Annotated in this window: 221 protein-coding genes, 4 tRNA genes and 1 other RNA gene (1 of these 226 only partly in view); 125 read left to right on the forward strand and 101 right to left on the reverse strand. The window is 70.6% G+C overall.

Annotation, left to right across the window (positions count from 1 at the left end):
* The 6 genes from FLX07_RS23150 to FLX07_RS23175 all read left to right on the forward strand — a co-directional run.
* Positions 1-827, forward strand: an 827-nt coding sequence (locus tag FLX07_RS23150) for a sensor histidine kinase (RefSeq protein ID WP_244311166.1), incomplete at its 5' end; no start/stop codon positions are given.
* Positions 828-970: 143 nt separating this feature from the next.
* Positions 971-1,996 (forward strand): sigma-70 family RNA polymerase sigma factor, encoded by a 1,026-nt coding sequence (locus FLX07_RS23155; protein ID WP_208762344.1) that lies wholly within the window; start codon positions 971-973, stop codon positions 1,994-1,996.
* A 55-nt stretch (positions 1,997-2,051) separates the two neighbouring features.
* Positions 2,052-2,969, forward strand: coding sequence for an NADP-dependent oxidoreductase (locus FLX07_RS23160; protein ID WP_142573320.1), 918 nt, complete (start codon positions 2,052-2,054; stop codon positions 2,967-2,969).
* Positions 2,970-2,994: 25 nt separating this feature from the next.
* Positions 2,995-4,719 (forward strand): ATP-binding protein, encoded by a 1,725-nt coding sequence (locus FLX07_RS23165; protein WP_142573322.1) that lies wholly within the window; start codon positions 2,995-2,997, stop codon positions 4,717-4,719.
* 160 nt (positions 4,720-4,879) lie between these two features.
* Entirely contained in the window at positions 4,880-5,344 is a 465-nt protein-coding gene (locus tag FLX07_RS23170; RefSeq protein WP_142573324.1) for a YkgB family protein, read from the forward strand.
* Between the two features lie 43 nt (positions 5,345-5,387).
* The gene (locus tag FLX07_RS23175; protein ID WP_142573326.1) at positions 5,388-6,041 is read left to right on the forward strand and encodes a TetR/AcrR family transcriptional regulator; all 654 of its coding nucleotides are present in this window, start codon (positions 5,388-5,390) and stop codon (positions 6,039-6,041) included.
* Positions 6,042-6,177: 136 nt separating this feature from the next.
* Here the strand turns inward: FLX07_RS23175 and FLX07_RS23180 are convergent, their stop codons facing one another.
* Positions 6,178-7,581 (reverse strand): FAD-dependent oxidoreductase, encoded by a 1,404-nt coding sequence (locus FLX07_RS23180; RefSeq protein WP_142573328.1) that lies wholly within the window; start codon positions 7,579-7,581, stop codon positions 6,178-6,180.
* Between the two features lie 163 nt (positions 7,582-7,744).
* Here FLX07_RS23180 and FLX07_RS23185 point away from each other — a divergent pair, with 163 nt between their 5' ends.
* The 6 genes from FLX07_RS23185 (at position 7,745) to FLX07_RS23200 (ending at position 12,637) form a co-directional block, all read left to right on the forward strand.
* The gene (locus FLX07_RS23185; RefSeq protein ID WP_208762345.1) at positions 7,745-9,658 is read left to right on the forward strand and encodes a glycoside hydrolase family 15 protein; all 1,914 of its coding nucleotides are present in this window, start codon (positions 7,745-7,747) and stop codon (positions 9,656-9,658) included.
* Positions 9,642-9,782 (forward strand): hypothetical protein, encoded by a 141-nt coding sequence (locus FLX07_RS36595; RefSeq protein WP_167748366.1) that lies wholly within the window; start codon positions 9,642-9,644, stop codon positions 9,780-9,782. The genes FLX07_RS23185 and FLX07_RS36595 overlap by 17 nt, the downstream gene beginning before the upstream one ends.
* A 64-nt stretch (positions 9,783-9,846) precedes the next feature.
* Complete coding sequence (locus FLX07_RS23190) at positions 9,847-10,368, forward strand: sigma-70 family RNA polymerase sigma factor (RefSeq protein ID WP_208762346.1); 522 nt, start codon at positions 9,847-9,849, stop codon at positions 10,366-10,368.
* Positions 10,323-10,610, forward strand: coding sequence for a sigma-70 family RNA polymerase sigma factor family protein (locus tag FLX07_RS37125; protein WP_208762347.1), 288 nt, complete (start codon positions 10,323-10,325; stop codon positions 10,608-10,610). Before FLX07_RS23190 ends, FLX07_RS37125 begins: the two co-directional genes overlap by 46 nt.
* 244 nt (positions 10,611-10,854) lie before the next feature.
* Entirely contained in the window at positions 10,855-12,054 is a 1,200-nt protein-coding gene (locus FLX07_RS23195) for an RNA ligase RtcB family protein (protein ID WP_189104870.1), read from the forward strand.
* Positions 12,055-12,274: 220 nt separating this feature from the next.
* Positions 12,275-12,637 carry a nuclear transport factor 2 family protein gene (locus FLX07_RS23200; protein WP_142573330.1) on the forward strand — a complete coding sequence of 121 codons (363 nt, stop codon included), beginning with the start codon at positions 12,275-12,277 and terminating at the stop codon, positions 12,635-12,637.
* A 79-nt stretch (positions 12,638-12,716) separates the two neighbouring features.
* Here FLX07_RS23200 and FLX07_RS23205 read toward each other — a convergent pair whose 3' ends face one another.
* A complete protein-coding gene (locus tag FLX07_RS23205; RefSeq protein WP_142573332.1) occupies positions 12,717-13,580 on the reverse strand; it encodes an RNA polymerase sigma factor in 864 nt (287 codons plus the stop codon).
* Between the two features lie 346 nt (positions 13,581-13,926).
* Here FLX07_RS23205 and FLX07_RS23210 point away from each other — a divergent pair, with 346 nt between their 5' ends.
* The 5 genes from FLX07_RS23210 (at position 13,927) to FLX07_RS23230 (ending at position 16,400) form a co-directional block, all read left to right on the forward strand.
* On the forward strand, positions 13,927-14,523 hold the full coding sequence (locus FLX07_RS23210) for a sulfite oxidase-like oxidoreductase (RefSeq protein WP_142573334.1): 597 nt from the start codon (positions 13,927-13,929) through the stop codon (positions 14,521-14,523).
* 88 nt (positions 14,524-14,611) lie between these two features.
* Entirely contained in the window at positions 14,612-15,337 is a 726-nt protein-coding gene (locus FLX07_RS23215; protein WP_229689478.1) for an FAD-binding oxidoreductase, read from the forward strand.
* Positions 15,334-15,654 (forward strand): DUF6510 family protein, encoded by a 321-nt coding sequence (locus FLX07_RS23220; RefSeq protein WP_142573336.1) that lies wholly within the window; start codon positions 15,334-15,336, stop codon positions 15,652-15,654. The genes FLX07_RS23215 and FLX07_RS23220 overlap by 4 nt, the downstream gene beginning before the upstream one ends.
* A gap of 42 nt (positions 15,655-15,696) precedes the next feature.
* The gene (locus FLX07_RS23225) at positions 15,697-16,002 is read left to right on the forward strand and encodes a DUF427 domain-containing protein (protein WP_142573338.1); all 306 of its coding nucleotides are present in this window, start codon (positions 15,697-15,699) and stop codon (positions 16,000-16,002) included.
* 47 nt (positions 16,003-16,049) lie between these two features.
* Entirely contained in the window at positions 16,050-16,400 is a 351-nt protein-coding gene (locus FLX07_RS23230) for a GNAT family N-acetyltransferase (protein WP_142573340.1), read from the forward strand.
* A gap of 121 nt (positions 16,401-16,521) precedes the next feature.
* Here the strand turns inward: FLX07_RS23230 and FLX07_RS23235 are convergent, their stop codons facing one another.
* From FLX07_RS23235 to FLX07_RS23245, 3 genes are all read right to left on the reverse strand, one after another.
* Positions 16,522-17,148, reverse strand: coding sequence for a TetR/AcrR family transcriptional regulator (locus FLX07_RS23235; RefSeq protein ID WP_142573678.1), 627 nt, complete (start codon positions 17,146-17,148; stop codon positions 16,522-16,524).
* Complete coding sequence (locus FLX07_RS23240; protein ID WP_142573342.1) at positions 17,148-17,621, reverse strand: hypothetical protein; 474 nt, start codon at positions 17,619-17,621, stop codon at positions 17,148-17,150. Before FLX07_RS23240 ends, FLX07_RS23235 begins: the two co-directional genes overlap by 1 nt.
* Positions 17,622-17,830: 209 nt before the next feature.
* On the reverse strand, positions 17,831-18,418 hold the full coding sequence (locus FLX07_RS23245; protein ID WP_223853713.1) for a GNAT family N-acetyltransferase: 588 nt from the start codon (positions 18,416-18,418) through the stop codon (positions 17,831-17,833).
* A 126-nt stretch (positions 18,419-18,544) separates the two neighbouring features.
* Between FLX07_RS23245 and FLX07_RS23250 the strand changes: the two genes are divergently transcribed.
* The 3 genes from FLX07_RS23250 (at position 18,545) to nhaA (ending at position 22,532) form a co-directional block, all read left to right on the forward strand.
* Complete coding sequence (locus FLX07_RS23250) at positions 18,545-18,877, forward strand: TraR/DksA family transcriptional regulator (RefSeq protein WP_142573345.1); 333 nt, start codon at positions 18,545-18,547, stop codon at positions 18,875-18,877.
* Between the two features lie 621 nt (positions 18,878-19,498).
* On the forward strand, positions 19,499-20,695 hold the full coding sequence (locus FLX07_RS23255; protein WP_208762350.1) for an MFS transporter: 1,197 nt from the start codon (positions 19,499-19,501) through the stop codon (positions 20,693-20,695).
* On the forward strand, positions 20,655-22,532 hold the full coding sequence (nhaA, locus tag FLX07_RS23260) for a Na+/H+ antiporter NhaA (protein WP_142573347.1): 1,878 nt from the start codon (positions 20,655-20,657) through the stop codon (positions 22,530-22,532). Before FLX07_RS23255 ends, nhaA begins: the two co-directional genes overlap by 41 nt.
* A gap of 61 nt (positions 22,533-22,593) precedes the next feature.
* On the opposite strand, the gene FLX07_RS23265 is transcribed toward nhaA, so the two are convergent.
* The 5 genes from FLX07_RS23265 to FLX07_RS23285 form a co-directional block, all read right to left on the reverse strand.
* Positions 22,594-23,472 carry a metal ABC transporter permease gene (locus FLX07_RS23265; RefSeq protein WP_142573349.1) on the reverse strand — a complete coding sequence of 293 codons (879 nt, stop codon included), beginning with the start codon at positions 23,470-23,472 and terminating at the stop codon, positions 22,594-22,596.
* Entirely contained in the window at positions 23,469-24,320 is an 852-nt protein-coding gene (locus FLX07_RS23270; RefSeq protein WP_142573352.1) for a metal ABC transporter ATP-binding protein, read from the reverse strand. Before FLX07_RS23270 ends, FLX07_RS23265 begins: the two co-directional genes overlap by 4 nt.
* The gene (locus FLX07_RS23275; RefSeq protein ID WP_142573354.1) at positions 24,317-25,264 is read right to left on the reverse strand and encodes a metal ABC transporter solute-binding protein, Zn/Mn family; all 948 of its coding nucleotides are present in this window, start codon (positions 25,262-25,264) and stop codon (positions 24,317-24,319) included. Before FLX07_RS23275 ends, FLX07_RS23270 begins: the two co-directional genes overlap by 4 nt.
* 191 nt (positions 25,265-25,455) lie before the next feature.
* On the reverse strand, positions 25,456-25,683 hold the full coding sequence (gene rpsR, locus FLX07_RS23280) for a 30S ribosomal protein S18 (protein ID WP_142573682.1): 228 nt from the start codon (positions 25,681-25,683) through the stop codon (positions 25,456-25,458).
* Positions 25,680-26,819: a CobW family GTP-binding protein gene (locus FLX07_RS23285; protein ID WP_142573356.1), complete on the reverse strand. Its 1,140-nt coding sequence runs from the start codon at positions 26,817-26,819 to the stop codon at positions 25,680-25,682. Before FLX07_RS23285 ends, rpsR (FLX07_RS23280) begins: the two co-directional genes overlap by 4 nt.
* 81 nt (positions 26,820-26,900) lie before the next feature.
* Between FLX07_RS23285 and rpmG the strand changes: the two genes are divergently transcribed.
* From rpmG to FLX07_RS23315, 6 genes are all read left to right on the forward strand, one after another.
* The gene (rpmG, locus tag FLX07_RS23290) at positions 26,901-27,065 is read left to right on the forward strand and encodes a 50S ribosomal protein L33 (RefSeq protein WP_142573357.1); all 165 of its coding nucleotides are present in this window, start codon (positions 26,901-26,903) and stop codon (positions 27,063-27,065) included.
* The gene (locus tag FLX07_RS23295; protein WP_142573358.1) at positions 27,062-27,307 is read left to right on the forward strand and encodes a type B 50S ribosomal protein L31; all 246 of its coding nucleotides are present in this window, start codon (positions 27,062-27,064) and stop codon (positions 27,305-27,307) included. Before rpmG ends, FLX07_RS23295 begins: the two co-directional genes overlap by 4 nt.
* Positions 27,307-27,543, forward strand: coding sequence for a 50S ribosomal protein L28 (rpmB, locus tag FLX07_RS23300; protein ID WP_142573359.1), 237 nt, complete (start codon positions 27,307-27,309; stop codon positions 27,541-27,543). Before FLX07_RS23295 ends, rpmB begins: the two co-directional genes overlap by 1 nt.
* On the forward strand, positions 27,543-27,842 hold the full coding sequence (rpsN, locus tag FLX07_RS23305) for a 30S ribosomal protein S14 (protein ID WP_142573360.1): 300 nt from the start codon (positions 27,543-27,545) through the stop codon (positions 27,840-27,842). Before rpmB ends, rpsN begins: the two co-directional genes overlap by 1 nt.
* Positions 27,843-27,845: 3 nt before the next feature.
* Positions 27,846-28,013: a 50S ribosomal protein L32 gene (gene rpmF / locus FLX07_RS23310; protein ID WP_030508570.1), complete on the forward strand. Its 168-nt coding sequence runs from the start codon at positions 27,846-27,848 to the stop codon at positions 28,011-28,013.
* Positions 28,014-28,223: 210 nt separating this feature from the next.
* A complete protein-coding gene (locus tag FLX07_RS23315; protein ID WP_142573361.1) occupies positions 28,224-28,664 on the forward strand; it encodes a YkvA family protein in 441 nt (146 codons plus the stop codon).
* A 79-nt stretch (positions 28,665-28,743) separates the two neighbouring features.
* On the opposite strand, the gene FLX07_RS23320 is transcribed toward FLX07_RS23315, so the two are convergent.
* The 9 genes from FLX07_RS23320 to dnaA all read right to left on the reverse strand — a co-directional run bounded on the left by FLX07_RS23320 (position 28,744) and on the right by dnaA (position 41,079).
* Positions 28,744-28,820 (reverse strand) — tRNA-Ile (locus FLX07_RS23320).
* Positions 28,821-28,973: 153 nt separating this feature from the next.
* The gene (locus tag FLX07_RS23325; protein WP_229689480.1) at positions 28,974-29,681 is read right to left on the reverse strand and encodes a DUF3566 domain-containing protein; all 708 of its coding nucleotides are present in this window, start codon (positions 29,679-29,681) and stop codon (positions 28,974-28,976) included.
* Positions 29,682-29,898: 217 nt separating this feature from the next.
* The gene (gene gyrA / locus FLX07_RS23330) at positions 29,899-32,400 is read right to left on the reverse strand and encodes a DNA gyrase subunit A (protein WP_142573362.1); all 2,502 of its coding nucleotides are present in this window, start codon (positions 32,398-32,400) and stop codon (positions 29,899-29,901) included.
* A 28-nt stretch (positions 32,401-32,428) separates the two neighbouring features.
* On the reverse strand, positions 32,429-34,375 hold the full coding sequence (gene gyrB, locus FLX07_RS23335; RefSeq protein WP_142573363.1) for a DNA topoisomerase (ATP-hydrolyzing) subunit B: 1,947 nt from the start codon (positions 34,373-34,375) through the stop codon (positions 32,429-32,431).
* A 388-nt stretch (positions 34,376-34,763) separates the two neighbouring features.
* On the reverse strand, positions 34,764-35,231 hold the full coding sequence (locus tag FLX07_RS23340; protein WP_142573364.1) for a DciA family protein: 468 nt from the start codon (positions 35,229-35,231) through the stop codon (positions 34,764-34,766).
* Positions 35,232-35,286: 55 nt separating this feature from the next.
* Complete coding sequence (recF, locus tag FLX07_RS23345; RefSeq protein WP_142573365.1) at positions 35,287-36,474, reverse strand: DNA replication/repair protein RecF; 1,188 nt, start codon at positions 36,472-36,474, stop codon at positions 35,287-35,289.
* A 248-nt stretch (positions 36,475-36,722) separates the two neighbouring features.
* Positions 36,723-37,667: a phosphogluconate dehydrogenase (NAD(+)-dependent, decarboxylating) gene (gene gnd, locus FLX07_RS23350; protein WP_142573686.1), complete on the reverse strand. Its 945-nt coding sequence runs from the start codon at positions 37,665-37,667 to the stop codon at positions 36,723-36,725.
* Between the two features lie 103 nt (positions 37,668-37,770).
* Entirely contained in the window at positions 37,771-38,910 is a 1,140-nt protein-coding gene (gene dnaN / locus FLX07_RS23355; RefSeq protein WP_142573366.1) for a DNA polymerase III subunit beta, read from the reverse strand.
* A 525-nt stretch (positions 38,911-39,435) separates the two neighbouring features.
* Positions 39,436-41,079, reverse strand: a complete 1,644-nt coding sequence (gene dnaA, locus FLX07_RS23360) for a chromosomal replication initiator protein DnaA (RefSeq protein ID WP_142573367.1) — start codon at positions 41,077-41,079, stop codon at positions 39,436-39,438.
* Between the two features lie 432 nt (positions 41,080-41,511).
* Here dnaA and rpmH point away from each other — a divergent pair, with 432 nt between their 5' ends.
* The 8 genes from rpmH (at position 41,512) to FLX07_RS23400 (ending at position 47,224) form a co-directional block, all read left to right on the forward strand.
* Positions 41,512-41,649: a 50S ribosomal protein L34 gene (gene rpmH / locus FLX07_RS23365; protein WP_015772801.1), complete on the forward strand. Its 138-nt coding sequence runs from the start codon at positions 41,512-41,514 to the stop codon at positions 41,647-41,649.
* Between the two features lie 61 nt (positions 41,650-41,710).
* Entirely contained in the window at positions 41,711-42,088 is a 378-nt protein-coding gene (gene rnpA / locus FLX07_RS23370) for a ribonuclease P protein component (RefSeq protein WP_142573368.1), read from the forward strand.
* 26 nt (positions 42,089-42,114) lie between these two features.
* Positions 42,115-42,399, forward strand: a complete 285-nt coding sequence (gene yidD / locus FLX07_RS23375) for a membrane protein insertion efficiency factor YidD (protein WP_142573688.1) — start codon at positions 42,115-42,117, stop codon at positions 42,397-42,399.
* A 4-nt stretch (positions 42,400-42,403) separates the two neighbouring features.
* A complete protein-coding gene (gene yidC, locus FLX07_RS23380) occupies positions 42,404-43,354 on the forward strand; it encodes a membrane protein insertase YidC (protein ID WP_142573369.1) in 951 nt (316 codons plus the stop codon).
* Between the two features lie 18 nt (positions 43,355-43,372).
* Positions 43,373-43,867: a Jag family protein gene (locus FLX07_RS23385; protein ID WP_142573370.1), complete on the forward strand. Its 495-nt coding sequence runs from the start codon at positions 43,373-43,375 to the stop codon at positions 43,865-43,867.
* Positions 43,868-44,066: 199 nt separating this feature from the next.
* Entirely contained in the window at positions 44,067-44,747 is a 681-nt protein-coding gene (gene rsmG / locus FLX07_RS23390) for a 16S rRNA (guanine(527)-N(7))-methyltransferase RsmG (protein ID WP_142573372.1), read from the forward strand.
* A 322-nt stretch (positions 44,748-45,069) separates the two neighbouring features.
* Positions 45,070-45,843 carry a ParA family protein gene (locus tag FLX07_RS23395; protein ID WP_142573374.1) on the forward strand — a complete coding sequence of 258 codons (774 nt, stop codon included), beginning with the start codon at positions 45,070-45,072 and terminating at the stop codon, positions 45,841-45,843.
* 394 nt (positions 45,844-46,237) lie between these two features.
* Positions 46,238-47,224 carry a ParB/RepB/Spo0J family partition protein gene (locus FLX07_RS23400; RefSeq protein WP_142573376.1) on the forward strand — a complete coding sequence of 329 codons (987 nt, stop codon included), beginning with the start codon at positions 46,238-46,240 and terminating at the stop codon, positions 47,222-47,224.
* 1,100 nt (positions 47,225-48,324) lie between these two features.
* Here the strand turns inward: FLX07_RS23400 and FLX07_RS23405 are convergent.
* Both FLX07_RS23405 and FLX07_RS23410 read right to left on the reverse strand, forming a co-directional pair.
* Positions 48,325-49,275: a D-alanine--D-alanine ligase family protein gene (locus tag FLX07_RS23405; protein WP_142573378.1), complete on the reverse strand. Its 951-nt coding sequence runs from the start codon at positions 49,273-49,275 to the stop codon at positions 48,325-48,327.
* Between the two features lie 313 nt (positions 49,276-49,588).
* A complete protein-coding gene (locus tag FLX07_RS23410) occupies positions 49,589-50,821 on the reverse strand; it encodes an aminotransferase-like domain-containing protein (RefSeq protein ID WP_142573690.1) in 1,233 nt (410 codons plus the stop codon).
* A gap of 352 nt (positions 50,822-51,173) precedes the next feature.
* On the opposite strand from FLX07_RS23410, the gene FLX07_RS23415 reads away from it, so the two are divergent.
* Positions 51,174-51,794, forward strand: a complete 621-nt coding sequence (locus tag FLX07_RS23415) for a GNAT family N-acetyltransferase (protein WP_142573380.1) — start codon at positions 51,174-51,176, stop codon at positions 51,792-51,794.
* 175 nt (positions 51,795-51,969) lie between these two features.
* Here the strand turns inward: FLX07_RS23415 and trxA are convergent, their stop codons facing one another.
* The 8 genes from trxA to FLX07_RS23455 form a co-directional block, all read right to left on the reverse strand.
* Complete coding sequence (gene trxA, locus FLX07_RS23420) at positions 51,970-52,293, reverse strand: thioredoxin (protein ID WP_030508599.1); 324 nt, start codon at positions 52,291-52,293, stop codon at positions 51,970-51,972.
* A gap of 78 nt (positions 52,294-52,371) precedes the next feature.
* Positions 52,372-53,301 carry a thioredoxin-disulfide reductase gene (gene trxB / locus FLX07_RS23425; RefSeq protein ID WP_142573382.1) on the reverse strand — a complete coding sequence of 310 codons (930 nt, stop codon included), beginning with the start codon at positions 53,299-53,301 and terminating at the stop codon, positions 52,372-52,374.
* 151 nt (positions 53,302-53,452) lie between these two features.
* Positions 53,453-54,442: an anti-sigma factor family protein gene (locus FLX07_RS23430; protein ID WP_142573384.1), complete on the reverse strand. Its 990-nt coding sequence runs from the start codon at positions 54,440-54,442 to the stop codon at positions 53,453-53,455.
* Positions 54,432-55,022 (reverse strand): RNA polymerase sigma factor SigM, encoded by a 591-nt coding sequence (gene sigM / locus FLX07_RS23435; RefSeq protein ID WP_142573386.1) that lies wholly within the window; start codon positions 55,020-55,022, stop codon positions 54,432-54,434. Before sigM ends, FLX07_RS23430 begins: the two co-directional genes overlap by 11 nt.
* A 60-nt stretch (positions 55,023-55,082) precedes the next feature.
* Positions 55,083-56,612, reverse strand: a complete 1,530-nt coding sequence (locus FLX07_RS23440; RefSeq protein ID WP_142573388.1) for a protein kinase family protein — start codon at positions 56,610-56,612, stop codon at positions 55,083-55,085.
* Positions 56,613-57,028: 416 nt separating this feature from the next.
* Positions 57,029-58,627, reverse strand: a complete 1,599-nt coding sequence (gene murJ, locus FLX07_RS23445; protein ID WP_142573389.1) for a murein biosynthesis integral membrane protein MurJ — start codon at positions 58,625-58,627, stop codon at positions 57,029-57,031.
* Positions 58,628-58,720: 93 nt separating this feature from the next.
* Positions 58,721-60,976, reverse strand: coding sequence for a DUF6049 family protein (locus FLX07_RS23450; protein ID WP_142573391.1), 2,256 nt, complete (start codon positions 60,974-60,976; stop codon positions 58,721-58,723).
* Positions 60,977-61,022: 46 nt separating this feature from the next.
* Entirely contained in the window at positions 61,023-61,559 is a 537-nt protein-coding gene (locus FLX07_RS23455; protein ID WP_142573393.1) for an aminoacyl-tRNA deacylase, read from the reverse strand.
* A gap of 140 nt (positions 61,560-61,699) precedes the next feature.
* Here FLX07_RS23455 and FLX07_RS23460 point away from each other — a divergent pair, with 140 nt between their 5' ends.
* Positions 61,700-63,136, forward strand: a complete 1,437-nt coding sequence (locus tag FLX07_RS23460; RefSeq protein WP_142573394.1) for a CCA tRNA nucleotidyltransferase — start codon at positions 61,700-61,702, stop codon at positions 63,134-63,136.
* A complete protein-coding gene (locus tag FLX07_RS23465) occupies positions 63,137-64,402 on the forward strand; it encodes an adenosylmethionine--8-amino-7-oxononanoate transaminase (protein WP_142573396.1) in 1,266 nt (421 codons plus the stop codon).
* A 43-nt stretch (positions 64,403-64,445) separates the two neighbouring features.
* Here the strand turns inward: FLX07_RS23465 and FLX07_RS23470 are convergent, their stop codons facing one another.
* Positions 64,446-65,744 carry an MFS transporter gene (locus FLX07_RS23470; protein ID WP_142573398.1) on the reverse strand — a complete coding sequence of 433 codons (1,299 nt, stop codon included), beginning with the start codon at positions 65,742-65,744 and terminating at the stop codon, positions 64,446-64,448.
* A gap of 102 nt (positions 65,745-65,846) precedes the next feature.
* Between FLX07_RS23470 and idi the strand changes: the two genes are divergently transcribed.
* The gene (gene idi / locus FLX07_RS23475; protein WP_142573400.1) at positions 65,847-66,446 is read left to right on the forward strand and encodes an isopentenyl-diphosphate Delta-isomerase; all 600 of its coding nucleotides are present in this window, start codon (positions 65,847-65,849) and stop codon (positions 66,444-66,446) included.
* A gap of 114 nt (positions 66,447-66,560) precedes the next feature.
* Here the strand turns inward: idi and FLX07_RS23480 are convergent, their stop codons facing one another.
* Both FLX07_RS23480 and FLX07_RS23485 read right to left on the reverse strand, forming a co-directional pair.
* Complete coding sequence (locus FLX07_RS23480; RefSeq protein ID WP_142573403.1) at positions 66,561-67,640, reverse strand: inositol-3-phosphate synthase; 1,080 nt, start codon at positions 67,638-67,640, stop codon at positions 66,561-66,563.
* A 13-nt stretch (positions 67,641-67,653) separates the two neighbouring features.
* Complete coding sequence (locus tag FLX07_RS23485; protein ID WP_142573405.1) at positions 67,654-68,292, reverse strand: PadR family transcriptional regulator; 639 nt, start codon at positions 68,290-68,292, stop codon at positions 67,654-67,656.
* Between the two features lie 125 nt (positions 68,293-68,417).
* On the opposite strand from FLX07_RS23485, the gene FLX07_RS23490 reads away from it, so the two are divergent.
* From FLX07_RS23490 to FLX07_RS23505, 4 genes are all read left to right on the forward strand, one after another.
* Positions 68,418-68,801 carry a DUF5318 family protein gene (locus FLX07_RS23490; protein WP_142573406.1) on the forward strand — a complete coding sequence of 128 codons (384 nt, stop codon included), beginning with the start codon at positions 68,418-68,420 and terminating at the stop codon, positions 68,799-68,801.
* Positions 68,802-68,883: 82 nt separating this feature from the next.
* Positions 68,884-71,874 (forward strand): transglycosylase domain-containing protein, encoded by a 2,991-nt coding sequence (locus FLX07_RS23495; protein WP_142573408.1) that lies wholly within the window; start codon positions 68,884-68,886, stop codon positions 71,872-71,874.
* A 103-nt stretch (positions 71,875-71,977) separates the two neighbouring features.
* A complete protein-coding gene (locus tag FLX07_RS23500; RefSeq protein ID WP_142573410.1) occupies positions 71,978-73,354 on the forward strand; it encodes a glycosyltransferase family 87 protein in 1,377 nt (458 codons plus the stop codon).
* 114 nt (positions 73,355-73,468) lie between these two features.
* Positions 73,469-74,704, forward strand: a complete 1,236-nt coding sequence (locus FLX07_RS23505; protein ID WP_142573412.1) for a glycosyltransferase 87 family protein — start codon at positions 73,469-73,471, stop codon at positions 74,702-74,704.
* A 43-nt stretch (positions 74,705-74,747) separates the two neighbouring features.
* On the opposite strand, the gene FLX07_RS23510 is transcribed toward FLX07_RS23505, so the two are convergent.
* Positions 74,748-75,539: a deoxyribonuclease IV gene (locus tag FLX07_RS23510; protein ID WP_142573414.1), complete on the reverse strand. Its 792-nt coding sequence runs from the start codon at positions 75,537-75,539 to the stop codon at positions 74,748-74,750.
* Between the two features lie 180 nt (positions 75,540-75,719).
* Between FLX07_RS23510 and FLX07_RS36600 the strand changes: the two genes are divergently transcribed.
* Positions 75,720-75,896, forward strand: coding sequence for a hypothetical protein (locus FLX07_RS36600; RefSeq protein WP_167530482.1), 177 nt, complete (start codon positions 75,720-75,722; stop codon positions 75,894-75,896).
* Positions 75,897-75,937: 41 nt separating this feature from the next.
* Here the strand turns inward: FLX07_RS36600 and FLX07_RS23515 are convergent, their stop codons facing one another.
* Complete coding sequence (locus FLX07_RS23515) at positions 75,938-76,270, reverse strand: hypothetical protein (RefSeq protein ID WP_142573416.1); 333 nt, start codon at positions 76,268-76,270, stop codon at positions 75,938-75,940.
* A 184-nt stretch (positions 76,271-76,454) separates the two neighbouring features.
* On the opposite strand from FLX07_RS23515, the gene rpsF reads away from it, so the two are divergent.
* The 7 genes from rpsF (at position 76,455) to FLX07_RS23550 (ending at position 80,895) form a co-directional block, all read left to right on the forward strand.
* Positions 76,455-76,745, forward strand: coding sequence for a 30S ribosomal protein S6 (gene rpsF, locus FLX07_RS23520; RefSeq protein WP_142573418.1), 291 nt, complete (start codon positions 76,455-76,457; stop codon positions 76,743-76,745).
* Between the two features lie 101 nt (positions 76,746-76,846).
* Positions 76,847-77,404: a single-stranded DNA-binding protein gene (locus tag FLX07_RS23525; RefSeq protein ID WP_142573420.1), complete on the forward strand. Its 558-nt coding sequence runs from the start codon at positions 76,847-76,849 to the stop codon at positions 77,402-77,404.
* Between the two features lie 86 nt (positions 77,405-77,490).
* Positions 77,491-77,727, forward strand: a complete 237-nt coding sequence (rpsR, locus tag FLX07_RS23530; protein ID WP_030508621.1) for a 30S ribosomal protein S18 — start codon at positions 77,491-77,493, stop codon at positions 77,725-77,727.
* Positions 77,728-77,745: 18 nt separating this feature from the next.
* Positions 77,746-78,192 carry a 50S ribosomal protein L9 gene (gene rplI, locus FLX07_RS23535; RefSeq protein WP_142573422.1) on the forward strand — a complete coding sequence of 149 codons (447 nt, stop codon included), beginning with the start codon at positions 77,746-77,748 and terminating at the stop codon, positions 78,190-78,192.
* Between the two features lie 179 nt (positions 78,193-78,371).
* The gene (locus FLX07_RS23540) at positions 78,372-79,250 is read left to right on the forward strand and encodes an ABC transporter substrate-binding protein (RefSeq protein WP_142573424.1); all 879 of its coding nucleotides are present in this window, start codon (positions 78,372-78,374) and stop codon (positions 79,248-79,250) included.
* On the forward strand, positions 79,247-80,155 hold the full coding sequence (locus FLX07_RS23545; protein WP_229689481.1) for an amino acid ABC transporter permease: 909 nt from the start codon (positions 79,247-79,249) through the stop codon (positions 80,153-80,155). Before FLX07_RS23540 ends, FLX07_RS23545 begins: the two co-directional genes overlap by 4 nt.
* Positions 80,152-80,895 carry an amino acid ABC transporter ATP-binding protein gene (locus FLX07_RS23550; RefSeq protein WP_142573426.1) on the forward strand — a complete coding sequence of 248 codons (744 nt, stop codon included), beginning with the start codon at positions 80,152-80,154 and terminating at the stop codon, positions 80,893-80,895. The genes FLX07_RS23545 and FLX07_RS23550 overlap by 4 nt, the downstream gene beginning before the upstream one ends.
* 2 nt (positions 80,896-80,897) lie before the next feature.
* On the opposite strand, the gene FLX07_RS23555 is transcribed toward FLX07_RS23550, so the two are convergent.
* Positions 80,898-82,226 (reverse strand): MATE family efflux transporter, encoded by a 1,329-nt coding sequence (locus FLX07_RS23555; protein ID WP_142573428.1) that lies wholly within the window; start codon positions 82,224-82,226, stop codon positions 80,898-80,900.
* Positions 82,227-82,517: 291 nt separating this feature from the next.
* Between FLX07_RS23555 and dnaB the strand changes: the two genes are divergently transcribed.
* On the forward strand, positions 82,518-85,121 hold the full coding sequence (dnaB, locus tag FLX07_RS23560) for a replicative DNA helicase (protein ID WP_482808819.1): 2,604 nt from the start codon (positions 82,518-82,520) through the stop codon (positions 85,119-85,121).
* Between the two features lie 20 nt (positions 85,122-85,141).
* Here the strand turns inward: dnaB and FLX07_RS23565 are convergent, their stop codons facing one another.
* A complete protein-coding gene (locus tag FLX07_RS23565) occupies positions 85,142-85,708 on the reverse strand; it encodes a PadR family transcriptional regulator (RefSeq protein WP_142573430.1) in 567 nt (188 codons plus the stop codon).
* Positions 85,709-85,803: 95 nt separating this feature from the next.
* Between FLX07_RS23565 and FLX07_RS23570 the strand changes: the two genes are divergently transcribed.
* Together FLX07_RS23570 and FLX07_RS23575 are read left to right on the forward strand one after the other, a co-directional pair.
* Positions 85,804-86,361: a hypothetical protein gene (locus tag FLX07_RS23570; protein ID WP_208762351.1), complete on the forward strand. Its 558-nt coding sequence runs from the start codon at positions 85,804-85,806 to the stop codon at positions 86,359-86,361.
* A 14-nt stretch (positions 86,362-86,375) separates the two neighbouring features.
* Positions 86,376-87,707, forward strand: a complete 1,332-nt coding sequence (locus FLX07_RS23575) for a carotenoid oxygenase family protein (RefSeq protein ID WP_189104872.1) — start codon at positions 86,376-86,378, stop codon at positions 87,705-87,707.
* A gap of 203 nt (positions 87,708-87,910) precedes the next feature.
* On the opposite strand, the gene FLX07_RS23580 is transcribed toward FLX07_RS23575, so the two are convergent.
* Complete coding sequence (locus FLX07_RS23580) at positions 87,911-88,294, reverse strand: nuclear transport factor 2 family protein (protein WP_139575497.1); 384 nt, start codon at positions 88,292-88,294, stop codon at positions 87,911-87,913.
* Between the two features lie 56 nt (positions 88,295-88,350).
* Here FLX07_RS23580 and FLX07_RS23585 point away from each other — a divergent pair, with 56 nt between their 5' ends.
* Positions 88,351-88,908: a TetR/AcrR family transcriptional regulator gene (locus FLX07_RS23585; RefSeq protein ID WP_167748368.1), complete on the forward strand. Its 558-nt coding sequence runs from the start codon at positions 88,351-88,353 to the stop codon at positions 88,906-88,908.
* 164 nt (positions 88,909-89,072) lie between these two features.
* Here the strand turns inward: FLX07_RS23585 and FLX07_RS23590 are convergent, their stop codons facing one another.
* From FLX07_RS23590 to FLX07_RS23610, 5 genes are all read right to left on the reverse strand, one after another.
* The gene (locus tag FLX07_RS23590; RefSeq protein ID WP_142573436.1) at positions 89,073-89,807 is read right to left on the reverse strand and encodes a metallophosphoesterase; all 735 of its coding nucleotides are present in this window, start codon (positions 89,805-89,807) and stop codon (positions 89,073-89,075) included.
* Between the two features lie 62 nt (positions 89,808-89,869).
* Positions 89,870-90,334, reverse strand: a complete 465-nt coding sequence (locus FLX07_RS23595; protein ID WP_142573437.1) for an SRPBCC family protein — start codon at positions 90,332-90,334, stop codon at positions 89,870-89,872.
* Between the two features lie 70 nt (positions 90,335-90,404).
* Positions 90,405-91,196 carry a helix-turn-helix domain-containing protein gene (locus FLX07_RS23600; RefSeq protein ID WP_229689482.1) on the reverse strand — a complete coding sequence of 264 codons (792 nt, stop codon included), beginning with the start codon at positions 91,194-91,196 and terminating at the stop codon, positions 90,405-90,407.
* Positions 91,197-91,270: 74 nt separating this feature from the next.
* Positions 91,271-92,020 carry an ABC transporter permease gene (locus tag FLX07_RS23605; RefSeq protein WP_142573439.1) on the reverse strand — a complete coding sequence of 250 codons (750 nt, stop codon included), beginning with the start codon at positions 92,018-92,020 and terminating at the stop codon, positions 91,271-91,273.
* A complete protein-coding gene (locus FLX07_RS23610; RefSeq protein WP_142573441.1) occupies positions 92,017-92,916 on the reverse strand; it encodes an ABC transporter ATP-binding protein in 900 nt (299 codons plus the stop codon). The genes FLX07_RS23605 and FLX07_RS23610 overlap by 4 nt, the downstream gene beginning before the upstream one ends.
* Before the next feature lie 132 nt (positions 92,917-93,048).
* Here FLX07_RS23610 and FLX07_RS23615 point away from each other — a divergent pair, with 132 nt between their 5' ends.
* The 3 genes from FLX07_RS23615 (at position 93,049) to dnaN (FLX07_RS23625) (ending at position 96,361) form a co-directional block, all read left to right on the forward strand.
* The gene (locus FLX07_RS23615; RefSeq protein ID WP_142573443.1) at positions 93,049-94,548 is read left to right on the forward strand and encodes a sensor histidine kinase; all 1,500 of its coding nucleotides are present in this window, start codon (positions 93,049-93,051) and stop codon (positions 94,546-94,548) included.
* Positions 94,539-95,186, forward strand: coding sequence for a response regulator transcription factor (locus FLX07_RS23620; RefSeq protein WP_142573445.1), 648 nt, complete (start codon positions 94,539-94,541; stop codon positions 95,184-95,186). Before FLX07_RS23615 ends, FLX07_RS23620 begins: the two co-directional genes overlap by 10 nt.
* An 83-nt stretch (positions 95,187-95,269) precedes the next feature.
* Positions 95,270-96,361 (forward strand): DNA polymerase III subunit beta, encoded by a 1,092-nt coding sequence (dnaN, locus tag FLX07_RS23625; RefSeq protein WP_142573447.1) that lies wholly within the window; start codon positions 95,270-95,272, stop codon positions 96,359-96,361.
* Positions 96,362-96,455: 94 nt separating this feature from the next.
* Here dnaN (FLX07_RS23625) and FLX07_RS23630 read toward each other — a convergent pair whose 3' ends face one another.
* From FLX07_RS23630 to upp, 6 genes are all read right to left on the reverse strand, one after another.
* Complete coding sequence (locus tag FLX07_RS23630; RefSeq protein ID WP_142573449.1) at positions 96,456-97,145, reverse strand: FadR/GntR family transcriptional regulator; 690 nt, start codon at positions 97,143-97,145, stop codon at positions 96,456-96,458.
* 96 nt (positions 97,146-97,241) lie between these two features.
* A complete protein-coding gene (locus FLX07_RS23635; RefSeq protein WP_142573451.1) occupies positions 97,242-98,564 on the reverse strand; it encodes a helix-turn-helix domain-containing protein in 1,323 nt (440 codons plus the stop codon).
* Between the two features lie 138 nt (positions 98,565-98,702).
* Positions 98,703-99,233 (reverse strand): PH domain-containing protein, encoded by a 531-nt coding sequence (locus FLX07_RS23640; protein ID WP_142573453.1) that lies wholly within the window; start codon positions 99,231-99,233, stop codon positions 98,703-98,705.
* Complete coding sequence (locus FLX07_RS36605) at positions 99,230-99,406, reverse strand: hypothetical protein (protein ID WP_167748364.1); 177 nt, start codon at positions 99,404-99,406, stop codon at positions 99,230-99,232. Before FLX07_RS36605 ends, FLX07_RS23640 begins: the two co-directional genes overlap by 4 nt.
* Before the next feature lie 76 nt (positions 99,407-99,482).
* The gene (locus tag FLX07_RS23645) at positions 99,483-99,701 is read right to left on the reverse strand and encodes a hypothetical protein (RefSeq protein ID WP_142573455.1); all 219 of its coding nucleotides are present in this window, start codon (positions 99,699-99,701) and stop codon (positions 99,483-99,485) included.
* Positions 99,702-99,896: 195 nt separating this feature from the next.
* A complete protein-coding gene (gene upp, locus FLX07_RS23650; RefSeq protein ID WP_142573457.1) occupies positions 99,897-100,535 on the reverse strand; it encodes a uracil phosphoribosyltransferase in 639 nt (212 codons plus the stop codon).
* Positions 100,536-100,673: 138 nt separating this feature from the next.
* Between upp and FLX07_RS23655 the strand changes: the two genes are divergently transcribed.
* The 4 genes from FLX07_RS23655 (at position 100,674) to FLX07_RS23670 (ending at position 102,297) form a co-directional block, all read left to right on the forward strand.
* On the forward strand, positions 100,674-101,162 hold the full coding sequence (locus FLX07_RS23655) for a tRNA adenosine deaminase-associated protein (protein ID WP_142573460.1): 489 nt from the start codon (positions 100,674-100,676) through the stop codon (positions 101,160-101,162).
* A 15-nt stretch (positions 101,163-101,177) separates the two neighbouring features.
* Positions 101,178-101,660 (forward strand): tRNA adenosine deaminase-associated protein, encoded by a 483-nt coding sequence (locus FLX07_RS23660; protein ID WP_142573461.1) that lies wholly within the window; start codon positions 101,178-101,180, stop codon positions 101,658-101,660.
* Positions 101,657-102,148 carry a tRNA adenosine(34) deaminase TadA gene (gene tadA / locus FLX07_RS23665; protein WP_223853716.1) on the forward strand — a complete coding sequence of 164 codons (492 nt, stop codon included), beginning with the start codon at positions 101,657-101,659 and terminating at the stop codon, positions 102,146-102,148. Before FLX07_RS23660 ends, tadA begins: the two co-directional genes overlap by 4 nt.
* Before the next feature lie 61 nt (positions 102,149-102,209).
* Positions 102,210-102,297 (forward strand) — tRNA-Ser (locus FLX07_RS23670).
* 187 nt (positions 102,298-102,484) lie between these two features.
* Here the strand turns inward: FLX07_RS23670 and FLX07_RS23675 are convergent.
* Positions 102,485-102,781, reverse strand: coding sequence for a type II toxin-antitoxin system VapB family antitoxin (locus FLX07_RS23675; protein WP_142573463.1), 297 nt, complete (start codon positions 102,779-102,781; stop codon positions 102,485-102,487).
* 56 nt (positions 102,782-102,837) lie between these two features.
* Positions 102,838-103,698 (reverse strand): KPN_02809 family neutral zinc metallopeptidase, encoded by an 861-nt coding sequence (gene ypfJ / locus FLX07_RS23680; protein ID WP_142573465.1) that lies wholly within the window; start codon positions 103,696-103,698, stop codon positions 102,838-102,840.
* 156 nt (positions 103,699-103,854) lie between these two features.
* On the opposite strand from ypfJ, the gene FLX07_RS23685 reads away from it, so the two are divergent.
* The gene (locus FLX07_RS23685) at positions 103,855-105,393 is read left to right on the forward strand and encodes a dolichyl-phosphate-mannose--protein mannosyltransferase (RefSeq protein WP_229689484.1); all 1,539 of its coding nucleotides are present in this window, start codon (positions 103,855-103,857) and stop codon (positions 105,391-105,393) included.
* Between the two features lie 7 nt (positions 105,394-105,400).
* On the opposite strand, the gene FLX07_RS23690 is transcribed toward FLX07_RS23685, so the two are convergent.
* The gene (locus FLX07_RS23690) at positions 105,401-106,258 is read right to left on the reverse strand and encodes an MBL fold metallo-hydrolase (RefSeq protein ID WP_142573467.1); all 858 of its coding nucleotides are present in this window, start codon (positions 106,256-106,258) and stop codon (positions 105,401-105,403) included.
* Between the two features lie 10 nt (positions 106,259-106,268).
* Positions 106,269-107,117: a LysR family transcriptional regulator gene (locus tag FLX07_RS23695; RefSeq protein WP_142573469.1), complete on the reverse strand. Its 849-nt coding sequence runs from the start codon at positions 107,115-107,117 to the stop codon at positions 106,269-106,271.
* A gap of 105 nt (positions 107,118-107,222) precedes the next feature.
* Between FLX07_RS23695 and FLX07_RS23700 the strand changes: the two genes are divergently transcribed.
* Positions 107,223-107,948, forward strand: coding sequence for an SDR family oxidoreductase (locus FLX07_RS23700; protein WP_142573471.1), 726 nt, complete (start codon positions 107,223-107,225; stop codon positions 107,946-107,948).
* A 97-nt stretch (positions 107,949-108,045) separates the two neighbouring features.
* Here FLX07_RS23700 and FLX07_RS23705 read toward each other — a convergent pair.
* Positions 108,046-108,131 (reverse strand) — tRNA-Ser (locus FLX07_RS23705).
* Between the two features lie 85 nt (positions 108,132-108,216).
* On the opposite strand from FLX07_RS23705, the gene ffs reads away from it, so the two are divergent.
* The 7 genes from ffs to FLX07_RS23740 all read left to right on the forward strand — a co-directional run bounded on the left by ffs (position 108,217) and on the right by FLX07_RS23740 (position 114,619).
* Positions 108,217-108,312: signal recognition particle sRNA small type (ffs, locus tag FLX07_RS23710), an RNA gene on the forward strand.
* Positions 108,313-108,354: 42 nt separating this feature from the next.
* On the forward strand, positions 108,355-110,529 hold the full coding sequence (locus FLX07_RS23715) for a DNA polymerase III subunit gamma and tau (RefSeq protein WP_142573473.1): 2,175 nt from the start codon (positions 108,355-108,357) through the stop codon (positions 110,527-110,529).
* 176 nt (positions 110,530-110,705) lie between these two features.
* The gene (locus FLX07_RS23720) at positions 110,706-111,056 is read left to right on the forward strand and encodes a YbaB/EbfC family nucleoid-associated protein (RefSeq protein ID WP_142573475.1); all 351 of its coding nucleotides are present in this window, start codon (positions 110,706-110,708) and stop codon (positions 111,054-111,056) included.
* Positions 111,057-111,059: 3 nt separating this feature from the next.
* Positions 111,060-111,659, forward strand: coding sequence for a recombination mediator RecR (gene recR / locus FLX07_RS23725; protein ID WP_142573477.1), 600 nt, complete (start codon positions 111,060-111,062; stop codon positions 111,657-111,659).
* Positions 111,652-112,182, forward strand: a complete 531-nt coding sequence (locus FLX07_RS23730) for a DUF5063 domain-containing protein (protein ID WP_142573480.1) — start codon at positions 111,652-111,654, stop codon at positions 112,180-112,182. The genes recR and FLX07_RS23730 overlap by 8 nt, the downstream gene beginning before the upstream one ends.
* Positions 112,183-112,280: 98 nt before the next feature.
* The gene (locus FLX07_RS23735; RefSeq protein ID WP_142573482.1) at positions 112,281-113,555 is read left to right on the forward strand and encodes an aspartate kinase; all 1,275 of its coding nucleotides are present in this window, start codon (positions 112,281-112,283) and stop codon (positions 113,553-113,555) included.
* A complete protein-coding gene (locus FLX07_RS23740; RefSeq protein WP_142573484.1) occupies positions 113,552-114,619 on the forward strand; it encodes an aspartate-semialdehyde dehydrogenase in 1,068 nt (355 codons plus the stop codon). Before FLX07_RS23735 ends, FLX07_RS23740 begins: the two co-directional genes overlap by 4 nt.
* Before the next feature lie 40 nt (positions 114,620-114,659).
* Here the strand turns inward: FLX07_RS23740 and FLX07_RS23745 are convergent, their stop codons facing one another.
* Entirely contained in the window at positions 114,660-115,304 is a 645-nt protein-coding gene (locus FLX07_RS23745) for a hypothetical protein (RefSeq protein WP_142573486.1), read from the reverse strand.
* Between the two features lie 153 nt (positions 115,305-115,457).
* On the opposite strand from FLX07_RS23745, the gene FLX07_RS23750 reads away from it, so the two are divergent.
* From FLX07_RS23750 to FLX07_RS23790, 9 genes are all read left to right on the forward strand, one after another.
* A complete protein-coding gene (locus FLX07_RS23750) occupies positions 115,458-116,105 on the forward strand; it encodes a TetR/AcrR family transcriptional regulator (RefSeq protein WP_229689485.1) in 648 nt (215 codons plus the stop codon).
* A 60-nt stretch (positions 116,106-116,165) separates the two neighbouring features.
* On the forward strand, positions 116,166-117,122 hold the full coding sequence (locus FLX07_RS23755; RefSeq protein ID WP_142573490.1) for an LLM class F420-dependent oxidoreductase: 957 nt from the start codon (positions 116,166-116,168) through the stop codon (positions 117,120-117,122).
* A gap of 87 nt (positions 117,123-117,209) precedes the next feature.
* Positions 117,210-117,545: a YkvA family protein gene (locus FLX07_RS23760; protein ID WP_142573491.1), complete on the forward strand. Its 336-nt coding sequence runs from the start codon at positions 117,210-117,212 to the stop codon at positions 117,543-117,545.
* An 87-nt stretch (positions 117,546-117,632) separates the two neighbouring features.
* On the forward strand, positions 117,633-118,370 hold the full coding sequence (locus FLX07_RS23765) for a DUF1684 domain-containing protein (protein WP_208762353.1): 738 nt from the start codon (positions 117,633-117,635) through the stop codon (positions 118,368-118,370).
* A gap of 71 nt (positions 118,371-118,441) precedes the next feature.
* Positions 118,442-119,989, forward strand: coding sequence for an ABC transporter substrate-binding protein (locus FLX07_RS23770; protein ID WP_142573495.1), 1,548 nt, complete (start codon positions 118,442-118,444; stop codon positions 119,987-119,989).
* 22 nt (positions 119,990-120,011) lie between these two features.
* A complete protein-coding gene (locus FLX07_RS23775) occupies positions 120,012-120,989 on the forward strand; it encodes an ABC transporter permease (protein WP_142573497.1) in 978 nt (325 codons plus the stop codon).
* Positions 120,986-121,816, forward strand: coding sequence for an ABC transporter permease (locus tag FLX07_RS23780; RefSeq protein WP_142573499.1), 831 nt, complete (start codon positions 120,986-120,988; stop codon positions 121,814-121,816). Before FLX07_RS23775 ends, FLX07_RS23780 begins: the two co-directional genes overlap by 4 nt.
* Entirely contained in the window at positions 121,813-122,649 is an 837-nt protein-coding gene (locus FLX07_RS23785; protein ID WP_142573501.1) for an ABC transporter ATP-binding protein, read from the forward strand. The genes FLX07_RS23780 and FLX07_RS23785 overlap by 4 nt, the downstream gene beginning before the upstream one ends.
* Complete coding sequence (locus tag FLX07_RS23790; RefSeq protein ID WP_142573502.1) at positions 122,646-123,413, forward strand: ABC transporter ATP-binding protein; 768 nt, start codon at positions 122,646-122,648, stop codon at positions 123,411-123,413. The genes FLX07_RS23785 and FLX07_RS23790 overlap by 4 nt, the downstream gene beginning before the upstream one ends.
* 16 nt (positions 123,414-123,429) lie before the next feature.
* Here FLX07_RS23790 and FLX07_RS23795 read toward each other — a convergent pair whose 3' ends face one another.
* The 3 genes from FLX07_RS23795 to FLX07_RS23805 form a co-directional block, all read right to left on the reverse strand.
* A complete protein-coding gene (locus tag FLX07_RS23795; RefSeq protein ID WP_142573504.1) occupies positions 123,430-124,626 on the reverse strand; it encodes an amidohydrolase family protein in 1,197 nt (398 codons plus the stop codon).
* A gap of 69 nt (positions 124,627-124,695) precedes the next feature.
* Positions 124,696-125,481 carry an SURF1 family cytochrome oxidase biogenesis protein gene (locus FLX07_RS23800; protein ID WP_142573506.1) on the reverse strand — a complete coding sequence of 262 codons (786 nt, stop codon included), beginning with the start codon at positions 125,479-125,481 and terminating at the stop codon, positions 124,696-124,698.
* 31 nt (positions 125,482-125,512) lie between these two features.
* Positions 125,513-125,968: a winged helix-turn-helix transcriptional regulator gene (locus tag FLX07_RS23805; RefSeq protein ID WP_208762354.1), complete on the reverse strand. Its 456-nt coding sequence runs from the start codon at positions 125,966-125,968 to the stop codon at positions 125,513-125,515.
* A gap of 196 nt (positions 125,969-126,164) precedes the next feature.
* Between FLX07_RS23805 and FLX07_RS23810 the strand changes: the two genes are divergently transcribed.
* Together FLX07_RS23810 and FLX07_RS23815 are read left to right on the forward strand one after the other, a co-directional pair.
* On the forward strand, positions 126,165-126,755 hold the full coding sequence (locus FLX07_RS23810; RefSeq protein WP_142573507.1) for a TetR/AcrR family transcriptional regulator: 591 nt from the start codon (positions 126,165-126,167) through the stop codon (positions 126,753-126,755).
* A gap of 21 nt (positions 126,756-126,776) precedes the next feature.
* Positions 126,777-128,255, forward strand: coding sequence for a DUF7059 domain-containing protein (locus FLX07_RS23815; protein WP_373292446.1), 1,479 nt, complete (start codon positions 126,777-126,779; stop codon positions 128,253-128,255).
* 258 nt (positions 128,256-128,513) lie between these two features.
* Here the strand turns inward: FLX07_RS23815 and FLX07_RS23820 are convergent, their stop codons facing one another.
* Positions 128,514-131,510: an AfsR/SARP family transcriptional regulator gene (locus tag FLX07_RS23820; protein WP_142573509.1), complete on the reverse strand. Its 2,997-nt coding sequence runs from the start codon at positions 131,508-131,510 to the stop codon at positions 128,514-128,516.
* Between the two features lie 226 nt (positions 131,511-131,736).
* Here FLX07_RS23820 and FLX07_RS36610 point away from each other — a divergent pair, with 226 nt between their 5' ends.
* Positions 131,737-132,279, forward strand: coding sequence for a hypothetical protein (locus FLX07_RS36610; RefSeq protein WP_167748369.1), 543 nt, complete (start codon positions 131,737-131,739; stop codon positions 132,277-132,279).
* A gap of 78 nt (positions 132,280-132,357) precedes the next feature.
* Here FLX07_RS36610 and FLX07_RS23835 read toward each other — a convergent pair whose 3' ends face one another.
* Positions 132,358-133,014 (reverse strand): GNAT family N-acetyltransferase, encoded by a 657-nt coding sequence (locus FLX07_RS23835; protein ID WP_142573513.1) that lies wholly within the window; start codon positions 133,012-133,014, stop codon positions 132,358-132,360.
* A 182-nt stretch (positions 133,015-133,196) separates the two neighbouring features.
* On the reverse strand, positions 133,197-134,762 hold the full coding sequence (locus tag FLX07_RS23840; protein ID WP_142573515.1) for an FAD-dependent oxidoreductase: 1,566 nt from the start codon (positions 134,760-134,762) through the stop codon (positions 133,197-133,199).
* A gap of 73 nt (positions 134,763-134,835) precedes the next feature.
* Here FLX07_RS23840 and FLX07_RS23845 point away from each other — a divergent pair, with 73 nt between their 5' ends.
* The 4 genes from FLX07_RS23845 to FLX07_RS23860 all read left to right on the forward strand — a co-directional run bounded on the left by FLX07_RS23845 (position 134,836) and on the right by FLX07_RS23860 (position 139,847).
* On the forward strand, positions 134,836-135,516 hold the full coding sequence (locus FLX07_RS23845; RefSeq protein WP_229689487.1) for a TetR/AcrR family transcriptional regulator: 681 nt from the start codon (positions 134,836-134,838) through the stop codon (positions 135,514-135,516).
* Positions 135,517-135,879: 363 nt separating this feature from the next.
* Positions 135,880-138,543 carry a DUF222 domain-containing protein gene (locus FLX07_RS23850; RefSeq protein WP_142573520.1) on the forward strand — a complete coding sequence of 888 codons (2,664 nt, stop codon included), beginning with the start codon at positions 135,880-135,882 and terminating at the stop codon, positions 138,541-138,543.
* A 63-nt stretch (positions 138,544-138,606) separates the two neighbouring features.
* A complete protein-coding gene (locus tag FLX07_RS23855) occupies positions 138,607-138,801 on the forward strand; it encodes a hypothetical protein (protein WP_142573522.1) in 195 nt (64 codons plus the stop codon).
* A 287-nt stretch (positions 138,802-139,088) separates the two neighbouring features.
* Positions 139,089-139,847: a glucose 1-dehydrogenase gene (locus tag FLX07_RS23860; protein WP_142573523.1), complete on the forward strand. Its 759-nt coding sequence runs from the start codon at positions 139,089-139,091 to the stop codon at positions 139,845-139,847.
* Between the two features lie 162 nt (positions 139,848-140,009).
* Here the strand turns inward: FLX07_RS23860 and FLX07_RS23865 are convergent, their stop codons facing one another.
* The 8 genes from FLX07_RS23865 to FLX07_RS23900 all read right to left on the reverse strand — a co-directional run bounded on the left by FLX07_RS23865 (position 140,010) and on the right by FLX07_RS23900 (position 147,159).
* Positions 140,010-140,396, reverse strand: a complete 387-nt coding sequence (locus FLX07_RS23865) for an SCO5389 family protein (protein WP_142573525.1) — start codon at positions 140,394-140,396, stop codon at positions 140,010-140,012.
* Between the two features lie 96 nt (positions 140,397-140,492).
* Positions 140,493-141,449, reverse strand: coding sequence for an ATP-binding protein (locus tag FLX07_RS23870; RefSeq protein ID WP_142573527.1), 957 nt, complete (start codon positions 141,447-141,449; stop codon positions 140,493-140,495).
* 84 nt (positions 141,450-141,533) lie between these two features.
* The gene (locus FLX07_RS23875) at positions 141,534-143,057 is read right to left on the reverse strand and encodes a serine/threonine-protein kinase (protein WP_142573529.1); all 1,524 of its coding nucleotides are present in this window, start codon (positions 143,055-143,057) and stop codon (positions 141,534-141,536) included.
* A gap of 73 nt (positions 143,058-143,130) precedes the next feature.
* A complete protein-coding gene (locus FLX07_RS23880; protein WP_142573530.1) occupies positions 143,131-143,523 on the reverse strand; it encodes an RrF2 family transcriptional regulator in 393 nt (130 codons plus the stop codon).
* A 41-nt stretch (positions 143,524-143,564) separates the two neighbouring features.
* Positions 143,565-144,527 carry a sulfate/molybdate ABC transporter ATP-binding protein gene (locus FLX07_RS23885; RefSeq protein WP_142573532.1) on the reverse strand — a complete coding sequence of 321 codons (963 nt, stop codon included), beginning with the start codon at positions 144,525-144,527 and terminating at the stop codon, positions 143,565-143,567.
* A complete protein-coding gene (locus FLX07_RS23890; protein WP_142573534.1) occupies positions 144,517-145,314 on the reverse strand; it encodes a sulfate ABC transporter permease subunit in 798 nt (265 codons plus the stop codon). Before FLX07_RS23890 ends, FLX07_RS23885 begins: the two co-directional genes overlap by 11 nt.
* On the reverse strand, positions 145,307-146,131 hold the full coding sequence (gene cysT, locus FLX07_RS23895; protein ID WP_208762355.1) for a sulfate ABC transporter permease subunit CysT: 825 nt from the start codon (positions 146,129-146,131) through the stop codon (positions 145,307-145,309). Before cysT ends, FLX07_RS23890 begins: the two co-directional genes overlap by 8 nt.
* 8 nt (positions 146,132-146,139) lie before the next feature.
* Positions 146,140-147,159 (reverse strand): sulfate ABC transporter substrate-binding protein, encoded by a 1,020-nt coding sequence (locus FLX07_RS23900; RefSeq protein WP_167748370.1) that lies wholly within the window; start codon positions 147,157-147,159, stop codon positions 146,140-146,142.
* A 225-nt stretch (positions 147,160-147,384) separates the two neighbouring features.
* Between FLX07_RS23900 and FLX07_RS23905 the strand changes: the two genes are divergently transcribed.
* The gene (locus FLX07_RS23905; protein WP_142573538.1) at positions 147,385-148,452 is read left to right on the forward strand and encodes a hypothetical protein; all 1,068 of its coding nucleotides are present in this window, start codon (positions 147,385-147,387) and stop codon (positions 148,450-148,452) included.
* A gap of 21 nt (positions 148,453-148,473) precedes the next feature.
* Here FLX07_RS23905 and FLX07_RS23910 read toward each other — a convergent pair whose 3' ends face one another.
* Together FLX07_RS23910 and FLX07_RS23915 are read right to left on the reverse strand one after the other, a co-directional pair.
* Positions 148,474-149,889 carry an LCP family protein gene (locus FLX07_RS23910; protein WP_229689488.1) on the reverse strand — a complete coding sequence of 472 codons (1,416 nt, stop codon included), beginning with the start codon at positions 149,887-149,889 and terminating at the stop codon, positions 148,474-148,476.
* Positions 149,890-150,015: 126 nt separating this feature from the next.
* Positions 150,016-151,029 carry a LacI family DNA-binding transcriptional regulator gene (locus FLX07_RS23915; protein ID WP_142573542.1) on the reverse strand — a complete coding sequence of 338 codons (1,014 nt, stop codon included), beginning with the start codon at positions 151,027-151,029 and terminating at the stop codon, positions 150,016-150,018.
* A gap of 167 nt (positions 151,030-151,196) precedes the next feature.
* Between FLX07_RS23915 and FLX07_RS23920 the strand changes: the two genes are divergently transcribed.
* The 9 genes from FLX07_RS23920 (at position 151,197) to FLX07_RS23960 (ending at position 162,281) form a co-directional block, all read left to right on the forward strand.
* Positions 151,197-152,963, forward strand: coding sequence for an ABC transporter substrate-binding protein (locus tag FLX07_RS23920; RefSeq protein ID WP_142573544.1), 1,767 nt, complete (start codon positions 151,197-151,199; stop codon positions 152,961-152,963).
* Between the two features lie 69 nt (positions 152,964-153,032).
* Positions 153,033-154,025: an ABC transporter permease gene (locus FLX07_RS23925; protein WP_142573546.1), complete on the forward strand. Its 993-nt coding sequence runs from the start codon at positions 153,033-153,035 to the stop codon at positions 154,023-154,025.
* On the forward strand, positions 154,022-154,876 hold the full coding sequence (locus FLX07_RS23930; protein ID WP_142573548.1) for an ABC transporter permease: 855 nt from the start codon (positions 154,022-154,024) through the stop codon (positions 154,874-154,876). The genes FLX07_RS23925 and FLX07_RS23930 overlap by 4 nt, the downstream gene beginning before the upstream one ends.
* A 1-nt stretch (position 154,877) precedes the next feature.
* The gene (locus FLX07_RS23935) at positions 154,878-155,822 is read left to right on the forward strand and encodes an ABC transporter ATP-binding protein (RefSeq protein WP_142573550.1); all 945 of its coding nucleotides are present in this window, start codon (positions 154,878-154,880) and stop codon (positions 155,820-155,822) included.
* Positions 155,823-156,734 carry an ABC transporter ATP-binding protein gene (locus FLX07_RS23940; RefSeq protein ID WP_142573552.1) on the forward strand — a complete coding sequence of 304 codons (912 nt, stop codon included), beginning with the start codon at positions 155,823-155,825 and terminating at the stop codon, positions 156,732-156,734. It abuts the gene before it with no gap.
* Positions 156,731-159,148, forward strand: a complete 2,418-nt coding sequence (locus FLX07_RS23945; RefSeq protein ID WP_142573554.1) for a glycoside hydrolase family 2 protein — start codon at positions 156,731-156,733, stop codon at positions 159,146-159,148. Before FLX07_RS23940 ends, FLX07_RS23945 begins: the two co-directional genes overlap by 4 nt.
* Positions 159,149-159,183: 35 nt before the next feature.
* On the forward strand, positions 159,184-160,302 hold the full coding sequence (manA, locus tag FLX07_RS23950) for a mannose-6-phosphate isomerase, class I (protein ID WP_142573557.1): 1,119 nt from the start codon (positions 159,184-159,186) through the stop codon (positions 160,300-160,302).
* Between the two features lie 97 nt (positions 160,303-160,399).
* Positions 160,400-161,455 (forward strand): polysaccharide deacetylase family protein, encoded by a 1,056-nt coding sequence (locus tag FLX07_RS23955; protein WP_142573558.1) that lies wholly within the window; start codon positions 160,400-160,402, stop codon positions 161,453-161,455.
* 40 nt (positions 161,456-161,495) lie between these two features.
* Positions 161,496-162,281, forward strand: coding sequence for a CPBP family intramembrane glutamic endopeptidase (locus tag FLX07_RS23960; RefSeq protein WP_142573560.1), 786 nt, complete (start codon positions 161,496-161,498; stop codon positions 162,279-162,281).
* 602 nt (positions 162,282-162,883) lie between these two features.
* On the opposite strand, the gene FLX07_RS23965 is transcribed toward FLX07_RS23960, so the two are convergent.
* Positions 162,884-163,612 (reverse strand): maleylpyruvate isomerase family mycothiol-dependent enzyme, encoded by a 729-nt coding sequence (locus tag FLX07_RS23965; protein ID WP_142573562.1) that lies wholly within the window; start codon positions 163,610-163,612, stop codon positions 162,884-162,886.
* Between the two features lie 235 nt (positions 163,613-163,847).
* Here FLX07_RS23965 and FLX07_RS23970 point away from each other — a divergent pair, with 235 nt between their 5' ends.
* Complete coding sequence (locus FLX07_RS23970) at positions 163,848-164,738, forward strand: hypothetical protein (protein WP_142573564.1); 891 nt, start codon at positions 163,848-163,850, stop codon at positions 164,736-164,738.
* 4 nt (positions 164,739-164,742) lie between these two features.
* Here the strand turns inward: FLX07_RS23970 and FLX07_RS23975 are convergent, their stop codons facing one another.
* A complete protein-coding gene (locus FLX07_RS23975) occupies positions 164,743-165,525 on the reverse strand; it encodes an ABC transporter permease (protein ID WP_142573566.1) in 783 nt (260 codons plus the stop codon).
* Positions 165,522-166,406 carry an ABC transporter ATP-binding protein gene (locus FLX07_RS23980; RefSeq protein WP_142573568.1) on the reverse strand — a complete coding sequence of 295 codons (885 nt, stop codon included), beginning with the start codon at positions 166,404-166,406 and terminating at the stop codon, positions 165,522-165,524. The genes FLX07_RS23975 and FLX07_RS23980 overlap by 4 nt, the downstream gene beginning before the upstream one ends.
* 132 nt (positions 166,407-166,538) lie before the next feature.
* Here FLX07_RS23980 and FLX07_RS23985 point away from each other — a divergent pair, with 132 nt between their 5' ends.
* The 3 genes from FLX07_RS23985 to FLX07_RS23995 are packed head-to-tail and all read left to right on the forward strand — an operon-like array spanning position 166,539 to position 169,898.
* Positions 166,539-167,732: a sensor histidine kinase gene (locus FLX07_RS23985; protein WP_142573571.1), complete on the forward strand. Its 1,194-nt coding sequence runs from the start codon at positions 166,539-166,541 to the stop codon at positions 167,730-167,732.
* Entirely contained in the window at positions 167,729-168,457 is a 729-nt protein-coding gene (locus tag FLX07_RS23990; RefSeq protein WP_142573572.1) for a response regulator, read from the forward strand. Before FLX07_RS23985 ends, FLX07_RS23990 begins: the two co-directional genes overlap by 4 nt.
* A 13-nt stretch (positions 168,458-168,470) precedes the next feature.
* Entirely contained in the window at positions 168,471-169,898 is a 1,428-nt protein-coding gene (locus FLX07_RS23995) for a dihydrolipoyl dehydrogenase family protein (RefSeq protein ID WP_229689489.1), read from the forward strand.
* Here the strand turns inward: FLX07_RS23995 and FLX07_RS24000 are convergent.
* The 4 genes from FLX07_RS24000 to mads6 form a co-directional block, all read right to left on the reverse strand.
* Entirely contained in the window at positions 169,895-170,521 is a 627-nt protein-coding gene (locus tag FLX07_RS24000; RefSeq protein WP_142573576.1) for a nucleoside/nucleotide kinase family protein, read from the reverse strand. The genes FLX07_RS23995 and FLX07_RS24000 overlap by 4 nt on opposite strands.
* A gap of 36 nt (positions 170,522-170,557) precedes the next feature.
* The gene (locus tag FLX07_RS24005; protein ID WP_142573578.1) at positions 170,558-170,965 is read right to left on the reverse strand and encodes a pyridoxamine 5'-phosphate oxidase family protein; all 408 of its coding nucleotides are present in this window, start codon (positions 170,963-170,965) and stop codon (positions 170,558-170,560) included.
* Between the two features lie 76 nt (positions 170,966-171,041).
* Positions 171,042-171,683, reverse strand: coding sequence for a response regulator transcription factor (locus FLX07_RS24010; protein ID WP_142573580.1), 642 nt, complete (start codon positions 171,681-171,683; stop codon positions 171,042-171,044).
* A gap of 67 nt (positions 171,684-171,750) precedes the next feature.
* Complete coding sequence (mads6, locus tag FLX07_RS24015) at positions 171,751-173,157, reverse strand: methylation-associated defense system protein kinase MAD6 (RefSeq protein ID WP_142573582.1); 1,407 nt, start codon at positions 173,155-173,157, stop codon at positions 171,751-171,753.
* 221 nt (positions 173,158-173,378) lie between these two features.
* Between mads6 and FLX07_RS24020 the strand changes: the two genes are divergently transcribed.
* Positions 173,379-174,425: an NAD-dependent epimerase/dehydratase family protein gene (locus tag FLX07_RS24020; RefSeq protein ID WP_142573583.1), complete on the forward strand. Its 1,047-nt coding sequence runs from the start codon at positions 173,379-173,381 to the stop codon at positions 174,423-174,425.
* 23 nt (positions 174,426-174,448) lie between these two features.
* The gene (locus tag FLX07_RS24025) at positions 174,449-174,697 is read left to right on the forward strand and encodes a hypothetical protein (RefSeq protein WP_142573585.1); all 249 of its coding nucleotides are present in this window, start codon (positions 174,449-174,451) and stop codon (positions 174,695-174,697) included.
* An 863-nt stretch (positions 174,698-175,560) separates the two neighbouring features.
* Here FLX07_RS24025 and FLX07_RS24030 read toward each other — a convergent pair.
* Positions 175,561-175,998: an ATP-binding protein gene (locus tag FLX07_RS24030; protein ID WP_167748371.1), complete on the reverse strand. Its 438-nt coding sequence runs from the start codon at positions 175,996-175,998 to the stop codon at positions 175,561-175,563.
* 83 nt (positions 175,999-176,081) lie between these two features.
* A complete protein-coding gene (locus FLX07_RS24035) occupies positions 176,082-176,456 on the reverse strand; it encodes an STAS domain-containing protein (protein ID WP_142573590.1) in 375 nt (124 codons plus the stop codon).
* Positions 176,457-176,721: 265 nt separating this feature from the next.
* Here FLX07_RS24035 and FLX07_RS24040 point away from each other — a divergent pair, with 265 nt between their 5' ends.
* Positions 176,722-177,918, forward strand: coding sequence for a carboxylate-amine ligase (locus FLX07_RS24040; protein WP_142573591.1), 1,197 nt, complete (start codon positions 176,722-176,724; stop codon positions 177,916-177,918).
* Positions 177,919-178,019: 101 nt separating this feature from the next.
* Here the strand turns inward: FLX07_RS24040 and FLX07_RS24045 are convergent, their stop codons facing one another.
* From FLX07_RS24045 to FLX07_RS24070, 6 genes are all read right to left on the reverse strand, one after another.
* Positions 178,020-178,496, reverse strand: a complete 477-nt coding sequence (locus tag FLX07_RS24045; protein ID WP_167748372.1) for an STAS domain-containing protein — start codon at positions 178,494-178,496, stop codon at positions 178,020-178,022.
* Positions 178,497-178,797: 301 nt separating this feature from the next.
* Entirely contained in the window at positions 178,798-180,750 is a 1,953-nt protein-coding gene (locus FLX07_RS24050; protein ID WP_142573595.1) for a beta-galactosidase, read from the reverse strand.
* Positions 180,750-181,661: a carbohydrate ABC transporter permease gene (locus FLX07_RS24055; RefSeq protein ID WP_142573597.1), complete on the reverse strand. Its 912-nt coding sequence runs from the start codon at positions 181,659-181,661 to the stop codon at positions 180,750-180,752. The genes FLX07_RS24050 and FLX07_RS24055 overlap by 1 nt, the downstream gene beginning before the upstream one ends.
* On the reverse strand, positions 181,658-182,653 hold the full coding sequence (locus tag FLX07_RS24060; RefSeq protein WP_229689491.1) for an ABC transporter permease: 996 nt from the start codon (positions 182,651-182,653) through the stop codon (positions 181,658-181,660). Before FLX07_RS24060 ends, FLX07_RS24055 begins: the two co-directional genes overlap by 4 nt.
* The gene (locus FLX07_RS24065) at positions 182,650-184,314 is read right to left on the reverse strand and encodes an extracellular solute-binding protein (protein ID WP_142573599.1); all 1,665 of its coding nucleotides are present in this window, start codon (positions 184,312-184,314) and stop codon (positions 182,650-182,652) included. Before FLX07_RS24065 ends, FLX07_RS24060 begins: the two co-directional genes overlap by 4 nt.
* A gap of 159 nt (positions 184,315-184,473) precedes the next feature.
* Positions 184,474-185,265 carry a hypothetical protein gene (locus FLX07_RS24070; protein ID WP_229689492.1) on the reverse strand — a complete coding sequence of 264 codons (792 nt, stop codon included), beginning with the start codon at positions 185,263-185,265 and terminating at the stop codon, positions 184,474-184,476.
* Positions 185,266-185,380: 115 nt separating this feature from the next.
* Here FLX07_RS24070 and FLX07_RS24075 point away from each other — a divergent pair, with 115 nt between their 5' ends.
* The 4 genes from FLX07_RS24075 to FLX07_RS24090 are packed head-to-tail and all read left to right on the forward strand — an operon-like array spanning position 185,381 to position 190,404.
* Complete coding sequence (locus tag FLX07_RS24075; RefSeq protein WP_142573603.1) at positions 185,381-187,582, forward strand: polysaccharide lyase 8 family protein; 2,202 nt, start codon at positions 185,381-185,383, stop codon at positions 187,580-187,582.
* Between the two features lie 15 nt (positions 187,583-187,597).
* On the forward strand, positions 187,598-188,653 hold the full coding sequence (locus FLX07_RS24080) for a small ribosomal subunit Rsm22 family protein (RefSeq protein WP_142573605.1): 1,056 nt from the start codon (positions 187,598-187,600) through the stop codon (positions 188,651-188,653).
* 52 nt (positions 188,654-188,705) lie between these two features.
* Complete coding sequence (locus FLX07_RS24085; RefSeq protein ID WP_208762356.1) at positions 188,706-190,055, forward strand: PP2C family protein-serine/threonine phosphatase; 1,350 nt, start codon at positions 188,706-188,708, stop codon at positions 190,053-190,055.
* A complete protein-coding gene (locus FLX07_RS24090; RefSeq protein ID WP_229689493.1) occupies positions 190,045-190,404 on the forward strand; it encodes an STAS domain-containing protein in 360 nt (119 codons plus the stop codon). Before FLX07_RS24085 ends, FLX07_RS24090 begins: the two co-directional genes overlap by 11 nt.
* Positions 190,405-190,430: 26 nt before the next feature.
* Here the strand turns inward: FLX07_RS24090 and FLX07_RS24095 are convergent, their stop codons facing one another.
* From FLX07_RS24095 to FLX07_RS24125, 7 genes are all read right to left on the reverse strand, one after another.
* Complete coding sequence (locus FLX07_RS24095) at positions 190,431-190,772, reverse strand: hypothetical protein (protein ID WP_142573607.1); 342 nt, start codon at positions 190,770-190,772, stop codon at positions 190,431-190,433.
* A 116-nt stretch (positions 190,773-190,888) separates the two neighbouring features.
* Complete coding sequence (locus FLX07_RS24100) at positions 190,889-191,269, reverse strand: hypothetical protein (RefSeq protein ID WP_142573609.1); 381 nt, start codon at positions 191,267-191,269, stop codon at positions 190,889-190,891.
* Between the two features lie 104 nt (positions 191,270-191,373).
* Positions 191,374-191,790: a hypothetical protein gene (locus tag FLX07_RS24105; RefSeq protein ID WP_142573611.1), complete on the reverse strand. Its 417-nt coding sequence runs from the start codon at positions 191,788-191,790 to the stop codon at positions 191,374-191,376.
* Complete coding sequence (locus FLX07_RS24110; RefSeq protein ID WP_142573613.1) at positions 191,790-192,185, reverse strand: hypothetical protein; 396 nt, start codon at positions 192,183-192,185, stop codon at positions 191,790-191,792. Before FLX07_RS24110 ends, FLX07_RS24105 begins: the two co-directional genes overlap by 1 nt.
* A 205-nt stretch (positions 192,186-192,390) precedes the next feature.
* Positions 192,391-193,293, reverse strand: a complete 903-nt coding sequence (locus FLX07_RS24115) for a carbohydrate ABC transporter permease (protein ID WP_142573615.1) — start codon at positions 193,291-193,293, stop codon at positions 192,391-192,393.
* Between the two features lie 2 nt (positions 193,294-193,295).
* Positions 193,296-194,210 carry a carbohydrate ABC transporter permease gene (locus tag FLX07_RS24120; protein WP_142573616.1) on the reverse strand — a complete coding sequence of 305 codons (915 nt, stop codon included), beginning with the start codon at positions 194,208-194,210 and terminating at the stop codon, positions 193,296-193,298.
* 2 nt (positions 194,211-194,212) lie between these two features.
* Complete coding sequence (locus FLX07_RS24125; RefSeq protein ID WP_229689494.1) at positions 194,213-195,577, reverse strand: extracellular solute-binding protein; 1,365 nt, start codon at positions 195,575-195,577, stop codon at positions 194,213-194,215.
* 341 nt (positions 195,578-195,918) lie between these two features.
* Here FLX07_RS24125 and FLX07_RS24130 point away from each other — a divergent pair, with 341 nt between their 5' ends.
* The 4 genes from FLX07_RS24130 (at position 195,919) to FLX07_RS24145 (ending at position 200,885) form a co-directional block, all read left to right on the forward strand.
* Entirely contained in the window at positions 195,919-198,354 is a 2,436-nt protein-coding gene (locus FLX07_RS24130) for a beta-xylosidase/alpha-l-arabinosidase (protein WP_142573618.1), read from the forward strand.
* Positions 198,338-199,360 carry a LacI family DNA-binding transcriptional regulator gene (locus FLX07_RS24135; protein ID WP_142573620.1) on the forward strand — a complete coding sequence of 341 codons (1,023 nt, stop codon included), beginning with the start codon at positions 198,338-198,340 and terminating at the stop codon, positions 199,358-199,360. Before FLX07_RS24130 ends, FLX07_RS24135 begins: the two co-directional genes overlap by 17 nt.
* Before the next feature lie 112 nt (positions 199,361-199,472).
* Positions 199,473-199,790, forward strand: coding sequence for a hypothetical protein (locus FLX07_RS24140; RefSeq protein ID WP_142573622.1), 318 nt, complete (start codon positions 199,473-199,475; stop codon positions 199,788-199,790).
* Positions 199,791-199,904: 114 nt separating this feature from the next.
* On the forward strand, positions 199,905-200,885 hold the full coding sequence (locus FLX07_RS24145) for an AraC family transcriptional regulator (protein ID WP_142573624.1): 981 nt from the start codon (positions 199,905-199,907) through the stop codon (positions 200,883-200,885).
* An 18-nt stretch (positions 200,886-200,903) separates the two neighbouring features.
* Here the strand turns inward: FLX07_RS24145 and FLX07_RS24150 are convergent, their stop codons facing one another.
* The 5 genes from FLX07_RS24150 to FLX07_RS24170 form a co-directional block, all read right to left on the reverse strand.
* Positions 200,904-201,365, reverse strand: a complete 462-nt coding sequence (locus FLX07_RS24150) for an ATP-binding protein (protein WP_208762357.1) — start codon at positions 201,363-201,365, stop codon at positions 200,904-200,906.
* 334 nt (positions 201,366-201,699) lie between these two features.
* The gene (locus FLX07_RS24155; RefSeq protein WP_142573626.1) at positions 201,700-202,098 is read right to left on the reverse strand and encodes a MerR family transcriptional regulator; all 399 of its coding nucleotides are present in this window, start codon (positions 202,096-202,098) and stop codon (positions 201,700-201,702) included.
* Between the two features lie 379 nt (positions 202,099-202,477).
* Positions 202,478-202,705 (reverse strand): hypothetical protein, encoded by a 228-nt coding sequence (locus tag FLX07_RS24160; protein WP_142573628.1) that lies wholly within the window; start codon positions 202,703-202,705, stop codon positions 202,478-202,480.
* Positions 202,706-203,171: 466 nt separating this feature from the next.
* Complete coding sequence (locus FLX07_RS24165) at positions 203,172-203,588, reverse strand: hypothetical protein (protein ID WP_142573630.1); 417 nt, start codon at positions 203,586-203,588, stop codon at positions 203,172-203,174.
* A gap of 57 nt (positions 203,589-203,645) precedes the next feature.
* Complete coding sequence (locus FLX07_RS24170; RefSeq protein WP_142573632.1) at positions 203,646-204,407, reverse strand: TetR/AcrR family transcriptional regulator; 762 nt, start codon at positions 204,405-204,407, stop codon at positions 203,646-203,648.
* Positions 204,408-204,503: 96 nt separating this feature from the next.
* Here FLX07_RS24170 and FLX07_RS24175 point away from each other — a divergent pair, with 96 nt between their 5' ends.
* Positions 204,504-204,998 carry a DUF1707 domain-containing protein gene (locus FLX07_RS24175; protein ID WP_208762358.1) on the forward strand — a complete coding sequence of 165 codons (495 nt, stop codon included), beginning with the start codon at positions 204,504-204,506 and terminating at the stop codon, positions 204,996-204,998.
* A 26-nt stretch (positions 204,999-205,024) separates the two neighbouring features.
* Positions 205,025-205,672, forward strand: a complete 648-nt coding sequence (locus tag FLX07_RS24180) for a TetR/AcrR family transcriptional regulator (protein ID WP_373292447.1) — start codon at positions 205,025-205,027, stop codon at positions 205,670-205,672.
* 3 nt (positions 205,673-205,675) lie between these two features.
* Here the strand turns inward: FLX07_RS24180 and FLX07_RS24185 are convergent, their stop codons facing one another.
* Positions 205,676-206,686 carry a lysylphosphatidylglycerol synthase transmembrane domain-containing protein gene (locus FLX07_RS24185; RefSeq protein ID WP_142573636.1) on the reverse strand — a complete coding sequence of 337 codons (1,011 nt, stop codon included), beginning with the start codon at positions 206,684-206,686 and terminating at the stop codon, positions 205,676-205,678.
* 147 nt (positions 206,687-206,833) lie between these two features.
* Complete coding sequence (locus FLX07_RS24190; protein WP_142573638.1) at positions 206,834-208,195, reverse strand: GH1 family beta-glucosidase; 1,362 nt, start codon at positions 208,193-208,195, stop codon at positions 206,834-206,836.
* 297 nt (positions 208,196-208,492) lie between these two features.
* Here FLX07_RS24190 and FLX07_RS24195 point away from each other — a divergent pair, with 297 nt between their 5' ends.
* From FLX07_RS24195 to FLX07_RS24210, 4 genes are all read left to right on the forward strand, one after another.
* Positions 208,493-209,011, forward strand: coding sequence for a hypothetical protein (locus FLX07_RS24195; protein WP_142573640.1), 519 nt, complete (start codon positions 208,493-208,495; stop codon positions 209,009-209,011).
* A complete protein-coding gene (locus tag FLX07_RS24200) occupies positions 209,004-210,053 on the forward strand; it encodes a hypothetical protein (RefSeq protein WP_142573642.1) in 1,050 nt (349 codons plus the stop codon). The genes FLX07_RS24195 and FLX07_RS24200 overlap by 8 nt, the downstream gene beginning before the upstream one ends.
* Positions 210,054-210,593, forward strand: a complete 540-nt coding sequence (locus tag FLX07_RS24205; protein ID WP_142573644.1) for a hypothetical protein — start codon at positions 210,054-210,056, stop codon at positions 210,591-210,593.
* A 212-nt stretch (positions 210,594-210,805) separates the two neighbouring features.
* Positions 210,806-211,924: a glycerophosphodiester phosphodiesterase family protein gene (locus tag FLX07_RS24210; RefSeq protein ID WP_223853718.1), complete on the forward strand. Its 1,119-nt coding sequence runs from the start codon at positions 210,806-210,808 to the stop codon at positions 211,922-211,924.
* A 392-nt stretch (positions 211,925-212,316) separates the two neighbouring features.
* Here FLX07_RS24210 and FLX07_RS24215 read toward each other — a convergent pair.
* Positions 212,317-212,402, reverse strand: a tRNA-Leu gene (locus tag FLX07_RS24215).
* 209 nt (positions 212,403-212,611) lie between these two features.
* On the opposite strand from FLX07_RS24215, the gene FLX07_RS24220 reads away from it, so the two are divergent.
* From FLX07_RS24220 to FLX07_RS24230, 3 genes are all read left to right on the forward strand, one after another.
* Positions 212,612-213,907, forward strand: a complete 1,296-nt coding sequence (locus FLX07_RS24220; protein ID WP_142573645.1) for a M20/M25/M40 family metallo-hydrolase — start codon at positions 212,612-212,614, stop codon at positions 213,905-213,907.
* Between the two features lie 110 nt (positions 213,908-214,017).
* The gene (locus FLX07_RS24225; RefSeq protein WP_142573647.1) at positions 214,018-214,644 is read left to right on the forward strand and encodes a hypothetical protein; all 627 of its coding nucleotides are present in this window, start codon (positions 214,018-214,020) and stop codon (positions 214,642-214,644) included.
* 204 nt (positions 214,645-214,848) lie between these two features.
* Positions 214,849-216,870, forward strand: coding sequence for a chaplin family protein (locus FLX07_RS24230; protein WP_142573649.1), 2,022 nt, complete (start codon positions 214,849-214,851; stop codon positions 216,868-216,870).
* A 334-nt stretch (positions 216,871-217,204) separates the two neighbouring features.
* On the opposite strand, the gene FLX07_RS24235 is transcribed toward FLX07_RS24230, so the two are convergent.
* On the reverse strand, positions 217,205-217,396 hold the full coding sequence (locus FLX07_RS24235; protein WP_220499497.1) for a DUF5703 family protein: 192 nt from the start codon (positions 217,394-217,396) through the stop codon (positions 217,205-217,207).
* 232 nt (positions 217,397-217,628) lie between these two features.
* Here FLX07_RS24235 and topA point away from each other — a divergent pair, with 232 nt between their 5' ends.
* From topA to FLX07_RS24260, 5 genes are all read left to right on the forward strand, one after another.
* On the forward strand, positions 217,629-220,334 hold the full coding sequence (gene topA, locus FLX07_RS24240) for a type I DNA topoisomerase (RefSeq protein ID WP_142573651.1): 2,706 nt from the start codon (positions 217,629-217,631) through the stop codon (positions 220,332-220,334).
* A gap of 154 nt (positions 220,335-220,488) precedes the next feature.
* The gene (locus FLX07_RS24245; protein ID WP_229689496.1) at positions 220,489-221,853 is read left to right on the forward strand and encodes a metallophosphoesterase; all 1,365 of its coding nucleotides are present in this window, start codon (positions 220,489-220,491) and stop codon (positions 221,851-221,853) included.
* A gap of 155 nt (positions 221,854-222,008) precedes the next feature.
* A complete protein-coding gene (gene tmk / locus FLX07_RS24250; protein WP_142573653.1) occupies positions 222,009-224,072 on the forward strand; it encodes a dTMP kinase in 2,064 nt (687 codons plus the stop codon).
* A 6-nt stretch (positions 224,073-224,078) separates the two neighbouring features.
* A complete protein-coding gene (locus tag FLX07_RS24255) occupies positions 224,079-225,251 on the forward strand; it encodes a DNA polymerase III subunit delta' (RefSeq protein WP_142573655.1) in 1,173 nt (390 codons plus the stop codon).
* Positions 225,252-225,344: 93 nt separating this feature from the next.
* A protein-coding gene (locus FLX07_RS24260; protein ID WP_142573725.1) for a PSP1 domain-containing protein crosses the window boundary here: on the forward strand, positions 225,345-226,161 show its 5' portion. 35 nt of this gene lie beyond the right edge of the window; the window shows 817 of its 852 coding nt (coding positions 1-817); its start codon is at positions 225,345-225,347; the stop codon falls past the right edge of the window.

Here is a 226,161-nt window from a genome sequence, read left to right on the forward strand (position 1 = left end):
CACCGGCCCCCGACGCACCCGTCGTCTACGCCGGAACAACCGAGCCGCCCCTCCTCGCGACACACCGCCTCGAATACCTCATCACCGGAGCCACCCTCCTGATCGTCCTGACCGGCGGCCGCCTCATCTGGACCGTCATCGACCGGGCGCTACGCCCGGCCGAACAGCAACGCCACCTCGCCTCCGTCACCTCCCACGAACTCCGGACACCCATCGCCGGACTACGCGTCCAACTGGAGGAAGCACTACTCCACCCCGACCACGTCGATCCCCGCGACACCATCCGCAAAGCCCTGACGGTCACCGGCCGCCTGGAAGCGATCGTCCAGGACGTGCTGACCATGACCCGGCTCCGCGGAGGCCAGCCGGCACCACACGAACCGATCAACCTCACCACACTGGCCGCCACCGAGACCGGCACACACTCCGACGACGCGCGGGTGACATTCCACACGACCGGAGACGTGTGGGTGCACGGATCACGGATCCAACTGATCCGGCTGGTGAACAACCTCCTGACCAACGCCCGGCGGCACGCCAGGACCGGCGTCACGGTCCGCGTCGAATCCACCGACGGCCAAGCCGTCGTCACGGTCACCGACGACGGCGACGGCATCGCACCCGCCGACCGCGAACGCATCTTCGAACGATTCACCCGCCTGGACGAAGGACGACGCCGCGACACCGGCGGCACCGGACTGGGACTCGCCATCTCCCGCGACATCGCCCACGCCCACCACGGCACCCTGCGCATCGAAGACTCCCCCCACGGAGCGCGCTTCGTCCTCCGGCTGCCACTCCTCGACCGGAACGCGATCGACGAGTGAGATCTCCCGCAGCCGGACGCGGCGCTCCCCCGGAAGTGCTGCCGGAAATTCCTCGCACCGGCCTGCCCCCGAGCCTTCCCCGGGGCGTGCCGTGCTCGGACGACCACCGCTCGATCCGCGAGCCGGAGGAGGTTGCGATCTTTATGGGCAGCGAGAACGCGCCTGGACGGTCTGGCCATGAGGACACGTTCGGAGCCGAATGGGAGAGGCACCGGCCCGCGGTTTTCGGCGTGGCCTACCGGCTGCTGGGCGGCGTGGCCGATGCCGAGGACGTGACCCAGGACGTGTGGCTGCGGGCGGCCGGAACAGATCTGCAGGACATCGACGATCTGCGGGCCTGGCTGGTCACGGTGGCCGCCCGGCGGTCGTACGACATTCTCAAGAGTGCCCGTTTCCGCCGGGAGATCTATGTCGGGTCGTGGCTGCCGGAACCACTGCTGACGGGGCCGGACGCGTCCGAGCCGGTCCTCGTCGACGAGTCCGTCGCCTCGGCGATGCTCCTGATCATGGAGGAGCTGAGCCCACTGGAGCGGGTGGCCTTCGTCCTGCACGATGTCTTCGGCCTCGAGTTCGTCCGGATCGCCGAGGTGCTGGATGTCTCCGTGCCGGGCGCCCGGCAGTTGGCCTCGCGGGCGCGGCGGCGGGTGGCCGACGCGAAGCGGTCGTCGCCGCAGGCGTCGACCGCGGAGCGTGCACGTGTGCTGGCGACCTTCCGCGCCGCCTACGAGGCCGGGGATCTGGCCGGCCTGATCAGGCTGCTGCACCCCGACGCCGTCTACGTCACCGATCGCGGCGGCAAGGTCGCCGCGATGCGCAAGCCCGTCCGCGGTGGTGAACGCGTCGCCGAGGTGATGGTGCGTGGGCCGCCGGTGGCGTCCGGACCGCATCGACCTCGTCGAGGTCGGCGGCGAGCTCGCCCTGGTGTGCCACCGGGAGGGCCGTGTCTTCTCCGTGGACACGCTGCAGATCGCAGCCGGTCTGATCGCCGCGTACCGCAGGGTCCTCAACCCGGCCAAACTTTCTCATGTCTGAGCTGTCACAACGCGGGGGGCCACCTCGTCTCCCTGCTGAGAGCTCTGCTGAGAGCCCTGACAGGACAGACGAACGAACGCTCGCCGGCCCGTCCGAGCGGACCGGCAGGAAGACGATCATCCGCGTTCGCTCCGTGAGCCACACAAGCCCATCGATTCACCGAAGAGACAAACAGCCGAGGAGGCGATTCCCATGAAAGCGATCGTGGTGACGGACCAGGCCGCGGGAACGGCCGGGATGACGCTGGTGGAGCGGCCCGAGCCGCCGGCAGCGATCAACGACGTCATCGTCGAGGTTCATGCGTCGGGATTCGTCCCGACCGAGACGGAGTGGCCCTCGACCTGGACCGATCGCCGCGACCGTGACCGGACACCGTCGATCCCCGGGCACGAGATGGCCGGAGTGGTCACCGCCCTCGGCTATGGCACGACGGGGCTGTCGGTCGGACAACGGGTGTTCGGCCTCACGGACTGGCATCGCGACGGCACCCTGGCGGAGTATGTGGCCGTCGAGGCACGCAACCTCGCGCCGCTCCCGGGCGACGTCGACTTCACGGTGGGCGCGAGCCTGCCGATCTCGGGGCTGACCGCATGGCAGGGACTGTTCGACCACGGCCGCCTTCGGGCGGGGCAGAGCGTCCTCGTGCACGGGGCGGCCGGCGCAGTAGGGTCGATGGTGACGCAACTCGCGCGGGAGTTCGGCGCGTACGTCATCGGCACCGGACGCGCTGGCGACCGGCAGAAGGCGCTCGACTTCGGCGCGCAGGAGTTCGTCGACCTCGGTAACGACGCGCTGGAGGACGTCGGCGGCGTCGACCTGGTGTTCGACGTCATCGGCGGAGACATCCAGAGGCGGTCCGCGGGTCTGATCCGGCCCGGAGGAACGCTGGTGACCGTCGTCGGGCCGCCCGAGGCGCGGCCCGCGGACGGCCTGGCGGTCGACTTCGTCGTCGAGGCCGACCGTGCCCAACTGGGTGAGGTCGTCCAGCGGGTACGTGACGGACGGCTGCGGACGAACATCGGCTACATCGCGACCCTCGACGACGCCGTCGCCGCACTCAACCCGACCGAGCGACGCAAGGGGAAGACGATCATCCGCGTTCGTCCGTGAGGACTCGGGGTGAGGGGGAACCGCCATGACAGCCGGCGACCTAGAGGATTGGGCGAGGTACGGGTTCAGCGAAAGACTCGTCAGGGCCCTGTTCCAGGGTCTGCGTGTGGGTCTCTACGTGGTCGACCATACGGGGAAGATCCTCATGGTCAATCCGTATGCCGAGAGGCTGCTCGATCGTCCCGCACAGCAGTGGATCGGCGCCGACTCCCACGACCTGCTGCACCGCAACGCCGACGGAAGCCCGATCTCCCGGGAGGACTGCCCGCTTTCGGGCGCGTTCTCCGAGGGGGTGTACGTCCGCAGCGAGGAGTCGTGGTTCACTCGCGGGTCCGGCGGCCTGGTCCCCCTGGGCGTGATGGTGGCTCCGCTCCCGATGGGCGGGGAGGAGGACATGGGCTCGGTGGTCCTGTTCTACGACCTGTGGCGGCACAAGGCCGTGGAGCAGAAGCAGGCGGCCGCCCTTGCGGCAATGGAGAAGCTGACCGACCGGCTGTCGCTGATGGCCGAGACCAGCACCGTGCTGGCCTCCACGCTGCAGGTCGATGAGGCGCTGCGGCGGCTGTCCCGGCTGCTGGTGCCCCGGCTGGCCGACTGGGCGATCATCGACCTGCTCAGCCCCGGCGGCAACGGGGTGGACCGGGTGGCGGTCGTGGTCAAGCAGGGTCGGAGCGGTGTCAAGTGCAGGGGGCTGGAGGGGCCGCTTCCGGCGTTTCCCGAGACCTCCCAGGCGCCGATGGCGCGAGTGCTGCGCGGCGGCCCCGCGGTGCTGCTGGGCCCCGAGGATCTGGCCGAGCGAATCGACCCGGAGAAGGAGCGCAGCGTCCTGCGGCGGCGGCCGTACGAGGAGTTGGGCGCCCATTCGGCCATCGTCGCGCCGCTGCGCACACCGCGCCGGGTGCTGGGTGCGCTCACCCTGGCCCGGTGCGAGACCTCCTCGGTGTACGACTCGGCCGATCTGTCCCTTGTTGGCGACATCGCCGGCCGGGCGGGGCTCGCCGTGGACAACGCGGACATGTTCGAGGAGCAGCGCCGGTTCGCCTCCACCACGTCGCACGAGCTCAGAACGCCGCTCGCCGCCCTTCGCGCCCGGCTGGACGAGGCGGTGCTCTACCCCGCCGACGTCGACCCGCGCCAGACCATCAAGGAGGTCCTGACGGTCGTCGATCGCCTGAAAACGATCATCGACGACCTGCTGGTGCTGGCTCGGCTCCGTGCCGGTGACCCGGCGGCGTACGAGCCGATCGACGTCGGCGCGCTGGTGACGGAGGAGGCGGCGGCTCTGACGGGCGGCGTCCCGGTCCACGTCGACGCCGACCGCGATGTGCGCGTTCTGGGCAACCGGATCCAGTTGATCCGGGTCATCGACAACCTCCTGGTCAACGCCCGGCGGCATGCCTGCACAACGGTCGAGGTCACCGTGCGACGAGCGGAGGGCTCGGCCGTCATCAGCGTGCAGGACGACGGCGCCGGAATCGCGCCGCAGGACCGGGAGCGCGTCTTCGAGCCCTTCGTCCGGCTGGACGACGGCCGGCGCAGGGAGCCCGGAGGCAGCGGGCTCGGCCTGGCCATCTCGCGCGACATCGCCCACGCCCACAACGGGACCCTCACGACCGAAGACTCATCGCGCGGTGCCAGGTTCGTGCTCCGGCTTCCCACCACGGACCGGCGTCCGCCGGCTCCCGGCACCCGCGGTTCCGCGCCTGATCGGCCGGTCACCCACGGGGATTCACGGGTAGAGGAAGCGTAGCGAGCGGCGTCGCGGACACGGCCCGGCCGCGTGATCGTCGCCGTAGCAGTGATCGGGGCGGCCTCGACACCGACGGTGCGGCATGACCTGACGCTTGGCGTTGGCTGAAGTTTCGAGTCCCACATCGAGCCATACAAGCGACGTGTTAGGCGATGATTCCATGAAAATCCACCGCATCAGAAAAACAATGCACAGCGTGGGGATCTCCACCATCCGGTATGGACTGGTGATCAACCTTCTGGAGATCGGGCGAATAAAATTCGAAGACTACGAGGTGGAGAACATTCGCCCCCTGGTGACCTCAAGCCCCCCGCTCGCGTGGCTTATCGCCAGGCTGGGGGAGAAGAACGTCGCCAGACTGCTCGGCGTCACTGAAATCGTGCTGGGCTCGCTGATCGGCGCGAAACCGATTGCGCCGAGAGCGTCGGCCCTCGGCAGCCTCGCCGCCGTCGGCATGTTCGCCACCACCCTCAGCTTCCTGGCCACGACGCCCGAGGCGTGGCAAGAGACACGCGGGGAGCCGAAGCTGTCGCTCGCGGGGCAGTTCCTGGTGAAGGACGTCGTGCTTCTCGGAGCCTCCCTGCTGACGGCGGCGGACGCCCTGCACGCCGCCGAGCGCCGGTAGCGGCCGGCCCGGTTCCGATTCCCGCAGGTATAAATTTGACATTATGCCTGGTCGAGGATCGGGAAAAGATCCTCCGCGACGTACCGCGCGCGGCGCGGCCACTCGCGAACGCATCATCGCGACCACTGCGGACCTGATGCACAGGCAAGGGGTCACGGCGACAACCCTCGATCAGGTGGTGGACACCTGCGGCGTCAGCAAATCACAGCTGTATCACTACTTTCCCGACAAAGAGGCGCTGGTCGCCGAAGTGATCGCGACGCAGGCGAACCGCGTGCTCTCCGCTCAGAAGGAGCTGCTTGAGCAGCTGCACACGATGCAGGAGCTCGACAAGTGGCGTGACGCGCTGGTCTCAGGCCTGAGCGAGCGCGGCTACCGATGTCCGATCGGCTCACTGGCCAACGAGCTCGCCGGCCGCTGCGATACCGCTCGCCGTACGCTGGCGGGCGCCTTCGGCACGTGGACAGGCGACATGGCGAGCACATTCGCCCGCCTCCAGGACAGCGGTGAACTGAGCTCCGAGGTCGCCGCGGAGGACCTCGCCCTGGAGGTGGTCGCGGCGCTGCAGGGCGGATATCTGCTCGCGGAGACCATGCAGGACGAACAGCCCTTCGTGCTCGCCCTCGACATGGCGCTGGGCTGGGTCAAGGCTCACGCGAGGGCGGATCACCAGAAACGACCGGATCGTCCGGGTTGAGGGATCCCATGTCCTGACAGGCGCCCGGCTCGTTCTCCGCCGGCCGCAGCCGGTCGCCGGCCCGCTGGTAACGCCGGCCCGCTGGTAACGCCGGCCCGTGCACACGTCGGCGAGCGCGCGCGGGTAGGGCTCCGGGCTACGTGCGCGCGTCGGAACGCACGATCGTCCCGAGGACCTCGTTGAACGCCTCCGTCGACGTCGGGTGGGTGTAGACGGCGTCGCGGAGTTCGGCCGCCTTGACGCCGTGCCGCATGGCGAGCGCGACGGTGTTGATGAGCTCCTGCGCGTCAACGCTCAACAGCACCGCGCCGAGGATCTCGTCGGTGTCGGCGTCGATGACGAACTTCATGAGCCCGCGGGTCTCCTCGACGATGTACGCGCGAGGCATCGCGACGATGTCGGCGACGGCCTCGCTTGCGATCTTCACACGGTGTCCCGCCTCGCGGGCCTCCTTCTCGGTGAGCCCTACCGCCGCCAGCGGTGGGGTCATGAACACGGTGTGGGGAATCGCGACACGATCGGCCGTCGAGCGCCTGCCCTCACCGATCAGCTGGTCGAGGACGATGCGGCTGTCATCGAGGGACAGATAGGTGTGCTGCCGCCCACCGCGTACGTCGCCGAGGGCGTAGATGTGCGGCCGGCTCGTGCGCAGGTGCTCGTCGACCTCGATCGCCCCTCGCTCGGTGGTGCGGACACCGGCGGCGTCCAGCCCGAGGCCTCGCGTCACGGGCGCGCGGCCGCTGGCCGCGAGAACGGCGTCGGTCTCCAGGGTGTGCTCCCGGCCGTCCTTCTCGTAAGTGACGATCGTGACGGCGTCGCGGTCGCGTACCTCGGTGACGCGCGCACCCGTGATGATCTCGACGCCCTCGTTCCGGAGGATGTCGGCCACGACGGCGGCGGCCTCGTCGTCCTCACGCCCCAGGATCCTCGCAGCGGCTTCGAACACCGTGACCTGTGAGCCGAACCTGCGGTAGATCGAGGCGAACTCGACGCCCTGGTATCCGCCGCCCAGGATCGTCAGCCGCTCGGGCAGGGTCGTCGTCTGGATCAGATCCGTGCTGGTCAGCGTGCGCTTGCTCGCGCGCAAGCCGGGGATGTCCGGAATGATGGGCTCGGCGCCTGTGTTGATCAGAATCGTTTCGGCGGTGATCGTGAGACGATCGCCGCCCGCTGTGACGCCGACGGTGTGCGGGTCGATGAAAGCGGCGTGACCGGTGACGACCGTCACGTTGTCGGCGCTGTTCAGGGAGTCGAAGTTGCCGGCCCGGAACGTCGAGGTGAGCGCCTGAACCTCTCTCACCGCATGCTCGTAATGCTCCTGCGGAGAGTCGCTCATCCGGGGTTTGCCCGCGTGATGGACGAGCGCCTTCGTCGGCACGCAGCCGATGTTGGGGCAGGTGCCGCCGTACATGCGGTTCGACTGCTCGACGAGTATCACGCGTCGGCCGAGACGGCCCATTTTCGCGGCCACGGTTTTGCCGCCCTTGCCGAAGCCGATGACGAGAACATCAGCGTGGGCAGTGTTCTCCCTGGTGTCCATGGTTCTCCCCGGTGTTCAGGGTGTCAGTCTCCGATGTCCGCGATTCAGCCATGGACGTGCCCGCGTACGGGAGGGTGAAGCGCCGAGCAGGTGCGGCTTGAGGAACGCGTGATCTTCGCCTCGGGCGCTTGGTTTTCCCGCCTTTACCGCGATTTTCCGGCCCGTGCGCGCCATCGACGTCTTCTCCGGGTATCGGGCGCTGATGAGCACCACACCCATCGCCGACCTCGCGTTGGTGTCCGATCGTCATTCCGCCGGCCTCATCAGCCGGGACGGATCGGCCGAGTGGTTGTGTTTCCCCCGCTTCGACGGGCCGTCCGTCTTCGCCCGCCTGCTGGACGACGAGGCTGGGCACTGGGCGATCCGCCCGGCCGTCCCGTACGAGACGACGCGCCGCTACGTACCGCAGACGATGGTGCTGGAGACCACCTTCCACACCGGGAGCGGCACGGTCGTTCTCACCGACGCCCTGCTCACCGGACCGGACGACGGCGGCCACCGGCTCGGCGTCGGTGTGCCGCACCTGCTCGCCCGGCGGGTGTCCGGCCTCGGCGGCGAGGTGCCGATGGAGATCGAGTACCGGCCCCGGCCGGAGTACGGCCTGATCCACCCGATCCTGTCCGTCGTCGACGGCGGCGTGACCGCCCGCGGCGGCGCCGAGTGGCTTGTGCTGACCACGCCGGTTTCCCTCGGCATCGGCGGCTGCAGCGGATACGGCGTGTTCACGGTGCGCGAGGGCGAGACACGGCACTTCGGGCTGCACCGCTCGACGCTGGAGGAGGCTCCCGCGCGGGTGTGGGACCAGGCGGAACTGGCGGCCCGGCTGGACCACACGATCGCCGCCTGGCAGTCGTGGTCCAGCCTCCACCAGGCTTATGACGGCCCATGGTGCGACCTGGTGCACCACAGCGGGCGGGTGCTGCAGGCGCTGTCCTTCCAGCCCAGCGGCGCGATCGTCGCGGCCGCCACGACGTCGCTGCCCGAATGGGCCGGCGGCGAGCGCAACTGGGACTACCGGTACACGTGGGTGCGGGACGCGTCGCTGACCATGGGCGCCCTGTGGGTCGCGGCCTGCCCCGACGAGGCGAGCGACTTCTTCGCCTTCCTCACCACCGCGGCCCCATCCCTGGGCAAGGACCGCGCGCTGCAGATCATGTTCAGCGTCTGCGGCGAGCACGACCTGAGCGAGCGCACCCTTCCGCACCTGCGCGGCTGGCGCGGCAGCCTGCCGGTACGCGTCGGAAACGACGCGTGGAACCAGCGGCAGATCGACGTGTACGGCGAGCTGCTCGACGCGGCCGCGCGCCTCGAACACCAGATCGTCGACATCGACGACGACGTCCGGCGCTTCCTCATCGCCTGTGCCGACACCGCTGCCGAGCGCTGGACGGAAAAGGACCAGGGCATCTGGGAGGTGCGTGGGGAGCCGCGCGACTTCCTGTACTCCAAGCTCATGTGCTGGGTGGCGCTGGACCGCGGCATCGCCCTCGTCGGCCTCCTGCACGCCCAGGATCGTGTGGAGTCCTGGCGGCGGACCCGCGCCGAGATCCGCGACACTCTGCTGCGCGAGGGCTGGAACGACCGCGTGGGGGCGTTCACGCAGTCGTTCGGCTCCGACGAGCTGGACGCCAGCGCCCTCATGGTGCCGATCATCGGCTTCCTGCCCGCCGACGACCCGCGCGTGCTGGCCACGATCGACGCGGTCGCGGACCGGCTCACCGACGACCACGGCCTGGTCTACCGCTACCGCACCGAGGGCGGCGTCGACGGCCTCGCCGGCGAGGAGGGCGCCTTCCTGCTGTGCTCGTTCTGGCTGGCGCAGGCGCTCGCCATGTCCGGGCAGGTCGGCCGGGCCAGGGAGGCATTCGAGCGAGCCGCCGCGTACGCCAACGACGTGGGCCTGCTGTCCGAGGAGATCGACCCCGGGAGCGGCGAACTGCTCGGCAACTTCCCGCAGGCGTTCAGCCACATCGGGCTCATCAACGCCGCCTGGGCCATCGACGAGGCCGAACGAACCGCACCGGCCGGAGGGGCGGCCGGCGCGGACCGCGGGAAAGGCGATGGGCAGATGGCGTGAGGTCACCGCCGAGTTCGCCGGCGTCCTCAGCTCCACGATCAAGCCCATCCTTTCGGTGGTCCTCGTGCCGTACCCGCGCGTCGTGCTCCGCCACCGAATCCGCCATGCCGGCCGGCCCCGGTGATGAGTTGTCGCGCCCGCGCCCGTCACACCTACGACGGGACACGACAAGGCGGAAGGATGACGTGATGAGTGCGGACACGCGGCTGGAGGAGCTGGGCGTGAGCGGTCTGGGCGAAGTCGGCGAGCCGGAGTTTTCGGGGCTGGCGGAGCGGCACCGGCGGGAGCTGCACGTGCACTGCTACCGGATGCTCGGGTCGTTCGAGGACGCCGAGGACACCGTGCAGGAGACGTTCCTCCGTGCCTGGCGGCGGCGGGAGACCTTCGAGGGGCGGTCGACGTTCCGGGCCTGGCTGTACCGGATGGCCATCAACGCCTGCCTGGACCTGCTCGCCAAGTGCCGCCCGGAGCCGGCGACCGGCGGTGAGGTGCTGTGGCTGCAGCCCTACCCGGACTGGCTGCTCGACGAGCTGCCCGCGAGCGAGGCGGACGAGCCGGAGACCGTCGCCGTCGCGCGGGAGACGATCGAGCTGGCGTACCTGGTCGCAGTCCAGCACCTCGCGCCGCGCCCGCGGGCCCGTGCTGATCCTGCGGGACGTGCTCGATGCCGCCCACCCCGGGCCTGTACGTCGGCCGCGACGCGGTGGTGAACGACTGGGTCGAGGACGGCTTCGGTCGCATGAAGAACCTGCGCGCCGTCCCCACCTCGGTGAACCGGCAGCCCGCCGTCGCCTTCTACCTCTGGCGGGAGCGGGAGGGCGCGTACCTGCCGCTGACGATCGACGTCCTGCGCATCACCGGCGAGGCGATCACCGAGATCGTCATCTTCCACGACGACCGGTTCCCGCGGCTCGGACTGCCGGAGCGCCTGCCGGCGTACGGCACGGAGTAAACGGCATGGAGTAGACGGCATGGAGTAGATGACGCGGAGTAGACACGGAGTGCTCCAGGGCCCTTCTGCACTCCTCCGCAGTGCAAACCCGTACGGCCGAAAATCGCTTGCCTCGCCTGGCGGATTCAGGAAACGTTTGTATCCATGCTGCTCTGACGAACAACACCCCGCTACATCGAGATACCACGGCGCCGACTCGCGCTGTAATGCCGCCCATTCATAACCTGTCCAGTAGAGAGCGTCTTTGTCTCAGCAACGCAATCGGCAGGAGTTTCTGCCGCCGTCCGTCCCGGCCACGGGGTCGGCCACCGTCGCCGTGTTCGCCTCCCCCACCAGTTGGATCGAGTCCGATGCCGTCGCCCAGTGCCACCAGGTGGCCGCCCTCGACGGAATGACGCACGTCGCCGCCATGCCGGATCTGCACCCTGGCAAAGGCGCCCCGATCGGCGCCGCCATGGCGTCGACCAGGCTGTACCCGTTCCTGGTGGGCTCCGACATCGGTTGCGGCATCGCCGTGTTCCCCGTCAAGCTCAAGCGCGCCGTACCCGAGAAACTCGCCGCCCGGTTCCCCGATCTGGATCGCGCGCTGCACCCCGAGCAGGATGCCGACGACTCGGCCTGGGGCGTTGTAAAGGGCGATATTCCCGCTGGTCACGTCGAAGGCCTCGGGACGGTCGGCCGAGGCAACCACTTCGTCGAGCTGGCGCGCATCGGAACCGTCTTCGAGCCGGGCCACGCGAGCCGTCTCGGACTCGCCACCAACGACCTGGTCCTCATCGTCCACAGCGGTTCCCGAGGGCTGGGCGAACGCATCCTCCGAGCCCACACCGCAGTCCACGGCGCGGGCCCCGCCCCTGATCCCGGCGCCTACCTGGCGATGCATGACGACGCCGTACGCTGGGGAGCGCTCAACCGGCGGCTGCTGGCCGCCCGGGTCGCCCACGCGCTGGGGACCGAGCCCACCGAGCCGATCCTCGACCAGTGCCACAACCTGGTCGAGGTCCGCGACGAGATCTACCTGCACCGCAAGGGGGCGGCGCCGGGCGACGGCCGCGACGTGCTCATCGCCGGTACGCGAGGCACCCCTTCCTACTTGGTGGCCGGCCACGCCGGGCCGGACGCCAACCATTCCGTGGCGCACGGAGCGGGCCGGAAGATGTCCCGTGCGGACGCCCTGCGCCGGGGCCGGGCCAAGCACACGGTCGAAGAGCTACGCCGCACACCGATGGGGTCGCTGGTGGTGTGCGGCGACCGCCAACTCCTCTTCGAGGAGGCGCCAACGGCCTACAAGCGCATCGAGCAAGTCATCGCCGACCTCGTCGACCATGACCTGGCCACGCCCGTGGCCACCACCATCCCCCTGGTCACCTACAAGACACCCGACCTCGGGTCCACACCCCAAACAAACCACCGGGACCATCGCCGCAAGCGAGGCCGGCCGTGAGCGTTCACCTGCTCCCGTAAGCCGGGCGTGGCCCACAGGAGTGTGCCTGGGCGCCGGCCCAACTGCTCGATCTCGGGCGCGGAGCCGCTCATCGGCGTCATGGCAGACAGATCTCCGAGCCGGACTGGGGACGAAATCGCCACCTTTGCGCTAGTTGCACGCCAGCCTTCGGCCCGTATCGTCCCCATGAGTGATCTCGTCTGCGCGAGAAGGGACCGGCATGTCCGACGATGCGGTGCGACGCGTTTTCCGATCAGTCGATTCGTTCGATCCTGACGAGTTCGGACTATTGCTGGCCGAGGATGCCACGATGGTCTTCGGAAACGCCGCACCGCTTGTGGGACGTGAGGCCATCGTCGCCGGACTCCGGGAGTTCTACTCCACCATCGGCGGCCTGCAGCATCGGATCGTCCGGAACTGGCAGGTGGACGCCGACGTCATCGCCGAGACCGAGGTGACCTACCGGAGGCTCGACGGCAAGGACGCGAGCGCCGTGGCCGTATCGATCTGGCGCACCCGTGACGATGGCCTGATCTCGGACTACCGCATATTCGTCGATCTCGCCCCCGTCTACGCGGTCTAGTAGTGCTCCAGGGACACTTCGCCGTCCTCGTGGTTGAGGTGGCATGAGAACGGCACCGGAGCACTGGACGATCGCTCGCTCACCGGGACACACCCTGCGCCGTTGACTCGGCACCGTGCAGGTACTCGTCGAGGCGGCCACGGACGTGGTTCCGGGCGCGTGCCAAGGCGGCCGTCGCCGAGAGCTCGTCGAGTCCGAGTGCCTGCGCCGAGTCGGCAAGCGCGTAGCCCTGTAGATCGACGAGCGCGAGAAGCTCACCGAACGGCTCGGGTAGTTCGCCGAGCGCCTTGTCGAGCAGGTCGTATACCTCTTCGGTCTCGTCGGCTTCCTCCGGGCCGAGGATCTCTGCGCTGCCGGGCCACTGGTTCGGGCTGCCGGCCCACCCGTCGATCCTGTCCTCGCCCGGGTAGAGATCCGGGTAGAAGAGCTCGGGCTCATCGGCATCGCTGTTGAGGTCGTCGAGTGAGTCCGCTCGGGCTCGCGCGGCCGCGTCGACCTCGACGGCGGGCGTAGAGCGGCCGTCCAGCCGCACTTGGGCATCGCTGAGTGCGTGCATGATTTTGGTCAGCTCGGCGATCCCTCGCGGGCGGGAATCTCTGCGTTGCAGCGCAAGGCCCACTTCCAGGGATCGCTGGGCGAGGTCCTCGGCGTTCGCGGGGTCAAGCAGTTCGGCACGCGCGAGGAGAGCGCTTCGCAAGGCCCCGGCGTCCGTCGCCGGAGACTCTTCCGCCACCGGCATCGCGTCGTCGGCCAGATCGTTCTGGACGCCGCCGGGACCAGAGCGCCGTCGAAGGAGCTCGCGGGTCGTGGCGATCTGTGAGACGTACGACGCGCAGTCCGGGCAGTCAGCCAGATGGGCGGTCAACGAACTCTGAAGGTGTTCGGGTGCCAGTCCGAGATCGCCGCCGAATCGCACCACGTCGGAACATCTGCCATCAGTCATTGAGGTCACCTTCTCGGTTCGCCTGGTCGCACCACGACAGGGCCGGCCAGGGGCATTGATCGACGGCGCGTCGCTCTCGGCGAATTTGGTCTATATAGTCCAAGTTACATAATCTAACACGCTCACGGCGGCCCTCTCTCGTGGCTGATCGGGGCGAGAGACTGCGGCTGCGGTCACTACCGACGCCCCGGGAGCGGGTGCGCGCGACGGGCCGCGTGCGCTTTGACACCGGTTGCAGCGGAACCTTAAGTTGGACGAAAGGGTCCACTTAAGGACGGCTTCCGCCATCGACCCGACCGTGAGACGCCCACCACTAGAGACCGTTGGGTCTGGAAGAGAGCACAGGGTGACAATCTCGCGTGGCTTCTTCGGCCATCACGACCCGCGCGCCGCCGATCTGCCGCCCGGCCAGCATCTGACGCACGGATTCCCCGTGCTGACGGCTGGGCCGACGCAGCTGATCTCGACGGAGAAGTGGAACTTCACGATCACGCCGGAGAGCGGCGAGCCGAGGCGGTGGAGTTGGGACGAGATGATGGCCCTGCCCGCTGAGGAGATCACCGTCGACATCCACTGCGTGACCCGGTGGACGAAACTCGGGACCCGTTGGCGGGGCGTCGCGCTCGACACCTTCTTCGAGGACATCGAGACCTCCTACGAATACGCGATGGTGCGTTCGTACGGGGGCTACACCACGAACCTCCCCTTGGAGGACCTGCTCGGGGGCAAGGCCTGGATCGCGTACGAGTACGAAGGAGAGCCGCTTCACATCGAGCACGGTGGACCGGCCAGGCTACTGGTGCCGCATCTCTACTTCTGGAAGTCCGCGAAGTGGGTGAACGGCATCACGATGCAGCGCTTCGACGAGCCGGGCTTCTGGGAAGGCTTCGGCTATCACAACTACGGCGACCCGTGGCGCGAGGAGCGGCACGCCGGTGACTGACACGAACACGACCGACGGCCCTGCTGGGAGCTCCGTAGAAGCCACTCCGCCGGCAGGGAATCACTGGCGCAGGGCAACGCTCATCGGTGTGCGCTCGCAGTCCTGGCATTCCCGGACGCTTGCACTACACGTCCCCGGCTGGACCGGACATCTGCCCGGTCAGCACGTAGACATACGTCTCACCGCCCCGGACGGCTACTCGGCCCAGCGGAGCTACTCGTTGGCCGAGCCCGCCACGCCCGACCGCGTCGCGGTCACCGTCGACCTCCTGCCCCACGGCGAGGTCTCGCCGTACCTGGCGGAGATCATGGAGATCGGTGACGAGCTCGACGTGCGCGGGCCCATCGGTGGATGGTTCGTCTGGGAGCCGGGGGACCCGTCCATCGGGGACGGCCCGGTGCTGCTGATCGCCGGTGGATCAGGGGTGGTGCCGCTGGTCACCATGCTGCGAGCCCGGAAGCGGGCGGGGGACTCGACGCCGACGATGCTCGTGTATTCGCTTCGCGGCCCTCGCGACCTCATGTACGGGCCCGAGCTGGAAGAGATGTCGGCCGATCCGTCCACGCCGGGGTCCGCCGACGTGCGCCTCGTCTACACGCGCAAGGTCCCCGACGGGCATCCCCGTCCCGCCTCACACCTCGCGGCCGAGGACATCCAGCCTCCGTCCGCGTGGCCGGAGCCGTTGGCGGCCCGGGTCTACGTGTGCGGCCCCTCTGGCTTCGTCGACCACGCCACAGGCCTGCTCCGCAGGGTGGGATACCCCGACGATCGCATACGCACGGAACGATTCGGACCGACAGGAGTTGAACGATGACCTCGGATTTCCCGACCCCGGCCGCGCCCGACGGCGGCGCGGAGTCCGCCGCGGTCTTGGACGGCAACGCCGCTGCCGGCGAGTTCTCCGGGATCCTCGCAAGTGACCCGACCGACGTCAGTGTCCGCTGCGGCAGCTGCGGCGTCGCGCAGGCATTCGGACAGCTGCAGGCCTATATGGGCGGGCCGGGAACCGTGCTGCGCTGTCGCGAGTGTGCGGCGATGGTCGCCCGAGTGGCCCGGACGCCTCGGGGGACGTGGCTCGACATCTCCGGCTCCAGCTCGTGGTTGTTCTCACCCACTCCGGGTCTCGCCTGACCGCGACCGCCCAGGCCAACGGATCGATGAGGGGAAACGGAAATGAAGGCAGTGGTCGGGGAGACGGTCGTGGCCGAGGCCGCGAACGATACGGTGGTCAGGATAGAGGGGAATGTCTACTTCCCTCCGGACTCAGTCGTGGCCGGCGCACTCCGCGACAGCCCAACGCCCTACACCTGTCCCTGGAAGGGGAAGGCGCAGTATCACGACGTCCTGGCCGGCGAGACGGTGCTCAGGGACGGGGCGTGGTCCTACCCGCGCATCAAGGAGTCGGCGGCGGCCCGTGTAGGACGCGACTTCAGTGGCTATGTCGCTTTCGATGGGCGCCAGGTGCAGATCGAGACCTGACCGATCACGGACCCACCGACTGTGGACGAACGAGGCGAGAAGAGAGCATGACGCGATCACCGGCCGCCGTCGAGGTGCGCAAGGATGAGACCACCCGCCTTTACGAGGCACTGATCGATGGCCAGGTCGTCGGCAGTCTGGCTTACGAGACGACCGGCGGACGGATCTCCCTCACGCACTCCTACGTGGACCACGACCACCGGCATCGAGGCGTCGCTTCGGCACTGGCGCGCTACGCGCTTGAAGATCTGAGCCGGAGTCAGAGCAAGGCGGGGGTCTACTGCGGGTTCGTTGCCGACTACGTCGAAGACCACCCCGAGTGGAAGGACGTCGTCGACATCAACCGCTCGGCCTTCATCGCCACGCGCACCGCGCGAGACACGAACAGCGGGCGGTGACGCGATGGACGATCCGCAGGTCACCCGTCGAGCCTGAGCCCTTCGTCACTCGACTCTGATCCGTCTCTCATGGCTGTCGCAGCGACTTCGGCTCGCATCCCGGGACCGTTCGGCGATGAGCTCAACGTTCGGACAGGCTCTCGATGTGCGCAAGTGCCATGTCGATCGCTGTCGCCATCGGGGTGACATCGTGCGCGGTCTGGGCCAGCATGTACCCGCCCTGGAGGGCGGCCATGAGCCCGGTCGCGAGCTGGTCTGCCGACGCCTCGGGCGGCAGCGCACCACTGTCTTGAAGCCGTCGCAACACGCCTGCCAGGAGTCCCTGCCATTCGGTGAACAGCCGGGACAGGGCTTGGCGGGCGAGAGCGTCATGATCGGATACCTCGGAGGCCAGCGAGCCGAGCGCGCAGCCGTAGGCGCCATGCCGAAGGGCATTGCTCTGGACCAACGTGTCCCGCCAGCGTCGCAGGCCCCGGATCGTCGAGACATGGCCGAGGGCGTCGCGCTCGCGCTCGATGACGCGTTCTCCCACGTTGTCGATGACGGCCCGCACGAGCGCGTCCTTGCCGTCGAAGTGGTGGTACAGCTGCGACTTGCTCACGCCGCTCGCCGCCAGCACGTCATCAAGGGTGGTAGCCCGGACTCCTTTTACGTACATCAGGTCGGTCGCGGCGGCGACGATCCTTGTCCGCGTCTTTGCACCGCGCGCCGTCAGGCGTCTGCCATTGTGCGAGTCAGCGGTCGTCATCACGGTTTTATGTTACCGATCAGGCTACTCGTTCCCGTCCTTGCGGGGCTGTCGTCCTCGGCTGCCGTAAAAGGCGCAAGCGCGAGGTCAAGCGCGGCGTTGAGCGGCCAAGGGTCTTTTGCGATCCGGCTCAGGGTGCTGCCCCCGTGCAGCGCCGCAAGAATCAGCATCGCAGTCTTCTGGGCGTCGACATCGGCCCTCCGAGTCCGGCCAGAGGAGGAGTCTGTGTCGCCCGTCGTGCCGGACCGCAGCAACCGGTCCACCGTCTCGGCGATGAGCTCGCGCCACCGATCAAGGAAGTCGGCTCGCTCAGGGACGTCACCTGTATGTCTCAGCGCGAACTCGTACGGCGACAGCGGGGTCATGAGCTCCTCGACGACCCGGCGGCGCCAACTGGCCAGCTTCGCCCCGTCGGTGACTCCGGCCAGACATGCGCTCTCGCGGGCCAAGACTTCCGCGAAGTGCGTCCTCATCAATCCTCCCGGCCAGTCGACACCACTCACGCATCCCGCCGCTTTATCGGACTATTTAGTCCACTTTATCTCCGGTGTCGCGATGCTCGAATCCGCAGACAAGGGGGGCGCTGGTCATCGGAAACGCTCGCCGGGGAGTTCTCGGCGTGTGCCGGGGTCAGGGCAGAGTGCGGCCGTCCCGCGCGAGAACGACCAGGCGCGAACGGGGATCAGCGTTCGACGGGGCCCGGCTCGAGCGCGGAGTTGTCCAAGTCACCCTTCCGCAGCCGAAAGACCTGAAGACGCAGGTCGTAGTACTTGTCCGTTTCCCCGACCCACTCCATTCCGATGCGGCGGGCGGCGCGGGTGCCGCGCTCGTTCTTGGGCCGTACGACGGCGAAGACCTCCTCCTCGCCGTTGCTGAAGGCATAGTGGGCCAGGGCATGACCCGCCTCGGCCGCGAATCCCCGCCCCCACGCCCACGGAGCGAGCTGGTAGCCCAACTCCAGGTCCTCGCCCTCCGGCGGCAGCGGAAGAATCTGACCCGAGCCTGCGACGCGCCCGCTCTCGGTCTCTTCGATCACCCACCGCCCACTCGGGCGCCCCTCGGATCGCAGAGGTGCGGCGATCCATCCGGTGATCACCGTACGCATCTGGTCGAGGTCGCCGACGTGACCCATCGCCGGGGCCAGCCACCGGGAGACCTCCGAGCTGCCGTAGATGTCGAGCGCCCCGGCCGCGTCACCGTGATGCCACGGACGCAGCCGCAGCCGCGGCGTGCTGATGGTCGATCCGGCGATAGTGACCTCGTGAGCCAACGCTGCTCCTCGATGCGGGGACGGGGCACGCCCGACGGCGCGCTTTGCGGTTGACAACGCTACGCTGTATTGGACTACGTAGTCCATCCAGACCCATCACCAACCGTCGCCACCAGGGAGTTGCCGATGGACCCGGCCCACGCGCGTGAGTTGATCGAGAGCGAACGGGAACGCATCAAGGAGCTTCTCGCGTACTCAGCCGCTGGGCGGGCGGCTGACCTGGAGGCGGCCGCCGATGCGAAGACCTCGCTCTTCGATTCGGCGAACCCGCTCGCCCAAGAGCTTCTTGACGATGCTGTAGCCGAGCAACTCAGCGCACGGTTGGCCGCACTCGATCGGGCCGTCGAGCGCCTGCGCGCCGGCACCTACGGAGTTTCGCTGCGCAGCGGTCGGCCGATCCCCGACGAGCGGCTTGAGGCCGACCCCGCGGCGGAGCTTCTCGTTGACGAGGCCGGGTAGGACGGCATCGCTGAGAGGTGGCGGTCTCGACCTCGTGCGGTGCATTACCCATCAACATCATGCAGTGCGAACCCATCAACCTCGTGCGGTGCGAACCCACCAGCCGCTCCCCACGCTGCTCGGCGCCGGGCGCGTGAAAGCCGGGCGCGTGAAAGCCGGGCTCGTGAAAGCCGGGCTAGTAAAAGCAGGGCGCGTCCATGCCTGAGGCACTTCAAGAACGACGGGCCGGCAACGACGAGCTCGTCGACGCTGATCACATGTCCGCTGCACTGACTGCTAGGCCGCCTGGGTTCGGCGACGGTGCGACCAGGTCTTGACCGCGGACGGGCGCACTGGCCACACGGATCGTGGCCGGCCGGGTCAGGGCGATTGCCGGGTGGTCGGCCGACGGGAAGTTCGTGTCTTTCCGGCCGCCGGGCGACCAGGTGGCTCGCTGTCCGCGGTGCGCGGCCACGTCCGGCCATGTCGACGTGCGCTGCGCGATCCGAAGCCTTCAGAGACTCCGGGCGCTTGAGAACAACAGAAAGGCACGGCCCGATGCACGACGTGACACCGGCGCTCAACCAGGCCCGTCGGGGCAGAACGACCCGGCTGGCATTCATATCCGCGGTGGTATCCCTGGTGGCCGCGTTTGCCGCGGTGGGGTCGACGATCCCGCTCTTCAACATCTACCGGGCCGAGGACGGGTTCACCAACGCCGGCATCTCGTTGACCGTCGTCGCCTACTCCGCCGCCACTCTCATCACCCTGTTGACGATGGGGCGGCTGTCGAATCATCTGGGCCGCCGGCCCACCTCGATCGCGAGCCTCGGCCTCCTGGTGCTGGGCTGTCTGCTGCTGCTGAACGTGCACGACATCGGCATCCTGATCGCCGGTCGGCTCCTGATGGGCCTCGGCGCCGGGCTGGCCAGCAGCAGCCTCACGTCCTACATCGTCGATGCCGCACCGGCCAGGCCGGCCTGGTTGGCCACCGTCGCCTCCAGCCAGACAGTCATGCTCGGCCTCGCCGTCGGCGCCGTCGCGTCCGGAGCCCTGGTCCAGTTCGGCCCCTGGCCGCGCGAGCTCATCTACCTGGTCGCCGTCGGCTTCCTTCTCCTGTCCGCCGCCCTCGTCGCTGTCAGCCCGGAGACGGCGACTCCGTCGCCTGGCGCCTGGTCGTCACTGCGTCCCCAGGTCCGCGTACCGGCCCGGGTGAGGCGTCTACTCCCCGTCGCGGCAGCGGTGTTCCTGGCCACCTGGGCGACCGGGGCCTTCTACCAAGCCTTCGTGCCGGCGCTGGTCGAAGATCAGCTCCACACGCGCAGCCCGCTCGTCCTCGGGCTGGTGTTCGCCGCCTACATGGGTCCCAGCGCTCTCGGCGCTCCCCTCGGCGGCCGGTTCACGTCCGCGGCCGCCCAACGCCTCGGCATGATCGTCTACCTGGCCGGATGGGCCGGCATCATCACAGCGATCGCCACTGGCACACTGGTGCTGTTCATCGCCGCAACCATCGTCGCGGGCGCCAGTCAAGGCATCGCCATCAGCGCCGCCACCCGCGGCCTGCTGCACGGCAGCACCCTGGCCGACCGGGCACCGATCTTCAGCGTGATCTACCTACTCTGCTACAGCGGCGCCGCTGTCCCCGCCCTGGTCTCCGGCCGGCTGTCCACCACCTTCTCACTGCCGCAGATCGCCCTCGGATACGGCGTACTCGCCCTCGTCGCCACCGTGTTCACTGTCATCGCTGCGCGCAACCCGCATCCCGACCCGAGCGGGAACAGCCAGCACGGGAGTAATCATGACGAACCTCACCGTCACCCAGACCTCACTCGACCCTGAGCAGGGCGCCGTCGGCGCTCGCCGGCGTCCGTCGATCGCCGCGCGGATCAGCGCGATGGGCCAAAGCCGGATCGGCGCCCTGCTCCTCCTCGTCGCGACGCTTGCAGCGATCGTCTGGGCCAACGTTTCCCTGGCGTCGTACGGGACGTTCTGGCGGACCCGTCTGATGGCCGGCGTCGGCGACCTGCATCTGGAGTTCACGCTTCACGCACTGGTAAACGACGCGCTGATGGCGGTCTTCTTCTTCACCGTCGGGCTCGAAGTGCGCCGGGAGTTCGCGATCGGCGAGCTGACGAGCTGGTCCCGTGCCCTGGTGCCCGTCGCCGCCGCCATCGCGGGCCTGGTGGCGCCCGCGCTCCTTTTCGTCCTCATCGCGAGGGGCTCCGGAAACGAGCATGGGTGGGGACTCGTGATCTCGACCGACACGGCCTTCCTCGTGGGCGCCTTGGCCCTGATCGGCCCCCGCGTCCCCGGACGCCTGCGTGTCTTCCTCCTGGCGCTCGCGGTCGTCGACGACATCGGGGCGCTCAGCATCATCGCGCTGGTCTACACCGAGCACTTCACCCCGCTGCCGCTCCTCATCGCCGCCGCCGGGCTCGTGGGGGTTTATCTCACGCGCTATCTCCGTAGCCGCCGCGGGCCGGTGTACGTATCTCTCGCGATCGTGGTGTGGCTGGCCTTCCTCGCTTCGGGTGTGCACCCGACCCTCGCGGGCGTCGCGATCGCGCTGCTGGTCCCCGTGTATCGCCCCAACCGCAGCGACGTCGAGCGCGCGCTGGAACTCGCGCGCACCTTCCGCCAGTCGCCCACCACCGAGTACGCCCGCGCCGCCGCCAACAGCCTCCGCGAATCCATCTCGATCAACGAGCGACTCCAGTCGGCCTACGCCCCCTACGTCGCGTACGTCATCCTTCCGCTGTTCGCCCTCGCCAACGCGGGCGTCGTGCTGACCCCCGAGGTCCTCGCCGGCGCTGCCGGCTCCACCCTGACGTGGGGCATCGTCGTGGGCCTCGTCGTCGGCAAGCTCCTCGGCGTCTTCGGATCGAGCGCGCTCCTGCGACGCCTGAACCTCGGCGAGCTCGGAGCGGGGCTCACCCTCGACCGCGTCCTCGGCGGCGCCGCGGTGTGCGGGATCGGATTCACCATCTCGCTGTTCATCGTGGACCTCGCGATCGACGACGAGCTCGCGCAGAACGAGGCGCGGGTGGGTGTGCTCGCGGCGTCTGTCATCGCCTTCGTGCTCGCGACGATCATCTTCCGGATCTCGGATGCCGTGCGCCCCGACGACGACTCCGGCATGACGCTCGCGCGCCCGGTCGACCCGGCACGCGACCACGTGCTCGGAGACCCGTACGCCCCCTTCACGATCGTCGAGTACGGCGACTTCCAGTGCGGGTTCTGCCTCAAGGCGTCCGGATCGATCCTGGAGGTGCGCGGCGTGCTCGGAGACCGGCTCCGCTACGTGTGGCGCCACGCCCCGCTCGTGCAGATCCACCCCAACGCTCTCGCAGCCGCGGAGGCGAGCGAGGCGGCGGCGGCGCAGGGCAGATTCTTCGACTTCGCGCGTGCGCTCCTCGACGATCAGGACAACCAGCGGCCGTCAGACATCATCCGGATCGCCGACGACCTGGGCCTGGACCTCGATCAGTTCGAGAAGGACCTCATCTCGGCCGAGGTCGCGGGCCGGGTGCGCGACGACATGCTCGACGCCGAGGCCATGAGCATCACCGCCGTCCCCACGCTATTCATCAACGGCCGCCGGCACGTCGGCCCGTACGACGCGCGATCGCTGCTTCGAGCGCTGACGACCGCGAGCGGCACACCGGTCGCCGAATGACGGACGACGACGCGTCTCAGACCGGCGACGGGATGCGACCGCCACCTCGACGGCAGTCGCCTCAACCGGCGACCGCGGCCGAGGGTCTGCGCGCCCAGCCGTTGCGGGTGCGAACGGCGCCGACGGCGCGGCAGGTCAGGTAGATGACGAAGGCGATGGTGGTGACATACGGGCTGATCGGGATGCTGCTGCCCAGCGCGATGAGGATGCCGCCGACCACGGACGTGACGGCGAACAGGACGCTGAGCAGGGGGATCAGGCGAGGGGAGGCGGTCACCCGGGTGGCGGCGGCCGCAGGGGTGACCACCAAGGCGAGCACCAGCAGAGCGCCGACGATCTGAATGGTCGTGGCCACGGCGAGACCCAGCACCAGGGTGAACACGGGGGACAGCGCCCGAACGGGCACGCCGCGGGCGGCGGCGACGTCGGGATCGAGGCTGGCGAGGGTCAGCGGACGCCAGATGACCGCCAGGACGAGCAGGACGACGACCGACACGCCGATCAGCCAGGCCGTCTGCGGGGTGTCCACGGCCACGATCTGCCCCGTGAGCAGGCCGAACTTGTTGGCGGCGCGGCCTTTGTACAGTGACAGGAACAGCACGCCGAGTCCCAGTCCGAACGGCATCAGGACGCCGATGGCGGAGTTGCGGTCCCGGACACGTACGCCCAGGGCGCCGATCACCACGGCGGCCAGGACCGATCCGGCCAGGGACCCTGCCACCACGTTCACCCCGAGCAGGAGTGCGGCCGCCGCGCCGGCGAAGGAGAGCTCGGCGATCCCGTGCACGGCGAAGGCCAGATCTCGCATCATCACGAAGGTGCTGATCAGGCCGCCGACCACGCCGAGCACGGCCGCGGCGATGATCGAGTTGGCGACGAGGGCCAGCAGCTGCCCGTAGTCGTCGTAGTTGAAGATCTGGTGCCAGATATCGGGACTCATGGCTGGACCCCTCCAGCGGGATCGGGGTGGTGTGGGGTGGGAGCGCCGACGATCACGTAGCGACCGCGGGCCCGGATCACCTCGACCAAGCCGCCGTACAGTTCGGACAGAACGGAAGATCTCATCACCTCGTCGGGCGTGCCGACGCGGAACCGGCCGCCGGCCAGGTAAAGCACCCGGTCGACCAGTGGCAGGACCGGATTGAGCTCGTGGGTGACGAAGAGGACTGCGGTGCCGTGGGCGCGCCGTCGCCGGTCGAGCAGGTCGACGATCGCGTGCTGGTGGTGCGGGTCGAGCGAGAGGAGCGGCTCGTCGCACAGCAGAAGCGCGGGATCGGTGGCCAGGGCCTGCGCGATGCGCACTCGCTGCTGCTCTCCTCCGGACAGCAGGCCGAGGGGCATGTCCGCGTACTCGTGCGCGCCCACCTCGGTCAGCAGGTCGTCGATGCGCCGCCGGAGCCCTTTGCCGCCGAGGGGCAGGCCCCAGCGATGGCCGTCGACGCCGAGCCGTACCAGGTCGCGGGCGCGCAATGGAGTGTGCGGGGCGAGGGCGCGCTGCTGGGGGATGTAGCCGATCAGATCGCTGCCCCGCCGGGGCGCGCGGCCGTCGATCAGCAGGGCCCCGGCGGAGAGAGGCAACTGGCCCAGGATGGCGTGCAGCAGGCTGGTCTTGCCCGATCCGTTGGGCCCAAGCACGGCGATGAACTCGCCGCGGCGCAGCTCCAGATCCAGCCCGGACCACAGCACACGCTCACCACGGCGCAGTTCCGCATCGGTCAGGCTGAGGACGACGGGTGTTCGGCCGGCGGGGGCGGCCTGCGATGCGATGGTGCCCGACTGCTCGATCATCGGCCCAGGGCCTTGCCGAGCGAATCGAGGTTGGCGGTCATCCAGCCGATGTAGTCCTCACCGGAGGGCAGGGTCTCGGTGACCGGGACGATGGGGATGCCGTTGCCGGTCGCCGCCTCGCGGACCTTCTCGGTCTCCGGGCCGGCGGTCTGGGAGTTGTAGACCAGAGCCTGCACCTTCTTGCCGGTGAACAGGGCCAGGGTGTCCCGCAGGACGCGGGGGGAGACGTCGTTGCCTTCCTCGATGGCCTCGCTGAACTCCTCCGGGGAGGCGTCGGTCAGACCGCACGCCTCGATCATGTACAGCGGGACCGGCTCGGTGATCGCCACGGCGGTGCCCTTCGCCGTCTGCGCGATGGCCGCCTCCTGCTCCTCCAGCGGCTTGAGCTTCTGCTTGAAGGTCTCGGCTCCGGCGGTGAAGGCGGCGGCCCCGGAGGGGTCGGCCTTGCCCAGCGCGGCCGCGATCGAGTCGGCCAGCCGCGCGACGGACGGGAAGTCGTACCAGACGTGCTCGTTGAGCTCCTCCCCGGCGGCCGCCGTCTTCCCGGAAATGTCGACCGCGTTCAGCACTTGGGCAGAGGTGCTGCCGGCGGCGTCGCGCATCGTGTCCATGAAGTCGTCGTAGCCGCCGCCGTTCTCGATGATCACCTTGGCCTTGGACAGCGCCAGCTGGTTCTGCGGATTGGCCTCGTAGGAGTGCGGGTCCTGGTCGGGACTGGCGATGAACGAGGTCACCGCGACCTTGTCGCCGCCGATCTGCCGGACGATGTCGCCGTACACGTTGGTGGAGGCCACCACGGCGACCGCGCCCGGGCCGGTGGACGCGCTCACGGCCGGCTCGGGAGATGCCGCGGGAGAAGACGAGCCGCCGCAGCCGGTCAGCAGCACAGAGGCCAGGCCCGTGAGGACGAGCAGGGAGGGACGACGCAAGGGGGAGGTGTTCATGTCGATCCTTGTCGATAATGACAACGGTTTTCATTTCCAAAGCTAGCATCGCCGCCCGGACCGGCTGCAATGGGGCAGGAGGCACCGAAGGTCACCGCATGGCCGTCGAGGGCTCCGTCGCGTCTGTCCAGCACGACGTGCACAGGCCGTAGATCTCCTCGGCATGGAAGCCGACCACAGCAGGAAGCCGGTCACGAACGCGGCCGGGAGGCGTAAGGGAGCAGCGCCGTCTCGCGGGCGTTCTTGACGGCACGGGTGATCTGGCGTTGTTGCTGCACCGTGACGCCGGTGACGCGGCGGCTGCGGATCTTGCCGCGGTCGGAGATGAACTTCCGTAGCAGGTCGGTGTCCTTGTAGTCGATGTAGTGCACCCCCTGCAGCGGGTTGCCCTTCTTACGGAGGGTGCGGCGGGGCTTTATGCGATCTCCTTGAGGTCGAGGATGTGGGCGAAGGGGTCGTCGTAGCCGGCCCACACGTCGGAGCCCGCCAGGGCCTCCTCCTCGGTGAGCAGGCAGGAGTCGAGCACACAGTGGAGGCGCTCCCGGTCGAGGTCAGGTCCGGTGAACACCAGGTGCTGGACCCGGTCGCCGGTGACGTGGTCCCAGTCGAGGCCGGCGGCCGCGCGGCGGGCGGGGGAGACCATGTCCCAGGCGGCCTCCGGCAGCGCGGCCAGCCAGGGCCCGGCGTCCTCGACCGACACGACGCCGGCGACCGCGTCCCAGGCGAGCAACCGATCCGGCCGGCTGACCAGCCAGAACCGCCCGCGGGAGCGCACCGATCGGGTGACCAGCTCGTCTACGGCCTCGAACAGGCGAGCGGGGTGCAGCGGGCGCAGCCGGCGCCAGACGACCGTGGTGATCTCGTCGGTCTGCGCGTCGCAGGGAAGCTGGGCGGTGGCGGGATCGACGCGTTCGGCCAGTTCCCGCGAGCACAGCCGGGCGCCGGTCACGCCCGGCAGCGACTCGGCGAAGACCGGGGTGCAGGGCGCGAGGTGGGCGAGCACGGCGCGGGAGAGCTCCGCGTCCTCTTCATCGCCTCCGTGCAACGTCAGGGCGGTGGCGTACTCGATCTGCCGGGTCAGGACTTCGGCGAGATGGCGCTGGTCGCCTGCCGCGGCCGGCTGGCCGGTCTCGCCGAGGAGGTCGCCGCGGGTGATGTCGACGGGCATGTGCTCGGCGTGCAGCGCGGTCAGCACGCAGGTCAGCCGCAGGATGTCGTGTGCCTCCTCGCAATCGAGAGCCTCGGCGACCGAGCGCGGCTCGACCGAGTCCCACAGATCGACCACGAGCAGCGACGCGGCGGCGGCGTGCCGCACCAGCTGAGGGAGAAGGTCCTCGCGCACGGTGCAGGTGACACAGCCGTGCGCGAGCCGTACGTCGGCCAGGTCGAGCACGGTGGAGGCGTCGCGGACCACGCGCTCCACCCGGCCGGCGGTCACCTCTCGCAGATCGTGGTGGACGGCGACGGAGCCGGGGTGGTCGCGCAGGAGGCGGTCGACGACGGCCGTGCGTGCAGAGGCATGCAGGCCCGCGACCAGGACGACGGGGGTGGACATGGGGGCCTCCGGATTGCGGAATAGAAATGACAATGATTATCGTTATCATCGCACAGGCTGATGGCGAGAGAGGAACGGCCCGTGGCCAGAAACGAGCTACGCCCCGTGATCAAGCTGCGATCGAGCGCGGGGACCGGCTACACCTACGTGACCCGCAAGAACCGCCGCAACGACCCCGACCGGCTCACGATCCGCAAGTACGACCCGATCATCCGCAGGCACGTCGCCTTCAAGGAGGAACGATGAAGAAGGGCATCCACCCCGACTACCACCTGGTCGTGTTCCGCGACCCGGGCGCCGGGTTCGCCTTCCTCACCCGCTCGACCATCACCAGCGGCAAGACGATCGAGTGGGAGGACGGCACCACCTATCCCGTGGTGGACGTCGACGTCTCCTCGGCGAGCCACCCCTTCTACACCGGGCGCAGCAGAGTGCTCGACACCGCCGGGCGCGTCGAGCGATTCAACCAGCGCTACGGAAGGTCCTGATGTCCGCGCACTGCCAGCTGACGGGAGCCGCGCCGGTCTTCGGCAATCGCGTCTCCCACTCCCACCGGCGCACCCGCCGGCGATGGAACCCCAATATTCAGCAGCGCCACTATTGGCTGCCCAGCGAGAACCGCTTTGTCCGGCTCACGCTCAGCGCCCGTGCGATCAGAACCGTCGACAAGATCGGCGTCGAGGCCGTCGTCACCCGGATCCGGGCCCGGGGAGAGAAGATCTGATGGCCAAGAAGAGCAAGATCGCCGCCAACGAGAGGCGTAAGGCCGTGGTCGTCCGCTACGCCCAACGGCGTGCGGAGCTGAAGGAGGTCGTACGCACCGGCGCTGCGGAAGAGCGGGCCTCGGCTGTACGCGAGCTGGCGCGCCAGCCGCGTGACGCGAGCGCGACGCGCGTGCGCAACCGGGACGCGGTGGACGGCCGCCCGCGGGGGTATCTCGGCACGTTCGGGCTGTCCCGGATCCGTTTCCGGCAGATGGCTCACCGGGGCGAGCTGCCGGGTGTGACGAAGGCGAGCTGGTGATTCGTGGCTGTCCCGAAGCGCAGAACCTCGCGCAGCAACACCCGGCATCGCCGTAGCCAGTGGAAGGCGACTCCGCCTGACTTGGTGCCGATCACTGTGAACGGACGCGAGCTCCTGGTGCCCCGCCGACTGGTCCGCGCCTACCAGCGCGGGCTCATCGTCCCCGACTGACGACAGCCGACCTCGCGCGGCCTGCCGGGGCGGGTGAGCAGAAGCCGAGGGAGTTAAGCGAAAACCGTACAGTCCCGCACAATTGGGCGGTGGAACGTCACGAGTTCGGTGCCGCGGTGCGCCAGTGCAGGAGAGCACGGCGCCTGCGGCTGTCGGGCTACCGATCGTCCGCCGGTAGGTGCAAGGGTTGCGAGGACTAGGGGATCGGGTATGTGGTGGGAGGTTCTCCGCGCCGTTCTCATCGCGGTAGCGGTGACCTGGGCGGCACTGGTCATCGCACTGGCAGTCGTGCGCCCCAAGGGGCCGCTACTGAAGGAAGCGCTTCGGATCCTGCCCGATCTCCTGCGTTTGCTGCGCCGGTTGGCCGCTGACCGCTCCCTGCCCCGTGGCGTCAGGGTCCGGCTTGGCCTACTGCTGGCCTATCTGGCGTTCCCGATCGATCTGATCCCCGACTTCATCCCCGTTCTTGGCTACGCGGACGACGCGATCATCGTTACTGCCGTACTGCGTGGGGTGGTGCGCCGGGCCGGCCTGGGCGCGGTCCGGCAGCACTGGCCCGGCAGTGACGACGGCTTCGCCGCGCTGTGCCGACTCACCGGTCTCAGGCAAGGAAACGAACAGAGCCTCGGGGACACAGCCAAGGAGCCCTGAGGGGTCACCTGAATGAGGCCGTTGCCGTACCCGTTACAGCAAGAAGCCCCAGAGCTTGATCGCTCCGGGGCATTTTGGTTGGTGGGGCTACCAGGACTTGAACCTGGGACCTCTTCCTTATCAGGGAAGCGCTCTAACCGACTGAGCTATAGCCCCGCACGCGCGACGAACGTTACCGCATCCCGTTTCCGGTGGCGAATCCGTCGCTGCGAACGAGGAAAAGCTTACCGTGTCCGGGCCTGTGGTCGTGCCATAGGGCGCATCCGTACGGCAGGCCGCTCGTGTGGGCGGCCGGCCGTACCGGTGGGGTCACTCGGCTTCGCTGAAGGTGACCTCGACACCGCCCACGAGGTCCGCGGAGATGTTGTAGATCACGGAGCCGAGGGTGGACAGCGCGGTGATGAGCACGACGTTCAGCGCGCCCAGCAGGGCCGCGTACCCGAGGATGCGGACCGGCTCGAACCAGCTCGCGATGTCGATCGTGCCGGCTCCGGCGCCACCGGCACCACTGGTGAGCTGGTTGACGGTGTCGGTGATCGAGGCGAAGACGCCGAGCGCCGACAGCACGCCGTACAGCACGGCGACGGCCACGAACAGCACGACGAAGCACACCAGTGACACGACGAAGCTGAACTTCATCGCCGACCACGGCTCGATCCTGCGCAGGACCAGGTGGGCCTTGCGCGGCGGGCGCACGCCGAGCTTCTTGTCCTTCTTGGAGGACTCGGCCTTGGACGACTCCGCGCGGTCTCCGGCCGGGCCGAAGCTCAGGCCGCGTACGGAACCGCCGTCCGTCGGGGGACGACCGTTGTCCACAGGCGGACGCCCGTTATCCACAGAGGGTGTGGACGCGCCGAGGCCGGTGGGCCGGGGATACTGCGCGGTCGCTCCGCCGCCATCGGCCCTGCCGTTGTCGGACGCGCCGTCCGAGGCCGTCTGCCGCTTCCAGGGCTGGTCGGCGGCCGAGGTCCGGATGCGCATGGTGTCGTCGGCCTTCGCCTTGTCGGCGGCGGTCACGTCATCTCCTTCGGAAGCCACCTTGGCGACGCTACCGCCATCGTGCGCCCGTGCGGTAACGCCGTTCGAAGATGACGACGGGCGAGCGCCCGTGGGTCCCTGCTTGCCGCCAGGTGTCCGCGGTCCGCCGGTGTCACTCATGCCACGCCCTCGTCTGACGGCTCGGGTGCGCATCCGCGGACCGCACTGTGTTCGGCGATTCGCTCGCTACGCTCGCTCATGCCTCGCCTCCTGCCCCGTTCTCCTCGGTCTCCAACGACTCGGCGTTGCGAGCGAGGGCCACAACGCTGTCACCCTCGGCCAGGTTCATCAAGCGGACGCCCATGGTCTGGCGGCCCGACTGCTTGATCTCGCCGGCGCTGGTACGGATCACCCCGCCGGCAGAGGTGATCGCGAAGACCTCGTCCTCGGGACGCACCATGACGGCTCCGACCAGCTTGCCACGAGCGCTGACAATCTTCGCTGTCAGTACGCCCTTGCCGCCCCGGCCCTGGACCGGGTACTGGTCGGCGGGTGTCCGCTTCGCATACCCACCCTCGGTCGCGATCAACACGTCGTCGCCGTCGCCCATGACGTTCATCGCGAGAAGTTCGTCACCGTCCACGAACCGCATGCCGATCACACCGCTGGTGGCACGCCCCATCGGGCGCAGCGCATCGTCCGAGGCGGTGAACCTGATCGACTGCGCGTTCTTGGACACGAGCAGCAGGTCATCACCCTCGGAGACGAGACGGGCGGCGATCACCTCGTCATCCTCGCGCAGATTGATAGCGATCAGGCCACCGGATCGCGGCGAATCGTATTCCGAAAGCCGCGTCTTCTTCACCAGACCGCTGCGGGTCGCCAGCACCAGATAGGGCGCGACGTTGTAGTCCCGCAGGTCGAGGATCTCCATCACGTGCTCGTCGGGCTGCATGGCGAGCAGGTTGGCCAGGTGCTGCCCGCGGGCGTCCCGGCCCGAGTCCGGCAGCTCGTACGCCTTGAAGCGGTAGACCCGGCCCTTGTTGGTGAAGGCCAGCAGCCAGTGGTGCGTCGTGGTGACGAAGAAGTGCTCCACGATGTCGTCCTGGCGGAGCTGCGCGCCCCTGACGCCCTTGCCCCCGCGCCGCTGCGCCCGGTACAGGTCGGTGCTCGTCCGCTTGGCGTAGCCACCGCGCGTGATCGTGACGACCACGTCCTCCTCGGCGATCAGGTCCTCGATGGACATGTCGCCCTCGTACGCGATGATCTCGGTCTTGCGCTCGTCGCCGTACCTGGAGACGATCTCGCCGAGCTCGTCCGACACGATCCGGCGCTGCCGCGGCTCGGAGGCCAGGATGTCCTGGTAGTCGGCGATCTGCGCCATCAGGCCGTCGTACTCGTCCTGGATCTGCTGCCGCTCCAGCGCGGCCAGCTTGCGCAGCTGCATGTCGAGGATGGCCTGCGCTTGGACCTGGTCGATGTCCAGCAGCGTCATCAGGCCGCCCTGCGCCTCGGCCGCCGAGGGCGACCGCCTGATCAGAGCGATGACGTCGTCGAGCCGGTCGAGCGCCTTGAGCAGGCCGCGCAGGATGTGGGCCCGCTCCTCCGCCTTGCGCAGCAGGAACCGAGTCCGCCGGACCACGACCTCGATCTGGTGCGTGATGTAGTGCCGGACGAACTGGTCGAGCCGCAGCGTCCGCGGCACGCCGTCCACCAGCGCGATCATGTTCGCGCCGAACGTGGTCTGAAGCTGGGTGTGCTTGTAGAGGTTGTTCAGCACGACCTTGGCGACCGCGTCGCGCTTGAGCACGATCACGAGCCGCTGGCCGGTGCGCGAGGACGTCTCGTCGCGGACGTCCGCGATCCCGGTGACCTTGCCGTCCCTGACCAGCTCGGCGATCGTGAGCGCGAGGTTGTCCGGGTTCACCTGGTACGGCAGGGCGGTGACGACCAGGCACTGCCGTCCCTTGGGGTCCTCCTCGACCTCGACGATGGCCCGCATGATGATCGAGCCGCGGCCGGTGCGGTAGGCGTCCTCGATGCCGCGGCGGCCGACGATCAGCGCGCCGGTCGGGAAGTCGGGGCCCTTCACCATTGTGAGCAGCCCGTTGAGCATCTCCTCGTCGGTGGCCTCGAGGTTGTCGAGCGCCCACTTGACGGCCTCGCCGACCTCCCGGAGGTTGTGCGGCGGGATGTTGGTCGCCATGCCGACGGCGATGCCGGCGGATCCGTTGACCAGCAGGTTCGGGAACCGCGACGGAAGGACGATCGGCTCCTGCGACCGCCCGTCGTAGTTGGGCTGGAAGTCGACGGTCTCCTTGTCGATGTCCCGGAGCATCTCCATGGCGATCGGCGCGAGGCGGCACTCGGTGTACCGCATCGCGGCGGCCGGGTCGTTGCCCGGCGAGCCGAAGTTGCCCTGACCGTCGACGAGCGGGTAGCGCAGCGACCACGGCTGCGCGAGCCGTACGACGGTGTCGTAGATCGACGTGTCGCCGTGGGGGTGATACGAACCCATGACGTCGCCGACGACGCGGGAGCACTTGAAGTAGCCGCGGTCGGGCCGGTAGCCGCCGTCGAACATCGCGTAGAGCACGCGGCGGTGCACGGGCTTGAGGCCGTCGCGGACGTCGGGCAGCGCGCGGGACACGATGACGGACATCGCGTAGTCCATGTAGCTGCGCTGCATCTCGGCCTGGATGTCGACCGGCTCGATGCGATCGGCGGGGGGCCCAGGCGGCGTGTTCACTTCCGTCACGAAAAGTCCTTCTGGTTGGCCGCGCTGCTCAGACGTCGAGGAACCGGACGTCGCGGGCGTTGGTGATGATGAAGTTCCTGCGGGCCTCGACGTCCTCGCCCATCAGCACGCTGAACAGGTCGTCGGCCTGGGCGGCGTCGTCGAGGGTGACCTGGCGCAGCACCCGGGTGTCGGGGTTCATCGTGGTGTCCCACAGCTGGGAGGCGTTCATCTCGCCCAGACCCTTGAACCGCTGCACGCCGTCGTGGAGCCGGGGGTCGCGCCGGCCGCGGGCGACGCCGTCCTCGATGATCGCGTCCCGCTCCCGGTCCGAGTACGCGTACGACGCGTCCTCGCCCTTACGGTCCCACTTGATCTTGTAGAGCGGCGGCTGGGACAGGTAGACGTGCCCGGCCTCGATCAGAGGGCGCATGAAGCGGAACAGCAGCGTCAGCAGCAGCGTGGTGATGTGCTGGCCGTCCACGTCGGCGTCCGCCATCAGGATCAGCTTGTGGTAGCGCAGCTTCGAGATGTCGAACTCGTCGTGGACGCCGGTGCCGAGAGCCGTGATGAGCGCCTGGACCTCGTTGTTCTTGAGGACCTTGTCGATCCGGGCCTTCTCGACGTTCAGGATCTTGCCGCGGAGCGGGAGGATCGCCTGGAACTTGGGGTCGCGCCCGCCCTTGGCCGAGCCGCCGGCCGAGTCGCCCTCGACGATGAACAGCTCGCACTTCTCCGGCTCCGACCACTGGCAGTCGGCCAGCTTGCCGGGCAGGCCGCTGCCGCTCTCCAGCAGCGACTTGCGGCGGGTGAGGTCGCGCGCCTGGCGGGCCGCGATGCGGGCCCGCGAGGCCTGCAGCGACTTGTTGATGATCTCCTTGGCCTCGCCCGGGTTGCGCTCGAACCAGTCGCGCAGGTGGTCGTTGCAGGCCTTCTGGACGAACGACTTCGCCTCGGTGTTGCCCAGCTTGGTCTTGGTCTGGCCCTCGAACTGCGGGTCGGCCAGCTTCACCGAGATGATCGCGGCGAGCCCCTCTCGGACGTCGTCGCCGCTGAGGTTGTCGTCCTTGCCCTCCTTGAGGAACTTCTGCTCGCGCGCGTACCGGTTGACGATCGTCGTCAGCGCGGCGCGGAAGCCCTCCTCGTGGGTGCCGCCCTCGGCGGTGTTGATCGTGTTGGCGAAGGTGTAGACCGACTCGCTGTAGGAGGCGTTCCACTGCATGGCGATCTCGACCGAGATGCCGTCGCCGTGCTCCTCGAAGTCGATGACCGAGTTGTGGATCGGGTCCTTCTTCGAGTTCAAGTGGCTGACGAAGTCGGACAGGCCGCCCTCGTAGTGGTAGGTGACCACCTTGAGCGCGCCGTCGATGATGTGGTCGGGCCGCTCGTCGGTCAGCTTGATCATGAGGCCCTTGTTGAGGAAGGCCATCTCCTGGAATCGGCGCGCCAGCGTCTCGAAGCTCCAGGCGGTCGTCTCGAAGATGTCCTGGTCGGGCCAGAAGCTGATCGTCGTGCCGTGCTCGCCGGTCGGCTCGCCCTTCTCCAGCGGGGCCGTCGGCTTGGCCGTCAAGTACTTCTGCCGCCACACGTGGCCGTCGGTGCGGACCTCGACCTCCAGGCGGCTCGACAGCGCGTTGACGACCGAGGCGCCCACGCCGTGCAGGCCGCCCGAGACGGCGTACGACTTGCTGTCGAACTTGCCGCCGGCGTGCAGCACGGTGAAGACGACCTCGACGGCGGGCCTGCCCTCGGCGGCGACGATACCCACGGGAATGCCGCGTCCGTGGTCCATCACGCGCACGCCGCCGTCGGCGAGCAGGGTGACCTCGATCAGATCGTTGTGGCCGGCCAACGCCTCGTCGACCGCGTTGTCGACGATCTCGTAGACGAGGTGGTGCAGCCCGCGCTCACCGGTGGAACCGATGTACATGCCGGGGCGCTTGCGGACCGCTTCCAGCCCTTCGAGAACGGTGATAGAGCTAGCGTCGTAGGACAAGTGCGAAATCCTCCTGCCGCGGACACGCGGCGGGCGACACCGTGGATCGGCTGCCCCTGCCGTGCCCGTCACCGTCGTGAGTGCCCCGATGCGCACCCAGGGGAAATCGGCCCCATGGGACCGGGGTGACGCAAACCGGACGTGTCCTTGAGTCCGTTTATATTCTACCGGTCCGACAGACATGAGGTGGCATTCACGGGGGCTGTGATGCCCTGTCGCTTGATGATCATGTTTTTGAGCATCCCCCACACGGAACGGGGGTCGGAGCCTCAGACGCGATTATGGGCCGGTTCGGCTCTCCTCGGGCCGGTTCTCGGATCGTCGCACGCCGGCGCGGGCCCCGGACGGCCGCCGGCGCGGGTCCCCGACGGCCCTCGCCGCCTCGCGCTTAGCCGTACGTGTCGCCCGGCCCACGGCTCCCCCGTACGCGCAGGCCGCCCGCCTGGCGCTGGCCCGCGCCGGGGCCGTGCACCTTGACGCGGGTCACGATGCCGTCGCCGAGCTCCTCGTTCAACCGCTTGACCAGGGTGGACGCGAGCAGCCGGACCTGGGTCGCCCAGGCGGTCGAGTCGGCGGCGACCACCACCTCGCCGTCCTCGAAGGTCTCCGGCCTGGTGTGGGCGGCCAGCTCGGGGCCGACGATCTCCGCCCAGCGGCCGAACACCCCGCCCACCGCGACCGGCTGCTCCCATCCCCGGGCCGCGAGCAGGTCGCGGATCGCCCGGCCGAACTGCAGCGGGTCGCCCGAGTCCCGTCGCTGGCCGCCCGAGCCGGAGCGGCGGCGCGGCTCGGCCCGCGGGAGCTGCCCCCGTTTCAGCGCGTCGGTCTTCGCCTGGGCCAGCTTCTCCCGCGCCATCGAGGCACCGCGCGAGGCCGCGCCCTGCGGGGACTGTCCACCGCCTGTGGATATCTCATCGGACACGGGTCACGTCACCCTCCATCACGTCGAACCGGGCACCGGCCAGCTCGGGGGGCACGTCGTCCGGCACCGCCGCCGTGATGAGCACCTGCTCGGCCGGGGCGACGATCTCGGTGAGCCGCCTGCGCCGCTGACCGTCCAGCTCCGCGAAGACGTCGTCCAGGATCAGCACGGGATCGCCGCCGTCGGCTCTCAGCAGGTCATAGGCCGCCAGCCGCAGCGCGAGGGCGAACGACCACGACTCGCCGTGGCTCGCGTAGCCCCGGGCCGGCAACTCGCCCAGCCGCAGCAGCAGGTCGTCGCGGTGCGGGCCGACGAGGGTCACGCCGCGTTCGAGCTCCGCCTGACGCGCTTCCGCGAGGCCCGCCCGCAGGTGCTCGGCCAGCAGCTCCTGATTTGTCCCCAGGGTGGGGATATCTGTGGATAACCCCGACGCGCGGTAGTCGAGATCGGCGAGTCCCGACGACGGAGCGAGAGTGGCGTACGCCTTGGCCACGAGCGGACGCAGCGCGTCCACCAGGCGCAGCCGCGCCGCCAGCAGTTCCGCGCCGTGGCGCACCAGGTGGGAGTCCCAGACCTCGAGCGTGCTCAGGACGTCTCCCGCGCCGGCGGCGGCGAAGGCCGCGTCGTCCTCCTGCCTGCGGCCGCCGCGCCGCCGTCCCACCCGCGTCGCCGCGGCCGTACGCAGGAGCGCGTTGCGCTGCTTGAGCACGCGCTCGTAGTCGGCGCGCACGCCCGCGAACCTGGGGACGCGGACGACGAGCAGGTCGTCCATGAAACGGCGGCGCTCGGATGGGTCGCCCTTGACCAGCGCGAGGTCCTCCGGGGCGAACAGCACGGTCCGCAGCACGCCGAGGGCGTCGCGCGGCCGGGGGACGGGCGAGCGGTTCACCCTGGCGCGGTTGGCCCGGCCCGGGTTGATCTCGATCTCGATCAGTGCGCGGCGGTCGTCCCTGACCACCGCGGCGCGCACGATCGCCCGCTGCGCGCCGTGCCGCACGAGCGGCGCGTCGGTGGCCACCCGGTGGCTCGAATGGGTCGCGATGTAGCCGAGCGCCTCGACCAGGTTGGTCTTGCCCTGGCCGTTCGGCCCGACGAACGCCGTCGCCCCCGGTTCCAGCACGAGTTCGACCTCCGGGTAGGACCGGAAGTCGGTGAGGGACAGGCTCGCCACGTGCACCCCGCCAGGCTAGTGCCGGTGCCCGGCCTTCGTGTCCCGGCTACGACGTGCTGTGGAGAAACGGCGCAGTGGGGAGAAGCGCGTGGGGGCGGGGCGGTTCGTCCACAGCCTGTGGAAGATCGGCGCCGCCGTCCCGCGGTCAGGCCGCGTCACCCGGACGAGCCCGGAATCCACACCCCTGTGGACGAACGTGGACGCGCGGCGCGGAGGCGGCCCAGCGCCCCGGGACACCGAGGTCTGAGGGCGCGTCAGCCCTCGGCCTCCACCGGCGGGGTGACGTCGGCGCCGGGAGCGTCGGCGCCCTTGCCGGTCTGGCCCTCGGACGAGGCGACCGCGTGCCCGCCGAACTGGTTGCGCAGCGCCGCGACCATCTTCATCGCCGGGGAGTCGGCCTGGCGCGAGGCGAAGCGGGCGTACAGCGCGGCCGTGATGGCCGGCAGGGGCACGGCGTGGTCCACGGCGGCCTGGACCGTCCACCGGCCCTCGCCGGAGTCCTCCGCGTAGCCCTTGAGCTCGGTGAGGTCGGGGTCCTCCTCCAGCGCCCGCACCAGCAGATCGAGCAGCCAGGACCGGATGACGGTGCCGTGCCGCCAGCTCTTGAACGTGTCGGGGATGTTGGTGACGGCGTCGCTGGCCTCCAGCAGTTCCCAGCCCTCGGCGAAGGCCTGCATCATGCCGTACTCGATGCCGTTGTGGACCATCTTCGCGAAGTGGCCGGCGCCCACGCTGCCCGCGTGGACGAAGCCGTCCTCGCCCTCCGGCTTGAGCGTCTCGAAGATCGGCATGAGCCGGCGGACGTGCTCCTCTTCGCCGCCGGTCATCAGTGCGTAGCCGTACTCCAGGCCCCAGACGCCGCCGCTGACGCCCACGTCGACGAAGCCGATGCCGTGGGTGCGGAGGTCGGCCGCGTGCCGCTGGTCGTCCAGATAGTACGAGTTGCCGCCGTCGATGACGATGTCGCCGTCCGCCAGCACGTCGCGCAGCTGCTCGACCGTGCTCCTCGTCGGCGCCCCGGCGGGCACCATGACCCAGACCGCGCGCGGCGCCTCAAGCCTCTCCACGAGCTCCTGGAGGCTGCCGACGTCGCTGACGGAGGGGTCGCGGTCATAGCCGACGACCTCGTGGCCGCCGCGCCGCAGCCGCTCGGCCATGTTCCCGCCCATTTTGCCGAGCCCGATCATGCCGATCTGCATCTGAGCCACCCCTCAACTCTGCACCGTCCACCGAGGCACGCGTACCCATGCATCAGGGGTCCATGCCCGCAGCAGATCGTACGCCCGGGGTGTCCGGGCCGCGTCAGCTGGACAGGCGGATGGGCATGATGAGGTAGCGGTAGTCCTCGCTCCCCCCGTCGTCCACAGGCTTGCCCCCGGTGAGGATGGCGGGCTTGGTCGGCGTGGTGAACTGGAGCCGCGCGACGTCGGAGTCGATCGCCCCGAGGCCCTCCAGCAGGAACTGGTGGTTGAAGGCGATGTTGATCTCGTCGCCGTCGAACTCGACCGGCAGCGCCTCCACGGCCTGCGCCTCGTCGCCGCTGCCGGCCTCCAGGACGACCTCTCCGCCGCGGAAGGTCAGCCGTACGGGGGTGTTGCGCTCGGCGACGAGCGCGACGCGCTTGACGGCCTCCACGAACGACGCTGTGGACAGATCCGCCCGCGCGGAGAACTCGGTGGGCAGCAGCGAGCGGTACTTGGGGAATTCGGGGTCCAGCAGCCGGGTCGTCGTCCGCCGTCCGGAGCTGGAGAACCCGATCATGCCCTCGCCGGTGCCGCCGGCCGAGCTCAGCGCGATCTCGACCTCCGCGCCGGTGCCGCCCAGCGCCTTGGCCGTGTCCGCCAGCGTACGGCCGGGGATCATCGCCACCGCCTGGAAGCCGGGCTGCTCGGGCTGCCACTTCAACTCGCGTACGGCGAGGCGGTAGCGGTCGGTGGCGGCGAGGGTCACGGTGTCGCCCTCGATCTCCATCCGTACGCCGGTGAGCATCGGGAGGGTGTCGTCCTTGCCCGCGGCGACGGCCACCTGCCCGACGGCGGAGGCGAACACGTCGCTGCCGACCCGTCCGGCGGCGGGCGGCATGGCCGGGAGGGAGGGGTAGTCCTCCACAGGCATGGTGAGAAGGGTGAACCGGGCGCTGCCGCAGGTGACGACGGCCTTGGCTCCGTCCACAACCAGCTCGACCGGCTGTGCGGGGAGCGCGCGGGTGATCTCGGCGAGGAGCTTGCCGGAGACGAGGACCACACCCGGCTCGCCGGTCTGCAGGTCGAGGGTCACCTCGGCGGAGACCTCGTAGTCGAACCCGGAGAGCTTCAGCCGCTGCTCGTCGGTCACCTCCAGCCGCATGCCGGCGAGGACCGGCACCGATGGACGGGCCGGAAGGCTCCGTGCCGTCCACGCCACGGCCTCGGCGAGCACGTCGCGATCGATCCGGAACATCACGTGGATCAGCCTCCTGGGTGTCGCTGCTTCGTCAAGTCTTCACTCTCCCGCACCTGTGTGCCTCCAGAACCCCTTCTATGGTTCTTGAGTTCCTTAGGGAGAGAGATACAAGTCGTCTTATTAGGCAGTGTGGATATGTGGATGTCGAGCATTTTCGCAGCTCAGCGGAGCTGGTTCATCCACTGCCGGTGTGGGGGGAACGTGGACGGACACCCCGTGCCCTGTGGGTGGAGCCGCTGTCCCCACACCCGTTCCCCAGATGGAGGGCCCTCTGTCCACGAGTAATCCACGATGTTTCCACCGGTTGTCCACGGGGTAAATGGGACAGTTGAGCTGTGCGTGACGAGTGCACACAGGGCGTCCCCAGCTCGTCCACGGGTATTCCCCAAGCCATCCCCAAGTTCTCCCCAGAGTTGTCCCCAAGCGGGGACGGCGCGTTGGCGGGCCGGAAAGGGTGGGGGTAACGCGGAGAGCCGCCGCCGAGGGGCGGCATTTTTGATCCACAGAGTTATCCACAGCTGTGTACTAAGCGTTGCGTGCGCGCTGCTTGATCCGAGTCGTCAGCTCGTTGACCTGGTTGTACATCGAGCGCCGTTCGGCCATGAGCGACCGGATTTTACGCTCCGCGTGCATCACGGTCGTGTGGTCGCGTCCCCCGAACTGCTGGCCGATCTTGGGCAGAGACAGGTCGGTCAGCTCCCGCGCCAGGTACATGGCGATCTGGCGGGCGGTTACCAGCGCGCGCGAGCGTGAGCTTCCACACAGGTCGTCGAGCGATACACCGAAGTACTCGGCGGTTGTGGACATGATGAGGGAGATGGTGATCTCCGGGCTCGCGTCCTCGCTGATGAGGTCCTTGAGGACGATCTCGGCGAGCTGGATGTCCACAGACTGCCGGTTGAGGCTGGCGAACGCGGTGACCCTGATCAGCGCGCCCTCGAGCTCCCGGATGTTGGTCGCGATGCGGCTGGCGATGTACTCCAGCACGTCGGGCGGCGCGGCCAGGCCCTCCTGGATCGCCTTCTTGCGCAGGATCGCGATGCGGGTCTCCAGCTCGGGCGGCTGGACGTCGGTGATCAGCCCCCACTCGAACCGGTTGCGCAGCCGGTCCTCCAGCGTCACGAGCTGCTTGGGCGCCCGGTCGCTGGAGATGACGATCTGCTTGCTGGCGTTGTGGAGGGTGTTGAAGGTGTGGAAGAACTCCTCCTGCGTCTGCTCCTTGCCCTCAAGGAACTGGATGTCGTCCACGAGGAGGATGTCCACAGCCCGGAAGCGGGAGCGGAACCCGTCGGCCTTGTGGTCGCGGATGGAGTTGATGAAGTCGTTGGTGAACTCCTCGGAGCTCACGTACCGCACCCGGGCGCCGTCGTACAGGCTCTGCGCGTAGTGGCCGATCGCGTGCAGCAGGTGGGTCTTGCCCAGCCCCGAGTCGCCGTAGATGAACAGCGGGTTGTACGCCTTGGCGGGGGCCTCGGCGACCGCGACGGCGGCCGCGTGCGCGAAGCGGTTGCTGGCGCCGATGACGAACGTCTCGAACGTGTACTTGGCGTTCAGCCGGGCCGGCTCGCCGGAGGTGCGTCCGCTCCGGGCGTCCCAGCGGTTCTGCCCGGGGCCGCCGGACCCGGGCCCGGACACGGGGCCCGGCACCGGCTCGGGCTTGGGCGCCGCGGGCGGCTCGGGGGAGTAGCCGCCGGGCCGCTGCGCGTGGTCCGGCGGGGACATGTGCTGCGGCGGCTGCGAATACTGCTGGGCCTGTGGATAGTGCGGCTCGGCGTCCCGCCGGATCGGGCCGTCCTCAGCTAAGGGAAAGCGTGGAGCCTGGGGGTGGGGCTGTGGATAATCTGTGGACGGCGCCTGTGGGCGGTGATCGGCCGACGGCGCCCCGGAGGGGTCCGAGGCGGAGGGCAGGCCGGCGCCGGGATCCACCATCACGGCGATCCGCACAGGCCGGCCGAGCTCCTGCGACAACGCGTGCACGATCAGCGGGCGCAGCCGGACCTCGATGACCTCTTTGGCGAAATCGTTGGGGGCCGCCAGGAGAATCGTGTCGTTGATGAGGCCGGAGGGCTGCGTCATCTGGAGGAACGCCCGCTGCTGCCCCGAGACGCCCTCGTCGAGCAGGGTCCTGAGGGCCCGAGCCCATACAGCGTTGAGATCGACGCCTTCCATGGCTCGGCCCCTCCTCTCGTTACGCGGCCCCGCTCGCCCGCCGCGATCCGTGTCGTTTCCCGTCCTGTACGCCTCGCCACCGGACCCCGTCCGGCTTGCCATCCACAAATGATCCACATGATGTGCACAGCCCGTGCGTCTTCCCCGGGCACATTCACGCTGATGGGGGGAAGGGCCGGACGGCCGACGGTAGCGGTGTGCGCAACCTGCGTTCAAGGCGTTGTCCACAGCCTAACGGCCCATGGTCGCTTGCCGTACTCGCTTGGCGTCACGGGCGCGGTTTGACCTGACGTACCGTGTGCCCGTAACGTGTCCCGGTCGGCTAATCACGCGACGGCTATTTCGCATGCCCGCGCATCTGACGAGCCGTGACCATGGAATGTACCGCGCCCGCGGAACGCCGCGGACGCACCTGAAGCCTGGAGCCCACTCGTGAGCAAGCGTACTTACCAGCCGAACAACCGTCGCCGCGCGAAGACCCACGGCTTCCGGCTGCGCATGCGCACCCGGGCCGGCCGCGCCATCCTGGCCGCGCGCCGCCGCAAGGGCCGCGCCGAGCTGACGGTCTGACGATCGAACGCCGCCCGCCCGTGCTGAGCGGAGCGGGCGGCCATATGCCGAGGAAGGCCCGGTGCTGCCGTCCGCGTCCCGCATGCGGCGGGGTGACGAGTTCGCCGACGCGATTCGCCGTGGGCGGCGCGCCGGGCGTCCCACCCTGGTCGCACACCTGAACCTGCGTGACGCCGACGAGCCACCGCTGGTCGGCTTCGTCGTGAGCAAGGCGGTCGGCGGCGCCGTGGTGCGCAACCAGGTCAGGCGCAGGTTGAGACACCTCCTGCGGAGCCGCCTGCCGCTGCTGCCGAGAGGTAGCCTTCTGGTGGTACGCGCCAATCCACCGGCCGCGTCCGCGCGTAGCGAGCACCTGGCCGCCGAACTCGACATCGCGCTGAGTCGTTTACTCCGGCGGCGCGGGTCCGATGCCGGGACCCCGACGGATGGACGGTCATGACAGCGCAGCAACCGACCCCGGCCGTGATGCCAGGGGAGGCCGACCGGCCCGCGACCGGGCCGGTCGCAAGCGTGCTGCTCGCGATCATCCGGTTCTACCGCGCCTTCATCAGCCCGATGCTGGGGCCGAGGTGCCGGTTTGAGCCGTCCTGCAGCGCCTATGGCCTGGAAGCCGTCGCCGTTCATGGAGCGGCGCGCGGGGTATGGCTGACCGTCAGGCGTATCGGACGGTGTCACCCGTTCCATCCTGGAGGTTTCGACCCGGTGCCCCCACGCCGAGTCCGGTCTCACGACGAAACGCAAGGGAGCTAGCTCGGTGGAGCTGCCATTCCTGAATTGGCTGTACACGGCGGTGGCCTGGGTGATCACCCAGATCCACGCCGGCTACAGCACTTTCATCCCCTCCAGCAGCGGGCTCAACTGGGCGCTGACCATCATCACGCTGACCGTGCTGATGCGTCTGCTGATCTTCCCGCTTTTTATGAAGCAGATGCGCTCGTCGCGGAAGATGCAGGAACTGGCGCCCAAGGTCCAGGAGCTGCGCAAGAAGTACAAGAACGACAAGCAGCGCATGAACCAGGAGGTCATGCGGCTGTACCAAGAAGGGGGCGCCAACCCCCTTGGGGGCTGCCTCCCGATCGTCGCGCAGTTCCCGATCTTCATCTCGATGTTCACCGTGCTGCGGGCCATCGCCGAGGACCGGGCCGTTTTCGGCATGACCAAGGAGCTGGTGAACAGCGCGCGCGCCGCGCATGTCATCGGCGCGCCGCTGACGGCGAAGTTCTTCGACAGCTCCGAGATCATCCAGAGTCTCGGCGCCCAGCCGCTGATGACGAAGATCGTGCTTGCCTGCTTCGTGGCCGTCAGCTCGTGCACCACGTTCCTCACCGTCCGGCAGAGCGTGAAGCGCTCGGTGGCGCAGATGCCGGACAACCCCATGGCACAGCAGCAGAAGCTCCTCATGTACGTCTCGCCGCTGTTCGCCGTCTTCAGCCTGAACTTCCAGCTCGGTCTGATCCTCTACTGGGTGACCACCAACCTGTGGACGCTCGGCCAGCAGCACTGGTTCTACAGCCGCCATCCCATGCCGGTCGTGGACGAGAAGGGCAACGTCACCACTCCCGAGCCGACGAACGGGATTTTCACCAAGCTGGTGGGGAAGCCCAAGGCGGCGGCGCAGCCTGAGCCGGAGCCCGCCCCCAAGATCGTCCGTCAGCAGCAGGCGCGCCAGCCTCGCAGCAAGCGCACCGGCAGCAAGAAGTCGTAGGAGAAGGAGAGTTCGGACGTGACCGAAGCTGAGGAGACCCTCAAGCCTGCTCCCGACGTCGATGCCCTGGAACAGGAGGGTGAGATCGCGGCGGACTACCTGGAGGGCCTGCTCGACATCGCCGACCTCGACGGCGACATCGACATGGACGTCGAGGGAGACCGCGCGATGGTCTCGATCGTGGGTATCAAGGGCGACGAGCTCGTGGGTGCCGGCGGGGAGGTGCTGGAGGCGCTGCAGGAGCTGACGCGCCTGGCCGTGCACCGCCAGACGGGGGAGCGCTCACGACTCATGCTCGACGTGGGCGGCTTTCGGGAGCGGCGCCGGGCCGAGCTCACCAAGGTGGGCAGCGCGGCGGCCGACGACGTCAAGCGCACCGGCGAGCCGAAGGCGCTCAAGCCCATGACGCCGTTCGAGCGCAAGATCGTTCACGACGCGGTCGCGGCCGCGGGCCTGCGCAGCGAGTCCGAGGGCGAGGAACCCCGCCGCTTCGTGGTGGTCCTGCCCGCCTGACCGCTTTTCACAGTTCCGACGCGGGGAAGCCGCCGGTCCCACATCCGGGACCGGCGGCTTTTCCGTCCTGTACGTCCCTTCCTCGCCCTGCCCCTTCCACCGGCATCGCATCGCCGGCGGCCGCCGGATGTACGGCTGACCGTCGCCGAGGGGAAAGGACGGTTACCCTTGGCCGAGAGCGTTCCTGGATGAGTGAGTGATGACGGAGAGCAACGAGCTGCCCGAGGCGCCCCCGGTGGCCCGGGAGATTTTCACCGATGAGGCGTTGGAGCGGGCACAGGTGTTCGCCGAGTTGCTCGCCGGGCCGGGCGTGGTGCGGGGACTGCTGGGGCCGCGCGAGGTGCCTCGCATCTGGGATCGGCACCTGTTGAACTGTGCGGTGCTGGAGGAGGCGGTCCCGCCGGACTCGACTCTGGTCGACATCGGCTCGGGCGCCGGCCTTCCGGGCCTGGTGCTCGCGATCGTGCGCCCCGATGTGACGGTGACGCTGCTGGAGCCGCTGCTGCGCCGCACCGTGTTCCTGTCCGAGTGCGTCGAGACGCTGAAGCTGGACAACGTGGAGGTGCTGCGCGGGCGGGCCGAGGAGCTCGCCCGCAAGCGCGTCTTCGACGTCGCGACGGCGCGGGCGGTCGCGCCGCTCGACCGTCTGCTGTCGTGGTCGATGCCGCTTCTGCGCGAGGGCGGGGAGTTGCTCGCGATGAAGGGGGAGCGGGCACAGGAGGAGCTGGAGGCGGCTCGCCCTCAGTTGGAGTCGTTCGGCGCGAGGCACGTCGAGCTGGTCACGGTGGGGCGCGGTAAGGTCGAGCCGCCCGCGACCCTCGTTCGCGTCGTCGCCGGACGGTCTGCGCGGACGGACACGCGGAGGCGACGAAAGAGGTGAGCCGGTGGCGGACGCTGGATCAGGCGGTGTGACAGCTGGTCTGGGTTGGCCGGAGACTCGGCTCCCCCTACGCTGGGAGATCGCGACAGCAGGCCGGTCCTCCGGGGTGGGCTGGCCTCGTCCCCCTGTCTCGCCGGTCGAAAGGACGACGACCGTGTCCCAGACCCCCCTTAACTCTGGCGATTCGCCGCTGGTACGAGAGGCACTGAGTTCTGTGGTTTCACGTGAAACAGCCGCCACGCCCCCGCAGGCGGCTGCGCCTTCGGTCGGTTACTCGACGCGCGACGAGGGGACCTGGCCCCGACCTTCCCGGTGTCGCGTGATGACGGTGGCCAACCAGAAGGGCGGCGTGGGGAAGACCACCACGGCCGTCAACCTTGCGGCGGCGCTGTCCATGCACGATCAGCGCGTTCTCGTGGTCGATCTCGACCCGCAGGGCAACGCGTCCACGGCGTTGGCGACGGAGCACCGGTCGGGGATGCCGTCGGTGTACCAGGTCCTCGTGGACGACATGCCGCTGGCCCAGATCATCAAGCCGGTCCCCGAGATGCCCAATCTGTACTGCGCTCCGGCCACGCTCGACCTCGCGGGCGCGGAGATCGAGCTGGTTCCGATGGTCGGCAGGGAGGCCCGCCTACGGCGGGCGCTCGCCTCGTTCGATGCGATGGAGTTCGACTACATCCTCATCGACTGCCCGCCGTCGCTGGGCCTGCTGACGGTGAACGCCATGTCGGCGGCCCAGGAGGTGCTGATTCCCATCCAGTGTGAGTACTACGCCCTGGAGGGTCTCACCCAGCTTCTGCAGAACGTGGAACTGGTGCGCGCGCACCTCAACCAGACGCTGGCGATCTCGACCATCCTGCTCACGATGTACGACGGCCGGACCCGCCTCGCCTCCCAGGTGGCCGAGGAGGTGCGCTCCCACTTCGGCGACACCGTGCTGGACGCCGTCATCCCCAGGAGCGTACGCGTCTCCGAGGCGCCCAGCTACGGCCAGTCCGTCATGACGTACGACCCGGGATCGAGCGGGGCGCTGGCATACATGGGCGCCGCCCGCGAGATCGCCTATCGGGCGGCGGCCCTCGCCGGCGCCTGACAGACCCGGGCGGCGCTCCGGACGTGCGCCACGCTGCCCGTACGGACGGGGTGAGAGGCGGCGCGCGGACGAGGACGTGCCGGAGGGCGTCACCGGCGCCCGGCGCGGGTGATGGCGACGGGGCCATGATGGCTATGGCTCAGGGAGACGGGCAGAAGCTTCGGTCCTCGTGAAACCCGCTCCGCTGGGCGTTCGCGACGGTCCTCGCTCCCACCCGCTCCGCTCCGCATGCCGGGACACGCGCGGGGGCTGACGGTGGAATCGCGCACGGCTGGGCGCACGGAGACTCAAGGCGGGGCTTCACAGCGGTACTCTCTCCTGGTGTGTGCGTGCCGGTGCCCAGTGACTCCGTGTTGCTGGGCACCGCCTTCTGTGCGGTTATGAAGGAGCAGCGGTGAGCCAGCAGCGTCGGGGACTGGGCAAGGGTCTTGGGGCTCTGATCCCCACAGGACCGATCGTCGATCCGGCGTCCGCGGCGAGCGCTCCGCCCGCCGGCCCGCTGTCGGCCGCGCCGGGAACGGACAGGGTGGGCCTGCGTCCGGTAGAGGGCGCCTACTTCCAGGAGATCGAGGTCGACTCCATCTCCCGGAACCCGCGGCAACCGCGTGAGGTGTTCGACGAGGACCGGCTGGACGACCTCGCGGCATCCATCAGGGAGGTCGGCCTGCTGCAGCCGGTCGTCGTCCGCGCTCTGGAGGACGACCGCTTCGAGCTCATCATGGGGGAGCGGAGGTGGCGCGCCTCGCAGATCGCCGGGCTCAACCGCATCCCCGCGATCGTCCGGAGCACCCAGGACGACGAGATGCTCCGTGAGGCGCTCATCGAGAACCTCCAGCGGGAGCAGCTGAACGCGCTGGAGGAGGCGGCGGCCTACCAGCAGCTTCTGGACGACTTCGGGGCCACCCACGAGGTGCTCGCCGGGAAGGTCGGACGGTCACGGTCGCACATCAGCAACACCCTGCGACTGCTGAACCTTCCTCCCGAGGTGCAGCGCCGGGTGGCGGCCGGGGTCATCAGCGCAGGGCACGCGCGAGCGCTGCTGGCGTTGAACGACCCCGCCGCGCAAGAGCGGCTGGCGACGCGGATCGTGGCCGAGGGGCTGTCTGTCCGGACCGTAGAGGAGATCGTGGCTCTGGGCGAGGCCACCGCTGGGCCGGCTCCACGCAAGCCCCGAGCGAAGAAGCCGACCGCCCCGGCGCTGAGCGACCTGGCGAATCGGTTGTCGGACCACTTCGAGACGAAGGTGAAGGTCGATCTCGGCAGCCGGAAGGGGCGCATCGTGGTCGAGTTCTCCACGATCGACGACCTGGAGCGCATCATCGACACGATGGCGCCGGAGGCCGCTCACGCGATGCGAAGCAGGGGTATCGCGGCGGAGTGACCGCAGAGGCTCGCGGTGGCATCCGCGTTCTGCCGCAGGTTTCACGTGAAACATCACGTCCCATGCTCCTCCTTGGCTGCGCCGGGGCCGATATGGCAGGCGATCCGTCTCGCATCCGCTCTCTCGACGGCGGCTGCATGGGCACCCCTTAGGCATGGGCACCCCTTAAAGGGGTTGGATGCGCCAGGTCGGATGCGACCAGGTCGATGTCGGCCCACGCGTTCGCCGGTTCCGCCCATCCCTGCTGCCGCGCACGTGCGGCACCGGCGGTGGTCGCGACGGCCGTCGCCGCGCACGTCGCCGCGCATGCCGTCGGGGGGACCACGGCACCTGGGAGGTTGTGGGTGCTGGCGGCACGGTCACCTGAGGGGAGTCGCCTGTGTAGGGTGCGCTGGGCCGGCTGGCGCCGCCGCCCTTGACGGCCCGGTGGAATGACGGCCACAAGACAGCCCGGCGGAATGACGACAGCTGGACGACGGCGGCTGGATGACGGGATGACGGCGGCCGGACCGCCCTTCTCACGTGTGGCTGTCTCTGTGGCGCTGCCCGAAGGTTGAAACGCCACCGGCACGTACGGCCCGCCGGGGGAGGGGGTCACGGCCCGGCCGGGTGGGAGTCTGCTGGGGTCACGGGTAAGCCGCCACGGGCGGAGCCACGGCGAGCGGACTCGCCTCCGTCCTGTCCCGCCTGGCGTTCAGCCGTCTCTCCGGAAGACCGTGCGGACACACGGGCGCTCTTGGGGGAACCCCTTCTGCGGCCGCCGTGGTGGCGGGTGTCGCTCGTCAGATCCCTCTGGTGCGCCGGGCACCGACGATCCCCGGGATGAGGGAGCGGAGCGGAAAGGATCGACAGTCAAGGATCCACTTAGCGGCGAAGGCCCTGGTGCCCCCTCTGCGGAGATTCCGCGCCTGCGAGGATTTTTCTGAGCGGAAGCGGAGGGGGATAGCGAGGACCGGAGATTCCGTCCGGCGCCGTGACCGTCCCGGCCAAGGTTCGTGGCCCCCACTCGACCCCGCCTTCTGGAAGCACGGTCTTGGGAACGAAACAGCCCCCTCCAGGCTCGCCCGGAGGGGGCTGTTTCACGTGAAACCGCGGCGGGGTCAGCCTCGGGTGGCGGCGAGCTCCAGGAGTCCCTTGCACAGCGTGCCGAGATCGCGCCCCGCAGCCTCCGCCGCCATGGGCAGCAGAGAGGTCTCCGTCATGCCGGGGGCGACGTTCACTTCGAGGAAGTACGGCTTGCCGGCGGCGTCGACGATGATGTCGGTGCGGGAGATGTCTCGCAGACCGAGCGCGGTGTGGGCGGCGACCGCCATGCCCGCACACGCCTCGGTGGCCTCGGGGGAGAGCCGGGCCGGTGCGAAGAACTCGGTGTGCCCGGCCGTGTACCGGGCCGCGTAGTCGTACACGCCTCGGTCGGGCACGATCTCCACGGGCGGCAGCGCGACCGGCCCGTCGCCGAGATCCACCACGGAGACCGAGACCTCGATGCCCTCGACATACCGCTCGATGAGCGCGGTGTCGCCGTAGGCGAAGCAACCGACCATCGCGGCGGGCAGTTCCTCCGCCGTGCGCACCATGGAGGCGCCCAGCGCGGAGCCGCCGCGCGAGGGCTTGACGAACAGCGGCAGGCCGAGCCGGTCGATGATGCGGGCGAGCACGGCGGCGGCACCGAGATCGTGGAACGTCTCCTTGGGCAGCGCCACCGAGTCGGGCGTGTTCAGCCCCCAGGAGCGGACGACCGCCTTCGCCGTGGGCTTGTCGAAGGCGACCCGGCAGGCGTCCGGCGTCGCTCCGACGTAGGGCACGTCGAGAAGTTCGAGCACCGAGCGGATGGCGCCGTCCTCTCCGGCGCCGCCGTGCAGGGTGACGAAGACCGCGTCCGGCGGGTCGGCCAGCACGGCGGGCACGAGGGTGGAGTCGGCATCGCGCGTCTCCACGTCCACCCCGGCCGCCCGCAGCACCTCGGCGACGCGGCGTCCCGAACGGATGGAGACCTCACGCTCGTAGGAGAGCCCTCCCGCGAGGATGAGCACGTGGCCCAGATCGCTCATGGCGTCTCACCGCCGATGTGCTCCACCACGGCACCGGCTGCGGTCCAGCGGTGGTCGGTATCACCCGGCCCGGATCGCGTCCCCCTCCACGGACGCGCAGGGGGCGATCCTTGGGTCATCGTTCGCTCGGTCACGAAGAGGGCCTTTCTCGCCTCGAGAAGTCAGTACGGCCAGCCTGAACAGGCTAGTGCCCTGCCCGTGCCGCCGCGCCGGGGCACCGCGTCTCAGCCAAGGTCGCACGTGCAGCCGGAGCCGCCCATGGGCGGTGCCATGGGCGGCTCCTCCGTCGCTGGGGGCAGCGGCCGTACCGTGTCTAGGCGAGATCCGGGCCGGGAGTGTCGACGCCGGCGTGTCCCGGCGTGGAGCCCGTGCCGAACGTGTCCCGCAGCCTGAGTTCCTGCTCGATCACACCGGCCAGGCGGCGCACGCCCTCCTTGATGCGGTCCGGCTCCGGGTAGCAGAACGACAGGCGCATGTTCCGCGCGCCGCCGCCGTCGGAGTAGAAGCCGGTGCCCGGCACGAAGGCGACCCGCTCGGCGACGGCGCGGGGGAGGATCGCCTTGGAGTTGAGCCCCTCGGGGAGCGTCATCCAGACGAAGAACCCGCCGGCGGGGCGGGTCCACGTGCAGCCGGGCGGCATGAGCACATCGAGCGCGCCCAGGAGCGCGTCACGCCGCTCGCGGTACAGCTCACGGAACGACTTGATCTGCTCGCGCCACGGCTGGGTGGCGAGGTACTGGCCGACGGCGAGCTGGGTGAAGGACGAGTGCGACAGCACCGCCGACTCCATCGCCAGGACCAGTTTGTCGCGAATCGCGTGCGGAGCGAGGGCCCAGCCGACGCGGAAGCCGGGGGCGAGGGTCTTGGAGAACGAGCCGAGATAGACGACGCCCTCGGAGTCGTCGGCCCGCAGCGCCCGCATCGGCTCCCCATCGAAGCCGAGCAGGCCGTACGGGTTGTCCTCCACCACGAGGACGCCGGCGCGGCGGCAGATCTCCAGCACCTGGCGGCGGCGCACCTCGTTCATCGTCACGCCGGCCGGGTTCTGGAAGTTGGGGATCGTGTAGAGGAACTTGATCCGGTTGCCGGCCGCCTGGAGCGCGTAGATGGTCTGTGCGAGGGACTCGGGGATGAGTCCCTGGTCGTCCATCGCGATGTGCACGACCTTGGCCTGGTAGGCGCTGAACGTGCCGAGCGCCCCGACGTACGAGGGTCCCTCGGCGAGCACGACGTCGCCGGGGTCGATGAAGATCCGGGTGATCAGGTCGAGCGCCTGCTGCGAGCCCACCGTGACGACCACGTCGTCGGCGTTCGCCTCGATGCCCTCCATGCGCATGACCTCGCAGATCTGCTCGCGCAGGGCGGGGTCACCCTGCCCGGAGCCGTACTGCAGGGCGACGGAGCCGCGCGAGGTGACCAGGTCGGCGACGAGCTCGCTGACGAGGTCGAGGGGGAGCGCGTTGACGTACGGCATGCCGCCGGCGAGCGAGACCACCTCGGGCCTCGATGCGACGGCGAAGAGAGCTCGGATCTCGGAGGCGACCATCCCGGCAGCGCGGGCGGCGTACCTGTCGACGTAGGCGTCAATGCGCGACCCATGGGTCACGTTCGTCCGACCGTGATCTAGCTCTTGTGCCACGGTCCACCTCCGATCACGTAGCCGAGAAATCCAGAGTACGGTAACGCGCCACTCCGATCACAACAGGGTATTGACCATCAAGGGCCCCTTTTCTTGCATTCCCGTACCACTGGTTTCGGTCCGGCCAACCCCTTTAACGGGCGCCGGTGAACGTTGTGGCACACCCGCTCCCGCCCTTCCGCTGAGTTACGATGCGAGCTGGAGACGCCGTATTCGCGCGCTTTTCTGGCAGGACTCCTGACGGGGATTGGGGCATCACGTGTCGCGTCGGCTGGTCAATGTCACCCTCGACAATCTCGATGACCTGCCGCGGCGGTGCCGGCGGTGCGTGTTCTGGGAGCTCGACCCTGTCAGCGGCGAGCGCGCCGTGGAGGCGGGCGACCCGGGCTTGGAGAAGGAGGCGTGGATCTCCGCGACCCTCCTCGAATGGGGGAGCTGCGGGAAGATCGCCTACGTCGACGGCGTGGCGGCCGGATTCGTGCTCTACGCCCCGCCGTTGTACGTCCCGCGCTCGGTGGCGTTCCCGACCTCGCCGGTCAGCTCGGACGCCGTGCTGCTGATGACCGCGCACATCGTGCCGGAGTTCACCGGCGGGGGGCTGGGCCGGATGCTCGTGCAGGGCGTCGCCAAGGACCTGACCCGCCGCGGTGTTCGGGCGATCGAGGCGTTCGGCGACCTGAAGTGGGAGCAGCCGGGCGGCTGCGTGCTGCCCGCGGACTATCTGCTGTCGGTCGGGTTCAAGACCGTGCGTCCGCATCTGCGCTTCCCCCGGCTCCGGCTGGAGCTCAAGACGGCCGTGTCGTGGCGTGAGGACGTCGAGGTGGCGCTGGAGCGACTGCTGGGATCGATGTCCCCCGAGCGGGCCCTGCGGCCCGTCTGAGAGGGCTTCCGGCCGTCCCACGAGTTCCACAGGAGTCCCACAGGAGTCGGCACAACGCACATCCCACATAGCTCCCGCACGGGTCCCGCCAGGTCCAAGGTGGCACCGGAGAACGCGCGAGCCCCCCGCGCCGCACGCACGGGGGGCTCTTCGGGTGGTGCCGGCGGGAACGGCGTCAGATGACGCCGTCGAGCTCGCGCAGCAGCATCGCCTTCGGCTTGGCGCCGATGATCTGCTTGACGACCTCGCCACCCTTATAGACGTTCATCGTCGGAATCTGGAGCACACCGTAGTCCCGCGGCGTGACCGGGTTCTCGTCGATGTTCAGCTTGACGATGGTCAGCTTGTCGGCGTTCTCGGCGGCGATCTCCTCGAGGATCGGCCCGACCTGACGGCACGGACCGCACCACTCGGCCCAGAAGTCGACCAGGACCGGCTTGTCGCTCTTGAGGACCTCGGCCTCGAAGCTCGCGTCCGTCACGCTCTTGATCGCGCCCACGGTATCTCTCCCCTTGCATGAGTGGTGTGGCGGTGCAGTCAACCGCGGGGACGGTCCCCGCATTCCCGATGCCGGGACTCAGGCGTTCAGCGTCAGCCAGCGCTCGGCGTCCAGCGCCGCCGCACAGCCGGTCCCGGCCGCCGTGATCGCCTGACGATAGGAGTGGTCGACGACGTCGCCGGCCGCGAACACCCCGTCGATGTTCGTCCGGGTCGACGGCGCATCGACCTCGATGTACCCCTGTTCGTCCAGGTCGATCTGGCCCTTGAGCAGGTCGGTGCGCGGCTCGTGCCCGATCGCGACGAACAGGCCGCCCACCGGCAGGTCGGACTCCTCGCCGGTCTTGACGTTGCGCAGCCGGACGCTGGAGACGCGCTCCTCGCCGACCACGTCGACGATCTCGCTGTCCCAGATGAAGCGGATCTTCTCGTTCGCGAACGCCCGATCCTGCATGATCTTGCTGGCGCGCAGCGAGTCGCGGCGGTGGATGATCGTCACCGACTTCCCGAACCGGGTCAGGAAGATGGCCTCCTCCATCGCCGTGTCGCCGCCGCCGACGACCACGATCTCCTTGTCGCGGAAGAAGAACCCGTCACAGGTGGCGCACCACGACACGCCGCGTCCCGACAGCCGCTTCTCGTTCTCCAGCCCGAGCTCGCGGTAGCGCGACCCGGTGGCCAGGATCACGGCCTTGGCGTAGTAGGTGTCGGTGTAGGTCTTGACGACCTTCGGGTTCGCCTCGAGATCAACTTCGACCACGTCGTCGGCCACCAGCTCGGCGCCGAACCGCTCGGCCTGCTTGCGGAAGTTGTCCATGAGGTCCGGGCCCATGATGCCGTCGGGGAACCCGGGGAAGTTCTCCACATCGGTCGTGTTCATCAACGCCCCGCCGGCGGTGACCGACCCCTCGAAGACGAGCGGCTTGAGGTCCGCACGCGCGGTGTAGACGGCCGCCGTGTAGCCGGCCGGCCCCGACCCGATGATGATCACGTTACGAACGTCGCTCAACGGACCCGCCTTCTTCGCTCCCGGTTGATATGCAGTGCCGTCAACAGATCCTAGGCCCCGGTCATTCCCGCGCGAACCCCCGATACGGCGAAGCCCCCCGGAGGTCGCGGGGGGCTTCGTCACTGATGATGATATGGCTCGCGCCGTGTGGTCATTTCCAGGAGGCCAGAACCTCGGGCCGTAGCTTGTGGCACTGCGAGTCCACCACGACCACTCGGACGGCGTTGCTGCTCTTGTCCTCCCAGAATGCCATGACCGTGGCCTCGTTGCCGTTGTAGAGGGCCTTGTCGACGCCGATCGGCGCGCGGTCAAGCTGGGTCGAGAACCGCTTGACGCAGGTGTCGAGGTCCTCGTCGTCGTTGGTGCCCGAGCCGGGCGCCACGCCGAAGTACCCCAGCAGCGGCCCGCGCAGCTCCCGGCTGGTGTAGTTGTGGCCGCTGGCGTACGTCGAGTAGGTCAGCGCCTCCACCTTGGCCGGGCTCTGGGCGGGGTCGCCCTGGCTCACCACCTGCTGGGACGGCGAGTCGCCGAACGAGAGCAGGCCGGTGGCGAGACCGCCGCTCCCGATCACGACGGCCGCCGCCGCGGCGACCGCGGCCGGCAGCGCCCACGTGCGCCGCCTGGACGCCTTGCGCCCCCCCGTACGCGTTCCGGATCGGCGCCTGGCCGGCACGATCGTTCCGTCGTCGGCGACGACACCCAGTGGAGCCGCGGTCGCACTCGCGGCCACCGGCTCGCGTTCCGGCTCCGCGTGCGTCTCCACAGCGCTGTTCACGGTGGTCCCCACCGGGGTCGCGACCGGAGGCTCGGCCGTCTCCCACGGAACGTCGTCCCATGAAGTGCTGTCCCATGGGGCGATCTCCTGTGGAGCGCTGTCCCATGGAGCGTCCCGCAGGACGCGGTTCCAGTCCGGAGCCTCGGCGGCCAGCGCCTGGTCGATGCGCCTGGCGACGCCCAGAGGCATCGCCGGCACCGGCATCGCCGCCAGGACCTCGCGAACCGCGGCCAGGTCGGCAAGGCTCTCCCCGCAGGGGTCGCAGACCGCGAGATGCTCACGGACCCGCCGGGCCGTCGTGTCGTCGAGGAGACCCTCCGCCAGTTCGGCGAGAACCTCCAGGTCGTAGTGCGTGTCACCCGTCACGAAGTTCTGCTCCCTTCCCGGATGAGACGCGAGTCAGGTCGGATCGGTTCCGCAGATGCGAAAGAATCGGGGCGAGTTTGGCGCGGCCCCGTGCGCAGCGGCTCTTCACGGTGCCCGGCGGGACGCCCAGCACCGCCGCCGCGTCGTCCACCGCGTACCCCATCATGTCGACCAGCACGAGGGCCGCCCTCTGGTCGGGCGGCAGCAGCTTGAGCGCCGCCGTGACCTCCAGGGAGACCTCGCGCTCGCTCGCCTGGTCGGTGGCCGGGACCTCGCGCTCCACGGCCTCGATGAGCTCGTCGTCGGCGACCGGGCGCACCGACTTGCGGCGCATGCGGTCGAGGCAGGCGTTGACCACGATGCGGTGGAGCCACGTCGTGACCGCCGCCTCGCCGCGGAAGCTGCCCGCCTTCCGGTACGCCGAGACGAACGCGTCCTGGACGGCGTCGGCGGCCTCGTCGGGATCGCCGAGCGTGCGCAGGGCGACCGCCCACATGCGGTCGCGGTGCCGCCTGACGATCTCGCTGAACGCGTGAGGGTCGCCGGCGAGGTGACGGGCCAGCAGATCGGCATCGGACATCGCGCGTCGCGCGTGCTCAGCCGGAGGGGGATTGTCTGGTGGGGAATTCACAAGTCCCTGCTATGCCGATCCTGGGGAATGCACAGTTACGTCGTAGATAGTGCCACGATACTGCCCGTTGTAGGGGGGAAGCCGGGTGAACCAGATCAAAACGTACTGACCCGTAGTGGCCTTTTCCGGGGTGAGCGTCACCGAACCCGACGCGCCCTTCTTTTCCGCCACCGTCTTGAGCGAGGACAGCTCCGCCGCGTCGCCCACCTTGAGCTGCACGGTCGCGCCGCCCGCGTTACCCAGGGAGACGACCACGTCGGCGACGGGGATCGGCTCGCCCATGTCGAGGAGGAGCCCGACACCGTCCTTGAGCCGACCCAGGTCGGTGGTGCTGTAGCTGTCGGTGTGCCAGTCGGTGGACGGCTTGCCGTCGATGGCGAGGGGGGCGATCTCCGGCTTCTCCGCGCGGTCGGTGCCGAGGGGGTCGAACCCGGTCGCGCTCACCGGCTTGACCGTGACCGGCTTGCGGGAGGGGGAGGGAGACGCGCCGGAGTCCGACTGGGCCACGCCCCGCGGGGTGTTGCCGAGGTTCTTGCCCACGGTCCAGGCGCCCACGCCGACGGCCGCCATCACGAGCAGGACGATGACGGTCAGCAGGACTTTGCTCGCGGCGCCGGTCTGCGGGCGCGGCGGCGGCAGCGGCGGCGGTGAGGTCATCGCCATCTGATGTGCCAGATGAGACGGCACGCGGGGCGGCATGGTCGACCGGCCGAGTCCGTCCGGCGCCTCGCTGCGCAGGTTCAGCGCGGGCGGCGCGGTGGTGACCGGCGCCGGCGCGGGACGGGGCACCTCGGCGAGTGCCTCGGCCACGGCGGCCGGGGTGGTCAGCGGCGGCTGCCCCCGGCGCGGCTCCTGCAGCAGCGCGCGGCAGGTGATGGCGTCCAGGTAGCCGGGGACTCCGGCGGTGACCTGCCGGGGCGTGCAGATCTTGCCGTCGTCCAGGGGCGCGGGGGGCAGCCCGCAGTCGGAGTCGCCCGGCCAGTGACCGGTCAGCACCGCGTAGAGCAGGCGGCCCAGCCCCTCGGCGTCCTCCCGGGCGGGCTCCTCGCTGCTCAGGTCGAGGATCGCGGCGTCGACGGCGAGGCCGAGGAGCTTGACCGTGCCGCCACTCGTCCAGACCAGGCGGCCGGGGGTCAGGTGCAGGTGGGTGAGCCCGGCCGTGTACGCGTGCGCCAGGGCCTCGGCGGCCTCGGCGACCAGGGCCGCACCCCGCTCGGGCTCGACGGGCCCGCTCTCCAGCAGGTCGAGGAGCGAGTCTCCGCTGACCCACTCGCTCACGACGTACGCCGTGCCGTCCTCGTCGGCCGCGTCGAAGACCTGGGTGAGGCGGGGGTCGGTCAGCCGGCTCGCCAGGCGGGCGGCGGTGACCACCTCCTGGACCCGGGGAAAGTCGGGCGTGAACGTGTGGACCGCGACCGGGCGGGCGAGGATCTCGTCCAGGGCCTTCCACAGGGTCGCGCCACCGGATTCGTGGACCCTGTCCTCAAGGCGGAACCGATTCGCCAGCCGGGTCCCCGGTTCGACCGTGGACATGCTCATGCGGTCGCCCCGCTCCGCGGCCCGTCGGCATGCATCAGCCGATGCCGGGTGCTTCCGCCCACGCCTTCCCGCTTCCGCTCGCCGGTCCGAAACTCAGATCGCGCCCCTAAGACCTCCTGCCTGCCGTGGTCGCCGAGCGGAGCACCGCCGGGTCGGGGAGACCCCGGAGACGAGCATCCGCGGGGCCGGAACAGGCCCGCACGGCGCCGCCGCCGCAGGTCCTCCTCCGCCTCGCGGTCGCCCGCCCGGCCGAATCCATCGGTAGGGCAAGTTCTGCGGGACGTTCCCTGGGTGTGTCTCAACACTCCCTGGCGCACCATGCTAGTGCCGTGCCGCTTGTGCCCGCCTTCCCGATCGAAGACGTCCGAATCGGACTTTCGCGTTACCTTCCAGTTGCCGGTCGTTCTTGAGGACTCTTACCGTCCTACCCGGCTTGCGACAAGTCCAATGATGGAGCGGACCTCGGGCACCCGCAGCCGGTGCGCGGCCAGCATGTACAGCAGCAGCCCGGCGCCGCCGCCCACCACGAGCACCACGGCCGAGGTGACCGGGGTGATCGAGGCGACCTCCCTGGTCAGCCACAGGACCGCCAGCGCCAGCGCGGCGGCCGGGATCGCCGCCGCGTACATCCGGCCCAGGCCGGCGGCGATCTCCCGGCCGCCCAGCCCGCCGATCTTCCGGCTCGCCAGCACCCACGCGACGCCGCAGAGCACGACGTACGTGATCAGGTAGGCGAACGCCAGCCCGATGACGACGTACCGGTCGGGGAGCGTGAAGTAGGCGACGAGACTGAGCGACGCGTTGACGACCACGTTCACCCCCGACATGATCGCGGGGGTGCGGGTGTCGCCGAAGCTGTAGAAGACGCGCAGCAGGAGCTGGAAGACCGAGAACGGCATGAGCGCGACGCCGAACACCTGCAGGACGTGACCGATGTAGATCGCGTCGGCCGACGTCATGTGGCCCCACGAGAAGATCAGCGTGGTGACCGCCGGGCCGAGCACCATCAGCAGCAGCCCCGCGGGGACGATGACCGAGGAGACCAGCCGCACCCCGGAGGAGAACTCCCCGCGGGCCGTGGCGAGGTCCCCGTCCGCGACGAGCCTGCTCATCCTGGGCAGCATCGCCGTGATCACCGACACCGCGATGATCCCGTACGGGAGCTGGAAGAGCTGGAACGCGTACGCCCACGCGCTGTTGCCGGCGCCCGGCGCCCGGTCGCCCGCGCCGGTGGCGAGCTTGGTGGTGACCCAGAACCCGATCTGGTTGATGCCGACGAAGGCGAACGTCCACACGGCCGCCCTGGCCGCCTCGCCGAGCCCGGTGTTGCGCACCCCGAACCGCGGGCGGAACCGGAACCCGGCCCGGTGCAGCGCGACGATCAGCACCAGCGCCTGGGCCACGATGCCGGCGGTGGTGCCGAGTCCGAGCAGCGTGAGGTCGCGCTCGCTCACCTTCTCGATGTCGGACGTCCCGATGGCGTAGTAGGCGGCCAGGACGCCCATGACCACGATGTTGTTGAGCACCGGCGCCCACATGGGGGCGGCGAACCTGTCCCGCGTGTTCAGGATCGCCCCGGCCAGCGATCCGATCCCGAAGAACGCGATCTGCGGGAGCAGGAACCTGGCCAGCGTGGTGGCCACCGCCACCTTGTCGTCCGACCAGTTCGAGGCGGTGTAGAGCTCCATGATCGGCCGGGCCAGCAGCACGCCGATCACCGCGACGGCCGTCAGCACCACCACGGCCAGCGTCATCAGCCGCTGCTCGAACGCCTGGCCCCCGTCGGGGTCCCGCTTGCGCGCCCGCACGATCACCGGCACGACCACGGCGCTGAGGACGCCCTGGAGCAGCAGGTCCAGCAGGATGTAGGGGATCTGGTAGGCCGCGTTGTAGGCGTCGCCGAGGGCGACGGTGCCGATGGCCGCGGCGAGCATCGCCGTGCGGACGAAGCCGGTGAGCCGCGAGACCATCGTCCCGGCCGCCATGATCGCGCTGGCCCGCAGCATCCTGCTCATGGTTGTCCTTCGGTTCACGGCGGCCGGAATCGGGTGGCCGCCTTCCTCCAGTGGTCCCGGACGTGAGGATGGTCCAGAGTACGGCGACCCAGACTACGGCGACCCAGACGAAGGCGACTGGGTGCGCTCGGCCGGAACGGCTCCCTGCCGGTCGCCGTTCGGGCCCTCCTCGTCGTCCGGCCCGAACGGGAACGCCTTGCGCGACCTGCGGCGCAGGATGCGCATCACCACGGCGGCCAGCATGATGACCACGGCCGCCCCCACGATGACGAGGGCGATCCCGGTGTAGCCCGTCGCGCGCACCACGACGCGCACCGCGCTGCCGTACTTCTCGTCCCCGTCGGTCAGCAGCTGCACCGAGATGCTGGCGTCGCCGCCCTCGTTGCGTACGATCACCGGCACGTTCACGAGCTGGCTGCGCCCCGCGAGGATCGTGGTGGTGGGGGTCAGGTAGACCCCTCCGGGACGGCCGATCGCGAGCCGTGACTTGCTGGCCGAGGTGACCCGGACCTTGATCTGGATGTCCTTGTCCAGGTTGTTGGCCACGCTGACCGGGACCTGGCCGTTGCTTCCCGCGACCGCGCGCGGGGTGTCGAGCACGGACACGTCGTCGATGCGCGCGTCGATCGCCTTCTGCACCTGCCCGGCGAAGGACAGCGCCCGCTTGCCGTCGCCCCGCCAGGAGGCGGAGGCGAGCCGGAGTATGGCCGTGTGGAAGACGTCCGTGTGCTCCTCGGTGACGGTGGCGACGGCGTCGGCCTTGCGCTCCAGCTTGCGTACGGTCGCGAGGTAGGAGCGGCTCAGTTCGGCCTGGCGGTCGTGCTCGGAGTACGTCAGGTCGGCGCGCGGCACTCCGGCCCTGCCGGGCTTGACCGAGTCGAGCGAGGTCATGCGCAGCCAGGGGGCGCCGGCGGCGGCCTGCAGGAGGCCGGAGACGAACGCCGGGTCGGGCGTCCACAGGTGTGACTGGGGGACCGCGATCACCGTGCGCGAGGCCGTCTTCGCCGTCGTGCCCTGCCCCGTCTGCCCGTTCTGGACCCTCTGTCCGGACTGACCGTTCTGCTGGGCCGGCTGCTCGAAGGCGATCATCGCGGTCTCGGCGAGGAACCGCTGCCGCGCGAGCATAGCGGCGCCGGGGCCGGACACGTTCCCGCCGAGGACCGCGCTGAGCGTGGGGTCGGCCAGCAGCGCGGTGAGCGGGTTGTCCGCGATGGTGTCGAGCCTGGCCGCCGCGTCGGGAGTGGTCTGCGCGGGCGGGGGGACGACCTGTCCGTTCTGCGTGGCGTCCTGATTCGCGGCCCGCGGCGGCAGCGCGTCTCCCGACAGCAGCACGGACGTCACACCCGACATCGCCAGTTCGTCCACCGCGTCGCGGTCGATCTTTCCGCCGGCCGGCCACGCGGTGGTGCCGTGGATCTCCCGGCCGAGCAGTTCGGTCGCGAGCGCCGCTCCGCGCTGGATGGACGCCGCGGCCTGCTTGTCGAGGCCGTGGTGGACCAGCGCGGCCATGTCCGGGTCGGCGTACGGCGTGGCGACGACGGTCTTGTCCGTCAGCGCGCTGCGCAGGCCGTTCAGCCACTGGCCCGCGGCCGGGTCGGCGTTCTTGCGCGTGCCGCGCACGCTCCTGGGGCCGGAGGACAGGACGCGGACGTCGTCGAGCAGGGCGGGGTCCACGAACCAGGTCACCCCGTCGCCGGTGTCCTGCGCCGTCTGGAGCAGCGACGCCAGGCGACCGGAGGTGAGCGAGGCGGACAGGTCGTCGTCCATGAACGTCGCGTCGTCGGCGCGGTGGGGCCGGTCCACGATCGGCAGGGCGACGGCCAGCTTGACCTTGGGGATCTGCTCGCCCTTGGGGGCGTACGTCAGGAAGGTCCGCTCGATCCCGAGCCGCTGCCCGGTGGCGGCGTCGGTCACCTCGATCTCGAAGGGATAGACCCCGGGCCGGGGCATGCCCAGCTCCGCGGGGGTCACGGTGAACCGGAAGGGAAGCTTTCCCGACTGGTCGAGCAGCGTGGCCTGGACCCTGGTGCTCCAGTTGGTGGTGGCGTACCCCTGCTCCGACAGGTAGGCCGCCATCTCGGCGCGGGAGGTGAACGGCCTGTCCCGGGAATAGCGGACGGCGACTCGGACGAACGACCCCGCCGTGCCGGTGACGGCCCCCGCAACCGTTACAGGGGCGGCGGCATCGCGCACGACCTCCGGCGTGATCTCGCTGACGAAGAGCGGGTCGGCCGGAGCCGCGGCCGCGACACGACCCGGAGGAGGCGCTGCGACAGCCGTACCGGCCATGCCGGCGGGGACGGCGAGCAGGGCGGTCAGCAATGTCAGCAGCGCGGCCTTACGGATCATGTGCCGGCCGGCGGTGAGGTACGGCGCACGTCCAGAATGCTATTGGCTATGCGGTCCGCATAGGACTCACGAGGCTCGCCGGACCTCTCCTGTGGGCGGTGGTCAGGTCGACGGGCTTGGCCGCCACCAGGTCGAACAGGTGGATGGCACGCACTCGCAACGCGGTGCGGCGTTCGCCGGTAGCGGTGTGGACGACCTCGTCGGGATCGATGCGCCCCAGCAGGCGCTGGTCCACCAGGACCGTCAGATCGTCGGGCAGCAGCAGCGGGCAGACCAGGCCGTGCGCGTAGTCGGTCGCGGCGTTCACCGTGTAGGCGGACGCGGGGGTTACCCTGTGGGCGCGCAGGGCGGCGCCCACCGCCGCCGGCCCGGGACAGGAGTTCACGGCGCTCACGACGGCCACCTCATGCGTCCGCCCGCGCGCCGACACCTCGAACAGCGACACGCACAGGCATCTCTCTGGAGTGACCCCCAGCACCTGGGGAAGCTCGTCCGAGCATGTCAACGGGCGCGGAAGACGTACGATCTCATGGTGGATCTGGTGGGCGAGGAGCCAGCGGTGAATCGCGAGAGCGTCTTTCATCTCGTGTGCTCCTTGCGTCGTCCAGCGCCCCCGAACCGTCCGTAGCCTGGTGATCGCCAGGTGTGTCTCCCCTGAGTGACACCTGATCACCTGGGCCATCGGGGGAGTCTCTGTTCCGTGACCGAAGGACCTACCCAGCCTTGTCCGTTTCAAATCTGAGCGACAGCCAGCAGCGCGCCGTGAACGAACTGTTCCGCCGGATCGCCCCGGTCGCCGACGAGCTCGGGGAGCTGTTCTCGGCCCGGGGGCACGAGCTGGCCCTGGTCGGCGGTTCCGTCCGCGACGTTCTCCTCGGCCGTGCGAGCAAGGACCTCGACCTGACCACGGACGCCCGCCCCGAACGGGTGCTGGAGATGGTCAAGGACTGGGCGGACGCCGTCTGGACGATCGGGATCGACTTCGGCACGGTCGGCGTGCGCAAGGGCGGCTGGCTGCTGGAGATCACCACCTATCGCAGCGAGTCCTACGACCCCGCCTCGCGCAAGCCCGAGGTGATGTACGGCGACTCGCTCGACGGCGACCTCGCCCGGCGCGACTTCGCGGTCAACGCGATGGCCGTCCGCCTGCCCGGCCACGAGTTCGTCGACCCGTACGGCGGGCTGCAGGACCTCGCCGCCAAGACGCTGCGGACGCCGGGCCGGCCCGAGCAGTCGTTCGACGACGACCCGCTGCGGATGCTGCGGGCGGCCAGGTTCGCGGGCCAGCTCGGGTTCACCGTGGCCCGTGAGGTCGTCGAGGCCATGACCGCGATGTCCGGCCGCATCGAGATCGTCTCGGCCGAGCGCATCCGCGACGAGCTCGACAAGCTGATCCTCGGCGCGCACCCGAGGGCCGGGCTGGCGCTGCTGGTGGGGACCGGGCTCGCCGCCCACGTCCTGCCCGAGCTGCCCAAGCTGCGGCTGGAGATCGACGAGCACCACCGCCACAAGGACGTCTACGAGCACACGCTGATCGTGCTGGAGCAGGCCATCGGGCTGGAGACGGCCGGCCCCGACCGGGTGCTGCGGTGGGCGGCCCTGCTGCACGACATCGGCAAGCCGAAGACGCGGCGCAACGAGCCCGGCGGCCGGGTGTCGTTCCACCACCACGAGGTCGTCGGCGCGCAGATGGCCAAGAAGCGGCTCACCGAGCTCAAGTTCCCCAAGGACGTGGTGTCCGACGTGTCCACGCTCGTGGAGTTGCACCTGCGCTTCCACGGCTACGGGACGGGGGAGTGGACCGACAGCGCCGTGCGCCGCTACGTCCGCGACGGGGGACATCTCCTCGAACGCCTCCACAAGCTGACCAGGGCCGACTGCACCACCCGCAACAAGCGCAAGGCGCAGGCCCTGTCGCGCACCTACGACCAGCTGGAGGAGCGCATCGCCCGGCTGGCCGAGGAGGAGGAGCTCGCCAAGATCCGGCCCGAGCTGGACGGCAACGAGATCCAGGAGATCCTCGGCGTGCCGCCGGGACCGGTCGTCGGCAGCGCATACAAGCACATGCTGGAGATCCGCATGGACCAGGGCATGATCGGCAAGGACGCCGCACGGCAGGCCCTGATCGCCTGGGCGCGCGACAACGGGATCGTCTCGTAGGTGGACGCCGGGGAGGTCCTCCGGCTCGACCGGGAGCACGTCTGGCATCCGTACACGGCCGTGCCGTCGGGGGTGCCCGTGCACGTCGTCCGGCGGGCCGGGGGCGTGCGGATCACGCTCGGCGACGGCCGTGAGCTGATCGACGGCATGGCCTCCTGGTGGGCGGCCATTCACGGGCACAACCACCCGCGGCTCAACCGGGCCGCGCGCGACCAGATCGACGACATGGCGCACGTCATGTTCGGCGGCCTGACCCACGAGCCCGCCGTACGGCTCGCGCACCGGCTGGCCGGGATGACCGGGCTCGACCGCGTCTTCCTCGCCGACTCGGGCTCGGTCGCGGTCGAGGTCGCGATCAAGATGGCGGTCCAGTACAGCGGGCGCTCGACCCTGCTGACCGTGCGGGGCGGCTACCACGGCGACACGTTCGCCGCGATGTCGGTCTGCGACCCGGTCAACGGCATGCACCACCTGTTCGGCGGGATGCTCCCGCGGCACGTCTTCGCGCCGGTGCCGCCGCACGACTACGGCCGCCGCCCGGTCGGGAGCCAGGAGGCCGGTCCCGACGAGGCGTATCTGGCGGAGCTCACCGCGGCCGTCGAGGCCCACGCGGACCGGCTCGCCGCGATCATCGTGGAGCCCGTCGTGCAGGGCGCCGGCGGCATGCGGTTCTCCCACCCGGCCTACCTGCGGCGGCTGCGCGACCTGGCCGACGAGCACGGCATCCTGCTGATCGCCGACGAGATCGCCACCGGTTTCGGCCGTACGGGGGAGATGTTCGGCTGCGACCACGCCGGGATCAGGCCGGACATCATGTGCGTGGGCAAGGCGCTCACCGGCGGTTACCTGACGCTGGCCGCCACGCTGTGCACCGCGCGGGTGGCCGACCGCATCGGTGTGCTGATGCACGGCCCGACCTACATGGGCAACCCGCTCGCCTGCGCCGTGGCCGGAGCCTCGCTCGACCTGCTCGCCGAGCGGCCCTGGAGGGAGGAGGTCGCGCGCATCGAGGCCGCGCTGCTCGACGGCCTCGCCCCGGCGGCGGGCGCCCCCGGCGTACGGGACGTGCGGGTGCTGGGTGCGATCGGAGTGATCGAGACCGACCAGCCCGTCGATGTCGCGAAAATTCAGGACATCGTGATGGGGCACGGCGTGTGGCTGCGTCCCTTCGGCCACCTGATCTACACGATGCCGCCGTACGCCTGCACGCCCGAGGACGTGGCCCGCATCAGCGCCGCCATGGTCGCCGCCACGGCGGCGCTCTGACCGAGCCGGCAGAGGTCAGCCTGCTGAGCCCAGCCTGCGGAGCTCAGTCGGCGGCGGGGACCGGCGGCCTGCGTACGGCGGTGGGCAGGATCATCCGGTAGACCACCGCGCCGAGCAGGTAGCCGACGCCGATCACGGCGAGCGCGAGATAGGACTTGCCGTCGGCCGGCAGCAGCGCCGCCGCCAGCACCGCGCCGAGGACCGTCATGCCGTTGAACAACATGTCGTACACGGAGAAGGCGCGGCCGAGATAGGCGTCCTCGATGTCGCGCTGCACGACGGTGTCCGCGCAGATCTTCACGCTCTGTCCAGCGACGCCGATCACCAGCCCGGCGGCGAAGATCGCCCCCTCCCGGAAGGTCGCGCACAGCGCGAACTCCAGGACTCCGCAGGTCACGAGCATTATCGGCACCCAGATCTCGATGCGGATCCGCTCGGTGGCCCACGGGGTGACCACCACCGCGGCGAAGCTCCCCGCGCCGACGGCGCCCAGCACGAGCGCGATGCCCTTGAGCGCGTCGTCGGCATCGGTGGTGAAGTGGTAGCGGTAGAGCATCACCACGGCCGCCGTCGAGATGCCGAACATCAGGCGGTGCGTCGCGACGCCGCTCAGGGCCGCCCCGGCCGAACGCCGGTGCTTGAGGTGCCGCGCGCCGTCCACCAGCCCGGCGAGCACGTGCCGTACGGCCTCGCGGGCCTGCGGCCGGTCCGGGTCGTACGCGGGGCCGAGCAGGGAGCGCTCCATCGTCCGCGCGATCAGCGCGCTCAGACCGAAGACGAGGCCGGAGCAGACCAGGAGCACGGCCACGCCCGTGTCCTCCCCTCCGGCGATCATGCGGAGCGCGACGCCGGCGCCCGCCCCGACGAACGTCACCACCGTGCCCGAGGTGGGGGTGACCGCGTTGGCCATCATCAGGTGGTCGGACGGCACGACGTGCGGCAGCGCCGCGCTGAGGGCCGACAGGAAGAAGCGGTTGACCGCGAGGACGCCGAGCGCCGCCGCGTAGAAGACGGCGTCCGAGGCCCCCGCCGCGACGAGGACGGCGGCCAGCACCAGCAGCACTCCCCGCACGACCGGCGCGATGACGAGGATCTGCCGCCTCGACCAGCGGTCGATGAACACCCCGACGAAGGGCCCGAGGACGCTGTAGGGCAGGAGCAGCACCGCGAGGCCCGCCGCGATGGCGGTCGCGCTGGCCTGCCGTTCCGGGCTGAAGAACGCGTAGCCGCCGACGGCGAGCTGGAAGATCCCGTCCGAGAACTGCGAGACGAGCCGAGTGGCGAAAAGCCGCCGGAAGTTTCGGCCTCGCAGGACCACCCGCAGATCGGAGACGTAGGACACGGCGACAGCCTACGCGGGACGATCACATCCGGGCATCCGGACCAACCCTGATAAAGCCCCCTACGTCTCCCCTGTTCCAAGGTGATCACGTACTCTCGCAGAGTGACTTCACAGGAACATGTCGTGCTGGTCGACGGCGAGGGCAACCCGATCGGCACCGCTCCCAAGTCCACCGTCCACGGCGCCGACACGCCGCTGCATCTGGCGTTCTCCAGCTACGTCTTCGACCACCGGGGACGCGTGCTGCTGTCGCGGCGGGCGGGCTCGAAGCTGACCTGGCCCGACGCGTGGACCAACAGCTGCTGCGGGCACCCGCTGCCGGGCGAGCCGCTGTCGTCGGCGGTGATCCGCCGCCTCGGGTTCGAGCTGGGCCTGGACGTCGAGTCCGTCGACCTGGTCCTGCCGGGCTTCTCCTACCGGGCCGTGATGGACAACGGCACGGTGGAGAACGAGCTGTGCCCGGTCTACCGGGCCGTGGTGACCGAGGAGGCCGCGCCCAACGCCGAGGAGGTGGGCGAGGTCCGGTGGGAGCCCTGGACGCTCTTCGCCGCCGGGGTGATGAGCGGGGAGCTGGACATCTCACCCTGGGCCCGGAAGCAGGTGCCCCAGCTCGTCGCGCTCGGGCCGGACCCGCTGGCCTGGCCGGTGGCCGACGTCGCCGCCCTGCCGCCGGCCGCGCGCCCGCTCACCTCGAACCACTGACACGCTGACACGCTGACACGCGCTGACATCCCGTGACTCCGGCACCCGGAGACACGGGACCGCCCCGGTCCGATCGAGCGGAGCCGGGGCGGGACACGCGGTGGGCGACGGACGTCAGCGCTCGATCTCGCGGCGGATGAACTTCTCGACGGCCTCGCGGGCGTGGTCGTCGGAGTACTGCTCCGGCGGCGACTTCATGAAGTAGGACGAGGGCGACAGCAGCGGGCCGCCGATGCCCCGGTCAAGGGCGATCTTGGCCGCGCGGACCGCGTCGATGATGATGCCGGCCGAGTTGGGCGAGTCCCAGACCTCGAGCTTGTACTCCAGGTTGAGCGGGGTGTCGCCGAACGACTTGCCCTCGAGGCGGACGTAGGCCCACTTGCGGTCGTCCAGCCACGGCACGTGGTCGGACGGGCCGATGTGGACGTCGGCCTTGGCCATCTCGTGCGGGATCTGCGACGTGACCGACTGGGTCTTGGAGATCTTCTTGGACTGGAGGCGGGTGCGCTCCAGCATGTTCATGAAGTCCATGTTGCCGCCGAAGTTGAGCTGGTAGGTGCGCAGCAGCTCTACCCCGCGGTCCTCGAACAGCTTGGCCAGCACCCGGTGCGTGATCGTGGCGCCGACCTGCGACTTGATGTCGTCGCCCACGATCGGGACGCCGGCCTCGGTGAACTTCGCGGCCCACTCGGGGTCGGAGGCGATGAAGACCGGCAGCGCGTTGACGAAGGCCACCTTGGCGTCGATCGCGCACTGCGCGTAGAAGCGGTCGGCCTCCTCCGAGCCCACCGGGAGGTAGGACACCAGGACGTCGACCTGGGCGTCCTTCAACGCCTGGACGACGTCGACCGGCTGCTCGTCCGACTCCTCGATGATCTCGCGGTAGAACGTGCCCAGCCCGTCGAAGGTCGGGCCACGCTGCACGGTGACGCCGAGCGGCGGCACGTCGCAGATCTTGATCGTGTTGTTCTCGGAGGCGACGATGGCCTCCGACAGGTCGCGGCCGACCTTCTTGGCGTCCACGTCGAAGGCCGCGACGAACTCCACGTCACCGACGTGGTAGTCGCCGAACCGCACGTGCATGAGGCCCGGCACACGGGTGCCCGGATCCGCGTCCTTGTAGTAGTGGACGCCCTGCACCAGCGATGAGGCGCAGTTGCCCACACCGACGATGGCTACGCGCACCGAACCCATAGCACTCGCTCCTTTACCTATCTGCCTCGGGCGTGTCCGCCCTCCGGGTCTGTTCCTGTACGGCTTGCGCGGGATCCGGGGGGTGATCCCCCTCGCCGGGAGCCGAACGGCTCCGCCGTTCCGAGTCGATCAGCTCGTTCAGCCAGCGGACCTCGCGCTCGACCGACTCCAGCCCGTGGCGCTGGAGCTCAAGTGTGTAGCTGTCCAGTCGCTCTCTCGTACGGGCGAGAGCCTCACGGACGCGGTCGAGGCGTTCTTCCAGGCGGCTGCGACGGCCCTCCAGGATCCGGAGCCGCACCTCCGCCTCCGTGTGACGGAAGAAGGCGAAGTGGATGCCGAAGCTTTCGTCCTCCCATGAGGACGGGCCCGACTGGCTGAGCAGCTCCTGCAACCGCTCCTTGCCCTCCGCCGTGATCTTGTAGACGATCTTCGACCTGCGGCCGAGGACCGTGTCCTCAGGGGGTTCCTCTTCGGCGATGAGGCCATCGTTGAGCAGACCCCTGAGGCAGGGATACAGCGAGCCGTAGGAGAACGCACGGAACATGCCGAGCAGCGTGTTGAGCCGTTTGCGCAGCTCGTATCCGTGCAAGGGCGTTTCGTGCAGCGATCCCAGGACGGCGAGCTCCAGCACACCTCCACGAGAGCCCGTCACTGGAACCACCTCCTGTGTCCGGCCGATGTATCGACTCGATACATCCGCAGGATACGTCGGGGTGTCATATATGGCAACGGGTCAACGGTTCGGCAAGATTTGGCAAAGGGTCGTAATCTGGCCGTATGTGGTCACAGCGGTCGGTCGTGGACTACGGCCTCGCTAAGCGGGCGGCCGTACAGTCCGTCCGCGCCGGCCGCATGCGGGCGCGGGACGTGTGTGACGCCCACCCATATCTGCTCCGCGCGGCCCGGTTCCACGGAGAGCCGACGAGTCGCACGTGCCCCATATGCGAACGAAGGAACGTGACCAACGTCACATACGTATATGGGGACGAACTAGGACGAGTAGCCGGCCAGGCAAAAGGGATGGCCGAGCTCACCACGATGGCCCGGGAATACCGCGAATTCCGGGTCTACGTGGTGGAGGTCTGCCAAGGTTGTTCCTGGAACCACCTGGCGGTGTCGTTCGTCCTCGGAACAGCCGATCCCCCGGGCCCTTCTCTGTAGGGCGACCTCCACCTCCAGGAGGGCGGCCAGCCGGCCTGTCGGCCGACGTCGATCAATTCCCCGAACCATCTGACGAGGACGCGTGACTTACAGCAGCTACGGACCGGAGCCGACCGGCCGTCCCGAGGACGCCTCGGGCTCCGGTGGATCAGCCCGCCCTGGGCGCCGCCGTCGCTCGACCAGGGAATCCGACGAGTACGGCGAGTACGGCGAGCCCGCCCCGCCGCGACAGCCCGGCAGGGGACCGGCCCCCCAGCCGCCCCGGGCCGCCCGGCAGGGAGACCCCGAGCGGCGCCGCAGGGAGTCGGCCGCCTTCGAGGACACGGCGGCCATGAACGCGGTGCCTCCGAGACCGGAACAGGGCTCGCCGCAGGGACCGGCACGCGGACCGGCACAGGGACCTCAGCAGGGATCCCGGGGGCCGGTGGGCGGCGGACGCCCGCCGGCGGGCCGCGACCCGCGCCACCCCGGCGGCCCAGCCGGTCCTGGCGCTCCCGGTGGACCCGGCGCTCCCGGGGCTCCCGGTGGTCCTGGCCGGCCCGGCGTTCCCGGCGTTCCCGGCGGGGAGCAGCGCACCCAGGCGATGGGCATGCCGACGGGCGGCTTCCGCCGCGACGGCCGCGGGGACGCGGACGGGCAGAGCACCGAGGCGATCCAGACCGGCGGCCGTCGCCGCAGGCCTCCGTCCCGAGGCGGCCGTGGTCCCGGCGGCCCGGGGGGACCGGGTGGACCGGGTGGTCCGGAAGGCCCCGGCGGGCGCGGCCCCCGGGATCCACGCGATTTCGACGACTTCGACGAGGACGACGAGAAGCCGCGCCGTACGGGCTGGAAGCGCTTCCTGCCGAGCTGGAAGATCCTCGTGGCGGCCTTCACCGTGCTGGCCGCCGGCACCTTCGGCATGATCGCGGTGGCCTACGCCAACACCCCGCTGCCGGAGGCGACGCAGGCGGAGGCCGTGGCGCAGGGCAGCGCCATCTACTACAACGACGGCAAGACGCTGATCGCCAAGGTGGGCACCCCGCGCGTCATCCTGACCGACATCAAGAAGGTGCCGACGCACGTTCAGGACGCCGTGATCGCCATCGAGAACAACACCTTCCGCACGGACAGTGGCATCTCGGTCCCCGGCATGATCAGGTCGGTCTACATGACGGCCACCGGCCAGCAGCTCCAGGGCGCCTCGACCATCACCCAGCAGATGGCCCGCAATTACTACGACGGCCTGAGCCAGGAAGTGTCGATCAAGCGCAAGATCAAGGAGATATTCGTCGCGGTCAAGCTCGACAAGGAAATGCCCAAGGACCAGATCCTGCTGCAGTATCTCAACACGGTGCCCTTCGGCCGTGCCTACGGCATCGAGGCCGCCGCGCAGGCGTACTTCAAGAAGCACGTCGAACAGCTCACCCCGGAGCAGGGCGCCTACCTCGCCGCGCGCATCCAGACGCCCGCCCTGGACGCCGACTCCCCGCGGTTGCAGAGCCGGTTCAAGGACGTCATCAACGCCATGGCACGGCTCGACCCGGCCAAGTACGGCAAGCTGCCGAGCACGGCCAAGTTCCCCAAGACCGTCCCGGCGAACACCAGGGACGAGTACGGCGGCCTCAGGGGTTACATGGTCGTCCAGGTGCTGGAGGAGCTGAAGACCCGGATGAATCTGCCGCCCGACCAGGTCAGGAGCGGCGGCTACAAGATCATTTCGACCTTCGACAAGAAGCTCATGCAGGCCGCCAAGAAGGCGGTGACCGCCACCACCTCCACCATGTCGAAGGAGTTCCACGCCGGTCTGGCCGCCGTGGATCCCAAGACGGGGCGCGTGCTCGCGTTCTACGGTGGCAACGACTACGTCAAGGATCCCTGGAACGAGCCGTTCGACTCGAAGAAGCAGGCCGCCTCGGCGTTCAAGCCGTACGTGCTGGCCGCCTGGCTGGACGCCGGCTACAGCCTGAACAGCTACCTGCCCGGCAACCAGACCGTGCCCAAGGAATTGCCGGGTCAGGCGAAGGGCGGAATCACCAACGACCACTCGGTGCCCGCCGCCATCAACGCCATCTACGCGACCTCGCACTCGATCAACACGGCCTTCGCCTCGATGGCGTACAAGCTGGACGAGGCGAACGGAACGATCGGGCAGCTCAGCGCGGTGAAGCAGATCGCGGAGGAGGCCGGGCTCGGCAAGCAGCGTATGGAGGACGACGTGAAGGAGCACAAGTACCAGTTCTCCATCGGCAGCGCCCTGGTCACCCCCGTCGAGCAGGCCGCCGGCTATTCGATCTTCGCCAACGAGGGCAAGCACGTCGACTACCACGTCGTCAAGGAGGTCCGGAAGGACAAGGCGGTCGTCATCGCCGAGCGGCGGGAGATCAAGCAGGTAATCACGCCGGAGGCGGCCGCCGACGCCGTGGCGGCCATGGAAGAGGTCCTCAAGTCGGGTACGGCGGCGGGCAAGGGCATCGGCCGCCCGGCCGCAGGCAAGACCGGCACGAACAACGACGAGAAGGAAGCCTGGTTCGTCGGCTTCACCCCGCAGTTGTCGGTCGCGGTCGGCATGTACCGCGAGCAGTGTGCGACCAAGAGCGGCAAGGTCGTGGAGCCTATCTACTCCAACTGCCCGGACACCCCTGGCGGGAAGAAGAGCACCAAGTACGGCCCGAACAACCGCTACAGCATGCCGCATGAGGTGTCACTGGGCTTTGAGGGCGCCGGCCCGCCGACCACGATCTGGCGGACGTTCATGACGGAGGCGCTCGCGGGCAAGCCGGTCGAGCAGTTCCCGCAGAAGGTGGGGCTGGGCACCCCGGAGAACATCGTGCCGAGCCCGACGCCGAGCCCGTCGCCGACGCCGGAGGACGGCGGGTTCCCCACCGACTTCCCGACGGACTTCCCCGACGACGGCAACTGCTTCGACGGCGGACCGGGATGTGACAGCGGTGACGGCCTCGGCGACGACCAGGGCGGGGGCGGCCAGGACGGCGGTCCCGGGGGCGACGATGTCCCGTTGAACATCAACCAGGCCCCGGCCGCCATGCCGCCCGGGTCAGGAAACGGCAGAAACGGCAGGGGCGGCGGCGCCTGATCCACGATCCGATGTCCTGAAGGGGCCCGCGGCGACTCCCGCCGCGGGCCCTTTCGGTGCGCGGAGTCGCCAAGCCGAGGCGTTGAATGGTGCAATACCGAGCATGACGACCCGGACCACGAACGACTCCGCCCCGCTGCCCGGGGTCGCCGCGCGGGCGGTGCCGTACCTGCCTCTCGGGCTTCTCGCGGGGCTCGGCGCCGTTCTCGCCTACCTGTGGAAATATCCGTGCCGGTTCGGCGGAGCCTGGAACGGCGGTGTCGGGCAGTTCACGAACTTCTGCTACACCGACATCTATCCGCTGTTCTGGGCCGAGAAGCTCAACGAGGGCAAGGTCCCCTACGTCGACTACCCGGTCGAATACCCGGTGGGCATCGGCGGGATCATGGAGTTCGCCCGCAGGCTCGCGGGCGGCGACGGGGTCGTGTTCTACGACGTCACCGTGATCCTCATGGGGATCGCGCTGGTCGCGGGCGTGCTGCTCACGGCCGCGCTCGCCGGACCGGCCCGCCGCTGGGACGCCCTCTGGTACGCCGTCGGCCCGGCCGTCATCCTCTGCGCGTACATCAACTGGGACCTGGCCGCCGGCGCTCTCGCGCTCGGCGGTCTGCTGGCGTGGGCCCGCCACCGGCCGTGGCTCGCGGGCGTGCTGCTGGCGCTGGCCGTCGCCACCAAGTTCTACCCGCTGATGTTCTTCGGCGCGTTGTTCCTGCTCACGGTGCGTACGGCGAAGTGGGTGCCGTTCGTCAAGACCGTCGCCGGGGCCGCCGCCGCGTGGCTGCTGGTGAACGTGCCGATCATGCTGGTCAACTTCGAGGGCTGGGAGAAGTTCTACGCGTTCAGCAGCGAGCGCGGCGCCGACTGGGGCGGGCTGTGGTTCTTCTTCCAGAAGACCCAGTGGTTCGGCATGGAAAGGCCCGGTTTCCTGGCCTTTCTCGGTGACGCCGAGAAGTTGAACACCATGGCCATGGCCGCGCTGGCGGTGCTGCTGCTGGGCGTCGCCGTGCTGGCGCTCGCCGCGCCGCGCCGGCCACGCCTGATGCAGTTGTGTTTCCTGGCCCTGGCCGCCTTCATGATCACCAATAAGGTCTGGTCGCCGCAGTACGTCCTGTGGCTGGTGCCGTTCGCGGTGCTGGCCAGGCCGAAGTGGGGCGCGCTGGCCGCCTGGCAGGTCGCGGAGTGCTGGTACTTCTTCTCGATCTGGCTCTACCTGGTCAGCCAGTATCCCGACCACGCCGGGGAGGGCATCGGCGACGACCCCTACTTCCTGTCGGTCTGGGCCCGGGCGCTGACCATCGTCGTCCTCATGGCCCTCGTCGTCCGCGACATCCTGCGTCCCGAGCACGACGTCGTACGCCAGGGGGAGGCCGACGACCCGTCGGGCGGGGTGTTCGACCACGCCGAGGACCGTCTCGTGCTGCGCCGTTCGCTCCTCGCGCGGGGCGAACGGGACGCCCGGCAGCAGCCGGAGACGGCGTGAGACCGTGAAACTTACATCGGATTTCGCGCCCGTCACGGCGCGGTCAGGAGCCGTCCGAGCGGAGGCATCGCGTAGCGTCGCGTGAGAGTGTGCGCGACGAACGGGGGAGACGCGATGCGCCGGAGGCCACCATGGCTCCTGCTGCTGGTGTGGGCCGCGACCAGGGGAATGCTCCTCCTCGTCGCGACCCAGACCATCCCCACCGGGCACGGCGAGGCCTTCAGGAACGACGTCACCCTCTACCGCCACTGGTCCGAGATACTGATGGAGGGCGAGTTCCCGGCGGCTGACGAGAAGTGGCAGTATCCGCCGTTCGCGGCGCTGCCGCTGCTCGCCCCCCGCCTGCTGCCGCTGGGCTACCACGTCGCCTTCTTCCTGCTGGCGGCGCTGTGCGACCTCGTGATCCTGCTCCTACTGTGGCGGTTTTCGACCTCCCGCCGCGGCGGCGGCCGTACGGGTCCGTGGGCGTGGACCGTGGGCGCGGCCCTGCTCGGCCCGGTGCTCGTCTCCCGGTACGACCTCATGGTCACGCTCGTGGCGGTGCTCGCGCTGACGGCGTCGGCCAACCCTGCGGTGCGCGGGCCGCTGATCGGCCTCGGGCTTCTCGTGAAGGTGTGGCCGGTCGCGCTGCTCGCCGGCCTGCGGCGGTGGCGCGAACTGCTGACCGCGTCGGGGCTCACGCTCGTCGTCGCGGTGGCGGGGTGCGGCGTGGCCGCCCTGACCGTGCCGCACGCGCTGGACTTCCTGACCGCGCAGGAGAAGCGGGGGCTGCAGATCGAGTCGCTGGCCGCCACACCGCTCGCGCTCGCGCGGGCCCTCGGCTGGTGGGACGGCTACACCACCTACCGGCACGGCGCGATGGAGGCCGTCGGCGGTGGCGTGGGCGTCGCGGCGATGCTGAGCCTGGCCGCCACGCCCGTGGCGCTGGCGCTGATCGGCCTGTGGTGGCTGCGCGCGGCCCCCAGCCCGCGGTCGTACTACGACGCCGCCCTCACCACCGTGCTCTTCCTGGTCGCCACCAGCCGGGTGCTGTCGCCGCAGTACCTCGTGTGGGTGATCGGGATCGCCGCCGTCATCCTGTCGGTGCGGCGCGACCGGCCGGGCCCGACGCAGCGGCCGGCCGCCCTGCTCGTCATGGTGGCCGCTCTGCTGACGGGGGTCATGTATCCCTGGATGGAGCTGGACTACAGCTGGACGGGCGCCCTGCCGGGGACGCTCGTGCTGGTCCTGCGCAACCTCGTCTTCCTCGCCGCGGCCGTCACGTCGTACGTGCAACTGTGGCGCGCCACGCGCAGGCCCGCGCGGGTGAGGGACGAGCAGGGGGTTCAGGCGGCCGTACCCGCTTCCTGAGGTTTTCAATCCGCAGAGTTATCCACAGGGTGTGGACGAGTGCCTACAGATGCTTGCGCAGGAACGCGATGTCGTCGGCCTGGCCCTCGAACGGCGTCTCGACCACGATCGGCGCTCCCGCCGCCCGGCAGACCTCCAGGATCGACTCGGGGTCGATCTGGCCGCTGCCGAGGTTGGCGTGGCGGTCGGCCCCGGAGTCGAACGCGTCCCGCGAGTCGTTGCAGTGCACGAGGTCGATGCGGCCCGTGATCGCCTTCACCCGCTCCACGAGCCCGGCGAGCTCCTCGCCGCCCGCGTGGAAGTGGCAGGTGTCCAGGCAGAAGCCGACGACCGAGGGGTCCGGCGCCCCCGCCGTCGCCGCGTCCCACAGCCGGGCGATGCGCTCCAGCTTGCGCGCCATCGCGTTGCCGCCGCCGGCCGTGTTCTCGATCAGCACGGGGATCGGGCACTCGGTGCGCTCGAAGACCTTGCGCCAGTTGTCGAATCCGGTCTGCGGGTCGTCGCCCGCGTTGACGTGCCCGCCGTGGACGATCAGGCCCTTGGCGCCGATGGCCGCCGCCGCCTTGAGGTGCGCGTCGAGCAGCTTACGGCTCGGGATGCGGATGCGGTTGTTGGCGGTGGCCACGTTGACGACGTACGGCGCGTGCACGTAGACGTCCACGTCCGAGGCGCGCAGGGCGTCGGCGGTGGCGGGAGTCACCGGGCCCTTCCAGCCCTGGGGGTCGCCGAGGAAGAACTGCACGACCTCGGCGTCGCGGGCCGCCGCGTGCGCCAGCGGGTCGTCCTGGTCGACGTGGGCTCCGATCCGCGGGCGGGAGCCGCTGTGGCTGTCCATGCCGTTCCTCCACCGTTGCTTGCGCGTCAAGGGGCTGCCGGATGCGGAGGGCGAACCCTATGCGCTCTCCAAGAGCGTTTCAAGGGGACACGCTGTTTCAAAGGTGCGAACCAGGGCAGTCGCGTGTCGCGCGCCCCCGAAACCCGCGCGCGATACTACTTCGTCGCCAAGGAGGCGAGCATGAGATATCGCTTAGGCAGCTTCATCCTTCTCATTTACATCCTCGTCGGCCTCTATGTGGCCTGGCTCCACCACTACATCACCCCCACTCTCCTCAAGCAGGTCGCCCAGGCTCTGATCGCGGTCTTCCTGTGGTTCCTCGTGCTGCTCGGCGTGGACCTGCACATCGGCGGCTGACCGGCCACGCCGCGACCGCCCGGGCTTCGGTCGCGTGCGCGTCAGTTGCGCAGGGTGAACCCGCGGGGGAAGAAGCCCCCGTGCGCGATGCCCAGCGCGGCGCCGACGAACGACCCCACGATCCCCACGATGATCAGTGCCCGCTGTCTGGTGGTCGACGAGACGAACTGGGCGTACAGGCCGCCCCAGAACCCGACCGCGCCCACCCATGACGCGATCATGTGGGCCGTCACGATGAAGCCCATGACGAACGCCACCAGGCCGCACACCAGCGTCGCGATCGTCATCGCGTTCTCCCGCGGGTGCGGCCTGCCGTCCGTGTTCAGCGTGAGATGAACGGGGTGCCTTCTCTTGCGGCCGATGGCGAGTCGCATCGCGCCTACCCCCTCTCCGACCTCCAGTTTCACTCTCCGGGCCGGGTATGGCCAAGTGGCTGGTAGCCTTGTTCGACTGCGTCTGATAAAGGCCGGGGGCCATGGCCGCCCGGACGAAGCGCAGGGTCCTCCTGTCACGGCAAGGCGTCGTGACCGCAAGAGTCCAGAGGAGGTTGGATCACACATGCGTCGCTACGAGATGATGGTCATTCTCGACCCGTCCCTCGACGAGCGCACCGTGCAGCCGTCGCTCGACCAGTTCCTCACCGTCGTCCGCAATGACGGCGGCACCGTGGAGAAGGTCGACGTTTGGGGCCGCCGCCGCCTGTCCTACGACATCGCCAAGAAGTCCGAGGGCATCTACGCCGTGGTCGACCTGACCGCCGAGCCCGCCACCGTGAAGGAGCTGGACCGCCAGCTCAACCTGAACGAGGGCATTCTCCGCACCAAGGTCCTCCGCCCCGAGCTCCACTGAGCTCCACTGGCAGACCCCGAAGCCCGGCGATTTGTCGGGCCCGGGCCGTACTCTGAGCCCTTGACAGCTCAGCTGACGGGATAGGAAGGCGAAAGCGACCGATGGCAGCAGGCGACACACAGATCACGATCGTCGGCAATCTTGTCGACGACCCGGAGCTGCGCTTCACCCCCACGGGGCAGGCCGTGGCCCGGTTCCGCATCGCGTCCACTCCGCGGTTCCTCGACAGGCAGACCAACGAGTGGAAAGACGGCGAGGGCCTGTTCCTCACCTGCAACGTCTGGCGGCAGGCGGCGGAGAACGTCGCCGAGAGCCTCCAGCGCGGCATGCGGGTGATCGTGCAGGGACGGCTGCGCCAACGGTCGTACGAGACCAAGGAAGGCGAGAAGCGCACGGTCTACGAGGTCGAGGTCGACGAGGTCGGCCCCTCGCTGCGCAACGCCACGGCGAAGGTCAACAAGACCTCCCGCCAGGGCGGTGGCGGCGGTGGTGGCGGCGGCTTCGGCGGCGGCCCGGCCAACGACCCGTGGGCGACCGCTGCGCCCGCCCCGCAGGGTGGCGGGGGCTACGGCTCCGGCGGTGGCGGCGGTTTCGCCGGCCCGCAGGGCGGTGGCGGCGGCGGCTTCGGCGGCGACTTCAGCGACGAACCGCCCTTCTAGGTCACCGGGGCCTTCCGGTCCCACCACCGTAAACACAACCGAGCGACCATTCCCGCGACATGCGGGGCTCTGAGAGGAGCACCACGATGGCGAAGCCGGCAATTCGCAAGCCTAAAAAGAAGGTTTGCCTTTTCTGCCACGACAAGATCTCCTACGTCGACTACAAGGACACGGGGCTGCTGCGGAAGTTCATCTCCGACCGCGGCAAGATCCGTGCCCGCCGGGTGACGGGCAACTGCACCCAGCACCAGCGCGACGTGGCGACCGCTATCAAGAACGCTCGTGAGATGGCCCTGCTGCCGTACACGAGCACCGCGCGCTGAGAAAGGAGACTCAGGACAATGAAGCTCATCCTCACCACTGAGGTCTCCGGCCTCGGCGCTCCCGGCGACATCGTCGAGGTCAAGGACGGCTACGGCCGCAACTACCTCATTCCGCGTGGGTTCGCCTTCCGCTGGACCCGCGGCGCCGAGTCGCAGATCGCCTCGCTGAAGAAGGCGCGTGCCGCCCGCGAGATTCGCGACCTGGGCTCCGCCAAGGAGGTCGCCGGCCGGCTCGGCGCCCTCAAGGTGCAGCTCAAGACCCGCGCGGGCGACACGGGCCGGCTGTTCGGCTCGGTCACGACCGGTGACATCGCCGACGCCGTCAAGGCCGCCGGCGGTCCGCAACTCGACCGCCGCCGCATCGAGATCGGCAACGCGATCAAGAGCGTCGGCACTCACAAGGTGAGCGTCCGGCTGCACCCGGAGGTCGCCGCCACCATCGATGTCGAGGTGGTCGCGGGCTGACACCCGCCGCAGTTCCGTCGAGGGCCCTTCTCCGTCCGTCGGGGAGGGGCCCTTCGCGGTTCTCGGGTCGCCCGGCGACGATGCGATTCCCCTCAGGTAAACGCGGGTTATACGGAACGCTAGTATCTTGCCGTCCGATTTGGCGGATTTCGTAGTAAGACCCTCTGATGGAGGCTGTGATGCGCCGTCCCTCACTCCTGCTGGCGTCCGGCGCCCTCGTGCTGGCGGCCGCCGCCTGCGCACCGGCGGACGACACCTCCAGCACCCCGAGCGCCGCGAGCCCGGCCGGCTCCGCTGCCGCGGACGCGTGCGCGAAGGAGAGCCTGAAGCTCACCACCCCCGGCAAGCTCACGATCGGCACCGACAAGCCGGCGTACGAGCCGTGGTTCAAGGACGACGACCCCTCCAGCGGGCAGGGGTTCGAGAGCGCGGTCGCCTACGCGGTGGCCGGGAAGATGGGCTTCACCAGGGACGAGGTCGCCTGGGCGGTCGTGCCGTTCGACTCGTCGTTCGCCCCCGGGCCCAAGAAGTTCGACTTCGACGTCAACCAGATCTCGATCACCCCCAGCCGGGCCAAGGCCGTCGACTTCAGCCAGGGCTACTACACGGTCAAGCAGGGCGTGGTGGCGCTGGACGGCACGAAGTTCGCCTCCGCCACGAGCCTCGCCGAGCTCAAGGACGCCAAGATCGGCGTGCAGGCCGGCACCACCGCCCTGGAGGCGGTGCGCGCGGTCATCCAGCCCACCAAGGACCCGAGCGTGTTCAACCAGCAGGTCGACGCGGTCAACGCGCTGAAGAACAAGCAGATCGACGCCATCGTCGTCGACCTGCCGACCGCCTTCTACGTCACCGCGGCCCAGGTGGAGGGCTCGAAGATCGTCGGCCAGTTCGCCGCGAACAGCGGCGAGCCCGAGGAGTTCGGCATGCTGTTCCAGAAGGGCAACTCGCTGGTGAGCTGCGTCGACAAGGCGCTCGGCGAGCTGAAGTCGTCCGGTGAGCTGGCGCAGATCGAGAGCCAGTGGCTGACCGCCGCCGCGGGCGCGCCGGAGCTGAAGTGACCGACGGGCAGTCCGCCGCCTCGCCCGTGCCGTCGGAAGTCGCGGAGCAGGTGGGGCCCGCGTGGGTGAAGAGTGAGCGGCAGCTCCGCCGGGAGGCGGAGCTGCGCGGCAGGGCGCGGCGATCCGTCTCCGTCGCGACCGCGTCCACGATCGTCGTGGCGGTCATCCTGGTCGTCGGGATCACCTCGTCGCCGGGGTGGCCGCGAGTGCGGGCGACCTTCCTCAGCCCCGAGGCGTTCGTCGCCGCGCTGCCCGACGTGCTGCGCGGCTTCCTGCTCAACATCGAGATGTTCCTCGTCGCCGAGGTGCTCATCCTGGTGCTGGGGCTGCTCGTCGCGCTGGTGCGCGGTCTGCGCGCGCCGGCGTTCTTCCCGCTGCGCGCCTTGGCCGTGGTCTACACCGACGTCTTCCGCGGCATCCCGACCATCCTGCTCATCTACCTGGTCGGCTTCGGCATCCCCGCGCTCCAGTTGCAGGGCGCGCCGAGCGACCCGGTCACGCTCGGCGTCATCGCGCTCGTGCTGTCCTACGGCGCGTACGTCGCGGAGGTGTTCCGGGCGGGGATCGAGTCGGTGCACCCGAGTCAGCGGGCGGCGGCGCGGTCGCTGGCGCTGACGCAGGGCCAGACCATGCGTCACGTGGTGCTGCCGCAGGCCGTCCGCCGGGTGATCCCGCCGCTGCTCAACGACTTCGTCTCGCTGCAGAAGGACACCGCGCTGGTCTCCGTGCTCGGCCCGCTTGAGGCGCTGCGGCAGGCGCAGATCCACAAGGACCTCGACTTCAACTTCACGCCCTACCTGGTGGCCGCGCTGCTGTTCATCCTGCTGACGGTGCCGATGGCGCGGTTCACCGACCATCTCGCCGTGCGTGCCGCCCGGCGTCGTACGGGAGGTGGCACGGCATGAGCCTGCTGAAGATCGAGGGCGTCTGGAAGCACTACCAGGGGCTGAGCGTGCTGCGCGGGATCGACCTGGAGGTCGCGCCGCACGAGGTGGTCTGCCTGATCGGCGCGTCCGGCTCGGGCAAGTCGACGCTGCTGCGCTGCGTCAACCTGCTGGAGACGATCGACGACGGCGCGATTCATCTGGACGGCGCCGAGATCACCGACGTGCGCGCCGGGGCCGACGACGTGCGCCGCCGCATCGGCATGGTGTTCCAGTCGTACAACCTGTTTCCGCACATGACCGTGCTCGACAACATCACGCTCGCCCCCCGCAAGGTGCACGGTGTGCGGCCGGAGGAGGCCGAGGCCAGAGCACGGGAGCTGCTCGACCGGTTCGGGCTGGCCGACAAGGCGGGGGAGTATCCCGATCGCCTGTCCGGCGGCCAGCAGCAGCGGGTGGCCGTCATCCGCGCGGTCGCGACCGACCCCCGCCTGCTGCTGCTCGACGAGGTCACCTCCGCGCTCGACCCCACGCTGGTCACCGAGGTGCTCGGCGTGATCCGCGAGCTCAAGGAGACCGGGATGACGATGATCCTGGCCACCCATGAGATGGGCTTCGCCCGCGACATCGCCGACACCGTGTGTTTCCTCGAAGGCGGCGTGCTGCTGGAGAGCGGTCCGCCCGAGCAGATCTTCAGCGCGCCGGAGCACCCCCGCACCCAGGCGTTCCTCCAGCGCGTGCTGGAGGCCCGGCGCATGTGACGTCAGGCGGCGGTCCGCGAGGCGCCGGTGACCATCCAGGCGGTGCCGTACGCGCGAAGCGCGAGCGTGACGAGCCGGGCGGCCATCCAGGCGCCCAGCGCGAGCCACAGGCCGACCAGGCTGCCGGCGACGGCGGCGAACGGCAGGTAGGCCAGCGTCGTCCACAGCCCCGCCCAGGCCAGGTAGCGCTGGTCGCCCGCCCCGATGAGGACCCCGTCGAGGACGAACACGACGCCCGCGACCGGCTGCAGGAGCGCGACCGGCCACAGCACGGCGAGCAGCTCGGCGGCCGTCTCGCCATACGCGTCGAACAGGGCGGGGACCAGGGGGCGCGCCAGCAGGACGGCCGCGCAGAACGCGACGCCGCACCCGACGCCCCACACGACCATGCGCCGGGTGGCCGCCCGAGTGCCCGCGGTGTCGCCCGAGCCCAGGGCGCGGCCCGTGATGGCCTGCCCCGCGATGGCGATGGCGTCGAGGGCGAAGGCGAGGAACGTCCAGATCCGGGTGGCGATCGTATGCGCGCCGATCTGGTCGTCGCCCATCCGTGTGGCGAGCGAGGTGGCGACGAGCAGCACGGCCTGCAGGCATGCCGTACGGACGACCAGGGCGAACCCCGCGGCGCCGGCGGCCCGCACCCCGGCGAGGTCGGGCAGCAGCGAGGCGCCGTGCGCGCGGGCGGTCCGCACGACCAGCGCGAGGTAGACCGCGGCGGCCAGGGACTGCGCGGCGACCGTGCCCCAGGCGGACCCGGCGATCCCCCAGCCGAGGCCGAGCACGAACCAGATGTTGAGCAGCGCGTTCAGCGTGAACGAGGCGACCGACACGGCCAGCGGCGTGCGGGTGTCCTGCAGCCCGCGCAGGACGCCGGTGCCGGCGAGGACCAGCAGCATGCCGGGGATGCCGAGGAGGCTGATGCGCAGATAGGAGACGGCCTGCGCGGCGAGCTGGCCCGTCGCTCCGAACAGGTGTACGATAAATGGAGCAAGAGGCCAGCACGCCACACTGACGGCCAGGCCGATGATCGCGGCCAGCCACAGGCCGTCCATCCCCTGGCGCATCGCCTGCCTGACGTCCCCCGCCCCCAGCCTCCGCGCGACCGCGGCCGTGGTGGCGTACGCGAGGAACACGCACAGCCCGACGAGGGCCGACAGGGCGGCGCTGGCCACACCGAGAGCGCCGAGCGCAGGATCGGGGAGGCGGCCGACGATGACGGAGTCGGTGAGCAGGAAGAGCGGCTCGGCCACCAACGCCCCGAACGCCGGGATCGCGAGCCTGAGGATCTCCCTGTCGTGGGCACGGCCGTGTCCCGTTGCGGAGGTAAGTGGCATAAATCTAGTTTGCGGCTTACGGACCCATGCTCGATCGGTATCACAAATCTCCGGTGACTTTCTTTCCTCCACAGGCCGTGGATATCGAAATCCCAGGTGGGAGCGGGCTTTCCCGATGTGGTCACCGCGCTGTCCACAGGGTCGTCCCCAGGGTTTTCCCATGCCATGGGAGCGGACTGCACACGTTGTCCACAGGATTGTCCACCGGTCGAGTTGCCGTCCGGCCCTGGGGCCGAGGAGACTTGCGCACCGGGTTGGGGTTGCTGTGACCGCTGGGCAGGGGGTGTGAGGGTGAGCGTGCTCGACTTCCCGGGGGGACCGGGAGGCTCCGATTCGATGTTCGAGCGGACGCCGCCGCACAACATCGAGGCCGAGCAGTCGGTGCTGGGCGGCATGCTGCTGTCCAAGGACGCCATCGCCGACGTCATCGAGGTGCTGCGCGCCGACGACTTCTACCGGCCGGCCCACCAGATCGTCTTCGAGGTGATCACCGACCTGTACGGCCGGGGCGAGCCCGCCGACTCGGTGACCGTCTTCGACGAGTTGCAAAAACGCGGCGAGGTCGCCCGGGTCGGTGGCGGCGCCTACCTGCACACGCTGACCGCGATCGTGCCCACCGCCGCGAACGCCGGCTACTACGCGAAGATCGTCCGCGAGCAGGCCGTCCTGCGCCGCCTCATCGAGGCCGGCACCCGCATCGTCTCCTACGGGTACGGCGGCCAGGGCGAGGAGGTCGACGACCTGGTCGACCGCGCGCAGGCCGAGATCTACAAGGTCACCGAGCGCCGCACGTCCGAGGACTACCTCCCGCTGTCGGAGATCATGCCGTCTGCGCTGGACGAGATCGAGGCCATCGGCAGCCGCAGCGGCCAGATGGTCGGCGTCCCGACCGGCTTCCAGGACCTCGACGCCCTGACCAACGGCCTCCACCCCGGCCAGATGATCGTCGTCGCCGCGCGTCCTGCGATCGGAAAAGCGTTGGCCCTCGACACACCGCTGCCCACGCCCGACGGGTGGACCACGATGGGCGAGGTAAAGCTCGGTGACTACCTCATCGGCGCCGACGGCCGCCCGACGCGTGTCGTCGCCGCCACGGACGTCATGGTGGACAGGCCCTGCTACGAAGTCGAGTTCAGTGACGGCACGGTCATCGTGGCCGACGCCCAGCACCAGTGGCTCACCGACACGCGCGCATCACGCAGATCGGCGCAGGCTGCCGCGACTGGCTACAACCGATACCGCAACCAGCGGACGTTCCCCGAAGTGCGAACGACGGAGGAGATCGCCGCGACGCTGCGATGCGACACGGCGGACAAGCGGCTCAATCACACCGTCGCCAACGCCCGCCCGATGGACCTTCCCGCCTCTGACCTGCTGATCCCTCCGTACGCGCTGGGCGTCTGGCTCGGAGACGGCCACTCCAACGGTGCCAGATTCACCACAGGGGACCCGGAGATCGCCGAACATGTGGCCGCCGAAGGTCTCCGGGTGGAGCACCGTGGCGGGCTGCTGTACGCGATGCTGCTGCCCGAGCCGGAGCCGATCGCCGAACGACCGTGCATCGTGTGCCGACAGCCGTTCACGCCCAAGACAGCGCAGGTACGCACGTGCGGTAGGTCATGCGGCGGCCGGTCGAAGAACTCCGAACACGGCCCCTCGCAGCCGCCCAGGTGTCCCGACTGCGGCGGCCCGTCGAGCGGGCTCCGCCAGTGCCAGGCGTGTCGCGACGACCACGGCACTATGGGCGCACTGCTGAGGAAGCTGGGCGTGCTGGGTGACAAGCACATCCCCAGCGAGTATCTGCGCGCGTCTGAGGAGCAGCGCAGGGCGCTCCTGGCGGGGCTGTTGGACACCGACGGCTACATCAACGCCTCGGGGACGGTCCAGTTCGCTGTGACGAACCGCCGCCTGGCGGAGGACGTCTGGGAACTCGTCCTGAGCCTGGGCTACAAAGCGACCTTGACCTCCAAGAGGGTGCAGGGGCGCACTGAAGCCAGCTCGACGAGCTACACGATCACATTCACGCCCTCCGACAAGGTTTTCCGGCTGAGCCGCAAGAACGCCCGCGTGAACACAAGCGCCCACCCCAAAGCGACGTACCGCATCATCACCGACGTTCGCCCGGTGATGTCGGTGCCGGTGCGTTGCGTCGAGGTGGACAACGCCGATCACATGTACCTGGCTGGGCGAACGTGGATCCCCACCCATAACAGCACCCTTGGTCTGGATTTCGCCAGATCTGCGGCGATCAAGCATGGGATGACCACTGTCGTCTTCTCGCTGGAAATGTCGCGCAACGAGATCACCATGCGTCTGCTGTCGGCGGAGGCGCGGGTGGCGCTGCACACCATGCGCTCGGGCACGATGAGCGACGACGACTGGACGCGGATGGCCCGCCGGATGGGCGAGGTCGCCGAGGCGCCGCTGTTCATCGACGACTCCCCGAACATGTCGATGATGGAGATCCGGGCCAAGTGCCGCCGCCTCAAGCAGCGTCACGACCTGCGCTTCGTGATCGTCGACTATCTCCAGCTCATGAGCTCGCCCAAGAAGACCGAGAGCCGTCAGCAGGAGGTCTCGGAGCTGTCCCGGGCGCTGAAGCTGCTGGCCAAGGAGCTCGAGGTGCCGGTCATCGCGATCTCCCAGCTCAACCGTGGTCCCGAGCAGCGTACGGACAAGCGTCCGCAAGTGTCAGACCTGCGTGAATCGGGCTCCATCGAGCAGGACGCCGACATGGTCATCCTGCTGCATCGGGAGGACGCGTACGAGCGGGAGTCGCCGCGCGCGGGCGAGGCGGACCTGATCGTGGCCAAGCACCGAAACGGCCCCACGGCCACGGTCACGGTGGCCTTCCAGGGCCACTACAGCCGCTTCGTGGACATGGCCACTCACTGACGCTCCCCGGCCTGCCCAACCTATTTCTGTTCCAGTGCCTTCTCCTGCTCCGGTGCCTTCTCCTGCTCCAGGGCCGCCACCCGTCCGGCGGCCCACTCGGCCCACTCGCGCTGCGCGGCGGTCAGGCGCAGGCCCCACTCCAGCGCGATGTCGCCGTACAGCCGCAGCGCGTCGTCGCCCTGGCCGATGACGAACTCGCGGATGCCGAGGAGCTGGTCGTGCTCGTGGACGGCACGCTCGGCGAGCCGCTCCAGGTAGCCGCGGGCGGCGCCGGTGCCGACCTGGTCGAGGAAGAAGACCCGCAGCAGCATGTCGCTGCGCCGGTTCACGGCCGGCGACACCTCGACCAGCCAGTGGCGTAGCTCGGCCCGGCCCTCCTCGGTGATCTCGTATTCCTTCCGCCCGCGCGGGCCCTCCGCCGCGACCCGCACCAGCCCTTCCTGAGCCAGTCGGCCGAGCTCGGCGTAGAGCTGGCTCTGCGTCGCGGGCCAGACGTTCTCCAGCGACAGCTCGAAGGTCTTCAGCAGGTCGTAACCGCTGGCGGGCCCGGCCGACAGAAGGCCGAGCACGGCATGACGAAGGCTCATGGGCTCGATCTTACCTTCCTGTGTTGACATGTCGATAACGGACGTTCTACGTTCGACATGTCACTGATGGAATGTCGAGCCTAAGGAACCCCCCGGTGCTCCGCTACGTCCTCACCTTCCTCCCGTGGATCGCCTTCGCCGTTCTCAGCACGAACGGCGAGGCCAGGTTCGGAGCCGCGGCCGCGCTCCTGGTGGCGATCGTGCTGCTCGCCGTCGACCGCAGGGCGGGGCGCGGCTGGGACGAGATGGTGATCGAGCTCAGCTCGGGGGCGTTCTTCGCCGGTCTGGCGCTCGCCGCGTTCACGGTCACACCGGCGCCCTTCGGCGAGTACGGCCCGGCCGTCTCGGTGGCCTGGCTGGCTCTCACCGCCTGGGGGTCGCTGGCCATCGGCAAGCCGTTCACGCTGGGCATCGCCCGCAGGACGACCGCTCCCGAGGTGCACGCGACCCCGATGTTCCACCGCGTCAACGCCGTCATCACCGCCGTGTGGGCGGTGGGCTTCACCCTCAACGCCGTCGGCCTCGCCCTGCTGTTCGCCTTCGCCCCGCACGCCACCGCCGCGATCATCGCGGTGAAGGTCTGCGGCTTCGCGCTCCCCGCCCTGTTCACCGTCCGCTACCCCCGGATCGTCCGCGCCCGCTACGCCGCCTGAAGGGAATCACCGAGATGACCGCCTCCTACCTGACCGGCCGCCTCGCCCCCGTCCCCGACGAGATCGACGCGATCGACCTGCCGATCGAGGGCGCGCTCCCGCCCGAGCTCACCGGCCGCTACTTCCGCAACGGCCCCAACCCCCGCCCGGGCGAGGACGGCGGGCACTGGTTCGTCGGCCACGGCATGATCCACGGCGTCCGGCTGCGTAACGGACGGGCCGAGTGGTACCGCAACCGCTGGGTCCGCACCACGCGCCTGGCCGGCTCGCCGTACGTGCACGAGCGCGGCGTCGACCTCGCGGCCGTCCCCGCCAACACCCACGTGATCCGGCACGCAGACAAGATCCTCGCGCTTGTCGAGAACGGCCTGCCGTACGAGATGACGCCGGAGCTCGACACGGCCGGCCCCTGCGACTTCGGCGGGCGGCTGGCCACGGCGATGACCGCGCACCCGAAGGAGGACCCGATCACCGGGGAGTTGCACTTCTTCGGGTACGGCTGGGCCGAGCCCTACCTCACCTACCATCGTCTGTCCGCGGCCGGCGAGCTGGTGGAGAGCCGGCCGGTGGACGTGCCCGGCCCCACCATGGCCCACGACTTCGCGATCACCGAGAACCACGTGGTGTGGCTCGACCTGCCGGTCGTCTTCGACCTCGACCTGGTGGGCCGCGGCATGCCGTACCGGTGGGACGACGCGTACGGCGCGCGGCTGGGCGTGATGAGCCGCGGGACCGGTGACGTGCGGTGGTTCGAGATCGACCCCTGCTACGTCTTCCACGTGGGCAACGCGAGCGAGGACGAGCGCGGGCGCGTCGTCGTCGACGCGGTGCGCTACTCGCCGGGGGCGTTCTGCGGCTTCTGGCCGACGATCGGCGGCGCGGTCAACCCGGCCGCCCACACCGGGGGCGCGGCCCTGCACCGCTGGACGCTCGACCCCGCCACCGGAGTCGCGAAGGACGAGCCGCTCGACGACCTGGACGTCGAGTTCCCCACGATCAACGAGACGCGCACCGGTCTGACCAGCCGTTACATCTACGCGGTCAGCAAGGGCGCGATCGTGAAATACGACACGACGACCGGCACGAGCCGGGCGCACCAGACGGGCGAGCGCTCGCCGGGCGAGGCGGTGTTCGTCCCCGCCTCGGGCGCCGAGGCCGAGGACGACGGCTGGCTGCTGTCGATCGCGGGCACCGAGCACGGCGCCGAGCTGCTCGTGCTCGACGCCGCCGACCTGGCCCAGGTGGCGTCCGTACGGCTGCCGCGCCGGGTGCCGGCCGGATTCCACGGCTCGTGGATTCCCGACGAGGTCTCCGGCGACATCCCCGGCGACATCCTCCGCGCGTGAGCCGTACGGACGCGCACTGGGGTCAGACCCGGGTGACCCGGACGGCGTCCGCCCCCAGTTGCCCACGTGCCAGGCGATGTCCTTCTCCCGCACCGCACCGTCTGCGTGATCTCGCCGTTCGATCCGCGGTGACCTCCCGCGGCGCGACAGCGACACCTCGGGCCTTGATTCCGAGGCCGAGCTGCTCGTAGACGGAGGGAGTGCTAGGCGGTGCGACCGAGCTGGTGGATGCGCCGCACCCGGCCGTCGTCGGCGACGTCGCCGATCAGGATCCAGTCGATCACCACGTGTCCGCGCTTGCGGTGCTCTGTTATGAGGCAGCAGCGTGCGGCGAACTCATGGCCGTTGACGAAGAGGTCGTCGATTCGCATCTCGATGGAGGTGACGTTCTTGCGTGCCGGGGCCGCATGGCCGACCAATTGGTCGCGGGTGAGCGTTGTGCCGTCGGTTACCCAGACCGCGTCGGCGGTCATGGTGCGGTCCACGATCCGCTCGGGGTCTTCGTCGGAAAGGGCCATGTCGCGGGTGTAGTCGATCAGAAGACGGCGTGCTGCCTGCTCAGTTATCTCTGACATGGTTGTCAGCATTAGCGTTGTCATTATAATTGTCAACCGTGTCAGATATAAGGCGGCGGCGTCAGCGGGTGGAGGTTGCCCGCAACCGTGACGCGCTGGTGTCGGCGGCGATCCGGGTTCTCGCCCAGCATCCGGAGGCGAGCATGGCGGAGATCGCATCCATGGCCGGTGTGACGCGGCAGACCGCGTATGTGCACTTCGGGACCCGCGAGGCGCTACTTGCGGCGGTGCGTGACGAGCTGAGCCGCCGTGCGTTCGCCGTGCTGGACGCCGCTGATCTCGCGGCAGGTACCGCCACCGAAGCTCTCGGCCGTTTTCTCACCGCAGCCGGAACACTGCTGACCGAGCAGGCGGCAGTTGGTCATGGGGATGCCACCGAGGAGGAAGACGAGTCGCATCACCTGCTGGTCGAGGAGAGCTTGGAGAGCCTGATCCGTCGCGGCCGCGACAGTGGCGAGTTCGCGACTGATCTGGAGACCGGCTGGTTGGTCGCGGCGACGATCGCGCTCGGCCACGCCGCCGACCGTCACATCCGCGCCGGCCGCTTGGACGCACGGGGGGCGGCCAGGAATTTCCGGGCCTCGGTGATGCGCTTGTGCGGCGCCAACGATCCTGACCACATGTAACGCGCGATGTGCGTTGGTGCGGCTGCTCCGCAGCGAGCTGGTCCGTCGGGCAGAACATCACGAACGTCCCGGGCACTGCATCATCCACGCACCTCCCATGGCCACCTTGGAGCCGCAGGTGGAAGCGCCGTGGATCTGCGTCGTGCCTGGCCGGGGGCACCTAGCTAGGGCACGGGCCGGAAGTGGGTGGTGACGCGGCCGTCGTCGAGCACGTGCAGGGCGATGGCCGGCGGCAGGTCGCGGTCGACCGGGGGGTGCGCCGAGGTCTCGGACGGCAGCAGCGCGGTGCTGACCACCCCCGGCGCGACCAGCAGCGGCAGCCCGGCGAACGTCGTCGCCGCCGCCGTGTGGGCGTGCCCGGCCAGCACCGCGATGGCGTGCGGGTGGCGGCCCAGGACCTCGGCCAGCCCCTCCGGCCGCCCGAGCCGGATGCCGTCCACGTACGGGATGCCGAGCGCGACGGGCGGGTGGTGCATGCCGACGAAGGCGGGGACGCCGGGCGTGGCGGCGAGCACGGAGTCGAGCCAGGCCAGGGTGTCGTCGTCCAGCGCGCCCTCGGGCCGGCCGGGGATGCTGGAGTCGCACAGCGCGATCGTCGCATGGTCGAGGTTGAGCGCCTGGTTGACCGGGTGGTCGCCGTCCTGCTCCAGCAGGACCTTGCGGAGGTCGCCGCGGGCGTCGTGGTTGCCCGGGCACAGCACGAGCGGCACGTCGTCGCCGGCGATCAGCTCGCGGACGGTCTCGTACTCCTCCGTCGTGCCGTGGTCCGCCAGGTCGCCGGTGAGCACGATCGCGTCGGGGCGCAGCGACCGCGCGTAGGTGAGCGCGCGGGCGGCACGCGAGGTGTTCCGCTCGCTTCCGTCGATGTGGATGTCACTGACGTGCGCCAGCACGAGCATGTGATGCCTCCGGGCGGATGATGGGAGCTCCAGCTTCTCACGCGCGGCTTCGCTGGAGTCCTTCACGAACCGCGCGTGGACCGCCCGGACATCCGTTCGGCGAGGATCCGGGCCCGGGCGAGCTGCACCTTCCGCGCCTGGCCCGCCGCGAATCCCACCACGAGCCACGGCGCGCTCAGATCCAGCCGGTCGTCCACCCGTGTGCCGTCGGCCTCCGGGGACAGGTCGAACCGATAGCCCATCCGCACGCCGCCGGGGCTGTCCACCTGTCCCCGTACGGACAGCTTCTCGGCCAGGCGCTCGGTCAGCAGCGTGACGGCGATGGGGTTGTCGTACTTCAGGCCGAGGAAGCGGAACCGCTCGATCGAGGTGTAGCGCACCACTCCCGGCTCGGACCGGTCGACGTTCCGTACGGCGACCACGAGCGGCGACAGACCGATGTAGCTCTCGGGCGTCGTGAGGTGCTCGAAGACCTCTTCCGGCGCGGCGTCCACGTGGAACGTGTTGTCCAGCACCCGTGCGGCCACCCGGGTCTCCTCCCCTGATCCTTTTGCGGGAATTGTGGCAGGGCCGTATCGCCGCACGGACGCCGGATGATCACGAAGAGGTGTCGCGGAGGAAGGCCGCCGTCACGGAGTCGGCCGGGTAGAACGACTCGATGGCCAGCTCGGAGACCGTGACGTCGAGCGGGGTGCCGAAGGTCGCCACGATGCTGAAGAACGACAGCTCCCGCCCGGCCCGGCGCACCCGCAACGGCACGAGGATGTCTCCGGGGCCGGGCAGCTCCACCTCGGGCTCGGGCTGGTCGCAGGGGTAGCCGCGCAGCTCGGCGTACAGCTCGGCGAGCCGGGGGTCGGCGGTGAGCGTGATCTGCCGGCGCAGCCGGCCGAGCAGGTGAGCCCGCCACTCGCCCAGGTTGAGGATGTGGGGAGCCAGCCCCTCGGGGTGCAGGCTCGCCCGCAGCACGTTGCTCAGCAGGTCGGGGTCCACGCCCTCGGCCAGCAGCGCGATGCCCTCGTTGGCGTCGACGAGGTCCCAGGCGCGGTCCACCACCAGGGCCGGATAGGGGTCGTGGGCCGACAGCAGGCGCCGGATCGCCTCGCAGACCGCCGCCATGCCCGGCGAGTCGAGCGGCGACTCGGTGTAGACGGGGGCGTATCCGGCGGTCAGCAGCAGGTGGTTGCGCTCGCGGAGCGGGAGGTCCAGGTGTTCGGAGAGGTGGAGCACCATGTCGCGGCTCGGGGTGGCCCGGCCGGTCTCCAGGAAGCTGATGTGCCGGGTGGAGATCTCCGCCTGGTTGGACAGTTCGAGCTGGCTCAGTCGCCGGTGCTCGCGCCACTGGCGCAGGAGCTCGCCGAACGGCCGCTGGTGAAGGGTGGCGACGGTCACGTCCGCGACGCTATCGGCTCGCCGGGCGGCCCGGCGATTACCTGCCAGGTAGGCGCCGGGCGGCATCGGCCCGGCTACTGCCACCGGAACAACCGGGCCGCGGCCAGACCGGCGGCCAGCGCCCAGCCCGCCAGTACGGCGAGGTGGAGCGGCTGGGGGGCGTGCCCGCCCAGGGCGTCCATCAGTCCCTGCCCGAAGGCGCCCGTGGGCGTGAAGTCGCTGATCCGGCGCAGGATTTCCGGCATGAGCGGCCGGGGCAGCCACATTCCCGCGAGGAACAGCAGGGGGAACATGAGAGCCGAGCCCACTCCCTGCACGACCCGGGCGTTCGGCGCCACAGCGGCCAGCAGCAGGCCGATGGCGAGCATGGTGAGCGAACCGAGGACGAAGACCACGGCGAACGTCCCGGGCGAGCCGGGCAACGGCACCCCGAGGACGAGGTGACCCAGCACCAGCGTCAGCGTGGTGGCGACCACGGCCACGACCACGTTGATCAGCAGCTGGGCCGCCAGCAGCGCGCTCGGACGCACCGGCGTGGTGGACAGCCGCCGCAGCACGCCGCGTTCCCGGTAGACGACCAGGCTGCCCGGCAGCACGCTGAGCGCGAGCGTCACGATCGACAGGAGCACCATCATCGCCGTGAAGGGCGCGTCTACGAGCCGCTGCCCGCCCAGCGACGGATCCGCGTCGCGGAAGCCGGGGATCGTCGTGCCGAGCCCCAGCAGCAGTCCCACCGGCAGCACGATGGCGAAGAACACCGCCATCGGCTCGCGGAGGAAGAGCCGGGCCTCCACGGCCGCGAGCTTTCCGAAGGTCTTCGTCATGACTCCTCCTTGCCGGTGAGAACGAGGAACGCGTCGTCGAGGGTGGTGCGCTCCATGCGCAGCCCGCGGGTGCGGGACGGCGGCAGCACGGCGGCGACGGCGCTCAGCACGTCACCGCTGCCGGTCACGGTGACCTCCACGCCGCTCCCGTCGGCGCCCGTGCCGGCGTTCCTGCCGGCGGCGACCGTGACGGACGCCACCTCGGGCAGCGCCCGCAGACGGTCGACGGGATCGTCGGTGTGAAAGATCAGACGCTGCTCGCCGCCGGCGCGGGCGACCAGCCCGGCGGGGGTGTCCACCGCCCGCACCCGCCCCCGGGAGATGACCGCGACCCGGTCGCACAGGCGCTCCACCTCCTCCATGAAGTGGGTCACCAGCAGCACGGTCACGCCGCGTTCCCTGATCCGGGAGACCAGGTCCCACGTGTCGCGGCGGGCCTGCGGATCGAGGCCGGTGGTGAGCTCGTCGAGTATCGCGACGCGCGGGCTTCCGACCAGCGCGAGCGCGACCGACAGCCGCTGGCGCTGCCCGCCCGACAGCTTGCCGAAGGGCGCGCGGAGGTCGAGCCCGGCCTCCTCGGCCAGACCCCGCCAGCCGGCCGGACGGGAGTAGAACGAGGCGTAGAGCGCCAGCGCCTCCCCGACCCGGATCTTGTCGGGCAGCGAGCACTCCTGGAGCTGCACGCCGACCTGTTCCTTCAGGTCCGCGTCCACGGTGACGGTGCCCGCGGTGGGGGTGCGCAGCCCGGCGACGCACTCGACCGTCGTCGTCTTGCCCGCTCCGTTGCGGCCCACGATGCCGAAGACCTCGCCCTCCTCCACGGAGAACGACACGTCCTCGACCGCCACCTTCGTTCCGTACGTTTTCCGTAGGTGGTCTACGGTGATGATTGCCATGGCCACGACGCTAGGAACCGGACTTTCCGCGGAGAATGCGGCTGCGGACCCGATGGGGGTGCACTTTCCTCCACCCCCATCGGGCGGCTTCGGTCACTGTGCCGGCCCGGCGGCGGCCTCCAGACTGAACTCATGACCTCGGCTCGTTCGACCCTCACCGCCCTGGCACGGAGCACCGCCCTCGCCGGCCTCGCTCTGGCGGGCCTGGCCGCCGGCCTGGTGATGCTGGCCGCGGTGCTGCTCACCTTCCTGGTCGGCCTGGTGATCGTCTTTCCCCCGGCCGTACGGCTCGGGCGGGCCGTGACCCGGCTGCAACGCGAACTGGCCGCCCGCTGGTCGGGCATACCGATCGACGACCCGTACCGGCCCGAGCCGCCCCCGCCGGTCCCGCAGGCCGACGGCTGGTATCGCGACGGCCGCACGCTGTACAAGCGGCCGACTGTCCCGGCCTTCAACAAGCGGTGGAATTGGCTGACCAAGGACCCCGCCACCTGGCGCGACCTCGCCTACCTGCTCTCCGCGCCGTTGGCCGGCGGTTTCGCGGCCGCCGCTCCGCTGCTCGCGACCGCGTACGGCGTCGCGTGGGCGGCCGGAGGCAACCCGGTGGTGGGCGCGGCCTGGATCCTGCTCGCGGTGATCGGCGGGCGCTGGTACGCGCCGTGGGCCGTGCGCCTCCACGGCCAGGTCGCCGCCGCGCTGCTGGGGCCCACCGAGAAGGCCCGGCTGGCCCAGCGGGTCAGCCGTCTCGACGCCGCACGCACCGAGGCCGTCGACTCGCAGGCGGCGGAGCTGCGCCGGATCGAGCGCGACCTGCACGACGGCGCCCAGGCCCGCCTGGTGGCGATCGGCATGACCATCGGCGCGGCCGAGCAACTGCTGGAAAGCGACCCGCAGGCCGCCCGGGCGCTGCTCGGCAAGGCGAGGGAGGCCTCGGCGACCGCGCTGCAGGAGATCCGGCGGCTGGTGCGCGGCATCCACCCCCCGGTGCTGGCCGAGCGCGGCCTCGGCGACGCCGTACGCGCCCTCGCCCTGGACAGCCCGCTGCGCACCCACGTCACGATCGACCTGTCCGAGCGCGCCTCCGCGCCGCTGGAGTCGGCGGCCTACTTCGCGGTGAGCGAGCTGCTGGCCAACGCCGCCCGGCACGGCGACGCGACCGAGGCGTGGGTGGATGTGAGCACGCAGGGTCCGTCGCTGCGCGTGACGGTGACCGACGACGGCCACGGCGGCGCGGACCCCGAGCGCGGCACCGGCCTCCGCGGCATCGAGCGCAGGCTCGGGGCGTTCGACGGCGTCCTCGCGGTCAGCAGCCCGGCGGGCGGCCCGACCACGGCGGTCATCGAGTTGCCCCGGGCGTTCCGGGTGCGGCCGGCGCCGCTGTCCCCGTGGCGCTACCTCGGCCGCCTCTGCTGGGCGCTGTGGCCGATCCCGCTGTTCCCGCAGGGGCTGGTCGCGATGGTGCTGAAGCTCATGGGATCGCCGGTGAAGTCCTGGTTCCTCGGCCTGCGCGTGTCAGAGCCCTTCCAGTGGCCGGTCATCATGGGCATGATTCTGCTCGGCGGCGGCCTGCTGGCCGTCGCGCTGGCGACGACGGCGCGAACCAGGGAAGCGGAGGGCGGCGCGTGCGGGTAGTGCTGGCCGAGGACCTGCACCTGCTGCGGGAGGGTCTGGTCGCTCTGCTGCGCGCCCACGGCTTCGAGGTCGTCGCGGCGGTCGAGTCCGGCCCCGAGTTGCTCGCCGCCCTGGTCGGCGAGCGCCCCGACGTGGCCGTCGTGGACGTGCGGCTCCCACCGACCTTCACCGACGAGGGGCTGCAGGCCGCTCTGGCCGCGCGCCGGCAGGTGCCCGGCCTGCCGGTCCTCGTGCTCTCCCAGCACGTCGAGCAGCTGTACGCCAGGGAGTTGCTGGCCGACGGGTCCGGCGGCGTCGGCTATCTGCTGAAGGACCGGGTGTTCAACGGCGAGCAGTTCGTCGACGCCGTACGCCGGGTCGCGGCCGGGGGGACGGCCATGGACCCCGACGTCATCGCCCGGCTCCTGGCGAGCAACGCCCGCAACGAACCGCTCGGCCGCCTCACCCCCCGGGAGCGTGAGGTGCTGGAACTGATGGCCGAGGGCAGGTCGAACGCCGCGATCGGCCAGCGGCTGTTCCTCAGCGACAGCGCGGTGGGCAAGCACACGGCGAGCATCTTCGCCAAGCTCGGCCTGGCGCCCTCCGACGACGACAACCGGCGCGTCCTCGCCGTGCTCGCCTTCCTCAACAGCAAGTAGGACCGGGAAGGCCCTGAGGGGCCGGGAATGTCGGTGCCGGGCGCTACTTTGGGAGCGAGTCGTGGCACAGGCAGGAGGTCGGGATGAAATTCCAGGTTGACCGCGATGTTCTGGCCGACGCGGTGGCGTGGGCGGCCCGGGTGCTGCCCGCCCGGCCAGCGGTGCCCGTTCTCGCGGGCCTGCTGCTGGAGGCGGGCGACGACCTGCGGGTGTCCGCCTTCGACTACGACGTCTCGGCCCGCGTCGACGTCGAGGCCGACATCGCCGAGCCGGGGCGGGTGCTGATCCCCGGGAAGGTCCTGGCCGAGGTCACCCGGAGCCTGCCCGCCCGGCCCGTCGAGATCGTCACGAGCGGGTCGGAGGCGGTGCTCACCTGCGGCAGCGCGGAGTTCGGGCTGATCACGATGCCGGACGAGGACTTTCCCGCGATGCCGCCGATGCCGCCGAAGGTGGGGGCCGTGGGCGGGGGCGCCTTCGCCACCGCGGTCGGGCAGGTGGCCGCCGCCGCGAGCCGCGACGACACGCTGCCCATGCTGACGGGCATCCGGGTGGACATCGAGGGCGTGCGGGTGTCGATGGCCGCCACCGACCGCTACCGCATCGCCGCCGCCGAGTTCCTGTGGCATCCCGAGCGGCAGGACGCGGGGCACGGCGTGGTCGTGCCGGCCCGGGTGCTGGTCGAGGTGGCCCGATCGCTGCGCGGCGGCGAGGTGGCGATCGGCCTGGGCGACAACGTGGCGGGTTTCGAGAGTCAGGGGCGCACGACGACCGTGCGGCTGCTGGACGACCAGTTCATCGACTACCGGTCCCGGCTGACCGCGCAGTGGACGATCCACGCGGACGTGGAGGTGGGACCGTTCGTGGAGGCCGTCAAGCGCGTCGTGCTGGTCGCCGAGCGCAACGCCGCGGTCCGCGTGTCGTTCTCCCAGGGACAGGCGCTGATCCAGGCCGGGGGCGGTGACATCGGCAGGGGCGCGGAGGTCGTCGACGCCGAGCTGAACGGCCCGGACATCCAGATCGCCTTCCAACCCCATTTCCTGCTCGACGGGCTGGCGGGGGTCGAGACCGGGCGGGCGCGCATCCACATGGACTCGCCGACCCGCCCCGCGCTGATCACCGACGAGGGCGAGGATCCCGGCTTCCGCTACCTCGTCATGTCCCTGCGGCTCGGCTGAGCGTGCCCGCGCTCACCCGCTGACTGCGCTCACCTGATCGAGCCCCGCGGGTGCCGTTCGCACGGACCCGCCGGGCGGTGGTCAGGGGCGCGGCTCAGGAGGTGAGGGTGGCGGAGTCGGTGAGGGCGATGAGGATGTGCTCCATGCACGCGTGACCGGCCCGCTCGGCCGCGGTGGCGTCGCCGGCGACGATCGCGCGCACGATCGCGTCGTGAGGGATGTAGTTCTGCTCCAGGGAGCCGCCGGCCGCCGCGATGCTCGCCCGCAGCGCCGCAGAGAAGTCGACATAGAGGTCGATCAGCACCCTGTTGTGCGTGGCCTCGACGACCGCCACGTGGAAGGCGAGGTCGGACTCGACGAACGCCTCGGGGTCACCGTCCGACCATGCCTTCTCGCGTGCGGCCAGCGCTGCCTCGATGGACGCGACATCCGCGCCGGTCCGCCGCGTCGCCGCGAGCCGGGCCGCCTCGACCTCCAGGGCGCGCCGGACCTCCAGGATCTCCAGTTGCTCGGCCGCGCGCAGTCGCCTGGCCATCGCACCCGACAGCTCGCTGATGGCCCGTACGTACGTGCCGTCGCCCTGACGACACTCAAGCAGCCCGGCGTGGGTCAACGCGCGGACCGCCTCACGGACAGTGTTCCTGCCGACTCCGAGGTGCTCGGCGAGCACCGTCTCGGTGGGAATCTTGGCATTCATCTGCCAGGAGCCGGAGGTGATCTGCTCCTTGAGCTGGTCGATCACCTGGTCCACGAGAGACGCCCGCTGCGCCGTCCGCAGGCTCACGTCAGCCTCCTCTGGGTTCCAATCATCCGATGATGGAATGAGTGGTAGACCCTCATTATTCCAGAGCCTCCAGAACAAGTCCGGAGCCCCAGGAGGCTATCGAGCGAGCACCGTCGTGGTCATGGAGCCCGGTATGTTCACGCGGATTCCGACCGCTTCCAGGGCTCTACGATATGCCCCTGACTGCCGGTCGAAGGCACCGGCCTGGCCCCACAGGTCACCGAGCATGCGCCAGGCCCGGGCTGTCTCCCGGTCGGGCGCCTCGCCGTCCAGCAGGTCGTGCGCCCGGTTGAGCGCGACAGCCGGATCCCCGGACCGTGCCAACGCGATCTCGGCAAGAACCAGGTTCGCCGTCGCCGCGGTGGTCCCGTTGGCGCCGTCCAATAGATCCAGTGCCCGATCGGCGAGTTCGGCTGCGGATTCCGCGTCTCCGGTCCGGAACCGTACGAAACTCAGCACTGTGAGGCTCCGTGCGTGCTCCTGCCGTTCGGCCGGGAACCCCGCGAAGACGTCCGCCGCGAACTGCGCGAGCTCGTTGGCTCGGTCCAAATCCGCGCCTTCGGGATCTGCCGCGGTGATGCGAGCCCAGTGCATCGCCATGCGGGCGCGGCGCAGGACGATCCGGGTCGGACGACCCGCCGCGAGGGCGTCCTCGGCGAGCTGCACGGCCAGCGCCGAGTCCTCGCCTTCGGCCGCCGTCACGCTCGCCTGCCACAGTGCGAGAATCTCCGCGCTGCGGTCGTTCGCGCGTGCCGGGCCCGCGGCCGACAGCACCCGCTCGACGTACGGCAGGCCGGTCTCGGCCTCCACCAGCGCGAGCGCCAGCTCGACGGCCAGCTCGCCCTCGATCACGCCGAGGCGGTCGATCTGGCCGAGCGCGTGCGCGCCGAGGTCCCGCGCCCGCAGCCGGTCGCCGGCCCGCTGGTAACAGCGGCACAGCGCGACCGTCAGCGGCAGGTCGGCGAGGCGCTCGGGATGCGCGGAGGCCTCGCGGCGCAGCCGCTCGTACGCCTCGACGGCCCGGCCGACGCGGCCCTGGGCCTCCAGCGCCCGCGCCACACCGAGGCGTGCGTGGGCGGCCAGCATGGCGTTGTCCTCGCCCGCCGCCTTGACGATCTCGCCGAAGCGGTCGGCCGCCACGACGGGATCGCCGTGATAAAGCTCGAGCTCGGCATGTCGCAGGCCGAGCTCGGTGTCGATGCGCTGCCGCGGTTCTATCCCGTGCAGCAGGAACTCGGTGGTGCATCCGAGCCGCTCGGCGAGCAACCGGGCGACGACCGGGGTAGGCGTCCGCTTTCCGGACTCAATCAGTGAGACGTAACTGTCGGACAGGTCGGGTCCGGCCAACTGGGCCTGTGACATGCGCCTGCTCAACCGCAATCCGCGGACGCGGTCGCCGATGGTTCCCTGACTCGGCATCTGGTCTCTCAGGGCGGGGGAAGGGTCAATAGTGTCGCCATAATGGCACGAAGCGGCCGAATCGTGTAACCCTCCGTCAAGAATCACGACGGTGAAGGTTCGATCACGGTGTCGAGATATCGGACGGGGGACCGCCGGTCAGTCGTCGTCCCCGTCCTTGCTGGGGAAGATCATCTGGCAGACCTCGAGGTACAAGGTCTCCGGGTAGGGGATGTGGGGAACCGTACGCAGGGCCTGATCCTGGCCGGCCGACTCCATGACGAACTCGCCGTAGCCGAGCATGCGGCCGAGGAGCGAGCGTTGGAAGCTCATGTCGGTGACCTTGCTCAGGGGCATCATCGCGACCTTGCGCGTGATGAGGCCCGTGGTGAGAAGCATGCGCTGGGAGGTGACGACGAAGTAGTCGACCGACCACTCCGCGACTTTCCAGACGAATCGAACCAGCAGGAGGAGCCAGGCCCACCAGACGATGGCGAGGGCCTGGCCGGCGCCGTTGTCGCTCAGGAACTTGCTGAGGATTCCGGCGAGAACGAGCCCGCCGAAGATCTCGGCGATCGGGCGCAGCAGGACGGCGGGGTGGCGCCGGACCATGATGACTTGGTGTTCGTGGGGGAGGAGGTAACGGTTGACCGACGACGGGGCCGAGTCCCCGTGGGTCACAAGTCTCATGTCAGGGTGGCGAAGAACTGCGCCATCGAGTCGGCCGCGCTGACGATTCCAGTGAAGGCCCCGTGGACCGTGTGGGCCGCATCAGTCGGTCTCGTCAGCAGGTAGAAGCCTGCCGACACGATGAGCGTCCATTTGATGACTTTCTTCGCCTGCACCGCCGTCACCACTCCCATGACCAATACATTACCCAGACGCCCCGTTTGGTAAAGCGGCTAACCGCCAACGGGTTTTTCTTGATCGTGACGGCCGTCAGCCCCGCTCCGCCGCGGCGGTCGCGAGGACTCGCAGATGCTTGCGGGCGATGCGCTCGACCAGTGCGGGGTGCGCGTGTCCCGTGACCTCGATGGCGCCGTGGTGGGCGGCCTGAACGCATCGGGTCACCGTCGCGGGAGGATGCACCCCCGCGAACTCGTCCTTGAGCAGGGCCTCGAGCTGTTCGCAGTGCTCGTCGGCCGGATGCTGGATCATCGCTCTCCCTGGTGGCGCGCCGCTCGCGAGAGCGCGAGGTGACGTCGTCATCACACTGCGTACCCTACTGGGTGCGTAGTGTAACCAGAGGTGAGATGCGGACGGACCACGCGGAAAGGAAGGGAAATCAGACCTCCGGGAATCGGACCGCCGGGAACTCGGGCCCCGGATGACGATCGCCGGACGGCAGGGAGATCAGACGACGCCGTACAGGCGGTCGCCGGCGTCCCCCAGGCCGGGCACGATGTAGCCGTTCTCGTTCAGCCGTTCGTCGAGGGCGGCCGTCACCACCCGGATCGGCCGGTCGCCGCCGCGGAACGCCTCGTCCAGGTACGCGATGCCCTCGGGCGCGGCCAGCAGGCAGATGGCGGTGACGTCCCGGGCGCCGCGGTCGAACAGGAAGTTGATCGCCGCGGCGAGGGTCCCGCCCGTCGCGAGCATCGGGTCGAGCACGTAGCACTGGCGGCCGGACAGGTCCTCCGGCAGCCGCGTGGCGTAGGTCTGGGCCTTGAGCGTGGACTCGTCGCGGATCATCCCGAGGAAGCCCACCTCGGCGGTCGGCAGGAGCCGGGTCATCCCGTCGAGCATCCCCAGCCCCGCGCGCAGGATCGGCACCACCAGCGGCACGGGGCGCGCCAGCCGTACGCCGTGGGCGGGGGTGAGCGGCGTGTCGACCGTCACGTCGGTGACCCGGACGTCCCTGGTGGCCTCGTAGGCGAGCAGCGTGACCAGCTCGTCGGCCAGGCGGCGGAACGTCGGCGAGTCGGTCCGCACGTCGCGGAGAGTGGTGAGCTTGTGGGCGACGAGCGGGTGGTCGACGACGAGGGTCTCCATGGGAAGAGAAGTTACCGTCTCCTGGGCAAACGCTCGACGCCGGCTGAGTCTTTGATCACGATTTGGAGCGAGCACCGTACGGTACGACTCCGATTCTGCGACGATTGCCTGCGTGAAGACCGTGCGGTGGGGAAGACGATGACAGACGTGGACACTCTTGACTTCGCCATCGTCGTCTATCGCGAGGAGGACCGCTGGGAAGCGGAGATGCTCCCGATGGCGCTGACCTCCGACCTGGACGGGCTCATTCACGCCCTCCGCCAGACCCCCAGCATGGGAACCACGATTGGCATGGTCGCCGTAGGGGATGACTTCTTCGTGGCGTTACGGGTCTTCGGCGAGCAGGTGGACGTCTTCCTCTCGGACATCACGGCCGCCTGGGAGTGGCCGCTGGCGCAGCAGGTCCTCGATTACCTCGACGTGCCCGTGCCCGAGGAGGAAGAGCTCGACAGCGTGCTTCCCGCCGGGGACCTGTCCATCTTCGCCGACCTCGGGCTCGACGAGATGGAGCTGGGCGCGCTGTCCGGCGACCTCGATCTGCTGCCCGACGAGGTCCTGTCCAGCATCGCCGCGCGGCTGGGTTTCTCCCAGCCGTTCGAACGCGCCGTCGACGCCGCCATCGGCTGACCTGGGGAGACGGCAATGCCCTCCAGATCCAACCTTTTCTCCGCCGGTTTCGCGCGCATCGACGGCCGCTGGGCCGGCGCGGAGGTCGATCTCGGTGAGGCCGAGATCGCCGACGACCTGAGCGACGCCCTGCAGGAGGCCCTCGGGCTCAGCGGCGACGAGCTCGCGCTGCTGTGCGTCGAGGTCGAGGACGAGTGGTTCGCGATCATCCGCTACGAGGACGACCTCGACCCCCGCGTGTTCATCTCCGACGCGCACGCCGTGCAGAACGACCCCCTGGGCGAGATCTTCGCCGAGCTGGCCGGCGTCGTGGTGGACAAGGACGCGCCCGACCTCGGCATCCGTCCGGTCGGCGAGCTGGAGCTGCTCGGCGACTTCTCGCTGAGCGCCGAGGAGCTCGTGGAGCTCAGCATGGAGGAGGGTGTGCTGCCCGCGGACATCCTCTCCCTCATCGCCGAACGGCTCGGCTTCGCCGACGAGCTCGACCGCCTGCGATGACCGGCTCACCGCCGGACACGTACGAGGCCGCCATGCGGCTGGCGCTGGCGGAGGCCGTACGGGCGGGCGGGCGCGGTGAGGTGCCGGTCGGCGCCGTCGTGCTCGGCCCACCCGGATCCGGAGTGTCGGGGCCGGGAGGGGTGCTGGCGGCTGCGGGCAACGACCGCGAGGCGAGCGCCGACCCCACGGCCCACGCCGAGGTGCTCGCCCTGCGCGCGGCGGCGGCGCGCGTCGGTGACTGGCGGCTGACGGGCTGCACGCTCGTCGTCACGCTGGAACCGTGCACGATGTGCGCGGGCGCCGCGGTCCTCGCCCGGGTGGACCGGGTCGTGTACGGCGCGGTGGACGAGAAGGCAGGGGCCGCCGGGTCGCTGTGGGACGTCCTGCGGGACCGCAGGCTCAACCACCGGCCCGAGGTGGTCATGGGCGTGCTGGCCGACGAGTGCGCGGCCGTGCTGACCGAGTTCTTCTCGGGCCGCCGCGCCTGACTCGGCGGGCGGGCGGAAACGGATGTACGCGCAGTGGTGTTCGTCCGGTAAGCTGCTGCGCGGTGGAGTCGCCTAGTGGCCGAGGGCGCACGCCTCGAAAGCGTGTGTAGGGCAACCTACCGTGGGTTCAAATCCCACCTCCACCGCCACCGAAAAGAGCCGCGGACCTGCGTGAACAGGTCAGCGGCTCTTTTGCTTTTTCCCCCAAGCATGGGGGGCGCCGGCCCAGGCACGGCCGGGCGGAGCGCATTCGCCCGCGGCCACCCGGATGCCGGTCAGTCCGGCCCGGGCGGCGAGCGGCGCGAGGATCTCTCCCGGAGCGCGTCCGGTCCGCGTCTAGTCCTGCAGCTCCAGCACGCGGGCGTGCAGCACCGAGCGCTGGTGGAGGGCGGCGCGCAGGGCGCGGTGCAGGCCGTCCTCCAGGTACAGCTCGCCCTTCCACTGCACCACGTGCGGGAACAGGTCGCCGTAGAACGTCGAGTCCTTGGCCAGCAACGAGTGCAGGTCCAGCACCGCCTTCGTGGTGGTCAGCGTGTCGAGCCGGACCTGCCGGGGCGGAATCTGCGCCCACTCGCGGGACGACAGTCCGTGCTCGGGATAGGGCCGTCCGTCACCGACCAACTTAAAGATCACGGTATGTAGTTTAGGAGACGACGCAAAGCTTCGCGCCCGAGGCCCTGCCGAGGGTCTCAGACGCTCCCGGAGAAGGTGTCGCAGCGTGCCGGGTCGCCCGAGGAGTAGCCGTTCGTGAACCACTTCTGCCGCTGTGCGGAGGTGCCGTGGGTGAACGCGTCCGGGTTGACCCTGCCCTGGGCCTGCTCCTGGATGTGGTCGTCGCCGACCGCCGCGGCGGCGTCGAGCGCCTCCTGGATGTCGGCGTCGGTGAACGGCTTGGCGTAGAAGCCGGTGTCCACCGCGTTCTTGGCCCACACGCCCGCGTAGCAGTCGGCCTGGAGTTCGAGCCGCACCGACCCGCTCTGCGCGCCCTGGTCCTGGCCGACGCGGTTCATGGTGCCGAGCAGGTCCTGCGCGTGGTGGCCGTACTCGTGGGCGATCACGTACGCCTGGGCGAACGGGCCGCCCTTGGCCCCGAACCGCGACTGCAGCTCGTCGAAGAACGACAGGTCCAGGTAGACGTGCTTGTCATTGGGGCAGTAGAAGGGGCCGACGGAGGAGTCCGCGGCGCCGCAACCGGTCTGCACCCCGCCGGAGAACAGTGTGGTCTTCGCGCCGGTGTATCCGTCGACCTGCTCGCTCCAGTACTTCTGGATGCTGTTGACGACGCCCACGACCCGGCACTTGTCGGACTGGTCGGCGTCGGCGCCGGTCTTGCACTGCGCGCTCAGGTCGCTGCTCGGCTGCAGGCCGGCGGGCTCGTCGCCGCCGCCCGTGATGTCGCCGGGGTTGATGCCGAAGATCAGGGCCACGATGAGGGCGATGATGCCGGCGGCTCCGCCGCCGATGGCCAGACCTCCGCCGCGGAACCCGCCTCCACCGCCGACGTCCTCGACCTGCGAGGTGTCGAGTTGCGCTCGGTCATCGAAATCCATCTGCGACGCTCCCGATGGCGTTGCCGGCTGCGTGCCGGTGCTTGCCGGTTGCTGGCAAGGGGCCACTGCCCCGGGTAGCGGTGATCATGCCTGGTGCGCGCCATGCCGGATCCGTCTTGCCCTGATCTTCGCGTTTTGCCGGGTTAGGATCGCCGCGTGCCTCTGACCGCCTTACCCCGGCTGGTGCCGCCGATGCCGGGCGGACGGGGGTGGCTCGGCCCGCTGGTCGTGGCCGCTCTCGGGGGGTTCCTCCGGTTCTACCGTCTCGACGTCCCGCACGCGCTCGTCTTCGACGAGGTCTACTACGCCAAGGACGCCTACTCGCTGATCAGGTTCGGCGTCGAGCGGCAGTTCGCCGACGGCGCCGACCAGGTGTTCGCACGCGGCGGCACGGACGTGTTCAAGGCGTGCGGGACGCTCCAGGAGTGCGGCGCCTACGTCGCCCATCCCCCGCTCGGCAAATGGCTGATCGGCGCGGGAGAGTGGCTGTTCGGCACCACGCCCTTCGGGTGGCGGTGCGCCGCCGCGCTCGCGGGCATGCTCAGCGTGCTGGTCCTGGCGCGGACCGCCCGCCGGATGACCCGCTCGACCCTCCTCGGCTGCCTCGCGGGTCTGCTGCTGGCCCTGGACGGTCTGCACCTCGTGCTGTCGCGCTCCGCGCTGCTCGACGTCTTCCTCGCGTTCTGGGTGCTCGCGGGCTTCGCCTGCCTGGCCGCCGACCGCGACGCGGCCCGCACCCGCCTGACGGAGTGGTATCGCACCTCCGCCCTGCACGGGCCCGCTCCCCGGCTCGGCCTGCGGCGCTGGCGGCTGGCGGCCGGGCTGTGCCTGGGCGCGGCGACGGCGACCAAGTGGACCGGCGTGCTGTTCGTGGTGGCGTTCGCGATCATGACGCTCATCTGGGACTGCGGGGCCAGGCGCGCCATCGGCCTGCGCCGGCCGTACCGGCAGGCGGCCCGTCTCGACCTGCCGCTGGGCCTCGCCTGGCTCGGCGCCGTCCCGGCCGTGGTGTACGTCGCGTCGTTCGCCGGATGGTTCGCCTCGGCCGGCGGGTGGGGCCGCAACTGGGACCGCGCGACCTCGAACGGCTGGGCCTACTTCGTCTTCGACTCGCTTCGCTCGCTGGTGGACTACCAGCGCCAGGTGTTCGGCTTCCACCAGGGGCTGAGCACGCACCACGATTCCCAGTCGGACCCGTGGACCTGGCCGCTGCTGCTGCGGCCGGTCGCGTTCTTCTACCGGTCGTCCCGCGGCACGTGCGGCGCGCCCGCCTGCTCGCAGGAGATCCTCGGGACCGGCACCCCGGTGATCTGGTACGGCGGGCTGCTCGCGCTGCTCGCGATGGTGGTCTGGTACGCGAGGACCCGCGACTGGCGGGCGGGCGCCGTCCTGCTCGCCTACGCGGTGGCATGGCTGCCGTGGTTCTACTTCGCGCTGGCCGACGACCGCACGATGTATCTGTTCTACGCGCTCCCGGCGGTGCCGTTCATGGTCCTCGCGATCGTGCTGGCGTGCGGGCTCGTCCTCGGGCCGCCGGGCACGCCGGCCGCGCGGCGCTCCACGGGGGCGGCGGTGGTGGGCGCGTTCACGCTGCTCGCGCTGGTGAACTTCTGGTGGCTGGCGCCCGTGCTCACCGCCGTGCCGGTGCCGTACGACGCCTGGCTGAGCCGCATGCTGCTGCGCAGCTGGATCTGACGCGACCTTAGATGTAGACGATGAAGTCGGGATAGACGTGGACGCCGGGCCGGCCTCCGATCTCCGCCATCGCGTCGCGGATCTGCCGCAGGTGCTCGACCGTCATCTGGAGCGGCGGCTCGTCCGGCTGATAGGTGGTGCGGATCGGGTAATCCTCGCCCGGCACGCCGGTCATCTCGATGTGGCAACCGAGAACGTGGGTGACGGGCCGGGACTCGGCGAACGTCACCAAGCGGTCGATGGTCTGCTCGAACGCCGGCCGGTCCGCGACGTACAGCCGCCCCGGGTACACGGTGTCGCCGGTCAGGAGCAGGCCGGTGGGCGGGTCGTAGAACGTCACCGCCGAGCTGTGATGCCCGGGGCTCGCCAGCACGTCGAGGACGCGGCCGCCCAGGTCGACGCTCCCGGGAACGTCGGCATCGTCGCCGAGCCCGAAGAACTCGCGCACGTGCTCCACGGCGGGGTCGACGACGACTGTGTCCGGGCGGTCGCGGAACTGGCCGTCCCCCGCGATGTGGTCGCCGTGACCGTGCGTGTGGGTGACGAGGAGCCCGTAGCCGTCGCGGGGGTGGTCGGCCAGCCAACCGTCCACGATCTCGTCCACCGTCCGGCGCAGCGGGAAGTGGGCGGGTGACGCCGTCGCGCCGGTGTCGAGCAAGAGGGCCCGGGTGTTCCCGAACATCAGGAACATGAACGGCGCCTCGTAGTTGATCGCCTTGTTCTGGCGTAGGACGAACGTGTGCTCGTCATATCGGTGCACCTGGATGTCGGGGTCGGTGTTGTGCTTGGCCGACTCCGAGCCGTGGATCCACCGGACGTCGAGGTTCCCGGCCTTCGCGATCGCCGGGAAGTCGATCTGTTTCATGTGCCCCAACCTAGAGGCGGGTCGCGGCCCGGACCAGCCCGGCGACGGCCTGCGACCGGCTCTGCGGCGGCCATGCGATCACCGTCGTCACCGCCGGAGCGTCCAGCACCGGCACGGCGGCGAGGTCGCGGCGCAGCTGAGCCCGGGACGACTCCGGCAGGACCGCCGAGGCCCGGCCGAGCGCGATCAGCTGCAGAAGCTGCGCGTGGTCCCGGACCTCCGGACCGGGGCCGTCCGGGTAGGTGCCGTCGACGCGGGGCCAGCGCGGCATGGGCAGGCCGGACAGCGCGGTGACGTCGGCCATCCGCAGGTGGGCCCGGTCGGCGAGGGGGTGCGCCGCGGGCAGCACCACGACCTGCCCCTCCGTGCACAACTCCTCGAAGTCGAACCCGGCCGTCGAGTCGAACGGCCGGTGCAGCAGACCCACGTCGGCCCGGCCGTCGCGCAGCAGCCGCTCCTGCTCGCCGATCCCGCACAGGAGCACGTCGACGGCGGCCGCGCCCGGCTCGGCGGCGTACGCGTCGAGCAGCTTCGGCAGCAGCTCGCCTGAGGCCCCGGCCTTCGTGACGAGGACCAGGCCGGGCCGGCCGGTCGCGGCGAGGGCGGCGCGGCGGGTGCGGCGCTCGGCGGCCTCGACCGCGTCGAGGGCCGCCCTGCCCTCGCGCAGCAGCACCGACCCGGCCTCGGTCAGCGTGACGCTGCGGCTCGTGCGGTCCAGCAGGGTCACCCCGAGCCGCCGTTCGAGCTGCCCGATCGCCCGCGACAGCGGCGGCTGAGCCATCCCGAGCCGCTGCGCGGCCCGCCCGAAGTGCAGTTCCTCGGCGACGGCGACGAAATACCGCAGCTCACGCGTCTCCATGTCGCCACGGTATCGCCGGAAGCGGGCGATCGATATCCGGGAGGTATCGATGCCCACCCAAACGGTGTTGGAGGTTCCGCAGTGGGCGCGGACAGGATGAGACCCATGAGCGAAGGAATGATCGCGCTGGTCACCGGTGCGAACAAGGGGATCGGGTATGAGATCGCGGCCGGCCTGGGCGCCCTCGGCTGGAGCGTCGGCGTCGGCGTCCGGGACGAAGGGCGCCGGGAGGGCGCGGTGGAGAAGCTGCGCGCGGCGGGCGTCGACGCGTTCGGCGTGCCGCTCGACGTGACGGACGACGCGAGCGTGGCCGCCGCCGCCGGGCTGATCGAGGAGCGTGCGGGCCGCCTCGACGTGCTCGTGAACAACGCCGGGATCACCGGCGGCATGCCGCAGACGCCCACCACGGTGGACCCCGCCACGATGCGGGCGGCCGTGGAGACCAACGTGATCGGCGTCATCCGCGTCACCAACGCGATGCTGCCGTTGCTGCGCCGCTCGGCGTCGCCGCGGATCGTGAACATGTCCAGCACCGTGGGTTCTCTCACCCGCCAGACCACTCCCGGCGCCGAAACGGGCCCGATCTCCGCTGCGTACGCGCCGTCGAAGACGTTCCTCAACGCCGTCACCGTGCAGTACGCCAAGGAGCTGCGTGACACGAACATTTTGATCAACGCCGGCTGCCCCGGCTTCTGCGCGACCGACCTCAACGGCTTCCGCGGGGTCCGTACGCCCGAACAGGGCGCGGCGATCGCGATCCGGCTCGCGACCCTGCCCGACGACGGCCCGACCGGTGGATTCTTCGACGACGCCGGGCCGGTGCCCTGGTGACACACTCGCCGGCCACGACCGGCCGGTGACCCCAGAACGCGCGAAAGGCCCGGTTGGATGGACCGGGCCTTTCGCGTTCTTGCTGCTCAACCAAGCGCGGAGGATAGGAGATTCGAACTCCTGAGGGGTTGCCCCCAACACGCTTTCCAAGCGTGCGCCCTAGGCCAACTAGGCGAATCCTCCGTCGGACAGCTTAGCCCACTTTCCGGTGTGGTTCGACTGTTGTCTCGACGGCCCGCGCACACCCGTCGAGTGGCTAGACTGTGCAGCGGACCCCTCGCGCGGCGTCATCCTGTGAACCTCCCCAGGGCCGGAAGGCAGCAAGGATAAGCGGGCTCTGGCGGGTGTGCGAGGGGTCTCTCAGTTAGCGGGTACGCCGGCCGGGTCGACCCTCCGAGGAGGCGGCATGAGTCTTGCGCTGTACCGCAAGTACAGGCCCGGGACGTTCGCCGAGGTCAAGGGGCAGGAGCACGTCACCGACCCACTGCGCCAGGCGTTGCGCAGCGGCCGCATCAACCACGCCTATCTCTTCAGCGGCCCGCGCGGCTGCGGCAAGACCTCCAGCGCCCGCATCCTCGCCCGGTCCCTCAACTGCGCGAAGGGCCCGACGCCCGACCCCTGCGGAGAGTGCGAGTCCTGCGTCGCGCTGGCTCCCACCGGGCCGGGACACCTCGACGTCATCGAGATCGACGCGGCGTCGCACGGCGGCGTGGACGACGCCCGCGATCTGCGTGAGCGGGCCTTCTTCGCCCCCGTCTCGGCGCGCTACAAGATCTACATCATCGACGAGGCCCACATGGTCACCCGTGAGGGCTTCAACGCGCTGCTGAAGCTGGTGGAGGAGCCACCGCCGCACCTCAAGTTCATCTTCGCCACCACCGAGCCGGAGAAGGTCATCGGGACGATCAAGTCCCGCACCCACCACTACCCCTTCCGGCTGATGCCGCCCGCGACCCTGCGCCGGCTCATGGAGGAGATCCTCGGCTCCGAGTCCGTGCCGTACGAGCCGGCGGCGTTACCGCTCGTCGTACGGGCGGGCGCCGGATCGGCCCGGGACACGCTGTCGATCCTCGACCAGCTTCTGGCGGGAGCCGACGAGTCCGGCATCACCTACCAGCGGGCGGTGTCCCTGCTCGGCTACACCGACGGCGACCTGCTGGACGAGGTGGTCGACGCGTTCGCCAAGCGGGACGGCGCGGCCGTGTTCCAGGCCGTGCACCGGGTGATCGAGGGCGGTCACGACCCGCGGCGCTTCGCGACGGACCTGCTCGAACGCTTCCGCGACCTGGTGATTCTGTCCAACGTTCCCGAGGCCGCGGGCAGCGGCCTGCTCGACCGGCCGGCCGACGAACTGGAGCGTCTGCAGGCGCAGGCGGCGTCGATGGGGCCGGCCGAGCTGACCCGGGCGGCCGAGGTCTTCAACGCGGGGCTGACCGAGATGCGCGGCGCGACCTCTCCTCGCCTGCTGCTGGAGCTGATGTGCGCTCGCGTGCTGCTGCCCGGGGCCGACCAGGGCGAGGCCGGGCTGCTGACCCGGCTCGAACGGCTGGAGCGCGGCGTCGCGGCCGGGACCCACGCCGCCGCGCCGCACGCCCCCGCCGTTCCCCACCCCGCGCCCGCCGCTACGGCTGCGGCTGTGACTCCCGCTGCGGCTCCGGTTGCGGCTCCGGCTCCGGCTCCGCAGGTTCAGGTCGCCCCGGCGGCCGAGCGGAGCGCCGACGACTGGCCCACCCCCGTACGGCCCGGCTCCGGGGCATCGCCTCCGCCGCCTCCGCCGCCTCCGTCGCCTCCGCAGGCGCAGCAGGCCCAGGCTCCCGCCGCCGGCGGGGGACCGGTCCAGCAGGCCTGGCCGCGGGTGCTCGAAGCGATCAAGGGCCGCCAGCGGGTGGCCTGGATGATCCTCAACGCCCAGGGCAGGCTGCTCGGCGTCGAGGGCAACGTCGTGACCGTCGGCTTCGAGAAGCCGGGCGACGTGCAGGGCTTCCTCAAGGGCAAGCGTGACGAGGTGGTGGCCGCCGCGCTCGGCGACGTGCTCGGCGGCACCTGGCGCGTCGATGTCGTCGTCGGCGGCTCGGGTCCAGGCCCGGCGGGCCCCACCACCCGCGGGCCGTCCGGTCCGCCGACACCCACACCGGCGCCTACGCCGGCACCGCCTCCCGCGCCCACGGCTCCACCGGCCGAGCCCGCCACGCCGGCTCCTGCGGCCATGCCGCCCACGGGGGCCACGCCCGTGCCGGCCGCGCCCCAGGCCGCGCCCCCGTCGTCGGGCACGTCGTCCGGCGGGACGACCGACGAGTCGTGGCCCGACGCGCCGTCCGACGAGGACGACGCCCCGTCACCGCGATCCGCGCCGAGCCCCGGCCTGGCCGCGGCGAGATCGGCGGCGCGGGCCGCCGCCCAGACGAACTCCCGGCAGGCGTGGCCGGAGACGGTGCCCGGCCGTAAGGGCGGGGCCTCCCGCCCGGACGACGACGTGGACCCGCTCAACGACGACGACGAGGACGTCAGCGAGCTGTCCGGCATGGCGCTGATCCAGCGTGAGCTGGGCGGCCGCGTCATCGAGGAGATCGATCACTCCTGAGTGCCTTCCCCGCCCGAGGGACTGCCGCCGCATGGACGGAGACTGGTGGGGTAACCGGTGTCCGTCCGCCCGCGACCGGCGCGGAACACGCATGCCGCTCCGGTGCGGAAACCGGGGCGGACGCCGTAGGCTCGTCGCGACGAACATGTCGCTGGACGCTGAGGAGCGCAACCATCGTGAATCCAGGGGATGTCAACCTCCAGCAGTTGCTGGAGCAGGCTCAGCTGATGCAGCAGCAGCTCGTCACCGCGCAGCAGGAGCTCAGCGACGCCGAAGTCGAGGGCAGCGCCGGAGGCGGCATGGTCGTCGCCACCGTGAACGGCAGCGGCGAGCTTCTCGAGCTCGAGATCAGCCCGCTGGCCATCGACGCGAGCGACCCGGAGGAGACCGCGCAGACGATCGCGGACCTCGTGCTCGCCGCCGTGCGGGACGCCGTACGCGCCGCAGGGGAGCTCCAGCAGGAGAAACTGGGCCCGCTCGCGCAGGGACTCGGGGGCGGCCTCGGCGGCCAGCTGCCGGGGTTCTAGAGCATGTACGAAGGGGTCGTCCAGAACCTGATCGACGAGCTCGGGCTGCTGCCCGGCGTCGGTCCCAAGAGCGCGCAGCGGATCGCGTTCCATCTCCTCGCGGCCGACCCGGCCGACGTCAAGCGGCTCGCGCACGCGCTGCTCGAAGTGAAGGAGAAGGTGCGCTTCTGCCGCGTCTGCGGAAACGTGGCCGAAGAGGACCAGTGCCGGATCTGCCGGGACCAGCGGCGTGATCCGCACGTCATCTGCGTGGTCGAGGAGTCGAAGGACGTGGTGGCGATCGAGCGGACCCGTGAGTTCCGCGGTCGCTACCACGTGCTCGGCGGGGCGATCAGCCCGATCGACGGCATCGGCCCGGACGACCTGAAGATCCGCGAGCTGATGACCAGGCTGGCCGACGGCCAGGTGACCGAGCTGATCCTCGCGACCGACCCGAACCTCGAGGGCGAGGCGACGGCCACCTACCTGGCCAGGCTCGTCAAGCCCCTGGAATTGAAAGTGACCCGACTGGCCAGCGGTCTGCCTGTGGGCGGTGATCTCGAGTACGCCGACGAGGTCACTTTGGGCCGCGCTTTCGAAGGACGGAGGCTGCTGGATGTCTGACGAGTGGAACGACCTGGCCGCACGTGTCGCCGGACACGCGCAGAACTTCATCGACGGCCTCACCCGCCTGGCCGGCGGTGAGGGCGGCGACGCGACGCTGCCGCTGCTCCTGGTGGAGGTGGCCCAGGTCAGCCTCGCGGGCACCCAGCTCGGGGCCGCCCAGGACGTGATCCTGCAGGGCAACGTCGAGCCCGCGCTGAGCGAGGACCCCGACATCGACCCCCTCCGTACGGCTCTCGCCGCCCGCCTCGGCCCGGTGGACGACTACGCCGAGGTGTTCGACCCCTACAAGGACACCGTGGTCACCCCCTACCGGCTGTCGGACGACCTCACGGCGGTGGCGGCCGACCTCATCCACGGGCTGCGCCACTACCAGGCGGGCCGTCCGCTGGAGGCGCTGTGGTGGTGGCAGTACTCCTACTTCAACACGTGGGGCAACCACGCGGGTGCGGCGCTGCGGGCGCTGCAGGCGCTGGTCGCGCACACCCGGCTCGACGTGGTCGAAGAGGGCACCGCGGTCTGATCGGACGGCGGGGCGTCCATATGCTGGTCGGTGCCGGTCTCGGTTTAGGACGTCCAAGTACACTGTGAGCTCCACGTCCTGATTCGTTGGAGATTCCAGTGGCGCTCGTTGTGCAGAAGTACGGTGGTTCCTCCGTAGCCGACGCGTCCTGCATCAAGCGGGTCGCCCAGCGGATCGTCGCGACGAAAAAAGCGGGCAACGACGTCGTGGTGGTGGTCTCCGCGATGGGCGACACCACCGACGAGCTGCTCGACCTGGCCCAGCAGGTGTCGCCGCTGCCGCCCGGCCGCGAGCTCGACATGCTGCTGACCTCGGGTGAGCGGATCTCGATGGCGCTGCTCGCGATGGCGATCGCCAACCTCGGTCACGAGGCGCGCAGCTTCACCGGCTCGCAGGCCGGCGTCATCACCGACTCGACGCACGGCAAGGCGCGCATCATCGACGTGACGCCCGGCCGCATCCAGGAGGCCGTCGTCTCCGGCCAGATCGCGATCGTGGCCGGGTTCCAGGGCGTCTCGCAGGACAGCAAGGACATCACGACGCTGGGCCGGGGTGGTTCGGACACCACGGCCGTCGCGCTCGCGGCGGCGCTGGGCGCGGACGTCTGCGAGATCTACACCGACGTGGACGGCATCTACACCGCCGATCCCCGGATCGTCCGCAACGCGCAGCAGATCCCGCGGATCTCCTACGAGGAGGCCATGGAGATGGCGGCGTGCGGGGCGAAGATCCTGCACCTGCGCTGCGTGGAGTACGCCCGCAGGTTCAACCTGCCCATCCACGTCAGAAGCTCGTTCAGCACGAAGGAAGGCACCTGGGTCGTCTCCGACCCCTACAGCGAAGGAACCGAAGTGGAGCAGCCCATCATCTCCGGGGTCGCGCACGACCGGAGCGAGGCCAAGATCACTGTGGTCGGGGTGCCCGACAAGGTCGGCGAGGCCGCCGCCATCTTCCGCACGCTGGCGGACGCGGAGATCAACATCGACATGATCGTGCAGAACGTGTCGGCCGCGGCGACCGGGCGCACCGACATCTCCTTCACGCTCCCGGCCAACGACAGCCAGACGGCCCTCACGGCGCTGAAGAAGATCCAGAACCAGGTCGCCTTCGAGTCGCTGCTGTACGACGACCAGATCGGAAAGGTCTCCCTGATCGGCGCGGGCATGCGCTCGCACCCGGGTGTCACCGCCAAGTTCTTCGGCGCGCTGGCCGACGCCGGGGTGAACATCGAGATGATCTCGACCTCGGAGATCCGCATCTCCGTCGTCGTGGGGCAGAACGAGGTGGACACCGCGGTGGCCGCCGCCCACCGCGCGTTCGACCTCGACGCCGACCAGGTCGAGGCCGTCGTTTACGGAGGTACCGGACGATGAGCCGCAAGCCCACCCTCGCCGTCGTCGGCGCGACCGGTGCCGTCGGCACCGTCATGCTCGACATCCTGACCACCCGCACCGACCTTTCCGACGCGTACGGCGAGATCCGGCTGATCGCCTCGCCGCGCTCGGCGGGCAAGGTGCTGAGCGTGCGCGGGGAGGACGTCGTCGTCCAGGCGCTGTCGCCGGAGGCGTTCGACGGCGTCGACATCGCGATGTTCGACGTGCCGGACGAGGTCTCCGCCGAGTGGGCGCCGATCGCCGCCTCGCGCGGCGCGGTGGCCGTGGACAACTCCGGCGCCTTCCGGATGGACCCGGACGTGCCGCTCGTGGTGCCCGAGTGCAACCCGGAGCAGGCCCGCAACCGGCCCAAGGGGATCATCTCGAACCCCAACTGCACCACGCTGTCGATGATGGCCGCGATGGGCGCCCTGCACCGCGAGTGGGGCCTGCGCGAGCTGATCGTCGCCTCCTACCAGGCGGTGTCCGGCGCCGGGGTGGCCGGCCCCGAGCGGCTGTACGCCGAGATCGAGGCCGTCGCCGGCGACCGGACGATGGGCACCGTGGCGGGTGACGTGCGCAAGGCGGTGCCGGACCTGGCCGACTCGCCGTTCCCGGCTCCGCTGGTGCTCAACGTGGTGCCGATGGCGGGCTCGCTCAAGGACGGCGGCTGGACGTCGGAGGAGCTGAAGGTCCGCAACGAGTCGCGCAAGATTCTCGGCATCCCCGACCTGAAGGTCTCGGCGACCTGCGTCCGCGTCCCGGTGGTGACCACCCACTCGCTGGCCGTCCACGCGACGTTCGAGCGGGAGGTCACGGTCGAGGGCGCCCGGGCGGTCCTGGACGCCGCGCCGACCGTCGTGGTGCTCGACGACCCCGCGAACGGCGTGTTCCCCACGCCGGCGGACGTCGTGGGCACCGACCCGACCTACGTCGGCCGGATCCGCCAGGCGCTCGACTTCCCGAACACGCTCGACCTGTTCGTGTGCGGCGACAACCTGCGCAAGGGCGCCGCGCTCAACACCGCCGAGATCGCCGCGCTGGTCGCCACCGAGTTCGCGTAGGGGTTCGTGTAGGGGTTTCGCGTAGGGGTTCGTGTAGGGGTCACCTGAACAGCACGTCCCAGTGGGTGGGCTCGTCCGCCCACACGTCGGCCCTCACGTCGGACGGCGCGGCGTGGTACAGCGCCGCGCCGTCCCCGCGTCTGCGCCAGTAGCGGTAGGTCCGGGTGACGTACGCGTCGAGGCACCGGTTGTGCGCGAGGTCCACCTTGTAGCCCTCGCCATGGCTGTAGCGGCCGTCCGCGTGCCCGGTCTCGGTGCCGCCGGTGACCGTCACCGGGCAGCCGCTGCCCCGCCGCAGGTCGATGGTGCGCATCAGCGTGCCGTACCGGATGGCCTCCAGCGACGTGCAGTAGGGACGGCGGCGGTCGGCGCAGTCTCCGGTGGACTTCCAGCGCACCCCGGCGTCCAGCAGCAGTCCGGCCGCCCGCGCGTGGCCGATCCGCTCGCTTGCCGCCGTGGTGTCCCAGGTCTTCACCGTGGCGGTGAACGTGCCGGCCAGCAGCGGCGGCAGGGAGACCTCCCCCCTCACCTCGGCGCCCCTCACCTCGGCGCCGGGATCCGCCGCGGGCGGCGGGGACGGCGAGGACGGCGGCGGGGCGGGGTCCCTGACATGCTGCATGGGCAGGGAGATCAGTACGGCGGTGCCGATGCCGGCCAGCCCCCGGCATGACGGGCGGACGTCCACGTGCCTCGTTTCCTCACTCGACGACGGGGGCTGAGGTCTTCAATGCCACACGCGGGGGCCGGTCGCCCGCTGCCACGAGGCGGTTTGCCACGACCCGTGGATCATCTTGTCGGTTCATGACCGGACGCGGGCCCGAGCCGTACAGTGACGATCGTGGCCGAGAGTACACGGGAGCAGATCGTCGAGACGGCCCTCCGGTTGTTCAGGGATCGGGGGTACGAGGCGACCACGATGCGTGCCATCGCCGCGGAGGCGGGCGTGTCGGTGGGCAACGCCTACTACTACTTCAGGTCCAAAGAGCAGCTGATCCAGGCGTACTACGACCGGGCGCAGGAGACGCACGAGGCGGCCTGCCATGAGGTGTTCGCCGCCGAGCGGTCGTTCGCCGGGCGTCTGGGGGGTGTGCTGCGGGAATGGGTGCGGATCTCCGAGCCCTACCACGAGTTCGCGGTGAAGTTCTTCAAGCACGCGGCGGAGCCCAGCAACCCCCTGAGCCCGTTCAGCGCCGAGTCGGCGCCCGCCCGCGAGTCGGCCATCGCGCTCTATCGGGAGGTGGTCGAGGGATCTGCCGGGCGCATGGACGAGGAGCTGCGCGAGGAGCTTCCCGAGCTGCTGTGGCTGCTGTGGATGGGTGTCGTGTTGTTCTGGGTCCATGACAGCTCGCCCGGCTGCGCGCGCACCTACCGGCTGATCGACCGGGTCGTCCCGCTCGTCGACCGGCTGGTCGGCCTGTCGCACCTGCCCGGCATCAAGGGCGTGGCCAGGGAGGTCATCGAGGTGGTCCACGAACTTCGGGCGTGACCGCGAATCCATACCGTCCGGTTGGTATGGTCGGGGTCCGAGAACTTGGAAGGGGTGGCCGTGGACCGCTGGGGCATGACGATTCCGTTCTTCGGGCAGACGCCGGTCGAGTCGAAGGAGCTCGTCGCCGAGTTGCCCGCGCTGGGCTACACCGACGCCTGGTCGGCCGAGGTGGGCGGCACCGACGGGTTCGTCCCGCTGGCGCTGGCGGCCGAGTGGGCGCCGTCCCTGCGCCTGGGCACCGCGATCGTCCCCGTCTACACCCGCGGCCCGGCCCTGCTGGCCATGTCGGCGGCCACGCTGGCCGACCTCGCCCCCGGCAGGTTCGTGCTGGGCATCGGCGCGTCGTCCCCGGTGATCGTGGGCAACTGGAACGCCGGCGAGTTCGACAAGCCGTACGCGCGGGTCCGCGACACCCTGCGGTTCCTGCGCGCGGCGCTGGCCGGGGAGAAGGTCACCGAGAGCTACGAGACCTTCGCCGTGAAGGGCTTCCGGCTGGAGAAGGCCCCCGCGACACCGCCGAAAATCGTGCTCGCCGCGCTGCGGCCCGGGATGCTCCGCCTGGCCGCCCGCGAGGCCGACGGCGCCATCACCAACTGGCTGTCGCCGGGGGACGTGCGGAAGGTGCGGGCCGAGCTGGGACCGCAGACCGAGCTGACCGCGCGCCTCTTCGTCGTGATGACCGAGGACGCGGCGAAGGCGCGCGAGATCGGCCGCAGGCTGCTGGCCGCCTACCTCACCGTGCCGGTGTACGCGGCGTTCCACGAGTGGCTGGGCCGGGGAGAGCCGCTGCGGCCCATGCAGGAGGCGTGGGCGGCCGGAGACCGCAAGGGCGCGTTGAAGGCGATCCCCGACGAGGTGGTGGACGATCTTGTCGTGCACGGCGACGCGCAGACCTGCCGGGCCCGGGTGCGGGAGTACGTGGCCGCCGGGCTGGACACGCCCGTACTCGCCCCGCTGCCGGGTGGTGATCTGCCGCTCGCCGACACCGTACGCGCGCTCGCGCCCGGCGCCTGACGGAACCGGCCGGGCACCGCCGTACGTTAACCAGCCGTACGTTAACCAAAGGGCAAAGCGGGCAGAGGCGTTCCTGGAGGTGTCCTCATGGTGAAGGCAGGACGTGCGGCGGCCACCTGGCGCGCCTACCGCGAGGTCTCCAAGGCCGGCTCGCCGGGATTGCGGGCCCGGCTGCGGGCGGTGCCCCGGATGCTCCGCGCCGCGGTCAAGGGCGACTACCCCGGCCTGACCAAGGGGAAGATCGCCATGCTCGGCATGGCCGTGGCGTACATCGTGTCGCCCATCGACGTGGTCCCCGACTTCCTCCTCGGCATCGGCGTGGTCGACGACTTCGGCGTGTTCCTGTGGCTGGCGACCGCGCTGCTCGGCGAGAGCGGCCAGTTCGTCGAGTGGGAGAGGAACCCGCGCGCCACGGTGAAGTGATCAATTGGTCATAATCCTACCGAATATGTAGGGTAATGCTCAAACATCACCAATGGTGCTGATCTTCCCGAAATGAGCGTTACCTCCATGTCTTCACGCGCCTCCGCAGCCACGATCGAAGCCGCCCGCGCCGGGTGGGACGCGTGGCGGGCTGAGCGGGTGGCCTCCGTACGGGCTCCGCAGGGCAACCTGGCTCTGGTGGAGACCCTGTGGCCGGCTCCGGGCGAGGAGGTGTCCCTGGAGGAGGCCCTCGCCGGCCGGCCGCCCGGCAGCACAGGAACACGCGTAACGGCGACGCGGATCGAGCGGGCCCACATCACGACCGGCGAGCCCGAGCACGGCATCCGGCTGTGGGACGCGGACGCGCCCGCCATCCGCCACTTCGAGACCATCGACGCCTTCCCGTTCGCCCCCGAGTGGGTGATCGAGGCCGTCTTCACGCCGGTGTCCGACGAGCGGCTGCTGCCCTTCGAGCACCTCCGGGACGCCGGCGGCACCCGTGACCGAGCCGTCCCGGGCGACATCACCTTCACGCTCGACGGCACGCCGTACAACCTGGCCGCCTTCGACGACGAGGGAACGCTGCTCCTGGTCGTGGGCGACCGCACCAACGGTTCGGCGACGTACGGCGGCGGGCGGTTCCTGACGGTGGAGCCCGAGCCCGGCGGCCGCGTCGTCCTGGACTTCAACCGCGCCTTCGCGCCGCCGTGCGCCTTCTCGCCCTTCTACAACTGTCCGCTGCCGCCGCCGCGGAACCGGCTGGACGTGCCCGTCGAGGCGGGGGAGAAGCTTCCCGTCTTCCGCGACGGTTTCCTGCCGCACTGACAGCTTGACGGCCCCCCGCCTCACCTGAAGCACCAACCAGGTGGCCGCATGGCCGCCCATCAGGAGAAACAGTGAACAGCAAGACGACGTCGCTGATCGGCGCCGCACTCGTGCTCGCGCTCGCCCTCGCCGGGTGCGGATCGGGCTCCTCCGGCTCGGCAGGGTCCTCCGGCTCGAACGGCGCCGGGGCGACGGCGGCGTACGACCCGGACGCGACGGTCGAGGTCGGGTCGCTCTACGAGCCGCAGAACCTCGACAACACGGCCGGGGGCGGACAGGGTGTGACGGAGGCGTTCAACGGCAACGTCTACGAGGGACTGTTCCGGCTCACCGACGACGGCAAGGTCGAGAGCCTGCTGGCCGAGGACCACATGGTGAGCAAGGACGGCCTCACCTACACCTTCACGCTGAGGAGCGGCGTGAAGTTCCACTCGGGCAAGCCGCTCACCTCGGCCGACGTCAAGTACAGCATCGAGAAGGTCATCGCTCCCGACTCCCAGTCGGCCCGCAAGAGCAGCCTCGAAGTGATCAAGAGCATCGAGACGCCGGACGACTCCACGGTCACGGTGAAGCTCTCCGGCAAGTCGATCTCGCTCGTCTACAACCTCAGCTACGTGTGGATCGTCAACTCCCAGGCCAAGAACCTGACGACCACGGAGGACGGCACCGGTCCCTACACGCTGGGGACGTGGAAGCGCGGCTCCGCGCTCACCCTTGAGCGCTTCCCGGGCTACTGGGGCACTCCGGCGGCCAACAAGCAGGTCGTGTTCCACTACTTCACCGACGCGACCGCGCTGAACAACGCGCTGCTGACCAAGGCGGTCGACGTCGTGACCAGCGAGCAGAGCCCCGACGCGCTGGCGAACTTCACGGACAACGGGGACTACAAGGTCAACAACGGCCAGTCGACGACCAAGCTGCTGCTGGCCTTCAACGACCGCAAGGCGCCGTTCGACAAGGTGCTCGTCCGCAAGGCGATCACCTCGGCGATCGACAACAAGAAGCTGCTCAGCTCGATCTGGGGCGAATACGGCACGCTGATCGGCTCGATGGTGCCGCCCACCGACCCCTGGTACGAGGACCTCACCTCGGTCAATCCGTACGACCCGAACCTGGCCAAGAAGGAGCTCGCCGAGGCGGGCTACGGGAGCGGCTTATCCTTCACGCTCGACACCCCGAACTACGACCCGCACCCCACCGTCGCGACGTTCCTGAAGTCGGAGCTGGCGAAGGTCGGGATCACCGTGAACATCAACGTCATCACGGCCGACGAGTGGTACACCAAGGTGTACAAGAACCACGACTTCGCGGCGACGCTGCAGGAGCACGTCAACGACCGCGACGTGGTCTGGTACGGCAACCCCGACTTCTACTGGGGCTACGACAACCCGCAGGTCGCCAAGTGGGTCGAGCAGGCCGAGCAGTCCGACACGGCCGACGGGCAGACGGAGCTGCTCAAGAAGGTCAACCAGCAGATCGCGGCCGACGCGGCCAGCGACTGGCTCTACCTCTACCCGCAGATCGTCGTGGCGTCCTCGTCGCTGTCGGGCTACCCCGTGAACGGCCTGAACTCCCAGTTCTACGCGTACGGCATCAAGAAGAGCGGCGGCCGGGGCTGACGCCCTCGCCGGTGACGTCCTCATGACCGCCTACCTGCTGCGCCGGACGGCGTTCCTCGTCGTCTCGCTGTTCCTGGCCGCCGTGGTGCTGTTCCTGCTGCTGCGCCTGATTCCCGGCGACCCCGCCAACGCGCTGCTGTCGGTCGGGGCCAGCCCGGATCAGGTCGCCGCCGCCCGGCACCTGATCGGGACGGACCGGCCGCTGCCCGAGCAGTTCGTCTCGTGGCTCGGCGAGATGTCGAGGCTGGACCTCGGCTCCTCGTTCGTCAGCACGCTTCCCGTGGGCCCCGAGATCGCCGCCCGCCTCGTCGTGACGGTTCCGCTGACCCTGCTCGCGTTCCTCCTGGCCGTCGTGATCGCCGTACCGGTCGGTTTCCTGGCGGCCTACCGGGCGGGCACCTGGTATGGCTCGGTGCTCAGCGCGCTGTCGCAACTCGGCATCGCGGTGCCCGTCTTCTGGGTCGGCATGCTGCTGATCACGGTGTTCTCGCTCCACCTCGGCGTGCTGCCGGCCGGAGGGTTCCCGCAGGACGACTGGGCGGACCCGGGTGACGCGCTCACCTCGCTGACGCTGCCCGTCGTCACGGTCGCCCTGGTCATGTCGGCCTCGCTGATCCGCTATGTGCGGTCGGCCACCCTCGACGTGCTGGGCAGCGACTACCTGCGTACGGCGCGGGCGCTCGGCTCGTCGTTCATCGGGGCGATGTGGCGGCACGGCCTGCGCAACGCGGTGGTCCCGGTCGTCTCGATCCTGGGCATCGAGCTCGCCACCACCTTCCTCGGCGCGGTCGTGGTGGAGAGCGTGTTCGCGCTGCCGGGGCTCGGCGGCATGCTCGTGAAGGGCTTCGCCCAGCACGACTACCCGGTCATCCAGGGGATCCTGGTGGTGAGCACGTTCACGGTGCTGCTCATCGGTTTCGCGGCCGACCTCGTCCAGCGGCTCATCGATCCGCGGCTGCGCCGCTCCCTCGGCGGGAACCTCTCCGGGGACGGCGCATGACCGCGGGCCGCCGCGTCCCCCGGTCGGCGACGCTGGTCGCCGGCTGCGTCCTCGCCGGTCTCGTCCTCGCCGTGGCCGTCGTGTCGTTCTTCTGGCTGCCGTTTCCGCCGGACGACACCTCGGGCGACCGGCTGATGCCACCAGGCCTGCCCCACCTGCTCGGGACCGACAAGCTCGGCAGGGACCTGCTCACCCAGCTCATGATCGGCGCGAGGGTCGCCCTGGAGGCGGGAGCGGGGTCGGTGCTGATCGGCGGGCTCGTGGGCCTCACGGGCGGCCTCGCCGCCGGCTTCGCCACCCGCTGGCTCGACGACACGATCTCGGCCCTCCTCGACATCCTCATCGCGTTCCCGACCGTGCTCCTGGCCATGCTGGTGACCGCCGCGCGGGAGGCGTCGCTCGGCTCGGCGGTCATCGCGATCGGGCTGGCGATGTCGGCGATCGTGGCCCGGCTGACCCGGGTGCTGGTCAAGCGCGTCCTGGCGCAGGACTTCATCACGGCCTCGCGCACGTCGGGGACGTCCTGGCCCCGGGTCGTCGTCGAACACGTGCTGCCGAACATCTGGCCGACGCTGTCGGTCAACCTCGCGCTGCAGTTCGGCCTCGCCGTCCTGGCGGAGGCGAGCCTGTCCTATCTCGGCCTGGGCGCACCGCCCCCGAACGCCTCCTGGGGGCGGATGCTCCAGGAGGCCCAGGCGAGCGTGTTCATCGCCCCGGCTGGGGTGATCGCCCCCGGCGTCCTGCTCGTCGTCCTCGTCGTCGGCGTCAACCTCATCGCCGACGGCGTGCGCGACGTGGCCGACCCGACCAGGAGGAGGACGAGGTGACCCTTCTCACCGTGGCGGGACTTCACGTGCGCAGCCCCGAGGGCCGCGACCTCGTCTCGGACGTGTCGTTCACGCTCGACGCGGGCGAGAGGCTGGGCCTGATCGGTGAGTCGGGGTCGGGCAAGTCCATGACCGCTCTGGCGATCATGGGTCTCACGCCTCCCGGGATGACCGTCTCGGGCAGTGTCGTGTTCGACGTGCCCAGCCTCGACCGCATCGAGGTCGTGGGGGCGGGGGAGCGGCGGCTCACCTCGCTGCGCGGCCGGGCGACGAGCACGGTCTTCCAGGAGCCGCTCACCGCCCTCGACCCGCTCATGCGGGTGGGCCGCCAGGTGGCCGAGCCGCTCCGGCGTAGGAGGGGGCTGCGCGGACGGGCCCTGCGCGCGGCGGTGACGGCCGCGCTTGAGGAGGTGCGGCTGGCCGATCCCGAGCGGATCGCCCGGGCCTACCCCCACGAGATCTCCGGCGGCCAGCGTCAGCGGGTGGCGATCGCCATGGCCATCGCCTGCGACCCCGCTCTGCTCATCGCGGACGAGCCCACGACCGCCCTGGACGTCACCGTGCAGGCCGACGTCCTGGCGCTGCTCGACGGCCTGGTGGAGGAACGGGGGATGGCACTGCTGTTCATCAGCCACGACCTGGCGGTCGTCTCGCGCATCGCCGAGCGCGTCATCGTCCTCAAGGACGGCGCGGCGGTGGAGTCCGGGAGCGCCGGCGAGGTCGTCAACGCGCCGCGCCACCCGTACACGAGGGACCTGGTGGGCAGCGCGCGGCGGCTCGACGGTGCTCTCGACGGCGCCATCGACGGCGCCGTCGACTGGAGGACGCCATGACCCGGCCCATCCTGGAGGTGCGGGGCGCGCACTTCGCCTACGGCCGCTCGGCCCCCGTGCTCACGGATGTCTCGGTCGCCGTCACGCCCGGACGCAGCCTCGCGCTGGTGGGAGAGTCGGGTGCGGGCAAGACCACGCTGCTGCGCCTGCTGCTCGGGCTGGCCAGGCCGACGAGCGGACAGGTCCTCTACCAGGGAAAGGAGCTAGCGCCGCGTGACCGGTCCCTCATGCGGGAGTTCCGGCGCGGCGTGCAGACGGTGTTCCAGGACCCGTACTCGTCGCTCGACCCCCGGCAGCGGGTGGGCAGGATCGTGTCGGAGCCGCTCCGTTCGCTGGGCCTCAGGGAGAACATGACCGCTCGCGTCGCGGCGGCCCTGGACGCGGTCGGACTTCCCGAGGACGCCGCCAGCCGCTACCCGCAGGAGTTCTCGGGCGGGCAACGGCAGCGCATCGCCATCGCGCGGGCGATCGTGTGCGAGCCCCGCGTGCTGCTCGCGGACGAGCCGGTCAGCGCGCTCGACGTCTCCACCCGCGTACGCGTCGTCGACCTGCTGCGGGAGCTTCGGGAGACCCGTGCGCTGACGGTCGTGATGGTGTCGCACGATCTGGCCGTGGTGGCCGCCCTCTGCCAGGAGGTGGCCGTGCTGGAGCGGGGCCGGATCGTCGAGCGGGGGGACACCGCCCAGGTGCTCGGCGCTCCTCGCCACGCCTACACGCGACGACTGATCGACAGCGTCCCCCGGCTGCCCCCGCCCAAGGGTTGAGAAAGAGCGGGTCTAGCTAGAGCTGCTCCTGCCGCAGCCAGGCCCGCGAGGGCAGCGGGTGGCCGAACAGGCGGGCGGCGTTGCCGTAGGAGACCCTGGCGATGTCGGCGGGGGGCAGGCTGCCGAGGTTGCGGGCCACGGCGCGCTGGGTGTCGGGCCAGGTGGACTCCGCGCGCGGGTAGCCGGCCTCAAGCAGCACGTGCTCCATGCCCACCGCGAGCCGCACCGAGCTCAGCGCGCTGTCGTCGAGCGTGCCGAAGAAGAAGTTGCGCCGGAGCACCTCGCTGGGCTTGAGGCCGCCCTCCCAGCTCGGCTCGCCGGCCACGGGGTGGTCGAGCGCGTAGTCGGCCCGCTCGGCCAGCATCGGCAGCCACCCGACGCCGCCCTCCACGATGAGGATGCGCAGCTTGGGGAAGCGCAGCGCCACCCCCGACCACAGCCAGTCGGCGCAGGCGAACATCGCGCTCGCCGGGATCAGCGTGGTGATCGCCTCGACCGGGGTGTCGGGGGAGGGCACCGGCGCCCAGGAGGACGCGCCGGTGTGCAGGCACACGACCGTCCCGGTCTCCTCGCAGGCGGCGAAGAACGGGTCCCAGTGGCGGCTGTGGATGGACGGCAGCCGCAGCCGGGTGGGGAACTCGGGGAACACGACGGCCTTGAAACCGCGTGAGGCGTTGGCCCTTACCTCCTTCGCCGCGATCTCGGGGTCGGGGAGCCAGGGGAGCTGGAGCGCGATCATGCGCTCGGGGTAGGTGCCGGCCCACACGTCGACGTGCCAGTCGTTCCAGGCCTGCACGAGCGCGAGCCCGAGATCCTGGTCGCGGGTGCGGCCGAACGCCACCCCCGCCTGGTTCGCCAGCATGCCGGGGAAGCACAGGGCCGCCCAGATCCCGGCGCGGTCCATGTCGCCGATCCGGGCCTCGATGTCGTAGCAGCCCGGCCGCATGTCCTCGAAGCGCACGGGGTCGAGCGTCCACTGCTCCTTGGGCAGGCCCGCGCCCACGTCCAGCCCCGCGCAGGGATAGGTGGCGCCGCTGTATCGCCACACCTGATGGCCCGAGTCGGTCTCCACGACCTTGGGGGCGAGGTCCTTGTACTTCTCCGGCAGGCGGTCCTCGAAGAGGTCGGCCGGCTCGATCAGATGATCATCGACCGAGATGATCACGTAGTCCCGCCGCCTCGGCTCTGGGTCGGGATGCAGCGGCGTAGTCACGGTAGTAAACGGTAGGGCCAAGGGATAACCCGGTACAAGCTGCGAGGTCTCCGGTTGGTATCCGTTCGCTCACATTGCGGCGCCTGCGGTCACCGCCTGTGACGCCCGCTCCGCCCGGAGGTCGCGGGCCTCCCTGCGCAGCAGCAGCACCCAGCCGCCCACCGCGATCCCGATGAACAGCCACCACTGCACGGCGTACGCCAGGTTGAGCCCGCCTCCGGCGCCCACGTCGGGCGGGGGCAGGAGCTCGGGCGAGGCGCCGCCCTGCGGCTGCTGTGCGGTGAGCTCCACGAACCCGCCGAAGACCGCGTACGGCAGGCCCTCGGCGATCCGGGGCGTGTCGATCAGAAGGATCTGGCCGGACGGCAGCCCGGACCTGGTCCTGATGCCGGTGTTGTCCCGCGTCTCCGCCGGGCGGAGCCGTCCGGTGACCGTCACCTGTCCCGTGGGCGGGGCGGGCACCTGCGGCGAGGCGTCGGCGGTCGCCCCGGCCGGGACCCAGCCCCGGTTCACCAGCACGGCGCCCTGGGGCGTGACGAGCGGAGTGACCACGTAGAAGCCGACGCGGCTGTTGAGGGTGCGCCTGCGCACCACGAGCTGGTGGGCGGTGTCGTATCGGCCGGTGGCGGTGACGAGGCGATACCTGTCCCCGTACGGCACGGACGCGCCGACCCGGTCCAGCCGGTCGACAGGCACGGGCGCGGCGGCGAGGTTGGCGGTGATCCTCGTGCTGTCGGCCGACCGCTCCTCGAACCGCCCCCACTGCCACCTTCCCAGGAAGAAGAAGGTGGGAATCAGCACGAGCACGAGCAGGTGCAGCCCGACCCAGCGGCGTGAGAGGAGGAACCGGTACACGTGACCAGCCTAGGCAGGGGGGTGAGTGCTCTCACCCCCGGGCACCGGGGCCGGGGCAGGGGGTGACCTCGAGTGGGCCGCCGGCCTCGTGGCCCTCCTCGCACATCAGGTGCAGCGTGACGGGCGCGCCGCAGTCGCGGTGGGTCACCACGACCGGCGGTCCCTCGGGTTCGGCCAGATAGCGGTCGCCCCAGTGCATGAGCGCGATCATGATCGGGTAGAGGTCGAGGCCCTTCTGGGTGAGCCGGTACTCGTCGCGCTGGCGCTGGCCGGGCTCCTGGTAGGGCACCTTGCGCAGCAGGCCCTCGTCCACGAGCCGGGACAGCCGGGCGCTCAGCACCTGCCGGGGCGCGCCGGTGCGCGTCTGAAGGTCGGCGAACCGCCGGACGCCGTTGAACGCCTCCCGCAGGACCAGGAACGTCCACTTCTCGCCGAGCACGGCGAGGGTTCGCTCGATGGAGCAGTTGTCCACCCGATAACGCCGCATGTCGCGCATCGTAGCCACAACGTCCTCCCGCATCTAAGTCTCGTTGACGGACTCAGCGGGCCCGGGAGCGGCGGGCTCTGTCCATGGTGCGCAGAGCCCGGCCCTCTGCCACAATCAATAGACAGGGCACATCCGTCGAGATCAAAGCCCGCCTCGCATTTGCAGAACAAGGTTCTGTTGGTTCACCATTGACTATGTGAAGAACGCGAAGAGCGGGCGAGACGGCAGGGCCAGGATCATCGAGGGCGCCCTGCGCAGGTTCAGCCAGAGCGGGGTGTCGGCGACCACCCTGGCCAGCCTCCGGCAGGAGAGCGGCGTCAGCGTCGGCAGCTTCTATCACCACTTCACGAGCAAGGAACACGTCTTCGGCGTGCTCTACGCCGAGATCCTGGACATGTACCAGGACGCCTTCGTGCGCGAGCTCGTCCGCCACGAGGACGCCCGCGCCGGCATCGAGGCCATCGTCGCGATGCACATGGCCTGGTGCGGTGAGCACCCCGAACGCGCCCGCCTGCTGATCAGCGAGCGCCCGCCCCGGCGCAACGAGCCCGGCGGGCCCGAGGTCGCCGAGTCGAGGCGCGAGTTCTTCCGGCAGGTCGCCGACTGGTGGCGGCCGCACATGAAGGACGACGTGCTCCGCCCCGTCCCCGCCACCATGTGCTACGTGCTGTGGCTCGGCCCGGCGCAGGAGATGTGCCGCCTGTGGTTCAGCGGCGCCCACCAGCCCACCGAGGAGGAGATCCGCGAGCTGGGCGAAGCCGCCTGGAACAGCCTCAAGATGCCCTAGCGGTGTCTGGCCCCGCGATAGATTCGAGACGTGGACGCCCCTTCTGACCTGGTCCGGCGGCTTCGCGACAGATTCGTGGAGGCCGGCTACACGATCGACGGCGTGCGTGAGCGGCTGGGCGACATGGCCGCCTCCGCCCTCGCCCGTGAAGAGATCGTGCCCGCGCTGCGCGCCACCAGGGACGCCGACCCCCTCGCCACGCTGATCCGGCTGTGGTGGCTGGGCGCCCCGGTCAGCACGGCCGCCGCCGACCTCCCGCTGCAGGGGCTCATCGAGGCCGGGCTGCTAGTGCGCCTGGGCGACACCGTGCAGGCCACCGTGCACCTCCAGCCGTGGGACACAGGGACGGGCGACCCGGCGTACGTGGTGTCCGACCGCAAGGTGCGGCCCGGCGACCCCTCCCTGCGGGCCGACCACGTGGTCGGAGCGGGCGGCGCCTCGGCCAACCTCGCCCAGCTCGGCTGGACCGCTCCGGTCGGCCGGGCCCTCGACCTCGGCACCGGCTGCGGCGTGCAGGCGCTGCACCTGGCGCCCAGGGCGGAGCATGTCGTCGCGACCGACGTGAACCGCAGGGCCCTGCGGCTGGCCCGCCTCAGCTGGGGCCTGTCCGGCATGACCGGCGTCGAGGCGCGCGAGGGCTCGATGTACGACCCGGTGGACGGCGAGCGCTTCGACCTCGTGGTGTCCAACCCGCCGTTCGTCATCGCGCCCGAGGCCAGGTACACCTACCGGGAGGCCGGGCGGCGCGGCGACGAGTTCTGCCGCGACCTCGTACGGCGCACGCCCCGGCACCTCGCCCAGGGCGGCCGGGCCCGTTTCCTCGCCAACTGGCTGCACGTCAAGGGCGAGGACTGGCAGGACAGGGTGGGCGGCTGGCTCGCCGAGACCGGCTGCGACGGCTGGGCCGTGCAGCGCGACGTGCAGGACCCGGCCGAGTACGTCGAGCTGTGGCTGCGGGACTCCGCCGAGCACGGCACCTCGGCCTACCGGGAGCGTTACGACGAGTGGCTCGGCTGGTTCGAGTCGATGGACGTGACCGGCGTCGGCTTCGGCTGGATCGCCCTGCACGACTCCGGCTCGCTGAGCCCGCTCGTGCGGGTGGAGGAGATGACCCAGCCGGTCGAGCCCCCGTCCGGCGCGCTGGTCGACAAGGTCCTGCGTGCGGCGCGCGCCGCGCACGAGCTGTCCGACGAGGACCTGCTCGACGCGCGGTTGAAGGTGGCCGAGGGCGTCGTGGAGGAGCGCGTCGGCCCGCCCGGCGCCGACGACCCCTCCCGCATCGCCCTGCGGCAGACCCGGGGCGCGCGCCGTACGGCCGCGGTGGGGACCGTGGAGGCGGCCCTGGCGGGGGTGTGCGACGGCGATCTGCCCACGCGCCCGCTGCTCGCCGCGATCGCCGAGCTGACCGATGAGGACCCCGACGCGGTGCTCCGCGACGCCCCGGCGGTGCTGCGCCCCCTGGTCGCGGACGGTTTCCTGACGGTTGCAAGCCTCCGTTGATCGGAGTTTGAACGGCCGGGCGGACAGTGGTCCTGAGCGGGCTTCGGGGGGGTTCGGAGCCCGCGCACACAGCCCGGCCGGTCGCCGACGTGAGGCGGCGAGTCGTCACGGGGTGCACCGGTGCGGATCCGGGCCCCCTGCGCGTCCCAGTGACGACGGGCGTCCGGCCGGGCGTCCAGCCTCCACACAGCCTCCACACGCGAAGATGGGGTGTTCGGTGTGATCAACCACGTCCGTATGAGCCGGCTCGACGACGACCTACGTCTCGACCTGTTCGCGCAGGAGGGCACGGATGTCGTCGGCCTCGGGCGAACCGAGCCGGGTGAAGACGTCGAGGGCCTTGACCAGGGCCTGCCTGCCCCGGCCGGTCTCCCCGAGGCCCGCCAGGGCCTTGCCGAGGGCGGCGAGTGACTGCGCCTCGCCGTACGGGTGGGTGATCTCGCGGCTCACGGTCAGCGCCTGCTCGGCGTGCCGGGCCGCCTCCGCGAACCGCCCGGCGGCGATGAAGGTGGCGGCGAGCCGGTAGCAGACCCGCTGCTCCCAGACCCGCTGGTTGCTCGCGCGGAAGAAGGCCAGGCACTCGGCGTGGTGGACGACGGCCTCGTTGAGCCGCCCGACATGGGACAGCACGTTGCCGAGGTGGTAGCGGGCGCGGGCCATCCCCGCGCCGCTGCCGATCTCGGAGAAGACCGCCAGCCCGCGCTCGGCCGCGGCGATGGCGTCGTGCGGCCGCCCGAGGCCCAGGTGGTCGCGGGCGGAGTAACACGACGCCAGCGCCTCGCCCGCGGGGTTGCCCGTCTCCCGGTGGACCGCCGTCGCCCGCTCGAACCATTCGAGCGCCTCGGTGTGGCGGCGCCGCCGGCCGGCGACGACCGCCAGCGCGTTGCACGTCTCGCCCAGCACGATGCGGTCGCCGGTCTCCTCGCCGAGCGTCCGCGCGGCGAGGAAATGGGCTTCGGCCTCGGCCAGCCGGTTCGCGCCGAACAGCACCCGGCCCAGCACGTAGCGGCAGCGCAGCTCGCCGCCCCGCTCGCCGGCCCTGCCGGCCGCCGTCAGCAGGGCCGAGGTGCGCTGCTCGAAGTCTCGCTGGTTGGTGCCCGACTCCAGCAGCGGCTCCAGCGCCAGCAGCAGGTCCGCCGCGGTGAGCAGGTCCTGGCCGGACGCGCCCTCGGCCCCGGCCACCTGGGCGATGGCGCCGAACATGTCCTCGGCCTCCGCCGACAACCAGGCCACGGCCTCGTCGGCCGAGGAGAAGGAATGGCCGCGCGCGCCCAGGTCCGTGAGGTTGTCGGCGATCGCGCTGCCCTCGTACGCCAACCGGTGGGCCGCGCCCGCCGACGCCAGGTAGAAGCCCAGCAGCCGCCGCAGGGCGAGCGCGCGGGCCGCGGGCTCCTCGGCGTCCTCCGCCTGCCGCCGGGCGAACAGCTTGAGCAGGTCGTGGAAGCGGTAGCGGCCCGAGGCGGGCGCCTCCAGCAGGCTGGCGTCGACCAGCGACTCGATCACGTCCTCGGCCTCGGCCGGGGTGAGGTCGAGCACGGCCGCCGCCGCGAAGGCCGAGATGCCCGAGCCCGCCGGCAGCGACAGCAGCCGGAACGCCCGCGCCTGCCGGGCGTCGAGCTGGCCGTACCCGAGGGCGAACGTCGCCGAGACCGCCAGGTTGCCGATCTTCATCTCGTCGAGGCGGCGGCGCTCGTCGGCGAGCCGGGGGACGAGCGAGGCCACCGTCCAGGACGGGCGGGAGGCGAGCCTGGCCGCGACGATCCGCACGGCCAGTGGCAGGAAGCCGCAGGCGGCGACCACGTCCATCGCGGCGGCCCGTTCCGCCGCCACTCTCTCGGGTCCCGCGACCGCCGCCAGCAGAGACAGCGCCTCCTCGGGCTCCATCACGTCGAGGTCGACGAGCCGGGCCGCGGGCAGGTCGGCCAGTTTGCCCCGGCTGGTGATGATCGCGGCGCAGCCGGCCGAGCCGGGCAGCAGGTGCTCGACCTGCTCGGCGTCGCGGGCGTTGTCCAGCAGCACCAGCATCCTGCGGTCGGCGAGCAGCGAACGGAACAGCGCGGAGCGCTCGGCCAGGCCGTCGGGGATGACGTCCATCGGGATGCCGAGGGCGCGCAGGAACGCGACCAGCGCCGTCTCGGGCGCGGTGGGCTCGGCGCTGTATCCCCGCAGGTCGGCGTAGAGCTGGCCGGCGGGGAACAGGTCCCCGGCGAGGTGGGCCACATGGACGGCCAGGGTCGTCTTGCCCACGCCGCCGATGCCCGACATGGCCGCGATCGGCACGCCCTCTCCCGCCCCTTCCGCGCGGAGCAGCGTGAGCAGCCGCTGCACCAGGCCGGTACGTCCGGTGAAGTCGGGCACGGCCGCGGGGAGCTGCGCCGGTCTCGGCATCACGATCGCCGGGCCGGCCTCCGCCGCGGTGTCGTCATCGTGGACATCCTGGGGCGAGAGCCGTACGGGAGGGGGTGTGGGGGCGAGGGAGGGGTCGGCGGCGAGGATCCGCCGGTGCAGGGCGGTCAGATCGGCGCCGGGCTCGATGCCGAGCTCCTCGACGAGCGCGTGCCGGGTCTCGGTGAAGACCGACAGCGCCTCGGCCTGCCTGCCGCAGCGGTAGTAGGCCAGCATGAGCTGGGCGCGTAACCGCTCGCGCAGCGGGTGTTCCCCGGCGAGCGCGACCAGCTCGGAGACGATCTCCGCGTGCCGGCCCAGCTCCAGGTCGAGCTCTATGAGCGTCTCGACCGCGCTCATCCGGCGCTCGGCCAGCCGGTCGCGCTGGTGCTCGGCGTACGGGCCGACCGCGCCGGCCAGCGGCTCGCCGGCCCACAGGCGCAGGGCCCCGCGCAGCCGCCGCGCGGACTCCCCGGCCCTGCCCGTACGGCGGTCGGACTCGGCGGCGGCGCACTCGCGCTCGAAGACGGCGAGGTCGAAGCGGGCGGGGCCGAGCCGCAGCGCGTATCCCCGGCCGACGGAGGTCAGCAGCCGCGGCGGGGTCCTCGGGGAGCGGTCCGGCTCCAGGACGGTGCGCAGACGGGAGACGTAGGTGCGCAACGCGCCGAGCGCGCGCGGCGGCGCGTCCCCGCCCCACACGCCGTCGATCATCTCGTCCGGCGTGACCGCGTGCCCCTCCCGCAGCAGGAGCATCGCGAGGATGGAGCGTTGCAAGGGTGTGCCGAGGTCGAGTTCGACGCCGTCGCGCCAGGCCAGGACGGGTCCCAGCACGGCGAAGCGCAGGCCGTCCGCGGTGGCGTGATCAGGCATGTCACCTGTCTCCCAATGGCAAGATTTCCGACCAAATGATAGATCGTGTGGCGCGGCGGCAGTAGGACCGGACGCGCTGGTTCAGTGTGCGTTCAGGTGCTTGAAAGCGGCCTGCAAACCATCGTGAGAGCACTGAAAGCAGGTTGCAGGCGGGCGGGCCTATCACTGAGGTGCAACCCCGACAGCACCTCGCATCGGGGGATCGTCCTCGAACAGGAGAACCGAAATGCGTCGCTCCATCACCCTCGGTCTCGCCGCAGCCACCGCCGTCGCCGCCCTCGGGCTGCCGGCCCTCGCGACCGCCGCCTCCGCCGCTCCCGCCTCGGCCGCCTCCGCCGCCGCCGCGTCCCACCACGACGACTGGGACTACGACGGCTGGTGGGGCACCTACTGGTCGTCCAACCACCTCGCCAAGGCCAAGGGCTACGTCGACGTGAACTACGACGACGAGGAGTCGAACCGGGTCCACGTCACCGGCAAGCTGTACGACAACGACCACCGCACCTACAGCCACGGCGGCAAGTGCGCGTACATCAAGTTCCGCGTGTCGTCCTGGGACGACGACGAGGACGACTGGGCCTCCAGCGTCAAGTCGTACAAGTACTGCGGCGCCGGCGGCTACAAGCAGATCAACTTCTGGCGCTACGACGTCGCCCAGGTCCAGGCGAAGGTCTGCCAGATCGGTCTGCACAGCAACTACCCGGTCAACTGCGGCTCGTGGCGCGACGTCTACAACGCCTACGAGGACGACTTCGGCTACGACGCCTGACGACCGTCCGCCCTCCAGCACCCATCGCATGACGCGGCCCGTCCCTTCCGGGACGGGCCGCTCTTCTCTATTTGGTGATCACGCTGCTTCCGACGCCGTTTCCAGGAGGCCCAGCCGCATGCGGAGACGATCGCGCACGGTGGGCCACTCGGGACTCAGGATCGAGTAGTACGCGGTATCTCGGACCGTGTCGTCGGCGCCTCGGCTGTCCGCTCGCCGCACACCGTCGAGGTGCGCGCCGAGGGCCTCGATGGCGACCCGGGATCGGGTGTTGCGTACGTCTGCCTTGAGGGTGATCCGGTGAACCTGCCAGGTCTCGAAGGCCAGGGAGAGCAGCAGATACTTGCTCTCCCGGTTGACACCGGTGCCCTGGGCCGACGCGGCGAGCCAGGTGTACCCGATGTCCGCGACGGACGGGACCTCGCCCACCGCGCCTTTCGTGCCCGGTGGCCAGGGCATCGGGCCCTGCCAGTACTCCAGGTTCATCAGACGGGTGGCACCGACCACGCGGTCGGTGTGCAGCCACCGGATGGCGAAGGGCAGAGTGCGGCCCTCCGCCTGCTCAGCCAAGGCGGCCTCCACGTAGGAGGCCATCTCATCCCGGCCAACGGGAACGCGAGTGAAGGAGTACGTGGAACGGTCTTCACACGCCGCGGCGACGAGGTCGTCGAGCGCCGCGAGGCTGAGCGGTTCCAGGCGCACGAAGCGCCCAGACAGGGTGACAAAAGCGGGCATGAGCACATGATGGGGGCTGATGACCACGGCTGATACCAAATGACACGAGACATCTTGGCGGGGTACGGGTTAAGGGGGGTGACCGGAGGAGAAACCGCAGGTCAGGACGCTGATTTGGGGCCCGCGCAGCGGGCGGCTCGGGTAAAGATTTGGTCAATGATCCGCGATGTCCGGGGAACAGTTCAGCGGAGGGCGGCGGGGACGCCCGCGGGCGTGCCGAACCAGGTCTCCAGCGCGTTCGCGAGCCCCTCGGAATCGGTGGTGCCGGGGTCCTGCGCCCACGCGACGACGCCGTCCGGGCGGACGAGCAGCGCGCCAGGAAAGTGCGGGTCGCCTCCCGTCGTCGTGACGGTGGCGACCCGGTCTCCGTAGCCGTCCACCGCCGTGCCGTCGAGTCCGGATCCGCTCCGGCGGACGAGCAGGCCGCGACCGTCGTGGAGGTGGTCGGCCAGCCGCGAGCCGTCCTCGAACTCGTAGTCGGGCACGCTGCGTCCCACCAACGGGTGCCCGCCGCCGCCGGGCATGTCGTACCGCTGCCAGACGCCGGAGATCTTCTTCACGAAGTAGGTGGTGCCGGTGACGGTCCCGATCAGGTCGGCGACCACCGCCCGCGCCGCCCGCGCGTGGGCGTCGGGACGCATCAGGGCGATCTGGGCACGCGTCCAGTCGAGCACCCAGGCGCCGATCGGGTGCCGCTCCCGCGTGTAGGTGTCGAGGAGCCCTTCCGGCGCCTGTCCGCGTACGACCGCCGCGAGCTTCCAGCCGAGGTTCACGGCGTCGCCCAGCCCCAGGTTCAGCCCCTGGCCGCCGAAGGGCGAGTGGACGTGCGCGGCGTCGCCGGCCAGCAGTACCCGGCCGAGCCGGTAGGTCGCCGCCTGCCGCGCGTTGTCCGTGAACCGGGTGACCGATGTGATCTCCCTGACGACCACGTCGGAGCCCGTGACGTGCCTGACCGCCTCCTGCAGTTCCTCCGTCGCCACCGGTGTGGTCTTGCCGTCCCTGCCGGGTGCGCCGCCGTCGAAGCGCGCGACGAGGATGCGCCCCGGCACCGGCCCGTAGGAGTAGATCCCGGTGGGAGTGGCGTGCCAGCCCACGCCGAGGTGCTCGGTGCCCTCCATCTTCGCGATGGCCTGGTAGGCGGTGATCTCCGGGTCCGTCCCGGGGAACTCGAAGCCGGCCGGCTTGCGCACCGTGCTCCTGCCGCCGTCGCAGCCCACCAGCCAGCGGCCGTGCACCGGGCCGCCGGTCGTGGTGACCGTGACCTGCTCGCCGTCGTCGGTGAAGCCGGTCACCTCCACGCCGCGCCGCACCTCGACTCCCAGCTCGGCGGCGCGTACGGCGAGGATCTGTTCGAGCTGCTGCTGGGGCACCAGGCCGATCTGGGCGGCCGGTCCACGACCGGACAGGTCAGGGTCGTCGGCGTCCAGCAGATCGGCGCTCAGCATCATCCCGGCGAAGTGGCCGGCGAACCTGGGCGGAATCCGGCGCGGCCCTTCCGCGGAGGCGTGTTCACTCATGAAGGTCTTCATGAGCTCCATCGCCCGCTCCTGCACCTCCTGCAGTGCGGGCAGCAGACCCCGCCGGTAGAGCGCCTCCACGCTGGGCGTCGTGAGCGCGCCCGCTTTGATTGTTGGATCGATCTCGGTCAGCCGTTCGAGCACCACGACCGATGCCCCGCCCAGCCGCAGCTCGCAGGCCAGCATCAGGCCGACCGGACCTCCGCCGGCCACGACGACGTCGTACGACATGTGTTCCTCCCCGTGGTTACCTTCGCTATAAAGTTACTGTCGCTATAAGTTTTTAGCAACTAGAGTGAGGAGAGTGGAGACCCTGGGACTGCGGGAGCGGAAGAAGCGGCAGACTCGCTCGCTCATCTCGGACGTGGCCTCGGGCCTGTTCATGCAGCGCGGGTTCGACAACGTCACGGTCGCCGAGGTCGCCGAGGCGGCCGGAGTCTCGACCAAGACCGTCTTCAACTACTTCCCCCGCAAGGAGGACCTGTTCCTCGACCGCTATCCCGAGGCGGTCGAGCTGGTCACCCAGGCCGTACGGGAGCGTGCCGAAGGGGAGAGCCCTCTCGCCGCGCTGCGCCGGCTGTTCCTCGGCATGCTCAGGGAAGGCCACCCGCTCGGCGGGATCGCCCCCGGATACGAGGTGTTCTGGCAGGTGATCCTGGACTCGCCCGCGCTCAGGGCGCGGGCCAGGGAACTGGTCGAGGAGTTCGAGGGCGTGCTCGCCGGTCTGTTCGCCGAGGCGGCCGGAAGCGGCACGGCCGACCCCGCCGGCCCTGTCGGCCCTGTCGGCCCCGCCGGCCCCGCCGGCCCTGCCGATCCGGCCCCGAGGCTGGCGGCCGCCCTGGTGGTCGCCGCTTATCGCGCCGTGTACGTCACCAGCATCGACAGGATTCGCGCCGGCGATCCCGTGCACGACGTGATCGCCGACCGCATGGTCCTGCTCGACCGCGCCCTGCTGGCCGTGGAACGCGCCGTCGCCGCTTTCTGAGCAGCGCTTATCCGAGTAGAGCCCTTCTGCGTAGCACCCTTCTGGACAGCACCCTTCTGGACAGCGCCCTTCTGGACAGCGCCCTTCTCAGTAGTGCCTTCTGAGTCGCGCCTTCTGCAGCGGCGTCGAGTGCCGCCGTGCGCGCCGGGCCGGTGCTGCAGCGCCTTCTCAGTAGCTGTCGTCGTCGCATGCCGAGTACCGCCTTCGGCGCTTTCCAGGTAGCCCCATCGGCGTCTCCATGTAGCGCCTTCGGCGTGTTTCGGGTTGACCTGCTGCTCCAACTATTCGCTTCTGTCGGTTGCTCAGAGTGACGAGCAGATGAAAGAATTCACACAAGAGTTCGAATCAAGCGAGGAGGGTGCAGTGGATCTGTTAGATCTGGATTCCGGCCACCATCGTCGTTCGAACGATGCCGACAGGGACTGGTGGGATCGGCTGACCGCCGATTCCCCTCTGTGGTCGTCGGATGGTTCGCTCGCCCGCGAGCACTTTCCGATCGCCGACTCCCAGCCGGCGCGGCACGCGAGCCACATCAAGGCTGACACCAGCACCAACGGCACCAGCGGCACCAAGAGCACCGGTAACAGTGCCAGCAGCACCGGCAGCGGGCTCACCGACGGTGAGGGCGCCGGCGACGCGCCCGGTGCCGCGAGCGGCGACAGCGGCGACAGCGCCGACAGCGCTGGTGGTGCCCGTGCCGGTGCCGGGAGCGCCCGTGGTGCCGGTGGTGCCGGTGGTGGCGGTGCCGGGAGGGCCGGTGGTGGTCAGGCCGGTCCCGGTCAGGGCAAGGGCCGGTCGTCGTGGGTGCTCGTGAGTTCGTTGCGTGAGTCGGCGCAGGCGTTGGCGCTGGCGGCGTCGCCGGGCGATGCGGGCATCTGTGTGGCTGAGGCTGAGGATCTGCTGTTCGCGCGGGATCGGATCACGTGCGCTCTTGCTGATCGGGTGGGGCGGGTGCATGGGGCGGGGCAGGCCAAGCAGCATGGGCATGCCTCCACCCGCAGTTGGTTGCGCACCGCCGCGGGAATGAGCGTGGCCGGAGCGGGCCGCCTGCTGACCCTGGCGGTGGAGCTGGCGCGTCTGCCCCAGGTGCGGGAGAAGTTCGCCGCCGGGGTGTTGTCGGCGGGGGTGGTGGAGGCGATCTGCACCGCCACCGCGCGGTTGAGCGACGAGCACGCGGCGCTGGCCGAGCCGATCCTGCTGGAGCTGGCGGGCAAGGCGGGGCCGGCGGAGGTGGCCAAGGCCGGGCGGTATCTGCGGGCGGTGTTGGACCCTGATGGTGAGGAGCGGGACGAGCGGGCCGATTACGGGCGGCGGTTTCTGCGGGTCCGCCCGACCGCGGGTGGGGGGCTGGAGGGGGAGTTTTATCTGCCGCGTGAGGCGGCGGCGCGGTTGCGGGCGCTGTTGGATGCTTATGCCAAGCCACGCGCGGAGGGCGATGATCGGCCGTTGCGGGTCCTCCAGGCGGATGCGTTCATCGCATTGATGGAGCAGAAGATCGTCGCCGAGCTTCTGGTCCTGGTCAACGCCGAATCCCTGCCCGCCGACCCCGAACCCGACCACCCCGAAGCCGCCCAGGACGCTGAGGACGCCCAGGACGGCGAGAACGCCCAGGGTGCGGACAGCGCCGAGGGCGGCCGGGACGGCGAGGACGCCGAGAACGCGCAGGGCGCCGAGAACGCCGAGAACGGCCGCGACGCCCAGGGTGCGGACAGCGCCGAGAAGGGCGAGGGCATCGAGGGCGCGCAGGGTGGCGAGGGTGCCGGCGACGGCCAGGACGCTCAGGATGCCGAGGGTGCGGACAGTGCCGAGGATGGCGACAGTGAGGACACCGGCCTCTGCGGCGGCACCAGAAGCGCTGACGGGCCTTGCCCTATGGAAGACGGCGACGTCGAAGACGCCATCCCCACCGACGACGACCCCGGCAACCTCGGCGACGATGAGGCCGACAGCCTCGGCGACGCGGACCCCGGCGACGTGGGCATAACCGACGCTGCCGCACCTGCTCAGGGTGAGGGCCCCCACCGGCCAGATGACCCGGGCACCGCCGAAGCCGAGACAGCAGCCCGTCCGGCAGCCGATGCCGGGGCAGCAGCCGGTCCGGCAGCCGATGCCGATGCCGGGGCAGCCGCGGACGCCGCCGCCGGGAGCACCGACCTTGACCTTGCGTCTGCCGAGGGCGACGACACCGCACCGCCCAGGGGCGCAGACCGCGACCATGCCGCGGCCCACGCTGAAATAGACCCCGGGTGCGCAGCGGCACGGCCGTCCTACGGCGGTAGCGCGCCTCCACACGCAGCATCTCCACACGCAGCACCTCCACACGCGGTGCCTCCCAGCGGAGCGCATTCCTGCGCGGCGCAATGGCCGGATCCTCCTCCCGAGGACGCCGCTGCGCATCACACTCACGCCGGGCACCAGCCTGCGGGGGGTCGCCGGCATGCGCAGGGCACGCCTGAGAACCAGAGCGACATGCGCCACGAGCCGGACCGCCGTCGTGAGCCAGGCCGCCATGAGGCTGGCTTCGATGAGCAGGGCCGGGATCAGCAGGACGCGGCAAATGGCCAGAGCGCGTGCGGGCGCGTCGGCGAGGCGCGGTGCCCCCGCAGGTCGGGGACAACGGGAACAGCACCGGGCACAGGGCCGGAAGCAGCGCCGGGCGCGCCGAGGCCAGGGACACCCCCGGGGACGCCAACGGGGACAGCGCCCGGAACACCGCCGGGCGAGTCGGGGCCGGGGACACCACCAGGCGCAGCGCCGGAGAGGCAAGCGGGGACGCCATCGGGAACAGCGTCAGGGACGCTGCCGGGGGCAGCGCCGGGCGAGCCGGGGCCGAGGGCAGCGCTGGGGGCGGTGCCGGGAGCTTTGCTGGGCACCGCGCCGGGGTTGTTGCTGGCGACCGGGCAGATGCTGCCCCTCGCCAGTGTGCATCGCCTGGCCCGCACCAGCAGCCTGGTGCGGCTGGTCATGGACGCCGAGGGGCAGGTGCTGGACATGGGCCGAAAGGTCCGCCTGGCCACCCCCGCCTAGCGACGGGCCGTCTACGCCCGCTACGCCACCTGCTGGATCGACGGCTGTCCGCTGCCCGCCACCATGTGCCAGATCGACCACGCCGACAACTGGAGCACCGGCGGCCTGACCGACCTGAAACTCCTCGGCCCGGCCTGCCAGTTCCACAACCGCGACCGCTACCAGCACCCCGACCGCTACACCCGCCACAAGACCGGCACCGACCGCTGGGCCTTCACCTACCACCGCCAGGTGGGAGCCCGGCGACTACGGATCTAGGCGAGCATGCGCCGACGCGCCGCAGGGGGCCGTGGGGGGCCGTACAGCCCCGCGCCGGACGACCGGGGTAGCGGCGCTCTGCGGCTGGATGCTCCGCGCTGGATGCTCCGCGGCGGCGCTCTGTGGCTGGGTGCTGCGTGGCGGCTGCTGTGCGGCTGGCTGCTATTGGCCGGCTGCTCTGTGACACGGTCGGGAGGATGACCGCGTGATGACCGTGTGCTGAAAGGGTGATCACCCGATGGATCGGAGTAAGTTGCTGTGATCGAATCGGGGTGAGGAGGCTGTCGATGTCACGGTTCATCGGGAAGTTCGCGGTGGTCACCGGCGCGGCGCGGGGGATCGGCGCGGCGATCGCACGCCGGTTGGCTGCGGAGGGTGCGACGGTGGCTTGCGTGGACCTCACCGCGGACCGGTGCGCTCCGATCGTGGACGAGATCACCGTCACCGGAGGCAGGGCGGTCGCGTTCGGCTGTGACGTCTCCGACGGCGCTCAGGTCGAGGCGCTCGTGCAGGGGGTGATGGACGAGTTCGGGCGGATCGACGTGCTGGTGAACAACGCCGGGCTGACCCGCGACAACCTGCTGTTCCGCATGTCGGAGGACGACTGGGACAAGGTCGTCGACGTGAACCTCAAGAGCGTCTTCCTCATGAGCCGGGCCGTCCAGAAGCACATGGTGGAGCAGCGGTCGGGGACGATCGTCAACCTGTCGAGCCGGTCGGCGCTGGGAAACCGCGGGCAGGCCAACTACGCGGCGGCCAAGGCGGGCATCCAGGGGCTCACCGCGACCATGGCGATCGAGCTGGGCCCGTTCGGCATCCGGGTGAACGCGGTCGCACCGGGGTACGTCGCGACGCCGATGACCGAGGCGACGGCCATACGACTGGGGGCGACGCCGGAGGAGCACCAGGCCGCCGTGGCGCAGGCCGTGCCGTTGCGGCGGGTCGGCCAGCCGATTGAGATCGCGTCGGTGGTGGCGTTCTTCGCTTCCGACGACGCGTCGTACGTCACCGGCCAGACGCTCTACGTCAACGGCGGCCCTCGGTAGGGACGCGGCCGCGAGCGACGCGGAGATCGCGCGCGGGCGCTGGAGAGCCTCGCGGGCCTCGGCGCGCGGAGGCGCTTTCGGCTGTGAGACGGCGAGGGCTGTGAGACGACGAGGGCCGGGGGCGGCGTGAACGGGAGCCGCCCCTGGCCGGTCGGCGTCAGGTCAGCAGTCGACCAGTTCTGGGCTCTGGTTCAGGATCTGTGCGCGGGGAGTGACGAACTCCCGATAGGCCTCGGTGGCCTCCGGGCGGAACACCGCGACACGGTGGCAGTTCTGGAAGGCCAGGCGTACGCCGAAATGCCTTTCGAGGGCGCCGCGCATCGCGTCGCTGGCCAGGCAGCGCAGCAACTGACCGCGAGCGGCCTCGTCGGGCGGCGGCACGTGGTTGTCGGCGAAGTCGGAGCCGGACCGGTCTCGACGCTCGACCAGCGCGGTGATCGTCGCCCAGGCGTACGGCAGCGAGTCGCGGACGCACGCGACGAAGGCCGCGTCGTCCACCTCACCGGCGCGGGCCTGGTCGAGCAGGTCGTTGGACACGGACAGCGACATGAGCTGTTCTCCTCTCGGCGTCTGCTCACTGAGCGGGGACGCAGTAGACGGTAGATCGAACGCCGCGGGCCTCCATCTGGCGCGGAGGCGACACGTTCATGAGGAGGCGACGGCGGGGCCGTACACGAAGCCGGGGTCGATCTGCGCGACCAGGTCCTCTCCCGTCGCCCGGTTGGCCCACGCATGGGCGTTCCTGATGTGGAACTCGGCCGCCTGCCTGCCGAACTTCGTCCAGTCCTTGGGCTGCGCGTCGAGCCGGTCGAGCATGGTGGCCAGGGCCAGATGGCCGGCGGGCTCCAGATTGTCGAGCGTGAACGGCCGGCCCTGCTCCATCCCGCGGATGGCGGGCGAGTGGCCGAACCAGGTCAGCAGGTCGTCGCCGACGTGCTCACGGAGGAAGTCGACGTCCTCCGGCGCGTGGATCTTGTTGCCCACGACGGCGATCTCGACGTCGAACCCGGCGGCGTGGTCGCGGTACTGCCGGTAGACGCTCACCCCCTGACGGGTCGGCTCGGCGACCAGGATGGTGAGGTCGAAGCGGGTGAACAACCCGGAGGCGAAGGAGTCCGCCCCCGCGGTCATGTCCACCACGACGTATTCACCGGGGCCGTCGACCAGGTGGTTGAGATAGAGCTCCACCGCGCCCAGCTTGGAGTGGTAGCAGGCGACGCCGAGGTCGTTCTCCTCGAACGGGCCGGTGACCATGAGCGAGACGCCCTCGACGGAGCGCGACGGGAAGAACGGGTCGTTCAGCCGGACCAGCCGCGAGCCACGTCCGGGCGGGGTCGTCTTGACCATGGACGCCGTGTCGCGGATCAGGGGGTTGTCGCCGCGCAGGTAGTCCTTGATCTCGGTCAGCATCCCGCCCAGCGGCGGAGGGTCCCCGGCCGTGCCCCCAGCCAGGCCCCCATCCAGGCCCAGGGCCAGGCCGAGGTGCTGGTTGATGTCGGCGTCGATGGCGACGACCGGCCCCCTCCTCGTCGCGTATCTCGCGAACAGCGACGACAGCGTGGTCTTGCCGCTGCCCCCCTTGCCGACGAACGCCAGGCGCATTCCGACCCCCGATCAGGAATGAAAACCGTTGTCACTTTCACTTGCGCGCCATCATGGCACACGGGTGGAGAGCACGGGGGGATTTCAGGCCGGGGAAGGCGTCGCACCGAGCGACGGCGGCTGGAAGAGCGAGAGCACCCTGACGAGCGTGGGCCGCAGGGTGTCCCAGTCGGCGGCGGGGGCGGTCCAGGTGAGCACGCTCGTCGTGGTGCCCGTGGAGATCACCCGGCGGTACTGGTGATACTCCACGCCCTTGGCCAGGTGGTCCCGCGCCGACGCCCTGCGCGGGGTCCAGGTGAACTCCCAGTCGGCGGAAGGGCCGTGCTCGCCGGTCACGGCCCTGAGCCGCAGTTTGCGATAGGTCCTGGCGTCCGGGCGGAGAATCTCCTCCGCCTCGCCGAGCGCCGCCAGGGGATCGGTGCCGCGCTGCCCGGTCACCTCGACCGTGAACGCCGCCCCGCCGTCCAGCGAGCGCCACGAGGTCGAGTACGGCAGGTCCTCGCGGGTCCAGCCGCGGGGCACGCCGGCCCGCCAGCCGGCGTCGGACGTGTGCCACTTCAGCTTCAACCGCCGCGCGGGCTGCCCGGACGCCGACCCCGACGGGGTGGCCGAGGAGGAGGCCAAGGGGGAGGCTGGAGCTGACGCCGTGAGAGAGGCGACCGCCCCCGCGCCGGCGCGGTTCTCCCCGCCGGGGCGCAGCCCCGCCCAACCGCCCACAGCCCAACCGCCCACAGCGCACGCGACGAGGACGGCCGCCGCGATCCCGGTGACGAGACGAGCACGGCTGAGGCCGCGGCGTACGGGCGGAGGCGGGGAGGGCGGCTCGATCTCCGCGAGCAGGCGGTCGGCGGTCTCCGCGTCGATCCGCCGCCTGGGCTCCCGGGCCAGCAGCCCGGTGAGCACCGCGCGCAGCTCCCCGGGCACCTCTTCCAGCGGCCCCTGGCCCGGGGGAGGGGTGCCGGTGACGGCCAGATGGAGGGTGGCGCCCAGCGACCACAGATCGGCGGCGGCCGTGCGCGGACCGCCGGCGGCTCGTTCGGGGGCGAGGTAGGTCTCGGTGCCGCGGCCGGCGGGAGGGCCGCCCGGCACAGGATCGCGGGTGAACGCGGGATCGGTGGCCGGCACCGTCATGCCGAAGTCGGCGAGTAGCACCCGGCCGTCGTGCGCGAGCAGCACGTTGGCGGGCCGGACGTCGCCGTGCCGTACGCCGGCGGCGTGGGCGTGCGTGAGCGCGGACAGCACGGTGCGGGTGATCCGCGCGGCCTCGGCCGGGGGCAGCGGCCCGTCGCCGGAGACCACCCCGTCGAGCGAGCGCGAGGGGACCAGTTCCGTCACGACGAACGGGGTGTCGCCCTCCTCGCCGACGTCGTAGACGGCGGCGATGTGGGGGTGGTGCAGCCGCTCGGCCTGGCGGGCCTCGCGGGAGATCCGCTGGACGAGCCGCAGTCGCGCGGTCTCGCTCAGGTTCGGGGGCAGCAGGACCTCGCGGATCGCGACGGGCCGGTCGAGCAGCGTGTCGTGACCCTCCCACACCAGCCCGGTGCGGCCCTGCCCGAGGGCGCGGAGCAGCCGGTATCGCCTGACGATGAGCTGCCCAGCAGTACCCATCCCGCCTGCCTCTACGCCCCGGCACGTTCCACCTGAACCCACCTGAACGTGGAGTCTTCCACAACTATCGGGATCAGAGGGGCGGAAGGGAACCGGCCGCGATGTGGGCGAGCGTGACCTCGGCGAGCGTCGCCTGCTCGTGGTCGCGCAGCGCCGTCCAGACGTCGCCGAGGGGCTCCGCGACCCCGTGGAACCCCTCGCTGTCCTGCGGCGCCCCTTCCATGATGAGGACGACGTCGGCGAGCGTGATCTGCTCGGCCGGCCGCGCGAGCCAGTATCCGCCGTCAGGCCCGCGCTGGCTGTGGATCAGACCGGCCCGCCGCATCTGCAGCAGGATGTTGTCGAGGAAACGCCGCGGAATGCGCTGGGCGGCCGCGATCCGCTCGGCCGGGACCGGCCCCGGCGCGGCCGCGGCCAGTTCGGCGGCGGCGCGCAGGGCGTACTGGGTCCGTACGGAGAGCCGCATGTCTCACACTGCGTCTGTCACAGCGTCTGTCACTGTGTCTGTCACAGCGCCAGGGCCAGGGATCGGGCGCCGGGCGCGGGTCTGAGGTGCACGGTGTCGCCCGGCCCGAGACCGAGCCGGTCGGCCTGCTCCCGCGTCACCTGCACCCACGCCTCGTGCCCGCCGGTCTCCACCTCCACGCGCACCTCGAAGCCGAGCCGTACGACGCGGGACACCACGGCGGGGGAGCCGCCGTCGACGGGGTCCGGGCTGATCTCGATGTCGTGCGGGCGGACCAGGCTGCCGCCGATCTCGGTGACCGGGCCCAGGAAACGCATCACGAACGGGTTGGCCGGGTTGTCGTACACCTCGCCGGGGCTGCCGGCCTGCACGACCTCGCCCCCGGCCAGCACCACGATCGTGTCGGCGACCTCGATGGCCTCCTCCTGGTCGTGGGTGACGAACACGGTGGTGACGTGGACCTCGTCGTGCAGCCGGCGCAGCCACGTGCGCAGCTCCTTGCGCACCTGCGCGTCGAGGGCGCCGAACGGTTCGTCCAGCAGCAGCACCTGGGGCTCCACCGCGAGGGCCCGGGCCAGCGCCATGCGCTGGCGCTGCCCGCCCGACAGCTGGGACGGGTAGCGGTCGGCCAGTTTCTCCAGGTGGACCAGCTCCAGCAGTTCCATGACGCGTCTGCGGATCTCGTCCTTGGGCCGCTTGCGGATCTCCAGCCCGAAGGCCACGTTGCGGAAGACCGTGAGGTGCTTGAAGGCGGCGTAGTGCTGGAACACGAAGCCGACGCCCCGCCGCTGCGGGGACAGCCGGGTGGCGTCGACGCCGGAGATCCGCACCGTGCCGGTGTCGGGCCGCTCCAGGCCGGCGATCACCCGCAGCAGTGTCGACTTCCCCCCGCCGCTCGGGCCGAGCAGGGCGGTGAGCGACCCCGCGGTGACGTCCAGCGACACGTCGTGCAGGACGGGGGTCGTCCCGAACGACTTGTTCACGTCGCGTACCTCAATTGCCATCGATGCGATCCTTCGGGCGCAGGAGCTTGGTGAGCAGCAGGGTGACCACGGCGATCAGGGCGAGGGCCGTGGCGGCGGCGAACGCGGCCGGCTGGTCGAAGTTCTGGAACCGCTCCTCCACGAACAGCGTCAGCGTCTGGGTCTGGTCCACGAGGCGGCCCGAGACCACCGCGACCGCGCCGTACTCGCCGAGCGAACGGGCCAGGCAGAGCACGATGCCGTAGCCGAGGGCCCAGCGGATGCCGGGGAGCGTGATGCGGACGAACGTCTGGAGGTGGCTCGCGCCCAGCGTGTGCGCGGCCTGCTCCTGCTCGTCGCCGAGCTCCTCCAACACCGGTACGACGGCTCGCACGACGAGAGGCAGCGCCACGAACACCGTGGCGATCACCATGCCGGGAGTGGAGAAGATCACCTGAACTCCCCAGCTCTCCAGCAGGCCGCCGGCCGGGGAGAACCGGCCGTACACGAGGATGAGCGCGAGCCCGACGACGACCGGCGAGACGGCCATCGGCAGGTCGATGAACGCCCCCAGTAGGCGCTTGCCCGGGAACCGGCCCCGGACGAGCAGGAGCGCGGCGCCGACCCCGAAGACCGTGTTGGCCAGGACCGCCCAGCCGGCGACGACGATCGTGACCTTGAAGGCGTGCAGGGCCGACGGGGAGGTCAGCGCCTCGACGAACGGCCCGAGACCGTCGCCGAAGGTCCGCCAGGTGATCAGCGCGACGGGCAGCACCAGCAGGAACAGGACGTAGACGACGGTGACCCCGCGCAGGACGTGCTTAGCCACGGCGGCTCCCCCAACGCTGCAGGACGTCGAGCGTGATCAGCGCGACCAGGGCCACCACGAGCAGGACCGTCGAGATCGCGGCCGCGCCGGTGGTGTCGTCGCCCTCGATCTGGCTGAAGATGTTCACCGCCGCGACCTGCGTCTTGAACGGCAGGTTGCCCGAGATGAGCACGGTCGAGCCGAACTCGGCGATCGCCCGGGTGAAGGCGAGAGCGGTGCCGGACAGCATCGCGGGGATCAGGTTCGGCAGGATGACCCGGCGGAAGGTCTGGAACGGGCCCGCGCCGAGGGACGCCGCGGCCTGCTCCATCTCCGTGTCGAGCTCCAGCAGGACCGGCTGCACCGTACGGACGACGAACGGCAGCGTGACGAACAGCAGGGCCAGCACGACTCCGGCCCTGCTGTAGGCCAGATTGATCCCGAGCGGGGACTGCGGGCCGTACAACGCGAGCAGGACGAGACCGGCGACGATGGTCGGCAGCGCGAACGGCAGGTCGATGATCGTGTCGAGCACCGCCCGGCCGGGGAAGCGGTCGCGGACCAGCACCCAGGCGATGACCGTGCCCATGACCAGGTTGACCAGGGCGACGAGCGCCGAGGCGCCGATGGTCAGGGTGAGCGCCGCCCAGGCGTCGGGGGTGGTGACCGAACGCCAGAAATACCCGGGCCCCTCACCGGCCGAGCGCCAGACGACGGCGGCCAGTGGGATCAGCACGATCAGGCTCAGGTACAGCACCGCGGTGCCGAGGCCGGCGGCGGTGCCGCCGGTCAGGCGCCGGACCGGGCGTGCGGTGATCGCGGTCGCTTCCCGCGTCACTTCGAGCGTCATTTTTCGGTCGCCACGCCGAGCTTGCGTTCGATCTCCGCGACCTTGCCGGTCGTGGAGTCGAAGAAGTCGGCCGTGAGCTTGTCCCAGCCGCCGAGGTCCTGGATCGTGAACAGCTGCGGCGGGGTGGGCCAGTCGAAGCCGGTCACGCCGTCGACGACCGGGCGGTAGCCGTTCTTGGCGAAGATCGTCTGAGCCTCGTTCGAGTAGAGGTACGTGAGGAAGGCCGCGGCCTCCTTGGGGTGGGCGCTGTTCTTCGTCACGGCCACCGGGTTCTCGATCTGGAGCGTCGAGTCCGGGACCGTGTAGTCGATCTCCTGGTTGTTCTGCTGAGCGAAGATCGCCTCGTTCTCGTACGTGATGATCGCGTCGCCCTTGCCGCCCGTGAAGGTCTGCAGCGACTTGCGTCCGCTGTCGTCCTGGACCGGCACGTTCTTGAGCAGCGCGTCCAGGTAGGCGAGCCCGGCGGCCTGGTCGGCGCCCTTGTTCGACTTGGCGCCGTAGCCCGCGAGCAGGTTCCAGCGGGCGCCGCCGGAGGTGAAGGGGTTCGGTGTGATGACCTCGACTCCGGGCTTGACGAGGTCGTCCCAGGTCTTGATGCCCTTCGGGTTGCCCTTGCGGGTGCCGATGACGACGACGGACTTGGTGAGGATCCCCTTGCTGGGACCGGAGTTCCAGTCCGGCGCGACGATGCCGGCCTTCACGAGACGGGTGATGTCGGTCTCCAGGGAGAACTCGACGATGTCCGCCTTGAGCCCGTTCGCCACGGCGCGGCTCTGGTCGCCGGACGCGCCGTACGACTGGGTGAAGGTGATGTTCTTGCCTTCGGGCGTCTTCTGGAACGCCTTGATGACGTCCTCGAACGCCGCCTGGGGGGTGGAGTAGGCGACCAGCGCCAACTGGACCTTGTCGCCGCCGCCGTTGCCCCCGCCGGCGTTGTCGTCTCCCCCGCAGGCGGTGACCAGGGTGGTCGTCGCCATGACGGCGGCTGCGATGGCCCCGAGCCTGCGTACTGTCATGCCCGTCCTCTATTCCGGAGATTCCTACCAAGTCAGTCGGTTTAGTCGATATTAAAGACCGTTCCAGGAATCCCGTCAAGCCCGATGGGTTGGCTGGGTTTGTGACGGACGTGACAAACCTGCTTCCAGTGATTGTTGTGAAATTTCCAGACAGGGCGTGTCGACCAGTGCTAGGAACGTTCGCTATTGGGACACGACCCAAAAGCTCACTGAGGAAGGACCTTCATGCGCGACCCGGTCACCGAGGACGCCTACGAGCAGGACGGCTCATACATCCGGCCGTACATCACGGGCGAAGGCCAATACGGCGGGGAGGGAGACCGGTTCTGGTCCGAGGAGCAGGACGAACACGCTCTCGACGGCAGGCCGGACGACGGCGGCGACGTGTTGTCGGAGGACTGGCGGCCGGACCAGCCCGCGCAGACTCCCGCCGACCACGCCGACTACGACGACTACGCCGCCGGGCGCACCGCCCGGCTCCACGCGGAGCATCCGGTGGACGACGAGTACCCGGTGGACGACGACTACCCCGTGGGCGACGACTACCCGGTGGGCGACGAGCACCTGGTGCGCGAGGAGCGCCTGACGGGCGACGGCGACACCGATCCGCGCGGCTTCCTCGGCTCGGGCTGGCGCAACGCCCCCGACCCCGACGATGACGACGACGAGCGTTCGGGGCGCGGCGGGATGCTGCTGCGGACCGGGCTGATCGCCGTCGGCGCCCTGGGCGTGATCTGGGCGCTGGCGCTGTGGGTCGGGCAGCCCTCCGGAACGGAGTGCGAGGACGGGGCGAGCTGCGCGGCCAAGGCGGGGACGGCCGCGACGGCACCGGTCTCGCCCGCACCCGGCGACGACGCCGCGGCGGGGGAGCCGACCGACGAGCCCACGGACGTCACCGACGACGCGGCGCCCACCGACGCCCCCACCGGCCTCCCCACCGACGCCCCCACGGCCGAACCCGTACGGACCCGGCCCGGCACGTCCGGGACCTCGGCGCCGGCCGCGTCGTCGGCGCCCACTCACTCGTCCCGGTCCCACGCGCAGGACTCCGGCTCCCGGGCCGACTCCACCCCGCGCCCGGTGCGCTCCCGCGTGTCGGTCGACACGCAGCGGTCGTCCGCCGACGAGCGGTCGGACGGGCAGACCTCGGGGACGGACACCGGGAGGTCCGAGGAGCAGGCGGCCACGGCCCCCACGTCCGAGCCGGTCACCGAGCAGCCGACCACCGCGCCCGCTCCCGCCCAGGACTCGTCGAACCGCGGCGGCGGTCTGTTCGGCTGGCTCTTCGGCTAGAACTCTTCCCGGACTCTTCTCCTAGGAGGCCGTGCAGCTGTCCTGGGTGGCGTCGAAGCCCTCCACGTCCTCGAGCGTCCTGGGGGGCTTCATCCCGTTCCAGTCGGCTCCGATCCCCAGCACGAGGGTCTGCGTGGTGGCCGTGCGCACCAGGCGGGACCGTGACTTCTTGAGTTCGCGGAACAGCCGGGACGCCCGGCTCTCGCCGTTGCCCGAGTAGGCCACGACGGTCTTGGCGTACGGCGTGGGCGCCTGCTCGACCTTGACGATGTGGTAGCCGCGCTGCTCCAGCTCGGCGGCCACCTGGGTGCCGAGCCCCTGCTGCCCGCTGCCGTTGCGCACCAGGACGTGGATCTGCGACTTCGGGATCTTCTGCTCGCCGCTCTTGACGTTCTTGGCGATCTGGTCGGCGGCGATCATCCTGAACAACCGCTGGGCCTGCGGTTGCACCCACTCGACCCGGCCGGGGTTGGTGATCGAGTACCGCCAGGGGGTGGTGACGAAGCGGATCTGCCCCGCGGTCAGGCCCTCCGCGCTCGTCGCGAGGTCCTTCATCACGCCGATCGTGAGGTCGGGATCGGTGGTGATCGACTTGGTCGCCGCGTCGAGGAACCCGAACAGCGTCGCGGGGTTGGTCAGCGTCTCGCCGCTCATGGCCTTCTTGGCCATCGACGCGAGGAACATCTGCTGGCGCTGGATCCGGCCGATGTCGGAGCCGTCGCCGAGCGAGTAGCGGGCACGGACGTATCCGAGTGCCTGCTCGCCCTTGAGCGTCTGCCTGCCCGCGGGCAGTTCGAGCAGCGCCTTCTTGTCGTGGACGGCCTGCGGCAGGCAGACCTGCACACCGCCCAGCGCGTTCACCATCGCCTTGAAGCCGGTGAAGTCGACCTTCACGAAGTGGTCGATGTGGATGTCGGTGAGGCCCTCGATCGTTCTCCAGGTGCAGGCGATGCCGCCGGAGTTGAACGACTCGTTGATCATTCCGACGTGCGGCCGCTGGCCCGGCAGGTTGCCCTTCGCCGGGCAGGCGGGGAGGCGGACGAGTGAGTCGCGCGGGAAGCTGATGAGCACCGCGCCGTCCCGGTTCGGGGAGATGTGCGCCACGATGATCGTGTCGGTGCGCTCGCCGGGGAACTTGCCGTATCTGGCGTTGGCGCCGTTGCGCTGGTCCGAGCCCACGATCAGCACGTTGAGCGCCTTGCTGATCTTCTGTGGGCGGGCCTCGCCCCCGAGATCCTTCTGGGTCACCGCCTCGTGCTTGACGTTGCCGCTCAGCGTGACGTAGCCGCCGACGGCGAACGTGGCGGCGCCGGTGAGCGCGCCCAGCGCTCCCGACACCGTGACCCACAGCCATGCCCGCCATTTGGGCGGTGTCCGGGGCGGCGGCGCCGGGAGGTCCTCCACCGGGGGGGCGGGACGGACGTCGACGTGACCCACTGTCGTGCTCCTGAGGGTCGGACCAGGCATTTCTCACCAGGTCGAGAGCCAGTAGCGGCAAACGGGGCCAAGTGTAGCGATCTCCCCTGAACGTCACCTTTCAAACGTAGTAACCACCGCGCAAGATCAAGCGGGCGGCGCCGTGCTGCCGCGGGTGGTCAGGCGCGGGGCCTGGTCCTCCAGCGGCCTGGTCTCCGCGCCGTCGATCAGCGCGAGCAGCCGCTGCGCCGCGTGCGCGCCGTACGCCGGGATGTCGCGGGTGAGCACGGTCAACGGCGGGCGGACGACCTGGCAGAGCGGGGAGTCGTCCCAGGCGACGATGGACAGGTCGGCCGGCACGTCGAGCCGCATCTCCTGGGCGACCGACAGGCCGGCCACGGCCATGATGTCGTTGTCGAAGACGATCGCCGTGGGCCGCTCGGATGAGCTGAGCAGCCGCCGCGTGGCCCGCGCGCCCTCCTCGCCCGTGTAGTCGGTGTGCACGATCGGGCAGGTGTCCAGCCCGAGGCCCGCGCAGACGTCGCCGAACGCCCGGTCGCGGATCGCCGTGTGCGACAGCCGGGGCAGTCCGGCGACGCGGGCGATCCGCCGGTGCCCGAGCGCGACGAGATACTCCACCGTCTCGCGTACGGCCGCGCTGTCGTCGGCCCAGACCGGCACGAGCGATCCGGCGGCCGAGGGATGCCCGAGGACGACGACGGGCATGCCCATCTCCTCCACCTGCGGCACGCGGGGATCGTCGAGGTGGAGGTCGACGAGGATGGCGCCGTCCACCCGGCCCTCCCCCCACCAGCGGCGGTAGACGCCCATTTCGGCCTCGTGGCCGCCGACCACCTGGAGCAGCAGCGCGTAGGAGCGGGCGGAGAGCTCCGCCTCGATGCCGCTGATCAGCTCCATGAAGAACGGCTCGACGCCGAGGAACCGGGCGGGCCGGCACAGGGCGAGGCCCACGGCGTGTGCGCGTGCGCCGTTGAGCGCCCTGGCCGCGATGTTGGGACGCCAGCCGATCTCGTTCGCGATGGCCAGGATGCGGGCCCTGGTGGCCTCGGACACCCCCGGCTGGCCGTTCAGGGCGTACGAGACCGCGCCCTTGGAGACTCCCGCCTGGCGTGCGATGTCCGCGATAGTCGGTCTTCTCACGTGTCCCCTCGAACTGAACCGGTCCAGTGACGCTCACCCTACTACCGTTACTTTGCCTCCATCTTGTTCCTATTGACACCGGCGACATCCGGATTTTACGGTCTCGGTACTTATCCGGTTCAGCACCAGCGAGCCGAACGTCATCGGGGCCTGGAAGGAGAGTCACCATGCGAAACCGATCGCGGTTTCTCATACCGGTGCTGGCGGCCGGCCTGCTGAGCGCGGCCTGCTCGGGAGGGAGCGGATCGTCCACGCCGACCGGCCCCGGAGGTGCGGCGGGAGGCGGCGCAGCCCCGGCGGATGGCGGCAGCGGGGCGCTGCCCCGCAACCAGACTCTCTACACCAGCGGCACCCAGTGGGGCCCGCCCGCGAACTGGAACCCGCTGCGCGAGTGGGACTTCGCCACCGGGACCAAGGGCCTGGTCTACGAGACGCTGTTCATGTACGACCCGAACACCGACAAGTTCACGCCCTGGCTGGCCGAGAGCGGCGACTGGACCGGCGAACTGGAGTACACGCTCAAGCTGCGCAAGGGCATCACCTGGTCGGACGGCAAGCCGTTCACGGCCGACGACGTGATCTTCACCTTCGAGCTCGGCAAGATGGAGACCGTCCCCTACCACCCGCTCTGGGACTGGATGAAGAGCGCCGAGAAGGTCGACGACTACACCGTCACGTTCACCTTCACCACGGCCAACCACCAGGAGTGGGCCAACCACCTCTACAGCCGGGCCATCGTCCCCAAGCACCTGTGGGAGGGGCGGTCCGAGGACGAGGTGATGAACGGCGTCAACGACAAGCCCGTCGGCACCGGTCCGTACGCCTACCAGTCCCACGACCAGGACCGCATGGTCTGGGTCAAGCGCGACGGCTGGTGGGCGACGAAGGCGTTGAACAAGGACGTCAAGCCCAAGTACGTCGTCGACATCGTCAACTCCAGCAACGAGGTCGCGATGGGCCTGCTGCTGCAGAAGGGCCTCGACGTCAGCAACAACTTCCTGCCGGGCATCGCCAATCTGGTCAAGGGCAGTTTCGGCATCAAGACCTACTACGACCAGCCGCCGTACATGCTGCCGGCGAACACCACCTGGATGTGGTTCAACACGGTGAAGAAGCCGATGGACGACAGGGAGTTCCGCAAGGCGGTCGCCTACGCCATCGACACCAAGAAGATCGTCGAGGGCGTCTACGGCAATCTGGTCAAGGCGTCCGACCCGTCCGGGCTGCTGCCGCAGTGGGACAAGTACGTCGACAAGAACGTCACCTCCAGGCTCGGCTTCTCCTACAACCCCGACAAGGCCAAGCAGCTGCTCGCCGACGCCGGCTACAAGGACCGCAACGGCGACGGGCTGGTGGAGTCGCCGAGCGGCGGCAGGATCTCGCTGAAGCTGATCGTGCCCGCCGGGTGGACCGACTGGATGGAGGCGGCCCGGGTCATCAGCTCCAGCGCCAAGGCCGCCGGCATCGACATCGAGGCCGACTTCCCCGACTACAACGCGCTCGTCGATGTGCGCAACCAGGGTAAGTACGACATCGTCCTCAACAACGACAAGCAGCTCGCGAACACCCCCTGGCTGTACTACGACTACCTGTTCCGCCTGCCGGTGCAGAAGCTGCAGACCACGACGAACTTCGGCCGGTACGAGAACAAGCGGGCGTGGGAGCTCACGCAGCAGCTCGACCGGGTCAAGCCCGAGGACGTCGCGGGCATGAAGAAGATCACCTCTGAGCTGCAGAAGATCCAGCTTGAGGACATGCCGGTCGTCCCGCTCTGGTACAACGGCCTGTGGTCCCAGACCACCGACTCGGCCTGGAAGAACTGGCCCAGCAGTGCGCCGAACACGCCGAAATACCCGCCGACGGTGTGGCGCAACTGGCTGGAGATGGGCGGCACGCTCATGCTCACCGAACTCCAGCCGGTCTCCGGAAGCTGATCTCCTCGCGCCCCCCTTCCATCCTGAGCACGGGAGGGGGGCGCCGTTCCGCGACCGGGAGGTCGAACCTTGCGCCGCTATTTCGGCAGAAAACTTCTCATCTACGGCCTGACGTTCTTCGTGGCCGTGACCATCAACTGGATGATTCCGCGGTTCATGCCGGGCGACCCCGTGCAGAGCATGCTCTCGCGGGCGAACGTCGCGCAGCCGGCGGCCGTCGAAGCCATGCGGGCGCACTACACCGCGATGTTCGGCTTCGACCTGCCGCTGTGGCAGCAGTACCTCAACTTCTGGGGCTCGCTGCTGAAGGGCGACCTCGGCATCAGCATCTGGCTGTTCCCGACGCCGGTGTCCGACGTGATCATCCGGGCGGTTCCGTACACGCTGGGCCTGCTGATCCCGTCCATCCTGCTGAGCTGGTTCGCGGGCAACCGGTTCGGCGCCTTCGCCGCGCGGCGCAAGTGGCTCGACAACACCGTGCTCCCCGTCGGCTACGTGCTGACGGCCACGCCGTACATGTGGCTGGCGATCCTGCTGGCCTGGGCGCTCGGCATCGTCGCGGGCGTGTTCCCGGTCGCCGGGGCCTACGGCTTCGACCTGCGGCCGTCCCTGTCGTGGGAGTTCCTCGGCAGTCTCGCCCAGCACTGGTTCCTCCCGTTCGCCTCGCTGTTCCTGGTCGCGTTCGGCGGCTGGGCCATCGGCATGCGCAACATGATCATCTATGAGCTGGAGGCGGACTACGTCGACTACCTGCGGGCGCTCGGCGCGCCCGCGCGGCTGGTGCGGCGCTACGCCTTCAGGAACGCGATCCTGCCGCAGGTGACCGGCCTGGCCCTGCAACTCGGCGTGCTCGTGGCCGGCGCGCTGGTCACCGAAATCGTCTTCAGTTATCCCGGGCTGGGGCACCTGATCCTCCAGGCCATCCAGAACCAGGACTTCTTCCTGCTGCAGGGCACCTTCCTGTTCATCGTCATCGGCGTGCTGATCGCCAACTTCGTCATCGACATCGCGTACGTCCTGGTGGACCCGCGCACCCGGACCGGGATGGGAGGAGCGGCGTGAGAAGCGGTGAGAGAAACGAGGCGCTGCACTTCGCGCTGCGCAACCGCAAACTGGTCGCCGGGACGATCATCGTCGCCGTGCTGCTCGTGGCCGGTCTGGCCGGGCCGATGCTGTTCGACCACGCGCCGAACGACTACGTCGGACCCTCCATGGCGCCGCCGTCGGGGGAGTTCTGGTTCGGCACGACGACGTTCGGCCAGGACGTCTTCGCCCAGTTCGTGTACGGCCTGCGCTCGACGTTCCTCGTGGGCGTGCTCGGCGGCGTGCTGGCGGCGGTCGTCGGCATGGTCGTGGGGTTCGTCGCGGGCTACCGCGGCGGGTGGGCCGACGAACTGCTCACCATGCTCACCAACATCGTGCTCGTGCTGCCCGCGCTGGTGGTGCTGCTGATCGTCAACGCCTACCTGGGCGTGCGCAGCATCGGCGTGCAGGCGCTGTTCATCGGGCTGACCTCGTGGCCGTGGGCGGCGCGGGCGATCAGGGCGCAGACGTTCTCGCTGCGCTCGCGCGACTTCGTCGACCTCGCCCGGCTGAGCGGCGTGCGCACCCCGAGGATCATCCTCCGGGAGATCGCGCCGAACATGAGCTCGTACCTGTTCCTGACGTTCATCCTGCTGTTCGGCAGCTCGATCCTGATCGCCGCCTCGCTCGACTTCATCGGCCTCGGACCCACTGAAGGGGTCTCGCTCGGCCTGATGCTCAACAACGCCGCGCGCTGGAGCGCGCTCCAGCTCGGCCTGTGGTGGTGGTTCATCCCTCCGGGCGCCGGCATCACGGCGATCGTCGGCGCGCTCTACGTCATGAACGTCGGGCTGGACGAGGTGTTCAACCCGAAGCTGAGGGAGATGTGACGTGGCGCTGAATGTCACCGACCTCCGGGTCTACTACCGGACGCTGCGCGGCGAGGTGAAGGCGCTCGACGGCGTCACGTTCTCCGTCGCGGACGGCGAGATCATGGGCCTGGCCGGGGAGTCCGGCTCGGGCAAGTCCACGCTCGCCAAGAGCCTGATCCGGCTGGACGGCCGCATGCGGCACGCCGGCGGCACGGTGGAGCTGGACGGCAGGGAGATGCCCCTGTCGGACGACAGGGGGATGGACCGGTTCCGCTTCCGTGAGGTCTCGCTCATCCCGCAGTATTCGATGAGCGCGCTCAATCCGACCAGGAAGATCGGAAAGATGGTCGGGGAGCTGCTGGAGTCGCGCGGCGAGCGGCCGGACAGGGCCGAGCTGGAGCGGCGGCTCGAACTGGTCGGCCTGTCGGGGGACGTGCTCGACCGCTATCCGATCGAGCTGTCCGGCGGCATGAAGCAGCGGGTGGTCATGGTCGTCTCCACGCTGCTGAACCCCTCGTTGCTGATCGCGGACGAGGTCACCTCCGCGCTCGACGTGTCCAGCCAGAAGGCCGTGGCCACGACGCTGCTCGGGTTCCGCGACCGCGGCCTGGTCACGAGCATGATGGTGGTCACCCACGACATCGCGCTCGTCTACCAGATCGCCGACACGATCATGGTGATGTACGCCGGGCGGCTGGCCGAGAAGGCCCCGGCCGACGTGCTCGTCACCGCCCCGCGGCATCCGTACACCGCGCAGCTCATCTCCGCGCTGCCCGAGGTGGGGGTGCGCCACGAGGACCGCCGGCTGACGGGCATCCCCGGCAGTCCGCCGTCCCTGCTCAAGCCGCCGGAGGGATGCCGGTTCCGCGACCGCTGCCCGCTCGCGTTCGACCGGTGCGCCGAGCAGCCGCCGTTCGCGGAGGTGGCCCCCGGCCACTTCGTCGCCTGCTGGAAGGCCGAATAGATGCTCAAGCTGGACGGTGTGTCCAAGACCTACCGCGTCGGCGCGTTCGGCGGGGGCGAGCTGAAGGCCGTCTCCGACGTCGGCTTCGAGGTCGGCGAGGGCGAGGTGGTCTCGCTCATCGGCGAGAGCGGCAGCGGCAAGAGCACGCTCGGCCGGATGATCCTGCGCCTCGCCTCGGTCAGCTCCGGCACGATCACCCTCGACGGCAGGGACATCTCCTCGATCAGGGACCGCAAGGAGTACTACCGCCAGGTGCAGGGCGTCTTCCAGGACCCCTTCAGCTGCTACAACCCCGTCTTCCGGGCCGACCGCGTCTTCACCATGATCAAGGAGCAGTACTTCCCCCGGGCCGGCGCGGACGAGTGGCGCACGCGTGTGGAGACCGCGCTGGAGAGCGTGCGGCTCGACCCCGGCAACGTGCTCGGCAAGTATCCCCACCAGCTCAGCGGCGGCCAGCTCCAGCGCATGCTGATCGCCAGGGCGGTGCTCCTCGACATCCGGCTGCTGGTCGCCGACGAGATCATCAGCATGCTCGACGCGTCGACCCGCATCGACGTGCTCAACCTGCTCGCCGACCTGCGGGCGCGCGGGCTCGGCATCCTGTTCGTCACGCACGACCTGTCGCTCGGCAACTACGTCAGCGACCGGACTGTCGTGCTCCGGCACGGGAAGGTCGTGGAGATGGGCCGCACAGACCTCGTCTTCGGCGCTCCGGCGCATCCGTACACGCGCTCGCTGCTGGCCTCGGTCCCGCGGCTGCACGCCAAGTGGACGGACGCGGCGCCTGAGGACATGGTCGAGGACGCGCCGTGCGCGTACCACGAGGCGCCGCAGGAGAGCCGGACCCGTCCGGGGCTGGCCGAGATCGACAGTGATCACTATGTGGCGTGCGCCGGTAAGGAGAAAGCGTGAGCTCGTACCGTCCCCTGCACGACGGGTGGACCGTCACCGCCGTGTCGTCGACCGGGCAGCTCCGGCCGGTGGTCGCGGGCCTGCCCGCGGCCGTTCCCGGGTGCGTCCACACCGACCTCCTCGCCGCGGGGCTGATCGAGGACCCGTACCTGGACGACAACGAGGACCGGCTGACCTGGATCGGGCGTACGGCGTGGTCGTACGAGACCACCTTCACGTGGGAGCTCGCGTGGGAGTCGGCGGGGGACGGCGCCGGCGACGACCGGGCGGACCTCGTCTGCGAGGGACTCGACACGGCCGCCACGCTCGTGCTCAACGGCGTCGAGATCGGCACGACGGCCAACATGCACCGGTCGTACCGGTTCTCCGTGCGGCACCTGCTGCGCGCCGGCGAGAACACGCTCAAGATCCTGTTCGACCCGCCGTACGGGTACGCGGAGGCGCAGAGGGCGGCCCTCGGCGACCGCCCCGGCGCCTACACCGAGCCGTACCAGTTCATCAGGAAGATGGCCTGCAACTTCGGCTGGGACTGGGGACCGACGGTGGTCACCGCCGGGATCTGGCGGCCCATCGGCATCGAGACCTGGAGCGCCGCCCGGATCGCCGAGGTGCGGCCTTTCGCCTCGGCGGACGGCACCGTCGAGGTGCACGTGGCGGTCGAGCGCGCCACCGAGCGGCCGCTCACGCTCACCGCCTCGGTAGGTGGGATCACCGAGACCGTGACCGTCGGCGCCGGGCAGCGCCGCGCGGTCGTCACGCTGACCGTGCCGGACCCGGAGCTGTGGTGGCCGCGCGGGTACGGCGAGCAGCCGCTGTACGACCTCGTGGTCCGGCTGGAGGACCAGGAGTGGACGGGCAGGATCGGATTCCGGTCGGTCGAACTCGACCGCACCGACGACGCGTTCACCTTCGTGATCAACGGGAGGCCGGTCTTCGTCAAGGGCTTCAACTGGATCCCCGACGACTGCTTCCCCTCGCGCGTCACCCGCGAGCGTCTCGCCGAGCGGTTCGGCCAGGCGGCCGCCGCGGGCGCCAACTGCCTGCGGGTGTGGGGCGGCGGGATGTACGAGAGCGAGGACTTCTACGACCTCGCCGACGAGATGGGCCTGCTCGTCTGGCAGGACTTCCCGTTCGCCTGCGCCGCCTATCCCGAGGAGGGCCGCTTCACGGCGGAGGTGGAGGCCGAGGCCCGCGAGCACGTCGCCCGCCTGGCCCGCCACGCGAGCCTCGTGCTGTGGTGCGGCAACAACGAGAACATCGAGGGCCACGCCGACTGGGGCTGGCAGGACACGCTGGAGGGCCGCAGCTGGGGCGGCGGCTTCTACTACGACCTGCTGCCGCGCGTCGTCGCCGAACTCGACCCGACCCGGCCGTACTGGCCGGGCAGCCCCTACTCCGGATCCCCCGGCCTGCCGCCGAACGACCCGTCCAAGGGCACGGTCCACATCTGGACGGTCTGGAACCACCAGGACTACACCCACTACGCGACCTACACGCCGAGGTTCGTGGCCGAGTTCGGCTTCCAGGGGCCGCCGACGTACGCGACGCTGCGCGCCGCGGTCTCCGACGACCCGCTGACTCCGGTCTCCCCGGGGGTGACCCACCACCAGAAGGCCGTCGACGGCAACCTCAAGCTGCTGCGCGGCCTCGGCGCGCACCTGCCGCAGCCGGACGGGTTCGACGACTGGCACTACTACACCCAGCTCAACCAGGCCAGGGCGATGGCGTTCGGCATCGAGCGGTTCCGGGCGCTCGCGCCCCACTGCATGGGCACGATCGTGTGGCAGCTCAACGACTGCTGGCCGGTCACCTCCTGGGCGGCCGTGGACGGCGGCGGGCGGCGCAAGCCGCTGTGGCACGCGCTGCGCCGGGCGTACGCCGACCGGTTGCTGACCTTCCAGGGCGACCAGGGCGGCACGCTGGCGGTCGTCAACGACACCGACGAGCCGTGGTCGGGCGAGCTCGCCGTCGACCGGCTCACCCTGGCGGGGGAGATCCTGGCCAAGGAGCGCCTCGACGTGTCGGTCCCGGCGCGCGGCACGATGTCGGTGAAGCTGCCCGAGGGGGTCGCGCGCGCCGGCAATTCGGCGGGCGAGGTGCTGGTGGCCGCCCTCGACGACGTACGCGCGCTGCGGTTCCCGGGCGAGGACCCGGCCATGGACTACCCGCCGGCAGAGATGGACACGGTGGTCGAGGAAATCGAGGGCGGGCTGCGGGTGCGGGTGACCGCGCGGACGATCGTGCGCGAGCTGGCGCTCTTCCCCGACCGGCTCGACCCCCGCGCGACCGTGGACGACCAGCTCGTGACGCTGCTGCCGGGGGAGACCGCGGTCTTCCACGTGACGGGCGGTGAGGTGGACCCGGGCGCGCTGGTCCGTCACCCCGTGCTTCGATGCGTCAACGAATCCCGTTAGTCTCGGAACTCCCCCTTGACGCCCTAAGGACGCACGTGGACCTGCTCATCAACCCCATAAAGGACTACCCCTGGGGCTCCCGGACGGCCATCGCCGAGCTGACCGGGCGGTCCGCCTCGGGGCCGGAGGCCGAGTTGTGGATGGGCGCCCACCCGGCGGCGTCGTCCCGGCTGGTCAGGGACGGGGTCGAGACCGCGCTCGCCGACGCGGTGGCGGCCGACCCGGTGGGAACCCTCGGGGAGGCGGTCGCCGGGCGGTTCGGGGAGCGGCTGCCGTACCTGATGAAGCTGATCGCGGTGGACGCGCCGCTGTCGCTGCAGGTCCACCCCGACGCCGGGCAGGCCGCCGACGGTCACGCCCGGGGGGACGCGAACTACACCGACCCCTGGCACAAGCCGGAGCTGGTCTGCGCGCTCACGCCGTTCACCGGGCTGGCCGGGTTCCGGCCGCCCGAGCAGTCGGCGATGCTGGTCGAGCGGCTGCACGTCGACGCGCTGCGGCCGGTGGTCGCGGCGCTGCGGGGCGGCGACGTGCTCGGCGCGCTGCGGGTGCTGCTGGAGTGGCCACGATCCGGGGGCACGTCGCGGCGCGAGCTGGTCGAGGCGGTGGTGTGGGCGGCCTCCGCCGTCCACACGCCCGACTACGCGCTGGTGGTGCGGCTGGCCCGGCGTTATCCGGAGGACCCGGCCGTGCTGGCGCCGCTGCTGATGCGTCGCCACACGCTGGCCCCCGGCGAGGCGCTGTTCCTCGGGGCCGGGGTGCTGCACTGCTACCTCGACGGCTTCGCCGTGGAGATCATGGCCTGCTCCGACAACGTGCTGCGGGCGGGCCTGACCGGCAAGCACATCGACGTGGAGGAGCTGCTGCGGATCACCGACGCCGAGAAGCAGCCCGTGGCGGTGGAGCCGGTGGGCGGTGCGTACGTGCCGCCGGTCCCGGAGTTCCTGCTCCGCAGGATCGTGCCCGGCGCGGCCGAGACGCTCCCGGGGGGCCTGCCGAGGATCGTGCTGTGCACCGAAGGCGTGGTGAACGTGGGCACGGCCGGCTCGGAGGTCAAGCTGCGGCCCGGCGAGTCGGCGTTCGCCGCCGCGTCGGAGGGCTCGGTCGAGCTCGGCGGGGACGGCGTCGCCTTCTGCGCCGAACCTCACCTGTGACTCACTTAGCGTGATGTTTGTCCTACGCCGCGTGATGTGAACACGTTCCGCGGGTAGGAGCCCCTCGTTGTCAAGCGCAACCCGACGAGGGGGATCCATGGGGCGCTTCAGGGTTGCCGGTATCGCTGCGGCGTCGTTGGGGGCGGTCGCGCTCTCCGCCTGCGCCGCAGGCGGGAGCAAGCACGTCACACACGCGAGCCCGGCCGGTCACCAGCAGAGCAACGCGGCGGCCGGTGCGGCGCAGCGCAAGTCCGAGACCGCCGCCGCCGCTCAGGTGAAGGCCAACGAGCTGGGGCAGGTCCCGGTGATCATGTATCACCGGATCGTCAAGAACCCGCCACCGGGCGACGACCGCAGCCCGAAGGACTTCCGCGACGAGCTGGAACGGCTCGCGGCGGAGGACTACGTGCCGGTCACCGCGGCCGAGTACACCACCGGCAAGATCGACATTCCGGCGGGTAAGCACCCGGTGGTGCTGACCTTCGACGACTCCTCGCCCTCCCAGCTCACACTCGACGGCATGGGCAATCCGGCGCCGGACTGCGCGGTCGGCATCCTCATGGACGTCGCGAAGAAGCATCCGGGCTTCCGGCCGGTGGCGACCATGTATGTGATCAAGGACCTGTTCGGCAAGGCCCGGCAGGAGGAGCAGATCCAGGTCCTGCAGTGGCTCAAGGACCACAACTTCGACATCGGCAACCACACCCGCGACCATCTCAACCTGCTCGGCAAGCCGAAGGCCGAGGTGGAGAAGCAGGTCGCGGCCGGGCAGACGCTGATCACCGCACTGATCAAGACGCCGCCGGTCACGCTCGCCCTGCCGTACGGCAACCAGCCGCACGAGAAGAAGTGGGCGCTGCAGGGGGCGGACGGCGGCACCCGCTACGACTACAAGGGTGTGTTCCTCGCGGGCTACACCCCGTCGCCGTCGCCGTTCACCAAGGACTTCGATCCGGTCGGCATCCCGCGGATCAGGTCGAAGGAGAAGGTCGGCGACTGCAAGAAGTTCTGCTCGATGGCGTGGCTCGACTGGCTCAAGGCGAACCCCACCGACCGCTACACCTCGGACGGCAACCCCAACACGGTCGCCTTCCCGAAGTTCAAGGCGGCCTTCGTCGCGCCGTCGTTCACGTCCCGTGCGCTGCCGTACTGACGGGGACGGATGACCGTGCGGGGGCGGCTACCCTGCCAGCATGGACGACGCCACCGCCGACGCGACCGCCCTGCGCGGACTCACCCCGCGGCTGATCGGCCCGGAGATCCTCGCGGTCTTCGCGGTATCGCTCGGCGCCAGCGCGCTGCTGTCGCTCATCCGCCTCATCGGCGCGCTGACCGCGCCGAAGGACCTGGGCGACCAGCACGCGGTGCTGGTCGGCTCGCTGGCCCCCGGCCGCCCGTGGCTGGATCTCTCGCTGCACCTCGCGGGGATCGCGGTGAACGTGGCGCCCGTGGGGCTGGTCGCCTACCTGCTGGCCCGATCGGGCGAGTCGATGGGCACGATCGGGGCCGACTGGCGCGAGCCGGGCCGCGACACGCTGCGCGGCGCCGTGCTGGCGGCGGTGATCGGCGGCAGCGGGCTGCTGTTCTACCTGTTCGCCTTCCAGTCCGGGATCAACCTGAACGTCGTGCCCGACAGCCTGCCGGACATCTGGTGGCGGATCCCGGTCCTGGTGGCCGAGGCGGCCCAGAACGGCGTGCTGGAGGAGGTGCTGGTCGCCGGTTATCTGCTGCATCGGCTGCGGCAGCGGGGCTGGTCGCCGTGGCGAGCGCTGGGGGCGTCGGCCGTCCTGCGCGGCTCCTACCACCTCTACCAGGGCTTCGGCGGCTTCGTCGGCAACATCGTGATGGGTGTGGTCTTCGGCCGGCTCTACCAGCGCTGGGGGCGGACCATGCCGCTGATCATCGCGCACACGCTGATCGACGTGGTGGCCTTCGTCGGGTACGGCCTGCTGCGCGGTCGCGTTTCCTGGCTGCCCTGATCTCCTGTCTAATCGGGCGGAATGCGTTCTCTCCGGCGCGCCTGATTGATTTGGGCCCGATCCCGGTACATCGTTGACGGGCCGCCGCACGTCTGGATCCCCCCGGGCAAAACCGGCCTGTCCTGGCCGCATTTTTCATTCGGGGAATTCGCATGAAGCGTTTATCGATACGCATTTCATATTCGGTGCGCCGGCGCGCCGCCGTCGACCGCCGGCCCGGTGGTTCCACCCGGCCGCCCGGCCGCGAACGTCCGGCCGGCCTGCCGTACCGGCGCCCAGTTGGAGGCCCGGTAGGAGGCCCGGCGGGAGGGCCGGTGAGAGGTGGAGCCGCATGCCGGGGCTCCGCCGCGCCCGTCACCGCGCGTGCCGTCACTCCGAGGGCTGTGACCGTGTGTGCGGCCGTGTCCGCGCGGCCCGCTCCCGGGAACACCGGGTCGTGGGCGGCGGTCCCGCCGCGACAGGGGACGAGTGGCTTATTACCACCGGTGCCGAGGGCGCGGTCCGATCCGTTATGTCCGCACGCCGGGTGCCCGTAGGGGCGCCCGGCGTGCCGTCTTTGTGCCGGTTGTCTTTGTGCCGGGTCCGGGTCTCCGGCGGGCCGCTCAGGCGAGGCAGCGCAGCGCGCTCCTGACGCGGTCGTCGAGACGATGCCCGGCGGGCAGACGCCCGACCGTCGCCTCGACGAACTCCTCGGGGGAGAGATCGGCGGTCAGGCCGTCGTCCACCTGCACCTGCACCCGGCCGCAGGCGCGTTCGACCCGCGCCGGGGCCCCCTGCTCCTCCAGCACGAACATGCCGAATCGGACCCGCCAGCCGAGACGGTCGCCGGCCTCGTCGGGCGGCACAGGCGCTGCGACGTCGTCGGCGTGCGTGGCGTACTCCGAGGCGTAGTGGAAGGCCTGGAGACCGGCCGGGTAGGGGCCGGCCGACGTGTGCAGCGTGCCGTCGCGGCCGAGGGTGCGCATCCGCCTTCGCGTCTCCCCGTTCCTGGTCCGCCACTCGTCGAGCACCTGCTCCACCGGCAGGCCCTGCCGCTTGCGCACGCACCATTCGTTGAAGCCGTCGAAGCCGCCGCCCACGCCCTCGTGTTCGAGCAGTTCGTAGAACCCGTCGATGTCGTCGTCCAGGCACGCGTGGTTGTACGACTCCTCGCCGGCCAGGTGGGCGAGCACGTCGCGCACCGTCCAGCCGTCGCACCGGGAGGGGCGGTTCCAGCCGTCCTCGTCGAGGGAGGAGCCGAGGGAGGAGAAGAAGCGGTCCAGCCGCGCCGCCTCGGTGTCGAAGATGTCGAAGGGGTCGAGCCCCGCCAGTTCGTCCCGTGCTGAGGTCATGCCTGGGCCGTACCCTGACCTGCCCCGCCCTCACTTCGCGACCGTACGGCCAGCAGCATCGGGCGGTGTCATGACATTTCTCTTATAAAGCGGACATTCAAACCTGCGATGGCCTCAACAATGCGTAGGGGAAGGGAAAGATCGGGCTTAGCTCGTTTGTCCGGTGATCTGTGTGGAAACCCCGAGATCGATACGCACGGTGGTTGTTCTCTGGTTGTTCTAGGGGGAAAACGAAATGGCAAAAAGCACGAGCGTCGCCGGGGTCCTCGCGATCGGCGCCGTCCTCGCCGGTGGCGCCGTGATCGCGAGCGTTCCTCTCGTCGCGGCTCCGGCGGGGGCCGCCACGATGTCCGCACAGCACAGCCTCGTCCGGCTCGGCCATCCGCACTCCCGGGGGCGGAACAACCGCCAGAAGAACGGGCACCGGCACAATCAGCGGCTGCGGGAGCAGCAGCGCCAGCACCAGTTCCTGATGCGCGACCTCACGCTGGTCCTCGTCCCCTACCAGAAGGAGACGACGTCCGCGGCCGCGCTGCCGTACAACTGGCAGAACGACAGCGTCTCCGCCCAGACGTACAGCGACCAGGACCAGTGGGCCGCGTTGCAGGACACTTCCGAGGCGGCCGAGCTCGTCCGTGACGGCCAGGAGGGGGACTCCAAGACGATGGTCTCCCCGCGGACGGAGGAGCAGGACGTGGATCGGTCCGTCGCCGTGGACGGGAAGAAGGACGGCAAGCGGGACCGCCCGGCGCCCCGGCCGCTCACGCCCACACCCACGCCCACACCCACGACGCCGCCGACGACGCCGCCCACGGTCGTTCAGCCCGTCGTGCAGTCGGCCGTCAAGCCGGCCGTCAAGCCGGTGGTGAAGCCCGTGGTGAAGGCGGCCGTCAAGCCCGCAGTGAAGCCCGCAGTGAAGCCTGCCGTGAAGCCCGTCGCGCAGCCGGCGCTCGCGCCCGCGACGTGCGCTCCCGCCTGTTCGCCCGGCCTCACCCTGCCCCTGACCCTCTCGCTCACGGCCAAGGTGTCCCTCGCGCCGGGCGCGGGTGCGAGCACGGCCGCGAAGCCGGCCACCGGTACGACCACCGGGACCACCGGAGCCTGCGTGCCGCTGAGCGCGAGCTGAGCCGTCAGACGTCCCTGCGGGCCAGCAGGACGGCGGCCACCGCGTACGGCACCGCCACCCAGGCGGCCATCGCCGCGAGCGCGGCGAGCGGCGACAGGAGCGCGCCGCCGAGTGACTGGGGGTTGCCGGTGCCGGCCAGCTGGCCCGCCAGGGCGCCTGGCAGGATCGAGCCGATGCGCTCGTTCCAGGGCGCCGGGATGTTGTTGACGATGATCGGAAGCACGTACCAGACCGCCACGAGTGCGGCGACGGCGGCGACGGGCGACCGGGTGATCGCGGCCAGGCACAGGCCGAGCAGCGCGAACATCGCGATGGACAGGCTCAACGCGAGGAAGAGCGGCATCTGACGGCTCAGCGTTTCGGCCGACTGCCCCTGGATGGGCCGATCGCCGATGATGAGCCGCCCGGCGGCGTACGTCGCGAGCACGGCCGCGAGTCCCGTGCAGAAGGCGACGACCGCGACGACGGCCGCCTTGGCGGCGAGCACCCGCCCGCGCGACGGCAGCACGGTGAACGTGGTGCGGATCATGCCGGTGCCGTACTCGCCGGAGAAGGCGAGGACGCCCAGCACGGCCAGGCACAGCGAGGCGAGCCAGTTGGCGAGCTCGGGCAGCGACGACACCTCAAGGCGGTCGCGCTGGTCGGGCGGCAGGCCCTCCCACAGGTGGACGGCGTACCACGCCAGCAGGGCCATGAGAGCGACGACGACGGCGACCACGCCGAAGACGACGGAGGTGGACCGGAGGGTGCGGAGCTTGAGCCATTCGGCGGCCAGGGCGTCGATCACCGGTCCGCACCCCCACCCGTGAGCCGCATGTAGGTCTCCTCAAGTGAGACGCCGCGCGGGGTGACCTCGTGGAGGGGGATCGCGTGCCGGGCGGCGAGGTCGCCGATCTCCTCAGGATCCAGGCCGCGCACCGACAGGCCCCCGTCGTCCTCGGCGGCGACCGTCCCGCCCGCGGCCGACAGCGCGCCGGCGAGGTCACCGGCGCGGCTGCTGCGGACGAGGACGTCTCGCACGGCGGTCAGCTCCCGCATCGGGGTGTCCGCGATGAGTCGCCCGCGGCCGATGATGACGAGGTGGTCCGCGGTGAGCTCCATCTCGCTCATCAGGTGGCTCGACAGGAGCACCGTGCGTCCCTCGGCGGCGAGGCCGCGCAGCAGTTCGCGGATCCAGCGCACGCCGTCCGGATCGAGGCCGTTGACGGGCTCGTCCAGCAGCAGCACCGCGGGGTCGCCGAGGAGCGCGGCGGCGATCCCGAGACGCTGGCGCATGCCGAGCGAGAAGCCCCCGACTCGCTTGCGGGCAACACCGGCCAGGCCCACCTGCTCGATGGCGGACACGACTCGCGCAATCCCGATGCGGTTGGCGCGGGCCATCCAGCTCAGGTGGCCGAGGGGCGTACGGCCGCCCTGGACGGCGCCGGCGTCCAGGAGCGCGCCCACCTCCCGCATCGGGTGCCGGATGCGGTCGTAGCGGCGGCCGTTCACCAGCGCCTCGCCGCTCGCCGGGCGGTCCAGGCCCAGGATCACCCGCATGGTCGTGGACTTGCCCGCGCCGTTCGGCCCGAGGAACCCGGTCACGCGGCCTGGTTTCACGTGGAACGTCAGCCCGTCCACGGCGACCGTGCGCCCGTAGCGCTTGGTCAGCTCTCTCACTTCGATCATGTCCCGACGGTCTCGCGAGCCGCCCGTCTCCCGCGTCGGAGCGAGGTGCGATCCGCCGGACGCGCCTCAGACCGTGGCATGACAGACCGGGGGAGGAGGCGGAGCGCGCCCGCGTATGGCTAGCGTGGGCGCGTGGACGATCCGGACGTGCGGCCGTTGTTCCCCCGGCCGCTGCGCCCCCGTGAGCTGGTCGCGCTCGACCTGCCGGTCGCGCTGGGTTACGCGTTCGTGCTGGTCGTCGACTCCCCGGCCGTGCATCATCCCGTGGCCTGGGCTCTGATCGCCGCGATGACGCTGCCGCTCGCGGTCCGGCGGCGGTGGCCGCTGACGGTCTTCTGCGTCGTCGCGGTCGCGTCCGTGGCGGCCATGGCGCTCGGTGTCACGCGGGAGCCGCTGGCCGCCGCGGCGTACGCGCTCTATCCGGTCGCGCTCACCACGCGGCGGCGCCGGTGGGAGCCGACGGCGGCGATCGGCGCGCTGACCGTCGGGGCGCTGCTGCTGGCGGCGTTCGGCGGCGTGGCGGGCGAGCCGGAGGTCAGGCGGATCGTGGAGACCGTCGTGCTCGGCTCGCTCGCGCTGGGCGGCGCCTGGACGATCGGCAGGGCGGTGCGGGAGCGCCGGGCGTACGCCGCGCATCGGGCCGAGCAGGCCGCCGAGCGCGCGGTGACCGAGGAGCGGCTGCGCATCGCCAGGGAGATGCACGACGTGGTCTCCCACACGCTCAGCCTCATCGGGGTCAAGGCCGGGGTCGCGGCGCACGTGGCGGACCGGCGGCCGGAGGAGGCCCTGGAGGCGCTGCGGGTCATCGAGAGCACGAGCAGGCAGGCGCTGACCGAGATGCGGCACCTGCTCGGCGTGCTGCGTACGGCCCCCGGAGAGGTCACCGGCGCGCTGTCTCCGGCGCCGGGCCTCGCGGCGCTGCCGGACATCGCCGAGCGCGCGGCGGCCGCGGGCGTACGCGTGGATCTCGACGTGCGGGTGACGGACGGCGGCCTGCCCCCGGCGCTGGAGCTGGCGGTCCACCGGATCGTTCAGGAGGCCGTGACCAACGTGGTCAGGCACGCCGCCCCGGCGGCCTGCCGGGTTTCGGTGCACGACGAGGGAGAACGGGTGCGGATCGAGGTGACCGACGACGGGCCGGGCCGCCGGGTCCTGCCCCCCGGCCCGCCCGGGGACGGGGTGGCCGGGCACGGGTCGATCGGGCACGGGGTGGTCGGGATGCGCGAGCGCGTCACGGCGTACGGCGGGGAGTTCGCGGCCGGTCCGCTGCCCGGCGGCGGGTTCCGCGTGCTCGCCCGCCTGCCGCTGGAAAGGGAGGGGACGTGAACGAGCCGATCCGGGTGCTGCTCGCCGACGACCAGGAACTGCTGCGCGGCAGCCTGCGCCTGCTGGTCGACAGCACGCCGGGGCTGGTCGCGGTCGGCGAGGCGGGCACCGGGGCGAGGGCCGTCGAACTGGCTCGCGCCGAGCGTCCCGACGTCGTGCTGATGGACGTGCGGATGCCCGGCATGGACGGCATCGAGGCGACCCGGCGGATCTGCGGTGAGCCATCCGGCGTGAAGGTGCTGATCCTCACGACGTTCGACCTCGACGAGTACGTCTACGCGGGGCTGCGGGCCGGGGCGAGCGGGTTCCTGCTGAAGAACACCCCGCCCGCCGACCTGTTGACGGCGATCCGCGTCATCGCCGCCGGCGAGGGGCTGCTGGCGCCGAGCGTGACGCGGCGGCTGATCGCCCAGTTCACACAGTTAACACAGTTCGCCCAGCTCACACAGTTCGCCCAGTCAACACAGTCCGCCCGGACCGCCGCGGACCGGCCTCGATCCGGCCCCTCGCTCGACGGCCTCACCGCTCGGGAGCGTGAGGTGCTCACGCTCGTCGCGCGCGGCCTGTCCAACCTGGAGATCGCCGCGAGCCTGCATGTGAGCACGGCCACCGTGAAGACCCACATCGGCCACCTGCTCGCCAAGCTCGGCGCGCGCGACCGGGCCCAGCTGGTCATCGCCGCCTACGAAGGGGGGCTCGTCTCCACGTCACGGCCGCCCTCGTGACAGGGTGGAATCCGTGGAAGCCTTCGATGTGATCGTGATTGGTGCCGGTCCCGCGGGAGAGGTCGCGGCGGGACGGGTGGCGGCGGCCGGCCTGAGCACCGCCATCGTGGAGAGCGAGCTGGCGGGAGGGGAGTGCACCTACTGGGCCTGCATACCGAGCAAGGCGCTCCTGCGCCCGGTGGACCTCGCGGGAGAGGTGCGCCGGGTCACGGGGCTGCGGCTGGACGACACAGCCGAGGGCGGGCCGATCGACGCCGCCGCGGTGCTGGCCCGGCGTGACGCCGCGGTCTCCGACTACGACGACGCGGGGCAGGTCCGGTGGCTCGACTCGGCGGGCGTGACGCTCGTGCGCGGCACGGGACGGCTCGCCGGCCCCCGGCGGGTCGAGGTCACGACGGACGACGGCGGCGTCCGGACGCTCGTCGCGAACCACGCCGTCATGCTGGCCACCGGGTCCGGCCCGGTGATCCCGCCCGTACCCGGCCTCGCCGCGGCCGAGCCGTGGACGAACCGTGAGGCGACCGGCATGCGTGCCGTACCGGAGCGGCTCGTGGTGATCGGCGGCGGCGTGGTCGCGTGCGAGATGGCTCAGGCCATGCGCGGGCTCGGGGCCAGGGAGGTCACGATGCTCGTCCGGGGCGGCGAGCTGCTGACGAGGATGGAGCCCTTCGCCGGGGAGACGGTCGCCCGGTCGCTGACGGACCAGGGGGTCGACATCCGCACGCACGAGAGCGCCGAGAAGGTCGAGCGGCCGGAGCCGGGAGGCGAGGTCACGGTGCGGCTCGCGAGCGGGGGAACGGTCACGGCCGACGAGATCCTGGTCGCCACCGGCCGCAGGTCCGCCGTCGGCGACCTCGGCCTGGCCTCGGTCGGGCTGCCGGAGTCCGGTCCCGTCGAGGTGGACGAGAGCATGCGGGCCACCGGCGTGGCGGACGGCTGGCTCTACGCGGTGGGCGACGTCAACGGCCACGCGCTCCTCACGCACATGGGCAAGTACCAGGCGCGGGTGGCCTCCGACGTGATCGTCGCCCGGGCGCGGGGCGAGGCGGACGACCGGCCCGGCATGCGCGACCGCGCGGGCCGTGCCGGGGCGCCGCAGGTGGTCTTCACCGATCCCCAGGTGTGCGCGGTGGGCCGCACGGAGGCGCAGGCCCGCGCCGAGGGCTTCGACGTGCGGGTCGTGGAGTACGACATGGAGCAGGTGGCGGGCGGCTACCTCCTCGGCGACGGCTACCGGGGCAAGGCCAAGGCGGTGGTGGACGAGCGCCGCCGGGTGCTGCTCGGCGTGACCTTCGTGGCCCCGGGGGCGGCCGAGCTGCTGCACGCCGCGACGATCGCGGTCACGACAGGGGTGACCCTGGACGACCTGTGGCACGCCGTCCCGGCGTTCCCGACCGTCAGCGAGGTGTGGCTGCGCCTGCTGGAGGCGTACGGGCTCTAGAGACTGATCACGGCGGGGTGGCGCGGGTCCTCGACGCGGACGACCACGTCGGCGGCCCGCACCGGGCCGGTCTCGCGCTCGTACCGCTCGTAGGCGGGCAGCGTCCACTGCTCCCCGGGCGGCGTCCGGCGGTTCAGCGCGGCGGGCGACATGGCCAGATGGACGGTCAGGTCGAACGGCAGGCCGCGGCCGAGCAGCAGCGCGCCGTCGAGCAGCACCACCCCGCCAGGCTTCAGCGTCACGTAGTCCGCGCGGGTGGCCCGGTCGCGCTCGCTGTCCCACAGCGAGGGCAGCACCCGGCCCGTACGGCCGGGTTCGAGCGGTCCGAGCACCTCGCGGGTGAGGCCGCCCACGTCCAGCCACTCGTCGTAGAACGCGTCGGGGTCGGTGCGGCCGAACTCCAGCCGGAGCGAGGCCGGGCGCAGGAACCCGGCCACGGGCACCCGCAGGACCTCCCGGCCCCGCAGGCGCAGCGGCTCCACCAGGTCGTCGGCCACCCGTCCCGGTCCGGCGGCGGGAGCGCCGTCCACGGCGACGCGCACCCACGCGTCCCGCGGCCGGTCGGCGATCAGGTCGGCGAGTTCCTCCACGAGCAGGGACGGGGAGACGGGACGCGCACGCACATTCCCATCATCCACCGGCCCAGCATCCAGCTCGGACTACCGGCTCAGCCGGCGGCCGGAGATCTGCTCGGGCGCCATCACGATGAAGTGGTCGTGGGTTCCGGGCACCCACGGCGTGAGCGGCAGCGCCGACAGGCGGGCGATCTCCTCCGGTTCCGAGACCGCGCGGGCGTGCCCGACCGCGGTCACCGACCAGCCCGTACGGAACGTCGCGTCGAAGTCGTCGGCCTCGAAGGCGACGACGGCGTTGCGCGCCGCGGCGGCCAGTTTGGAGCCGGGGGCGGTGCGGATGACGATGTTCCCGTCGAGCAGGCAGAAGTTGACCGGCTGGACGGCGGGGAGGGCGCGATCGGTGAAGACGATCCTGCCGATCGGGGCGGAGGCCAGCAGATTCAGGCACTCCCCTCCGCTGAGGATCTCCAGGCCGGCCGAGTCGAGCTTCATGTCTGCAAGCTTGGGGGATCGGCCGCCGAGCGGGTTAGGGACGAAGGTCCCGTCGTCGACGTCGATCGGCCCCGGCTCAGCTCTCCCGCCCGGCCTTGAGGCGGGCGGCGAGCGCGGCAGCCTGGGTGCGGCGCTGCATGTCGAGCTTGCTCAGCAGGTTGGACACGTAGTTCTTGACCGTCTTCTCGGCCAGGAACATCCGCTCGCCGATCTGGCGGTTGGTCAGGCCCTCGCCGATCAGCTCCAGGATCTGCCGCTCCTGGTCCGACAGCGCGGCCAGCGGGTCCTTCTTCGCGGCCTGGTCGCGCAGCCGGTGCAGCATCGCGGCCGTGGTCTGCGGGTCGAGCAGCGACTGCCCGCCGGCCACCGTGCGCACCGCGCCGACCAGGTCCGAGCCGTGGATCTGCTTGAGCACGTACCCGGCCGCGCCGGCCATGACCGCGTTGAACAGCGCCTCGTCGTCGGCGTAGGAGGTCAGCATCAGGCAGGCCAGGCCGGGCACCTTCGAGCGCACCTCACGGCAGACGTCCACCCCGCTGCCGTCGGGCAGGCGCACGTCGAGCACCGCCACATCCGGCTTCAGCGCGGGGATGCGGGCCACCGCCGACTCGGCCGTCCCCGCCTCGCCGACGATCTCGATGTCGTCCTCGGCGTCCAGCAACGCCGCCACCCCACGCCGCACGACCTCGTGGTCGTCCACCAGGAACACCCGAATCATGAACCGGACCCTAGCCTTCTCCGAGCCGCCGGAGAAGTGCCGAAGGTCCCGCGTGACCGTCCCGGTCTCAGCGGCGGGACATGCGACGCAGGGCGCTCCTGATCCTGCCGCCGAACGGCGCGCGCCGCCGCCGCGGCTGGGCGTCGCGGGCCACCCGCAGCTCCACGAGGGCCGTGGCCGCGTCCGGGCGCTTGGCCGGCGTGGGGTCGCGCATCCGCCGTACGAGGTCCATGACCTCGGGGGCGACGCCGCCGGCGTCCGGCTCGGCGTCCACGCCGGGCGTGGGCAGCTCGCCGGTGAGGAGCTGGAAGGCGATGACCCCGGCCGAGTACACGTCGGCGGCGGGGGTCATCCGGTCGGGGCGCGCCCGGCATTCGGGGGCGACGTAGTGGACGTCGAGGATGTTGGGCAGCTCGTTGGCCACGGTGTGCTTGCGCGAGCCGGGCTTGGCGTAGTCGAAGCCGGTCAGCATCGCGTTCCCGTCGTCGGTGACGAGCACGCAGGCGGGGGTCAGCGCCCGGTGGATGACGTTGTTGGCGTGGACGTGCGCGAGGCCGTCCAGCATGTCCTCCATCACGCTGAGCTTGGCGTCGATGCCCAGCCTCCGCCCGGTCAGGTGCAGGTGCAGGGCCTGCCCGTGGACGTCATCGAGCACGAGCACGAACCGGCTCTCGTCGTCGATCGCGAAGAAGTCCCGCGAGCGTACGACGCAGGGGTGCGGCGGGATCTTCGCGAGCGACTGGTAGGCGTTGGCGATCCGGCGCTGCTCGGCCACCCGCCGGCGCTGCTCGGCCATCGGGTCGGCGCGGTAGACCCGCAGCAGCACGGTCCCGCTGGCCGGGGCCGTCGAGTTGACGGCGCGATACTCGGTGACCCGGATGTCGCCGCCGAGCTGCTCCTCCACCTCCCAGTTGCCGAAGCGCGGCGGCGCGGTCGAGCGGCGCACGGTGCCGTTCAGCGCCTCCAGGATCGCCGTGCGGTACGGCTCGGCGTCGCGGCTGCACCCGTGCCGCACCCGGGACGCGTCGCTGAGCATGGGGATGACCCCGGCGATCGTGGTGACGTGCCGGGCGTCGCGGCCGCTGGGGTCGACGAGGACGGCTCCGGGGGCGGTCAGCACCACCACGTTGTCGACGTACAACCGCTCCAGCTCGCGGTGCTCCTCGATCAGCAGGCCCTTCAGCGCCCGCGCGGTGCCGCGCAGCTTCGCGACCGGTGAGCCGAACGCCTCCCGGTGCTGGGGGAACCATCGCGTGCCCGACACCTCGAACCGGCCCCGGGCGCCCTTCACGTCGATCACCACGAGCGAGTGGCCGGTGAGCACGACCACGTCCACCTCGAACAGGTCCGCGCCGCGCGGGATCTCGATGTTGTGCAGCAGCAGCCAGTCGTCAGGGGCGTTGTCCCGCAGGTGGGCGATGACCCTTCGCTCGGCGTCATTGACGGGGCGTCCGCCACCGACGATCTGAGCCATCTCTGCCGCTCCGCCTCTCTGACCAGATTGAGAACTTAATCCTCCTAGGTAGCGGTATTCCCGCGCCACCACTGATTCCCCCGCATTGTCCCAGGGGAAATCTGGAACACCATCTTCGGGCCCGCTCCAGCCGGGCAACCACGAAGCGCGTGATCACCGATTGGTCGGGGATGTGGGTCATCGCGGTTTGTGGCGGCTGATGCCAGGAAACGGAGTATTTCATGCGAGTTGTCGTGATTGGTGCGAGCGGAAACGTCGGCACGAGCGTGCTCGCCGCCCTCGAGTCCGAGCCGAGCGTGACCTCGATCGTCGGGGTCGCCAGGCGGATGCCGAGCCGGCAGCTGGCGAAGACCGAGTGGCGTACGGCCGACGTCTTCCGGGACGATCTTGATCCGATCCTCGCCGACGCCGACGCGGTCGTGCATCTGGCCTGGCTGTTCCAGCCCACGCACGACCCGGTCACCACCTGGAACTCCAATGTGCTGGGCAGCAAGCGCGTCTTCGACGCCGCCGTCCGGGCCGGGGTCTCCGTCCTCGTCCACTCGTCGTCGGTCGGGGCGTACTCGCCGGGGCCCAAGGACCCGCCCGTCGACGAGTCCTGGCCGACCAACGGCTGGCCGAACGCCGCGTACGGGCGGGAGAAGGCCTACGTCGAGCGCATGCTCGACATCTTCGAGCGCGACCACCCGGACATCCGCGTGGTGCGGATGCGGCCGGGGTTCATCTTCAAGGAGGAGGCCGCGACCGAGCAGCGGCGGCTGTTCGCCGGGCCGTTCCTGCCGCGGCGGCTGATGCGGCCGGGGCTGATCCCGTTCGTGCCGGACATGCCGCGGCTGCGGTTCCAGGCGCTCCACTCGCGGGACGCCGGCGAGGCGTTCCGGCTGGCGCTCACCCGCGACGTGCGGGGCGCGTTCAACATCGCCGCCGACCCCGTGATCGATCCCGCCGTGCTGGCGGATCTGCTCGGCGCGCGGCTGGTGCCGGTCCCGGCCGCGGTGGTGCGCACGGCGGTGTCGGCCGGTTGGCACCTGCGGCTGATCCCGGCCTCGCCGGGCATGGTGGAGATGGTCCTGCAGATCCCGATCATGGACACCACCCGCGCCCGGCGGGAGCTGGGCTGGCAGCCCCGGCACAGCGCGGTGGACGCCCTGCGCGCGGTGATCGAGGGCATGCGGCGCGGTGCGGGCATGGAGACCCCGCCGCTCGCGCCCGACTCGAGCCGGAGGCGGATCAAGGAGGTCACGACGGGCGTGGGCACGCGGCCGTAGCAGGCCGCGGCGAGGGAGGCGCGATGGTGCTGCTCGACCCCGACTGCGTACGGCGGCTGCTGGAGTCGGCCGACCCGGACGTCGCGCTGGTCTTCGTCCGGGGCGAGTGCCTCGTGCTGCCGCTCGGTGAGATCGACGAGAGGCACCGCACGCTCGTGGTGGTGCGCCGCGCGGACCTGCCCGAGGCCTGCGGCGACGAGCCGGTGACGGAGGAGCGGGTGGAGGCGCTGACGCGGTGCCTCGAGAACGCCGTACGCGACCTCGGGTCCTGAAGCCGCCACCCGGCCGTCGATGCGTGACGAGGGCGTCACGCACGGTAACATCGTCTCGTACACCCCCTCTCGAAGTGGGCCCGGACGTCGTGTAGACGTGCCGTGGGCGGCCCTGACATGCCGCCCGATGCCGTCCTCTGAGACAAATGACGGCGTGTCGCGCGCTGACCCAAAATTCCGGAAAGCGCTGCGGACAAAACGGACAGCCAACTTCGCATCGACGGACAAATCAGGATCAAAAGCTATCGCATGCTGTGATCTGATCGTCACTCTTCGTACGGAACCTAGAATGCCGCTCGTATGCGTTGCGTGCACGGTGGGTCACCTGTGAACATCAGGGAAAGGTCCGGAATCCCTCCTACCGGGTCGGCGGCGCGACGGCGGCGGGGATTCCGCCCATGGCGCGCCCCGGACCGGCCGGGAACGGATTCCTGATCGGGCCGACCGACAGATCCGGGAGATCGATCCCGGACAGCGCATATGGGGAGGGGGCCCCGATGACTGCTATCAGGCCCCGCGCGAGCGGGGGACGCCGTCATGAAGGGCGGATTCACGACCCGGAGTTCGGCTCGTGGATCGGCGAGGTGGCCAGAGCGGTCCGGGACGTGGTTGACAGCACACCCCGGACCATCCGCCTCTGCGCCCTGATCGCGGTTGCCGCCGCGTCATGGGCATTCCTCAGGTAGCCGTCCAGCAGCCATGAGGAGGTGGTCGCGGACCCAGGTTAAGGCGGCCGGACAGCCGTGATGGCCCGGTTTACGGGATCGGGACGATACCCAGGGCCAACCAGGGCTCAATCCGGACTCAACCGGGCTCAACCCGGGTCCGCGACGGGCCGCGGTGCCGACAGGGCCGGCGCCCGCTCAGACGGGGCGGGCGCTGCGCCCGACGGGGGCGGCGCCCTCGTCGTCGGCGCCGTCGCCAACCTGCATCGACAGCCGGATCGTCGACTGTCCGGGGACTCGGTCGATGGTCACCGCGTCGCACAGCTCACCCATGAGCCACAGGCCGAAGCCGCGGTCGCCGCGACCGGTGGGCCGTTCGTCCGGCACCGCCCCGGGCCGCAGGACGCCGACGTGGTCGGCGACGTCGACGGCGAGCACGCCGCCGTCGCAGGAGATCGCCAGGGTGCCGGCTCCCCCTCCGTGTTCGAGCACGTTGATGGCGGCCTCGTTGGCGGCGATGACGAGGTCGTCCAGCCGGGAGCCGGTCAGGCCTGCCCGCAGGGCGTACCGCTGGATGTTCTCGCGCAGCGCCGCGAGATCATCCGTTATCGGCCACTGCCGGCGGTGATCCACCACCTGTCCTCCTCGCCGCTGTCTTCCTGGCTGGGTCTGCCGCCCGATGTCTTCGAGGCTACCGTCTCGTTACCCGTTCCCTGCCTTCACCTGGGGGTTGACCGCGCGCCGACCGCGGCGACGGCCTCCGCCAGGCTCGCCGCGAGGGTGAAGGCGCTGGTCAGTCCGGTGAGTTTGAAGATCCTCGTCAGCCGGGCGTTCAGGCTCGCCATCGTCACCGCGCCGTCGCGCTCCTGCATCAGCTTCCGTACGGACAGCAGGATCCGGATGCCCGTGGAGTCGCAGAAGTCCATGCCGCTCAGGTCGAGGACGAGCTCGCGGTGCTCCTCTCCGAGGGCCGCCTCGACGTCCTGGCGCAACCGTTCGGCGTTCGTGTAGTCCAGGGCGCCGTCGAGCGCGACGACCAGCACATGGTCGGCGACCGGGGCGGACACGGGGGTCAGTACGACGGCGGCGGTCACGGAGCACACCTCGGCGGACGTTGTGGGGACGGTCGGGCGTGGGGGGAAGGGGAAGACGGGACCTGGCCGGAGCCCCGGCCAGGTTCGCCAGTCTAGAGCAGCGGCCCACCTCCTAACCGGGGCGTACGGCCTGCGGAAAGCCGCGACGGAGGGCCAAGCCGGACGATCGAGCTGGACGGTCAAGAAACGCCATATGTGGGTTTTTGCCCGATAGTCAGGGGGAATGGGGGACTGACCGACTGGACCCCTCCTGAAAAGACCGCTTATGCCAGACGTGACAAGGGAGGTCCGGTTCGACACCGTGCACGGACCCTCCCTCGTCGCGCAGGCAACCGTGAGTCCGACGACGCTCACGCTCGGGGTCGAGGAGGAGTTCCTGCTCGCCGACCCGCGAACCGGGCGGGTCGTCCCGGCGGCGCGGGAGATCCGCGAGCGGGCGGCCGGGCCGGGGGCGGACCGGCTGGTGTTCGAACTGACACAGTTCCAACTGGAGAGCAACACCGCCGTGCACACCAGCCTGCGGGACCTGCACGGCGACCTGCTCGAAATGCGCCGCGCGGCCGCGGGCGCCGCCGCGAGCATCGGGCTCGCGCTCGTCGCGTGCGGCACCGCTCTGGACGGCAACCCGGGAGTGCCGCCCCTCTCGCCATGCCCTCGCTATCAGGCCATGCTCCGCGAGTTCGGGGCGATCATGGATGGTCAGGGCGTCTGCGGCTGCCACGTCCACGTCGGGATCGCCGACCGCGAGGAGGCGCTGCGCGTCAGCAACCACCTGCGGCCCTGGCTCCCGGTCCTGCAGGCGCTGGCGGCGAATTCGCCGATCGCGGACGGCAGGGACACCGGGTATGCGAGCTGGCGTGCGCCGATGATGGGCAGATGGCCGAGCGCGGAGCCGCCGCCGTTCTTCCGGTCGGTCGAGCACTACGAGAGCCTGGTGGCCGGCATGCTGGCCGGGGGCACGATCCTCGACCGCGGAATGATCTATTGGATGGTCCGCCCGTCCGATCATGTGCCGACGCTGGAGATCCGCGCGGCCGACGTGTGCCCGACGGCCGGGGAGACCGTGCTGCTGGCCGGGCTGGTGCGGGGGCTGGCCGAGACGGCGCTGCACGACGTGCGGGCCGGAGTGCCCGCCCCCGAGGTCGAGGACACCCTGCTGCGGGCGGCCTACTGGAGGGCGGCCCGCGACGGCGTGGACGGCGAGGCCCTCGATCTGCTCGCCGGAGACAGGGTTTGCGGAAACAGGGTGCCGGCCTGGCGGCTGGTCGACCGCCTGCTCGATCATGTGCGGCCGGTGCTGGAGGAGAACGGCGACTGGACGCCGTTGACCGACCAGATCGAGCGCCTGCGCCGCAGCGGATCCGGGGCGGCGCGTCAGCGCGCGGCGTACGCCCGGCGCGGCCGGCTGTGCGACGTGGCCGAGCTGCTCATGGCGCAGACGGCCGCCTCCTGCTGGGCCTGACCGTGCCGGACATGGGTCCGTTCCCTACCTAGCGCCGAGCGATAGCAAGCCCCCGCCCTCGGCGAGAGGGCGGGGGCGGCGGTCAAACGGTGAGGTCTGTCTCAGACCATGGACACGTCGTGCGATCCGGCCACCACCATGGCGGCGACGGCCTCGACGGGCGTGCCGTCGATGACAAACGTGTCGCGCAGCCGGGTCGCCTCAAGGACGATCTTCAAGATGCCGTGAACGCCGGTGAGCCGCATGGAACCGGCGGCCTTCTCGATTTCGTCCTGTGCGTCCAGCAGCGCTTCCAGGCCGCATGAGTCGCAGAACCGCAGACCGGACGCATCCGCCACGATCTTGACGCGACCCTGGCGGACGAGATGTCTGATCGCCCGGCGGAGCGTGTCCCCGCTGGCGATGTCGAGTTCACCCCGCAGCGCGACCACGACGGCCGGCTGGTGATCGCTCACAGTAATCTCGAGCTGCTGCGTTGTCATATACGCGCCTTCATCCATATTTATCGGGCGTACTGTCTTGAACGACGCTACCCGGCCGAGTGTCAGGTCTCGGTAATGCGCGACGGTCGATGGCATGCGGGTCCGTCCGGCAATCCCACCTGTATGCCAGATTGTGGCAAACAAGTAAAGAAGTCGGGCTTTGTGGCGATCTTTGACAGTGTCTCCCGAACCTTCCGGAATCAGGGCAGAACCCCTGTCCCGTAAGGGCTCCGGCCTTCGGATGACCGCCGAGGCGGGTGCCCGGACGCGGTGACCGCCGCGGGCCGCCCGGTCTCGCGGGGGTGGAGACTGGAGCACTTCAAACATACCAGCCGGCCAAACAAATGAGCCATATCCCCCCTTTCTTCGAAAAATGCTTACTCTTCCTATTCTTTCTTTATGGGTACATTACCGATGATTCGGGCGCACCTGCAGGGACGACGACGTATCCGCCGGGGCCGAGGCTGCCGTCGACGGGTCTGCCGGTGATCAGGTCGATGCCGTCGACGGGAACGGGCTGCTCGTCCTCCGTGTGGTTGATGGCGAAGACCCGGTCCCGCTGCCGTACGACCTCGACGCCGGGGGTGCCGCTCCCGGCCGGCCCGGCGTGCGCGAGGACGCGGGCGTAGCCGGAGTCGTCGAGCCGGGTCGAGACGTACCAGGCCGTGCCGGCGCCGAACCGGTGGCGCGTCACGGCGGGCCGGCCGCCGGGGTAGCGGGCGACCGCCTCCGCCCCCTCCAGGTGGACGACCTCGCTCCACACCGTCGCGGGGCCGAGTTCCGGCAGTTCGACCGGCTCGGCGAGCGGGCGGAACTCCTCCACTCGGACGCCGAGGATCTCGCGCAACGCCCCCGGGTAGCCGCCCAGCCTGATCCGGGTGTGCTCGTCGGCGATCCCGCTGAAGAACGACACGACGAGCGTGCCGCCGCCCTCCACGTACGCCGCGAGGTTCCGGGCGGCCGCGTCGGAGATCAGGTAGAGGCTCGGCACGAGGACGGCCCGGTACGCCGGCAGATCGTGCGACGGATGGGCGAAGCAGACGGCGACGCCCTGCCGCCACAGCACCCGATGGGCCTGCTGGGCGGCCGCGAGGTAGTCGATCTCGGCGCTCGGCAGGCCGGGCCCCTGGACGGCCCACCACGCCTCCTCGTCCCACAGGATCGCGACCTCCGCCTCGGCGACCGGCGGCCCGTCGAGTGACCCGCCGGCCGGCGCGGGAATGCGCCCCAGCGCCTCGCCCAGGGCGCAGACCTCACGGAAGACGCGGGAGTCCGGGCCGGCGTGCGGAACCATGCCGGGATGCCACTGCTCGGCGCCGCCGCGGGAGGCCCGCCACTGGAAGAACATCGCGCCCTGCGAGCCCCGGGCGACGTGCTGCAGGCTGTGCCTGGCGATCTCGCCGGGCTCCTTGGGCGCCGCGCGCGGGCCCAGCACATACCCCGTGGCCTGCTCCATCAGCAGCCAGGGCCGCCCGCCCGCCCACGATCGGGCCAGGTCGGCGGTGAAGGCGGTCTGCTCGGCCGCCGCCATGCCCCGCCCGGAGGGATAGTCGTCGACGGAGACCAGGTCCACCTCGCGCGACCACTTCCAGTGGTCGACGCAGGCCCAGCCGGCCAGCACGTAGTTGGTGGTGACGGGCACGCCGGGGGTCAGCTCGCGAAGCAGGTCGCGCTGCTCGGTGAAGTGGGCGAGCATCTCGTCGGAGACGAACCGGCGGAAGTCGAGCGCCTGCCCCGGATTGGGGAGATACTGCGTCGCCCGGGGCGGGGTGATCTGCGCCCAGTCCGAGTAGTGCTGCCCCCAGAACGCGGTCGTCCAGGCGTCGTTCAGCGCGTCGAGGCCGCCGTACCGCCTGCGCAGCCAGGCCCGGAACGCCGCGGCGGCGTGGTCGCAGTGGCAGGGCGTGCCGTACTCGTTGTGCACGTGCCACATGACCGGCGCGCGGTGGTCGCGGTAGCGCTCGGCGAGGGCCCGGGTGATCCGCATCGACGCCTCGCGGTACGCCGGGGCGCTCACGCAGTAGGTGTCGCGGCTGCCGTGCGTGAGCCGTACGCCGTCGCGGGTGACGGTCAGGGCATCGGGGTGCGCCAGGGAGAACCACGGCGGGGGAGAGGCGGTCGGGACGGCCAGGTCCACGCCGATCCCTCCGCCGGCGAGCAGGTCGAGCACCCGGTCGAGCCAGCCGAAGGTGTAGCGGCCCTCGGCCGGCTCCAGCCGCGACCAGGAGAAGACGCCGACGGTGACGAGGGTGACCCCCGCCCGGCGCATGAGCGCGACGTCCTCGGCCCACACCTCCTCGGGCCACTGCTCCGGGTTGTAGTCCCCTCCGTACCACAGCGGCATGCGCATCAGCCCTTGATGGCGCCGATGATGACGCCCTTGGTGAAGTGACGCTGCACGAACGGGTAGACGACCAGGGCGGGCAGCACGGCGACGGCGACGATGGCCATCTTGATCGCGAGGGTCGGCGGCGCGACATGGCCGAAGCCGCTCACGCCGACCGTGGCCGTCGGCAGCGGGTTGGAGTCCACGACGTACGACCGCAGGACCAGCGCCAGCGGCCACCTGCGGGTGTCGTCGACGTAGAGCATGGCGTTGAACCACGCGTTCCAGTAGCCGACCGCGTAGAACAGGCCGATGACCGCCGTGACCGCCTTCGCCAGCGGCAGCACGATCCGCCACAGGATGCGGAACTCGCCGGCGCCGTCGATGCGGGCGCTGTCGAGCAGCTCGCGCGGGATGTTCATGAAGAACGCGCGCAGCACGACCACATTGAACGCCGACACGGCCGACGGCAGGATCAGCGACCAGTACGAGTCCTTCAGCCCGAGCGAGGCCACCATCAGGTAGGTCGGGATCAGGCCGGGGAAGAACACGAACATCAGCAGCACGCAGAACAGGATCGGCCGGTGGAACAGCGTTCCCGGCCGCGACAGCGCGTACGCCCCGAGGACGCTCACGCCGAGGCTGACCGCCGTTCCCACGACGGTGACGCCGGTGCTGACCAGCACCGCGCGGCTGACCACGCTGTCGGAGAAGATCTGGCGGTAGGCGTCGAGCGTGATGCCGTCCGGCACCAGCACCAGGCCGCCGACCCGGTTCACCGTGTCGGCCGACGACAGACTGGTCAGCACGATCGTGTAGAGCGGCAGCAGCACGGCGAGCACGACGAGCACCAGCACGCCGCCCTTGCCGATCCGGCCGGCGGCCGATCCCGGCTCCTCCCAGGGCGCGAGCCCGGACACCTTCGTTGTGTTCATGATCGCGAATACACCCCTCGCTCGCCGAGGGCGTGCGCCACCCGGTTGGCCGCCAGGATGAGCACCAGCCCGACCAGGCCCTTGAACAGTCCGGCCGCCGCGCCGTAGCCGAAGTCGCCGGTGCGCAGGCCGGACCAGTAGACGAAGGTGTCGAAGACCTCCGACACCTTGCTGCCGACCGCGCCGCGCTGCAGCATGAACTGCTCGAAGCCGACGTTGAGCGCGTCGCCGAGCCGCAGGATCAGCAGCAGCACGATGACCGGCCGCAGGCCCGGCAGCGTGATGTGCCACATCCGGCGCCACCGGCGGGCGCCGTCGACCGCGGCGGCCTCGTACAGGTTCTGGTCGATCGTGCTGAGCGCGGCGAGGAACACGATCGTGCCCCAGCCGGCGTCCTTCCAGACCGTTTGCGCGGTCACGAGCAGGATGAACGTGTCGGAGTTCGTCATCCAGTCGATGCCCGCGTGCCCGTGGTCGCGCAGGATCTGCGCGAGGAGGCCGGCGCCGCCGAACATCTGCTGGAAGATCGCGACCACCAGCACCCACGAGAAGAAGTGGGGCAGGTAGACGACGCCCTGGATGAAGGCCCGCAGCCGCCCGGAGACCACGCTGTTGAGCAGCAGCGCCAGCGCGATCGGCAGCGGGAAGTAGAAGACGAGCTGGAACGCGGTGATGCCCAGCGTGTTCACCACCGCCCGGATGAACTGCGCGTCGCCGAACAGCTGGGCGAAGTTGGTGAACCCTATGATCGGGCTGCCCAGGATGCCGCCGCTGAACGGGTTGTAGTCCTGGAAGGCGATGACGTTCCCCAGCGCCGGGACCCACCAGAACGCGGTGACCAGCACCAGCATCGGCATGGCCATGACCAGCAGCGGCCAGTCCCGGCGCAGCCGCGCCGCGAAGGCGTCCTTCCGCGGGCCGGCGGCCGGGCCGGCCTGGGTCGCCCCGGGCCGGACCTCCGTCACGCTCCTCGTGTCCGCGTCGGCGCTCACAGCCGCCCGTTCTCCCTGGCGACCTTCATGTAGAACTCGCGGGCCTCGTTGCCACCCTGCTCCTGCCAGTCCTTGAGGATCGTGGCCCACTCCGAGACCGGCCGCTTGCCGCGGAAGATCTCGTTCATCTTGTCCTCGGTCGGCTGGGTCAGCCCGGCCATCTTGGACGGCCTCTCCACCCGGATGCCGACGAACGGGTCGTTCTCCAGGTATCGCGAGGCCGTCTGCTCCCAGCCGTGGTAGGCCTCGACGTAGCCGGGGTACTGGTTCTCGGTGATCGCGCCGGGCCGTCCGGACAGGAACAGATACGTCGGGGCGACCTCCTTGCGGCCGAGCGCGGTCTGCTGGACCTGCCCGTCCTTCAGCGTGAAGTGCCTGCCCTCGACGCCGTTGTTGATCAGGTCGTACTCCTGGGTGCCGTACGGCGCGGAGCACCAGTCGGCGATGCCGAGCAGCTCGCGGGTGCGGGCGTCGCCGAGGCCCTTCCTGATGAAGCAGAACATGCCGGCGGGCTCGTTGCGCCACACGATGACCTTGCCGCCCGGGTGGGCCGGGTAGGGGTCCACGGCCCGCACGTCGATCTTCGGGTTGCCGGGCAGATAGTTGCCGAGGATCTCGTGGATCGCGCCGAGCCCGTCCTTGTACATGACGAGCTGCCCGGTGCCGAAGAGCTCCTTGTGGTCGGCGAACTGGTTGGCCACGACGTCCGGATGGACGTATCCCGCCTCGAACAGCTTTGTCAGGAGCTCGATGGACTGCTGCCACTCCGGCGTCTCGTACTTGTAGATCAGGGTGCCGTCGGGCTGCTTGCGCCACTCGCGCGGGGCGCCGAACGCCCGCTGGACCTCCTGGTCCATGCCGCCGAACGCCCAGCGCTTCTTCTTCGGGTCGGTCAGCTCCCTGCCCAGGGTGAGCAGGTCGTCGGCGCTCTTGGGCACGGACAGGCCGAGCTCGTCGAGGATGTCCGTGCGGACGATCGTGGCGAACGGGTAGGGCGCGTTCTGCCACGGGATCCCCTGGAGCACGCCGCCGAACACGCCGTACGTCCACGCGGCGGTGTCGTAGTTGGCCAGCAGCGGGAACTCCTTGGCCTTGTCGCCCGCGAGGTAGGGTGACAGGTCGGCGAAGAGCTTGTTGGCCGCCTCGGTGAAGTGGGCGATGGAGTCGATGTTCCAGCCCGGGATCTGGATCATCTCGGGCACGTCGCCGCTGGCGAGGATCGTGTTCAGCTTGTCGACGTAGGTGTTGCCGTCGGAGATGTTGAACCGGACGACCCCGCCGAGCCGTTCGTTGACGGCGTCGTAGTAGGAGTTCTCGCCGAGGCCGGGAGGGACGGTGCCCCACAGCGGGGTCATCGCCCTGACCTCCGCGCCGCTGGTGATCGGCTTGGTGGTGACGGCCTGGACCATCGTGCCCGGCCTGGTCAGGAAGCCGGGTTCGACGAACTCCGAGCCGGGCAGGTCGGGCGTCAGGCCGGTCACCTGGAACGGCACGCGGGTGGGCACGAGGCCCTTGAGCTTGTCGGCGGCGACGGCGGTGCCCTTGGACGCCTCTTTCTTGGCCGCGCAGCCGGTGAGGCCGGCGGCGGCGAACGCGCCCGCGCCGACCATCCCGAGAAATCCGCGGCGGCTGGTCAGGGGGCCGCCGGGAGGTTGGCTCATGGGTGCGGTCCTTCCGGGAATCGAGTCACTTAGTTCGTCAATTGGCCAAACAAACTAACCCCGTGAGCGGGGCGGCGACAAGATTCCCTGAAACGTTCACAGCCATCGCGGCCGGTGGGCATCCCGCCCTGCGGGCGCCCCGGCCGGCCGCGTGAGACGTCAGGCGCAGCCGACGCGCCGGGTGCTCAGAGCGATGTCGTCCACCCAGACGTCGTACGCCGCGGGGGAGGGGTTCGGCTGGTAGAGCTGCCAGCCGATCTTGACGGTGTCGAAGCGGGGGAAGACGAAGTCGACGTCGTTGCCGCCGTGGGCGCGGGTGGACACGGTGAGGTCGGGCTTGGGCACCCCGTCGAACCAGAGCGAGATCGCGTTGTCGGCGGGGTCCATCCGCCACTCGACGCACTGCCACCCCCCGGCGTTGGAGGGGGCCGACTCGCGCCAGTTGGTCCAGTCGCCGGTCGGGCCGCCGTCCGCGCCGACACCCCACAGGTCCTCGCGCAGCGTGGGGACGTACTGGCCGCCGAGCGGCCGGACGATCTCCGGGCCCGCGCCGGTGGCCTCGACCAGCGTGTAGTGGGCCCAGTCGGGCGCGGTCGGGAACGCCTTCACGCGCAGCCGCAGGCGGCCGTAGAAGCCGTTGCCGGGCGGGGCGAAGTCGTCCACCTTGAGGAATGCCCGCCCGTTGCCCTCGGTGTGGACGTGCAGCACCTTCTGCCCGCGTTCGGCGTGCTCCACGGTGAGCGTGCCGTGCTTGGTGTCGACGCCCCAGCCGAGGCTCGCCGCGCCGCCGACCGGCAGCGACTGGAAGTCCTCGCAGAACAGCGTGCCGCCCTTCGCGCAGGTCCCCGGCCCGTGTGGCGGGGGCGGGGGCGCCGCGGAGGCGGCCGGCGCGGCCGTCAGCGGCAGCAGCAGAGCCAGACAGGACAACACCACGCGTGACAGTCGTCGCACGACGCGCTCCTTTTCCCGGTGACAACGGCAGAAGTAAGGTACGTCAGTTGGGAGCGCTCCCATAGAGGCGCGTGGAAGATCGATGAAAGGGAGGGATCGCGCGGATAATCTACGCGTGAAAGGACCTTCCCGGCGATTATTTCTCCAGCTCGGCGGGCTCGCCGCGCTGGCCGTGGCCTGTGCTGCCCCCCGTGAGAAGGCCACCCCTGAGAACGCCGGAACCTTCATCCTGCTGCGCCGCCGATGGCGGGAGGTCACGCTCGGCTGGCCGGGGACGTTCGACCCGGAGCGGGAGCCGTACCGGACCCGGCTGGCGCGGCTGGGCGCGCAGGCCGCCCGGCACCGCGACGCGATGACGCCCACGCGCCGGTCGCTCTGGCCGGACCTGCCCTTCCCCTCTCTCGACGCCACGCCGGCGCGGCTGCGGGCGATGGCCCGGGCGTACGCGCTGCCGGGCACCGGGCTGACCGCCGAGCCGGGCCTCGGCACGGCGGTCGCCGCGGGCGTCGAGCACTACGTGCGGCACGTGTACGCCGAGCAGACCGGCAACTGGTGGGACTGGCGGATCGGGACGCCCAGGGCGCTGCTCGACGCGGCCGTGCTGGCCGCCCCGCACCTGACGGACACCCAGGTCTCGGCGCTGTGCGAGGCGGTGGACACCTTCGTGCCGGACAGCCGCCTGGACGACTACGAGGGCAACAGCACCGGGGCGAACCGGGTCGATCTGTGCACGGTGACGCTGCTGCGGGCGATCGCGGGCGGCGACCCCGGCCGTGCCGCGCTCGCCGCGTCGGCGCTCTCCCCGGTGTTCCCCTACGTCACCGAGGGCGACGGCTTCTACCGCGACGGCTCGTTCATCCAACACGGCTCCGTCGCCTACCAGGGCGGGTACGGCGCGGTGCTGCTGACCGGCCTCGCCACGCTGTTCGCCGTGCTGCGGGGCACGCCGTGGGAGATCACCGACCCGGCGGCGGGCACCGTCCTCGACGCGGTGGACAGGGCGTTCGCGCCCTTCGTCCACGACGGCGCCTGCATGGACCTCGTACGCGGACGGGGCATCGACAGGCGGTCGTACGGCGACCACAGGAGGGGCAGGGAGATCGCCGCGGCGGTCCTGCTGCTGGCCGAGACCGCCCCCGACGCGGAGCGGGCCCGCTGGCGGGCCATGGTCAAGGGCTGGGCCGTACGCGACACCGCCGAGCCCACCGGGCACCGCCTGTTCCCCATGAGCGCCCGCGCCGTGCACCGCAGGCCCGGCTGGTGCGCGGCGGTCAGCATGGCCTCCTCCCGTGTCGCGCACTACGAGCACGGCAACGGCGAGAACCTGCGCGGCTGGCACACCGGCTCGGGGATGCTCTATTGGTGGACCACCGGCCAGGGGGATCAGTACTCCGACTCCTTCTGGCCCACCGTGGACCCCTACCGGCTGCCGGGCACGACGGTCTCCACCCGGCGGCTGCCGGACGGCGCGGGCGGCGGGTGGGGCGACACCCGCCCGCCGGCCGAATGGGTGGGCGGCACGACCGACGGGGTGTGCGCCGCCGTGGGTCAGCACCTGTTCGGCCTGGAGAGCACGCTGGAGGCGTTCAAGTCGTGGTTCTTCCTCGACGACGCCGTGGTCTGCCTCGGCGCCGGCATCGCCTGCCGCGACGGCCTGCCGGTCGAGACCGTCGTGGACAACCGCAGGGCCGGCGCCCGGCTCACCGTGGGCACCGGATGGGCTCATCTGGACGGCCACGGCGGTTACGTCGTGCCCGCCGGGCAGTCGCTGCGCACGCTGCGCGAGGACCGTACGGCCGCGGGGGTCACCCGGCCCTACGCGACACTGTGGCTGGACCACGGCGTGGACCCTGGCATGGACAGTGGCGCGGCCGGTTACGTCTACCACCTCATGCCGGGGGCGGGCCCGGCGGAGACCGCCGCCCGCGCCGCCGATCCCGGCTGGGCCCGGGTGCTCGCCAACACCTCCGCGCAGCAGGGGATCGAGGTCCCGTCGCTGGGCGTCACCGCGGTCAACTTCTGGACGGGCGGCCGGGCCGGGGGGCGGGCGGGCGGCCTGACGGCCTCCGATCCGTGCGCGGTCCTCGTGCGCGACCTCGGCGACGGCACGGCCACGGTGACGGTGGCCGACCCCCGGCGCGCCCTCGACGAGCTGACGGTGACATGGGACCGCCCGGTGGCCGGGGTCACGCGGGGTCACCCGCTGCTGCGCCGCGTGGAGACCGGCGCCCGGCTCGCGCTCACGTTCGGCGGGCTGGCCGATCAGCAGGGCGCCTCCTGCCAGGTGATCGTGCGACTCGGCGTTTCGACAGCCTGAGCGGAGCGGGGCATCATGAACGCCGTGTCCACCCTGCCCGATGACCTGGACGACGCGCTGGAAGCGTCGCTCGGACGCTTCCCGGCGGCCGAGCTGACGCGAAGCGTGCAGACGCTCATCCGGCAGTACCGGGAGGGCTTCGACCGGAGCGTGCCCGCGCTGAGCTCGGAGGTCGCGGTCGCCGCGTACGCCGGATACCGCATGCCGGCGACCTACAGCGCCGTGCGCGCGGCGCTGCGCCAGGTCGCCCTGTTCGCCCCCGGTTTCGCGCCGCGTACGCAGGTCGACGTGGGCGGCGGCACGGGCAGCGCGCTGTGGGCCGCGAGCGCGGTCTGGCCGACGCTGCGCACGGTCACCGTCCTGGAGCAGTCCCCCTCCGCCATCGCCTTCGGGCAGCGGCTGGCCGGTCACGCCCCCGCGGCGGCCGTACGGGAGGCGCGCTGGCAGCGGGCGTTCGTCGACCGGAGCACGCCCGCGCCGGTGGCCGACCTGGTCACGATGTCCTACGTGCTCGGCGAGCTGTCGCCCGCCGTCCAGGAGGACGTGGTCGGGTCTCTGGCGTCGGAGACGGCCCGCGCCGCCGGCATGCTAGTGATCGTCGAGCCCGGCACGCCCGCCGGCTACGCCCGGATCGCGGCGGCCCGGCAGCTCCTGACGAAGTCGGGCCTGCACCTGGTCGCCCCCTGCCCGCACGACGGACAGTGCCCGATCCGCCCGGACCAGGACTGGTGTCACTTCGCGGTCCGCCTCAGCCGGACCGCCCTGCACCGGCGGATCAAGGACGGCACGCTGAGCTTCGAGGACGAGAAGTTCTCCTACATCGCGGCGTCGGCCCGGCCGTGGCCGCGAGCGGAGAGCCGGATCCTGCGCCACCCCCTCAAGCGCAAGGGACTGGTGACGCTGCGCCTGTGCACGGCCGAGGACGGGCTGGCCGACCGCGCGGTCTCCAAGCGCCAGGGCGAGACCTACCGCGAGGCGCGCGACGTCGTCTGGGGCGACGCCTGGCCGCCACCCGCCAATGAGTCACCGAGTCCGGCAGGCCAGGAAGGAGACAGTTCAACGATTTCGTAGGATAGGGCAAATCATTCACCGGCCAGGCGGGCCCGCCCAAGGCCCCGGCCCGGTGCGACGGAAGGAGCTCACGGTCAGCACCGTCGACGCGCCAGGCAGGCTGATGCCGCTCACCTCCGCCCCGGAGGCGAGCCGTCTCGCGGCCGTGCGCCGCTACGCGGCCCTGGAGACCGCCTCCGGCGCCGCGCTCGACCGGGTGGCCGGCCTGGCCGCGCGGATCTTCCACGCTCCCTTCGCCACCGTCACGATCGTCGGCGACGACACGGTCCATGCCATCGCCGCGCACGGGCTGCCCCCGCGCCGCGGGCTCGTCGAGAGCCTGTGCGCCGCGGCCGTACGGCACGGCGGTCCGTACGTCGTCCACGACGCGCTGCTGGACCCTCAGGCGGCCGGCGACCCGGCGGTGCGCGGTGAGCCGGGCATCCGTTTCTTCGCCGCCGCGCTGATCACGACGCCGGACGGCGAGGCGCTGGGCAGCGTCAACGTCATGGACGTCCGCCCCCGTGAGGCCGGCGACGAGGAGCTGGACTGCCTGCGGGACCTGGCCGGCCTCGTCATGGACGAACTCGAGGTGCGGCTGGCCACGCACCGTACGGTCGAGATCGAGAGGGAGTTGCGCGCGGGCGCCGAGCGGCTGGCCCGCACTCTGCAGCGCACCCTGCTCCCGCCGGTGTTGCCCCGGGTGCCGGGACTGCGCGCGGCCGCCGCCTATCACCCCGTCTCGGCCGACGAGGTGGGTGGCGACTTCTACGACCTGTTCCCCCTCGACGGCGACCGGTGGGGGTTCTTCCTCGGCGACGTCTGCGGCAAGGGCGCCGACGCCGCCGCGCTGACGTCGCTGGTCCGCTACACCCTGCGCGCCGCGGCGGTCTACGACGCCGACCCGCACGCGGTGCTGGCCAATCTCGACGCGGTCCTGCAACAGGAGCACGCGGGCGGCGAGGCCCCGGTGCCGTACTGCACGGCGGTCTTCGGCGTCCTGCAGCCCGACGATGACGGGTTCGGCGTCACGCTCGCCACCGGGGGCCATCCCCCGGCGCTGGCGGTGCGGGCGAACGGCCTCGTCGAGCCGATCCACCCGGCCGGGGGTCAGCTGATCGGCATCCTGCGCGATCCCCACTTCGCCCAGGTGAGCGCGCGTCTGAACGCCGGCGACGCGCTGCTGCTCTACACCGACGGCCTCACCGAGGCGCGGACGCCGACCGGCTCGATGCTCGACGAAGACGGACTGACCGCCTACCTCGCCGCCGCCAGGCCCACAAGCGCCGACGCCCTCCTCACCACCGTGCACGACCTGATCACGGCCCTGGGCAAGGGGGTCTCGGACGACACCGCGATCCTCGCCCTCTCCGTCCCGCCCGCCACTCGAACGCCGTCCTCCGGGAGTCTCGGTGCAGCATGACAACGGTCTGACCGTCAGCCTCCAGCCGCATACCTCCGGGCCGCACCTGCTCGTCGTGGCCGGTGACCTGGATCATCACACGACTCCACGCCTGCGGGCGGCCCTGGAGGAGGTGAAGTTCGGTCCGGACGCCGACCTGGTGATCGACCTGTCCGGCCTGACCTTCTGCGACTCCACGGGTATCGCCACGCTGGTCGCGGCCCACCAGCGCGCCGCCGACGCGGGCGCCGCCCTGTTCCTGGCCGGCCTGGACGCCGACATCGCCCGCGTCTTCCAGATCATGGGCCTGGACCAGCTGCTCTCCTTCTACGACAGCCCGGAAGAGGCCGTACGCGCGCTGAGTGAATGACGCTGAGTGAGTGGGGCGGGTGAGGGCTACAGGGGCGCCGCGACGGCGACCGCGATGTTCTGCCTGATGTCGCAGTGGCTGGTCCGGCGGCAGAAACCGTCGGCCACGCTGGTCGCTCCGCCCGCGGTGCTGGCCGCGGTGTGCTGGTGACCGCGATTGCGCGTGGGACTGCGCAGATAGACGATGTTCCGGTTGCGGGTGCCGTTGCCGACGGACGCCGGGCCGTCTCCGTCCCCCCGCCCGGCCCGCGCGTGCGCGGGAGCGGTGAGGAGGACCTGCGCGGCGGCGGCCGCGACCGCGACGAGGACGAGGACGAGGACGACGGCGAACGGCGGGACACGCCGAGATGCACCGCAGGAATGAAGCATCCGCCACCACCCGTTCGAAGCCCGGTCACTCGAAGCCTCGTCACACGGTAGCCTCCGCCGGGGTCCGGCCGATGTCTTCGACGCGCCGGGTCCCGCCACGTTCCCGGCGCGGCGCGTCAGCGCCCGTTGATCACAGTGCCGCTCGTCCGGGGAGAGCTCTGGTTGCGGCCCCGGAGATTCTGGGAGCCCCTGCAGCCGGGCCGGCGCAGGCAGTTGGAGGCCTGGGTGTTCACCGAGGCGTCCACGCCCGTGACGACCTGCTGGGCGCCCGACATGTTCCGCTGGCTGCCGACGAGCAGGGAGTTGAGGTTGTTCTGGCCGTTGTTGATCACATACCTGGAGTTGGCGCCGTTTCCGTCGCCGCCGCCCCGGCTCGTCGCCGCGTCCGCGCTCGCGGGGGCGAGCGCGAGGCCGGCGCTCGTGAGCGTCAGCGCGGTCAGCGCCAGCAGTCGCGCCGCCGGGCCGGTGAGCGCGTGCCGCCCCCTGTGACGAGCCATGTTCCCCCGCGCCTTCCCCGTCGTCCGTAAAGGAGATCCGCTCGTACGGACCTTCCGGGCATCTACCCCGGGCAGCCGCGCCGGTCACGGCCGCTGGACGAGGATTAGGACCTCCCAGCGGAACGATCTCCGTTGGGCTCTGGTCGCGGGCCGGCCGTGGAGGCCCGGCCTCCGGACGACGATCCGCTGTGCCGCCGGGGTCGCGCCTCCGGAAGGCGGACCACGTCGCTCTGCCGGTCCGACGCGCGCACCCGCTGGGTCAGGTCGCAGAGCCGGGACCACCGGCGGCACATGATGCTCTGCGCGTTGGCCAGGCCGCCGACGCCGATCGTGTTCTGCTGGATGCCGGTCCCGCTTCGCGCGCTGCCCACCGTCAGCTGACTGACGTTGCGGACCCCGTTGCCGAGGCGGACGGTGGCGCTGTTGCCGTTGCGGTCGCCGTTCCCGGTGGCGGAGGAGGGTGAGGCGGCGAGCGCCGCCGTCGCGATCGCGACCGCCGCCAGGGCGAGACCGTCGCGCATCAGCGGTTCACCGCCCGCGCCCGGTTTCGTCGCTCGGTCTCATCGCCCGAGGGACTGTGCGCCCGGGGACTGTGCGCGCGGACGTTCTGCGACAGCGCGCAGAGCCGGCCGCGCGGCCTGCACAGTCCGCCCTGCACGCTGCTGAGCCCGCCCACTTCCGCCGAGAACTGGTGGAGGGCGCCGCGCAGGTGTGTGCTGCCCATCGCCACCAGGTTGCGGTTGGCCGAGCCGTTTCCCACGCGTACGGCGGAGCGGTTCCCGTTGCCGTCACCGGCCGCCGCCGCGCCCGCGGGCGCCACCAGAGGCAGTGACAGGGCCAGTGCGAGGGCGAGCGCCGTCGCGGGCCGTCGCGGCAGGGAGCCGGGGAATGCCCTGAGGGTGTGAGTGATCGGCATCGAGGTGGCTGTACCCCGCCCGCCGGTTCGCGTCCCGCCCCCGGCGGAAACCGGGCCGGATCATGCCCCGATCGACGAACGGCCGCCCCTTGGGTGAAGGGACGGCCGCTCGGCGGTTATCGGCGGGTCACCTCGTACGTCCGCGGGAGCGACCGGATGCCGCCCCTGATCGGCGCCCGGTCCGCCTCGCCGGCAGACGGCCGAGCTACTTGCCGAAACCGGCGGTCAGGCCGCTGAGCAGCTGACGGCGGCCGACCGTGTAGAGGATCAGAATCGGCAGGATGGTCAGCACGACGGAGGCCAGCACAGCGGGCACGTTCACGCCGTAAGGCCCGCCCTGGAACGCCGCCAGCGCCAGCGGGAGCGTGCGCTTGTCGGGGCTCTGGGTGAGGATCAGCGGCAGCAGGAACCCGTTCCAGACCTGCAATGCGTTGTAGATCGACACCGTCACCACGGCCGGCCGCGTGAGCGGGAAGGCCAGGCCCCACAGGGTCTTCCACTCGGACGCGCCGTCCAGCCGCATCGACTCGAACAGTTCCTTCGGCACGTCCCTGATGAAGTTGGACAGCACCAGCACCGACAGGGGGATCGCGAAGGCGATCGACGGCAGGATCAGCGCCGTCAGCGAGTCGTAGAGCTGCATCTTGATGATCAGCAGGTAGACGGGGATGACCGTCGCCTGCAGGGGGATGGCCAGGCCCATGAGGAACAGCGAGTTGACCCCGCGCAGGAAGCGGTTGGCGCCGCTGCTCCGGACGATCGCGTACGCCGCCATGAACGAGAACAGCACCGACGGGATCACCGTGCCGATGGCGACGATGAGGCTGTTCAGGAAGTACAGCGGGAAGTCCATCTCGATCACGAGCCGGTAGTTGTCCAGCGTCGGATCACCGGGCGGCACGAACGGGTTGGTCAAGTAGTAGTTGGACTGCGTCTTGAGACTGGTGATCACGATCCAGTAGATCGGGATGAGCACCACGGCCAGCCAGAGCCAGCTCACCAGCCCACCCAGCCAGTTCGGACGCTGCCGGCTCTTCGCCGGATGGCGTCCGTGCGCCCCGGACGTGGCGGGGCGCTTGGCCGCCCTCGATGTGTGGGTCGTGGTCACGGTCAGGCCCCTTCCAACTGACTGGCGTAGGGGTCGCGGCCGCCGATACGGCGTAGCAGCAGCGCCAGAGCGAGGCCCACGAGGACGAGGATGACACCGATCACGCAGGCCGCTCCCATGAGGTTGGCCTGGAAGCCGCGCTTGTACATGTCCAGGGCGAGCGCGCGGGTGGCGTCGCCGGGGCCGCCCTCGGTCAGCACGAAGATCAGGTCGAAGAAGGTCAGGGAGCCGACGAGCATCAGTGTCGAGGACGTGATGATCGTGTACTTGAGCTGCGGCAGCGTGATGCTGAAGAACATGCGCACCCGTCCCGCGCCGTCCAGTTCCGCGGCCTCGTAGAGCGAACGCGGGATCTGCCGTACGCCGCCCTGGTAGAGGAGCGAGTGGAACGGGATGTACTGCCACGACACCACGAAGATCACGACGCCGAAGGCGAGGCCCGGCTCGCCGAGCCAGTCCTGGGTGAGGAAGTCGAGGCCCAGCCCGGCGCCGATCCCGAAGTTCGGGTCGAGCAGCGCCTTGAAGGTGATCGCGATGGCCGCGGAGCTGAGCAGCAGCGGGATGAAGTACAGCACCGCGAGCAGTTCGCGGTAGCGCTGGTGGCCCGCCAGGAACACCCCGATCAGGATGCTGGCCGGGGTCTGGAAGCCCCAGGAGAGCAGCATGATCAGGAACGTCACCCACAGCGCGTGGGGCAGGCCGGGGTCGGTGAGCACCTGCCGCCAGCTTTCGAGCCCGGTCAGCTGGATCTCGCCCAGGGTGTCCCAGGACGTGAAGCTGAGCAGCAGGACCCCGATCAGCGGAATCAGCGCGAAGACGGCGAAGGCCACCAGGGCCGGCAGCGCCAGCCAGGGCAGGACGCCGCCGCCGCGCGACGCGGCGGCGGACGACGTCCTTCGAGCGGTGATGGCGGACATGCTTACTTACCGATAACCGCGTTCATGTTCGTGGCGAACTGCTGGGGCGAGATCGACATCTGGAACAGCTTGGCGATGTTGTCCAGCAGCACCTCGGCCGCGGTCGGGCTGAGCGCCTGGTCCCACGACTGGGCGAACACCTTGGCGTTGCTGGAGACGCCGTAGATGAAGTTCAGGAACTCGGCGTCCTTGGAGCCGGCGAACAGGCTGTCGGAGCCCTTGACGATCGGCACGCCACCGGTGCCGACCCAGTCCTTCTGCTCCTGGTCGTCGAGCACGCCGGTGGCGAAGAACTTCTTGGCGATCTCCTTCTGCTCCGGCGTCGCCTTCGAGGAGATCGACAGGTACTGGCCGGGGTTGCCGACGGTGCTGGTCGGGTCGCCCTTGCCTCCGTCGACCCCCGGGAAGTTCATCCAGCCGAGGCCGCCGCTGGAGACGATGTCGCCACCCTGCTCCTGCTGGATGCCGTACGACCAGCTGCCGTGCAGCATCATCGCGGCCTTACCGGTGTAGAGCAGCGCCTGGTCGGCGTTGGAGTCGGCGGTGACGGAGGAGAAGCCCTTGATGAAGGCGTTGGCCTTGATCAGCTCCTGCATCTTGGTCAGGGCCTCGATGGCGAGGGGGTTGTTCCAGGCGTCCTTCTCGCCGTCGAAGACGGCCTGGAACACCTCGGGGCCGCCGATGCGGTCGAAGAGGAACTCCAGCCACATCATGTTGGTCCAGCGCGACTGGCCGGCCAGGGAGAACGGCGCGACCCCCGCGTCGTTGAACTTCTTCACCAGGTCGAGGATGTCGCCGTACGACTGCGGCGGCTGGGCCCCGACCTTCTCGAAGACCTTCTTGTTGTAGAACAGGACGATCGGCTGCACGGTCTCGCACGGCATCGCGTAGATCTTGCCGTCGATCGTCGCGGCGCCGAAGGCGCCGGGGAACAGCCGGTCCTTCACGGCGGCGTTCTCGCCGAACCACGAGGTGAGGTCCTCGACCTGGCCGGCCTGCACGTAGCTGCGCAGACCGCCGCCGCCCCAGCCCCAGATGATGGTGGGCGCCTGGTTCGCGCCGATCGCCGTCTTGATCTTCGTCTTGTACGCGTCGTTCTGGATCGTGGTGATCGCGATCTGGCCGTTGGGGTTGGCCTTGTTGAACCGATCCACGGACGCGGTGCGGGGAGCCTCACCGGGCGGGCCCTGGAGGAACCAGTAGGTGGCCTTGCCCCCGCCGCCACCACCACCGGCGGCGCCGCCGCCGCTCGCGCCTCCGCCGGCCGGGGCGGGGCCGGACGTGCCGCAGGCCGCCAACGCGGCACCGAGGGGGAGGCCCATGGAGAGGGCGAGGAAGGTGCGGCGGGATGAGTTCGTGGACTCCACGCTGATCTCCGTACGTCGAACGCCGAGGCTGGCCGCGGCTCGTTGAAAAGTACTCGGACGTGGTGGGGGGCGACGTGGATCGGCACCCCGGTGCCACTGTCCACTCCTTCTTGAAGTCAGCTCGTTTCGAAATATTTCGACACAAGCCGCGTGGCACGCCAATCTAGATTTGCGGTACGTCACTGTCAAGAGCGCTCTCACGAGTTCCCCAGCTCATCGTGATGCGTGTGTAAAGTACCGACGAACAGGCGTCACGCCTGGTGATCATGGTTGGCCTGAAGATTGCCGACAGAACCGACCGCGATGCCGAAAAGTTTCGAAACCTTTTTTGAGGAGACCAAATGACGGCCCCAGATCGGACGCACGCGGCGGACGGGACGCTCCGGGCATGGCAGGACCCGGCACTCCCCGTGGCCGACCGGGTCGAGGCGCTCCTCGCCGAGATGACCCTTGAGGAGAAGGTCGGCCAGCTCGGCAGCCGGTGGTTGGGCAACGACATGCAGGCTCCCGAGGAGGCGGAGCCGGAGAACGCGCTCAATGTGGCCCCCATGCAGGATGTGTTCGCCGCCTCCGGCACGGTGCCCATCGAGGAGGCCGTACGCGATGGGCTCGGCCACCTGACGCGGGTGTTCGGCAGTGCCCCGGTGACGGCCGTGGAGGGCGCGGCGGACGTGGTGCGGCTGCAGCGCGAGGTGGTGAAGCAGTCCCGGCTCGGCATCCCGGCACTGGTCCACGAGGAGTGCCTGACCGGTTTCACCACCTACGGCGCGACCGTCTACCCGGCGGCCATCGCCTGGGGCGCGACCTTCGACCCCGAGCTGGTGGAGCGGATGGCCGCCGCCATCGGCAGGGACATGCGGGCCGTGGGCGCCCACCAGGGCCTGTCGCCGGTGCTGGACGTGGTGCGCGACTACCGGTGGGGCCGGGTCGAGGAGACCCTGGGCGAGGACCCGTACCTCGTCGCGATGCTCGGCGCGGCCTACGTGCGCGGCCTGGAGAAGGCCGGGGTCATCGCCACGCTCAAGCACTTCGCCGGCTACTCCGCCTCGCGGGCGGCCCGCAACCACGGCCCGGTCCCCATGGGCCGCCGCGAGCTGATGGACATGATCCTGCCGACGTTCGAGACCGCCATCGCCGAGGGCGGCGCGCGCTCGGTCATGAACTCCTACTCGGACGTGGACGGCGTGCCCGCCGCCGCCGACCCCTGGCTGCTGACCGAGGTGCTGCGCGACGAGTGGGGGTTCACCGGCACGGTCGTGTCGGACTACTGGGCGATCGCGTTCCTCGCGAAGATGCACCAGGTCGCCGCGGACCACGAAGAGGCCGGGGTGCTCGCGCTGACCGCGGGCATCGACGTCGAGCTGCCCGACACGCTCGGCTTCGGCCGGCACCTGGTCGAGCGGGTGCGGCGGGGCGAGCTGCCCGAGGACCTGGTGGACCGGGCCGCGCGCCGCCTGCTCACCCAGAAGGTGCAGCTCGGGCTGCTCGACCCGGACTGGACGCCGGAGGGGTCGGTGGCCGGCGCGGACACCGTGGACCTCGACTCGCCGGACAACCGGGCGCTGGCCCGGGAGCTGGCCGAGCGGTCGATCGTGCTGCTCGACGCGGGCGACGCGCTGCCGTTGCTCGGGGAGGGGCGCCCGGGGCCGCGCCGGGTCGCCGTGGTCGGGCCCTGCGCCGACGACCCGCGCACGTTCATGGGCTGCTACGCCTTCCCCAACCACGTGCTGCCCCGCCACCCGAACCTCGGGCTCGGCGTGGAGGCGCCCAGCCTGCTCGACGCGCTGCGCGCCGAGCTGCCGGACGCCGAGATCGTCCACGAGCGGGGCTGCGACTGGCGAGACGAGGACCGGTCCGGCTTCGCCGCCGCGCTCGCGGCCGCCCGCGAGTCCGACCTGTGCGTGGCCGTCGTCGGCGACCTCGCCGGGCTGTTCGGGCAGGGCACCTCCGGCGAGGGCTGCGACGCCGAGGACCTGCGGCTGCCGGGGACGCAGGAGGACCTGCTGGTCGAGCTGGCCGCCACCGGCACGCCGGTCGTGGTGGTCGTGGTGTCGGGCCGGCCGTACGCGCTGGGGCGGGTGCGCGAGGGCGCCGCCGCGATCGTGCAGGCGTTCATGCCGGGTGAGGAGGGCGGGGCGGCCATCGCGGGCGTCCTGTCCGGACGGGTGCAGCCCAGCGGGAAGCTGCCGGTGCAGATCCCGCGGACGCCGGGCGGGCAGCCGGGGACCTACCTGCAGCCGCCGCTGGGCTCCGACAGCCACGGGATCAGCAACCTCGACCCGACGCCGCTGTTCCCGTTCGGCTACGGCGCGTCCTACACCGCCTTCGAGGTCGGCGACCTGGAGATCAGCGACTCCGAGGTCTCCACCGACGGGGAGTTCACCGTGTCGGTCCGCGTGCGCAACACCGGCGGCCGGGCGGGCGAGGAGGTCGTCCAGCTCTACCTGCACGACGTGCTGGCGCAGGTGACCAGGCCGGTGCGGCAGCTCGCCGGGTTCGCCCGGGTGCGGCTGGAGCCCGGCGAGAGCGCGCGGGCGACCTTCGTCGTGCACGCGGACAGGACCGCCTTCACCGGCCGCGACCTGCGGCGGATCGTCGAGCCCGGAGACGTCGACGTCTTCGTGGGCACCTCCGCGTCGGACCTGCCGTGCCAGGGCCGCGTACGGCTGACCGGCCCGCTGCGCCACGTCGGCCACGACCGGCGGCTGGTCACTCCCGTGGAGGTGCGATCGGCGGCGGGTCCCGATCAGGGAGGAACAGATGCCGCCCAGTCGTAGGCGGGCCACCCTCGCCACGGTCGCGGCCTCGGCGGGCGTGTCGGTCGCGACCGTGTCGAAGGTGCTCAACGGCCGCAGCGACGTCGCGCCGGAGACTCGTTCCCTGGTGCTGTCGCTGCTGGAGCAGCACGACTACGTCGCGCCGCCGCAGCGCCGGGGCGAGGTGGCGCCGGACACGATCGAGGTGGAGTTCGACGCGGACCTCAACGCGTACTCCACCGAGATCGTCCAGGGTGCGGTGCAGGCCGGGGCCGACCTCGACGTGGCGGTCGTGGTGAGCATCCGGCGCAACGCCGACCGCACCGCGGGGTGGGCGCGCGAGCTGGTCGCGGCCGGACGGCGGGCGCTGGTCGCCGTCACCGGCGAACTGACCTCCGGGCAGCTCGCCGCGCTGTCACGGGCGCGGCTGCCCCTGGTCGTGATCGACCCGCTGAACCTGCCGCGGGCCCGGGTGACCAGCGTCGGCTCGACGAACTTCGCCGGTGGCCTGGCCGCGACGCAGCACCTGCTCGGGCTGGGGCACCGGCGCGTCGCCTATCTGGGCGGCCCGGCCACCGCGACCTGCAACCAGGCCCGGCTGCACGGGTACCGGGCCGCCATGGAGGCAGGGGACGCGTCCGTCCTGCCCGGCTACGTGCGGACCGGGCACTTCCACTACCACGACGGAATGACGGGCGGAACGGCCCTGCTCGACCTGCCCGAGGCGCCCTCGGCGATCTTCGCGGGCTGCGACGACATCGCGCTCGGCGTGCTGGAGGCGGCCAGGGCACGGGGGCTGCGCGTGCCCGAGGACCTCAGCATCGTGGGGTTCGACGACACGCAGATCGCCCGGATGGCCTCGCCGCCCCTGACCACCGTGCGGCAGCCGCTGCGGGAGATGGGCGCCGTCGCGGTGCGTACGGCGCTGCGCCTGGCGGCCGGGGAACAGGTCGAGTCCCACCACGTCGAACTCGCGACGGAGCTCGTGGTGCGCGGCTCGACCGCACCGGCGCACACTGGCTGGTGAGGCTCGGGGAAGCAAATCCGCCGAGCGAACGTTGCATGATGCAATAGTCACCGTGCAATAGTCACTGTGCAATGGTCACTGCGCAGTAGCCGCGTGAAAGTTGGTGGTCTCGATGACCGTCCAGGCAAAGGCACTGATCACACTCCTCCCCTCCGACCAGGGCGGCCTGCCGCACGAACTTCCCTCCCGCACCCAGTCGCTGGTGATCTGTGCCTGCACAGGGGAGGAGGACAGCCGGCTGAGCCGACCGTTCCAGGCGGCGATCACGGCGGACGACGAGGAGCCGCTGACCCCCGGAGACCGGCTGCACGTGGTGACTATCGCGACCACCGACGACGACGCGGTCGAGTACCTGCGCCCCGGGGAGCGTTTCCGCCTGTGGTGCGGCCACGACGTCGGCAGCGGGATCGTCTCCCGCCGCCTCATCTGACCGTCCGGCCGGGTCCTCACCGCGGCCGTGTCCCACCCCGGCGGGCGCGCGCGTAGGCTTGTCTCGCGCCCGCCACCTGCGGGAATGGGAGGCCAGCCCGCTGGGGGAGGCGATATGGCCGAACAGTCGCTACCACTCGCCGCGCATCTGCGGCTGCACACACACGACGTTGACGAGGCCCGTGCGCGGGTCGGAAACGAGCTCGGCGACCACGGGCTGCGCCCGGTGAGTTCGGGGATCCACCTCGACGCCCGCTTGAACGGGATGACGTTCGACGGAGTGGGGTTGTACTCGCTCCGTTACGGCACGGAGGTGCTGATCACGCCGCAACCGGTGGACAGCTACCTGCTCGTCGAGATCCCGCTGGCCGGCGCGGCGGAGGTGTCCCACGGCCGTGATCGGATCGTGTCGACGCCCGAACTCGCCTCCGTGCTGTCGCTGACGCGGCCCATGTCCATGCGATGGGCCCCCGGCCACGAGTCGATGATCGTCCGCTTCGACCGGGCGGTGCTCGAAGCCCACCTCGGCAAGCTCCTGGGGCGCACGCCCCGCAGGCCGCTCACCTTCTCGCTCGGGCTGGACCTGACCCGGCCCCCCGCCCGATCGTGGCTCTCGGTCGTCGAGCTGCTCAGGCGAGAGGCGGAGACCGGCGGCGCCATGCTGGAGCAGCCCGTCGCGCTCGGGCAGCTGGAGGGGCTGCTCATGACACAGTTGCTGCTGGCCCAGCCCAGCAACTACAGCGAGGCGCTGTCGGCCGTGCAGCCCCGGGTCGCGCCGACGGCGGTGGAACGGGCGGTGGACGTGATCGAGGCGCGGGCGGCGGAACCGCTCAGCGTGGAGGAGCTCGCCGAGGCGGTGGGCGTCGGCACGCGGGCGCTCCAGGAGGGGTTCCGGCGTCAGCTGGAGACGACGCCCATGAGCTACCTGCGGGAGGTGCGCCTCGAGCGGGTGCGCGCCGAGCTCAGGGTCTGCGATCCGGGCGCCACCACGGTCACCGACGTCGCCTACCGGTGGGGGTTCGTCCATCTGGGGCGGTTCGCCCTTGCCTATCGCCGGCGTTTCGGGGAGTCGCCGTCGGAGACGCTGCGCCGCTGAGCGCGGGCGCGGGGCCGCTCAGCGGGCCGGCAGGTCCGCCCACCACGTGGTCGTGCCACAGGGACGGTGCACGCAGCCGTGCCGGATGGCGAGGGCGTCGACGACGACGGCGCCGCGCCCGCTCTCGTCCGGGGGCGCCGCGGCCCCCGGCCACACCGGTGCCGCTCCGGCGTCGGTGACCTCGACCCGGATGACGTCGTGATCGCCCTCCGAGCGGAGGAGGAGCCGGAACTCGGCCGGCGGCAGGGCGTGGAGCACGGCGTTGGTCACCATCTCGGAGATCACCAGCACGGCCTCCTGCGCGGCGTGCCCGGGCGTTCCCCAGGCCACCAGGACGCCGAGCGCACGGTGTCGCAGGCCGCAGATCTCCTGAGGAGAGTGCGGCACCGGACACGTGTATCCGGAAACGACCGTCTCGGCCGTGCGGGCGCCGGCGCGCTCCATGGTCTGCGAGTTCATCGTGTCGTGCTCCTTCGTCACCAGCCGGCACCTCCATCGGCGAAGCGCCCCCGACGCTTCGTACCGCGGTGCGTCAAACGGTCGGACAGGGCGTCACTTATCGCAGATTAGGCATGCCGCAGGACCGCCTGCTATCCCCAAGGCGAGGGCGGGTATCCGTATAACGAACCATTACCTGACGTCGTGGAGGGTGGCGCGCTCATGGGCCGGACGAGCGAGTAGCCACCCTGACGAGCCTCGCGGTAAAGGCTCTCCCTGCTGCGGTGCGCGCTCCGGTGCCGGGTCGCGTCGGCGCGGAGGTGGCGGGCCGTCCTGCCCAGCCCGGCAGGCCGCTCCCGGGCGCGAGGGAGACGGATCAGCGGGCGGACGTGGTCTTCGGGGCGTTCAGCCGCTGACGCCGGAGCTGCTCGGCGAACTCCCTGGCCATCGCGAGCTGCTCGCGCAGTTTGTCGGCGCGTTCCGCGACCGCCCTCTCGAACAGCTGCAGCCGGGCGAGCAGGCCGGGTTCGTCGTCGTCGCGGGCGAGTCGGTCCGTGATCTCCAGCAGGTCGCGCATCTCCTCCAGCGTGAACCCCAGCGGCTTCATCCGCCTGATCAGTGCCAGGCGCTGCACGTCCTGCTCGCTGTAGAGCCGGAAACCCCCCTGCGTGCGGGCGGGCACGATCAGGCCGACCTCTTCGTAATGGCGGATGGTGCGCAGGGACAGCCCGAGCCGCTCGGCGACCTCGCCGATCTGGGCCAGACCTTCAGGCATCGCTCCGCTCACCTTTCCTACCGCCGTGGTCACCGCCCCCATGCGGGTACCGCCGCCACCCACGGCCTACCCTCACGTACGGGTGGGGTTTCGCGGGACGGCTCCCTGGAACTCTTCGGCGAATACACCTGTCGTCCAGGAGCCCGGCTGGAGGGGAGCACAAGCATAAGGCCCCTGACCCGCCCCGGTGGAAGCCGGCGGCGGCGCCGCTCCCACCGCGACGGCGCGCCCGGCGAGGGGGAAGGCCAGGCGGGCCGTGCGGTGGCGTCGCCTGCGACGGACGAGCACGCGGCGAAGCGGAGTTCCATCACAAGCGGGGCAGACCCTACTCTCACGGCAGGTTATAGGGCAATGACCGCCCGGCGGCCGGCGCTCGCGATCAGTAGGTGCTGGGCTCCGGATCCTCGACGCTCCACATCACCGTGCCGTCCGGCCGGACGCACCGTCGGCGGACCCGGGTGACCAGTTGCGTCGGCAGTTGGAGCGCCGCCACCCAGGACCCGTTCCTGCTCCGTTCGAAACAGATGTTGTCGCCGTTGACGACGACGCGGTCGGCGGTGAGGGTGCGCTGAAACCCGCTGTACATCATGACGCGGTAGACGGACATCGTCCTCCTCTCCACGTGCGGTCTCTCGTGTGGCCGGACCCGCCGCTGAGGAGGCTCCCGCGCGGGCGGGCCCCGGTGGGCGGCGGGGCCGCCCGGACGCCTGGTCTTCCGGCGGTGACGACGCGGGGCGCGGGGACTGGACGTCGCGGGACGGCAGCGCGTCGGCCGGGAGAACCACGTGACCAGCCCTCACCCTACTCTGACGTCAGAGTAGGCGAACCCCGAGGGCGGAGGGGCACAGGGCGGGCGGAGGGGCACAGGGCGGACGGCACACGCCCCCGGCGTTCTCTTCGCGCCAAGCCGGATCACCGGCCATCACACGTGAGCGGGGCCCGCGCGGGACGTGACGGGCGGTCTGTCCGCCGCCGTCCCGCGCGGGCCCTGTAGCGCACTCTCCCTCTCTCGCTTACCCCCGGGATCGGGTGTCATGCGCGGTTCTTGCCCACCGGTTGCCGCGGTCGCCCGGTCAGCTCGTCAGCAGGCCGATGCCGAGGGTCAGCACGCCCGCCGCCAGGCAGAGCGCGCCCAGCCAGAGCAGCATGATCAGACGGTTCGGCCGGGTCACGTCCCGTCCGATGGACGACAGGAAGAACCCGGCGGACATCAGCACGGCGGCGGCCGGCACGCCGAGCCGGGCGATCCACAGGGTGGCGCCGCCGAGGCCGGTGGCGTCGACGAAGAGGAGGCACACCAGCCCCAGGGTGACCAGCACCCCCGCGTGCGCGTGGCCGGCACGGGCGAACGTCTGCTGGAAGGGCGTCATCGGCACCGCGCCGCGGACGATCCGGGTGAGGAACCACCCGCCGAACTCGATGGTCACGATGGTCAGCAGGACGACGCCGGCGATCACCTGGGTCGGCTGGCTGAGCTGCAGGGGGGTCATGGGATCTCCTGTCCGAACGTGATGGGGCGTACGGGGACGGCGGGGGGGGGGGGGGCGTCAGCGGCCGGTGTCCAGGGCGGTCTCGGGAAGGCCGAGTGCCCGCGCGAGCTCGGCCAGCTCCGCCTCGAACAGATCGCCCTTCTCGTCGCCGACGACTCGCGGAAGGCCGAGCGACTCCAGGCAGACCATTCCGTAGAGCCGCATCCAGCAGCGGGTGAAGGCGGCCGCGGCGGCCGTGGAGGGCATTGAGACCTCCAGGATCCGGACGAGCCGCTCGGCGAGCGGCTCGATCCGGGGCGCGCGAGGCCAGGGAGCGGGGGAGGCGCTGCCGTAGTCCCGCCAGGCTCCGGCGAAGATCTCTCCGAACAGCCTGCCCACCTGGCGGCGCGCGCGGCCGACCGCCTGGTTCTCCTCCTCCGGCGGGGACACGACCAGGGAGAGGTGGAACTCCCGGGGGTGCTCGACCCCCCAGCGCCGCAGCGCCCTGCTCGCGACCACGAGTCTGCCCGCCGTGTCCGCCTCGTCCACCTCGTCGGTCCTGGCGGCGATGAACTCGGTGAGCTCGTCCAGGATCGCCACGATGACCGCGTCGAGGAGGGCGCGGTGGCCGTCGAAGTAGCGGTAGACCCCGGGCGGGGTCATCCCCATCTCCCGAGCGACCGCCCGGATCGTCAGTGCTTCCGCGCCCTGGGTCGTCAGGATCTCGCGGCTCACCGCGATCAGCTCGCGCAGCGTGGCGTCGCGCACCCTCTGGCGTCGTGAAGGACCGGTCGTCGAGGACCCCTCCATCGGCCTGTCTCCCTTCTTGTGTTTACGCATGTTAACTCTAGCATCTTGCAGTAGCTGACGCGTTTATGCGACGCTGACGTTATCAACGTTCGCGGCAAATCGCCCGCCCGGCCCCTGGAGGCTCCCTTGACCACCGACTCCGGCACAGCGCTGCGCTCCAGACCCCCCGCCCCGGCAACCGCGCCCCTGGCCGGCGCCGCCGAGCGCGACCGTGCCGTCGAAGTGCTCGGCGACGCCTTCGGCGCCGGCTACCTGACCAAGGGGGAGTTCGACGAGCGTCTCGACGTCGCCACGCGAGCGCGGCACCGCACCGAGCTCGACGTCCTCCTCGCCGACCTGCCGGCCGAGCTGCGTACGTCGAGGGACCGGGCGCGGCGCCGGGCCCGCAAGGCCAGGGCGGCCAGGCTCGGCGTGCGCATCCACGCCGGCGTCTATGCCGGCACATCGCTTCTCATGGTGGCCGTCTGGCTCGCCGTCGGACGGGCCGCGGACGTCTGGTATCCGTGGCCGATCTGGCCCGTCCTGGGCTGGGGCATCGGAGTGCTCGGCCACGCCGTGCCCGTGACCCTGGCGGTCCGCGCCCGCGAACGCCGGGGGAAGACATTCAATTCAATCGCTTGACTTACCGCACCGATTCCGATGCGGTGGTGAGGGTGACGGAAAGGTTACGGGCCGAACGGGTCAGCGTGACCCGCGAGCGGATTCTGTCGGCGGCGGAGCGGCTGTTCGCCGAGCACGGCGTGTTCGCCGTGTCCAACCGGCAGGTCAGCGAGGCCGCGGGGCAGGGCAACAACGCCGCGGTCGGCTACCACTTCGGCACCAAGGCGGATCTCGTACGCGCGATCACCCGCAGGCACGCCGAGCCGGTCGATCGGATACGCGACCGGATGCTGGCCGACGTCGGCGACTCCGCCGACGTACGCGACTGGGTGGCCTGCCTGGTCCGCCCGGTCACCGAGCATCTGGCCGCGCAGGGCAACCCGACCTGGTATGCCCGCTTCCTCGCCCAACTGGTGACCGATCCCGCGCTGCGTGCGATCGTCGCCGAGGAGACGCACGCCTCGCTGCGACGGGCGGCGGACGGGTTAATCCGCTGCCTGCCCGAGCTGCCCGCCGAGGTCCGGGCGGAGCGCGGCGAGATGACGCGGCAACTGATCACGCACGTGTGCGCCGAACGCGAGCGTGCTCTCGCGGAAGGCGCCTCCACGTCCAGATCCAGCTGGCACGGCACTGCCACCGGGCTGATCGACGCGCTCGTCGGACTGTGGCTCGCGCCCGTTTCCCGGGATCGGTGAGTGTCACCTCGCCGGACGCACGCCCGCCTCGTCCTCGTGGTGGCCGACGAGGCCGAGCAGCCACCGTCCGGGCGCGGCCAGCCGGGCCCGGACCCCGTCGTGGAGCAGCAGCCAAGCGACCCAGCCGACGGCGAGCACGGCCCAGTACGAGATCAGCCGGTAGAGCGCGACGACGGCCACCGCCATGCTGCCGGTGACGCCCGCTCCGACGAACGTGGCGGCCATGCCGAGCTCGGTGACGCCGAGCCCGCCGGGGATGACCGCGACCGTCGCGGCGACCTTGCCCGCCACGTAGCCGAGCAGCACGGTGTGCGGCCCCAGCGCGACCCCCGCCGCCGCGCATACCGCGGCCAGGCAGGCCACGTCCATAAGCCAGTTGGCCAGCGCAAGAACAGCGAGGACCAGGCGGTCGCCGCCGGCGGGCCTGAGCGCGTCCCTGGCGGCGAGGATCCGTGGGGAGGCGCAGGAACGGTGCCCGCCGGGCCGCCGGCGCAGCCGCACCACCGCGACGGCGGCCGCCGCGACGGCGCCCAGCGCGATCAGCGCCGGGCCCCGGGTCGCGTCGCCGCCCAGCAGCGCGACCAGCCCCAGCACGGCGAAAGTGGCGGTCGAGTACACGGCACTGAGCACGAGCGTCGCCACCGACAGTGGTTTGGACGCACCGAGCCGGCCGAGCTCACGGATGGTGAAGGCGGCCGAGAGCACCGGCCCGGCGGGCAGGGAGCTGGACACGGCGTTGCGCGCGTACGTGACGGCCACGGAGCGCGGCCGGGTGAGCCTGACGCCGCCGCTCCTGAGCAGGCGGCGCAGCAGCCCCGCGAAGAGCCTCATCGAGAGGCCCTCGGCGACCACGGCGACGGCCAGCCAGCCCGGGTTCACGCCTCGAACCGACGCCCAGACCGCGTGCGGGTCGGGAATCCTGTCCCTGAGGGCGAACAGTGCGACTCCGGCCACGCCGACGACGGCGGCGCCTCTGAGCCGGCGCGCTGCGTGGGCGACGGAGGCAGGGGACATGCGCGGGTTCTCCGTTGCGCGATCGGGGTGGTGCGCGCCTAAATCAAGCGACTGACTTACGTTAGCATCGCGGTTTTCCCCGCTCAGGAGCGGATCCGGTCTTCGTGCTCCCGCTGCCGCAGCCGAGGTGGCGGGTGAGAACGGTGATCACGCCCGCTCCTTCTCCGCGGCGACGCGCTCGGCGTAGTAGCGCGCGGAGCGCTTCGGCGTCCTGCGGAGCGTGTCGTAGTCGACCCGGACGATGCCGAACCTGCGGTCGTAGCCGAATGCCCACTCGAAGTTGTCGAGCAGCGACCAGGCGAAGTAGCCGCGGACGTTCGCGCCGCGCGCGCGGGCCTCCAGCGTCGCGTCGATGTGCGCCCGCAGATACTCCGCCCGCTCGACGTCGTCCACGTAACCGTTCTCGTCGGGCACGTCGGCGTACGCGGCGCCGTTCTCGGTGATGTACCAGGCCGGACCGGGATACTCCCGTTCGAGGCGGAGCAGCAGATCCGTCAGCGCGGCGGGGGTGACCTCCCAGTCCATCGCGGTGCGCGGGACGTCGCGGCGCAGAGCCACCGGCGACGGCCAGCCGTTCTGACCCACCGGCCCGGCCTGTACGGCCTGCGAGGAGTAGTAGTTGACACCGAGCACGTCCAGCGGCTGCGCGATCAGCGCGAGGTCGCCGTCCCTGACCGGGAGCGGGCATCCCAGCTCGTCGAGCTTGTCCGCGATGTCGGCCGGATACTCACCCCGCAGCAGCGGGTCGAGGTACAGCCGGTTGTCGAACCCGTCCGCCCAGCGGGCGGCGGCGACGTCGGCCGGGGAGTCACTCGCGGGGATCTTGGGCGCGAGGTTGAGCGTGATGCCCACCTCCAGCCGGTCGGAGCGGCCGCTCGCCTCCGCCCTGTCGCGGATCGCCCGGGTCGCCAGCCCGTGTCCCAGCAGCAGGTGGTGGACGGCGGTCATCCCCGCGCGGGCGTCCTGGCGCCCCGGGGCGTGCTGGCCGGTCATATAGCCGAGGAAGGCCGAGCACCACGGCTCGTTCAGGGTCGTCCACTGGTCCACCCGGTCGCCCAGCGCGTCGTAGGCGATGGCCGCGTAGTCGGCGAAACGGTACGCGGTGTCGCGGCTCGGCCAGCCCCCCGCGTCCTCCAGGGCCTGGGGGAGATCCCAGTGATAGAGCGTCACCCACGGGCGGATGCCCTTGGCCAGCAACTCGTCGACGAGACGGTCGTAGAAGGCGATCCCCGCGGGGTTGCCCCCGCCGGTTCCGTCCGGCTGCACCCGGGGCCAGGCGAGGGAGAAGCGGTACACGTCCATCCCGAGTTCGGCCATGATCGCCACGTCCTCGGGCATGCGGTGGTAGTGATCGCACGCGACGGCTCCGGTGTCGCCGTCCGTCACCGTGCCAGGAGTCGCGCAGAAGGTGTCCCAGATGGACGGGGTGCGCCCGTCCTCGGCCACGGCGCCCTCGATCTGGTACGACGAGGTCGCCGTGCCCCACAGGAAGTTCGCATGCTGCGTCATCGGTCAGATTTCCTTCACGAAGGTAGTTATCAGGTCCCGGCCAGGCAGTGTGTCAGAACATCGAGCTCGGCGGACCGGCGCCTGACCTTCGAGCCGTCGATCACCCACACCGTCTCGCCGGAGGGACGTCGACGGCGTCCGGGCGCGTTCAAGCTTCGGTCGCGATGGGGTCGGTGACCCGTATCCATGGGTGCGTCCTGCCCGGCGGAAACGCCCTCCGCTTTCTATCGTGTCCCCTGAAGTGATCTCTGGTGCTGCCGCCCATGCTCTGGGCGTTGACATATTCGGGGGACGAGCATGCGACTCAGGCCGCTCGCGTTGGTTTCGGGAATCGCGCTCGGGTTGGCGGTGCTGACCGGTCCGGCCGCCACGGCCGCGGACACGACGGTGACCTTCACGGTCACCTCGGGTGCGTTGACGATCACGGCGCCCGCCGGTCCGGTGAGTCTGGGCAGTGCCCAAGCGGGCGGCACGGTCAGCGGGCCGATCGGCACGATCACGGTGACCGACGCCCGAGGCGGTGTGCCCACCTCGGACTGGACGGCGCGGGTGTCGTCCTCGGCCTTCGTGGGTCCGAGTGACACGGTCCCGGCCTCCGCGGCGACCTACACGCCGGGTCCCGGCTCGTTGGTCGTCGGCAACGGGACGCTGACGCCCGGCCCGGGCGGGACCCTGGACGTGCAGCGGGTCGCGATGACCTACACCGGCGGCACGGGCAACAGCCAGGCGGCCTGGCAACCGACCGTCTCCGTGAACATCCCGCTGGCGGCCGGTCTCGGCACCTACACCGGCACGGTGACGCACTCTGTTGCCTGATCGACTCATCGGCTGGGTCGCGGGCGTCCTGCTCGCCGTTCCGGGTGCGGGCACGGCAGGCGCGGCGCTCGCGGCCGTCCCGGGCCCCTCCGCCGTGGCCGCCGCGGCGGCCACGGATCGGGGGGACCCCGGGCAGGGGCTGGGCATCCGGCTGGTCGACGCACCCGTCGCCCGCCGCGCCGACCCCCGCGCGCTCAAAGGCGTGGTCGATCACCTCGATCCCGGCACCACCATCAAGCGGCGGATCGAGGTGTCCAACACCAGCGGCCACCGGATGCGCGTCTCGCTGTATCCGGCGGCGGCCGACATCCGCGGCCACGCGTTCGTCTTCGCCCCCGACCGGACCCCGAACGAACTGACGACCTGGACCAGCATCGCGCCCGCGGAGATCGACCTGGCCCCCGGGCAGGCACGCCGGGCCTGGTTCACCACCCGCGTGCCGTCCGCCGCGTGGAAGGGCGAGCGGTACGGGGTGATCTGGGCGCAGACCACCGCGGAGCCGGACGAGGCGCACAACATCGGCCTGGCCAGCCGGGTCGGCATCCGGATGTACCTCGACATCGGCCCGGGCGGCGAGCCGCCGTCCGACATGAGCATCGACCGTCTCACTCCGGAGCGGGACGCCACCGGCCGCCCGGTCCTGGCCGCTCAGGTGCACAACACCGGCGGCCGGGCCCTGGACCTGTCCGGCTCGCTGTCGCTGTCCGACGGGCCGGGCGGGCTGCGCGCCGGACCCTACCCGGCGCAGCTGGGCGTCGCGCTGCGCCCGGGCGAGACCGGGCGGCTGGCCGTCGTCATGGACGCACGGCTGCCTGAGGGCCCCTGGAAGGTGGACATGGTCGTGCAGAGCGGCCTGATCAAACGCGAGGTCTCCGCGACCCTCGTCTTCCCCAAGGCCGGTATCGGCCGGCCCGCCACCCCGTCCGGCGCGTCGCGGCTGATCCTCCCCTCGATCGTCGTCGCACTGGGTCTCGTGGCCGCCGGTGTCCTGACCTGGCGCCGCCGCAGGGCCGGATCCCATCCCGAACCCCGAAGGGCATAAATGCGCAGACGCACCAACCCCCTCGCCACCGCGATCGTCCTGGCCGCCGCCCTGCCCGCCCCCTCGGCGTCCGCGACTGTCGCACCGGCCACCTACGTCCTGGCCAGGGCGGGAGAGCTGACCATCACCGCTCCCGTCGCGGTGTCGCTGGGCAGCGGGCCACCTGGAAGCCAGCGCAGCACGCAGATGGGCACGGTGACGGTGACCGACCGCCGCGACCCCGGCTCGGGCGCATGGACGGCCACCGTCTCCTCGACCAACTACACCCGCACCACCGCGCCGGTGGTCACCATCGGCCGGGCCAACATGAGCTACTGGTCCGGCCCGGCGAGCGCCACCCAGGGTGGCGGGACCTTCATCCCCGGTCAGCCGACCGCCGCGAGCAGGGTCACCCTCGCCGCCCCGCGGACGGCGTTCTCCCACACCGCCGTGGCGGGGATCAACAACGCCAGCTGGAACCCCACCCTGGTGCTGTCGATCCCTTTCTCCGGTGTGACCGCCGGCACCTACACCGGCGTCGTCACCCACTCCGTCGCATGATCACGGCCACCGGCGAGATCGCCACAGTCGGACGATGTACGTCTCTCAGGGGTGATACAGCCACCTAGGACGCTCATACAACTTTCGTCCCGATTACAACTGCTGTATCCCCTTCTGTTGCGCTGCTCTGTGATCTTTGTGCGTGGTCGGGCCCGTCCTGCCGCCCGTACCCGCAGCAGCACTACTCACAGGGGGATGACACATTGGGTGCATTGCGCAAGGCCGCGGTCGTCGCGGTGCTCGGCGGCGTGATGGTCGCATTGCCGGGGATCGCCTCGGCCGACGCCGCCCACGGCAAGCCGGCCAACGGTCCTGGCAACGGCCCGGCCAACGGCCCGGCTAACGGCCCTGGCAACGGCCCCGGTCACGGGAAGCGCGTGCTCGACCTCCAGGCGCACCGGGGCGGCGCCGCGCTGATGTCGGAGAACACGATTCCGGCCTTCGCCAACGCGCTCGAACTCGGCGTGAGCACCCTGGAACTCGACATCGCGATCACCGAGGACGGCAAGGCGGTCGTCTCACACGACCGGCAGATCGACGGCCGCAAGTGCAAGGACACCGCTCCGGCTTTCAAGGGCGACCCGGAGTATCCGTACGCCGGCAAGTTCATCAAGGACCTGACCGTCAAGCAGATCAAGACCATGGACTGCGGCCAGACGCTGGAGGTCTGGCCCGGCCAGAAGCCCGCCACCGGGGCCCACATGGCGCTGCTGACCGAGGTCTTCGACCTGGTCAAGGCCTACAAGGCCAAGGACGTCATGATGAACATCGAGACCAAGTACGAGGTCGGGACGACCGAGACGCAGCCGCGTGAGATGTTCGTCCAGGAGGCCGCGAAGGAGATCCGCGAGGCCGGGATGCTCAAGCAGGTCACCATCCAGAGCTTCGACTGGGGCGCGCTCATGCGGATGCACCAGGTCGAGCCGCGGCTGCCCCTGGTGGCGCTGACCAACCCCGTCTACGACGGCATCCCCGGCCTCGAGATCTGGCTCGGCGGCATCAACCTCGCGGACTTCGGCGGCGACCCACTGAAGGCGATCAAGTCGTTCGGCGCGTCGGCGTTCTCGCCGCTGCCCGGCACCCCCGAGGGCGGCGAGGTGGGCGACGCCGACTACAAGCCCTACGTGACCAAGGCGCTGGTCGACGAGGCCCACCAGCTGGGCATCAAGGTCATCCCGTGGACCGTCGAGGAGAAGTCGACGATGAACGCGATGATCGACGCCGGCGTGGACGGCATCATCACCGACTACCCGGACCGTCTGCGCGAGGTCATGGCCGACCGGGGCCTTGAGCTGCCCAAGAGCTACCACCTGAAGAACCACGGGCACTGATCGCCGATCAGGATGATGGTGCCGTGGGCGACCGGGGCGTAGTCGTGCCATCCGCACCGGCCGGGATGCCTCATTGAGCACGGCCATCGTTGAGCACGGCCACCGTTGAGTACGGCCACTGTCGAGCCCGCCGTAGCGGAGCTCGGCGGTGGCCGCTCGATACCGGCGGGGGTCCGGTCGTGGTCTCGGAGTGATCGAGCGCACCGCCGGCCGCCTACTGCGGCGTACGCGGATGGTGCGGACCTTCGCAGGACGCGGCTGCAGAGAAGCGGGGCAACCATTGCCGGAGCATCGGCCTCCGGGCGACATAGACGCCGGAACCGAAAAAAGTGCGGGTCGAGATCGATCTCGACTCCGCACTTTCCGGCAATCCCCATTGGGGATCTGATCGGTGTCCGAGGGGGGACTTGAACCCCCATGCCCATCACTGGGCACTAGCACCTCAAGCTAGCGCGTCTGCCTATTCCGCCACCCGGACGTGGTGCCTCACGCAGGATCGTCATCCCGCGTCGGCTGATACAGGTTAGCACTCTCCCGGCCCTGCTTCATACCGGGAAAAGGCCCCACGCGGATGGCCGGAGCCCTGGGGGTGAACGTCACACCTGTACGGCGGCAGGATGGAGGCGCGAGCCGTACGACGGAAAGGCGGGGGGCCGCTGACCGGCCCGTCCCGCAGGAGGAGGCGTTATGACCCCACGCTACGGGGAGGACGAGGTCGCCGAGCTGTGCGGCGACCTGATCCGCATCGACTCGGTCAACGCGGGGGACAACGCGGGGCCCGGGGAACGCGAGGCCGCGGAGTACGTGGCCGGCAAGCTGTCGGAGGTCGGCCTGGAGCCGACGATCCTCGAGTCCGATCCCGGACGGGCGAACGTGGTCGCCCGGGTCGAGGGCACCGACCCGAGCAGGGACGCCCTGGTCCTCCACGGTCATCTGGACGTGGTGCCGTTCGACGCCGCCGACTGGACCCACCACCCGCTGAGCGGCGAGATCGCCGACGGCTGCGTCTGGGGCCGCGGGGCGGTCGACATGAAGAACATGGACGCGATGATCCTCGCCGTCGTGCGGCGGCGGCTGAGTGAGGGGCGCAGGCCGCCCAGGGACGTCGTCCTCGTCTTCACCGCGGACGAGGAGGCCGGGGGCCACTACGGCGCCCAGTGGCTGGCCGAGCGGCATCCTGAGGTCTTCGAGGGCTGCACCGAGGCCATCGGCGAGGTCGGCGGCTTCAGCGTGACCACCGAGAAGGGCCGGCTGTACCTGATCGAGGCGGCGGAGAAGGGCATCGCCTGGATGCGCCTGACCGCCAAGGGCAGGGCCGGGCACGGCTCGATGCTCAACGACGACAACGCCGTGACCGAGCTCGCCGAGGCGGTCGGCCGGCTCGGCCGCCACAGGTGGCCGGTGCGGCTCACGCCCACCGTGCAGGCGTTCTTCGAGGAGGTCTTCGGCACGGAGGTCAAGGCGGAGGACGCGGAGGCGGCGGTGGCCACCCTCGGGCCGCTCGCCCGGATGATCGGCGCCACTCTCCGCAACACGACCAACCCGACCATGCTCCAGGCCGGATACAAGGCGAACGTCATCCCCCAGATCGCGACCGCGCACGTGGACGGCAGGTTCCTGCCGGGATACGAGGACGAGTTCTTCCAGACCGTCGACGAGCTGCTCGGGCCGAACGTGACCAGGGACTTCGTCTATCACGACGTGGCGGTCGAGACCCCCTTCAAGGGCCCGCTGGTCAAGGCGATGGCCGACGCGCTGATCGAGGAGGACCCGGGCTCCCGGGCGGTGCCGTACACGCTGAGCGGCGGCACCGACCTCAAGGCGTTCAGCCGCCTCGGGATCAGCGGCTACGGCTTCGCGCCGCTGCGGCTTCCCGAAGACTTGGACTTCTCCGGGATGTTCCATGGCATCGACGAGCGTGTTCCGGTTGATTCGCTCCGGTTTGGCGTCAGGGTCCTTGACCGTTTCCTCGGATACTGCTGAGAAAGCCCTTGCGATCACATGCCGTGCCGCTACAGTGACTCTCCGTTGGGGGTTGGATCCGCACCGGGTTGACCCAGCGGACTGTTGACTCAGCGGTTTGGGGAGGTCGCGTGACGCGCACGTCGCAGGAGCAGCGGAGGGCGAATTCGCCCGCCGCTGTTCCCGATGTGCGCGTCACGTCTCCAGGCTCTGCGAAGCGGGGCCGGACGGCGCGGTTCGCGGCCGGCTCCCGTCTGGGCCGCCTGCTGGTCATCGGCGGGCTGATCGCCGCCGGATGGCTGCTCGGTGTGATCTTCGGTGTCTTCGGCACGGCGACGTCCGTGGCCGGGACGGCACCCTCACATGACGTCGCCGGGTCGGTTCTTCCCGATCGTCTCTCAGGTCCGGACCTCGGTCTGCCGCCCTTGCCGGGCGCGGCCGAGTCCCACGGGAAGAGCACCGACGGTTTCCCCACGGCGGCGGACGACGTCTCGGCGACCGCCGAGGCGATGGCGGGGCGCACGGTCGACGGGCTCACCAGCCAGTCGAAGCCTCTGCTCCCTCCGCCTTCCACCGCGGACCACGCGCCCGCAGACCAGGGCCTGGTCCCGCAGTCGAGCGGTGGAAACCTCCTGTTCGGGGATGTCGCGCGGGAAGTGTTCGAACCGCGCTTCACCAAGCTGCCCGCCCCACTGGCGGCGGTTGTTCCCCCGGTGGTCCGCACAGCGGCGGACGACCCGTCTTTCTCTCCTGACTGATCCCGCCTTCGTGCCGGTCCCCGTCGTACGGCGACCGGTGCCACCGCCTGCCCTCGCTCGTGGTGCCCGAGCGGCAGGCTCCCGCGGGTGACGCGGAATTTCCCATCCTCGTGACGTCCACGGCTCCGCTGTGCTCATGCGGCCTGGACACGCGTCGCGAGTTGTCAGGTAACCCCCCTAGAAAAACCACTAGGAGCATTTATCATGCGAACGTGGGCGAAGGGCTCAGCCTCCGCGGCGTTTCTGGCCGCCGGCGTCATGGCCCTTGGCAGTGGTACGGCCTTCGCCGACACCGACGGCAGTCACTCGGTGCTCGGCGGCAACCAGGTCGACATCCCGGTGACCCTGCCGATCGACATCAGCGGGAACGCGGTGGCGGTCGCCGGAGACTCCCGGGCCTCCTCCCAGGGCGGCGCGGCCGTGCAGGGCGCGGGCGTGGGCGCCGGGCAGAACAAGACCTCCGGAGCGGGCAGCATCCTCGGCGGCAACCAGGTCGAAGCGCCGATCAACGTCCCGGTCAACGCCTGCGGCAACGCGGTGTCGGTCATCGGCCGGTCGGACGCGAGCTGCCGCGGCGGCGCGGCCGTCAAGGGCTCGGGACGGCACGCGAGCGCGGGCGGCAACCGCACCAGCGGCGTGCACAGCATCGGAGGCGGCAACCAGGTCGTCGCGCCGATCACCGCGCCGATCAACCTGTGCGGCAACTCGATCGCCGTCTTCGGCAACGCCACCGCCGGATGCCGTGGCGGTGCCTTCGTCGGCGGCGGCCGTGACGTCGTCCGCGCCGGCGGCAACCGCACCAGCGGCCACGGCTCGATCCTGGGCGGCAACCAGGTGGTCGCGCCGATCACCGTGCCGGTCAACGTCTGCGGCAACTCCGTCGCGGTCATCGGTAAGGCGTTCTCGGGCTGCACCGGCGGCTCGTCCGTGGGCGGCTCCGGCGGCCACGGCGGTCACGGCCACGGCGGTCACGGACACGGCGGCCATGGTGGGTACGGCGGTCACCACGGAGGCGGTCACTGGCACCGTCCCGGCTCGACCGGCCACGACACCGACAGCCGCTACTCGGTCGGCAGCGGCACCCAGGTGGTCACCCCGATCACCACGCCGGCCGACGTGTGCGGCAACGGCTCGGGTAGCTGCCACGGCGGCTCCACGCCCGGTCACGGCGGTCACGGTCGCCACGGCGGGTACGGCGGCGGCGCAGGCGGCAACCGCACCAGCGGGGTGCACAGCGTCGGTGGCGGCAACCAGGTGGTCGCCCCGATCAAGGCTCCGATCAACGTCTGCGGCAACGCCGTCGCGATCATCGGCCACGCTTTCGCGGGTTGCCGCGGCGGCGCGACCGCGATCAGCGGCTGGAGCAAGCACGGCGGCCGGGGCGCGGGCGGCAACGTCACGTCCGGCCACGGCTCGATCCTGGGCGGCAACCAGATCGTCGCGCCGATCACGGCTCCGATCAACATCTGCGGCAACGCGGTGTCGGTCATCGGCAAGTCCCAGGCGGGCTGCCGGGGCGGCGCATCGGTCCTCGGCGGTGGCGTCGGCGCGGGCGGCAACATCACCTCGGGCAAGCACGGGATCCTCGCGGGCAACCAGATCGTCGCCCCGATCACCGCGCCGATCAACATCTGCGGCAACTCGGTGGCCGTGCTCGGCGACGCCGCCGCAGGGTGCCTGGGCGGCGCCCAGGTGGGCGGCGGCTGGAAGAGCCACGGCCACTGGGCCCACCAGCACAAGGCCGCCCGCGGTGGGGCCATGCCCGCCATGCCGGGCGCGTCGGTGCTGTCGGGCAAGCACACCGTGCAGCCGATGAGCGCCGCCGCCACTCCCTCCGCTCCGGTCGTCGGCGATCTGCCGAACATGCTCGGCCTGCCGGAGACGCCGAGCCTGCCCGCCGCGCCCGCCGCGAAGGGCAAGAAGGCCGGTAGCACGCTCGACGGCGCGACCAGCTCGCTGCCCACCACCAAGACGCTGGAGGACGCGACCGCCTCGCTGCCCGTCGCCGACACGGCGCGCAACCTCCCGACCGGCGACCTCGGGAAGAGCGCCGGCGTGCTGCCGCTGGACAAGCTGAGCGGGCTCAAGCTGATGAGCGCCGAGCAGCCGGTCGGCCTGACCGGGATGAACCCGGCGTCGTTCCTCGCACTGGCCCTCGGCGCCATGTTCGCCGCCTCGGCGAGCCTGTTCGCCGTCACCCGCCGCTTCCGGTTCGGCCGCAAGTAGTCGTACGGCCGCGCGTGACGGCACGGGAACACCTCCGGCGGCGACGGCCGTACGGAAGTGATCCGGCGGCGCGCGGCTGACGGAGGCGAGGGATATCACTCGCCCGCGCCAGGGAGCGTCTGCCAGATGCTCCCGGCGCGGGCGACCAGGACGCCCCCCACCACCAGTGGAGGGGGCACGAACGCTTTGCCCGTTCCGGGGGCGCGGCCCGGGGCGGGCAAAGCTCTTTTGTCGGGTACTGTTTCGGGACAGATGGAGCACCCACGGTCATGGCGTCGACGACACCGCGGATGGGCAAAGCCCTTTTGACCGTGGCGTCCGCGTCCTCGGAGGCTCACATGGTCCGGGCGGCCCGTATGATCTTCCGACGCAGCCGGACGCGCCTGCTGCCGTCGGGATAAAGGCGTAGCCGCTCCAGTTCCCAGTCTCCGTGCTCGGCATGCTCTGTGAGCATCTGCCTCGCCACCTCACGAGGGGTGCCGCGAGGGAGATACAGGTCCAGATAAGAGTAGTCGAGCACAGCCATTGGTCTCCGGGGCGTGCTAGGGAACTCGATGGGCTCTATTCTGCGTCTCCGTGGATAACAGCGCCAGGCGGGTTACATTCCCGGACACAACCGGGTAGCCCGGGGGGGAGGAACGTGCGGCGGCAGGTACCGTCAAAGCGGCGCCTCGTCGGCGCCCCACGGGGGTAAGCGCCCCCGGCCCGGACGACGAGGGTGTCATGAGCCGGGAGTACGAAGCCCGGCAGTACGGGGAATGACAGCGGACAGCGAGGTAGGAAGCAGCGTGCCAGCCAACAACGGCAACGCCGGCGGAACCCGCCTGGTGATCGTGGAATCGCCCGCGAAGGCGAAGACGATCGCCGGGTACCTCGGGCGCGGCTATATCGTCGAGTCGAGCATCGGACACATCCGCGATCTTCCGGAGAAGGCCGATGACATCCCGGAGAAGTACAAGAGCGAGGCATGGGCCCGCCTCGGGGTGAACGTCGACCACGAGTTCGAGCCGCTCTACGTCGTGAACCCGGACAAGAAGTCGCAGGTGTCCAAGCTCAAGCAGCTTCTCAAGGAAGCCGACGAGCTCTACCTCGCCACCGACGAGGACCGGGAGGGCGAGGCCATCGCCTGGCACCTGCGCGAGGTGCTCAAGCCCAAGATCCCGGTGCACCGCATGGTGTTCCACGAGATCACCCCCCACGCGATCAGGGACGCGGTCTCCAACCCCCGCGACCTCAACCTCCGCCTGGTCGACGCCCAGGAGACCCGGCGCATCCTCGACCGCCTCTACGGCTACGAGGTCAGCCCGGTCCTGTGGAAGAAGGTCAAGCCGCGGCTTTCCGCCGGTCGTGTCCAGTCGGTCGCCACCAGGCTGGTGGTGGAGCGCGAGCGGGAGCGCCTGGCGTTCACCGCCGCCAACTACTGGGACCTGCAGGCGCTGTTCGACACCGGCCGGGCGGGCGACGACACCCGGACGTTCTCCGCCACGCTGACCGGCGTGGACGGCAGGCGCGTGGCCCAGGGCCGCGACTTCGCCTCCACCGGCAGGCTGAAGAACTCCGACGTCCTCCACCTCGACGAGGCCGCCGCGACGGCCCTCGCCGGCCGTCTGGAGGGCGTGTCCTACGCCGTGCGGTCGGTCGAGCGCAAGCCGTACACGCGCAAGCCGTACGCGCCGTTCCGGACCACGACGCTGCAGCAGGAGGCGAGCCGCAAGCTGGGCTTCTCCGCCAAGTACACGATGCAGGTGGCCCAGCGGCTGTACGAGAACGGCTACATCACCTACATGCGTACCGACAGCATCACGCTGTCGGAGACCGCCGTCACCGCCGCCCGCAGCCAGGCGGTCAAGCTGTACGGTTCGGCGTACGTGCCGGACAAGCCGCGCGTCTACACGAGCAAGGTGAAGAACGCCCAGGAGGCGCACGAGGCCATCCGGCCGTCCGGCGAGGAGTTCCGGACGCCGGGCGAGACCGGCCTGTCCGGGGACATGTTCCGGCTGTACGAGCTGATCTGGCAGCGTACGGTCGCCTCCCAGATGAAGGACGCGGTCGGCGAGTCGGTGTCGGTCAAGGTCGGCGGCGCGTCCAGCGCCGGCGAGAACGTCGAGTTCAGCGCCACCGGCCGGACGATCACCTTCCATGGCTTCCTCAAGGCGTACGTGGAGGGCGCGGACGACCCCGCGACCGACCGGGACGACTCGGAGAAGCGCCTGCCCACGCTGACCGAGGGCGACCGGCTCACGGCGGCCGAGCTGACCGCGCTCGGGCACTCGACCAAGCCGCCCGCACGGTACACCGAGGCGTCGCTGGTCAAGGAGCTGGAGGATCGGGAGATCGGGCGGCCGTCGACGTACGCGTCGATCATCGGAACGATCCTCGACCGGGGCTACGTGTTCAAGAAGGGCACCGCCCTGGTGCCGTCGTTCCTCGCGTTCGCCGTGGTCAACCTGCTCGAACAGCACTTCGGCAACCTGGTCGACTACGACTTCACGGCCGACATGGAGAAGGTCCTCGACGACATCGCCAACGACCGCGCTGAGCGGGTGCCCGAGCTGCACCGGTTCTACTTCGGCGGCGGAGACGGTGACGAGGGCCTGAAGGAGATGGTCACCGACCTCGGCGAGATCGACGCCAAGGAGATCAGCTCGTTCCCGATCAGGGGGACGGACATCCTGATCAGGGTCGGCCGCTACGGGCCCTACCTCGACCGCGACGGCGCCCGGGTGAACATCCCCGAGGACATGGCGCCGGACGAGCTGACTGCCGAGAAGGCCGAGGAGCTGTTCTCGCGCCCGAGTGGCGACCGCGAGCTGGGCGTCGACCCGGCGACCGGCCGCACAATCGTGGCCAAGGACGGCCGTTTCGGCCCGTACGTCACGGAGATCCTGCCCGAGGAGCCCGCGCCGGCCGACGGAAAGAAGCGGACGAAGAAGGCCGACGCACCCAAGCCGCGGACCAGCTCGCTGTTCAAGACGATGTCCCTCGACACGATCACCCTGGAGCAGGCGCTGAAGCTGCTCCAGCTGCCCAGGGTCGTCGGCGCGATCGACGGCGAGGAGGTGACCGCGCAGAACGGCAAGTTCGGTCCCTACATCAAGAAGGGCACCGACTCGCGCTCGCTGACCTCGGAGGAGGACCTGCTCACGGTCACCATCGAGCAGGCCAAGGAGCTGTTCGCGCAGCCGAAGGCCCGCGGACGCGGCCGCGCCGCCGCCGCGCCGCCCCTGCGTGAGCTGGGTGAGGACCCGAACTCCAAGAAGCCGATCGTGGTGAAGGAGGGCCGCTTCGGCCCCTATGTCACCGACGGCGAGACCAACGCGTCGCTGCGCAAGGGCGACACGGTCGAGGACATCACGCTGGAGCGGGCGGCGGAGCTGCTGGCCGAGCGGCGGGAGCGGGCGCCCGCCCCCAAGCGGGCGCCTCGGGCCAGGACCGCCGCGAAGAAGCCCGCCGGGAAGCCCTGACCCCGGTCCGCGCGTCCCGCCGTCCCGTCAGGGCAGGGCGGCGGGTGTGGTGACGTGCCCGGGCGCGGCTTCGTCGTGCCGCCGCGTCTGTCCACAGCCGGCCCCCGGCTGTGGACGACGGACGCGGCTGCCGGCGTGAGCTCGTAGCATCGTCGTGAGCCGGCCCTTGATCGCCAGCCGGTCGAGGGGAGTTCTCGTGGGGTTCGTCGGCATGATTGTGGTGGCCGTCGTCGTTGTGCACGGCTATCTGTGGTGGCGGCTCGTCAGGGCGTCGACGACGCCGGGATCGCGTTCGCGCCGGGTGCTGACGTGGGTGCTCGTGATCCTGGCCGCCGTGATGGTGGTGACATTCGGCGGGAGCCGGCTCGGCCTCGGCATGGACGTGGAGCGGGTCGTCGCCTGGCCCGGCTACCTGTGGCTGGCCGTGATGTTCTACCTGTTCGTGTTCGGCCTGGTCATGGAGGTGCCCCGGGCGGTCGCGACGTTCGTGACGTCCAGGCGCCGTCGTGCGGCCGAAACCGCGGCCCCGGCCGGCCGGGCCGAGGGGGAGACGGCGCCGGTGGACGAGGTGGTCCTCGCCGGAGCCGCGGCCGGGGGAGGCCCTGCCGCTCACGGCACGGCCACGACAGGCAGGCCGGCGGCGGAGGGGGCCGCGGCGGACGCCCCGGCGATCGACCGCCGGCTGTTCATCTCCCGTACGGCCTCCGCGGTCGTGACCGTGGGAGCGCTCGCGACCGTGGGGTACGGCGCGAGCCGGGCCCTGGGCGATCCGGTGATCGAGCGGGTGCCGATCCGCCTGCCCCGGCTCGACCCCCGGATGAGCGGGCTGCGCATCGCGGTCGTCAGCGACATCCACCTCGGCCCGCTGAGCGGCCGCGGGCACACCGAGCGGATCGTCCGGATGATCAACGGTCTGCAGGCCGACGCGGTGACGATCGTGGGTGACCTGGTGGACGGCACGGTCGCCGAGCTCGGCCGTCTCGCCACCCCCCTCGGGTCCCTCGAATCCCGCTATGGCGCGTATTTCGTGACCGGCAACCACGAGTACTACACCGCCGGCGGCCCCCAGGAATGGATCGAGGAGTTGCGCTCGCTGGGCGTCCGGCCGCTGCTCAACGAGCGGGTCGAGATCCGGCACGCGGGAGCCGTACTGGACCTCGCGGGCGTCAACGACCTCAACGGCGTGCCGTCGGGCGACGGCCCGGACCTCGACCGGGCGCTCGGGGGCCGCGACGCGAACCGGCCCGTCGTGCTCATGGCCCACCAGCCCGTCCAGGTGACGCAGGCCGCCGCGCACGGAGTCGATCTCCAACTGTCCGGGCACACCCACGGCGGGCAGATGGCGCCGTTCAACCTGCTCGTGCCGCTGCAGCAGCCCGTGGTGGCGGGGCTGGCGAGCGTGCCGCGCACGGGTGGCGGCGACACGCAGGTCTACGTGACGCGGGGTGCGGGCTTCTGGGGGCCGCCGGTCCGGGTGGGCGCGCCGCCCGAGATCACCCTCATCGAGCTGCGCGCCTGACCGCTCCGGATCGCCGGAAGCGGAACCGGGCAGAGCATTGGTGCCATCTCGACAGCGAGGACGAGGCGGACGTAATACCCTCAGGCGACGGGCAGGCCCCAGTGGCACGCTCGTCCGTCTCCCAAGCCCAGCGAGCACCTGGATACGCTGACATCATGAGCACCCCTGGCCGGGCCGCCGCGCGCCGCAAGCAGCCGCACGTGCTGGCGAACGCGCCGTTCCGCAGGCTGTGGACGGCGATGGCGACGTGCAGCCTCGGCGACTGGCTCAACATCATCGCGCTGACCGCCCTGGCCGGTAATCTGACCGCAGGATCTGGTTTCCAGGCGCAGAGCCTCGCCATCGGCGGCGTCTTCGTCGCCAAGATGCTGCCCGCGATCCTGCTCGGCCCGCTCGGCGGCGCGGTGGCCGACCGGTTCGACCGCAGGCTGACGATGGTCGTCGCCGACCTCGCCAGGTTCGCGGTGGTGCTGTCGATCCCGCTGGTCGGCAACTACCAGTGGGTGATCATCGCGACGTTCCTCGTCGAATGCGTGAACCTCTTCTGGGTGCCGGCCAAGGACGCCACCGTGCCCAACCTCGTGCCGAAGGAACGGCTCGAAGAGGCCAACCAGCTCAACCTCCTCGTCACGTACGGCACCGCGCCCGTGGCCGCGGCGCTGTTCGCGGTCGTGTCGGGCGTGGTCACGACGATCTCGGCGGCCGCTCCGTCGTTCGACGTCGCGGCCACCAGCGTCGCGCTGTACGCGAACGCGCTGGCCTACCTGGCCTCCGCCGTGATGGTCTTCACGCTGCGGGCCATTCCGAAGAACCACGTCAGGCACGTGTCGGCGCCCTCGGTGCTCCGGCAGATCACCGAGGGATGGCGGTTCGTCGGCGGCAACCGCGTCGTGCGCGGGCTGATCATCGGCATGCTCGGGGCGTTCGCCGCCGGAGGCGCCGTCGTCGGCGTCGCCAAGGCGTACGTGCAGGCCCTGGGCGGCGGTGACGCGGGGTACGGCGCCGTGTTCTGCGCCGTCTTCCTCGGCATGGCGTTCGGCATGTTCTTCGGCCTGCGGCTGCTGAAGGGCCTGTCCAGGCGGCGGCTGTTCGGGCTGTCGATCGTGCTCGCGGGGCTGACGCTGGCCGCCGTCGCGCTCATCCAGAACCTGGTCGTCGTGGTCGTGCTGACCGTGATGCTGGGCGCCTGCGCCGGCATCGCCTGGATCATCGGCTACACGATGATCGGCCTGGAGGTGGAGGACGGGCTGCGCGGCCGCACGTTCTCCTTCCTGCAGTCGCTGGCCAGGGTGGTGCTGCTGCTGGTCGTGGCGGTGGCCTCGACGCTGGCCGCGCTGTTCGGCACGCACGCCGTCGGGGTCGCCGGGATCAGCTACCGCTTCGACGGCACGAACCTCGTGCTGCTCCTGGGCGCGCTGCTGGCGATCGCCGTCGGGGTGGTCGCGCTGCGGCACATGGACGACCGGCCGGGGATTCCCATCGGGGTCGACCTGCTGACCGCCCTGCGCGGGCGGCGGTTCGTGCCGGAGGAGGCGGACCTCGAACGCGGTCTGTTCATCGCCTTCGAGGGCGGAGAGGGCTCGGGCAAGACCACCCAGTCGCGGCTGCTCGCGATCTGGCTGCGCGACCAGGGCTTCGACGTCGTGCAGACCCGCGAGCCGGGCTCGACCAAGGTCGGCATGCGGTTGCGGGCGATCCTGCTCGACGCCGCCCACCAGGGACTGTCGCCGCGGGCCGAGGCCATGCTGTACGCCGCCGACCGGGCCGAGCACGTGGAGAAGGTCATCAGGCCCGGCCTGCAGCGCGGCTCGACGGTGATCTCCGACAGGTACGTGGACTCGTCGCTGGCCTACCAGGGCGCGGGGCGGTCGCTCGACCAGGAGGACGTCGCGAGGATCAACAAGTGGGCGACTGGCGGGCTCGTCCCCGACCTGACCGTGCTCATCGACGTGCCGCCCGCGGTCGGGCTGCGGCGGATGGCCTCGCCCGCCGACCGCATCGAGGCCGAGCCGCTGGAGTTCCACGAGCGGGTGCGGCGGGAGTTCCGGGCGCTGGCGGCGGCCGACCCCGACCGCTACCTCGTGGTGGACGGCACGCTCGACCAGCGGGAGGTGACGCACCTGATCCAGGACCGGGTGCGGGAGATCCTGCCCGACCCGGTGCCGCAGGAGGCCGAGGAGGCCACCGGCACGATGCCCGCCATCCGCGACTTCGGATAGCCGCACATGACCGTTTTCGGGGATCTGATCGGGCAGGACCGGGCGATCGACGTGATGCGGCGGGCCACGTCGGCCGCCGCGGAGGCCATCGCCGGAGGGCGCGGCGCGGGCATGACCCACGCCTGGCTCTTCACCGGGCCGGCCCTGCGGACCGCGGCCGCCACGGCGTTCGCGGCCTCGCTGCTCTGTCCCGATCAGGGGTGCGGCCACTGCGACGCCTGCCATCATGTCGAGGTCGGCTCGCACCCGGACGTCACGTTCGTCCGGCCCGAGGGACTGTCGTACAGCGTGCGGCAGACGCGCGAACTCGTGCTCAAGGCGGCGGGGGCGCCCACGCTCGGCCGGTGGCGGATCGTGCTGTTCGAGGACGCCGACCGGGTGACGGAGGCGGCGGCCAACGCGCTGCTCAAGGCCATCGAGGAGCCGCCGCCGCGGACCGTGTGGCTGCTGTGCGCGCCCTCCCCGGACGACATGATCATCACGATCCGCTCGCGCTGCCGGGTCGTGACGCTGGGCATGCCCTCCACCGAGGCGGTCGCGAACGTGCTGGTGACCCGCGACGGGGTGCCCCACGACGTGGCGCTCGACGTCGCGCGGGCGGCTCAGGGGGACATCGGCCGGGCGCGGCGGCTCGCGCTGGACGAGGAGGCGCGGCGCAGGCGCGACGACGTGCTGTCGATCCCCCGCGCGCTGACCGGTGTGGCGGAGTGCATCGCTGCCGCCGAGCGGCTGGTGAAGACCTCCACCGCGGACGCGGACGCGGCCACGACCGCGTTGAACGACGTCGAGACCGCCGAGCTGCGCAAGGTCTACGGCGAGGGCTCCTCCGGCAAGGGGCTCAACAAGGGCCTCGTGCGCGGCGGCGCGGGAGCGCTCAAGGAGCTCGAGACCATGCAGAAGTCGCGGGCGACCCGCGTCAAGCGCGACTCCCTCGACCTCGCGCTGCTCGAACTCGTGGCGTTCTACCGCGACGTGCTGGCCGTGCAGTTCGGGGCCCCGGTCGAGCTGGTCAACGAGGACCGCAGGCACGAGGTGGAGGCCGTGGCGCGCTCGTCGGCTCCCGAGCAGACGCTCCTCCGTACGGACGCGATCATGAAGTGCCGGGAGCGGCTGGCGGCCAACGTGAACCCGCAGATCGCGGTCGAGGCCATGACTCTCGCGCTCCGCTCGCCCGCTTAGGACGGAACGCTCGATGACTGCCGGTGCCGTACGGCACGTATGGTGGGTTCGGACGCGTTAGCCGTACGGATCGAGGAGGGCCGGCGCTTGGGCATGATGATGGCCGTGAGCTTCACCCGCTACGGACGGCTCTACTACCTCGATCCGGGCGGCCACTCTCCCAAGGTGGGTGACAAGGTCCTCGTGCCGACCGACTCCGGACCCGAGGTCGCCGAGTGCGTGTGGGCGCCGCAGTACGTGAGTGAGGACGTCGACGGCCTGCCCGTCTGTCAGGGCATCGCGGCCGAGGAGCACCTGACCCGGGACGAGAGCAACCGCCGCCGCAGGGCGGAGGCCCGCAGCGTGTCCAAGCGTCTGATCAAACGGCACGAGCTGCCGATGAAGGTGGTCGGCGTCGACTACCTGGACGCCGACAACGTCTACACCGTCTACTTCTCCGCCCCCCACCGGGTCGACTTCCGGGCGCTCGTGCGCGACCTGGCCCGCAACCTGCGTGCCCGGGTCGAGCTGCGGCAGATCGGCCCGCGTGACGAGGCCAGGCTCCAGGGCGGCATCGGCCCCTGCGGGCGTGACCTGTGCTGCGCGACGTTCCTCAAGGACTTCGAGCCGGTCTCGGTGCGGATGGCCAAGGATCAGGACCTGCCGGTCAACCCGCTCAGGATCGCGGGCGCCTGCGGCCGGCTGATGTGCTGCCTGAAGTACGAGCACCCGCTCTACCAGGAGTTCCGGGCGTCGGCGCCGCGTACGGGCCTCGCGGTGGACACCCCGCAGGGCCCGGGCACGGTGGTGGGGCACAACGTGCCGTCCGACTCCGTCATCGTCCGCCTCAACGAGGGCGGCCGCCGCTGCGCCTGCTCCAAGGCCAGCGTCTGCGCCCCGCGCAAGCAGCATGACGCGATGTACGGCGAAA

Source organism: Microbispora bryophytorum (genome assembly GCF_006874465.1).
GTDB lineage: Bacteria > Actinomycetota > Actinomycetes > Streptosporangiales > Streptosporangiaceae > Microbispora > Microbispora bryophytorum.

Excerpts from the sequence above, each read along its gene's own strand:
- FLX07_RS23590 (WP_142573436.1), bottom strand. The coding sequence starts at position 89,807 with ATGCTCGTGCTGGCGCACGTCAGTGACATCCACATCGACGGAAGCGAG.
- gnd (WP_142573686.1), bottom strand. The coding sequence starts at position 37,667 with ATGCAGATCGGCATGATCGGGCTCGGCAAAATGGGCGGGAACATGGCC.
- FLX07_RS24050 (WP_142573595.1), bottom strand. The coding sequence starts at position 180,750 with ATGCGCATGCCGCTGTGGTACGGAGGGGACTACAACCCGGAGCAGTGG.
- FLX07_RS24220 (WP_142573645.1), top strand. The coding sequence starts at position 212,612 with ATGACCCCACGCTACGGGGAGGACGAGGTCGCCGAGCTGTGCGGCGAC.
- upp (WP_142573457.1), bottom strand. The coding sequence starts at position 100,535 with ATGGAGACCCTCGTCGTCGACCACCCGCTCGTCGCCCACAAGCTCACC.
- FLX07_RS23225 (WP_142573338.1), top strand. The coding sequence starts at position 15,697 with ATGAAGGCAGTGGTCGGGGAGACGGTCGTGGCCGAGGCCGCGAACGAT.
- FLX07_RS23695 (WP_142573469.1), bottom strand. The coding sequence starts at position 107,117 with ATGGAGACGCGTGAGCTGCGGTATTTCGTCGCCGTCGCCGAGGAACTG.
- FLX07_RS23200 (WP_142573330.1), top strand. The coding sequence starts at position 12,275 with ATGTCCGACGATGCGGTGCGACGCGTTTTCCGATCAGTCGATTCGTTC.
- FLX07_RS23190 (WP_208762346.1), top strand. The coding sequence starts at position 9,847 with ATGAGTGCGGACACGCGGCTGGAGGAGCTGGGCGTGAGCGGTCTGGGC.
- FLX07_RS23865 (WP_142573525.1), bottom strand. The coding sequence starts at position 140,396 with ATGTCGCTGTCCGTGTCCAACGACCTGCTCGACCAGGCCCGCGCCGGT.
- FLX07_RS24170 (WP_142573632.1), bottom strand. The coding sequence starts at position 204,407 with ATGCGTAAACACAAGAAGGGAGACAGGCCGATGGAGGGGTCCTCGACG.
- rplI (WP_142573422.1), top strand. The coding sequence starts at position 77,746 with ATGAAGCTCATCCTCACCACTGAGGTCTCCGGCCTCGGCGCTCCCGGC.
- FLX07_RS23580 (WP_139575497.1), bottom strand. The coding sequence starts at position 88,294 with ATGCTGACAACCATGTCAGAGATAACTGAGCAGGCAGCACGCCGTCTT.
- FLX07_RS24255 (WP_142573655.1), top strand. The coding sequence starts at position 224,079 with ATGACCGTTTTCGGGGATCTGATCGGGCAGGACCGGGCGATCGACGTG.
- FLX07_RS23730 (WP_142573480.1), top strand. The coding sequence starts at position 111,652 with ATGTCTGACGAGTGGAACGACCTGGCCGCACGTGTCGCCGGACACGCG.
- FLX07_RS23285 (WP_142573356.1), bottom strand. The coding sequence starts at position 26,819 with ATGTCCACCCCCGTCGTCCTGGTCGCGGGCCTGCATGCCTCTGCACGC.
- FLX07_RS23615 (WP_142573443.1), top strand. The coding sequence starts at position 93,049 with ATGACCTCGGCTCGTTCGACCCTCACCGCCCTGGCACGGAGCACCGCC.
- FLX07_RS23270 (WP_142573352.1), bottom strand. The coding sequence starts at position 24,320 with ATGATCGAGCAGTCGGGCACCATCGCATCGCAGGCCGCCCCCGCCGGC.
- FLX07_RS23170 (WP_142573324.1), top strand. The coding sequence starts at position 4,880 with ATGAAAATCCACCGCATCAGAAAAACAATGCACAGCGTGGGGATCTCC.
- FLX07_RS23230 (WP_142573340.1), top strand. The coding sequence starts at position 16,050 with ATGACGCGATCACCGGCCGCCGTCGAGGTGCGCAAGGATGAGACCACC.
- sigM (WP_142573386.1), bottom strand. The coding sequence starts at position 55,022 with ATGTCCGATGCCGATCTGCTGGCCCGTCACCTCGCCGGCGACCCTCAC.
- FLX07_RS23490 (WP_142573406.1), top strand. The coding sequence starts at position 68,418 with ATGTGGTCACAGCGGTCGGTCGTGGACTACGGCCTCGCTAAGCGGGCG.
- FLX07_RS23920 (WP_142573544.1), top strand. The coding sequence starts at position 151,197 with ATGCGAAACCGATCGCGGTTTCTCATACCGGTGCTGGCGGCCGGCCTG.
- FLX07_RS23480 (WP_142573403.1), bottom strand. The coding sequence starts at position 67,640 with ATGGGTTCGGTGCGCGTAGCCATCGTCGGTGTGGGCAACTGCGCCTCA.
- FLX07_RS24005 (WP_142573578.1), bottom strand. The coding sequence starts at position 170,965 with ATGAAGCTCGACTCGGCCGGCCTGGAGATCCTCAGCGGAGGGGAGTGC.
- FLX07_RS23885 (WP_142573532.1), bottom strand. The coding sequence starts at position 144,527 with ATGGCAATTGAGGTACGCGACGTGAACAAGTCGTTCGGGACGACCCCC.
- FLX07_RS23510 (WP_142573414.1), bottom strand. The coding sequence starts at position 75,539 with ATGGACAGCCACAGCGGCTCCCGCCCGCGGATCGGAGCCCACGTCGAC.
- FLX07_RS23960 (WP_142573560.1), top strand. The coding sequence starts at position 161,496 with ATGGACGACGCCACCGCCGACGCGACCGCCCTGCGCGGACTCACCCCG.
- FLX07_RS23970 (WP_142573564.1), top strand. The coding sequence starts at position 163,848 with ATGGCAAAAAGCACGAGCGTCGCCGGGGTCCTCGCGATCGGCGCCGTC.
- FLX07_RS23450 (WP_142573391.1), bottom strand. The coding sequence starts at position 60,976 with ATGATCCGTAAGGCCGCGCTGCTGACATTGCTGACCGCCCTGCTCGCC.
- FLX07_RS36605 (WP_167748364.1), bottom strand. The coding sequence starts at position 99,406 with ATGGGAGTGGTGACGGCGGTGCAGGCGAAGAAAGTCATCAAATGGACG.
- FLX07_RS23295 (WP_142573358.1), top strand. The coding sequence starts at position 27,062 with ATGAAGAAGGGCATCCACCCCGACTACCACCTGGTCGTGTTCCGCGAC.
- FLX07_RS23515 (WP_142573416.1), bottom strand. The coding sequence starts at position 76,270 with ATGCGACTCGCCATCGGCCGCAAGAGAAGGCACCCCGTTCATCTCACG.
- FLX07_RS23855 (WP_142573522.1), top strand. The coding sequence starts at position 138,607 with ATGTGCCAGATCGACCACGCCGACAACTGGAGCACCGGCGGCCTGACC.
- dnaN (WP_142573447.1), top strand. The coding sequence starts at position 95,270 with ATGAAATTCCAGGTTGACCGCGATGTTCTGGCCGACGCGGTGGCGTGG.
- FLX07_RS23525 (WP_142573420.1), top strand. The coding sequence starts at position 76,847 with ATGGCAGCAGGCGACACACAGATCACGATCGTCGGCAATCTTGTCGAC.
- rpsR (WP_030508621.1), top strand. The coding sequence starts at position 77,491 with ATGGCGAAGCCGGCAATTCGCAAGCCTAAAAAGAAGGTTTGCCTTTTC.
- FLX07_RS23405 (WP_142573378.1), bottom strand. The coding sequence starts at position 49,275 with ATGAGCGATCTGGGCCACGTGCTCATCCTCGCGGGAGGGCTCTCCTAC.
- FLX07_RS23180 (WP_142573328.1), bottom strand. The coding sequence starts at position 7,581 with ATGGACACCAGGGAGAACACTGCCCACGCTGATGTTCTCGTCATCGGC.
- FLX07_RS23505 (WP_142573412.1), top strand. The coding sequence starts at position 73,469 with ATGCGCCGGAGGCCACCATGGCTCCTGCTGCTGGTGTGGGCCGCGACC.
- FLX07_RS24055 (WP_142573597.1), bottom strand. The coding sequence starts at position 181,661 with ATGAACACAACGAAGGTGTCCGGGCTCGCGCCCTGGGAGGAGCCGGGA.
- FLX07_RS23555 (WP_142573428.1), bottom strand. The coding sequence starts at position 82,226 with ATGCCACTTACCTCCGCAACGGGACACGGCCGTGCCCACGACAGGGAG.
- FLX07_RS23860 (WP_142573523.1), top strand. The coding sequence starts at position 139,089 with ATGTCACGGTTCATCGGGAAGTTCGCGGTGGTCACCGGCGCGGCGCGG.
- recR (WP_142573477.1), top strand. The coding sequence starts at position 111,060 with ATGTACGAAGGGGTCGTCCAGAACCTGATCGACGAGCTCGGGCTGCTG.
- FLX07_RS23940 (WP_142573552.1), top strand. The coding sequence starts at position 155,823 with ATGCTCAAGCTGGACGGTGTGTCCAAGACCTACCGCGTCGGCGCGTTC.
- FLX07_RS23775 (WP_142573497.1), top strand. The coding sequence starts at position 120,012 with ATGACCGCCTACCTGCTGCGCCGGACGGCGTTCCTCGTCGTCTCGCTG.
- FLX07_RS23880 (WP_142573530.1), bottom strand. The coding sequence starts at position 143,523 with ATGCGGCTCTCCGTACGGACCCAGTACGCCCTGCGCGCCGCCGCCGAA.
- FLX07_RS23455 (WP_142573393.1), bottom strand. The coding sequence starts at position 61,559 with ATGAAAGACGCTCTCGCGATTCACCGCTGGCTCCTCGCCCACCAGATC.
- FLX07_RS23640 (WP_142573453.1), bottom strand. The coding sequence starts at position 99,233 with ATGAGACTTGTGACCCACGGGGACTCGGCCCCGTCGTCGGTCAACCGT.
- FLX07_RS24165 (WP_142573630.1), bottom strand. The coding sequence starts at position 203,588 with ATGACCCCCCTGCAGCTCAGCCAGCCGACCCAGGTGATCGCCGGCGTC.
- yidD (WP_142573688.1), top strand. The coding sequence starts at position 42,115 with ATGCCAGGGGAGGCCGACCGGCCCGCGACCGGGCCGGTCGCAAGCGTG.
- FLX07_RS23440 (WP_142573388.1), bottom strand. The coding sequence starts at position 56,612 with ATGAGCATGTCCACGGTCGAACCGGGGACCCGGCTGGCGAATCGGTTC.
- rpsN (WP_142573360.1), top strand. The coding sequence starts at position 27,543 with ATGGCCAAGAAGAGCAAGATCGCCGCCAACGAGAGGCGTAAGGCCGTG.
- FLX07_RS23655 (WP_142573460.1), top strand. The coding sequence starts at position 100,674 with ATGACAGACGTGGACACTCTTGACTTCGCCATCGTCGTCTATCGCGAG.
- FLX07_RS23340 (WP_142573364.1), bottom strand. The coding sequence starts at position 35,231 with ATGGCGCGGGAGAAGCTGGCCCAGGCGAAGACCGACGCGCTGAAACGG.
- FLX07_RS23980 (WP_142573568.1), bottom strand. The coding sequence starts at position 166,406 with ATGATCGAAGTGAGAGAGCTGACCAAGCGCTACGGGCGCACGGTCGCC.
- FLX07_RS23410 (WP_142573690.1), bottom strand. The coding sequence starts at position 50,821 with ATGGTCGCCTCCGAGATCCGAGCTCTCTTCGCCGTCGCATCGAGGCCC.
- FLX07_RS24110 (WP_142573613.1), bottom strand. The coding sequence starts at position 192,185 with ATGCCGATCACTCACACCCTCAGGGCATTCCCCGGCTCCCTGCCGCGA.
- FLX07_RS23690 (WP_142573467.1), bottom strand. The coding sequence starts at position 106,258 with ATGAAACAGATCGACTTCCCGGCGATCGCGAAGGCCGGGAACCTCGAC.
- FLX07_RS23660 (WP_142573461.1), top strand. The coding sequence starts at position 101,178 with ATGCCCTCCAGATCCAACCTTTTCTCCGCCGGTTTCGCGCGCATCGAC.
- FLX07_RS24065 (WP_142573599.1), bottom strand. The coding sequence starts at position 184,314 with ATGAGCCAACCTCCCGGCGGCCCCCTGACCAGCCGCCGCGGATTTCTC.
- FLX07_RS23605 (WP_142573439.1), bottom strand. The coding sequence starts at position 92,020 with ATGACGAAGACCTTCGGAAAGCTCGCGGCCGTGGAGGCCCGGCTCTTC.
- FLX07_RS23875 (WP_142573529.1), bottom strand. The coding sequence starts at position 143,057 with ATGGGTACTGCTGGGCAGCTCATCGTCAGGCGATACCGGCTGCTCCGC.
- FLX07_RS23610 (WP_142573441.1), bottom strand. The coding sequence starts at position 92,916 with ATGGCAATCATCACCGTAGACCACCTACGGAAAACGTACGGAACGAAG.
- nhaA (WP_142573347.1), top strand. The coding sequence starts at position 20,655 with ATGACGAACCTCACCGTCACCCAGACCTCACTCGACCCTGAGCAGGGC.
- FLX07_RS23265 (WP_142573349.1), bottom strand. The coding sequence starts at position 23,472 with ATGAGTCCCGATATCTGGCACCAGATCTTCAACTACGACGACTACGGG.
- FLX07_RS23155 (WP_208762344.1), top strand. The coding sequence starts at position 971 with ATGGGCAGCGAGAACGCGCCTGGACGGTCTGGCCATGAGGACACGTTC.
- FLX07_RS23220 (WP_142573336.1), top strand. The coding sequence starts at position 15,334 with ATGACCTCGGATTTCCCGACCCCGGCCGCGCCCGACGGCGGCGCGGAG.
- FLX07_RS23835 (WP_142573513.1), bottom strand. The coding sequence starts at position 133,014 with ATGCCCGCTTTTGTCACCCTGTCTGGGCGCTTCGTGCGCCTGGAACCG.
- FLX07_RS23765 (WP_208762353.1), top strand. The coding sequence starts at position 117,633 with ATGTCTTCACGCGCCTCCGCAGCCACGATCGAAGCCGCCCGCGCCGGG.
- rpsF (WP_142573418.1), top strand. The coding sequence starts at position 76,455 with ATGCGTCGCTACGAGATGATGGTCATTCTCGACCCGTCCCTCGACGAG.
- murJ (WP_142573389.1), bottom strand. The coding sequence starts at position 58,627 with ATGAGCAGGATGCTGCGGGCCAGCGCGATCATGGCGGCCGGGACGATG.
- FLX07_RS24040 (WP_142573591.1), top strand. The coding sequence starts at position 176,722 with ATGCCAGACGTGACAAGGGAGGTCCGGTTCGACACCGTGCACGGACCC.
- FLX07_RS24020 (WP_142573583.1), top strand. The coding sequence starts at position 173,379 with ATGCGAGTTGTCGTGATTGGTGCGAGCGGAAACGTCGGCACGAGCGTG.
- FLX07_RS23395 (WP_142573374.1), top strand. The coding sequence starts at position 45,070 with ATGACGGTGGCCAACCAGAAGGGCGGCGTGGGGAAGACCACCACGGCC.
- tadA (WP_223853716.1), top strand. The coding sequence starts at position 101,657 with ATGACCGGCTCACCGCCGGACACGTACGAGGCCGCCATGCGGCTGGCG.
- FLX07_RS23955 (WP_142573558.1), top strand. The coding sequence starts at position 160,400 with ATGGGGCGCTTCAGGGTTGCCGGTATCGCTGCGGCGTCGTTGGGGGCG.
- FLX07_RS23805 (WP_208762354.1), bottom strand. The coding sequence starts at position 125,968 with ATGCGGCGTTATCGGGTGGACAACTGCTCCATCGAGCGAACCCTCGCC.
- FLX07_RS24190 (WP_142573638.1), bottom strand. The coding sequence starts at position 208,195 with ATGACGCAGCATGCGAACTTCCTGTGGGGCACGGCGACCTCGTCGTAC.
- mads6 (WP_142573582.1), bottom strand. The coding sequence starts at position 173,157 with ATGGCTCAGATCGTCGGTGGCGGACGCCCCGTCAATGACGCCGAGCGA.
- FLX07_RS37125 (WP_208762347.1), top strand. The coding sequence starts at position 10,323 with ATGCCGCCCACCCCGGGCCTGTACGTCGGCCGCGACGCGGTGGTGAAC.
- FLX07_RS24230 (WP_142573649.1), top strand. The coding sequence starts at position 214,849 with ATGCGAACGTGGGCGAAGGGCTCAGCCTCCGCGGCGTTTCTGGCCGCC.
- FLX07_RS23715 (WP_142573473.1), top strand. The coding sequence starts at position 108,355 with ATGAGTCTTGCGCTGTACCGCAAGTACAGGCCCGGGACGTTCGCCGAG.
- FLX07_RS23205 (WP_142573332.1), bottom strand. The coding sequence starts at position 13,580 with ATGACTGATGGCAGATGTTCCGACGTGGTGCGATTCGGCGGCGATCTC.
- FLX07_RS24160 (WP_142573628.1), bottom strand. The coding sequence starts at position 202,705 with ATGTCCGTCTACCGCGTCATGATGTACAGCGGGTTTCAGCGCACCCTC.
- FLX07_RS23840 (WP_142573515.1), bottom strand. The coding sequence starts at position 134,762 with ATGTCGTACGACGTCGTCGTGGCCGGCGGAGGTCCGGTCGGCCTGATG.
- FLX07_RS24205 (WP_142573644.1), top strand. The coding sequence starts at position 210,054 with ATGCGCAGACGCACCAACCCCCTCGCCACCGCGATCGTCCTGGCCGCC.
- FLX07_RS23635 (WP_142573451.1), bottom strand. The coding sequence starts at position 98,564 with ATGCCGAGTCAGGGAACCATCGGCGACCGCGTCCGCGGATTGCGGTTG.
- FLX07_RS23870 (WP_142573527.1), bottom strand. The coding sequence starts at position 141,449 with ATGCGCCTGGCGTTCGTCGGCAAGGGGGGCAGCGGCAAGACCACGCTG.
- FLX07_RS24045 (WP_167748372.1), bottom strand. The coding sequence starts at position 178,496 with ATGCCATCGACCGTCGCGCATTACCGAGACCTGACACTCGGCCGGGTA.
- FLX07_RS23315 (WP_142573361.1), top strand. The coding sequence starts at position 28,224 with ATGTGGTGGGAGGTTCTCCGCGCCGTTCTCATCGCGGTAGCGGTGACC.
- FLX07_RS23235 (WP_142573678.1), bottom strand. The coding sequence starts at position 17,148 with ATGACGACCGCTGACTCGCACAATGGCAGACGCCTGACGGCGCGCGGT.
- FLX07_RS23250 (WP_142573345.1), top strand. The coding sequence starts at position 18,545 with ATGGACCCGGCCCACGCGCGTGAGTTGATCGAGAGCGAACGGGAACGC.
- FLX07_RS23900 (WP_167748370.1), bottom strand. The coding sequence starts at position 147,159 with ATGACAGTACGCAGGCTCGGGGCCATCGCAGCCGCCGTCATGGCGACG.
- FLX07_RS24080 (WP_142573605.1), top strand. The coding sequence starts at position 187,598 with ATGAACGCCGTGTCCACCCTGCCCGATGACCTGGACGACGCGCTGGAA.
- topA (WP_142573651.1), top strand. The coding sequence starts at position 217,629 with ATGACAGCGGACAGCGAGGTAGGAAGCAGCGTGCCAGCCAACAACGGC.
- FLX07_RS24120 (WP_142573616.1), bottom strand. The coding sequence starts at position 194,210 with ATGTCCGCCATCACCGCTCGAAGGACGTCGTCCGCCGCCGCGTCGCGC.
- FLX07_RS24185 (WP_142573636.1), bottom strand. The coding sequence starts at position 206,686 with ATGTCCCCTGCCTCCGTCGCCCACGCAGCGCGCCGGCTCAGAGGCGCC.
- FLX07_RS23565 (WP_142573430.1), bottom strand. The coding sequence starts at position 85,708 with ATGAGCCTTCGTCATGCCGTGCTCGGCCTTCTGTCGGCCGGGCCCGCC.
- FLX07_RS23540 (WP_142573424.1), top strand. The coding sequence starts at position 78,372 with ATGCGCCGTCCCTCACTCCTGCTGGCGTCCGGCGCCCTCGTGCTGGCG.
- FLX07_RS24105 (WP_142573611.1), bottom strand. The coding sequence starts at position 191,790 with ATGCGCGACGGTCTCGCCCTGGCGGCGGTCGCGATCGCGACGGCGGCG.
- FLX07_RS36610 (WP_167748369.1), top strand. The coding sequence starts at position 131,737 with ATGCGTCGCTCCATCACCCTCGGTCTCGCCGCAGCCACCGCCGTCGCC.
- FLX07_RS23905 (WP_142573538.1), top strand. The coding sequence starts at position 147,385 with ATGCGCGACCCGGTCACCGAGGACGCCTACGAGCAGGACGGCTCATAC.
- FLX07_RS36595 (WP_167748366.1), top strand. The coding sequence starts at position 9,642 with ATGGGCAGATGGCGTGAGGTCACCGCCGAGTTCGCCGGCGTCCTCAGC.
- FLX07_RS23780 (WP_142573499.1), top strand. The coding sequence starts at position 120,986 with ATGACCGCGGGCCGCCGCGTCCCCCGGTCGGCGACGCTGGTCGCCGGC.
- FLX07_RS23965 (WP_142573562.1), bottom strand. The coding sequence starts at position 163,612 with ATGACCTCAGCACGGGACGAACTGGCGGGGCTCGACCCCTTCGACATC.
- FLX07_RS24095 (WP_142573607.1), bottom strand. The coding sequence starts at position 190,772 with ATGCTTCATTCCTGCGGTGCATCTCGGCGTGTCCCGCCGTTCGCCGTC.
- FLX07_RS23175 (WP_142573326.1), top strand. The coding sequence starts at position 5,388 with ATGCCTGGTCGAGGATCGGGAAAAGATCCTCCGCGACGTACCGCGCGC.
- FLX07_RS24025 (WP_142573585.1), top strand. The coding sequence starts at position 174,449 with ATGGTGCTGCTCGACCCCGACTGCGTACGGCGGCTGCTGGAGTCGGCC.
- FLX07_RS24130 (WP_142573618.1), top strand. The coding sequence starts at position 195,919 with ATGACGGCCCCAGATCGGACGCACGCGGCGGACGGGACGCTCCGGGCA.
- FLX07_RS23165 (WP_142573322.1), top strand. The coding sequence starts at position 2,995 with ATGACAGCCGGCGACCTAGAGGATTGGGCGAGGTACGGGTTCAGCGAA.
- FLX07_RS24155 (WP_142573626.1), bottom strand. The coding sequence starts at position 202,098 with ATGCCTGAAGGTCTGGCCCAGATCGGCGAGGTCGCCGAGCGGCTCGGG.
- FLX07_RS36600 (WP_167530482.1), top strand. The coding sequence starts at position 75,720 with ATGAGATATCGCTTAGGCAGCTTCATCCTTCTCATTTACATCCTCGTC.
- tmk (WP_142573653.1), top strand. The coding sequence starts at position 222,009 with ATGAGCACCCCTGGCCGGGCCGCCGCGCGCCGCAAGCAGCCGCACGTG.
- FLX07_RS24195 (WP_142573640.1), top strand. The coding sequence starts at position 208,493 with ATGCGACTCAGGCCGCTCGCGTTGGTTTCGGGAATCGCGCTCGGGTTG.
- FLX07_RS23275 (WP_142573354.1), bottom strand. The coding sequence starts at position 25,264 with ATGAACACCTCCCCCTTGCGTCGTCCCTCCCTGCTCGTCCTCACGGGC.
- FLX07_RS24235 (WP_220499497.1), bottom strand. The coding sequence starts at position 217,396 with ATGGCTGTGCTCGACTACTCTTATCTGGACCTGTATCTCCCTCGCGGC.
- FLX07_RS23820 (WP_142573509.1), bottom strand. The coding sequence starts at position 131,510 with ATGCCTGATCACGCCACCGCGGACGGCCTGCGCTTCGCCGTGCTGGGA.
- FLX07_RS23700 (WP_142573471.1), top strand. The coding sequence starts at position 107,223 with ATGAGCGAAGGAATGATCGCGCTGGTCACCGGTGCGAACAAGGGGATC.
- FLX07_RS24140 (WP_142573622.1), top strand. The coding sequence starts at position 199,473 with ATGACCGTCCAGGCAAAGGCACTGATCACACTCCTCCCCTCCGACCAG.
- dnaA (WP_142573367.1), bottom strand. The coding sequence starts at position 41,079 with ATGGAAGGCGTCGATCTCAACGCTGTATGGGCTCGGGCCCTCAGGACC.
- FLX07_RS24145 (WP_142573624.1), top strand. The coding sequence starts at position 199,905 with ATGGCCGAACAGTCGCTACCACTCGCCGCGCATCTGCGGCTGCACACA.
- rpmB (WP_142573359.1), top strand. The coding sequence starts at position 27,307 with ATGTCCGCGCACTGCCAGCTGACGGGAGCCGCGCCGGTCTTCGGCAAT.
- FLX07_RS23550 (WP_142573426.1), top strand. The coding sequence starts at position 80,152 with ATGAGCCTGCTGAAGATCGAGGGCGTCTGGAAGCACTACCAGGGGCTG.
- FLX07_RS23790 (WP_142573502.1), top strand. The coding sequence starts at position 122,646 with ATGACCCGGCCCATCCTGGAGGTGCGGGGCGCGCACTTCGCCTACGGC.
- FLX07_RS23760 (WP_142573491.1), top strand. The coding sequence starts at position 117,210 with ATGGTGAAGGCAGGACGTGCGGCGGCCACCTGGCGCGCCTACCGCGAG.
- ypfJ (WP_142573465.1), bottom strand. The coding sequence starts at position 103,698 with ATGGATTTCGATGACCGAGCGCAACTCGACACCTCGCAGGTCGAGGAC.
- FLX07_RS23645 (WP_142573455.1), bottom strand. The coding sequence starts at position 99,701 with ATGATCCAGCATCCGGCCGACGAGCACTGCGAACAGCTCGAGGCCCTG.
- FLX07_RS24010 (WP_142573580.1), bottom strand. The coding sequence starts at position 171,683 with ATGATTCGGGTGTTCCTGGTGGACGACCACGAGGTCGTGCGGCGTGGG.
- rsmG (WP_142573372.1), top strand. The coding sequence starts at position 44,067 with ATGACGGAGAGCAACGAGCTGCCCGAGGCGCCCCCGGTGGCCCGGGAG.
- FLX07_RS23575 (WP_189104872.1), top strand. The coding sequence starts at position 86,376 with ATGACCGCCTCCTACCTGACCGGCCGCCTCGCCCCCGTCCCCGACGAG.
- FLX07_RS23240 (WP_142573342.1), bottom strand. The coding sequence starts at position 17,621 with ATGAGGACGCACTTCGCGGAAGTCTTGGCCCGCGAGAGCGCATGTCTG.
- FLX07_RS24135 (WP_142573620.1), top strand. The coding sequence starts at position 198,338 with ATGCCGCCCAGTCGTAGGCGGGCCACCCTCGCCACGGTCGCGGCCTCG.
- FLX07_RS23500 (WP_142573410.1), top strand. The coding sequence starts at position 71,978 with ATGACGACCCGGACCACGAACGACTCCGCCCCGCTGCCCGGGGTCGCC.
- FLX07_RS24100 (WP_142573609.1), bottom strand. The coding sequence starts at position 191,269 with ATGGCTCGTCACAGGGGGCGGCACGCGCTCACCGGCCCGGCGGCGCGA.
- FLX07_RS23740 (WP_142573484.1), top strand. The coding sequence starts at position 113,552 with ATGAGCCGCAAGCCCACCCTCGCCGTCGTCGGCGCGACCGGTGCCGTC.
- FLX07_RS23160 (WP_142573320.1), top strand. The coding sequence starts at position 2,052 with ATGAAAGCGATCGTGGTGACGGACCAGGCCGCGGGAACGGCCGGGATG.